Genomic DNA, 229,347 nt, shown 5'->3' with positions numbered 1-229,347 from the left:
ATGGCCGCCTACAAGAGCGACATCGACCGGCTGGTGGCCGCGCACGGCTTCAAGACCGTTGACGTGGTCAGCATCGCCCCGGACCACCCGCAGCGCGAGGAGATGCGCAGGAAGTTCCTCGAGGAACATTTCCACAAGGAGGACGAAGTGCGCTTCTTCGTCGCCGGCTCGGGCCTGTTCACCCTGCACGTGGACGGCAAGGTCTACGAGATCGAATGCGTGCAGAACGACCTGATCGCGGTGCCGGACGGCACCCACCACTGGTTCGACATGGGCCCGGAGCCGCGCTTCGTGGCGATCCGCTTCTTCACCGAGCCGGACGGATGGGTCGGCCATTTCACCGGCACCGACATCGCCCAGCGCTTCCCGCGCTACGAAGCGGCGCTGCGCGGCGAGGCGACCTGAGCGATGAGCGAATCCCGGGTGATTCTGACCGACATCGAAGGCACCACCAGCAGCATCTCCTTCGTCAAGGACGTGCTGTTTCCCTATGCGCGTCGCGCCCTGCCCGGCTTCGTGCGCGAACACGGCCAGCAGCCGCAGGTGCGACAGTGGCTGGACGCGGTGGCGACCGAATGCGGCGGCATCTGCAGCGACGAGGTGATCGTGGAGACCTTGCAGGGCTGGATCGACCAGGACCGCAAGCACACCGCGCTGAAGGCGCTGCAAGGCATGATCTGGGAAACCGGCTACCGCGACGGCGACTACCGCGCGCACTTCTATCCAGAAGTGGCGGCGGTGCTGCAGGGCTGGCATGCGGCCGGCATGCCGCTGTACGTGTACTCGTCCGGTTCGGTGCCGGCGCAGAAGCAGTTCTTCGGCTATAGCGAAGCCGGCGACCTGACCGGGCTGGTCTCGGGCTGGTTCGACACCGAGATCGGCGGCAAGCGCGAGGCCAACAGCTACCGCAACATCGTCGCCGCGATCGGCGTGCCCGCCGCGCAGATTGTGTTCCTGTCCGACGTGGTCGAAGAGCTGGACGCCGCGCGCGACGCCGGGCTGCAGACGCGCCTGCTCGACCGGCTGGAGGACTACCCGCAGCCGCGTACCGGGCAGGCCACGCACGGCCATGCGCGGGTGGAGAATTTCCAGCAGATCGCGCTCTGAGCCGAGCGCTGCGCGGCCGGCCGATCTGGCCGGCGAGCGGCGGGCCGGCCAGCGCCGGCAGCGGCGGCGCCTACCAGGTCCGCCGCAGCGGGTGCGCCTCGGTGTTGAACACCACGCGGTCGAACTGCAGCGCGCTGGCCGGCGCGAACAGCAGGTAGTAGTACTTGAAGGTTTCGGCGAACAGGAAGCTTTCCATCGAGTCCTTCTTCTGCTTGCTGCGCACGTCCTTCAATGCGGCGAACCCGTGCTCGGTGCGCGTGTGGCGCACGAAGTCCTCGAAGAACACCTTGCCCATGCCGCGGTAACGCGCATCGCCGGTGTAGCGGTACAGGTAGTACGCCGATTCGACGATCTCCGGGCGCAGCGCGTAGCCGGGCGAACCGACCTTCAGCGTGGCGTAGTCCAGCGATTCGGGTTCGATGCCGTGCAGCCGCCACATCTTCAGCCCCGACTCCTGCAAGCGCTTGGCCCGCTGCAGGTCGCCGCCGAGCGCGAGCATGCCCGGCATGAAGGCGTCGAGCGCGCCGTAGACGGTGCGCGTGCGCTTGCCGGTGTGCATGTCGGCGTGGCCGTACCACAGCTCGCCTTCACGTACCTCGTCGGCCAGGTACGCGTTGACCGGACCGATGCTCTGCTCCCACATGCGCTTGCAGTCCGGATCGTCGAACAGCTTCCAGCACTTGAGCAGGTACTCGTAGTACGAGTCGATGCCGCCGGCGATGGAGCTGTCCGGGTTGGTCCACTTGCCGGTCTCCACGTCGATGTTCAGGCCGACCAGCCCGACCTTGGAACGCCGGTTGAAGGTCTCCACCAGCGCGCGCTTGGCCTTGTCGTAGTACACCGGGTTACCGGTCAGCTTGCTCAGCGTGCCGAACTCCAGCAGCAGCGTGCCAGTCTCGGCCGGATTGCTGACCGTGCCGCTCACCTTGCCGGTACGCAGGTTGACGTGGGTGTACGGCAGGCCGGTCGGGCTGTCGAACACCGGCAACAGGCGCTTGCCCAGGTCCTCGGCCAGGGCAAGCAAGCGCGCATCGCCGGTCATCTGGTGGGCCGAGAGCAGCCCGCCGAGCAGGCGGATGGTGATCTCGAAGTTCTGCACGTCCATGTCGCGGTCGAACGAGAGCTGGGTGACGATCAGCTCGCGCGCTTCGGCCGCTTCCTTGTCCAGGCCGAGCAGCAGTAGCGTATCCAGCGCATCCACCGGCGACATCAGCAGCGGCGCCTGGTACCAGTCGTGCGGCGTGCCGCTGATCGGTTTGAGATCGTCGTGGCCCTTGGCATAGCGCATGTAGCCCTGCCACGCGTGGCGGGTCTGTTCGCGGACCTGCTCGGCCAGGCGCGCGGCTTCCTTGTCGTCCACCGCGGGCACCGGCGCGAGCGCGGCGGCGGACGTGGCCGACGCCGCCTCGCGCGCCGGCGGCGCAGCGCTGGCGCAGGCGGACGATGCCAGCAACAGGGCGCTGGCCAGGGAGGCAAAGGGAATGGCTTGCATCGTCATGGTCGGGTCCTCGGGTGGAAAACGGTGTGGGCAGCGCGACGCCGGTCGCGGCTGCGGCGCAGTGCGGGCACAGCGGTGCAGATGTCCGCGCAGCGCCGCGGCTGCGGTCTGTGGCGTCTGTCGACAGGCGCGGCGCGGAAATGCGGCGCGACGCGCGCAGGGTTCGCGCCGGTGGCGCCGATCTCAGGCGGCGGGAGCGCCGCTGCTCTCGCGGATGCACAGCCGCACCGGCGCGACGGTGCGCTGCGGCGCGGCCTGCGGATGTTCCAGGCGCTGCAACAGCAGCTGCGCCGCCTGCCGCCCGCGCGCGCGCGGATCCACGGTCAGCGTGGTCAGCGACGGCGAGGCCACCGCGGCCTCGGAGATGTCGTCGAACCCGGTGACCGCGAACGCGCGCCCCGGCTGCACCCCGCGCCGGGCCAGGCCCAGCATCAGGCCCAGCGCGACGCTGTCGTTGTAGCAGACCGCTGCGGTCGGCACGGCGGCCTGCGCGAACAGCTCGCCGGTCCGCGCAGCGGCATCCAGGCGGCTGGGCGCCGATTCGATCATCCACTCCGGCTGCAGCGGCATGCCGGCCTCCTGCAGCGCCTGCGCATAGCCGCGGCGGCGCTGGTCGCAGGAACTGGAGGCGGCATGGCCGCCGAAGAAGGCGATGCGCCGGTGCCCGCGTTCGAGCAGATGGCGGGTGGCCAGGTAGGCGCCCTGCTGGTTGTCCAGGGTGAGGAAATCCCACTCCGCGCCGGCCAGCTCGCGGTTGAACAGCAGCACGTTCGCCTGGCCCAGCACCTGCCGCAGTTGCGCGGTGTCGCTGCCTTCGGCCGGCGACAGGATCAGGCCGGCCGGGGTGTGCTCCATCAACGTGGCCAGCACCGCCTGCTGGCGCTGCGGCGATTCGCCGGTGCTGCCGAGCAGCGTCACGTAGCCCTTGCCGCCCAGCGCCTCGTCCACGCCGGCGGCGAATTCGGCGAAGAACGGATTGGACAGGTCGTTGATCACCAGCGCCACGCTGGAGGAGGTGCGCCGGCGCAGGTTGGCCGCGCCGCGGTTGTAGACGTAGCGCTGGCGCTGCAGTTCCGCTTCCACCCGTGCGCGCGTGTGCACGTTCACCAGCGGGCTGCCGCGCAGCACCAGCGAGACGGTCGCGCGCGACACGCCGATCGCATTGGCGATGTCGGTCACGGTGACCGCGCGTGCGCCCTTGCCGGCGGGAGGGGTGTTGTCGTTCATCGGGTCGACAGGACTCTTCGGCATGGGGCAAGCCTAAACGATCGAACCGCCGGCGTTGCGCGCCGGTGCCGCGCCGCGGTTGCCGCAGGCCGGCACGCGCGCCGCTCATTCCAGCGCCGCGCCTGGGGTGGCGCAGAACGAGGCCGGCAACGCGTCGGCCTGCGTGCCCCAGCCGGTCTGCGGCGCCTGCGCGCCGAGCGCGAAGGCGATGTCGCCGCCCTGGCGCAGATGTGCCCAGTCCAGCCACACCGGCGCATGCGCGCGGCCATCGACCCGCACCTGCTGGATGTACTGCAGTTGGCGGCCATCGGCGCCGGGCGCGGTCACGGTCAGCGTCTTGCCCGCGCCGAGATCGACCTCGGCGCGCGCGAAGCGCGGCGTGTGCAGCAGGAACTGGCCGCTGCCCGGCACCGCCGGGTACAGGCCGAGCGCGCTGAACAGGTACCAGGCCGACATCGTGCCCAGGTCGTCGTTGCCGGTGACGCCGTTGGGCGCATTGGTGAACAACTGCTGCGCGGCACGCACCACGGTCGCCGTCTTCCACGGCTGGCCGATCAGCGTGTACATCCACGGCGCATGCAGGTCCGGCTCGTTGTTCGGGTTGTAGCGGAACTGGTTGTAGTAGCTGTACGGCCCGACTACCCACTCCTTGCGCGCGGCGGTCAGCGGCGCCTGAAGCAGCGCGTCGTAGGCGAAGAACGCATCCAGCCGGCGCCCGGCCTGTTCGCGGCCGTGCATCGCCTGGACCAGGCCGGGCACGTCCTGCTGCACCAGCCACTGGTACTGCCAGCCGGTCCCTTCGTGGAAGCCGTGATGCGAGCGCGGGCTGTAGCGGCCGTCGGCCGGCGTGTACCACGCGCCGTCCTCCATGCGCGGCCGCGGGAAGCCGTCGAACCCGCCCTCGTCGCGAACCTGCGGATCCCACACCTTGCGCCAGTTGCGCCCGCGTTCGCGCAGCACGCCGGCGTCGTCGGCGTGGCCCAGCCCGTCGGCCATCTGCGCCAGCGCGCAGTCGGCCAGCGCGTATTCGAGCGTGGCCGAGCCGCCATGGTGCGGATCCACGTCCATGCCCTTGGACGGGAATGCGCGGTCGTACTGCACGAAGCCGTTGGCCAGGTAGCTCGGATTGCCCGAGCGCCCGGCGTGGCGCGAGTTCAGCGGCGGGATGCCGAAGGCGTTCCTGCGCAGCGCGGCATAGGCCGCCTCTTCGCGCCCGGCCAGCGCGCCGGCGAGCCACAGGTCGACCAGGAACGGCGTCACCGGATCGCCGGTCATCACATTGGTTTCGAAGTTGGCGTAGCCCCAGCGCGGCAACCAGCCGCCCTGCGCGTCGATCGCCAGCACGCTGCGGGCGATGTCGCGCGCGATCTGCGGCCGGGTCAGCGCCAGCCACTGGTTGTGTGCGCGGTAGGTGTCCCACAGCGAGAAATACTCGTAATAGGTCCAGCCGTCGGCGCGATGGATGGCATCGTCGTAGCCGCGATAGCGGCCGTCGGCGTCGCTGCCGGTCAGCGGCTGCAGCAGCGCGTGGTACAGCGCGGTGTAGAACACGGTGCGGTCGTCGCCGCTGCCGCCGCGCAGGCGCACCGAGGCCAGTTCCTGCCGCCACTGCCGCTGCGCCAGCTGCCGCATCCGCTCGAAGCCCAGCAGGCTGTCGCCTTGCCTGCCGTCGGCGCGCAGGTTGGCGCGCGCGCCTTCGGCGTCCACATGCGAGATCGCGCTGACCGCGGTCACTGCGCGGCCCTCGCCCAGATCGAAGCTGAGCCAGGCTCCGCTCGGCTTGAGTTCGCCTTCCATGCCGTGGCGGGCGCCGGGTACGCCGCCGGCTTCGCCCCAGGTGCCGAACGCCTTGAACGGGCGGTCGAACTCGATGCGGAACCAGGTGGTGTATTGGTGGCCGCCGCAGAAGCTGTCGGTCACCAGCTTGCCCTCGACCACGCGGTCGCCGACCACCTCGATCGCGCTGCCCGTCACCATGTGCCGGTCGTTGGCCTGGCCGAGGTTGACCAGCACGTGGCCGCTGCCGGCCGCGGCCGGGAAGGTGTAGCGCTCGGCCGCGGCGCGGGTGCGCGCGGTGGCCTCGACGTCGATGCCGCCGTAGTCGGTCAGCCGCACCCTGTAGTAGCCGGCCTGTCCCACTTCGCCGTCGTGGCTGTACGCCGAGGCGTAGCGCTTGTGGTCGAAGCTCTTGGCGTCGCCGGTATCGAAATCGCCGCCGGGGCCGATGCGGCCGGTCACCGGCAGCACCGACACCTGGCCGCCCTGTTCCCAGCACCCGGCACCGGACAGGAACGAGTGGCCGAAGCCGCGGATCTTGGGATCGTCGTAGCGCCAGCCGGCGTAGTGCTCGCCGATCGGGCTGACCTGGATCAGGCCGAACGGTGCCGAGGCGCCGGGGAAGGTATTGCCGTCGTCCTTGCTGCCGATGAAGGTGTTGACCTCGCGTTCCAACGCCTGCGGCGCGGCCTGCAGCGCAGGCGCGAACGCCAGCGCCAGCAGGCAGGCCAGCCCGGCGAGCCGGCGGTGCCGAGACCCGGCGGTGGCGGCGGCAGGCAGTGGCGGATTGAGCGCTGCCATGGGCCGATGACACTGCGGCAGCGAGCCGCCCGCCGAGAGGCGCGCGACCTTGCATCGCGCCGCAAAACCCAAGCCGACCAACGCAGCAGCACCCATGCAGGCTCGCCTCCCCGGAAATTTAGATCGATTCAAGTAAACAAGAGAATCTCGGCGGGCGCATTCTGCGGCGCAGCATCCAATCGCCCTGCTCCACCCCGGATTCGCATATTGCGCGGCAGCATGCGTGTCCCGGCACGTCGTGTTACACATCTGGCGCCGTTTAGATCGATTCAAGCTCGATCGACGGCCCGAAGCAAGCGAAGCCGGCGCAGCCGAACCCATCAGATACATCGTCGCGGGAGCGCGAACGCCCAGATTTGGATCGATAAAAACCAAGACCGTGCAAGCCGCCGTTCAATCCAGGAGAGAGGAGAGAGGGGAATGAAACAGACTTCACGCATGCGGGGCCGCCACGCGCTGTCCACCGCCATCGGCTTCGCCCTGGCCGCCGCGCTGGCGCCGACCGGCGCGTCCGCGCAACAGGCCACCGCGCCGGCCGCCACGGCGTCGCCCGACGCGACCACGCTCGACAGCGTCAACGTCACCGGCTACCGCTACGCCATCGAAAAGAGCCTGCAGCAGAAGCGCGACGCCAACGCCGTGGTCGAAGTGATCACCGCCGAGGACGTGGGCAAATTCCCCGACAAGAACGTGGCCGACGCGCTGCAGCGCGTGCCGGGCGTGGTCATTACCCGCGATGGCGGCGAAGGCAAGAGCGTGAGCGTGCGCGGCCTGGCGCCGGACCTGACCCTGACCCAGTTGAACGGCAACTACGTCGCCACCTCGGAAACCAACGACGAAGCCACGCGCTCGTTCAACTACACCCTGCTGCCGTCGAACATGCTGTCCAGCGCGGAGCTGTTCAAGTCGCCGGAAGCGCGCATCGACGAAGGCGGCATCGGCGGCACGGTGATCCTGCATACCCGCCGCCCGCTCGACATGGAAGCCAACTCCGGCTACGTGAACGTCGAGGGCACCTCGTCCGACACCAGCCACGACGTCGATCCGCAGCTGTCGGCGCTGTACTCCTGGCACAGCAAGGACGAACGCTTCGGCGTGCTGGTCGGCGTGACCCAGCAAAAGCGCACAAACCGCAGCATGGAGGCGAGCACCGAGGACTACCAGTGGTACGGCGCCGGCACCGACGCGGTCGATGCCCACGGCAATCCGCTGACCCAGGACGGCATCCACTACTGGTGGGGCCAGTCCGGCTTCAATGATCAGAGCGGGCGCAACTACAGCGAGTTCTTCCTGCCCACCTCGGTCAACTTCGCGGTGCGCGACGAACAGCGCGAACGCAAGGGCGGGCAGTTCACGTTCCAGTTCAAGCCGCTCGACAACCTGACCCTGACCGCCAACTACTTCCGCTTCGAGCTGCAGGGCGACTACACCCAGAACATGCTGAAGATTCCGGAGTGGAACCTGGCGCGTTTCAACGGCGACGGCAACTGGGCCGGCGGGCGCCTGCTCAACGGGCTCAGCTTCGACCCCAGCGGCAGCATCGTCACCGGCGCGCAATACGAAAAACTGGCCGGCAAGACCTACTACTGCAGCGAGGATCAGGCGGCCGCGGCCGGCCTGGCGCCGGGCGGCTGGGGGCCGGACGACTGCACCATCCCCACCCCCCAGCTCACCGGCACCTACAGCCGCGAAAAGGCACTGTCGCAGACCGCCGACCTGTCGATCGACTGGGACATCAGCCCGCTATGGAAGGCCTCGTTCACCGGCGGCCGCACCTGGTCGGACGGCGGCCCGTCGATGAGCTTCCGCATGGCGGCCAAGCCGCGCCGGCAGGTCGATGGCGTGTGGCAATCCGGCAACGCCTACAGCGCCTGGGACCTCACCGGCACGCCGAGCGCGACGTTCTCGCCGAACCTGCAGGACCAGCTGATGGCGGGCATCGCCGAGATCGATACCGGCTCGACCGATTCGTCGTGGATGCAGACCAGCATCAAGCAGAACTACTTCCAGGCCGACATCAGCAAGCTGTTCGAAAACGGCTGGCTGGATTCGATCCAGTTCGGCGCCAAGTACCGCGACGGCCAGGTGCACCGCAACACCGGCAACACCTACTGGGTGTGCCAGGGCACCGATCCGGCCGACTACGACAACAACCGCTACCAGTCCGGTTGCGACCCCAGCGCCGGCGTGGCCCAGCCCGGCTTCTTCCGCTCCAGCCCGATCGACAACATCCGCGGCGGTTTCAACGCCAACGTGTTTCCCGGCATCGACTACCCGGCCTACATCGACTACCTCAACGACCGCTACGGCGGCTCGCACAACCGCCGCGAGGACGACTTCGTCTACAACGTCGACGAGAAGATCTTCTCCGGCTACTTCCAGGCCAACTTCCGCACCGAGCGCCTGCGCGGCAACCTCGGCGTGCGCGTGGTGCGCACCAAACAGTTCGCCGAATCCAGCGATTCGGTGGAACGGTTCAACGATTACTTCCAGGACAACGCGGCCGGCGCGCCGATGGACTGCAACGATCCGGCCGCCGCCGCGCTGATCGGCTCCGGCAGCGGCTATGTGTGCCAGAGCGGCTTCGTCCGCCTGCCCGATGCGCTGGCGCGCGAGAAGACCTACGCGCTGAGCTCGATGGAGAAGACGTATACCGACGTGCTGCCCAGCTTCAACGTCGCCTGGGACATCACCGACACCCTGGTGCTGCGCGGTGCGGCGTCCAAGGTGATCGCGCGGCCGAGCTACACCAGCATCGCCTACCCCGGCAGCCTGCGCTTCGTCAGCGACGAGTACAGCAACGACCGCCGCGTCGCCGGCGGCACCGACACCCCCGGCTGGCACGGCTCGGGCAGCAACAAGGGGCTGGAGCCGTTCGAGGCGACCCAGTACGACATCGGCCTGGAGTGGTACTTCACCCCGGGCGCAGTCGCCGGCGTGGCGCTGTTCCGCAAGAACGTGGACAACTTCACCGTGCCGGTGGTGCGCGACCAGCAGATGACGGTCGGCGGCCAGACGGTCACGGTGCAGCGCTACGAAACCGAGGCCAACGGCCAGGACGGCGTCTCGCAAGGCGTCGAACTGTACGGCCAGTACACCTTCGGTTTCGGTCTGGGCGTCCAGGCCAACTACACCTACAACGACACCAACCTGGCCGCGATCGTGCTGGACGGCCAGGCGATCGGGTCCTCGCCGCTGGTCGGCAGCGCCAAGAACCAGGCCAATGTCACCGTGTTCTACGAGAACCAGAAATTCCTGGCGCGCGCCTCGTACAACCGGCGCGGCGAAGTCGTCGGCGGCCTCAACAACGGGCTGACCGAATACTCCGAACCCTACGATCAGTTGGACCTCAACGTCGCCTACAACTTCACTGAGGCCCTGACCCTGACCGCGTCGGTGCTCAACGCGACCAGGTCCGAACAGCGCATCCACCTGGGCAACGACAGCGAGGCGCGCCTGCTGTCGAACACCTACACCGGCCGCCAGCTGTATCTCGGCATGAACTGGAAGTTCTGAGCGCTCGCCCCGGCGCTTCGATCGGGGGCAGGTCTCTCCACGGCAGCCGCGCTGGTCCAGGCGGCTGCCGTTTTTTCTTTGACGCGCGAGCCGATTGGCCGCGCCCAGGCGCGATGGTCCACTTGGCCGCTCGGCCACGTGCCTGCACAACGCTCGCCCGTTGCCGGGGCATCGGTGCCCCGCCGCTTCGATGAGGTCGCTCTCTCTCCACGGCAGCCGCGCTGGTCCAGGCGGCTGCCGTCTTTTCTTGACGCACGCGAGCTGGGTGGCCGCGACCATGCGGCCATGATCCATGTAGTCGCTTGGGCAGGAACTCGATTGCGCCATGGCAGCGCGAATCAAAACCGGTGGAGCATCGGCAGGACTGATCGCTCTCCTGCACTTCATGCACCTTCCTGATTCCAGGGTTCCGCACTCCGGCCTTGGCGATTGCCGGGCCTGCGGTTTGCCGCGATCATCTGCGCATGGCCGCCACCTCCCGTCCGCGCTCCCTCCCGTACAGGTACCTGCTGGCCGCGGGCCTGCTGCTGTGCGGCGCCGGCCCGCACGCGGCGGTGTCGCCGGCGGCGCCGGTCGCGCTGGCCGCGTCCACCGCGCCCGGTCCCGGACAGGATCCGTTGCTGCAGGCGCAGCTGCACGCACTGCAGCCGCAGCGGCCGGGCGTGATCGACCTGTACGTGGTCGGCTTCGCCGGCGACGCCAGCGAGGACGTGTTCCGCAACGAGACGCTGTACCTGCGCCAGCTGTTCGCGCAGCGCTTCGGCGCGGCGGGGCGGATCGTCACCCTGATCAACCACGCCGACAATCTCGGCGCCCACGCCTACGCGCCGGAGGCCTCGTACGACAACCTGGCCGAGACGCTGCAGCGGATCGGCGCGCTGATGGACCGGCGCGAGGACGCGCTGCTGCTGTTCCTGACCAGCCACGGCACCGAGCAGCACGAGCTGTACCTGCAGTTCGGCCCAGGCGAGGACGCCGACTACGACACCATCGCGCCGGCGGAACTGCGCGAACTGCTCGACGACGCCGGCATCCGCAACCGGGTGATCGTGCTGTCGGCGTGCTACTCGGGCGGCTTCGTGCCGGCGCTGAAGAGCGCGGACACGCTGATCATCACCGCCGCGCGCCGCGACCGGCCCTCGTTCGGCTGCGGCAACACCGCCAGCGCCACCTATTTCGGCCGCGCCTGGCTGATCGATGCGCTGGCGCGCACCAGCGACTTCGTCGAGAGCTATCGCCTGGCCAGCGCCGAGATCACCGCGCGCGAACACGCCGAGGGCGAGGCGCCGTCGTACCCGCAGCTGTACGTCGGCGCGCGGATCGCACCGTTGCTGCAGCGCTGGCGCGCGCAGCTGCAGCCGGTCGCGGCGCCGGCGTATCCCTATCCGGAACCTGCGGCGGAGCCGGAGACCGAAACGGAGACGGAGACGGGAACCGGGACGCCGGCAAACACGGAGACGACAACGGCAGCAGCGCCGGAACCGACCGCCGACGGCACGGCCGGTGCGAACGGCAAGGTCCATGCGCAGCCGGGACCGAGGCCGGTTCCCAATGCCGATGGTGAGGCCAAGGCAGCGGCCGCAGCTTCGGCGCACGCACCGGCGCCGGCACCGCCGTCCGCGACAACACCCCGCCACTGAGGGCCGCACAGCGCCGCTGCGCAGACGATCGCGACCAAGCCACGAGCGCCAACTGTGACGTCCGCGGCGCTGGGCGCGGTCTACGCGCATGCGCACGGCTGCGGCAGCTGGCCGCGATGCAGACGGCACTGGCGGAGCGCAGGGTTTTCTTCGGCACTTGCCCGCAAAGAGATGCGAGTGATTCGCGTTTGATCGCACACTGCCGGCACTCGCTAAACTTCGTCCGCAGCAAGCCCGCCAGCCTCACGCCAGCCAGCTGCGCCGATCCTTCCGCCCGCTCGCCTTCGCTCGCCAGCCAGGATCATTCGCTTTCGACAGCCTCCCGCGTGGAGGCGTTTTTGTTTTTGGGATTCGGAAATCCGCTTGCTGGCCTGTCGCCATCGGCACCGCTGGCGCCCGAGCCGCGGGGTCTGCCGCCTGTGCTCGTCGCGACTGAAGTCGCTCCCACAAGCGCTTGCGGCGAGCCAGCCGGCGTGCACTGCAGGAGGGGCTTCAACCCCGAGAGTCCGCTTGCGGAGCCAACCAGTTTGCCGGCTCGTTTGTCGCGGCTGAAGCCGCTCCTACAAAGGCACGTGACAGTGGGCTGGATGCATTGTCGAACGGACCTCAGTCCCGACGGTGGCCGAGGCCACCCATCTCGCTGGCGGATTCGCGGTTGGAGCCTCTCCTACAGAAGCGCAGAAAGCCAGCTTGGTGCACTGTAGGAGGGGCTTCAGCCCCGAGAGTTCCGCTTGCGGAGCCAAACAGTTCGCCGGCTCGTTTGTCGCGGCTGAAGCCGCTCCTACAAAAAACGCGCAGCAGCGGGCTGGATGCATTGTCGAACGGACCTCAGTCCCGACGGTGGCCGAGGCCACCCTCTCGCTGGCGGATTCGCGGTTGGAGCCTCTCCTACAGAAGCGCAGAAAGCCAGCCTGGTGCACTGTAGGAGGGGCTTCAGCCCCGAGAGTCCGCTCGCGGAGCCAACCAGTTTGCCGGCTCGTTCGTCGCGGCTGAAGCCGCTCCTACAAAGGCGCGCAGCGGTGGCCCGGACGCATTGTGGGAGGGACTTCAGTCCCGACGCGGGAAAGCGAAACGCTCGCGGCTTGCCGCTGGCCAGGCCAGGGAGTCCACCGCATCGACGCGCCGGCCCGCAGCGCGCACTCAGGGCTCAGGGCGTCGCTTCCTGTAGGCGATAGCCGGTGCTGGCGCGTTGCTCGCCGCGCCAGCGGTCGAAGGCGCGGACCTCGATGCGGTGCGCGCCGGCGCCGAGGTCGGTCGGCAAGGTGCCGCGCCACAGGTGCTGCGACGGGGTCGCTTCCGGCGAGCGGTCGTAGCCGCGCAGGGTCTCGGCGGCATCGTCGCGTGCGTTCTCGGCGAGCAGGTCCGGATCCGGCTGCTGCACGCGCGCCATCGGTTTCCACGCGCCATCGTCGATGCGGTATTCCACGCGGCTGTCGTCCTCGCCCATGAACACGTTCGCGTATACCGCCCAGGCCGGATACGCCCCGCGGCGCAACACCTTCGGCGCGTGCAGGGTCATCGGCGCATCGTCGGCCGCGCGCGCGGCGTGATAGGCCAGCGCATAGCGGCCGTCGCGCTGCACGGTCAGCAGCGCGTAGCCGTTCGGGGTGCCGTCGGCCATCGTCGCCGCGGGAATGCCGTCGGCATCCTTGGCACCGGACCAGAACGCGCCGCAGGCCGCGCCGACGTTGTATTCGTGCAGCGGCTGCGCGCCATGCCAGCCGTCGTCGGCGCGATGGTAATAGTGGCGCTGGGTGTGGCTGTGGCCGCTCAACACCAGCACGTGCGCGAACGGTTGCAACAGCGCGAACAGGCGCGCGCGGTCGGCATGGCGGAAGGTTTCCTTGCCCGGTGCGGCGTCGAACAGCGGGATGTGCATCCCCAGCACCAGCAGCCGCTGCTTCGGCAGCGTCGCCAGGTAGGCCCGCAGGAACGCGAACTGGTCCTCGCGCAGACCGCCGACGTAATTCGGCCGCTGCTGCGGCTGGTAGACCACGTCGTCGAGGAACACGAAGCTGGCACCGCCCTCTTCCACCGCATAGGTGTCCGGGCCATAGATCGCGCGCCAGCTGGACAGCGACGCGAGGTCGTCGGCCGCATCAAAATTCAGGTCGTGGTTGCCGGGTACGTGGAACCACGGCACGCCGAGCTTGGCGGTTTCGGCGTTCAACGCCGGATACAGCGACAGGTCGTCGTTGACCACGTCACCCAGGGTGGTGCCCAGGCGCGCGCGGGTCTTGCCGAGCAGCGGCGCGACGATGTCGCGCGCGTAGTAGCCGACATCGGTCGCCGAGGCGGTCTGGGTGTCGGCGAACACCATCACCTCGGTGCTGGCCGCCGTAGGTTGCGCGCGCAACGCGAAGTCCCAGCCGCTGGTCGCGCCGGCGCTGGCCGCGATCCCCGGGTACTTGAGCGCAGGCGATCCGACCGGCACGTAGTGCCGCCAGTAGTCCGGCAAGCCGTTGCCGGCACTGGCGAAGGCGTAGCCGTCAGGCTTGATCACGAACAGCGTGCGCCCCGGCTCCACCTCCAGGCGGTAGCGGCCCTGCGCGTCGGTCCGCACGATCTGCACGCCGTCGGAGACCTGCACGCCGGCGACGCCGCGCTCGCCGCTGCCGCGGCCGGCGTGGCCGTCGCGTTCCTGGTAGACGCTGCCGCTGATCGTCGCCGACTGCGCCAGCGCGGGCAGTGCGGCAGTCAACAGGCAGGTGAGCAGTACGGCGCGCAGCGACATGCGGGGGTCCAGCGATCGGAAGAAGCCGCGATTGTAGCCATCCGCCGCGGCGCGGCGATGACCGTCGCCGCACGCCCGGGACTCAGCGGTGGCGCGCTTCCAGTACCGCGACCGCGTCGGCCAGGGCCAGGCCGCGTGCGCGCAGCAGCACGGTGAGGTGGTACAGCAGGTCGGCCGATTCGCCGAGCAGTTCGGCATCGCCTTCGGCCACGCCCGCCAAGGCGGTCTCCACGCCCTCCTCGCCGACCTTCTGCGCGATGCGCCGCGTGCCTTTCTCGAACAGCTGCGTGGTGTAGCTGCCGGGCGGACGTTCGCGTTCGCGCTGCGCGACCAGGCGGTCGAGCGCGCCCAGGAACTGGCCCGGCGCCTGCGGGAAGCAGCTGCTGCGCCCGAGGTGGCAGGTCGGGCCGTGCGGGTGCGCCAACACCAGCAGCGTGTCGTTGTCGCAATCGGTCTCGATCGAGACCAGCTCCAGGGTGTTGCCGGAGCTTTCGCCCTTGGTCCACAGGCGCTGCTTGCTGCGGCTGTAGAAGGTGACCTTGCCGCTGGTGCGGGTCGCGGCCAGCGCTTCGGCGTTCATGTAGCCAAGCATCAATACGCGCAGGGTGGCGGCGTCCTGCACCACCACCGGCAGCAGGCCGTCGCCCTTGCTCCAGTCCAGCGCCGCGTCCGCGGTCGCGGCGGCTTGGTGTTCATGCGCCATCGCGCACCTCGATCTGTCGTTGGCGCAGGAAGCGCTTGAGCTCGGGAATCGGAATCGCGCCGCTGTGGAACACGCTGGCGGCCAGCGCGCCGTCCACGTCGGCCTGTTCGAACACATCGGCGAAGTGCTGCATCTCGCCGGCGCCGCCGGAGGCCACCAGCGGCACCTTGCACAGCGAACGCACCTCGAACAGCTGGGCGATGTCGTAGCCGCGGCGCACGCCGTCGTTGTCCATGCAGTTGAGCACGATCTCGCCGGCGCCCAGTTGCTGCGCCTCCACCACCCAGTCCACGGTGCGCACGCGCAGCGCCTGGGTCTTGCTCGGGTCGCCGGTGAAGCGGCGCACGCGCCACTGGCCGTCGTCCTCGCGGATCGAATCGATGCCGACCACCACGCACTGCACGCCAAAGGCCTCGGCCAGTTCGGCGATCAGCGCCGGCCGCTCCAGCGCCGGCGAATTGATCGAGATCTTGTCGGCGCCGGCATGCAGCACCGCGCGCGCGGTGGCCACGTCGCGGATGCCGCCGGCCACGCAGAACGGGATATCGATCAACCGCGCCACGCGTTCGACCCAGGCGTAGTCGACCGAGCGCCCTTCCGGGCTGGCGCCGATGTCGTAGAACACCAGTTCGTCGGCGCCCTGGTCGCGGTAGCGCAGCGCCAGTTCGACGATGTCGCCCATGTCGACGTGGTCGCGGAACTTGACACCCTTGACCACGCGGCCGTCGCGCACGTCCAGGCACGGGATGATGCGCCGGCTCAGCATGCCAGCGCCTCGTCCAGGCGCAGCCGCCCTTCCAGCAGCGACTTGCCGAGTACCGCGCCGCCGCAGCCGACCTCGCGCGCGGCGCGCACGTCGGCGGCGTCGCGGATGCCGCCGGAGGCTTGCACGTCCACGCCGGGCGCGATGTCGCGCAGGTAGGCGTACAGCGCCAGGTTCGGGCCGGACAGCATGCCGTCGCGGGCGATGTCGGTGCACAGCAGGTGCTTCAGCCCGGCCGCGGCGTAGTCGACCGCCAGCGCTTCCAGGGTGAGCGAAGAGGTCTCGGTCCAGCCCAGCACCGGCAGCCGCCACACGCCCTGCGTGTCCTGGCGCGTGTCCAGCGCCACGGTGATGCGGTCGGCGCCGAACTCGGCCAGCCATTCCAGCACCGACTCGCGGTCGCGCACCGCCAGCGAGCCGATCACCACGCGCGTGGCGCCGGCGTCGAGGATGCGCTGCACGTCGGCGCGCGAGCGCACGCCGCCGCCGGTCTGCACCTGTAGCCCGGTCTGCGCGCTGATCCGGCTCAGCAGCGGCGCCAGGGTGTAGCCGCCGGCGCGCGCCGCGTCCAGGTCGACCAGGTGCATCCAGCCTGCGCCGGCGTCGGCGAAGGCCTGCGCGCGCGGCAGCGGATCGTCGCCGTAGTGGGTTTCGCGGGCGTAGTCGCCTTGCGCCAGCCGCACCACGCGGCCGTCGCGGATGTCCAGCGCGGGATAGACGATGAAGCTCATGGGAAATCGGTCTCGAGGAAGTTGCGCAGGATGCGCGCGCCGGTGCTCGCCGAACGCTCGGGATGGAACTGCGCGCCGCAGCGGCGGCCGCGTTGCACCACCGCGGTGAACAGGCCGCCATGGTCGCAGGCGGCGACGGTGTCGGCGGTGACCGGCGCGGCGTAGCCGTGCACGAAATAGGCAGTGGCGGTGTCAGGCAGACCCTCAAGCAACGGTGACGGACGCATCGGCAGCAGCCGGTTCCAGCCCATGTGCGGGATGCGGATGCCCAGCGCCGGCGGCATGTGCCGGACCACGCCGGTCAGCAGGCCCAGGCAGTCGACGTCGCCTTCCTCGGAACGCTCGAACAGCAGCTGCATGCCCAGGCAGATGCCGATCAGCGGAACTTCGAGCGCACGCAGCGGTTCGACCAGCCCTTGTTCGCGCAGCCGCGCCATCGCGTGCGGCGCGGCGCCGACGCCGGGCAGGATCACCCGCTCGGCGCCCTGCAATCCGGCCGCATCGCGCACCAGCCGCGCCTCCACGCCCAGGCGCTCCAGTGCGTAGCGCACCGAGCCGAGGTTGGCGCCGCCGGCGTCGATCAAGGCGACATCGGTCATCGCGGCCTCCTCGCGCACACGGCCGCCATCACAGCACACCCTTGGTCGAGGGCAGCGCGGCGCCGTCGCGGCGCAGCGCCTGGCGCAGGGCGCGCGCCAGCGCCTTGAAACAGGCCTCGACCTTGTGGTGGTCGTTGTCGCCGTGCACGCTCAGGTGCAAGTTCAGGCCCGACGCATCGCACAGCGAGCGGAAGAAATGCGGCACCAGCTCGGTCGGCAGGTCGCCGACGCGTTCGCGCTTGAACTCGCCTTCGAACACGAAATACGGGCGGCCGCTGAAATCCAGTGCGGCGCTGGCCAGGGTTTCGTCCATCGGCAAGGTGAAGCCGACCCGGCCGGCGGCGGCGTCGGCCGGCCACGGGCTGTCCGGCGGATCGAAGCCGTAGCGGCCGATGCCGCGCTTGTCGCCCAGCGCCTGGCGCAGCGCCTGGCCCAGGGCCAGGCCGGTGTCCTCGATGGTGTGGTGCTCGTCGATGTGCAGGTCGCCTTCGGCGCGCACGTCCAGGGCGAAGCCGCCGTGCTTGCCGATCTGCTCGAGCATGTGGTCGAAGAACGGCAGGCCGGTGGCGCAATGCGGATCGCGCGCCAGGTCCAGGTCGACCTCGACCCGGATCCGGGTTTCCTTGGTGTCGCGCTGCACGGTGGCGCGGCGCGGCGCATCGGCCAGTTCGTGGGCGATGCCGGCCCAGTCCCAGTCGCCGCCGAACTGCTCGGTCTTCAGCTGGAAGCCGCGGATGCGCAGGTTGTCGGCGAACTGGATGTCGGTGAGGCGGTCGCCGACCATCGCCGAACGCGCCCAGTCGATGCTGCGGTCCTGCAGGTACGGCAGCATCAGGCCGATGCCCGGCTTGCGCGTGGGCGCGTTGTCGGCCGGCCAGCTGCGGTCGATCAGCACCTCGCGGAAGGTAATGCCCTGGCTGGCGAAGATCTGCAGCATCAGGTCGTTGGGGCCGTCGAACGCGGCCTGCGGATAGGCCTCGCCGCCGAGGCCGTCCTGGTTGGTGACGATGACGAATTGGTAGCCGGCATCGCGCAGCTTGAGCATGGCCGGAATCACCCCCTGCACGAAGCGCAGCTTCTCGTAGGCGTCGATCTGGAAATCGGCCGGCTCCTCGATCAGGGTGCCGTCGCGGTCGACGAACAGGATCGGGGTCATGCCGCCGCCCTCCCCGCCTGCAATGCGCCGAGCACGCGCTGGTTCTGCTCCGGCGTGCCGAGGGTGATGCGCAGCGCATCGCCCAGGCTCGGCGCGGCACGCTGGTCGCGCACCACCACGCCGGCGCCGAGCAAGGCGCGGAACGCGGCCTCGGCGTCGTCGAAGCGCAGCAGCAGGAAATTGCCCTGCGACGGGTATACGCGGCGCACGCCCGGCAGCGCGGCCAAGGCGGTCTGCATGCGCGTGCGCTCGCCGCGCACCTCGGCCACGCGCAGCGCGGTCTGCCGCAACGGCTCGGCCTGCAGCGCCGCCAGCGCCAGCTGCGCGCACGGCGCCGGAATCGGGTACGGCGCCTGGCAGCGGCGCAGCACCGCGATCAGCGCCGGATCGGCGATCACGCAGCCGATCCGCGCCGCAGCCAGCGCATGCGCCTTGGACAACGTGCGCAGCACCGCCAGGTTGGGATACCGCGCCAGCAACGTGGTCGCCGACGGCACCTCGGAGAATTCGCCGTAGGCCTCGTCGACCACCAGCAAGGCGCGCCCGTGCAGGCGCTCGGCGGCGCGTTCGATGTCGGCCAGCGGGATCGCCGCGCCGCTGGGATTGCCCGGCGAGCACAGGAACACCAGCTTGGCCATCTGCGTCAGCGCCGCGTCCACCACCGCATCGACATCGGTGACCAGGCCGGCGGCGTCTTCGCGCAACGGCACCTCGACGATGCGCGCGTTCTGCAGCCGCGCGCACACCGCATACATGCCGAACACCGGCGGAGTGATCACGATCGCATCGCGGCCCGGCTCGCACAGCGCGCGCAGCAGCAGGTCGATGGCTTCGTCGCTGCCGCGGCCGAGCAGCAGTTGCTCCGGCGCGCAGGCGTACAGCGAGGCCAGCGCGGCGCGCAGCGCCGGCGGCTGCGGATCCGGATAGCGGCGGTTGCCGGCGTCGCGGTCGGCGGGATTGGCCCAGGCCGATTCGTTGGCGTTGAGCCAGACCTCGCCCTGCAGCGCGCTGCTGCGCGCCGACGCGTACCCGGCGAAGTCGCGCAGGTCGGGGCGCACCAGCGCCAGCATCGAGCCGGGCGTCGCCGCAGCGGTCGCCGCGCTCATGCCGCCTTCTCCATCCGCAGCGCCACCGCGTTGGCGTGCGCGTCCAGACCCTCGGCACGGGCCATGGTCACCGCGCAGGCGCCGATCGCGGCGATGCCGGCGCGGCTGGCGCTCTGCACGCTGACGAAATTCTGGAAACTGGCGACGCTGACCCCGCTGTAGGCGCGCGCCGCACCGTTGGTCGGCAGCACGTGGTTGGTGCCGCTGCAGTAGTCGCCCAGCGCTTCCGGGGTGAAGTCGCCGAGGAACACCGAGCCGGCGGCCTCGACCCGCTCCAGCCAGCCGCGCGGCTCGCGCAGCGCCAGGATCAGGTGTTCGGGCGCGTAGCGGTTGCTGATCGCGAAGGCGTCCTCGAGCGTGCCGACCTGGATCAGCCGCGACGCGGACAGCGCCTGGCGCGCGATCGCCGCACGCGGCAAGGTCGCCAGCTGCCGTTCGATCTCGTCCTCGACCGCGTCGATCAGTTCGGCGCTGTCGGACAGCAGCAGCACCTGCGAATCCGGGCCGTGCTCGGCCTGCGACAGCAGGTCGGCGGCGACGAACGCGGCATCGGCGCCGACGTCGGCGATCACCAGCACCTCGGACGGCCCGGCCGGCATGTCGATCGCCGCCGCACCGGCCTGCGCCACCTGTTGCTTGGCTTCGGTCACGTAGCCGTTGCCCGGCCCGAACAACTTGTCGCACGAGGGCACCGACTCGGTGCCGAAGCCCATCGCCGCGATCGCCTGCGCGCCGCCGAGCTTGAACACGCGATCCACGCCGGTCAGCCTGGCCGCGACCAGCACCGCCGGATCGGCCGAGCCGTCGGCGCGCGGCGGCGTGCACAGCACCACCTCGCGGCAGCCGGCCAGCGCCGCCGGCACGCACAGCATCAGCGCGGTGGACGGCAACGGCGCGCTGCCGGCCGGCACGTACAGGCCGACCCGGCCGATCGGCCGCACCACCCGTTCGCAGACCACGCCGGGCGCGGTTTCCACCGCATACGGCTGGGTCATGCCGGCGCGGTGGAAGCTCTCGATCCGTGCCGCCGCCTGCGCCATCGCCTCCCGCAGCACGGCCGGCACCGCGGCCTCGGCGGCGGCGAACTCGTCGTCGCCGACTTCGAAGCTCTGCAACACCACGCCGTCGAAACGCGCGGTGATCTCGCGCAAGGCCGTATCGCCGCGGCCGCGCACGTCCTCGAGCAGTTGCGCCACCGCCGCGCGGGTCTGCGCGGCGACGGTCTGCGCCGGCCGGGTCAAGGCCTGCGTGCGCGCCTGCGCGTCGAGCGAATTCCACTCCAGTCGGTTCATGCCAGCGAGCGCTCCACCGTCAACACCATCAACCCCTGCGCGCCGGCGCGCTCCAGTTCTTCCATGCGCTGCCAGGTGATCGCGCCGTGGCACATGGTCTGCAGCTGCAGAGGGCCGTCGCCGTCGCCGGGCAGTTGCACCAGCGGGTCGGCGTCGGGCAGCAGCCGGGTCAGCTCGGCGACGTGGTCGCGCGAGGCGCGGAACATCAGCAGCTTGCTGTCGCGCAGCTTGAGCACGCCGTCGAGCCGGCGCAGCAGCATCGCCGCCAGCCCGGCACGGGCATCGCCCGGCTCGCGCACCGGTCCGGCCAGCACCGCCTCGCTTTCCAGCAGCGTCTCCACCGGCTTGAGCTGGTTGGCGGCCAGGGTCGCGCCGCTGGAGACCAGGTCGCAGATCAGGTCGGCGGTGCCCAGGCGCGGCGCGATCTCCACCGAGCCGGACAGCTCCACCACCTGCGCGTCGATGCCGCGCGCTTCCAGCCAGTCGGCCAGCACTGCCGGATAGCTGGTGGCGATGCGCTTGCCCTGCAGCTGTTCCACGCCGGTCCAGCCCCAGGTGTCGGGCACCGCCAGCATCAGCCGGCACTGGCCGAAGTTCAGCCCGCGCAGCGCGCGGTAGGCCTCGGGCAAGCCGTTGCGGCGGCGCTCGCCGGCCTGCTCTTCCAACTCGTTGCGGCCGACGATGCCGAAATCGCAGACGCCGTCGGCGATCAGCCCTGGAATGTCGTCGTCGCGCACCAGCAACAGGTCCACCGGCAGCGACTCGCCATAGCAGAACAACTTGTCGCGGCTCTCGCGCCAGCTCAGCCCGCAGGCGGCCAGCACCGCGCGCGCCGGCTCGGCCAGGCGGCCGCTCTTCTGGATCGCGATACGCAGCCGGTCACGCGCCGGCGCTGCCAGGGAAGCACTCATCAGGACATCTCAATGGGAATCGGAAGGACGCGCCGCTTGCCGGCGCAGCGCCGTGGCATAGCCGCCGGCGCCGTATTCCAGGGTCCGCGCGACGCGGCCGATGGTGGTGACGCTGACCTGGGTCAGCTCGTGGATCTCGCGGTACGGCACGCCCTTGAGCAGCAGCGGCACCACCCGCCAGCGGTCGGACATCGCCTCCAGTTCAGCCGGCGTGCACAGGTCCTGCAGGAACGCGGCGACCTCCTGCGGCTTGCTCAGGTGGGCCAGGGCGCGCGACAGCGCCTTGAACGAGGAGTCGTCGTCGCGATCGGCAGTGGGGGCGGGTCGTTGTTTCATTGCATTAATGTAATAGCGTGTTAGTACATTAGCGCGATTGGACAGGCCGGGTCAAGCCACGGCAGGCGGGCGTTGTGTGGATGTGTTCGATCCGGGATGGGATCAGGTCGCCATGCGATCTGTCGCGGCTGAAGCCGCTCCTACAGGGGGTGGTGCGCGCACGTGCTTTCGTGCGCTTTTGTAGGAGCGGCTTCAGCCGCGACAGGCACTCGCACCCATCGCATAGACCTAAGGGCGCAGGCACCGCTTCGGTCGGCGGCGCATTGCGCCGATCGCTGTTGCGTGAGCGGCCTCAGTAGCGACAGGCCCTGGTTATTCGCGTCGCGACTGAAGTCGCTCCCACAAGGGACATGCGGCGCGACCGTCCAGGTTGCGCCAGGCCATGCCCCGGCAGGCCCGCTCAGGGCATGACCTTGGCCTGCTCCAGCTCGACCAGCAGGGTGCTGGCCAGTTCGTCGCGGGCGACGTCGAACTGCTGCTCGCGCACCAGGTCCTTGACCGCGACCACGCCGCGCGCCAGTTCGTCGTCGCCGGCCAGCACCACGAAGCGGATGCCGGCACGCGCGGCGTACTGGAACTGCTTGCCGACCTTCTTCGGCTCCATCTGCACTTCGGTGTTGATCCCGCCGGCACGCAGCCGGCGGGCGATGTCCAGCGCGTCGTCCAGCTTGGCCTCGTCCATCAGCGCGACCATCGCCTGCACGCTGCTGGAGGCGATGCCCTCGATCAGCCCGGCCTCGCGCAGCTGCCAGAACAGGCGGGTCAGGCCGATGGAAATGCCCACGCCCGGCAGCTTGGACTTGCTGTAGTGGCTGGCTAGGTCCTCGTAGCGGCCGCCCGAGCAGATCGAGCCGATCTGCGGGTAGTCGGTCAGCACGGTCTCGTAGACGGTGCCGGTGTAGTAGTCCAGGCCGCGGGCGATGGAGAAGTTCAGGCAGTACGCGGTTTCCGGCACGCCCAGCGCCTTGACCAGGGCCAGCACCTCGCGCAGCTCGGCCACGCCTTCGCGCAGCGTCGCGCTCGACTCGGCCGCCGCGGCCAGCGCGTCCAGACGCGCCAGCGCGTCGTCGTGGCCGCTGGAGCGCACCGCCACGAAGGCCAGAATCTGCTCGACCTGCTCGGCGGCGATGCCGAAGCCCTCGCCCACCAGCGTCTCGCGCACGTAGTCGGCGCCGCGCTTGTCGAGCTTGTCGACTTCGCGCAGCACCGCCAGCTGGCGCTCGCCCTCGGCCACGCCCAGGCTCTCGAAGAAGCCGCGCATCAGCTTGCGGTTGTTCAACTGCACCGCGAACTTGCCGATGCCCAGCTCGGCGAACACCGCGTGGATCACCGCCAGCACCTCGGCGTCGTAGCGGATGCTCAGCGCATCCTTGCCGATCACGTCGATGTCGCACTGGTAGAACTCGCGGAACCGGCCGCGCTGGGCGCGCTCGCCGCGGTACACGCGCTGCATCTGGTAGCGGCGGAACGGGAAGCTCAGCTCGTGCTCGTGCTCGGCCACGTAGCGCGCCAGCGGCACGGTCAGGTCGAAGCGCAGCGCCAGCTCCGGCAAGCCGCCTTCGCCGCCGGCGTCGGCCGCGGCGTTGGCCAGCGCGCCGGTGGACTGCACGAAATACACCTGCCGCTCGGTCTCGCCGCCGGACTTGGTCAGCAGCACGTCCGACAGCTCGAACACTGGCGTCTCCACCGGCAGGAACCCGAACCGCTCGTAGTTGCGGCGGATGACGTCCAGCATGCGCTGGAACGCGATCTGCTCGCGCGGCAGCAATTCCATGATGCCGGGCGGCGTACGGGGCTTGATCACGTGCAAAACTCCTGCGTCTTGGGGGCAAACAGGCGCCAATTCTAGCCGTACTGGGGTGCCGGGGATCGTATCGGCGTATCATCCGGGCGTGACCACTTCGCCCGTCAAGCGCATGCACCGGACCGTTCCCGGCTTCGCCCTGCCCTATGTCGAGCCCGCCGCGGCCCGCGATCCGAACGCGCACGAGTGCATGCATTGCGCAGTGCGCCACCTGGCGGTCTGCTCGGCGCTGGCCTGCGACGAGGTCCAGGCGCTGGAACGGGTGACCACCTCGCTGTCCTACGCCGCCGGCGCCACCGTGGTCCGCACCGGCGAGGCGCGGCAGGCGGTCTATACCGTCACCTCCGGCGCGCTGCGCCTGGTCCGCACGCTGGCCGACGGCCGCCGCCAGGTGGCGGGCTTCGTGCTGCCGGGCGACTACGTGGGCCTGAGCGAATCGGAGAAATATCGCACCGACGTCGAAGCGATCGCCGACACGCGCGTATGCCGGGTTTCGGTGGCGAACATGCGGCAGTTGCGCACGCAGTACCCGCAGCTGGAGCGCAAGCTGCTGCAGCGCGCCTGCCTGGAACTGGACGCGGCGCAGGACGCGGCGCTGGCGCTGGCGCGCCTGCAGCCGATGGAAAAGCTCGCCGATTTCCTGCTCAAGCTGGCCGCGCGCACCGCCAGCCGCGGCGATCCCGGCAACACGGTGACCTTGATGATGGGCCGCGGCGACATCGCCGACCATCTCGGCCTGACCATGGAAACGGTCAGCCGCACCTTCACCAAGCTGCGCCAGCAAGGCCTGATCGCCCTGCCGCAGTTGCACGTGGTCGAGATCCGCGACTTCGCCGCGCTGCACCGGCTGGCCTCCGACGAAGAGTGAGCCGGCCACGGCGCGGCGTTTTTTTCGCCAGCCCGTGTCTACGCCTTGCACCACGGCGGCCGCACCGACTTATCCACAAGTTTCCAGGGCAACGCTCCACATGCGCTGTGGACAACCCGGCGCCAGGCCACGGAACGCCTCCGGCGACGCCCGGCAGGCAGCCGAGCCGGCCTCCGGCAATGCGCTGGACCGGCAGCAGGCGCGGCCCCTACCGCGCCCATGAATGCTTCAGACCATCGCCATGCACCTGTCGCACGCCGGGGCATAGACTTGCGCCCGCAATACACCTGCGGCGCCGCCGCGGTGCCGGTGGGGGGGAACCATTCGGAGGGCCGCCATGGCCGTCGCCATCGATATGCACGACTCGCGCGCCTGCGTGATGCTGGATCGCGAAAGAGAACTGGAGTTCTGGAAGGCGCATTTCGCGCAGGCCCCGTTCCATCGGCCCGGGCATGTGTTCACCGACTACGAGCCGGCGCTGAAGCTGGCCTACGACGCCTATCTCAAGTACCACGGCCAGCGCTTCGAGGACGTGGTGCCGCAGCTGCGCGACGTATTCCTGCGCGACCATCCGCGCTCGCGCCTGGACTGGCTGCAGGCGCGCAGCGTGGTGCAGGCCGCCTGGCAGCGGCTGCAGCCCGACGACTGAGCCTGCGCGCCTAGGTTCCCGTGCTGCGCGCAGCCCGTGCGGCAGCGCGGCGGACGGACGGCGGCATTGCCGCTGCCCGGCCCCATGGCCGTCGCGGCCCTCAGCCGGCCAGCAGGCGCGCGCGCAGTGCCGCATAGTCCGGCGCGATCGGCTCGGCATGCGCCGGGCGCTGCAGCAACGCCGCCAACGCCGGCGGCACCGGCACCGGCTGGCCGATCAACGGCTCGACCACCGCCTCGAACTTGGCCGGATGCGCGGTCGCGGCCACCGCCCAGTCGCCGGCATCGGCCTCGGCGCCCTCGGCGCGGATCTGCTGCAGCACGTGCAACGCGGTGGCGGTATGCGGGCAATGCACCTCGCCGTAGCGGCGGAAGCGCTCGCCGATCAGCTGGCGGATCTGCGCATCGTCCACCGAATAGGACTGGAATTGCGCGCGCAACGCGGCGTCGTCGCCGCGGTACAGCCAGCGCAGGCGCTCGAAATTGCTCGGCGCGCCCACGTCCATCGCATTGGCCACGGTGGCCACGCTGGGTTGCGGGGCGTAGTCGGCGCCGGCGAAATAGTCCGGCAGCACGTGGTTGGCGTTGGTCGCCAGCACGATACGGCCCAGCGGCACGCCCAGCCCGCGCGCCAGGATCGCCGCCAGCGCATTGCCGAGGTTGCCGGTCGGCACCACCAGGTTCAGCGGCTGCGCCTGCCCGGCGTAATGCACCAGCGCGCTGTGCGCGTAGTAGCTCATCTGCGGCAGCAGCCGGCCCAGGCTGATGCTGTTGGCCGAACTCAGCGGCGCCTGCGCCTGCAGGTCGACATCGTTCAAGGCCTGCTTGACCAGCGCCTGGCAGTCGTCGAACGTGCCGGCCACGCGCAGCGCCTGGATGTTGTCGCCGAAGCAGCCCAGTTGATGCGCCTGGCGCGGCGACACGCGCCCGTCCGGATACAGCACCACCACGCGCAGGCCGGGCTGGCGATGGAACGCGGCGGCCACCGCGGCACCGGTATCGCCGGAGGTGGCGACCAGGATGGTCAGCGGCGTGGCGGCATCGCGGCGCAGCCGGGCCAGGCAGGCGGCGAGGAAGCGCGCGCCGAAATCCTTGAAGGCGGCGGTCGGCCCATGGAACAGCTCCAGCGCGTGGTCGCCGGGCGTGGCCAGCGACTGCAGCGGCGCGTCGAAATCGAAGGCCTCGGCGCAGATCGCCGGCAGCTCGGCGGCGAGCGCGTCGCCATCGAAGAACGGCGCCAGCAGCGTCGCGGCGGTCTCGGCCAGGTTGGCACCGGGCTGCAGTTCGCGGGCCGGTGGCATGCGCTCGGGCACATACAGCCCGCCATCGGGCGCCAGGCCGGCGGCGATGGCCTGGCTGAGCGTGGCGGCGGGCGCGGCATTGCGGGTGGAAATGAAGTTCATGGTGGTTCCATCGGCAGGGGGAATTCGATCGCACTGTCATCCGTGACTGTGGCACTGCTTGGTTGTTGCTCTTGTTGTTGCTCTTGTTGTTGCTCTTGTTGTTGCTCTTGTTGTTGCTCTGCCTTGCTTCGGCTGTTGCTTTTTTTGCTTTTCGATCTCCCGTGAGGCGCGGCAAGCAGGATGGGTACAACTCCCGAAGGGGGCGACGCGCAGGATGCGCGTCGTTTTCGGCAGGCACATGGATGTGCCTTCCGAAATTCCCATTCTGCTTGCGGACCCGTAGCGCGCAGCGCGGAGGGCGCGCCGCCCGGGTGTGCTTTCTTTTGGTTACTTTTCTTTGCACAAGCAAAGAAAAGTGACCCGCGCCAGCGGAAGCTTTGCTCTTGCGCTTGCTTTGAATCTTCAGACCAAAACAGAAGCAGAGGCAAAGGCTTTCGCCTTGCGGCGAGTCACTTTTCTTTGCTCGCGCAAAGAAAAGTAACCAAAAGAAAGCGCGCCCTGCCTTGCGCCCTCCGCGCTGCGCGCTCCGGGTCCGCGTCCATGACGGGGATTCGCGGAAGGGGCATCCTGCCCCTGCCGCGAACGGCGCACATCCTTGTGCGCCGCCCCTTCGGGGTTTTTCCCCGCCATGGCCGCCGCTTCGGAAGGGAGCCCGGTACCGCAACAGCAAAAGCAACAGCAAAAACAACCCCGAAAGCAACAGCAACAGCGAGGCTACGCGCCGCTACAGCAATCGGGCGCCCGGACACTGCAGCGGCGATACCCAATGCTGGCTGTCGAAGCCGGCGGACGCGAACGCCGCCTGCACCGCCGGCGCGGCCGCCTCGGCCGCCGCGCGCGTCGCGAACCACCCGAACACGCTGGGACCGGCGCCGGAAATGCTCGCACCCATCGCCCCCGCCGCCAAGGCCGCCGCCTTGGCCGCATCGAAACCGACGATCAACGGCGCCCGCCGCGGCTCGATCAGCACGTCGCGCAGGCCCTCGCGCACCAATGCCTCATCGCCGGCATGACAGCCCGCCAACACCAGCGCCAGATTGGAACTCTGCGCCACGAACTCGCCGAGCCGGTACTCGCCGGACAGCGCCTCGCGCGCGCGGCGCGTCTCCAGCACCGCATCCGGATGCACCAACAGACTGTGCCAGGCCGCCGGCACCGGCACCGGCACCATCCGCTGCAGCGTCGACAGCACCAGCCCGCCCAGGAACATCGGCCCCAGATTGTCGCCGTGGCGGCTGCCGCTGGCCACCGCCTCGCCCTCCAGCGAATACAGATAAAGCTGCTCGCGCGACAACGGCGCATCCAGCAACGCATTGGCTGCCACCAGCGCCGCCACGCACGAGGCCGCCGAACCACCCATGCCGGAGCTGAGCGGGATGCCCTTGTCGATCTCCAGTTCGAAGCCGAACGGCAGCGCCAGCGCCTCGCGCAAGGCGATCAGCGCCGCGCCGGCGGTATTGCGCGCCGCCTCCAGCGGCAACGCCACCGTGGTACCGCGAATGGCCGCGATACGCACCTCCGGCGCATCGATGCGGCGCACGCTCACCGTGTCACCGACACCCTGCACCGCATAGCCGAGCAGGTCGAAGCCCACCGCCACGTTGGCCACCGAGGCCGGCGCAAAGGCGCGCGCCTCGCGCGGCGCGGCGCGGGCAGCGGCATGCGGCGCCAGCGAGGTCTGCGCCTGGCTCACAGCCGCGCGCCCTCGCCCGCCGCCACCCGCAGCAGGTCGGCGAACACGCCCGCGGCGGTGACTTCCGGACCGGCACCGGGCCCCTGCACCACCAGCGGATTGTCGCAATAGCGCCGGGTGGTGAACTGCACCACGTTGTCGGTCAGGCGCAGGTTGGCGAAGGCGTGCTCGGCCGGCAGTTCCACCAGGCCGACGCTGGGCGCGCGGTCCGGCGCCAGCTGCGCCACGTAGCGCAGCACGCAGCCACGCGCCCTGGCCGCCTGCAGGCGCTGCGCGAATGCCGCGTCCACTTCGTGCAGGCGCGCCATGAAGTCCTCGACGCTGGCCTGGCGCAGCGCTTCCGGCACCAGGCTCTCCACCGCCACGTCCTCCAGGCTCAGCTCGCGCCCGGCCTCGCGCGCCAGGATCACCAGCTTGCGCGCCACGTCGATGCCGGACAGGTCGTCGCGCGGATCCGGCTCGGTATAGCCCATGCCGCGCGCCTCGGTGACCAGCTGCGAGAACGGCACGCTGCCGTCGTACTTGTTGAACAGCCAGGCCAACGTGCCGGAGAAGATGCCTTCGATCGCGGTGACCGCGTCGCCGGTGTCGACCAGGTCGCGCAGCGTGGTGATCACCGGCAGGCCGGCGCCGACCGTGGCCTCGTAGCGGAAGCGCGCGCCGCTGCCCGCGGCGGCGGCGCGGATCGCATGGAAGCGCGCCAGCGGCCCGGCGCCGGCCTGCTTGTTCGGGGTGACCACGTGGATGCCGGCGGCGAGCCAGCCGGCATAGCGGTCGGCGACGTCGGCGCTGCCGCTGCAATCGATGATCACCGCGTGCGGCAGGTGTGCCGACAGCAGGTGCGCGGTGAACGCGTCCAGGTCGGTGGGCTGCGGGCCGCTGGCGAAGGCCTGCCGCCAGTCGCCGGCGATCGCGCGGGTTTCCAGGCGCATCGTGCTGCGCGAGGCGATCGCGCGCAGGCGCAGGTCGAGGTTGGCCTTGGCCAGCAGCTGCGGCTGCGCCACGCGCAGCTGGTCGAGCAATGCCGCGCCGACGTTGCCCGGGCCGATCACCCCGACCGAGAAGGTCTGCGGCGACAGCCAGAACCCGGCGTGCGCCGCGCGCAATGCCTTGGTCGCGTGCGCGCTGTCGATCGCCACCGAGATGTTGCGCTCGGAGGAACCCTGCGCGATCGCCAGGATGTTGACCTGGGCGCGGCCCAGCGATTCGAACAGGCGCGCGGCCACGCCCGGCTGCCCGGCCATGCCGTCGCCCACCGCGGCCAGCACGCTGATGCCGGTGGTCAGCTGCACCCGCTGCACCTGGCCGACCACCAGTTCGTGCGCGAACGCCGACAGCAGCGCGTCGCGCGCGCGCTCGCATTCGTTCTGCCGCACCACGCAGCAGATCGAATGCTCCGAGGATCCCTGCGAGATCATCACCACCGACACCCGCGCGTTGCGCAGCGCGGCGAACACGCGCTCGGCGGTGCCGGGCACGCCGATCAGGCCGGTGCCCTCGAGGTTCAGCACGGCCAGGTCCGGGCTCAGGGTCAGGCCCTTGATCGGGCCGCTGGAGGCGCTGCTGGCGGTGATGCGGGTGCCCGGGTGCTCGGGCTGGAAGGTGTTGCGGATGATGATCGGCAGGCCGCGCTCGATCGCCGGCGACATGGTCTGCGGATGCACCACCTTGGCGCCGAAATAGGCCAGTTCGCAGGCCTCGTCGTAGCTCAGCGTCTCCAGCTGCACCGCCTCGGGCACCACCCGTGGATCGGCCGACAGCACGCCGTCGACGTCGGTCCAGATATGCAGTTCGTCGGCATCGAACAAGGCGGCGAAGATCGCGCCGGAATAGTCGCTGCCGTTGCGGCCGAGCGTGGTGATGCGCCCGGCGCGATCGCGGGCGACGAAGCCGGTGACCACGATGCGCTGCTGCGGGTGATGCGCGCGCCAGTCCGCCAGGCGCCGCGCGCTGGCCTCCCAATCCACGTCCACGCCGAGTTCGCCGCGATCCACCACCAGCACCTCGCGCGCGTCCAGCACCGCGCAGTCCTCGCCCAGCGCGCGCAGGTGCTCGCCGAGCAGTTGCGCCGAATACACCTCGCCCAGGCCCTGCACCCGGTCCAGCACCTCGCGCGGCAGTTCGCCGATCACCGCCAGCGCGCCGAGGATCTCGGCCAGATGCTCGAAGCGCGCGTCCAGCCACTCCACGGTGATGCCGGCGTGCTCGCCGAGCAGCGACACCGCCGCGGCGCGGTGCCGCGCGCGGGTCTCGTGCCAGCGTTCGCGCCAGTCGCTGTTCTCGCTGGCGGCCAGTTCGGCCAGCGCGATCAGCGCATCGGTGACCCCTTTCATCGCCGAGACCACGGTGACCTGCAGGGTCTCCGGGCGCGCCAGCAACAGCTGCGCGACATGGCGATAGCGTTCGGCGTCGGCCACCGAGGTGCCGCCGAACTTGTGGACGACGGTGCGCGCGGGTTCTGCGGCGGGAGCGGAAGCGACAGCGGGGGACGGCATGGGAGACCTCGAAGTGGAGGCCCCGCTCGCATCAGGCTGACGGGTTCCCCCGCATCCTGATCCGGGTGCGGGGCCGTGGGTTTCGACAGTTACGCGAAAACGACGGGCCGCACCGGGCTAATGGTGTGGGTGGTAATGCCAGTGGTCGTGCCCGCGCAGCACGCTGCCGCCCGCCGATGCGACGGCGGTGCGGGATCACGGGCGAGGACGGAAGCGCTGGGCATGGACGCAAGAGGACATCATGCGCCCGGGTGCTGTCAAGCACCGATTGTGCTGACGCAGCATGGACACCACGCCTGGATCAACAGGTTGCAAAAGTTACTATCGCGCGTCGATGCGGATTGCCCGCCGCGGCGTGGATTGTTGGCGTGCAGTCGCCAGCGGCACCTGCGCCGACGCAGCTGCGACCGAAGCAGCCGACACGCAAAAAAAAAGCCCATGGCAAGTCGCCTCGCGCATGGGCCGGAACGTCATCAAGCGGACATGGACGCCTGCCGCGCCATCAATGCTGCTGGTTGTCGGCCGGAGGCTGCTGCTGCGGATCGGTTGGCTGGGCACCCTGGGTCGCGTCCTGGCCGGTGGTCGAGCCTTGATCGGTGCCGGTACCGGTCCCCGTGCCAGTTCCGGTGCCGGTGCCAGTGGCCGAGCCCGCGGCGCCGTCGCCGGTCGCGGTGCCGGTGGCGGCATCGCCGCTGGTGGTGCCTGCCGCCGGTGCGGCGCTTCCGCTCTGGCCGCCCGCCGGGCTGCCGTCGGCTGCGGTGGACGGGGTCGCTGCGTTCTGGTCCTGCGCCGCCTGGTCGCCATCCCGATGGCAGGCGACCAGCGCCGCCAGGACCGAACCGACCAACATAACCTTCAACGTTCTGCTCATGAGTGACTCCTGCTTCGCATGCGTACGTGGTTGGTAGAAGAGCAGCCGCAAGCGGCGGCCGATGACACCTAGCCCGCACTCGAAACGCATGAAGACTGCGACCATCGCCGTGTCGCCTCCACGCGTCTGGTCAAGACTCGTGGGGTTGCGGCAGGCATGGGCCCGGCACGGCCAGGCGTTCCTCATGCATCTCGACCTCGACAGGACTGCGCATCGCAACTGGCGGCGGCCGCTCCGTCATTGGCGGACGCTCGTAGGCTACGCAGCGCGATGCTTAAACAGCGTCGGCGCAAGGTGTAGGCGGCGTGAGCCGCATCCGGGCGCTGGATGCATTGGTTTTCGTCAGGAAATCGCGCTTGCAGCGACAGCCGAAACGGCGGCGGCATGACTGGCGGATGCGCTTCCGGCGAATAGCACGACGGCGCCGCGGAGCGCGCAGCCGGAAAGCGGGCTACGCAAACTCCATGCGATGGTGACCCTGGCGCGATTCGAACGCACGACCTGTCCCTTAGGAGGGGACCGCTCTATCCAGCTGAGCTACAGGGCCTTGGCCGGCGCATTGTCGCACGATCGCCGCGCTTGCCAAGCCCGCGCCAGCGCGCTGCCGCTGCGGCCTGGCCCGCCCGGTCTGCTAAAATGCGCGGCTAATCGCGCCCCGCGTCCCCCGCCTGCGGTCGCCTTCCCTGTCGCAACGATTCCCAGGAGATTCCATGTCCGCTGATCTGCTCAAGGCGCTCGGCCTGACCGCGTCCAATTCCGGCACCTACCTCGGCAACGGCGAGTGGTCCACGGCCACCGGCGCCGGCGTGCTGCAGCCGTTGAACCCGTCCAACAACGCGGTGATCGCCGAGGTGCAGGCGACCACCAAGGACGATTACGAAACCGTCGTCGCCCGTGCCCAGGCCGCGTTCAAGGTGTGGCGCACGACCCCGGCGCCGCGCCGCGGCGAGGCGGTGCGGCTGTGCGGTGAAGCGCTGCGCCGGAACAAGGACGCGCTGGGTTCGCTGGTCGCGCTGGAAATGGGCAAGAGCAAGCCCGAAGGCGACGGCGAGGTGCAGGAGATGATCGACATCGCCGATTTCGCGGTCGGCCAGAGCCGCATGCTGTACGGCTACACGCTGCACTCCGAGCGTCCCGGCCACCGCATGTACGAGCAGTACCAGCCGCTGGGCCTGGTCGGCATTATCAGCGCGTTCAACTTCCCGGTCGCGGTGTGGGCGTGGAACGCGTTCCTGGCGGCGATCTGCGGCGACATCTGCCTGTGGAAGCCGTCCAACAAGACCCCGCTGACCGCGATCGCGTCGATGAAGATCTGCAACGACGCGCTGCGCGACGCCGGCTTCCCGGACATCTTCTTCCTGATCAACGACGCCGGTACCGAACTGGCCGAGACCCTGGTCGAGGACAAGCGCATCGCCCTGATCAGCTTCACCGGCTCGACCCAGGTCGGGCGCAACGTCGCCGAGAAGTGCGCGCGGCGCCTGGGCCGCTGCCTGCTGGAGCTGGGCGGCAACAACGCGATCATCCTCGACGAGAGCGCCGACCTGAAGCTGGCGATCCCGGGCATCGTGTTCGGCGCGGTCGGCACCGCCGGCCAGCGCTGCACCACCACGCGCCGGCTGATCGTGCACGAATCGATCTACGACACCGTGCTGGCGACGCTGCTCAAGGCGTACAAGCAGGTCGAAGGCAAGATCGGCGATCCCACCGACCCGGCCAACCTGATGGGGCCGCTGAACAGCCGCGGCGCGGTCGAGCAGTTCCTGGCCTCGATCGAAAAGGCCAAGGCCGCCGGCGGCACCGTCGAGACCGGCGGCACCGCGCTGGACCGGCCCGGCAACTTCGTGCTGCCGGCGATCGTCACCGGCCTGCACAACGGCGACGACGTGGTGCAGCACGAGACCTTCGCGCCAATCCTGTACGTGATGAAGTACAGCACCCTGGACGAGGCCATCGACCTGCAGAACGGCGTGCCGCAGGGCCTGTCCTCGTCGATCTTCACCCAGAACCTGAAGGCGGCGGAGAAGTTCCTGTCGGCGGCCGGCAGCGACTGCGGCATCGCCAACGTCAACATCGGCACCTCCGGCGCCGAGATCGGCGGTGCGTTCGGCGGCGAGAAGGACACCGGCGGCGGCCGCGAATCCGGCTCGGACGCCTGGAAGGTGTACATGCGCCGGCAGACCAACACCATCAACTACTCCGACTCGCTGCCGCTGGCGCAGGGCATCAAGTTCGACCTGTAAGCGATGCGCATCGCCGCCCTGTCCGATATCCACGGCAACCTGCCCGCGCTGGACGCGGTGCTTGCGGACATCGGGCGGCGCGGCGTGGAGCGGATCGTCAACCTCGGCGACATCGTGTCCGGTCCGCTGTGGCCGCGCGAGACCGCCGCGCGACTGCTGCCGCTGGCCTTGCCCACGGTGCGCGGCAACCACGAGCGCCAGCTGTGCGAACTGGCGCCCGCGGCGATGGGTGCCAGCGATGCCTACGCGCACGCGCAGCTGACGCCGGCGCAGCTGCGCTGGCTGGCCGGGCTGCCGCCGACTCTCGCGCTGGACCAGGCCCTGCTGTGCCACGGCACGCCGCACGACGATCTGTGCTGGCTGCTCGACGAACTGGACCCGCCCCGCTTGCTGGGCGCCGACGCACGCCGCGTAAGCGAACGCCTCGGCGCCACGCCGCAGGCGACGCTGGTGCTGTGCGGACACAGCCACGTGCCGCGCACGCTGCGCCTGGACGACGGGCGGCTGCTGTGCAATCCGGGCAGCGTCGGCCTGCCCGCCTACGCCGAGACGCATCCGCGGCCGTACCGGGTCGAGGCCGGCACGCCGCAGGCGCGCTACGCGATCCTGGAACACCGCGACGGCCATTGGCAGGCGCAGCTGCTGGCGGTCGACTACGACCATGCCAGCGCCGCGGCGCAGGCCGAACGCAACGGCCAACCGCTGTGGGCGCACGCGCTGCGCCACGGACGCATGCCCGGATGAGCGACGCACGGCGCGCACGCTTCTGGGATAATTCACGCATCGCGCACGCCGCGATGCCCGCCAGGCGAATGCCGCCCTCCACCTCACGAGGATCCGCAGATGAACGCCGTCCGTGAAACCAATTCGCTCGCCGTGGTCAGCCTGATCGCCGGCATCCTCGGCTGGACCCTGATGCCCGTGCTCGGCAGCCTCGGCGCGATCATCGCCGGGCACCTGGCGCGCGCCGAGATCCGGCGCCAGCCGCAGCGCTTCCAGGGCGACGGGCTGGCGGTCGGCGGGCTGCTCCTCGGCTGGCTGGCGGTGATCGTCGCCGTCGTGGTGGTGCTGGCGTTCGTGGCGTTCTTCGGCGGGCTGGCGTGGCTCGCCAGCATCCAGGGCTGAGCCGATGGACGCCTCCGCTCCGCGCGAACGCTTCAGCGACCGCGTCGCCGACTACGTCCGCTACCGCCCCGACTATCCGCCGGCACTACTGGACTGGGTGCACGGGGAACTCGGCGTGGCGCGCGACGCGCAGGTCGCCGACATCGGCGCCGGCACCGGCATCTCCACCCGCATGTTCCTGCAGGCCGGGCACCCGGTGCTGGCGGTGGAGCCGAACGCGGCGATGCGCGCGGCCGCCGAGACGCTGCTGCGCGACCTCCCCGGCTTCGCCGCGGTCGACGGCAGCGCCGAGGCCACCACCCTGCCCGCCGCCAGCGTCGACCTGATCAGCGCCGCGCAGGCCTTCCATTGGTTTGACCTGGAGGCGGTGCGCCGCGAATGGGCGCGGGTGCTGTGCCCCGGCGGGCTGGCGCTGGTGTACTGGAACTCGCGGCTGCTCGACGGCACGCCGTTCCTGCACGACTACGAGCAGTTGCTGCTCGACTACGGCACCGACTACAGCGCGGTGGCCGAGCGCTACCACGACGATGCGACGATGCAGCGCTGGTTCGGCGCCGGCCTGCGCGGCACGGCCCAGTTCCCGAACGTGCAGCAGCTGGACTACGACGGCCTGCGCGGGCGCCTGCTGTCGTCCTCCTACGCGCCGCTGGCCGGGCATCCGCGCCACGCGCCGATGCTGGCCGCGCTGCGCGCGCTGTTCGATCGCCACCAGGTCGATGGCCTGGTCGATGTCCACTACCGTACCCGTGCCTTCGCCGGCACGTTGAACTGAGCTGCGCCGCATGTATTCCCTCGCCCGCCCGTTCCTGTTCGCCTTCGACGCCGAGCGCGCCCACGCATTGGGCCTGCGCGCGATCGAGATGGCCTACCGCACCGGCACCAACCCGCTGCTGGCCAAGGCCATCGCGCCGATGCCCACGCGCGCCTTCGGCCTGGAGTTCCCCAACCCGGTCGGGCTGGGCGCCGGCCTGGACAAGAACGGCGAGCACATCGACGCGCTGCTGGCGCTGGGCTTCGGCTTCGTCGAGATCGGCACCGTCACCCCGCGGCCGCAGCAGGGCAATCCGAAGCCGCGCATGTTCCGGCTGCCGCGCGAGCAGGCGGTGATCAACCGCATGGGCTTCAACAACCTCGGCGTGGACGCGCTGGTGCGCAACGTCGAGCGTGCGCGCCGCCGCCACGGCCTGCTCGGCATCAACATCGGCAAGAACAAGGACACGCCGAACGAGGACGCCGCGTCGGACTATCTGCATTGCCTGGAAAAGGTCTACGCGCTGGCCGACTACGTGACGGTCAACATCTCCTCGCCCAACACCGCCGGCCTGCGCGAGCTGCAGGAGGAACAGGCACTGCGGCAGCTGGTGTCGCAGTTGCGCGAGGCGCAGGAAGCGCTGGCCGCACGCCACGGCAAGCGCGTGCCGATGCTGGTCAAGGTCGCGCCGGATCTGAGCGACAGCGATATCGACGCGGCGGCGCGGGTGCTGTCGGATCTGCAGGTGGACGGCGTCATCGCCACCAACACCACCATCGCCCGCCCCGGCCTGGAGCAGAACCCACTGGGCGCCGAAGCCGGCGGCCTGTCCGGCGCGCCGCTGCTGGGCCAGTCCACGCTGGTGCTGCGCCGGCTGCGCGCGCGCCTGCCCGAGGCGATCCCGCTGATCGGGGTCGGCGGCATCCTCTCCGGCGCCGACGCGGTGGCGAAGATGGCCGCCGGCGCGGCCCTGGTGCAGTGCTACAGCGGGCTGGTGTTCCGCGGGCCGGAGCTGATCGGCGAATGCGTCGAGGCGATGCGCCGGCGCCGCGAGGCGCCCAGCCGCGGCGCGGTCGCCGCGCTATGAGCAACGCCTGGTCGCTGACCGCCAACGCGCCGCTGCAGGCGCTGAACACCTTCCATGTCGCCGCGCAGGCGCCGTGGCTGCTGCAGATCTTCGCGGCCGAGGCGCTGCCCGAGGCGCTGCTGGCGCCGGAACTGGCCGGCGCCGCGCTGCTGCCGCTGGGCAGCGGCAGCAACATGCTGTTCGCCGGCGATGCGCCCGGCGTGGTGCTGGCCTTCGCCAACCGCAGCATCGACACGCTGGAGCATCGCGCCGACTACGCCATCGTCCGCGCCGGCGCCGGCGTGGGCTGGCACGAACTGGTGATGTGGTCGCTGGCGCAGGGCCTGTCCGGCCTGGAGAACCTGGCGCTGATCCCGGGCACGGTCGGCGCCGCGCCGATCCAGAACATCGGCGCCTATGGCGCGCAGGTCGGCGAGTTCGTGCACGTGGTCGAGGCCTACGACCGCGCCGACGCGCGCTTCGTGCGGCTGGACGCGGCGGCCTGCGAATTCGGCTACCGCGACAGCCTGTTCAAGCGCCAGCCCGACCGATATCTGATCGCCGCGGTCGAATTCAACCTGCCGCGGCTGCATGCGCTGCGCCTGGACTACGCCGGCATCGGCGAGGAACTGCAGGCGCTCGGCATCGCCATGCCCGGCGCGCCGGACGTGGCGCAGGCGGTGATCAACATCCGCCGCCGCAAGCTGCCGGACCCGGACGTGCTGGGCAACGCCGGCAGCTTCTTCAAGAACCCGCTGCTGCCGGCCGAACAGGCGCAGGCGCTGCAGCACGCCTACCCGGCACTGCCGGTGTTTCCCGGCGACGCCGAGGACCAGCGCAAGCTCTCGGCGGCATGGCTGATCGAGGCCTGCGGCTGGAAGGGCCATCGCGACGGCGACGCCGGCGTGTCCGCCGCGCACGCACTGGTGCTGGTCAACCACGGCCAGGCCAGCGGCGCCGAGCTGCTGGCATTGGCGCGGCGCATTTCCGCCTCGGTGCTGGAGCGCTTCGGCGTGACCCTGGAGCCGGAACCGCGGATCGTCGGCGCGCAGTGGTGAACGAGGCGATGTCGCTGCGCGCGGCCATGCTGATGCTGGCCAGCACGCTGGCGTTCGGGCTGATGGTGGTGGCGATCCGGCTGGCGTCCGCGCACCTGTCCACAGTGGAGATCGCCTTCTTCCGTAACCTGTTCGGCCTGCTGTTCCTGCTGCCGATGCTGTTGCGTCCGGGCCAGCCGCTGCCGCGCACCGCGCAGCTGCCGCGCTACCTGCTGCGCACCGCGGTCGGCCTGGTGTCGATGCTGGCCGGGTTCTGGGCGATCGGCCATCTGCCGCTGTCGCAGGCGATCGCGCTGTCCTACTCCACACCGCTGTTCGTGACCCTGGCCGCGGCGTTCTGGCTGGGCGAGAACGTGCGCCTGCGGCGCTGGATGGCGGTGCTGTGCGGCTTCGCCGGCGTGCTGATCATCGTGCGCCCCGGCGCGGCCACGTTCAGCACCGGCACCCTGGTCGCGCTGCTGGCGGCGGTGATGAGCGCGCTGGTGGCGATCCAGATCAAGCAGCTGGCACGGGCGGACTCGGCCAACACGGTGGTGTTCTACACCTACGTGTTCTGGGTGCCGATGTCGCTGCTGCCGGCGCTGTTCGCCTGGACCTGGCCGCAGGGTATCGACTGGCTGTGGCTGCTCGCCACCGGCCTGTTCGGCACGCTGGGGCAACTGCTGTGGACGCGTGCATTGCGCATCGGCGAGGTCTCGGCGCTGACCCCGATCAGCTTCATCCAGCTGCCGTTCGTGGCGCTGCTGGGCTGGTGGCTGTTCGGCGAGGCGATCGCGCCGCACACCCTGCTCGGCGCGGCCATCATCATCGCCGCCAACGTCTACATCGCGCATCGCGAATCGGTGCTGGCCAAGCGCGCCGCCACGCACGCGCCGATGGAAGGCGCCAAGCCCGGGGAATGAGCGCAGCCGCACCGCGCCTGGCGGCCGCCATAATGGCCGCACGATCCACCTCGGCCCACGCCATGCGCGCCTTCCGCCTGCTTGCCATCGCCACGCTCGCCCTGCTGCTGTGGCCGGCGCTCGCCGCGCTCGCCATCGAGATTCCCGCGTACACGCCGGACGTGGTCGATCCCGGCGGCCAGTTGAGCGCGTCGGACCGGCAGCGGGTGAACGCGTCCCTGCAGCGGCTGCGCACCGACCAGGGGATCTGGGGCGCGGTCTACATCGTGCCCGCGCTCGACGGCGACAACCTCGAAAGCCTGTCCGAGCGCGCGTTCAAGACCTGGCAACTGGGCCAGAAGGACGTCGACAACGGTCTGCTGCTGGTCCTGTCGATACAGGACCGCCGCTCGCGCTTCGAAGTCGGCTACGGACTGGAAGGCCGCCTGCCGGACGTGGTCAGCAAGCACGCGCTGGACGACTACCTGACGCCCAGGATGCGCCAGGGCGATACCGCCGGCGCCATCATCGACGCCTTCGGCTTCATGGCGCGGGTCGCCGCGCAGGACCCGACCAGCCTCGAAGAACTGTCGCGGCCGTCGGCCGCGCCCGCCGCCGAACCGCGCCACTGGGAACGCGGCATGATCGCGTGGGCCGGGCTGGCGGCGCTGATCTGGCTGCTGCCGCTGCTGCGCCGGCTGTGGATGCGGCGCCTGCGCGCGCGGTTGCTGCGCGAGCACCCGCAACTGGCCGGCCAGGCCGAGGACATCGCCGAAACGACCCGACGCTCGTGGTTCCTCGGAGCGTTCATCAGGTTGTTCCTGACCGTCAACCCAGGCGTGTTCGTGCTGGTGCTGTCGGCGCTGTTCCCGGTGGCGTTCATGCTCTCGCTGGCCATCGAGCTGCTGGTGCTGGGACTGGCGCTGGCGCTGGCCGGCCGCCGCTATTCCTCGCCCGAGTATTTCCGCGATTTCCTGCGCGAGCAGGCGCGCGAGCGCCAGGCACTGATGCGCAAGGGCCATGTGGTCGCGACCACGTCCGGCGGCTACGCCTATACCCCGGCGTACTACGCCAGCCGGAAATCGTCTTCGTCCTCATCTTCGTCATCGTCGTCATCGTCGTCTTCCTCATCGTCCAGCAGTTCGAGCGGCTCGTCCTCCTCCGGCTCCTCCGGCGGCGGCAGCTCCGGCGGCGGCGGCGCCAGTTCGAGCTGGTAGCCGCTGCACCACGGAGAAGGCGTGTTCGCGCAGAAGATCCATCTGGCCTTGGCGGACGTACGCGCGCGCCTGCGGGCTGCATGAGCACAGAGCCGATGCCGAAGCGAGCGCCGTGACCGGCGCGGACCGGTCGCTGCACGCGGGTATGCTTGCCGCATGTGCATCCATTTCGGGTGCCGTATGGAAAGGGGAATGAAGACCATCGGCCTGATCGGCGGCATGAGCTGGGAATCCACGGTGCCCTACTACCGGCACATCAACGAGACGATCCGCACGCAGTTGGGCGGGCTGCATTCGGCGAAGATCCTGCTGTACAGCGTGGACTTCCACGAGATCGAGCAGTTGCAGCAGGCCGGCGACTGGGACGCGGCCGGCGCGGCGATGGCTGCCGCGGCGCGTGCGCTGCACGCCGGCGGCGCCGATTTCCTGGTGCTGTGCACGAACACCATGCACTGCGTCGCCGATGCGATCACCGCCGCGGTGCCGTTGCCGCTGCTGCATATCGCCGATGCCACGGCCGCCGCCCTGCACGGCGCCGGGATCCGCAGGGTGGGCCTGCTGGGCACGCGCTTCACCATGGAACAGGCCTTCTACCGCGAGCGGCTGCAGCGCCACGGCTTCGATGTACTGGTGCCGGCGGCGGACCAGCGCGCCGAGGTGCACCGCATCATCTACGAGGAGCTGTGCCAAGGGACGATCCGCGATACTTCGCGGGCGCGCTACCGCGACGTGATCAGTGCGCTGCAGGCGCAAGGCGCCGAGGCGGTGATCCTGGGCTGTACCGAGATCTCGCTGCTGGTCGGCGCCGCCGACGCGCAGCTGCCGCTGTTCGATACCGCCGCGCTGCATGCGCATGCGGCGGCGTTGCACAGCCTGGCGTAGCGACGCGGCAGCACACGGCCGATCGCCGGTCTTCGCTGGCCGGATCGGGTCCGGCGAGCGGCCCGCAACGCCTGCGCCGAAAGCGGCTCAGCCTCGCTGAAGCGGTGTCGGCAACGAGCCGGAATGGACTCCCTGCACACGCATGCAAGGCGCTGCCGTGCAAAAAAGCCATGTGGCCGAAATCGCACGCGGCGGCGCCAGTTCGAGCTGGCAGCCGCTGCTCGCTTCCGCTCAGGAAGCGCGGCGGTGCCGCCAGCGCGGACGCCGTTCGCCGCGGAACATCAGCAGGTACAGCCCGACCACCCACACCAGCGCCGCGCACCAGCCGCCGAGGATGTCGGACGGGTAATGCACGCCCAGGTAGATCCGCGACACGCCGACCAGCAGCGCAAAGCTGCCGGCCAGCAGCAGCACCGGCCAGCGCCAGCGGGTGCGCCAGGCCAGCGCGACCAGCACCGCGGCCAGGGTCATCGAGCCCATCGCGTGGCCGCTGGGAAAACTGAAGGTGTGCTCGGGCGCGATCGACTCCCACAGGCTCGGCCGGTCGCGCTGGAAGAACTGCTTGGCGCCCATGTTCAGCAGCGCCGAGCCGACGAACGAAAACGCGGCGAACATGGCCTCGCGCCAGCGCCGCAGGCCCAGCAGCAGCAGCACGATCACCGTATCCAGCGGGATCACGCCGTACTGGTAGCCGGCCTCGGTGACGACGGTGAAGAACCGGTCCCAGCCGGGCGCGGCCAGCGCGCGCATGCTCCACAGCAGCGGTTCGTCGAAGTAGAAGTTCTCCAGCTCATGGACTTCGTCGGCCAGCTCGACGAACACGCCCATCGGCAGCAGCACCCCGGCAAACAGCAGGCCGATGCGCCAGGCGTTGCGGCGCAACCACTCGCGTACGCCGGCGGCGCGCTCGGCCGGAACCTCACCCGGCACGGCGGACGTACTTGGTTTCGACGTAGTCGTCGATCAGCGCGACGAACTCGTGGGCGATGTTCTCGCCACGCAGGGTGATCTTCTTCTCGCCATCGACGAACACCGGCGCCGACGGCGCCTCGCCGGTACCCGGCAGCGAGATGCCGATGTTGGCGTGGCGCGACTCGCCCGGGCCGTTGACCACGCAGCCCATCACCGCCAGGGTCATGTTCTCGGCGCCGGGATGGGTCACCTTCCACTCCGGCATCTTCGCGCGGACGTGGTTCTGCACCACCTTGGCCAGTTCCTGGAAGAACTCGGAGGTGGTGCGGCCGCAGCCCGGGCAGGCGGTGACCAGCGGGGTGAAGGCGCGCTGGCCGGTGGTCTGCAGCAGCTCCTGGGCGACGATCACCTCCTGCGTGCGCGACTGGCCCGGCTCGGGGGTCAGCGAGATGCGGATGGTGTCGCCGATGCCTTCCTGCATCAGCACCGCCAGCGCCGCGCTGGAGGCGACGATGCCCTTGCTGCCGATGCCGGCCTCGGTCAGGCCCAGGTGCAGCGCGAAATCCGAACGCTGCGCCAGGTCGCGGTACACCGCGATCAGTTCCTGCACACCGCTGACCTTGCAGCTGAGCACGATGCGGTCGCGGCCCAGGCCCAGTTCCACCGCGCGCTCGGCCGAATCCAGCGCCGAACGGATCAGCGCCTCGCGCAGCACGCGGCCGGCGTCCCATGGCGTGTCGCGGCGCGAATTCTCGTCCATCAGCTGCGCCGCCAGCGCCTGGTCCAGCGAGCCCCAGTTGGCGCCGATGCGCACCGGCTTGTCGTACTTCAGCGCGAACTCGATCAGCTGCGCGAACTGGGTGTCCTTCTTCTTGCCGAAGCCGACGTTGCCGGGATTGATCCGGTACTTGGCCAGCGCCTGCGCGCAGGCCGGCTCGGCCGCCAGCAGCTGGTGCCCGTTGTAGTGGAAGTCGCCGATCAGCGGCACCTCGATGCCCATCATCCGCAGCTTGTCGACGATGCGCGGGATCGCCGCGGCCGATTCGGCATTGTTGACGGTCAGCCGCACCAGCTCCGAACCGGCGCGCCACAGTTCGGCGACCTGCTTGACCGAGGAGGCCACGTCGGCGGTGTCGGTGTTGGTCATCGACTGCACCACGATCGGCTTGCCGCCGCCCACGACGACGCCTCCGACACGGACCGGCTGGGTGGAACGGCGCGCCCAGGGCGCGGCGTCGCTGGGGGGGGTGGGTCGGCTGACGGCGTCGTACATGCGCGCATTTTAGCGTGTGCGGCGGCCCTGCCCCACTCCCCGGCGGCACCGGTTCAGCCGAACGGCCGGCGCTGCGACGGTTTGTCGCAGACAGCCGCCGGCGCCAGCGCATACGATGCGCGCCATGACTTCCACCGACGCCTCGTTCCTGCGCACCCTGTGCAGCCTGCGCTGGCTGGCCACCGCCGGGCAGGCGGCGACGATCCTGGTCGCGACCTGGGCGATGCGGCTGCCGCTGCCGCAGGCGCCGCTGTGGTCGGGCGTGGCCGCACTGGCCCTGTTCAACCTGTATGCGCAGCTGCGCCTGCGCCATGCCGACACCGCGGCGCCGGCCACCGCCTTCGGCCACATCCTGGTCGACGTGACCGTGCTGACCTGGATGGTCGGCTGGAGCGGCGGCATCGGCAACGCCTTCGGGTCGCTGTTCCTGGTGCTGATCGCGCTGGCGGTGCTGGCCCTGCCGCTGCGCTGGGCGCTGGCGGTGGCGGTGGCCTGCGTGGCCGGCTACGCGGTCAGCGCGCTGTTCGGCCTGCCGCTGCCGCGCGGCCCGCACCAGGCGCTGGACCTGCAACGCTGGGGCATGGCCGCCAACTTCCTGCTGTCCACCGTCGTGGTGCTGGTGTTCTCCACCCGCCTGGCGCTGGCGCTGCGCGAACGCGAGCGCGAGCTGGCGCTGCTGCGCGAGCGCTTCACCCGCAACGAGGGCATCGTCGCCCTGGCCACCCACGCCGCCTCGGTCGCGCACGAACTGAACACGCCGCTGGCGACGATGACCCTGCTCACCGACGACATCGTCGAGCAGATCGAGCAGCCGGAGCTGCGCGAAGACCTGGAAACCCTGCGCGAACTGCTGGTGCAATGCCGCGAACGGGTGCTGGCGCTGGCCGCGCCGGCACAGCGCGCCGGCGGCGGCACGGTGTCGCTGGCGCACGTGCTGCACCAGTGGCAGTTGGTGCGGCCGACGGTGCAGCTGCGCCGCAACGTCGACGCGCCGCTGCAACTGCGCCTGGAAAGCGCGATCGGGCACCTGTTGCAGGTGCTGCTCAACAACGCCGCCGATGCCGGCGAACGCGCCGGCCATCCGCAGGTGGACCTGAGCGTGCGGGTCACCGGCAGCGAGCTGGTCGGCGAGGTGCGCGACTACGGCGGCGGCTTCGACGCCAACCAGGTCGCGCTGCCGGCCACCCTGTTCCGCAGCGGCAAGCCCGACAGCATGGGCGTGGGCCTGGCGCTATCGCATGCGACCATCGAACGCCTGGGCGGCGAATTGTGGACCCATCCCGCGCCCGGCCACGGCGCGCGGGTCGGTTTCCGCCTGCCGCTGCTCGCCCTGGAGACCCCCGCATGAACACCGACGCCCCGCTGGGCCTGCTGGTCGACGACGACCCGCTGTACCTGCGCACCCTGCAGCGCACCCTCGCCCGCCGCGGGCTGGAGACGCTGACCGCCGACAGCGGCGCCGCGGCATTGGCCCTGGCCACGGCGACGCCGCCGGACTACGCGTTGATCGACCTCAAGCTCGGCGACGAATCCGGCCTGGCCCTGATCCAGCCGCTGCGCGCGATCCGCGCCGACATGCGCATCCTGCTGGTCACCGGCTACGCCAGCATCGCCACCGCGGTGGAGGCGATCAAGCTCGGCGCCGACGACTACCTGCCCAAGCCGGCCACGGTGCAGATGATCCTGCGCGCCTTGAGCCTGGACGCGGACAGCGCCGAGGACGAGGACGGCGTCGAGCTGCCGGACGCGATGACCCCGCTCAGCCGCCTGCAGTGGGAGCACATCCAGCAGGCCATGCACGAGACCGGCGGCAACGTCTCGGCGGCCGCGCGCCTGCTGGGCATGCACCGCCGCTCGCTGCAGCGCAAGCTGGCCAAGCGCCCCAGCCCGCAGCGCGACCCGCCGCGCTGACGATCGCCCTGGCAGCGCCATGCGCCGCCGCCACGGCGGGCCGGCGCCGTGCCGCTGCATCCCTTCACATGCGGTCGTTCATCTTCCGCGCCGCCACCCCACCCGCACCGCGCCCCTCAAGTCGCCCATCCGCACGCCGCTACCGTGGCATGCATTCCTCTTCTCCTCCCCCGCCGCCGCCCGACGAATCGCGCAGGCTGGCCAGCCTGCGCCAGCTGTGCCTGCTCGACACGCCGGCCGATCGCGTGTTCGACCTGATCACCCAGCTGGCCGCGCGCACCCTGCACGCGCCGATCGCGCTGGTCTCGCTGATCGACGAGCAGCGCCAATGGTTCAAGGCCAGGGTCGGCCTGGATGTGCCGCAGACGCCACGCGACCAAGCCTTCTGCGCGCATGCGTTGCACAGCCCGGAGCTGCTGGTGGTGGCCGATGCGCAGCAGGATCCGCGCTTCCGCGACAACCCGCTGGTCACCGGACCGCCGTTCATCCGCTTCTACGCCGGCGCGCCGCTGCTGCTGGCCGACGGCAGCGGCCTGGGCACGCTGTGCGTGATCGACACCGAACCGCGCAGCACGTTCGACGCGCAATCGCGCCGCACCCTGCAGGAGCTGCGCGATCTGCTGCTGATGCGGATCGAGACCCTGCGCAACACCAGCTTCGTCGATGCGTTGACCGGCCTGCCCAACCGCAGCCGCTTCAACGAAGACCTGACCATGTGGCTGTCGCTGCAGAGCGCCGACCATCACGATACCGGCGTGGCGATCGACGTGTGCGGCACCGAGTACTTCCGCGACATGGTCAAGGCCTTGGGCTGGGAGTACGCCGAGGGCTACCTGCTGGCCGCGCGCGATCGTCTGCTCGCGGCGCTGGACGGGCCACCCGCCTACCGCATCGACACCACCAGTTTCGCCTTCGTCGTGGAAGGCAACGACCCCGCGCGCCTGGCGCAGCGTTGCGAACACGTGTGCAGCGCCTTCGCCGAGGCGATCGAGCACCAGGGCATCCCGCACGCGGCGACGCCGTCGATCGGCGCGGTGCGCCTGGACGGCACGCTGAGCGCCAACCACACGCTGCGCTCACTGACCACCGCGGTGGACATGGCGCGCCAGCGCGGGCTGCCGTGGAGCCTGTACGAACGCAGCCACGACGCCACCCAGCGCAACGCCTTCCGCATCCTGGCCGCGCTGCCGGAGGCGCTGGACGCGCGCGAGCAACTGAGCCTGCACTACCAGCCGCGGGTCAGCCTGCGCGACGGCGAATGCGTCGGCGTGGAAGCGCTGCTGCGCTGGCAGCATCCGCTGCTCGGCACGGTCGCGCCGAACGAATTCATCCCGCTGGCGGAAAAGACCGCGCTGATGAGCCGGATCACCGCCTGGGTCCTGCAGGCCGGCATCGCCCAGGCCGCGCTGTGGCAGCGGCAGGGGCATCATTTCAGCGTCTCGTTGAACGTCTCGGCGGTGGACCTGGAACAGGCCGACTTCATCGCCACGCTGCGCGAGCTGCTGGCGCGGCACGCGCTGGAACCGGGTCGCATCGAGATCGAATTCACCGAGAGCGCGATGATCCGGCATCCGCAACGCGTGGCCGAACAGCTGCAGGAGATCAGCGCGCTGGGGGTGAAGATCGCCATCGACGATTTCGGCACCGGCTACAGCAACCTCAGCTACCTCAAGCGCATCCCCGCCAACGCGCTGAAGATCGACCAGTCGTTCATCCGCACGCTGCCGAGCAGCCGCACCGACTGCATGATCGTGCCGTCGATGATCCGGCTCGGCCACGACTTCGGCCAGCAGGTGGTGGCCGAAGGCATCGAGACCGAAGAGATCTACGCCATGCTGCGCGAATGGGGCTGCGACGAGGGCCAGGGCTACTGGATCGCGCGGCCGATGCCGGCTGCGGCGCTGGACGCCTGGCTGGCCACGCCCTGGCGCGGCGCCTGAGGCGCGTCCGCGCCAGCGCCGGCAGCAGCCGCCGAACCCGCGGCGACCGCGGGCGCGCGGTCGCCGCCACTGCTCAGCGGTGGCTCACCAGAACACCGCGTACAGCGCGATCAGGATCGCGACCACGCCGACCGCGCCGATCTTGAAGCCGAGCGTGGTGCCGTAGCCGACGTCGTCGGTGCGGATCAGGTCGTGCGCCTGCCGGGCCGGGGTCGCCAGCGACACCGCCACCGCCAGCACCAGCGCCGCCACGAACACCACGCCGATGCGGTCCATGAACGGCAGTTCCGGCCAGGCGAACTTGAGCGCGAACGACAGCACCACCGAGCCGATCGCCGCGGTCAGCGCGCCGGCTTCGTTGGCGCGTTTCCAGAACAGGCCGAGCATGAAGATCACCACCACGCCCGGGGTGAAGAAGCCGGTGAATTCCTGGATGAACTGGAACCCCTGGTCGAAGTTGCCGAGCAGCGGCCGCGCGGTGAGGATGCCCACCAGCACCGACGCCACCGCGGCGATGCGGCCCACGCGCACCAGCTGCTTCTGTTCGGTCTGCGGGCGGAACTTGGCGTAGAAGTCCAGGGTGAAGATCGTCGCCACCGAATTGATCTTCGACGCCAGCGAGGCCACGATCGCCGCCACCAGCGCGGCGAACACCAAGCCGAGCACGCCGGTGGGCAGCAGTTGCATCATCGTCGGATACGCCTGGTCGGGCTTGGCCAGGTCCGGCGCCAGCACCACCGCGGCGATGCCCGGCACCACGATCACCAACGGCATCAGCAGCTTCAGGAACGCGGCGAACACGATGCCCTTCTGCGCCTCGCCGATGTCCTTGGCGGCCAGCGCGCGCTGGATGATGTACTGGTTGAAGCCCCAGTAGCTGATGTTCATCACCCACAGCCCGCCCAGCAGCACGCTCAGGCCCGGCAGGTCCTTGTAGAACGGGTTGTCCTTGGACAGGATCATGTGGAAGTGTTCGGGGTGCGCGTTCCACAGGTGCTTGAAGCCGGCCAGCACGCCGGCGCCGTCGCCGATGCGCGACAGCGTCAGCCCGGCCACCAGCAGGCCGCCCAGCACCAGCAGGGTGACCTGCACGATGTCGGTCAGCGCCACCGCCTTGAGCCCGCCGTACAGCTGGTAGACCAGCGCGAACACCCCGATCAGCGCCAGCGCCAGGGTCTGGTCCATGCCGGTGACCTGGCTCACCGCGATCGAACCCAGCCACAGGATCGAGGTCAGGTTGACGAACACGTACAGCAGCAGCCAGAACACCGCCATCAGCGTGCGGATCCACTTGCCGTAACGCTGCTCCAGGAACTGCGGCATGGTGTAGATGCCGTTGCGCAGGAAGATCGGCAGGAAGAACTTGCCGACGATCAGCAGGGTCAGCGCCGCCATCCATTCGTAGGAGGCGATCGCCAGGCCGATCGCATAGCCGGACCCGGCCATGCCGATGATCTGCTCGGCGGAGATGTTCGCCGCGATCAGCGAGGCGCCGATCGCCCACCACGGCAGGGTCTTGCCGGCCAGGAAGTAGTCCTCGGCGCTCTTGCTGTGCCCGGCCTTTTCCCGCGATACCCACTGCGCGAGCACGAAGATGCCCGTCAGGTAGACCAATACGATCGCCACATCCAACGTCGCCAGACCCACTGCACTTTCTCCCACGGGCCGCGGCCCTTCGCCTGTGTATCGATGAACCCGTCCCGGCGGGACGGCGCATGCTTGCACCCGATTCGCCGCGACCTTCGGCGATCAGGCGATAGAGACAGGCCTGCTTCGGAGGCAGGCTGTTGTGGGAGGGGCTTCAGTGCCGACGGACCTTGTCGGCCTACTGTCGGGGCTGAAGCCCCTCCTACAGGGGTTGCTGAGAGTTCTTGCCAATCGGGTGCCTGAACGCAGGAGCGCAGCCGTGGCGGTGCGGCCGCGCGGCTCACCTGCTCCGGCGGGTCCGTCTGCAGCGCTGGTGTTCCTGTCTTGCCACGCTTGCGTGCGTTTCAGCAAGCGACGACGCCGTTCGACAGGAACAGCGCCGCCAGTGCTCGCTCGGCGCGCGGCTCAGCGCACCGGGCAGTCGACCACGCTCTGCGCGTCGTTGCTGGCGCCCAGCGCGATCCGCGACAGCGACAGGTCCAGCGCGCCGTCGCTCTCGATCACCGGCAGCCGCTCCAGCTTGGCCACGTCGGCGCCGGCGACGCTGAAGCACTTCAACGGCACGCCCAGCGCGCGCCACTCGCCCTTGGGCAGCGCCGCCAATGCCTTGCCCAGATCGACCTGCGCCGCACAGCCGTTGCCGCAGCCCACGCCGATGGTCGTGCTGGCGCTCGGCGCCGCGTCCACCTTCAAGGTCAGGATCAGCTGCACGTCGCCGTTGCTCTCGCGCGACACGTCCACCGGCTTGGGCAGCACCAGCGCCACCCCCGCCTTGCCCTTGCCCGACCATTGCAGACGGCGCGCATCCTCCTGCGCCTTGTGGTCGACCGCGGTCATCCGCAGCGAACCATCGGCCAGCGCCGCCGGCATGGTCGCCGCCGGCAGATTGGCCTGGCTGGCGCCCTGCAGGATCAGGTTGATGCCCGCCGCCGGCTTGCCGCGCTCGAAGTACACCCCGCCCACCGCCTGCGCACCGGACACGCCCGAGACTTCGGACAGGCGGCTCAGATCGCCCTTGTCGGCATAGGTCAGGCCGTAGCCGAACGCGAACTGCGGGTTGTAGTTCTTCTGCCCGACATTGTTGGCGTACTGGGTCGCGCTGCGCGGCCAGGAGAAGCTGAGCTTGCCGTGGAAATCGTACTGGACGCCGCCATCGGGTTTGCGCAGCAGCACGTCGGCGACGCCGCCGCCTTCCGAGCCCGGCAGCCACGCGGCGACGAAGGCGTCGGCGGCGTTGATCTCGCGGTTCACCCACAGCGGGCGTCCGCTCAGGAACACCGCCACCACCGGAATGCCTTCGGCCTTGAGCTTCTTGATCAGCTGCAGGTCGCTGTCGTCGCCGGGCTTGTACAGCAGCGTGGCGATGTCGCCCTGGAACTCGGCGTAGGGGTTCTCGCCGAACACCACCACCGCCACGTCCGGCTTGGCCTGGTACGTGCCGTCGATCGCCAGTTCGGCGCTGCCGCCGGCGGCCTTGACCTGCTCCTGCAACCCTTCCCAGATGGTGTTGCCGTTCGGATAGTCGGCGCGTTTGGTGCCGGTGCCCTGCCAGTTCAGCGTCCAGCCGCCGGACTGCTTGCCCATGTCGTTGGCGCCGTCGCCGGCGACCAGCAGCTTGACCTGCGGCTTCAGCGGCAGCAGCTGCTTCTGGTTCTTCAGCAGCACCAGCGACTCGCGCACCGCCTGCCGCGCCACCGCGCGGTGCTCCGGTGCGCCTAGCAGCTCGAACTTGCCGCCGAGCGGGCGCTGCGACGGCTTGCCGGCCTCGAACAGGCCCAGCCGCAGCTTCACCCGCAGGATCCGCCGCACCGCCTCGTCCAGCCGCGTCATCGGGATCTCGCCCGACTTGACCGCCTTCAGCGCGCTTTCGTAATAGCCCTTCCAGCTGTCCGGCGCCATCAGCATGTCCACGCCGGCATTGAACGAGGCCGGGCAATCGTCGTTGCGGCAACCGGCGACCTGGCCATGGCCGTTCCAGTCGCCGACCACGAAGCCGCCGAAATGCATCTGCCCCTTCAGCACGTCGGTCAGCATCGGCTTGTTGCCGTGCATCTTCACGCCGTTGAAGCTGTTGAACGAGGCCATCACCGTCTGCGCGCCGGCGGCGATCGCCGGCGGATAGCCGGCGCCGTGGATGTCGCGCAACTGCTGCTCGCTGACCCGGGTGTCGCCCTGGTCCTTGCCGTCGGTGGTGCCGCCGTCGCCGAGGAAATGCTTGACCGAGGCGATCACGTGCGAGCCGTCGAGGAATCCAGGCTGCCCGGGCACGCCCTGCAGGCCTTCGACCACCTTGCCGGCGAAGCTGGCGACCACCTCGGGCGATTCGGAATAGCCTTCGTAGGTGCGGCCCCAGCGGTCGTCCTGCGGCACCGCCACGGTGGGCGCGAAGGTCCACTCCATGCCGGTGGTGCGGGTCTCGGCGGCGGTGACCGCGCCGATCCTGCGCATCAGCTCCGGATTGCGGGTGGCGCCCAGGCCGATGTTGTGCGGGAACAGCGTGGCGCCGACGATGTTGCTCTGCCCGTGCACCGCATCGATGCCGAAGATGATCGGGATCGCCGGGCCGTCCTTGCCTTTCTGCATCGACGCGTCGTAGTAGGCGTCGGCCAGCTTCAGCCATTCCGCGGGGCTGGCATCGTACTTGCCGCCGGGATCGGAATTGCCACCGGCCAGCACCGAGCCGATGTGGTACTTGCGCACGTCGTCCGGGGTCATGCTGGCGATGTCGCCCTGCACGATCTGACCGACCTTCTGCTCCACCGACATCTGCGCCATCAACTTGGAAATGCGCGCCTCCAGCGCCGCATCCTCGGCCAGCGGCCAGGCCGGCGACGGCCACAGCTGCGGATGGATCGCCGGCGGCGCGGCGGACGCGGCAGCCGTTGCCGGAGCCGGAGCCGATTGACCGGGGCCGGCCGCGGCCAAGGCCAGCAGGCCCAGCGCGGCGGCGGTGGCCAGCGCATTGCGAAGCGGCGCGGACACGCCAGCGGACTGTTTTTGCAAGATCTTCCCTCCCAGGAACTTGATGAGTGCGGCGCCCCTCGCCTCGCGGCCGGAGCGGCCCGGCGCGCAACCAGCCGCTTACGCTTTCGCAATTGGCGAACGGTGTCAACCGACAACGCGCGTATGCCGTGCGCGCAGGGTCATATCGGATTGCGCTATAGCAACGGAATACCTTCGAAGCCAGGACATACGCCCCGGAACCCATCTGCACCCGGGGACGCCCTGCCCGCGCCGTCGCCAAAATTGCTGCAGCACAACATGGCGCCGCGGACGGGCTGCGCAAAAGTGCGCGGCCGTAGGGTGCCGGCGCCGCCGACGCATGCGGCAAGACCCCACAGCGCATGCCAGGTAAAGGCGGACCATTGGCAGGCAGCGCGGATGCTGCCGTCCATATTTGCGATATGTGCGATGCAGCGATCGTCGATCGCCGCCCCGAGTAGGCCGGGCACTCCCGGCCTCCGCCCCAGGACCGGGACGTGATCGCCAGAACGCGCTGCGTACACATCGCAGCGCCATTCGACAACGGATCAGGGCGCCAGTCGCACCGCGGCATCGGCAAGGACCGGCGCCCGCCGCAACGCATGCGCCCTATCGATCGTTCGCAACGGCCGCGGTGGCGTCATCCGTACGGTGGCCTTGCTCGCTCGCAGTCGGCACCAGCAACTTCACGCACTTCTCGCAGGCGATGTCGATCTTCTCCAGACAATCGCGGACCAGTGCATCCTGGCCCAATTCCGCCGCACGCTTGGCCAGGCGGCCGGCCATGCAGATCGAGTTGACCTCGTTGCGGATGTCGTGCATCAGTTCTTGCTCGCTCATCGTCGTCCCTCGCTGGCGCATCCCCCACCACCGAGCATAGCCGGATGGCGTGAACATGGTGCGCAAATACACGGGCGTTTTCTTCACCTCATGCGCAGGTCGCGATCGTCTGCGCATGCGCCGGCGACCGCGTGCTCTCGCGTGGATCTGCGGCACGCCGAGCGCATGGCCGCCGGCACGCATCGCGCCGACGCCGATCGGCGCGCGCAAAGCCTCGCAAGGCGCCGCGCGCGCCACCCTGCAGGCGGCGCGCGAACATGCCTGCGAACGTGCGACGCCGCTATGCCGCCATGCCTAGTGCTGCTTGCGACGACGCGAACGCGTGTGGCGCCTGATCTCCGCCAGCAGCATGTCAATCGCCACCGGTTTGTTGACGTGCGAGGTGAACCCCGCCGCCAGCGCGCGCGCCACGTCCGCCTGCGCGCCGAAACCGGACAGCGCCAGCGCCGGCACGTCGCCGTAGTTCGGCAACTGGCGCAAGCGGGCGATCAGCGACAGGCCGTTCATGTCGGGCATGCCGATGTCCGACAGCACGATATCGAAGCGCGACGCGGCGGCGATCTCCAGCGCGGCCGCGCCGGTGGTGGCCACGCTGACCTCCGCGCCCTCCAGTTCCAGCAGCGCCGCCAGCGATTCGACGGTGTCGCGACTGTCGTCGACCACCAGCACCTGCAGGCCGGCGCAGGATTCGGCACCGAGATCGCTGTCGGGCAAGGCCGGCACGGCGACCGGTTTGGCCAGCGGCAACCACACCACGAAGGTACTGCCGTGGCCGAGGCCTTTCGACAATGCCTCGACCCGGCCACCCTGCTGGTCCACCAGCTGCCGCACCAGCGCCAGGCCGATGCCCAGGCCGATCTGCTTGCTCGCCGCCCGCGCCGCCGCCTGGCCGAACATGTCGAACACGCGCGGCAGGAAATCCGGGCTGATGCCCTGGCCGGTGTCTTCCACCGCCAGGCGGCCATAGCCGCCGACGCTGGAGATGAGCACGGTGACGCGGCCGCCGGCCGGAGTGAACTTGATCGCGTTGGACACCAGGTTCCAGACGATCTGCTCCACCCGCTGCGGATCGCCGCGCACCAGCAGGTCCTCGTCTTCGCAGACCAGGTTCACCTGCAGGTCCGAGGCCGCAGCGTCGGCCGACGCCACCTCCACGATGTTGCGCGTCAGCGGCAGCAACGGCAGGTCGCCGATGTTCAGATGCAACTTGCCCGTGCGGATGCGCGACAGGTCCAGCAGATCGTCGATGATCTTGGCCTGGCTGTGGATCGCGCGCCTGACCACATCCACGATCGCCATGCCCTTTTTGGACGCGCGCACTTCGGACATGCGCGACATCAGCTCGACGTTGACGCTGATCAGGTTCAGCGGATGCTTGAGCTCGTGCGACATCACCGCCAGGAAATCGCCCTTCAGATCCTGGTCCGCATCGCCGCCTGCCACCACCATCGCATTCGCGGCGTCGGCCGCCGTTTCCTGCGCGCGCCAGAGCAGCTTCAGCGCCCCTTCGGCTGCGGCGCCGGTCGGAATGCTGTCTCGAACAGCTCGCAGGTCTGGCCGTTGCGGCAGCGCAAGGCGCGGCGCTCGGTTCGCGGTTCGCCGTCCTGCGCGGCCCGGTCGGGCGTCGTGTCGGTGGCCTGCTGAGCGGCGACGTACAGTTGCGCGAACGGCTGGCCCAGCATGTCGTCGGCCGCGTGGCCCAGCAGTTGGGTGGCGCCGGCGCTCCAACGCACGACCGCGCCGTCCGCGTCCACCACCACCAGACCGAGCTCGCCGCCACCGCCGAGCAACGCGCGCGCCGGAATGCCCGGCGGCCGCGCCTGCTGTTCGGCCAGGCGCAGCCGGGTCAGGTCGACGAAGGTCAGCACCGCGCCATCGATGCGGTTCTCCTGGGTGCGGTACGGCAGCACGCGCGCCATGTAGGTGCGCCCGTCGATCGCCCGCACCTCGCGCTCGCGCACCTGCAGCGACGCGAATGCGGCCTGCACGTCGGCGGCCAGCTCCTGGTAGTCCAGGCGATGGGTGATGTCCAGCAGGCGCCGGCCGATGTCGGCGGGAATGATGCTGAAGATCGCCTCCGCATGCGGCGTGTAGCGCTTGATGCGCAAGTCCGCGTCGACGAAGATCGTGGCGATCTCGGTGGAGGCGATGAAGTTGCGCAGGTCGTCGTTGATCTCCGCCGCTTCGTCCACCTTGCTCTTGAGTTCGTAGTTGACCGTGGTCAACTCCTCGTTGAGCGACTGCAGCTCTTCCTTGCTGGTCTCCAGCTCCTCGGTGGCCGAGCGCAGTTCCTCGTTGATCGCCTGCAGTTCCTCGTTGGAGGCCTTCAGCTCCTCGGTCGAGGTCTCGGCCTGCTCGATCGTGGTCTGCAGCCGGTCGCGCGTGGCCTGCAGTTCGTCCTCCAGGCGCAGCACGATCGCGTCCTTCGCCGGCAGGGCTTCGCCGGCCTGCTTCGGGCTCAGCGTGTCGTCGACCTCGTCGAAGAACACCAGCATGAAATTGGCGTCGGCATCGGGGTCGCGGAACGGCCGCACCACCATGTTGAGATAGCTGCGCGCGCCGTTGCGTTCCAGGCACACCTGGCGCGCCTCCACGCTGCGCTTGGTATGCACGGCCTGGAACAGCGCGCTGCGCAGTTCCAGCCGCAGGTCCGGATCGACCAGCGCCAGCAGGTTGTAGCTGGGCTCGCCGCCGCCGAACTTCATGAACCGGCCGACCTCGCGCGACATGTGCACGATGTTGTAGTCCGGGTCGACCACGACGCTGGGCGGCGCGTAGTGTTCCAGCACGCGCTGATGCACGTCGGCGAAGGAAAACCCGCGCGCGCGGGTGGCCGACGGCAGCAGCGCATTGCCGCCGCGCACCCCGGTGCGCAGCGGCAGGCTCGGCGTCTGCAGATTGCGCGACTGCGCGCGGGCGCGGTAGATCCGGTTCTTCTTGTCCACCGGCTCGAACAGCGCCGCCGCCGCATCGGCCGATTCGGAGTTGCCGAGGAACAGGTAGCCGCCCGGCGTCAGCGCGAAGTGGAACATGTGCAGCAGCCGCGCCTGGATGTCGCGATCCAGGTAGATCAGCAGGTTGCGGCAGCAGATCAGGTCCACGCGCGAGAACGGCGGGTCGCGCAGCACGTTGTGCAGCGCGAACAGCACCCGGTCGCGCACATGCTTCTTGACCCGGTACTGGTGGTGCTCGCGGCTGAAATATTCGCGCAGCCGCGTCGGCGGCACGTCGGTCACGATGGAATCGGGGTACAGGCCGGCGCGTGCGCGGGCCAGCGCGCGCTCGTCGATATCGGTGGCGAACACCTGGATCGCCGGCGGCGAGTCGCTGCGCGCGGCCTCGTCGGACAGCAACATCGCCACCGAGTACGGTTCCTCGCCGGTCGCGCACCCCGGGGTCCACACCCGCACCGAACCGCTGTCGCGGCCGCGCTCCAGCAGGCCGGGCACGATGTCGCGTTCCAGCGCCTCGAACGCCTCGCGGTCGCGGAAGAAATTGGTCACGCTGATCAGCATGTCGCTCAGCAGCGCGGCGGTTTCGGCCTCGTTGTCCGCCAGGAAGTCGCGGTAGCTGCCGATGTCCTTGAGCAGGTTGACCTGCAAGCGCCGCTCGATCCGGCGCAACACGGTGGCGCGCTTGTAATGGTGGAAGTCGTGCCCGGTGCGCGAACTGAGCATGCTCAGGATGTCGCGCAGCGCTTCCTCGTCGCCGCGGCTGGCGCGTACCTTTTGGCCATCATCGGCTCGTCGATCTCGTCCTTCACCGGCAGCACGATCTCGCGCGCGTTGTGCCAGAGCTGCAGCAGCTTCGGCGGCATTTCCACCGCCGGCAGCACGAAGTCGACGAAGCCGCTGGCGATGGCGTTGCGCGGCATGTCGTCGTATTCGCTGTCGTCCGGCGCCTGCGCCAGGGTCACGCCCCCGTGTTCCTTCAGCGCGGCGATGCCGACCGAGCCGTCCGCGCCGGTGCCGGACAGCACCACGCCGACCGCGCGATCACGGTGCGCCAGCGCCAGGGTGCGGAAGAACGTATCGATGGCGGTGTGGCGCCCCCGCGGGCGGGTGGCGTCCTGCACGACCAGGCTGCCGTCGTTCATCACCAGGTCCACCGACGGCGAGATCACGTAGATGTGGTTGCGTTCGATCCGTTGCGGCTGGGTGACCTGAATGACCGGCATGCGCGTGGAGCGCTGCAGGAACCGGTCCGCACTGCTCTCGTGCTTGGGCGACAGATGCAGGATGACCACGAACGCCATGCCGTTGTCCGCGGGCAGGTTCGCCAGCAGCGCCGAAACCGCGGCCAGGCCGCCGGCCGACGCGCCGATGCCCACCACCGGGAAGTCCAGATGACTGATCTGGATCGGGCGCTCCTCGGTTCCCTCTACGTTGTCTGGCATCGTCGGTCCAAAGCTGAAGTGTTATATGCCCGTTCATGTTACCGCCAAGCGCCGTAAGGCTCCTGTGTGCAGGATGTGCAGGGGCGTTCACGGCGCCGATGCACCGCCGTGAGGCGCTCTTCGCGAACAGCGACGAACGGCAGCGTATGGGTGTGGGCGCAGTGCGCGAGAACGCCAGGCAAGCGCGCGGCGATGCCGCTGGCTGATGGACTGCCGAACTCGCGCGCTGCGCCAATGGCGATGACGAAGCGGGTCTTGCGTGCGAGGGCTGGCGCGAATGCACGCCACGCTCGGACTGCGGCGCGGCGGACATGCAGAGCGCGAAGAACACAGACATCGCCGGCCGGGGGGCTATCCGGCATTCACCACGTTGCCGCTCGATAGAGCGAACAGGTTCCAAGGCCTGTCGCGGCACCCGCCCCAAATGATCGCCCCGCCCCACTCAGCAGACTAGAACTCCGCTTCCTTGCTCGTTGGCTTCAGCGTTTGCCAACCCAAGTCGTTACCGATGCTGAGAAACCCCGTGCCCCCAGACAGCCCTTGTGCCTGCACGACAGAAGAATACTCCGCAAAAAACCCGGGTTTGCGCCATTGCGCGGAAATCGATTCGCGGCTGCCGCCCAGGTCGTTATTCCAAGCAACGGCCTTTTGCGAATTCGGCGAACCGAATTTGCGCTCGAGCAGTTCCATCACGCGCTGCTGCGCCTCAAACCCGGTCGTATTGAAGCGCAACGCGATCACGCGCCCATTGCGCAACAACACCAGGCCGCCCGCACCTTCCAACGAAAAGGCATCACCTGCTCCCGCGCCTGTCGACAGGCCGATGGGCGCAATCCACGCCGGGAATTCAGCCTGCGCGAACACCAGGTAACCGTATTCGCCTGGCCCGAACTCGGTGTTGCCCACTGCCATGTTCGTCGTACCAGGCGCTATGCACAAACCTGTGGCGGGCAGAACGGCCTTTGCTGGCTCCGGTGGCGGCGCCGTCAGCTTGTTGAACGCCCTAGCACCCAAGCCTGTGATGCGAGGGCGAGCAGGCGGGGATGGCAAGGAAATCTGGCAAACGGGAAGTGCCAGCGGCGCTCCCAATGTGATGCCGAATATGTCGGGTTCCGCCGCCAACACGGGCGTGCAAGAAAGAGCGGACAGCAATACGGCAAGCGAACCGACCAGCACAGAGAAACGCATACGGCAGGCATCCATGCAGCGGCAGGGAAGAGACGGCTGAGTATACGTGCGCCGCTGTGCTGCTGGCAGATTTTGCGGCTTTCGAAAGCATGCCGGGCCGGCCAGCAGGCATGCCTTTTCCCATGCCAAGCAAGCAGTGTCATCCGCTTGGCAAGAGCGTCATGCATAGTGCTCGCCGCAGTGTTGTCTTCGGCTGGACCCGCGCCCAGCGAGGGAAAATCCGACGATGCCCGGATCGCGTCAGTACCGCGTTGGTCAATGACATGAATCCGAGCAGCGATGTGGTAACCGCTGCCATCGTACCGCTCATGGTGGCGCAGCGCGATCAGCGCGCCGATCTGGATGCCATTGCGGCTCACACTGACTTTCGCTCGTTGTCGGCACCGCCGACTCGCAGCAAAACGAGCTTGCGGCTTTCTGTACCGATGCCACGTTCCTTGATCAGAAAAAACAACAAGGCGGCGATCTTGCTTGCGCCGCCTCTATGAGCATGCCGCTCATCATGCTGCAACTCGGTAAGTCTCAGCCGCGCAACCGCGCCAACACAGCGCGCGTCACCGGGTCGGCGGCTTCGGTGCCCTCGCCCTGCAGCGCCAGCAGCAGCTGGCTGGCCAGCTGCTTGCCCAGTTCCACGCCGAACTGGTCGAAGGCATAGATGCCCTAGATCACCGACTGCACGTAGACGCTGTGCTCGTACATCGCGATCAGCGCGCGAGCGGCCGCCCGGGAAACGCTGTGTGGGTCGCTTGTACTAACGCACTCGTCACCGCAGCCCAGATCCCCGAGCTGATCAAGCAGACTCCATCAAATTCCAGCGGGCAATATCAGTGGTCCTGCTCGCAGCATTGCAGGAGCAACCACCTTGCAAATTCATCCATACCATCGCTTAGACAAAATCACTAAAATAAAACACCCAGAAAGCATGGCCCCGGGTATCCAAAGAAAAACCGGATCAAACTTCATGAAAGGAAAAGATATCAACGACCCTATAAAATAACCAAGCGAAAACAAAAAAAACATATGCACTTTTACAACAAAACCCCCAAATACCCCAAGAAATCCACTGCGCTCAGAATCTATATTGCGACGCTCCCACGCGATTAGAGGAAGCCCACCAGCTATTATTGCAAAATTTATCGCCAGAAAAAAATTAAAAACATCAAGCCAACTGTATTCTCTGCCAGGCCCTCCGGACAACAACCTCATCAATACCGGAGCGCATGCGATCCCGCCAAATATCTGAAGACCATTCCACCAGATTTTTCTTTCATGCGCCTTCATAAATTTCTCAAAAATTATGTGTAGCTTCAACGCCAGCGCCAACGCTTGCTGTCGCACCCATTTTCCAGCTAACCACTTTTGGATCTAATGCCGAGTCCAAGCCAAGTCCGCCATATTCGGACCATACCACACGCCCATTTTTATTAAAACGTTGAGTTCCACCATAACGCAACGTTCCGCCAGCACCAACCGGACCTAAAGCCAATGCACCTTCCGCGTATACCCCGATGCTATTGCTACCCGGACAGGCATTTGGATCAGGCGCACCAGCAAAAGGGTCTATTGAAAGCCCGCCACCCGCACCGAACCCACCCTTAAAGCTGATTGCCTCAATATGCAGTCCATCAAAGGTAAAAGTAAGCGACCCACCTGGACCAAAAGGACCATCCAATATCAGGGGAACATAACCACCGACTTGCAAAGACCATAGACCTAGCGGATCAATAAAGTGCGTTGGCGAGCCTCCAACATACTGATATCCGTTTATTCCACCTAAAATCCCAATAGGATCTTCACCAGTAAATCGCGCCCATTCAGGCTTGTAATAGCGCGCCCGGTAGTAATATAGCCCGCTGGCATCTCGCTCCCGCCCCGTGTATTGGTACGGATTTGTATAGAGCGAACCACTTTGACTGGTTATCCCATATGGATCGTAATCATATCGATGGACTGCATCTCCGGTCGTATTGGTTAAGAGCCGAGTACTTCCCAGCAGGTCGGTGAGAAAGTAAGTCCGCCCGCCATTGTCATTACGCGCATAGCGCTCATCGATACCAAGTCCCGTCAGGATCGGATTGACTACCCCCCCCTGTGTCTCCTGCACCGCATTCAAACCATCGTATAGGTAGCCGATAGTCTGGCCTACCTCGGTCTTAGCGGTACGCCGGCCCAGTGCGTCGTAGGCGAAGCTGGCGACGCTTATCGCCCCCTCCTTGATCTCAACCAGTTGGTCTCGGGCATTCCAGATGTAGGTCCGCACTCCGTCAGAGACCAAGTTGCCGTTGGCGTCATAGCTGAGCGCTTGGCTATCGGCTTGGGTCTGCCGCTGGTTGTCGTCGAACGCGGCAGTGCGCACATTCGGCAGCATCTGCGGTGCAAAGCTACCGGTCTGGGCGACCATGCGCCCGACGCGATCATAGCCGTAACCCAAATCACCAAGGGCCGATCCATCGGGCTTCAGCCAGGCGATGCCGGTCGTCTGGTTGGCGTTGTTGTAGGCATAGCCAGTTTTGACGCCATTCGGCAACGCGGTTTCGGTTAGGCGATCGGCAGCGTCGTACTCGAAGGACAGCGTCTCGCTACCCTGCAAGATGGTACGCAAGCGGTCGACCACGTCGTAGCGGTACTCCAGCGCCGCCTGGCCGGCGACGGTCATCTTGGTGCGTCGACCAACGGCGTCGTACTCATAGACAATGTCGCCCTGCGGAGTCGATGCCTTGACGACTTGGTCAAGCAGATCGTATTCCCAGGCCAATGTTCCTGACACAGAATCGGCCAAGGACACCCGGCGATTGCCGGCGTCGTAGGTGGATGTCTGGGTCCGGCCATCGACGTCGGTCACCACCGCCAGCCGCCCCAGGACGTCGTAGGAGAAGGTCTTCTTCTGGCCCTTGCGGTCGGTGTAGCTATCCACACGATCCATCGTATCGTAGGTCCACGACTCAGACTGGCCCAGCGCATCGGTGCGAGTCAATGGACGATTGCGATCGTCGTAGGTATAGGTGATGCCGTTGCCGTGCGGCAGCAGGATCGCCAGGACGTTGCCGTTCTTGTCGTAGCCGATTTCGGTGACCTGGCCAGATGGGTCGTAGGCTTTGCTGACCCTTCCCAGCGCGTCGTATTCCTGCCGCGCCGCATTGCCCAGATCGTCTTGAGTACCGACGACGCGCCCCAGGATGTCGTAGCGCAGCGTCGTGCTGCGACCGAGCGGATCCACCGTCCTGGACAGATCGTAGCCTTCGTACTCGAATGCGACCGTCTGCCCTATGGCGTTGGTTGCGCTCAGCGGCAGCCCCGCACCATCGCAGGTGAAACGCGCACTGCGACCGCCAGGGTCGGTGGTCGACGCTAGGCAACGGTTGGCGTCGTAGGCCATCCGCATGACCCGTCCCAGGGCATCCGTTACCGAAAGGACATCGCCATCGCTGCTGTAACTGAACCTGGAAACGCGCGCCTGCGCGGTTCCGGCCAAAACGGTGACTTGCACCGCCCGCCCGTCCGCGTCGTACAGGTACTCGGTGCGCCGCCCTAGCGGGTCGACGCTGGCCGTGGTCTGGCCATAGGCGTTGCGCTCGAAGCTATGCGTCTGCTGCTTGTCGGTGCCATAGGCCAGGGTGTCCGTCTTCGGATAGAGGCCATTGGTATCGAACACGACCCGGCGCTTGCTGCCGTCGGGGTTGGTGACCAGCACCCCGGTGGTGCCGCCGTCGACGTGCGCGTAGTTGATGGTGAATATCCCGCCGTCGGCTTGGGTCTGCTTGATCACCCTGCCGGTGGAGACGCCATTGACGACCTCGAACTCGTTCAGCAACACGCGTTTGCCGCGGGCGTCGGTGATGGACTGCATCCGATGCTGGGCCAGCGCATTGCTCTGGACACGGGTTTGGTACGCATAGGACTTGCTGCCGCCATCCGGATATCCGACCGAGGCCAGAAGACCACTGCTGTTGTAAGCATAGCTCCAGGTGTTGCCCGCGTTATCGGCCGCGGTCTTGATGCGGTTGCCGGCATCGTACTCAAGACTGAAATAGCGTCCGCTGGGCGACACGATGCGCGAGACCATGCCTGCGTCGTAGAGCAATGTGGTCCGGTTGCCATACCGGTCCTCCATCCAACGCAGACGGGTGTCCATGTAGCTGGAGAACTGCATGCGGCTGCCATCGCGCAAGGTCAGTCGGAAACCTCGCCCCCACGGTTGCAGCGGATCCGGATCGTAGACCGACTGCAGGACGGCACCGGAAAATTGCGTGGTGGACCCCGCTTGCCGCCACTCGCCGCGTGGACCGGTGCCTGACGCACGATCGAAACGGATCGAGGCGCCGGTCGGCAGTACCAACTCGAGCGTATTGTAGGTTCCGCCAGGATTGTGGAGGTAATAGCTCCAGTTCGAGGCGGTACCGATACCGAAATCGCGCAGCTTCATGTCGTGCGGGCGGTAGCTGCGCGACAGGCTCAGCGGTACGACGTCGGCGATACTCAGGTCGGTTTCGGAATGGACGAACTCGCCGGTCTTCAGATCGATCGGATCTGCTGCATTGGCGACGCCGCCACTGCCGGGTGTGCCGCAACAGTGCCCGTCGGGCGGCAGGCCTGGCTCGCTGGGCGGATCGTTGCTGGGAACGCTGTACATGCCGCCCATCGTCTGATGCAACGCAACGCCGGCTTCCGGGACGAAGTGCTTGCCGTCCGCAGACACCGTGCCCTTGCCGTAGACGCGCCATCCGTCAGTGGGGTCGTACATCCAGAAATTGGCCTGCGTACCCGCCGCGTAACCGTCGTAGTTGGGGTAATAGACCTTGATGCCGTTATCGGCCTTGGCATTCAGGCCGCGGATCTGTGCACCGCCGGGTTCGACGGTGAATGCCATCGGGTGGTTTTCGGTCACCGGGAATGGGGCGCGGTTGACCGGGGTCGGCACGATGGCCAGTTCGGTGACCAGGCGCCCTTTGCGATCGAGGACGACGGTGCCCTTGGGGATATGCAACTGCAGGCCGGGAATATCCGGGTGGCCTACCACGATGTCCTGCTGGGTCGGCGATGCGATGCGGATCTTGTCGCGCGCGGCGATACGCGGCAGGTGCATCAGGTAACCGAGCTCGTTCAAGCGACCAGCCGCCACCTCGGTGCCGACCACGAACTGGCCGTACTCGACGCCCGCCGCGTTGGCGGAACTGCCATCGACATAGATTTCCTGATGGCCTGCCGGCACGTCGAACAGGGTGAACCAGCCGTTGGCATCGGTGATGGCCAGTTCCTTGCCGATGCTGACCTCCACCCCGGCCACGGGTTGCTGGTCCACGCGCACCACGCGTCCACGCACCATCGTGACATGGTAGGTCGCGGCGATATGGGCGATACGCGCGTTGTGCTCGGGCTGCTGCGAGGCGCCGTAGATCCGCCAGCGGCTGTCGGTATTGTCTTGGCCGGGGTACCAGATGCCGTCGGCGAGCAGGCCGTGGGGGCGGCAAGGCCGGTCGCCGTTCGCGCACGCTGCCGTAGCCGTTCCGGTGCCGGTCGTCTGCACGACGGGCGCAGCGGCAGCGTCCTGCACCGGCGCGGCCAGCATGGGCGCCGCGAGCCGTCCGTTCTCGTCGTAGGCGGCAGTGCGGAAATCCAGTGCGATCAGAGGAACGGCGTCCCCCGACGCGCCACGGGCGCCATCGATCATCAGGGTGTAGCGGGAATCCGGGAACAATGTCTGCCGCGGTTGCACGAACAGCAAACGGCCCTGCTCCACTGGCGCAATGCGCACCGCCACCCGCCCTTCCGGGCCGATCAAGGTGACCGTGCGCTCAGACAGGGTCGGCATGTGCAGCGAACGCGAAAAGCGCAGCGCGAGCCGTGTGCTCGGCGCCACGCCGTCGGCCCCTTGCATCGGCACGCTACCGGCAAGCCGCGGCGCTCCTGGCGGATCGGACAAATTGGCCGGATAAGGAAGGAATCCACCAGCTAGGGGATCGAAGACCGCAGCGGTGGCGATGCGCTGCGCGTTGATGGACGCCGGCAACGCTACACGGCCATCGGCGAGTAGACGCGATTGCCCGTTGCCACCGCCCGGCAGATCCCCGGGCAAGGTGATGGCGCGCCCGCTCGCCTCATCCCATACCTGCGCACCAGCGCCGCCGCCGACGCCGCCGGCGAGCAACACGCGGCCGTCGGTGAGTACCGTGGCGGTATGCCCGTAGCGCGCACGCAAGCCCAGCCCCGTCGCAGGCTCCAGGGAGGCGTTGGTCGGATCGAACCACTCGCCGCCGTCCCGCAAACGGCCCTGCGCATCGCGACCTCCCCAGACGAGCACGCGTCCGCTCGGCAGCAACGTGACACTGGCGTCGATGCGCGCGGACGGCAGCGCGATCTGGCGCGCTTGCTGGCCAGACTGGCGATGCCGCAGCAAGCGCCCATCGGCTGCCAGCGTCAGTTCGCTCCCGTCCGCCAGCGTGATCGCACGCGATTGCCCCACCAAGACGGGAACCGTGCCGACACCGACCGCAGGAGTGATCGCCATCGACCAGACCGGTTGCTGGGATGCCGCCGTCGACGCCAGCGCGCCCAGCACCCCACCCAAGATCACGCTCTTCCATGCGTTGCTTAACCGCGTCATATGTTCGCTCCGCTCCATGCCTGCTGCCGATCTGCGTCCTTTCATTGGGATCGCGACGGTGTTCTAGGGCGTACTGTCCAAAGTGATGTCCATCGTTGCGGCGACGCCGTCGTCGGGGACGATCCGCAATTGATAGGTTCCGGTCGTCGGCAGCGCTGGAAAACTCAGATTGCTGGAGCCGGCGCTGGCGCTGAAGGATCTGTAGAACTGGCCGTCGGGCCGGAAGAGCGCGTAGGTCACCGACCGGCCAACGGGCGTGGTCACCTGATTGGCGACACGCAGCAATACGCCTTGTCCGGCTGTACCGCTGAAAGACAGCCCAGCTGTCTTGCCGTGCCGGTCCAACGCTATCGACTGCATGACATCCCAGGCCAGCGACCCGACGACCCTGCTGGAGACCGAGGCAGTCAGCGAAAACGACTGATAGTCCTCCGAAGGCACGACCACGACGCTATAGCGTCCCGCCTGCGTATTGTCGATGGAGAACCCGCAGCCATACGTGTAGAAGCAATTCGTGCTGGTGGCGATTCTGCTGCCATCCGGGCGATAGAACGTCACATAGACCCAACCAAAGCCACTGCCCGCCAGCGCGATCTGGTTGAGCCCCAAGTCGAGCTTCTGCCCCGCCTGCGCATCGAACCAGAAGAAACGGCCTGCACCGGGCTGACCCGCAGCGAACGGGTGGCTGCTATCCACCGCCACTGCAGTACCAGTGGACAAGGTGACGGAGGTGTCGATCGTCTGCCCGTACTGGGGATCGACCACCACGCTGTACTTGCCGGCCACCGGCAGGCTGCCCAGGCCGATCGCGGTGCCGGTAAGCGTCGACCCTGAAGTGAGCAGGGTTCCATTGGGCTGATAGACGCTGTAGTAGCTGCTGCCGTTCACAGGCGTTGTCGCCTGACCCTGCACCAGCACCGCGAGCTTGTCGCCGGCCTGACCCTGGAAGCTCAGCCGTGCATTCTGTCCGCGTCGGACGACAGAGACGGCTAGCGGCGTATCGCGCTGCAGATCCAGCGGAAGATCATTGGACAGCGTCACGTCGTAAGTCGCCGCTTGGTCTTCGCCTTGGCCGATCAACACCGCGTACTTGCCGGCGGCGAGATTGCTCAGGTCGAAGTCGCAGCCGCCGCGTTCGACATCGCAGTATCCGCTTGCCAACGCGCTGCCGTCGGCCTTGTAGATGGACACAACGATGCGCTGCCCCCCCGAGCCGACGACCTGCACGTCGCTGATGCCAAGCCCAAGGTTCTGCCCCTGACTGGCGACGAAAGAGAAGTGCTCGAACTCCCCCGGCAACCGGGTCACGACATGCGAGGCAGGCCCATCGATCGGAAGCGGGCTTCCTGAGGAAAGCGTGATCTCCGATTCCAGCGGGCTTCCTGTCTTGCTGTAGACCTGGACGACATACTCGCCGGATGTCGGCACGTTGATCAGATTGATGGCATCGCCGACCTTCACCGTCAGCGACCTCCAGACAGAGCCATCCGGCCGCAGCACGCTATAGATAACATCGCGCCCCACAGGCAGCGTCGTCTGCGCCGCGATCAGCAGCATCAGCGACTCCCCGGCCTGTGCCTGGAAGCGCAACAGCGCATTCTGGCCGTATCTGGACAGCGCCAGATGCAATGGCTGATCGCGCGACAGTTGCTCCAGCAATTCGGACGACAGCACCGCGCGGAGCTTGATCGTCTGGCCCGCCGACGCCGGCGTCACCACGACGCTGTAGCGTCCGGCCAGCGTATTTCTCAGAGGAAACGAGCAGCCGTCTTGGACGAAGCAATTGCTGCTGTACAGCGTCGTGCCATTCGGACTGAAGATCGCAACATTGATGTAGTTCGACGAATTGACCGCGATCTCCGTGATTCCCAGACCCAGATTCTGACCGGCCTGCGTCTCGATGGAAAAATGCACGCCTTGCCCTGCGGGTGCCTGGTAAGTGCCGCCCGTGCCATCCAGTTCGACATTGCCATCCTGACCCGTGGACAGCTTCAGCTTGACCGACAGCAAGGCGCCCCCGGCCGGATCGACGAACACACGGTAATTTCCGGTCTCGGGGAGATTCGGCAAAGCCAAAATGGCGCTACCACCCGACGTCACCGTTTTCCACAGCGCCCCGTTCGGCCGATACACGGCATAAACCACATCGCGCCCTGCCGGGGTGGTCGCCGTTTCTGAGACGAGCAAGGCGAGGCTCTCGCCGGCGCTACCGGCGAACGTCAGGCGCGCGTTCTGGGCAAAGCGTTGGATAGCCAGCGAACTCAACGCATCCTTCTGCAGGAACCCCGACACCTCGGTGGACAGCGTCGCCTTGAACGCCATGCTCTGCGAACCCGACTGCGGGGTCACCGTTACTCCGTAATTGCCTGCGGCAAGATTCAGGAGATTGAACGCGCAACCGCCGGCGGCATAGCAAGTGGCGGTCGTGAGCGTGGAACCGTTGGGGTTTGCGATCTTGACGCTGACGTAGGTGCCGCTGCTCAGCGTGAGCTCGCCGATGCCCAATCCCAGGTTCTGCGAGGCCGACGCGCTGAAACTGAAGAACGTGCTCTGACCGGCAGCGGCCGTGTACTCGCCGCTGCTCGCATCCAACTGCAGCCCGCCCGCGGTTCCCGTCGTCACCAGTACTTTGGAGGACACGGTTGCGCCATGGCGCGGATCCATGACTAGGCGGTATGTGCCGGTGACCGGCATGTTCATCGTCAGGGTGCCCGAAGCGGAGGCCGCCATCGACGACAAGGCGGTGCCGTCGGGTCTGTACACGCGGTAGTAGACCGAGCCGTTCGCCGGCACGGTGACCTGATCCGAAACCTGCAACGCCAACGCGTCACCGGCGTTGGCCTGGAACGACAGGACCGCGTTCTGCCCGCGCCGGTCGATGGCCACCTGATTGACCACGTCCCGGGTCAAAGCAAGCGTCATATCGCTGGACAGCGTCGCCTTGAAGCGCACCGTCTGCGTCGCGGTAGCCGGCGCGACCACCACGCCGTAACGGCCGGCCACCAGATCCGGCAGATTCACATCGCATCCGTCATTGGCGATCTCGCATACGGCACCGGCTATCGGAGTTCCGTTGGGGCCGTAGATCGTGAGGTTGAGCGGGCCGTTCTCGTTCGACTGCAGCTCGCTCATGCCAAGCCCCAGACTCTGGCCGGCGGCTGCGGAGAAGGCGAAATAAACACTGTCACCAGGCAGTTGCGTCTCGAAAGCGCTAGCGTCGCCGTCGACGCCGCCACCGGCAGCCTGTCCGGCGTTCAAGCGCGCCTGCAGGCGCACGGTTTCGCCGAATCCTGGATCGACCAGAACCTGATACGTTCCGCTGGCCTTCGCCGTCACGTAGGCCGTTCCCGCCGCACGCACCGCCATCGAAGCGACACTGGTGCCATCGGGGGCGTAAACGCGATAGTACACATCGCGTCCTGCCGGCACGGTGGCCTGGTTGGCCACCTGCAACGCGAAGGCATCGCCGGCCACGGCATCGAACGACAGGCGCAGGTTCTGCCCTCTGCGCAGCGTTTCGGCGACCACGTCCTGGTCCTTCGGCAACGCCTGAAACACATCCGACGACAGCAGCAGATTCAGGCGCATCGTACGTGCGCCGCTCGCGGCGGGCGTCAGCAGAACCTGATACACCGCCGATCGAGGAGCGGCGATGTTGAGCGCGCACCCGCTGTTGGCCTGATGGCAGTATTGATAGCCAAGGCTGACGCCGTCGGCATCGAACACCTGCAACAGCACAGTGCCCCAGCCAGCGGCGACCGGCACCTGCTCGGTCACCGCCAGCCCCAGCTTGCTGCCTGCCTGCGCAAAAAAGGTGTAACGCTTGGCCTGCGCAGCCACCGCGGTGGCGACCGCCGTCTCGGCACCATCCAACATCAGCGACTTGGCGCGTTCCACCGCCATTTTCCAGTTCGCCGAAGCCGTGCTTGGCGCAAGCAACAGCAGATATGTACCGCCTGCCTTCAATCGCGGCAGGTGCAGCGTCGGCTGATTCACGTTCACCGAGCCGCTGGCGATCTGCGTGTTGTCGGTGCCAAACACACGATAGTTCAGGGTCGCCGAGCCCAGCGACTGAAACTGCACGCTGAGGTAGTCGCCGGCCATGCCGGTGACGAGGACCGCGGCATATTTGCCCGTGGCGGCCACATCGACCGCCGAGGCTTCCACGGCCAGGCGCGTCACGCTGGAGACATCGGCCGACGACACGCCCGACGGCAACACCAGCACATCCTGGCTGCTCATCGCACTGCCGTAGGGCGTGGTGACGGTGACCGGACCGCTACCGCTTCTATCCGGCACCGGGAAAACGACGCTGGTGCCAGTCACACTTGAGAGGGGGACGGTCCTACGATCCAGCTTGGCGGCTGTCTGCCCAGCGACAGGCGACAGGTTCTGCCCATCGACGGTGATCGGCACGCCGGCGCTGGCGACCAACGGCGATACGCCGAGGATCACCGGCTGCCTGGCATTCGCATCCACCACGAAGCGTTGCGCGCTGCTCGCGCTCTGCCCGGCGACAGCGACCGAGATCGGGCCGGTGCTGGCGCCGGCGGGCACGAGTACCGTCAGTTCGCGCGCGCTGGCCGCCACCACCGTGGCCGTTTGCCCGTTGAACGCCACGCTGTTGTTTGCCGGAACCGTGGCGAATCCCTGCCCCTGGATGAGCACGCGATCGCCCGCGGCGCCGCGCGCAGGACTGAAGCCCAGCACCGCCAGGGTTCCGCTGGCGACACGCTCCACGGCGACGATATTGCCCATCGCATCGTAGCGATAGCGCGCACTCTCCCCGGCGTCATTGCTTGCCGCAATCAAGCGCCCTTGCGCGTCATAGACATAGGAGGTAGCGATCGCGGCACAAGACAGTGATAGCAGGAAAAATGCCAGCAGCACCCTGCGAATGACCTGTTTCCGCCAGCAAAAGATGCATGAGCGCGACAACCTCGCGCGCAAACCCACCGCCAAGCACTTCCTTGCGCTGCGACTTCCCATCGTCTCTTCCCTGAAAGGCTGGCCACATTGGCCGGCTGTCCCGTATGCTGAGCGAGCATCGTGCGCTCAGCGATGGATAAATATCCAACTATTGGAATGGAGTCAATAGTGCTATGCCAGGGACGCACCGTCATCACTCGGCAACATCGATGTGCCTGTTGCTGGCCGTCTTGTTGCTGTCCACCGGATGCAGCCCCCGCCAGGAGCACTCCGAACGCGCGCGAATCGCACTTGGGGCGGCGTTGTTCAACGATACGGATCTGAGTGCCGATGGCAGGACCAGTTGCGCCAGTTGCCATAGGGCCGATCGTGCCTATACCGACGGCGAATCGGTTTCCACAGGCACCGGCGGCCGTAAAGGCACACGCAATGCGCCGAGCCTGCTCGACAGCCGCTTCATGTCGCGCTTTTTCTGGGATGGACGATCGGAAACGCTGGAAGCAGCGGTCGTCCAGCCCCTGACCAATCCATTGGAAATGGGAATGTCACACGGTCGCGCCGTCCTGGCCACGATCGCGCGGAAAGCGGAATATTCGCCGCTAGTGAAAGCTGCGTCTCCCGGCCGCGAACTCGACATGGACACAGTCGCCGCCTCGCTCTCGGCATATATCCGATCGCTGCCAGCACCACCTACTCGCTTCGAAAAATATGCTGCATCCGAAGGCCCGTCGGCGTACATGACCGAGGACGAAGTCGAGGGCCTGAAGCTATTCTCTGGAAAAGCAGGCTGCACCGATTGCCATAAGCTCGGCACTTCCCCTGCCACGACGAGCGACAATCGCTTTCACCATGCAGGCATTGGCTTCAACCAGGTCGCCGGCAACGTCTCCGCCCTGCTCGACGCATTGGAGCAGCAGAAAAAGAACGGGAAGACACTGGGAGAGTCCATCCTTTCCGACGTCAAGTTCGCCGAGCTTGGACGATTCGCGATCACCCAAGAGCCACAAGACCTAGGTGCTTTTCGCACGCCCTCGTTACGAACGGTAGCGCTCACCGCTCCCTACATGCACGATGGCAGCATCGCGGACCTGGCATCGGCGGTGGAACACGAGGTGTATTACCGTAATCTCGCGCGCGACAAACCCATCAGCCTGACGGCGGAAGAGAAGCACAAGCTGGTTCTCTTCCTGACTGCCCTCTCCAGCACCGGTGACCCGCCGGACTAGGAACCAGCATTCGCCGGGCTTGTTTCTGCCCCCACCACATCCACGTCTTGCTGGGATGCGAGTTTCCCATCCAAGGTCACTTCCAGCATGTAGCGCCCGGGCTTCCAGCCTTGCGCATTCTCGAAGCGGAATGACTGCACCTGCGCAGACTCGGCGATAGATCGCTCGGCCACGCCCACCTGCTGCCCATCGCGCAGGTCGAGCAGTTTCGCCCTCAGCACTTGTCCGCGCGCGGCGCCTTGTAGCTTGACGTTCGCCAATATCGGCGCATCCGCCATCTGCGGCTTGGGCATGCCGTTTTCCGCAGTGCCGAGCCTGACTTCGACGACGCTCAGCGGCGAGACCGTGCTCGCCGATTTTGGTTCAGGCTCTTTCTTTTGGCAGGCCGCCGACAGCGTTCCTACCAGCAGAATTGCGACAACCGCTACAGCTTTTGGCTTGTTCATCCATTCACTCCCGTCGGACCGATCCCGATACCACTTCCCTGCGATAGGCCAATCATAAAGGCGGCACCCCAACTTACGCCATCGACAAGATCGTCATGGCGTTTGCAACTCCGCTTGGGATGTCGCTTCGATCCGTCTCAGCCGCGCAACCGCGCCAGCACCGCGCGCGTCACCGGGTCGGCGACCTCGGTGCCCTCGCCTTGCAACGCCGGCAGCAGCTGGCTGGCCAGCTGCTTGCCCAGTTCCACGCCGAACTGGTCGAAGGCGTTGATGCCCCAGATCACCGACTGCACGTAGACGCTGTGCTCGTACATCGCGATCAGCGCGCCCAGCGCCTGCGGGGTCAGCGCGTCGAGCAGGATCAGCGTGCTCGGGCGGCCGCCCGGATAGTCGCGGTGCGGGTCGTCGCTGCCCTGCCCGTTCGCCAGCGCCTCGGTCTGCGCCAGCAGGTTGGCCAGCAGCGCCTGGTGGTTGACGGTGTACGGGTCGTCGTTGCGGATGCAGCCGATGAAGTCGGCCGGCACGATGCTGGTGCCCTGGTGCAGCGCCTGGAAAAAGCTGTGCTGCACGTCAGTACCGGCGCCGCCCCACCACACCGGCACGGTATCGGCCTGCACCGGCGTGCCGTCCAGCTGCACGCGCTTGCCCAGGCTCTCCATCACCAGTTGCTGCAGGTAGGCCGGCAGCAGCGCCAGGCGCTGGTCGTAGGTCATCACCGCCTGCGTGGCGTAGCCGAGCACGTTGCGGTTCCACAGCGTGGTCAGCGCGTGCAGCACCGCCACGTTGCGCTCCAGTGGCGCGGTCAGCGCGTGTTGGTCGAACTGCGCCGCGCCGGCCAGCAATTGTTCGAAGCCGTCGGCGCCGATCGCCAGCGCGATCGGGAAGCCCACCGCCGACCACAGCGAATAGCGTCCGCCGACCCAGTCCCACATCGGCAGCACGCGGCTGGCGGCGATGTCGAAGGCCTTGGCGGCGCGCTCGGGATTGGCGCTGACCGCGTACAGGCGCTCGCTGCCGCCGAGCCAGTCGCGCAGGATCTGGCCGTTGAGCAGGGTTTCCTGGGTGCCGAAGGTCTTGGAGATCAGCACGCCGGCGGTGCGCGCCGGATCCAGCGTGGCCAGCGTGCGCTGCATCGCCGCGCCGTCGACGTTGGAGACGAAGTGCACGCGGAAACGCGCGCCCTCGAACGGACGCAGCGCGTCGGCGACCAGGCGCGGGCCCAGGTCGGAACCGCCGATGCCAACGCTGACGATGTCGGTGACCTCGGTCTGCGCCAGCGCGTCGATCAGCGCGCGCATGCGCTGCTGCACGTCGCGCGCGCTGGCGTTGGCGTCGGCCGCGACCGGTGCGCCGCTGAGCTCGCCGCGCAGCGCGGTATGCAGCGCGGCGCGGCCTTCGGTGACGTTGACCGTCTCGCCGCGGAACAGGCGCTGGAACGCGCCGGCCACGTCGTGTTCGGCGGCCAGCGCGAGCAGCGCGTCGAGCGCGGCGCGGTCGTATTTCTGCCGCGCGAAATTGAAGTACAACGGCCCGACCTGCAGCGCCAGGTCGTCGACCCGGCCCGGCTCGGCGGCCAGCAGTTCGGGAAGGCGCGCCCCGCGCAGGCGCTGGGCGTGGGAATGCAGTGCGTCGAAACCGTTGGACTGTGTCATGCGGCCTGCTTCGGGATGCTGTGGTTGGTGTGGGTGATCTTGTTGGCGCCGTCCACGTAGACCAGGGTCGGCTGGAAGCGCGCGGCTTCCTCTTCGCTCATGCCGGCGAAGGCGGCGATGATGATCAGGTCGCCGACCTGCACGTGGCGCGCGGCACCGCCGTTGAGCGAGACGACGCCGCTGCCTTCGTCGGCGCGGATCGCGTAGGTGCTGAAGCGCGCGCCGTTGGTGACGTCCCAGATGTGCACCTGCTCGAACTCGCGGATGCCGGTGGCGTCCAGCAGCAGCCCGTCGATGGCGATCGACCCTTCGTAGTTGAGCTCCGAATGGGTGACGGTGGCACGGTGGATCTTGGTCTTCAACAGGCTCAGTTGCATGCTTGCGGTGCTGCGGTGGGGAAAGGCGCGCAGTTTAGCAGCCGGGGGGTTAAGCGGCAGTGGCAGCAGGGCTTGGCGGCAGCTGCGCGGCGTTGTCCGCTGCGCGTCCCGGCATGCCGGCCGCGGGACATGATTTGGCTGCTCGATGCGGCAATGCGCGCTGCGAACGACGCCAAGCGCGGCCGGTCGAGCGGCGGATCCTTCGATTGCGGATGGCATCGCCAAGCGGTGGGCTGACAGCTTCGGAAAACGTCGGGGCTGAAGCCCCTCCCACAGTGCACCCAGCCGGCTCGCCGCAAGTCCCTGTAGGAGCGGCTTCAGCCGCGACGAACGAAACGGCAGGCGCGACGGCTTCGGACGCAGTCGGGGCTGAAGCCCCTCCTACAGTGCACCCGGCCGGCTCACAGCAACCCCTGTGGGAGCGACTTCAGTCGCGACGCGCGAAGCCAACAGGCGATCCGCCAACCTCGACCGCATTCGGCACATTGCCGACGACGCCACGGCAGCCACTACGCGCTGCCGCGCTCAGAACTCGAGATTGTCGATCAACCGGGTGCGCCCCAGGCGCGCGGCGATCAAGGCCACGCGCGGGCCTTCCTGGTCGTGCGGTTCGCTCAGGTCGGGCAGGCGCAGCACGGTGTAGTCGACGTCGAAGCCCGCGTCCTGCAACTGCCTGGTCGCCGCCGCCTCGATCTCGGCGCGCGGGGTCCCGGCCAGATGGCCGTCGCGCATCGCCAGCAGGGTCTGGCGGATCTGCGCCGCGCGCGGCCGTTCCTCGGCCGACAGGTACTGGTTGCGCGAGCTCATCGCCAGGCCGTCGGCCTCGCGCACGATGCTGCCGCCCAGGATCTCGATCGGGAACGCCAGGTCGGCGACCATCTGCCGGATCACCGCCAGCTGCTGGTAGTCCTTCTTGCCAAACGCGGCCAGATCCGGCTGCACCTGGTTGAACAGGCGCGCGACCACGGTGCAGACGCCATCGAAATGGCCGGGCCGGCAGGCGCCCTCCAGCACTTCGCTGACTCCGGGCGTGTGCATGCGCAACGCCAGTTCCACGCCTAGCGGGTACATGCTCTCCACCGTCGGCAGCCACAGCGCGTCGCAGCCGGCGTCCTCCAGGCCGCTGGTATCGGCTTCGGGAGTGCGCGGGTAGCGGGTGAAGTCCTCGTTCGGCCCGAACTGGGTCGGGTTGACGAACACGCTGGACACCACCCGGTCGGCGTACTGCCGGGCCAGCATCACCAGCGAGAAATGCCCGGCATGCAGGTTGCCCATGGTCGGCACGAAGGCCACGCGCAGGCCCTGCCGCTTCCAGCCGGAAACGACGGCGCGCAGCCGGGCCAGGTCGGTGATGGTCTCGATCATTTGGCGTAGGCGTGTTCGGCGTCGGGGAAGGTGCCGGCGCGCACGGCGTCGGCGTAGGCGCGCACGGCGCCGGCGATGGAGCCGCCTTCGGCCAGGAAATCCTTGACGAAGCGTGGCCGCCGGTGGCCGCTGTCCAGGCCCAGGAAGTCGTGCAGCACCAGCACCTGGCCGTCGCAGTCGGGACCGGCGCCGATGCCGATGGTGGGGATGCCGATCGCGGCGGTGATCCGCGCGGCCAGCGGCGACGGCACGCACTCGAGCACCAGCAGCGCGGCGCCGGCCGCGGCCACCGCCTTGGCATCGGCCAGCAGCTTGGCCGCAGCGGTCTCCTCGCGGCCCTGGATCTTGTAGCCGCCGAAGGTCAGCACCGACTGCGGGGTCAGGCCCAGGTGCGAACACACCGGGATGTCGCGCTCGCTGAGGAAGCGGATCACCTCCAGCTTGTGCCCGGCGCCCTCCAGCTTGACCATCTCCGCGCCGGCCTGCAGCAACCGGGTGGACGCGTCCAGCGCGCGCTCGGGGGTGGCGTCGGACTGGAACGGCAGGTCGGCCACCAGCAGCGCACGCTGCAGCACCCGCGCCACCGCGGCGGTGTGGTAAACGATGTCGTCCACGGTCACCGGCAGGGTCGAGTCGTGGCCCTGCACCACCATGCCCAGCGAATCGCCGATCAGGATCAGGTCCACCCCGTTGGCGTCGAACGCGCGCGCGAACCCGGCGTCGTAGGCGGTCAGCATCACCAGTTTCTGCCCGCGGCGCTTGGCCTCGGCCAGGGCGGGGACGGTCCAGGGCTTGCTGTCGGCGTGGCTGCTCATAAGCTCATGCGGTGCGGTGATAAGCCGGGCATTATCTACCGATTGCCACGATCCCGTCGGTTTCGATGCGGTCGCGTATGTCACGCACCGTTCCATGGCCGGGGACCATGGCGTCGGCCGCGATCTCGGCCAACGGCAGCAGCACGAAACCGCGCTGGTGCAGGTAGGGATGCGGCACCTGCAGCCCGGGCAGGTCGATCACCGCCTCGGCGTACAGCAGCAGGTCCAGGTCCAGGGTGCGCGGCCCCCAGCGCTCGCCGGCCGTGCGCTGGCGGCCGTGGCGGCCTTCCAGCGCCAGCAGCGCCTGCAGCAGTTCGGGCGCCGACAGCGCGGTGCTCAGCACGGCGGCGGCGTTGATGAAGTCCGGCTGCGCTTCATTGCCCCAGGCCGGGCTGCGGTACAGCTGCGAGGCGCGCAGCAGGCGGGTGTGCGGCAGCGTGTCCAGCGCGGCGATGGCCGCGCGCAGGGTCGCGGCCGCATCGCCGAGGTTGCCGCCCAGGCCGATGCAGGCCTGCACCGGCGCGGCGGAAAGCGGCTCGTTCACTCGGCCGGGGCGGCGGCATCCGGACGCCGGCGCCGGCGCCGGCGGCGCTTGGGGGTTTCCTCGCTGTCGGCCGGGGCCATCGCCACCTCGTCGCCGACGTAGTCGATCTCCGGGTCGAAGCCGCGCGGCGGCGGCGCATAGCCGGGCTGCTGCTGCAGTTCGCGCCAGTAGGCGATGTCGGCCTCGTGCTCGGCCGAGGCCGACTGGCGCAGGATCAGGAAGTCGAACGCGGCGCGGAAGCGCGGGTGCGACAAGGTCCGCACCACCCGCTTGCGCTGGCGCGAGGTGAAGCGCGACTGCAGCAACCAGATCTCCTGCATCGGCAGCGAGAACCGCCGCGGCAGCGCGACCGTGCTCAGCTGGTGCAGGGTCACCCGGTCGGCGGCGCGGCGCTGCGCCTCCTCCAGCTGCATGCCCTGCTTCTGCAGCGCCATCAGCGCGCGGCAGTAGGCCGGCCACAGCAGCAGCGCGAACAGGAACGCCGGCGACACCGGCTCGTCGTTGGCCACCCGCGCATCGGTGTTGCGCAGGCCCTCGATCAGCATCCGCCGCAGCGCGCCGCTGCGGTTGGAGGCGAGCGCCGCCGCGCTCTCCGGGAACAGCGCGGCGAGCAGGCCGTAGCGCTCCAGGCCTTCGAAGCTGGCCACGCCGTCGCCGGACAGGAACAGCTTCAGCACTTCCTCGAACAGCCGTGCCGGCGCCGCTTCGGCCAGCAGCCCGGCCAGGCGCGGGATCGGTTCGGCGGTGGTCGGCTCGATCTCGAAATCCAGCTTGGCGGCCAGGCGCACCGCGCGCAGCATGCGCACCGGGTCTTCGCGGTAGCGCTGCTCGGGGTCGCCGATCATGCGCATCAGCCGCGCCTGCACGTCGGCGAAGCCGCCGGTGTAGTCGCGCACCGAGAAATCCTCGATCGCGTAGTACAGCGCGTTGCAGGTGAAGTCGCGGCGCACCGCGTCGTCCTCGATGCTGCCGTAGACGTTGTCGCGGACCAGGCGACCGTTGTCGAGCTCGCGGTCGCCGCTGCCGTCATCGACGTTGGCGCGGAACGTGGCCACCTCGATGATCTCGCGGCCGTAGACCACGTGCGCCAGGCGGAAGCGGCGGCCGATCAGGCGGCAGTTGCGGAACAGCTGCTTGACCTGTTCGGGGGTGGCGTCGGTGGCGACGTCGAAGTCCTTGGGCTGCAGCTCGACCAGCAGGTCGCGGACCGCGCCGCCGACCAGGTACGCGCCGAAGCCGGCTTCGCGCAGCCGGTACAGCACGCGCAGCGCATTGGGACTGATGTCCTTGCGCGAGACGTTGTGCTGATCGCGCGGGATCAGCTGCAGAGTGAACGGCACAGGAACTGGCGGGTTGATGATGGCGCTTCCGTATCGAGTTGCGGGATTGCCGGCGGGCGGCTAGCCCCATATACTAGCGCCCTGCAATCGATGCGACCAACCTGCTCCCTTCGTCTAATGGTTAGGACGTGGCCCTCTCAAGGCTAAAACAGGGGTTCGAGCCCCCTAGGGAGCACCATCGCCGCCTCGCCTGCAGTGAAAACCACAAAAGCCCCGCATCCGCGGGGCTTTTGCGTTGTGCGGCCGGCCGATGCGGCGCCCCCTCACTAGACGAGGCACCGCGCTGCGAAACCGGCCGTGGCCGCGATCCGCCCCACCGGCGGCCGTTTCGCCCGGCACCGGCGCGGCCTGGGCCGCGCCGGCGCGGACTCAGCCCTGCATCTGCTCCAGCTCGCGACCCTTGGTCTCGTACACATACTTGAGCACGAAGAACACCGAGATGAACGCGGCCACGGTGTAGATGCCGTAGGCGCCAGCCAGGCCGATGCTGCCGAGCAGAATCGGGAACGACACGGTGATGGCGAAGTTCGAGGTCCACTGCGCCGCGCCCGCCACCGCCAGGCCGGAGCCGCGGATCTGGTTGGGGAACATCTCGCCCAGCATCACCCACATCACCGGGCCCCAGGACATGTTGAAGAAGATCACGTAGACGTTGGCCGCGATCAGCGCCAGCCGGCCCATGCCCGGCGACATCGCCAGCTTGCCGGCTTCGTCCAGCGAGGCGCTGGCGAAGGCCAGCGTGACCAGCGCCAGCGACACCGCCATGCCGGCCGAGCCGACCCACAGCAGCGGTTTGCGCCCGATCTTGTCGATCAGCATCACCGTAATCAGGCAGGCGCCGATGCTCAGCGCGCCGGACAGCACGTTGATCAGCAGCGAGTCGCTTTCGGAGAAGCCCACCGCCTGCCACAGCACCGCGCCGTAGTAGAACACCACGTTGATGCCGACCAGCTGCTGGAAGGTGGCCAGGCCGATGCCGATCCACACGATCGGACGCACCTTGCCGGTGACCTTGCTGACCAGGTCCGACAGCTTCGGCTTGTGCTGGTCGGCCGCCAGCGAGGCGGAGATCTCGGTCAGCTTGGCCTGCGCTTCGCGCGGGCCGTAAAGCTTGGTCAACACCACCAGCGCGGCGTCGCGGCGGCCCTTGACCACCAGGTAGCGCGGGCTCTCCGGGATCGCCAGCAACAGCAGCAGGAACACCAGCGAGGGGAACGCCTGCATCCAGAACATCCAGCGCCACGCGGCCTGGCCCAGCCACAGCGGCTCGGTCGAGGCGCTGGCCAGCTTGACCAGCAGGTAGTTGCTCAGGAACGCGGTGAACAGGCCGCTGATGATGGCGATCTGCTGCACCGTGGCCAGCCGACCGCGATAGCGCGCCGGGGCGACCTCGGCGATGTACGCCGGCGACATCACGCTGGCCGCGCCGACCGCGAAGCCGCCCATGACCCGGGCGAAGACGAAGAACAGGGAGCTGTGCGCGGCGCCGGCGCCGATCGCCGACAGCAGGAACAGCACCGCGGAGATGATCAGCACCGCGCGGCGGCCGAGCCGGTCGGCCAGCCAGCCGGCGAAGAACGCGCCGAACGCGCAGCCCAGCAGCATCGAGGCGACCTCGAAGCCGGTGCCGGCGGCGCTGGAATGGAAGGTCTGCTTGAGGCCGTCGACGGTGCCGTTGATCACGCCGCTGTCGAAGCCGAACAGGAACCCGCCGATGGTGGCGACGCAACTGATGAGGATGATGAGACGCGTGTTCTCGCCTGCGCCATCGGCGTGGCGGTCTAGGGATACGCTGGACATTGAGTCACCTGGTGTCGTGCAGAAAGGAGAACGGCCATCGCGGGAAGAGACGGCACGGCCGGCGGTCACGCGACCGCCGGCCGTCGCGCATCAGCGGATCAGGTACTGGTTGATCAGGTTCTCGTAGGCTTCCTGGCGGCCGCTGGCCTGCTTGGGCGCGCCGGCCTTGGCCGCGTGCGCCGCCAGGTCCGCCAGGGTGCTGCTGCCGGCCGCGAACGCCGCGCCGGCGCCGCTGTCGAAGCTGCTGTAGCGCTCGGCGCGCCACTGCTCCAGCGGCGAGGACGTCAGCAGCGCATGCGCAACCTCCAGCCCGCGCGCGAACGCGTCCATGCCGCCGATGTGCGCCAGGAACAGGTCCTGCGGATCGGACGACTCGCGCCGCACCTTGGCGTCGAAGTTCAGCCCGCCCGGCGCCAGCCCGCCCTGCCGCAGCACCACCAGCATCGCCCCCACCGTGTCGTACAGGTCGGTCGGGAACTGGTCGGTGTCCCAGCCGTTCTGCGGATTGCCGCGGTTGGCGTCGATGCTGCCCAGCAGGCCCGCATCGGACGCCACCTGCAGGTCATGCTCGAAGCTGTGGCCCGACAGCGTGGCGTGGTTGGCCTCGATGTTGAGCTTGAAGTCCTGGTCCAGCCCGTGCTGGCGCAGGAAGCCGATCACCGTGGCGCTGTCGAAATCGTACTGGTGCTTCATCGGCTCCATCGGCTTGGGCTCGATCAGGAAATTGCCGGTGAAGCCGATGCTGCGGCCGTAGTCGCGCGCGATGGTGAGGAAGCGCGCCATGTTGTCCTGCTCGCGCTTCATCTGCGTGTTGTGCAGGCTGGCATAGCCTTCGCGGCCGCCCCAGAACACGTAGTTCTCCCCGCCCAGCTCCACCGTGGCGTCGAGCGCGGCCTTGACCTGCACCGCCGCGCGCGCGACCACGTTGAAGTCCGGGTTGGTCGAAGCACCGTTCATGTAGCGCGGGTGCGAGAACAGGTTGGCCGTGCCCCACAGCAGCTTGATGCCGGTGTCGGCCTGGCGCTGCTTGGCAATGCCGACCATGTGCTGCAGATTCTTCTCGTACTGGCCGACGTCGTCGGCGTCCGGCGCCAGGTCGATGTCGTGGAAGCAGTAGTACGGCACGCCGAGCTTGGTGAAGAACTCGAACGCCGCATCGGCCTTGGCCTCGGCGCGGCCCAGCGCATCGCTGCCGGCGTCCCACGGATAGGCGCGCGTGCCCGGCCCGAACGGATCGGCGCCGTTGCCGCAGAAGCTGTGCCAGTACGCCACCGCGAAGCGCAGGTGCTCGGCCATGGTCTTGTCGCCGATGCGCTTGGCCGCGTCGTAGACCTTGAACGCCAGCGGGTTGTCCGAGGCCTTGCCTTCGAACGCGATGCGGCCGATGCCCGGGAAGTATTCCTTGGCGCCGATGTAGACGGAGTTGCTCATGACGAAATCCTGGTGTGCGTTTGCGGGGGAAAGTGTGGGTCAGCCGGCGTAGAGCGGGCCAATGGCGTGCAAGTGTTTCAGGAAGGTCTGGTAGTGCGCCTGGTACTGCGCGCCGCGTTGCGGATCCGGCTGCGCGGACAGCGCGGCCTCGTCCTGCTGGTGCTGCAGCACCACCTCGGCCAGGCTGGCGCGGTCGCCCTGCGCGTGGCCGTCGGCCCACAGCGCCTGCAGCGCGGCGCCGAATGCGGCGCCCTCGGCCTGCGCCGGCACGTGCACCGGCAAGCCGAACAGGTCGGCGATGAGTTGCCGCCACCCTGCACTCTTGCTGCCGCCGCCGGTGACATAGATCGAGTCGAACGCCAGCCCGGCATCGACGAAGGCGTCATAGCCGTTGCGCAGGCTGTAGGTCGCGCCTTCCATCGCCGCACGGTAGAAATGCGCCGGGGTGGTGTTGTGCAGGTCCATGCCGGTCATGCAGCCACGCGCGGCCGGCAGGTTCGGGGTGCGCTCGCCGTTGAAGAACGGCAGCAGCACCAGCCCGCCGGCGCCGGGCGCGGTGGCGTCGAGCAAGGCCTCGCCCTGCCCGGTCTTGATCCCGAACAGGCGCGAGATGGTCTCGGTGGCCACGGTGCAGTTCATCGTGCAGATCAGCGGCAGCCAGCCGCCGCTGGACGAGCAGAACGCAGCCCAGCGCGCGGCATCGTCGACCACCGGCCGGTCGGCGTACGCGAACAGCGTGCCGGAGGTACCCAGGCTCATCGTCAGCCGCCCGGGCACCACGTTGCCGGTGCCGATCGCGGCCATCATGTTGTCGCCGCCGCCGGTGGCCACGCGCACCTCGGGCGGCAGTCCCAGGGTCTGCGCCGCCGCGGCGGACAGGGCGAAGGTGGTCTCGGTCGGCACCAGCGGCGGCAGCGCTGCGGCCAGGTCGCGCTGCGGATCGATCGCCTGCAGCAGCGGCGCCGACCATTGCCGGGTGCGCACGTCCAGCCAGCCGCTGCCGGAGGCGTCACCGAACTCGGTGTAGCGCTCGCCGGTCAGCCAGAAATTGACGTAATCGTGCGGCAGCAGCACCGAGGTCATGCTGGCGTAGGCCTCGCTGCGGTGCTTGCGCGTCCACGGCAGCTTGGAGGCGGTGTAGCCGGCCAGGATCGGGTTGCCGGCCAGTTCCACGCAGCGCTGTTCGCCGCCGGCGGCCTGCATGATCTCCTCGCACTCGCGCTGGGTGCTGGTGTCGCACCACAGCTTGACCGGCGCGGTCACCTGTCCTTGTGCATCCACCGGCACGAAGCCGTGCTGCTGGCCGGACACCGAAATCGCGCGCACCTGCGCGCGCTGCTCGGCGCTCAGCGCGGCGAAGCAGGCGACGATGCCGTCGATCCACCACTGCGCCTGCTGCTCGCGGGTGCCGTCGTCGCGGCTGATCAGTTCCAGCGCGTGGCCGTGCGTGGCGACCACGCGGCGGCTGTCCGCATCGTAGGCCAGCAGCTTGACGCTCTGCGTGCCGACGTCCAGGCCGATGTACAGACTCATTGCCGCACCAGCCGATCGTTGCGCAAACCCAGTTCCATCGTCGCTCCAGGGGAAAGGTCGGCGGTCAGGGTCTGCCCGCCGTAGACCAGAGTGTAGTGCCCGCCGCGGTCGCTGCTCAGCCGCGCATGCTGCAGGCGGCCATCGCGCCACGCCAGATCGACGCCGGCCGCGCCGCGCACGCGCAATCCGCGCACCTCGCCGCGCGGCCAAGCCTGCGGCAGCGCCGGCAACAGCCAGATGCTGTCGCCCCAACTCTGCAGCAGCATTTCGGTGATGCCGGCGGTGCCGCCGAAGTTGCCGTCGATCTGGAACGGCGGATGCGCGTCGAACAGATTCGGGTAGGTGCGCTCGGGCGACAGCAGCATCGCCAGAATACGATGCGCGTGCTCGCCGTCGTGCAACCGCGCCCACAGGTTCAGGCGCCAACCGATGCCCCAGCCGGTAGCGCTATCACCGCGGATCTGCAAAGAGCGCCGCGCCGCGGCGGCCAACTCCGGGGTGTCGCGCAGATTGATCTGGCTGGAGGGATGCAGCGCATACAGGTGCGAGACGTGGCGATGGTGGATTTCCGGGGCCTGCATGTCCCAGTCCTGCTGCCATTCCTGCAGTTGCCCGGCGCGGCCGATCCGGTCCGGCGGCAGCTGCGCGCGCAGTTCGGCCAGGCGCGCGCCGAAGGCCGCATCCACGCCCAGCAGCTGGCCCATTTTGATGCACTGCGCAAAAAGATCGCGCAACAATTGCGCGTCCATCGCCGGTCCGGCGCACAGTGCGGCACCGAACGGATGCTGGTTCTCCGGCGACAGCGACGGGTTGGTCACCATCGCGCCGGTGTGCGGATCGCGCACCAGGGTGGCGACGAAGAACTCGGCCGCGCCCTTGAACAGCGGATAGATGCGTCGCAGGTAGGCGCGGTCGCGGCCGTAGTCCCAGCGGTCCCACAGCTGCTGCAGCAGCCACACCCCGCCCATTGGCCACAGGCTCCACTTCACGCCGTCGATCGGTCCGGCCTGGCGCCACAGGTCGGTGTTGTTGTGCACCACCCAGCCCGGCGCGGCGTACATCGCCCGCGCGGTGCGGGCACCGGTTTCTGCCAGATCGAACAACATGGATTCCAGCGGCTCCACGCATTCGTGCAAGGCGTTGGCTTCGCTGGGCCAGTAGTTCATCTGCGTATTGATGTTGATCGTGTACTTGCTCTCCCACGGCGGCTGCATCAGGTCGTTCCAGATGCCCTGCAGGTTGGCCGGCTGGCTGCCCGGCCGCGAGCTGCTGATCAACAGGTAGCGGCCGTACTGGTGGTAGAGCGCGGCCAGCGCCGGATCGTTGCCCTCGGCGAAGCGCTGCACGCGTTCGTCGGTGGGCAGCTGTGCGGCGTCGCTGCTGCCCAGGTCGATCGCGACCCGGCGGAACAGCCGCCGGTGCGCGGCCAGGTGCCGTTCCAGCAATTGCGCGTAGGGCAATGCGGCCGCCTTGCGCAGCTGCGCGGCGCTGAGCGCGAGCGGATCGCCGCCGACGTCGTCGTAGCGGCGGTAGCTGGTGGCCGCGGTCAGCAGCAGCACCACCTCGTCGGCGCCTTCGATGCGGATCCGCCCGCGTTCGATGCGGGTCTGGCCGCCAGTGGCCTGCGGCAGCACGCGCAACGCAAAGCGCAGCCCGCCCTCGATGCCGGCGAATCCGGCGTTGCGCCCGGCGTACAGCAGCGCGCCCTGCTCGTCGCTGACCTCGCCCGCCTGCGGACTGTCGATGCCGATGCGCAGCGAGATGCGGCCGGGTTTGTCGCAGGACAGCCGCACCACGATGCACTGTTCGGTCGACGAGACGAACACCTCGCGCAGGTGGGTGGCGCCGCCGGAGGCGAAGCGGGTGCTGGCCAACGCCGTGTCCAGGTCCAGTTCGCGCCGATAGCCGTCGATGCCGTCGGCACGGTCGTAGTCGAGCAGCAAATCGGCCAGCGGCTGGTACGGCATCTGCTTGCGCGGGCGCGACAGCATCTTCGCGTCGGCCAATGCCTCGGCCTCGGCGTAGCGGCCGGCGAAGATCAACGCACGCACTTGCGGCAGCGCCGCCAACGCCTCCGGCGAAGTCGCGTCGTAGGGCTGGCCCGCATACAGCGTGTCTTCGTTCAACTGCAGGCGTTCGTGGGCGATGCCGCCCCACACCATCGCACCGAGCCGGCCGTTGCCGACCGGCAGCGCCTCCACCCACTGCGTGGCCGGGCGCGGGTACCACAGGGTCAGCGCGGCAGGATCCGCAGGCGCTGCCGCAGTCGCGGCCGCGTCCCCGGCCGCCGACGGTGTGCGCTCGGCGGCCGGGGACGCGCCGGCCGCGACCGGCACGGACAGCCCGGTCACCAGGCCGGCGCCGATCGCCTTGCACAGTTCGCGGCGGGTCAGCGCGATGCTCATCCTGCCTCCCCGCGCGGATGGGCGTACGCCGCGGGCATCACTTCGCCTTGCCCTTGCGCTTGGCGCCCTTCGCCGCCTTGCGCGCCACGCTCAGGCTCTTGCCGCTGTACTGCACGCTGGCGTCGGCCTTGGGCTCCAGCGCACCGGTCTCCTCGCGCACGCCGTCGACGAAGCGCACGTTGATGGTGCGCTTGGCCTGCATGCCCGGCCAGTTGCCCTGGCGTGCGCCGATGGTCAGTACGCCCTTGGCCTGGTTCCAGCTCAGCGGAATGCGGCTGAACTCGCCCTTCTCGTAGCCATAGCCCTTGCCGTCGTCCTCGTACAGCGAGAACTGGCCGTCGGCGCCGGTGTAGACGACCACGGTCAGCGGCGCGTTCGGCACTTCGTCCACGTATTGCTGCACGGTGGTGGTGGGCACGATGGAACCGGCGCGCACGAACAGCGGCATGCGCTGCAGCGGCGCGGCGGCATCGATGCGCTGGCCGCCTTCGTAGCGCTTGCCGCTGTTGAAGTCGATCCACGAGGTACCGGCCGGCAGGTAGACCTGGCGCGAGGTGGCGCCGAAACGGGTCACCGGCGCGACCAGGAACGCCGGCCCGAACAGGTACTGGTCGTTGATGTCGGCGACCTTGGGATCGTTGGGGAAATCCATCGGCAGGCCGCGCATCATGCTGCCGTCGCGATGGTAGGTGTCGCCGGCCAGCGTGTAGATGTACGGCAGCAACGCATAGCGCAGGCGGCTGTAGTACGCCATGCTCGCGTAGTACGGGGTGCCTTCCGGGGCGATGTTCCAGATCTCGCGGAACGGGAACTGGCCGTGCGAGCGGAACAGCGGCACGAACGCGCCGAACTGGAACCAGCGCGTGTTGAGTTCGCGCCATTCCGCCTGGTGCGCCGGCTCCTGGTCCTCGTAGCGCTTCTCCACCGCGAAGCCGCCGATGTCGAAGGTCCAGTTCGGCAGGCCCGACATGGAGACGTTGACGCCGGCGGAGATCTGGTCGCGCATGTCGTCCCAGCGCGAGACGATGTCGCCGCTCCACACCGCCACCGCGTTGCGCTGGGTGCCGGCATAGCCCTTGCGCGAGAGGATGAACACGCGCTTGCCGTCGGCGGCGCGGTCGCCCTCATAGACGCCATGGGTGTGCGGCAACGGGTAGGAATTGAAGAACTCGGTGGACGGGCCCAGCGCGGTCGGCGTGGTGCGCGCCTTGCGCTCGCCGATGTCCAGGTTGGAGTGCACGTCCGGCTCGTCGGCGTCCATCCACCACGCGTCGAAGCCCTTGCTGTTGAGCTTGTCGTTGATCTGCCGCCAGTAGATCGCCTGCGCGTCGGCCGAATACGGGTCGTAGAACGAGTTCTTGTAGCCCTTGCCGATCCAGTCCAGCTCGCCAACCTCGACGTTGCGCTTGTACATGTGCCCGGCGGCGTCGAGTTCCTTGTAGTTGGCGGTGGTCGGATAGAACTTGGGCCAGATCGAGATCATGATCTGCGCGTGCATGTCGTGCACCGACTTGACCATGCCGTCCGGGTCCGGGAAATGGGTCTTGTCGAAGTCGTGCGAACCCCACGCGTTCTCCGGCCAGTACGACCAGTCGAGCACAATGTTGTCGATCGGCAGCTTGCGCTTGCGGTACTCGGCCAGCGCGCCGACCAGTTCGTCCTGGCTCTTGTAGCGCTCGCGGCTCTGCCAGAAACCGTAGGCCCACTTCGGCAGCAGCACCGCCTTGCCGGTCAGTTCGCGGTAGCCGGCGATGACCTGGTCGGCGTCGGCGCCGGCGACGAAGTAGTAGTCGATCATCTGCCCGGCCTCGGACCACAGCGACAGGTCCTTGGCTTCGGCCGCTGGCAACGGGTCGCGGTGCAGCAGCGCGATGTAGCTGGGGTCGATCAGGTCCCATTCGACCTTGACCTTGTGGCGCTGGCCCGGCTGCAGCGCGAGGGTGAATTCGTTGTGCCACGGGTTCCAGTTCTGGCGCCAGCGGTCGACCACCAGCTTGCCGTCCACATACAGCTTGGCGTACTCGCTGGCGTACAGCGAGAAGCTGTGCTCGCCGCCGCTCCTGGCTTCGATCTCGCCTTCCCAGGTGACCTGCATGCGGCTCTTGTCGCTGGGCTTGGCCTTCTTCGGGAACTTGCCCAGGTCCTTCAGGTACTGGTAGTTGAGCTCTTTTTCGCGGCGCTCCAGCACCTGCTTGCCGTTGACCGAATAGCGCGCGGTCAGCGCGCCCGGCTTGCCCTTGGCGTCGTACAGCTTCAGCGACGCCGGCAGCGGCTGCAGACCGCGCGGGTCGCCCATGCGGGTGATCGAATTGTTGTCCCACAGGATGCCGTAGTTGCGGCTGGACACCAGGTACGGCACCGCCAGGTCGATATTGCTCTGCAGCAGCTCGACATTGCGGCCTTTCTGGTTCATCCAGCCCTGCTGGTGCTGGCCGAAGCCGTAGAAGGCCTCGTCGTCGGGCGAGGCGAAGCGCTGGCGCGTGCTCAGGTAGGACTTGCCCTCCACCTTCAGCGGCGCGAAGCTGCGCCCGCCGGCCACTTCCGCCAGCAGCGGCTTGCCGCTGGCATCGGCGAAGCTGACGTGGCCGTCGACGGTGGATACCTGCGCGGTGACCTTGGCGGTCTTGACCCGCACCGTGCCGCCCTGCTCGTCCAGCTGGAACGCGGTATCGCCCTGCACCGGCACCCGCATCAGGCTCGGGGTGCGCTTGAAGTCGCCGTCCGGATCGGCGCTGACGCGGATGATGCCGCTGTCCACCACCTGCAGGCGCACCGGCGCGGCGCCCTTGGCGCTGGGACGCACGGTGACGCCGTCGGCGTCCTTCTTCACTTCCTGCGCGTGGGCGCCGGCGGCGAGCACCGCCAGCGACAGGGCCAGCAGGCGCGGCAGCGGCTTCAGCGCCAGGCGGACGGGACGGTTCGAGTTGTGCATGTTCACTCCCTCTGTAGCGGATGACGGTGCCGCACGCTGGCGGCGCCGAGGTGTCAGTAGGTGGCCAGCGTGATCTTCAGCAATTGCGGCCTGTCGGAGAAATTGACCCCGTAGTCGGTCTGGTCGCCGTTCCAGTTGCGCTGGAACCGCCACTGTTCGCCATCGTAGAAGCCTTCCTCGACGCGGTCGTAGACCATGTTGGCGGTGGCCTCGCTGGCCGGATGCAGGGTCACCCGCACGTGGTAGCCGGTGACCAGGAATTCGTCCGGGCCCAGCTCGGCGATCAGCGCCGCACCGCTCGGCTCGGGGTTGCCGGGCGGCGTGCCCTTGAACCAGAACTGCGGCACGCCGTAGGTGATGGTCGCGCTCCAGCGCTCGTTGAGCCGCAGCTCCTGCACCGGCTGGCCCGGCTCCTCGGCGGTGCCGTGCAGCTTGCCCTGCGAGGCGGCCTTGGCGAACGGGCGCATGCCCAGGCTCACCGACTTGAAGCCCAGCGCGAACGGCGCCATGGTCGGCTCGTCCACGGTCTTGGCGCCCAACGGCCAGTTGGAATACCCGCTGTAGTCGATGCCGAAGGTGGACCAGCCGATGCCGTCGTGGCCCAGCGTCGGGTACAGGTAGCGCGCGTACTCCGGGCGGTTGCCGGTCTCGGCCACGAACAGCGCGTTGTCCGGGCGCGCGTAGCGTTCCAGCACCGTGGTGTACATGCGGTACTCGGGCATGTAGATGTCCGGGGCCAGCAGGTCGATGTGCGGCGCGGCCGCCTTCCAGACGTCGAGCACGTTGTCGGTGGGGCCGCCGCTGGCGTACTGGCCCGGCTGGCCGGGATTGAACGGACCGCGCAGCGCCGCGTTGACGTACATCGGCAGCGGGTACTCGGCCTTGCCGGCCGCGGCCACCTGGTCGATGAAGCGGCCGATGTGCCAGGCATGGAAGAACTCGTCGGCATCGGCGCCGAACACCTGCGCCCAGGTGCCCGGCTGCTTGCCCAGTTTCTGCAGCAGCGCCTCGGGCACCGGACCGTCGAAGGCCTGCTGCGCCAGCGGCGAGAAGTCGCGCACGCTGCCGTAGGTGCCGGGCTCGTTCTCCGGCTGCACCATGATCACGGTGCGCTGCGGGTCGGCCTGCTTGAGATGCTTCATGAAGGCGACGAAGGCCTTGCGGTCGGCCTCCAGCGTGGCCGGCGCCAGCGGCGACAGCGAGCCGATGTGCTTGCCGTCGCGGGTAACCACGCGCGGGAAGCGCGCGTTGTCGGTCTTGACCCAGTGCGGCGTGTAGGCCGGGCCGTTGTTCTTCCAGGTGCCGAACCACAGCAGCACCAGCCGCACCTTGCGCTCGCGCGCCTGCGCCAGCAGCGTGTCGACGAAGGAAAAGTCGAATTTGCCCTCCTCCGGCTCCACCTGCTCCCAGGCGATCGGCACCTGCACGGTGTTGGGACCGAGGAACTGCATCGCCGGCCATACCTGTTCCAGCGCCGCCGGGTAGTTGCTGGAATTGTTGACCTGCGCGCCAAGGATCAGGAACGGCGCGCCGTCGACCAGCAACGTGTGCTTGCCGTCCTTGCTGACGAACTGCGGGATCGGCGCCTGTTGGGCCGGCGCAGGCGCAGGTGCCGGCGCGGCGCCGGACCTGGCCGCGGGCGCGCCGGCGGCATCGGCGGCGGCGGGCGGCGCGGGTTGGTCGGACTGGCATGCGGCCAGCGCCAGCGACAGCGCGCAGGCCAGCAGCGGACGCCAGCGCGGGGCGGCTGCGCGAGTGCGCGGAACGGGGGATTTCATGCGGTCAGCACTCCGTGTCACCAGGTGTCGGTTCGGAAAGGGGAAACAGGCAATTGTTCGCGATTGACCAGGTTGGCCTCGGCCGGGTTCTCGCTCCAGGCGTAGCGCACTGCCTGCGGCTGCGCCACCTCGGCGCTCTCGACCAGCACGCGGTCGCCGTCGATGCGCGCCTGCGCCGGATGGAAGCGGCGATCTGCGCCGGCGACGCTGAAGCCGCGCAGCGGGCCGCCGCCACGCACCGCCAGCGCGCTGCCCATCGGATCGAACCGCAGCCTCGCCGTGCGCCCATCGAATTCGGCGCGTTGCAGCGTCGGCGCGCTGTAGACCAGCGCTTCGCCGTAGGCGACGTGGCGCGCGACCAGCGCCAGGCGATGGCCGACGTCCTGCTTGTTGGTCGGATGGATGTCGCCCGGCTCGCCGATGTCGATGGTCACCGCCTGCGCGGTCGCCGGCAGCGCCAGGGTCTTGGACTGCGACTCGCGCAGCAGCGCCCACGGACTGAGATCGCCCTTGTCGGCGCCAGCGCGGAAATTGGCCAGCTGCACCCACAGGAACGGCAGCTGCGGCTGTCCGCGTTCGGTGCGCCAGTGCCGGATCATCGCCGCGAACTGCTCGCGGTAGCGCAGCGCGCCGCCCGCGTTGGCGTTGCTCTCGCCCTGGTACCAGATCACCCCCTTGAGCGGGAACGGCTGCAGCGGATGGATCATGCGGTTGTACAGCAGCGTCGGCTGCTGGTTGCGGCTGTCGTCCAACGCCACCACCACCTTGGCCGGACGGAATGTCCAGCCCTGCAGCGGGCGCCGGTCGCCCTCGCCCGCCTGCACGAAGCGCTCGGCGTCGTCGCCGTGCAGGCCGCCGCCGCCGCTGAGGTCGGTGACCCGCACCGCGACATGGTTGACGCCGGCCTGCAGCGCCGTCGCCGGCACGCGATACACGCGCGGCAGGTTCCATTGCTTTTCGGTCTGCCCGACCGGCTGGCCGTTGACGTAGGTGACATCCGAATCGTCGATCTGGCCGACGCCCAGGGTGACGCCGGCCTTGGCTTCGGCGGCGCTGAGGGTGAACGAGGTGCGGTACCAGGCGATGCCGTCCATGCCGTCGTAGCCGCTGGCTTCCCAGTTGCGGTCGACCGGGATGCGGTCCCAGTCGCTGTCGTCGAGGTCGGCCGCGCGCCACGCCTCGGCGCCGTCCTGCACCGCCGGCCAGCGCGCGATGCGCTGCCGCACCGCGGCCAGGGTGCGCGCATCCCTGGCCTTCATTTCGGCGACGCTGCGTGCGGTCTGCGTCGCATCCATGCCCAGTGCGGATGCGTCCATCCACGCCTCGATCGCGCTGCCGCCCCAACTGCTGTCGACGATGCCGATCGGCACGCCGGTGCGCTGGCGCAGTTCGCGCGCGAAGAAATAGCCCACCGCGGAGAACGCGCCGGCGTTGTCCGGCGTGGCGGCTTTCCACTCGCCGCCGGCCAGTTGCCGTTCCGGCTGCGCCGACCACGACTTGGGGATCTTGAAATGGCGCAGTTGCGGATCGGCGGCCGCGGCCACTTCGCGCGCACCGTCGCGCGCCTGCGCCAGCGGCCACTCCATGTTGGACTGGCCGCTGGCCAGCCACACGTCGCCGACCAGCACGTCGCCGATGCGGCGCCGCGCACCGTCGCCCTCTACTTCCAGCACGTACGGGCCGCCGGCCGCATGCGTCGGCAGCTGCGCCTGCCAGCGCCCGTCGCCGGCGGCGACGGCGCTCGCCGCGGCGCCGTCCAGGCGTACCTGGATGCGCGCGCCGGGCGTGGCCCAGCCCCACACGCGCATCGGCACATCGCGCTGCAGCACCGCGCCGTCGGCGAACAGCAAGGGCAGTTCCAGCTTCGCCCAGGCCGATGCAGGCAGCATCGCCAGCGCCAGCGCGGCCAGCCATTTCGCAGTGGACAGAGGGAGGGTCATGACGTCGATCCTGTGCTGTTCGAGACGGAGGGATGCGGACGCGGCATCGCCACGCCCGCGCGCCGGCAGGCGTCGTTGCTCGCCGGCCGCGCCATCAGGCCGCTGTGCCGCCGACTATCGCGCATCGCCATAGAAGATGCCTCGGCCACCGGTGGCGAAGTAGACGCGGCCGATCACGCGCGGGTCGCCGGTGACGGCATAGGGACGGCCGAAGCGGTGCGCGTCGTCGTCGATGCGCCGCCAGCGCCGGCCCTCGTCCTCGGAGCGGAATAGCCCGCTGACGCCATCGACATTGCCGGCGAGGAACAGCATCGGCGGCGCGCCGTCGCGCGGCGCGCGGCCCAGGCCCAGCGAACGCGCCTCCACCTTCGCCAGCACCGCGAGCGCGCCGTGTTGCCAGCGCATCACGCCGTGGCTGGGGCTGGCCAGGTACACCACGCCGGCGCGCAACGGGTCCGGGCGCAGCTGCGGGCGGGTGCGCTCGGCGTCCGCCGGCACGCCGATCCCGACGCCGCTGTCGCGGAACCGGCGACCGCCGTCCTCGCTCAGATAGAAGCGCCCGCTGGCCGCATCGACCGCGTACCAGCGCTGCGCATCGACGCGGTCGGCTTCGATCAGCAGGGTGCCGGAGGAACCTTCCACCCGTTCCCAGTGCCGGCCCCAGTCGTCGCTGGCCCAGGCGCTGCCGCCGTTGCGCGGCGACCAGATCACGCGGCTGCCGTCGGCGTTGATGGCGATATGCCCGGCGCCCTCGCCCACCGGCGGTTCGCTGGCGAATGCGCTCCAGCTGGCGCCGCCATCGCGCGACCAGGCGGCACGGACCTCGCCGTCGCGCCGCTCGCGCAGCGTGCCGCTGCGCACCACCAGCTGCGGCGCCTGGCCAGCGGCATCGATGCTCTCGCCGTTGGTCAGCCGCGGCCCGGCGAACTGCGACTGCGCGCGGTCCAGCGTATCGTGGCGGAAACCGTCGATGTCGCCGAGCGCGCTGAGCAACGGCGCACCCTGCGCCGGGCTGAGCAGGTCCAGCGGCACCGTCTCCTCCAGCCCGGCGTCGGCGAACCACCACTGCACCACGCCCTCGGCCGCATCGAACGCGCGCAGGTTGCGCGAGGCCCAGACCCCGTAACCGGTGACGAACCAGGCGCGATCGCTGTCGAACGGATCGATGGCCAGCGACGCCATCCAGTGCGGGCGGGCCTGCGCCGTCCACGGTGCGGTGTCGTGGGCGAAGCGCGAGCGCGGGAACAGCGGCGCCCAGCGGCGTCCGCCGTCGGTGCTGCGGTAGATGTCGTCGCCCGGCGTGTAGCGGCGGAAGGTGCTGGCGATCAGCGTCTGCGGCTGGCGCGGATCCACCGCCACCGCGCCCCAACCGAAGCCCGGCCCGGCATGCGGCTGCGGCACCGGGCTGATGTCGGTCCAGCGCTGCGCGGCCGGCTCGTATTTCCAGACCGCGCCGTCGGCCATCAGGTCCGGGCCCGGCTGGTCGCCGTAGCTGAGGTAATAGATGCCGTCGCTGGAGCGCACCATGTGGCTGGGACGCAATCCGGTGGGCTGCCCAGGCACCGGCTGCCAGCTACGCCCGCCGTCCTCGGACACGAACACGCTGCGCTCCTGCGTGGACACGCCGACGTAGATCCGCTGCGAAGCGCCGCCGCCGGCGGCGCTGGCAGGGTCGAACACGACGAAGGCGATACCGACCTGCTGGCGGCGCCCGGCGTGGTTGACCGCGCTGGCGGCCGCGCTGGTGGCGACTGCCGGAAAGGACGTCACCCGCTGCCAGTGCACACCGCGGTCGTCGCTGCGCCACAGCCCGGCATCGCGCGAACCGAGCAGCAGCACACGGCCATCGTTCGGATCCACCGCCAGCCGTTCGCCATTGCCGCGGCCCAGTTCGTTGCCGCCCAGCTTGAACGGCAGCTCGGTGCGCGCGAAGCTGCGCCCCTGGTCGTGCGAACGCAGCAACGCGGCATTGCCGGCGCGCGGGTGCAGGTAGGTGCCCGCGGCCAGGTACAGCGCCTGCGGATCGTGCGGATCGATCGCGAACGCGTCGATGCCCATCAGGTTCTGGTCGTCGGCACCGAGCCAGTCGGTCAACGCGACCCAGTGCGCGGCCGCCGCATCCCAGCGGTACGCGCCGCCGACGTCGGTGCGCGCATACAGCAGGCCCTGCTGCGCCGGATGGAACAGCAGGCCGGAGACGAAACCGCCGCCGCCGATGGCGACGCTGCGGAACTGGTACGGCAGCGGCGCCGCGGCGAGCGCCGGCAAGGCGCTCCACAACAGCGCCAACAGCAGCAGCGTCGGCCATGCCGAGCACGGCCGCACCGAGCGCTGCAACGTGCCCGGCAACGCATCAGGTTTCAGCACGCGATGTTGCCGCATCGTGCGTTGCGCTCCGATTGCAGCCGACGGCGAGGCCATCGGCAGGAACTCCCCCGCCCCGGGCGCGCGCGGCGCCGGAGCGGAGGACCGTGCCTGCGCCGTCCTCAGAAGCTGGCGCGCAGGGTCAGGCCGTAGCGACGGTCGTTGATGACGAAGTCGCGGTAGCGCGATTCCACGCCCAGGTAGCTCTCGTTGCGGGTATCGAGCAGGTTGACCCCGTCCACCGACACCGACCACACATCGTCGATGTTGTAGCGCACCGACGCGTCCAGCTGGCCGAAGCCCTTGTTGTAGACCGGCAGGTTGCCGGTGCCGTTGCCGGCCGTGGTCACCAGCCAGTCGCTGCGCCAGTTGTAGGCCACGCGCGCCTGGAAGCGCGACAGCTCGTAGCTGAGGATCAGGTTGTAGCTGTTCTTGGACAGCCCCTGCAGCGGCACCGTCAGCGCCTGGCCGTTGGTGTCGGTGGCGGTCGGGCTCGGCGCCTCGCTGTCGACGTAGGTGTAGTTGGCCTGCAGGCCGAAGCCGCTCATCCAGCCCGGCAGGAAATCGAAGAACTGCGTATAGCCCAGTTCCGCGCCCTTGATCCGGCCGTCCTTGCCGTTGACCGGGCGGGTGATCTCCCAGGTCTGGCCGCCATAGACTTCCTCGAACACAGCCTCGGCGATGAAGCCTTCGACCTTCTTGTAGAAGACCGTGCCGTACATCATCGAGCCCTTGCCGAAGTACCACTCCAGCGCGGTGTCGAACTGGTCGGCCTTCATCGGCGCCAGGTCCGGATTGCCGGCCGACCCGGTGCGCCGGGTCACGCCGTCGCCGCCGGTGGCTGTACCCAGGCTCAGGTTCGGGTTGAGCCGGTTGAGGTCCGGGCGCGAGATGCCGCGCGAGGCGGCGAAGCGCCACTGCAGGGTGTCGGTGAGCATCCAACGCAGGTTCAGGCTCGGCAGCACGTCGGTGTAGGTCTGCTGCACGTCCACCGGCAGCAGCCCGCCACCCTCGGCGTCGGTGCCGGTGCGCACGCCCTGCGAATCGACCTTGGTACGCACGATGCGGATGCCGATGTTGCCGTCGAACGGGATCGCGCCATCGTCCACGCCGAAGCGCAGCACGCCATAGGCGGCGTAGGTCTTCTCGCCCTGGCTGTTGATGTTGTTCGGCGCGAACACCAGCGGCGAGGCGCCGAACAGCGCCAGTGTCTGCTCGTAGTTGCCGACCAGTGCATCGGAAGCGGTCAGCGTCGGGCCGAACGCGCGCGAATCGCCGCGGAAGAAGTCGGTGATCGGGTTCTGCACCAGCTCCGCGTCCGGATACTGCGAGAACGGCGCACCGATCGGCATCCAGCGCCATACGTTGCCCTTGTTCTCCGCATCGCGGTCGGTGTAGCGCACGCCGGCCTTGAAACTGCGCGCGAAGCTGTCGTCGAACGCCAGGTCCATGTCCGAGCGCCAGGCGAACTCGGTGGCCTCGTTGTCGTCCTGGTTGTCCAGGTGGAACTTCCAGCCGCTGTAGTTGGCCGCGTCGGCCAGGTAGCCCTGGTTGCCGCTGGCGTCGGTCACCGACAGCCGCGGCAGGTCGCCGCGGAAGTCGATGGTGTAGAGCGGCACGCTGGCCATGCCGGTGCCGACGATGTAGCGGGTACCCTTGGTGGTGGCGTCGATGTACTGGAAATCGGTGCTCAGGGTCAGGTTCGGGGTCACCGTCCACTTGGCGCCCAGCGAATAGTCGGTGGTCACCGACTTGCGCCGGGTCAGGCTGGTGTTGGAATCGGCCGGGGTGTTCTGGAAGGTGCCGCTGACGAACTCGTTGCGGTCGTTGACCACGATGTCGTCGAAGCCCTGCATCGGGTCCTGGCCGCTGTAGGCGAAGAACGAATAGTCGTGCCAGCTGAAGTCGTAGTCCGAGCGCAGCACCTGCGCGGTGACCTCGACGTCGTCGTTCGGCCGCCACTGCAGCGCGAACGCGCCGGTCTTGCGCTTGCGCTCGCCGACCGTGGTGTTGATGCCGGCGCCGTGCGGCACCGAGATGCCCTGCCCTTCGTAGCCCGGCAGATCGGTCTGCGTGTACCACGGCTCGACCGAGATCGTGTCCTGGCGGAACGGGCTGGTCTGCTGCGAATAGTTCACCAGCAGGCCGATCTCGCCGATGCCGGTCTGCCAGCGGTCGCTGTACATGCCCGAGAACGCCGGCTTGCTGTCGTCGGCCAGGTCGTAGTGGTTGTACTGCACGCTGCCGGCGATCTTGCGTGCGTCGTAGTCGAACGGCAGGCGCGTGCGCAGGTCGACGGTGCCGCCCAGGCCGCCTTCGATCATGTCGGCGGACGGGTTCTTGTAGACGTTGACGCCGGCCAGCAGTTCGGCCGAGACGTCCTCGAAGCTCAGCCCGCGGCCGTCGTTGGCGGTGAAGATGTCGCGGCCGTTGAGCTCGGTGCGGACCTGGGTCAGGCCGCGGATGGCGATGCTGCTGCCCTCGCCGTAGTTGCGCGCGATCTGCACGCCGGAGATGCGTTGCAGCGCCTCGGCGACGTTGTTGTCGGGCAGCTTGCCGATGTCCTCGGCCACGATCGAATCGACCAGTTGCTCGGAATTCTGCTTGACCAGCTGCGCCTTGGTCACGCTGCTGCGGGTACCGCTGACCTGCACGGTGTCCAGCTGCGTGGTGGCATCGTCGGCCTGCGCAGGCGGGGCCTGCTCGGCTTGCTGGGCCTGCGCGGCGGATGCGGCGACCAGCGCGGCGACGGCCAGGGCGATCGCGGAACGGCGCACGCCGCGGTCGGAAACAACACGGGTAGAACGGAGCGCCACGGTCCGCGCAAGCGGACAATGGCTATGAGACGCTGACATGGTGCTTCCCTCCCAGGACACATGTGCAAACGGGTTCGGCAATCGCGCCAAGGGCGACGTCGCCGTGTCTGATTGTGCGGACGCACCTGCTTGATGGGTGCTGGCCGCAAGTCCGGCGCGACGGGGTGCCGCAGCGCGCATGCGATCCAAGAAGATCACGACTCGGTCACGAGAATAGGGGCCCGTAGACATGCCATCCAATGAAATATTCACAGTTAGCTATACGTTTTCCACATACGAAACGCCGGTGCGTCTGTGAATCGCGGCATCCGCCGCTGCGCCGGCGTCTCCCGCCGGCTGCGACGCCGGCGCCGCCACAAAAAAGCCCGCATGCTCAGCGCATGCGGGCCGAGGGAAACGCCTTGGCTGGCGTCGCTTACCAGTTGGCGCGCAGCACCAGCGAATAGCGGCGGTCGTTGACGAACCAGCTGCGCGTGTACAGGTGGTTGTCGACTTCGCCGTCGGCATAGGAAGTCGGCCCCATCAACACCTTGGTCACCGTATTGGTCAGGTTGTTGGCCTGGATACCGAGCTGCAGGTGCGGGGTGAAACGATAGAACGCCGAGGCGTCGAGCTGGCCGTAGTCGTCCGACCAGGTCGGCAGCTTGGTCGCCACGTCGCTGGCGGTCAGCAGGTAGCGCGAACGCCAGTTGTAGGCCAGGCGCACCGACAGCGGTCCCTTCTCGTAGATCCCGGCAAAGTTGTAGCTGCGCCGCGACAGCCCTTCCAGCGGCAGGCTCACCCCGGTGACCGTGGTCTGGGTGTAGGGATCGGTCGCCGAATTCACGCCACCGCTGCTGTCCACGAAGGTGAAGTTGGCATTGACGCCGAAGCCGCTCAGCCAGCCTGGCCAAGAGTCGAAGAACTGCGTGTAGCCGTATTCGAACCCGCGGATGCGGCCCTTGGCCATGTTGTACGGCCGCGTCACCAGCCAGTCCTGGCCACCGTAGTTCTCGGTGGTGGTCTGGGTGGAGAAGTAGTCCTTGACGCTCTTGTAGAACAAGGTCAGGTACATCATGTCGCTGGTGTCGAAATACCATTCCAGCGCGGTGTCGTACTGGTTGGCCTTCATCGGCTTGAGGTTCGGATTGCCCGCGGTGCCCGTCCACTTGGACACCGTGCCGTCGTCCTCGGTGGTCGCTTCCAGCAGCAGATACGGCTGCAGTTGGGTGTAGTCCGGACGCGCCATCGCCTTGGACGCGGCGATGCGCCACTGCAGCGCATCGGAGAACTTGAAGCGCATGTTGAAGCTCGGCAACACGTTGGTGTAGCTGCCCTGCGCGTTGTTGGGGAAGAACTGGCCGGTGTACTGCGCCTTGAGCGCGTCCGACGCTGCGGTGGCCGACAGGTCGGGGAACTGGCCGTAGCCGGTCGCCTCGGTCTTGGTCTGCACGATGCGCACGCCGACGTTGCCGTCCACCGGCACGCCCAGCGCCTCGTCGTTGCCGAAGTACAGCACCGCGTAGGCCGCCTGGGTACGCTCGAACTGGCGGTTGGTGTCCTGCAACTGGTACTGGTCCGGCGCCCAGCCCCAGCCGCGCAGCGCCACCAGTTGCTCGATCAGCTTGGAGGTGCCGGCATAGTCCTTGACCGCGGCATTGGTGGGGAAGTACAGGCTGTTGGGCACGCTGATCTTGCCGCGGAACAGGCTCGAGTACGAATACAGCTGCGAGGACGCGGGCGAGTAGTTGGCCAGGTCGGCCAGGCCGGTCCCGTTCGCGGTACCGGGAATCATCGCCCAGTTGTCGCTGATCACGCCCCAGTTGTAGCCGGAATTCTTGTTGGTCTGGGTACGGTCGGTGGCGCGGATGCCGGCGCGGAAGCTGCGCAGCCACGGATTGTCGTCGTAGGTGTATTCCAGGTCGAAGCGCGTGGCCAGTTCGCGGCCGCGGTTCTTCGCCAGGTGGTCCATCGCCGCGCTCCAGAAATAGTTGGAGGGGTCGGAGGTATAGCCGGTGTCGGCGATCGACACCGCCGGGTACTTGCCGCTCAGGTCGAAGTTCAGACCCGGCAGGTAGATCGAGCTGAACAGAGTGAAATCCAGTGCATCGCTTTCCGACCGCACCAGTTGCATGTCGCCGCGCACGGTGAGGTTGCTGGTGAGCTTGTGGCTGAAGCCGCCGGACAGGTCGGAGGTGGTGGTGGTCTGCTGCGCGTAGCGGTTGTCGGTGTAGAAGCGCACGCCATCGTTGCCGGTGATGTTGCCGCGCCAGGAACTGGACACCGGCGAGCCGCTGACGAAACGGCCATCGGCGTCGTAGGTGAAGGTGCTGCCGGGCGCGGGACTGACCGCGTTGGTGTCGTCGTTGAAGAACGCCGCGCGCTCCTGCCAGTTCATGTCGTAGGTGGAGCGCATGTACTGCACGTAGATCTCGGTGTCGTCGCTGGGCCGCCACTGGAACGCTCCGGCCACGCCCTTGCGCTTGCGTTCGAAATCCAGCTGCCGCCAGTTGACGCCGCCGGGCACGTAGACCTTGTCGAAATCGGTGCCGGCCAGCAGCGCCGGATCGGTACGGCGCACGAACGGCTCCACCTGGATGCCGTCGCTGCGGGTGGCCAGTTCCGAATAGGCCAGGTCCAGCATCAGCCCCATCTCACCGACGCCGGTGTTCCAGCGATCGCTGATCAGGAACGAACCGGACGGCTTGTAGGTCTTGCTGAAGTCGCCGTAGTTCTCGTCGGCGGTGAAGCCGATCACCCGGCCCGGCTGGTCGAACGGCATGCGCGTGCGCAGGTTGACCGTGCCGCCGAGGCCGCCTTCGATGATCTCGGCCGAGGGGTTCTTGTACACGTCCACGCCAGCCATCAGTTCGGCCGGCACGTCCTCGAAGCTGAGTCCGCGGCCGCTGGCGGCGCTGAAGCTGTCGCGGCCGTTGAGTTCGCCGCGCACCTGGGTCATGCCGCGGATCATCACGCCGCTGCCTTCGGCGGAGAAGTGGTCCGGGTCGTTGCGCGCCATGAAGTGGTCGATGGTCACGCCGCTGACCCGCTGCAGGGTCTCGGTGACGCTGCGGTCGGGCAGCGCGCCGATGTCCTCGGCGCTGACCGAATCGACGATCTGCTCGGCATCATGCTTGATCGTCTGCGACTTGATCAGGCTGGCGCGCACGCCCTTGACCTCGACCGCGTCGAGCTGGGTCACCGGATCGGCGCCCTGCTTCCTGGTGGCATTGTCGGCGTCCTGCGCCAGCGCTTGCGCGCTCAGCAGCACGCAGATGCTCAGCGCCATGGCCGAGCGACGCAACACGCGGGTACTGCGAACCGCTGCGGTCGGCGAGGCCGGACCACGGTAATGACGCGATGACATGACGCTTCCCTCCCAGGAGACATGCATACACGGATGACGGCTGCGCAAGCGCGACGTCCTTCAGGTTGTGACGGCGGCGCGCCATGGCCCGCTGCCGTATCGCTCGCGCCGGTGCGCCCCCGGTGGATTGGGTGGCGCGACCCGATCTGGTCACGATCGGCCGAGCCTAGGAGTGGCTTCCACGTCAAACAAATGAAATATTTACACCAAGCTATGCGCTTTTCGACTAGCTGAGCACATGAAACTTGATAGCGCAGCGGCCAGTCACATACGCCGCGGTTGCTGTGTCCTATCCCTCGCCGCCGGCCATTGCGCCTTCCGATGGACGGCGTTCCGGGCAGCAAGCGGTCCAACGGTCGCTGCCTTCGACCGCGGCGGACGACCCCATCGCGCAACCCCGCTCAGCCCGGCGCGCGCTCCGGATACAGCCGCTTGGCCGCATTGCGCAGCGCCAGCAGGATGCGTTCGGCGCCCGGCGGCAGCATGTAGTCGCGGCGGCGGATGATGCCGAACGACTCCATCCGCACCCCCAGCGCGATCGGCAGCACGGTCAGCAGCTTGGCCTGCACGTACGGCGCCACCGCGTCGGCCGGCAGCGCCGCGAGCAGGTCGCTGCCGCGCAGCAGGCTGGTCATCACCGGCAGCGACGAGGTCTCGATGACGTTCTGCGGCGTGGGCACGCCGTGTTCCAGGAACATCGCGTCCAGCCGCGCGCGCAGCACGCTGTCCACCGGCGGCAGCACCCAGCCGTAGCGCGCCAGGTCGGCATGGCGCAGGTCGGTGCGCGCCGACAGCGGATGCCCGGCGCGCGCCACAGCCGAATGCGGCTCGTCGGCCAGCGGCTCGAACTCCAGTTCGTCGCCGCCGTATGGGCCGAGGATGCGCCCGATCACGATGTCGAGCTGGCCGTCCAGCAGCTTGGCCACCAGCGGCCGGCTGTAGTCCATCTCCACCCGCACCAGAATGCCGGGGAACTCGCGCTTGACCTCGGCGATCGCCTGCGGCACCAGGTTGGTGCCGGGATTGACCACGGTGCCGATCGAGACCTGGCCCATGCGCCCCTCGCGCAGCGCGGCGATCTCCTCCTGCGCGCGGCCGATCTCCGACATCGCCGAACGCGCGCGGCGGATCAGCACCTGTCCGTACCAGGTCGGCTCCACCCCGCGCGCATGCCGCTCGAACAGCTTGACCCCGAGCAGATCCTCCATTTCCGCCAGCAGCTTGGAGGCCGCCGGCTGGGTCATGCTCGCCGCCTCGGCCGCGCGCAGCACCGAGCGGTGCTCGTGCAGCTGCAACAGCAGCAACAGGTGCCGGGTCTTCAGGCGTGCGGCGTTGAACCAGGGATTGGCGGAAGCGGTCATAGCGGAGCGAGATCCTGGGGGAAGATGCGTATTCACCAACGGAATAGCATATGTCTAAAATTTCATTTGCCGAGCATATCTCACACGCGCAGGCTATCGAACAGTCGCGGCTCCGGCCGCGATCCGTCCCACCGCCACACCCGCCTCGTGAAGGCGCCGGCGCGCCGCGCCAGCGTAGATGAGCAGGACGATCGGCCAGCACAACGGCCGATGGCGCCCGCCAGTTCGTCGCCAACGGGACGGCCGCTCGACTGCGCGCCGCTGCGGCCGTGCGACGACGGCGTCGCGGTGGACGCCCTCCGCTCCACGCCCGTTGCCAGGTAAGCCGATGTCCGCCGTCTCCCCCTTCCAGTTCCCCCTGATCGCGATCCTGCGCGGCATCGCCCCCGACGCCGCGCTGGAGCATGTCGGCGCGCTGGCCGACGCCGGCTACGACGCGATCGAGATCCCGCTCAATTCGCCGCGCTGGGAAACCAGCATTGGCGCGGCCGCGCAGGCGTTCGGCCAGCGCTGCTGGATCGGCGGCGGCACGGTGCTGAAGATCGCCGACGTCGACACCCTCGCCGACCTCGGCGCACGCTTCATCGTCACCCCGAACACGCGCCCGCCGGTGATCCGCCACGCGGTCGCGCGCGGCCTGCAGGTGGTGGCCGGCTTCGCCACCGCCACCGAGGCGTTCGACGCGCTCGATGCCGGCGCGCAGATGCTCAAGCTGTTCCCCGCCGCCACCTACGGTCCCGGCCACCTGCGCGCGCTGCGCGCGGTGCTGCCGGCGACGGTGCCGCTGTTCGTGGTCGGCGGGGTCAGCATCGGCACCCTCGGCGATTACCTGGCCGCCGGCGCGATCGGCGCCGGCATCGGCGGCGAACTGTACCGGCCCGGCCAGGCGCTCGCGCAGACCCAGGCGCAGGCCGCCGCCTTCCGCCAAGCCTACTTGGACCACGCATGAAGATCGTTCGCCTCACCACCTATCACGCCGCGCCGCGCTGGCTGTTTCTGAAGATCGAGACCGACGAGGGCATCACCGGCTGGGGCGAGCCGGTCATCGAAGGCCGCGCGCGCAGCGTCGACGCCGCGGTGCACGAACTGGGCGGCTACCTGATCGGCAAGGATCCGTCGCGGATCAACGACATCTGGCAACTGCTGTACCGCAGCGGCTTCTACCGCGGCGGGCCGATCCTGATGAGCGCCATCGCCGGCATCGACCAGGCGCTGTGGGACATCAAGGGCAAGGCGCTGGGCGTGCCGGTGTACGAACTGCTCGGCGGGCTGGTGCGCGACCGCATGAAGACCTACCGCTGGGTCGGCGGCGACCGCCCGTCGGCGATCATCGCCCAGATCCAGGGCTACCGCGAACTGGGTTTCGACACCTTCAAGTTCAACGGCACCGAGGAGATGAAGCTGATCGACGGGCCGCGCGCGGTGGACGCGGCGGTGGCCAAGGTCGCGCAGATCCGCGAGGCGTTCGGCAACAGCATCGACTTCGGCATCGACTTCCACGGCCGCGTCTCCGCGCCGATGGCGCGCGTGCTGCTGCGCGAACTGGAGCCGTTCAAGCCGCTGTTCGTCGAGGAGCCGGTGCTGCCGGAACTGGCCGAATACTATCCGCGCCTGGCCGCCGCCACGCCGATCCCGCTGGCCGCCGGCGAACGCATGTTCTCGCGCTTCGACTTCAAGCCGGTGCTGCAGGCCGGCGGCCTGTCGCTGCTGCAGCCGGACCTGTCGCATGCCGGCGGCATCACCGAATGCCTGAAGATCGCCAGCATGGCCGACGCCTACGACGTCGGGCTGGCCCCGCACTGCCCGCTCGGCCCGGTCGCGCTGGCCGCCTGCCTGCAGGTGGATTTCGTCTCGCACAACGCGGTGCTGCAGGAACAGAGCATCGGCATCCACTACAACGAAGGCGCCGACCTGCTCGACTACGTGATCAACAAAGAAGACTTCGCCTGCGACAATGGCGGCAGTATCGCCGCGTTGCCCAAGCCCGGCCTCGGCGTGGAAATCGACGAGGAGCGCCTGCGCCATGCCAACCAGAACCCGCCCGACTGGCACAACCCCGTCTGGCGCCATGCCGACGGCAGCATCGCCGAATGGTGAACCCATGAGCGCAACCCGATCGCCCGCGCACACCGCCACGCTGGCGGTGGACAGCCGCTGCATCCACGGCGAAGGCGTGGTCTGGTGCGAGCGCCGGCAGGTGCTGTTCTGGGTCGACATCAGTGCGCGCCAGCTGTGGCGGCACGATCCGGCCAGCGGCGCCACCCGCCACTGGAACCTGCCCGACCGTCCCGGCTGCCTGGGCCTGTACGACGACGGGCGCCTGCTGCTGGCGCTGGCCAAGGGCGTGTACGCGGCCGATCCCGATGCCAGCCCCGCCGACGCCACCGAACTGCCGCTGCACAAGCTCGTCGACCTGGAACCGGAGCGCGACGACACCCGCAGCAACGACGGCCGCGCCGACCGCCACGGCAACTTCGTGTTCGGCACCATGAGCGAACGCGCCGACCAGGCGCCGGTCGGCAGTTTCTACCAGTGGTCCACGCGCCACGGCCTGCGCCGCCTGCCGCTGCCCGGCGTGGCCATCCCCAACGCGATCTGCTTCAGCGCCGACGGCCGCACCATGTACTACTGCGACTCGGTGCGCCCGCAGATCCTGTGCTGCGACTACGACGCCGCCAACGCGCAGACCAGCAACAGCCGCGTCTTCGCCGAACTCGAACATCCCGACGCCGAACCCGACGGCGCCATCATCGATGCCGACGGCCACCTGTGGAACGCGCAATGGCGCGCCTGGCGCGTGGTCCGCTACCGGCCCGACGGCAGCGTCGAGCGCAGCGTCGCGCTGCCGGTCAAGCACCCCACCTGCCCCACGCTGGGCGGCGCCGACGGCAGCACGCTGTACCTGAGCACCTCGCGGATGGACCACAGCGACGACGAATTGGCGCGCACCCCGCAGGCCGGCGGCCTGTTCGTGGCCGCGGTCGGCGTCGCCGGGCTGCCCGAAGGACGCGTCGCCAGCGCATGATCGCCATCGATTGGGGCACCAGCAGCCTGCGCGGCTACCGGCTCGCGGCCGATGGCCGAGCACTCGAACAACGCCGCAGCGACCAGGGCATCAGCGCCTGCCAGGGCCGCTACGCCGCAACCCTGGCGGCGCTGGTCGACGACTGGCCCGGCGACGTGGTGCTGTGCGGCATGATCGGCAGCCGCAACGGCTGGATCGAACTGCCGTACGCGCCCTGCCCGGCCGACGCCGACGCGCTCGCCGCGGCCATGCAGCCGCTGCAGGATCCGGCGCTGCCCGGGCGCACGCTGTGGTTCGTGCCCGGCGTGGCCAGCAGCGCCGCGGCGGTGCCCGACGTGATGCGCGGCGAGGAGACCCAGTTGATCGGCCTGCTCGACGGATTGGCGCACCAGGCCCAGGACGCGCACCGGCACAGCGTGTGCCTGCCCGGCACCCACAGCAAATGGGTCGAGCTGGAACACGGCCGCATCGCCGCCCTGGCCACGATGATGACCGGCGAGCTGTACGCGCTGCTGCGCCAGCACAGCCTGCTGGCGCGCCTGATGGACGCCGACGACGCGCAGTTCGACGCGGCCGGTTTCGAGGCCGGCCTGCAGCGCAGCGGCGAGCCCGGCGGCCTGCTGCACCATCTGTTCGGCGTGCGCAGCCTGGGCCTGTTCGAGCGGCTGAGCGCGGCCGCCGCGCCGTCCTACCTGTCCGGCCTGCTGATCGGCCACGAACTGCGCGCGCGCCTGCCGCTGGCGCCGCAGGTGCACCTGATCGGCGGCAGCGGCCTGCTGGACCGTTACGCGCATGCGCTGCGCGCGCTGGGCAGCCAGGTCCACACCCATCCCGAAGACCTGGCCGCGCGCGGTTTGTACCGCCTGGCGCAACGCCGCGGCGGCATCGGCGACTGATCCCGGCGCGGCCTGCGCCGCGTACCGGACCTGCGGCACAGCCTGCCGCGCCGAGGCCCTGACAAGCCGCTCCGACGCCGGCCAACGCGCATTCTCCACGCACCGACGCCGACTGCTTTAGAATTGCGCGGTTAATCGCCGGATCCAACCATGCCTTTTGTCGTCACCGAAAACTGCATCAAGTGCAAATACACCGACTGCGTGGAAGTGTGCCCCGTGGATTGTTTCCACGCCGGCCCCAACTTCCTGGTGATCGATCCGGACGAGTGCATCGACTGCACCCTGTGCGAGCCGGAGTGCCCGGCCAACGCGATCTACCCCGAGGACGACGTGCCGGCCGGCCAGGAAGGCTTCGTCGCGCTCAACGCGGAACTGGCCAAGGCCTGGCCGGTGCTGACCACGCGCCAGGAACCGCTGCCCGACGCCGCCGACTGGGACGGCAAGCCGAACAAGCTGCCGCTGCTGCTGAAGTAACATTCCACATCCCGCCCGGCCTCGGCCGCGCACAGCGCGCTGCCCCTGCCCCGCGCGCGCGCTGCCGGGCCGCTCCGGCCGTTACCGCGGGACGTGCGTTACCCGCACCGTCATCGAGTCGCTTCAGCCATCACCGCGGCGCTTCGGCCGCCGACACAGGCCGGCGCATTGCCCCATCGACGCCACTAGCGCTTGTTGTGGGAGCGACTTCAGTCGCGACGGGCCTTCCCGGTAAAGCCGGTCGCGACTGAAGTCGCTCCCACAGTCGCGCGGTCGAGCGCCAGCGCCACATGCGCAATGCCTCGCCAAAACGAAAACGGGCGCCCTGCGGCGCCCGTTTCGTGTCACTCATCGCAACGGCCGACGCGAACGCCGGCCGGCGACGTCGGCTCAATGGCCGAGCTTGGCCTTCAGCGCCGCGATCAGCTTGACCGGCGCTTCGCCGCTGGCCGGCATGCCGCGCGGATCGACCGCCGACACGTAGACGCCGGAATCGACCGCGACCACACGGACCAGGAAGTTGCTGCCTTCGTAGGCCACGTCGTAGGAACCCAGCACCTGCGCGCGGCTGGCGATGGTGACGCCCTCGATGCCGCCCAGCGCGTCGCCGACCTGGCCGAACACCTGATCGCGCGCGCCCGGCACCACGAAGCCGCTGTTCGATGCCGCCGGCGCCTGGCCCGGCGCGCTGCTGGCGCCGGGGCGCGGCGCGGCAGACGCCAGCGCCGGCACCTTCATCGCCGCCGAGGTATCCGGCGTGGTCAGGTCCGGCGGCACTTCCAGCGGACGCATCTCGGGGGCCAACGCATAGTCGCCGCGCGGCTTGCCCTTGTGGAACCAGCTGCAACCGCTGGTGGCCGCGACCATGGTGGTCGCCAGCACGGCGGCCGACAGCACGCGGACGTAGGGAACGGAAGCACGCATCGATAAATCTCCTGAGGTCAGGCCGCGAGCGTTTCGCGGCTGGATAGTTCTTCCAACGCGGCTGCGTCGGTGGCGAGACGGTCGGCCGTGGCCTGGTGCGCCGCGGACAGCGGCAGCAGCGGCAGCCGCAGCCCGTGGCCGATGCCGGCGCGCTGCAGCAGCGCCTTGACCGGGATCGGGTTGGATTCGATGCCGCAGAACGCGTGGAACGGCTGCAGCCGCGCGTCCCAGGCCTGCGCCGGCTCGGTCTGGCGCGCACGCGCCAGGTCGCACAGGCGCCGGTAGGCGGCCGGCAAGGCGTTGGAGGCGACCGAGATCAGCCCGTCGTAGCCGCCGAGCATGGCCTGCGCGGCGCTGCCGTCGTCGCCGCTGAGCACGGCGAAGCGGTCGCTGCGCAGCGCCAGCAGCGCAGCGATGCGCTGCGGATCGCTGCTGGCTTCCTTGATGCCGACGATGTTCGGATGCTGCGCCAGTTGCGCCACCGTCTCCGGCAGCAGGTCACAGCCGGTGCGCCCGGGCACGTTGTACAGCACCACCGGCAGGCCGCCATGCTCGGCCACCTGCAGGTAGTGCGCGAGCAGGCCGGCCTGGGTCGGGCGCACGTACGGCGGCGTCACCACCAGCGCGTACTGCGCGCCGTTGGCCGCGGCGCGGCGGGTCAGCGCGACCGTCTTGGCGGTGCCGGACAGGCCGGTGCCGGCCAGCAGCGGCACGCGCCCGCCCAGCGCCTGCGCCGCTTCGCGCAGGATCAGGTCGTACTCTTCGTCCAGCAGCGTGGCCGCCTCGCCGGTCGATCCCGCCACCACCACGCCCTGCACGCCGCCGTCCAGCTGCCGTTTGAGCAGCCGCTGCCAGGCGTCGAGGTCGAGGTCGCCATTGCCCTGGAAGGGCGTGGCCAGGGCGGTGATGATGCCGGAGAGGGACAAGATGCCTGATGCTCGCTGTGAGAGAGGGCCGCGTGCGGCCTGCACGGACGGGATTCGTCCCGCATGTTACTTGCGGCCCGAAAGCGCGGGCAAGTATGCTGCATACTGCGCCGAGCGACCGCCCGGACGCCGTTCAGCCTTACGCAATCCTACGCAATGCCGGAAGCCCCTTTGACCGACACCACGCCCCGGCCCGCGCCGACCGAAAACCACCTCCTGATCAACGCCTATACGACGCATCCGGAGTCGCCGCTGTTGCCGGTGACGCGCCGTATCGCCGACAGCGGCTGCAATCTCGTCGATGCGCGCCTGGCCACGGTCGGTCGCGACGTGTCGGTGACCGCACTGGCGACCGGCTCCTGGGACGCGGTGGCCAAGCTCGAGGCCATGCTGACCCGGCTCGACCGCGAGGAAGGCATGAAGCTGGTGTGGTACCGCACCGGCGCCAAGCAGGCGCAATCCAACCTGCTGCCCTACATCGTCGAGGTCATCGCCGCCGACAAGCCGGGCATCCTGTTCCAGCTGGCGGACTTCTTCGACCGCCAGGGCATCACCATCGAGAACCTGCAGAGCACCCGCTACCGCGCGATGCAGACCGGCGCGGAGATGTTCTCGGCGCAGGTGACGATCGGGGTGCCGGCGAACATGCACATCGCCGCGCTGCGCGACGATTTCCTCGAGTTCTGCGACCACCTGAACCTGGACGCGATCATGGACCCGATGAAGTTCTGAGCCGCGCTGGACATCGACGCAGGCGAACGCAGATGATGGCGATGCACGCGGAGGACACCCGATGAAGGACGGCGACACCCTGGACCGCACCACGCTGGCGTTGCCGCTGGCGTTGTCCGGCGGCGCCAGCGCCACGCTCGGCGACTACGCCGGCCGCTGGCTGGTGCTGTATTTCTATCCGAAGGACAGCACCCCCGGCTGCACCACCGAGGGCATCGACTTCAACGCGCTACTGCCGCAGTTCGAGCAGGCCAACGCCGCCGTGCTCGGCGTCTCGCGCGATTCGCTGAAGTCGCACGACAACTTCTGCGCCAAGCAGGGTTTCCGCTTCCCGCTGGTCAGCGACGCCGACGAGGCCCTGTGCCGCGCGTTCGACGTGATCAAGGAAAAGAACATGTACGGCCGCCAGATGCTCGGCATCGAGCGCAGCACCTTCCTGATCTCGCCCTCGGGCCGGCTGCTGCGCAGCTGGCGCAAGGTCAAGGTTCCCGGCCACGCCCAGGCCGTGTACGACGCACTGCAGGCCGCCGCCCAGCAGTGATCATTCGCGCTTCCCGCACGCCGCATCCCCCTGCCCCGCGCAGGCGGTGATGGTCTGTCCCTGTCCCCTTCCCAGGAATCCACGATGACCCGAGGCAAGCGCATCTACGTGCTGGATACCAACGTGCTGATGCACGATCCGACCGCGCTGTTCAAGTTCGAGGAACACGACGTGTTCCTGCCGATGCAGGTGATCGAGGAGCTGGACAACGCCAAGAAGGGCATGTCCGAGGTCAGCCGCAACGCACGCCAGGTCAGCCGTTTCCTCAACGAGCTGATCGAAGGCGCCGGCGCCGAGCAGATCGAGTCGGGCATCCCGCTCAGCCATCCGCAGGGCATCCAGCTCAAGAGCAGCGGCAGCATCGGCCGGCTGTACTTCCAGACCCGCCCGGTCGAGCCCGGGCGCAGCTTCGGCACCGTGGCGCCGGACAACAAGATCCTGGCCGCGGTGCTGGCGCTGCGCGAGGACGGCCCGGAAACGCCGGTGATCCTGGTGTCCAAGGACATCAACCTGCGGATCAAGGCGGCGATCAGCGGCCTGATCGCCGAGGACTACGAGAACGACCGCGCGCTGGACGATTTCAGCCTGCTGTACACCGGCGCGATCGAACTGCCGGAGGACTTCTGGCAGAAGCACAACCAGGACCTGCGCAGCTGGAGCGACAAGGGCCGCACCTGCTACGAGATCGCGCTGGCCGACGACGAGGACTGGTATCCGAACCAGTACCTGTACCTGCCCGGCGACGACGAGGTCGAGCTGCGCGTGGTCAAGGTCAGCGGCGAGCGCAAGGCGACGCTGGCGCTGGTCGACGATTTCCGCAGCGGCCAGCACGCGGTGTGGGGCATCGCCGCGCGCAACCGCGAGCAGAACTTCGCGCTCAACGCGCTGATGGACCCGGAGATCGACTTCGTCACCCTGCTCGGCACCGCCGGCACCGGCAAGACCCTGCTGGCGCTGGCCGCCGGCCTGGCGCAGACCATGGACCAGCAGCGCTACCGCGAGATCATCATGACCCGCGCCACGGTCAGCGTCGGCGAGGACATCGGTTTCCTGCCCGGCACCGAGGAAGAGAAGATGACGCCGTGGATGGGCGCGCTGACCGACAATCTGGAAGTGCTGACCCACAACCAGGAAGGCGGCGCCTGGGGCCGCGCGGCGACCAACGACCTGCTCGCCAGCCGGATCAAGATCCGCTCGATGAACTTCATGCGCGGGCGCACCTTCCTGTCGCGCTACCTGATCCTGGACGAAGCGCAGAACCTGACCCCGAAGCAGATGAAGACGCTGATCACCCGTGCCGGCCCCGGCACCAAGATCGTGTGCCTGGGCAACGTCGAGCAGATCGACACCCCGTACCTGACCGAAACCACCTCGGGCCTGACCTACGCGGTGGATCGCTTCAAGGCCTGGCCGCACAGCGCGCACGTGACCCTGCGCCGCGGCGAGCGCTCGCGCTTGGCCGACTACGCCTCGGAGGTGCTGTGAGCGCCGCCGGCGCGCGCCTGGGCGGCGCGGCGCTGGCGCTGGCCCTGCTCGGCGCGTGCACCACCACGCGCGGACCGGCCAGCGTGCCGACCGCGATCAAGGCCGGGCAGTCGTGGGTCGTCACCCGCAACAGCACCGCCGCGCAGGTGCTCGACACCTGTTCGCGCGACAGCCCGGCGCGCCACGACGGCGCGGTGAGCGGCTACTGGGCGCCGAGCCTGGAGCAGATCGCGCAGCTGGAAACGCGGCTGGCGCAACTGCAGCCGAGCATCGCCGAGCCGGCCAGCTACGACCGCCAGTACGTCGGCATCCTCTACCGCGGCCAGCAGGCGATCTACGTCAACGCGTTCAAGCCGAACGACGACAGCGATCTCGACCCCAGCGTCGATGCGGTGCGCGTATGCGGCGGCGGCAGCGGCTTCTGGGGCGCGGTGTTCGACCCGGCCAGCGGCAGCTTCTCCGAGATCGCCGTCAACGGCGCGAAGTAGGCCACAGCGCATGCGCCGGCCGCCTCCGTCCAGCCCGTCGCGCGCGGCGCGCCGGCGCGGCGCCGGCGCATGAACTTCGAGCTGCCGCGCTGGGCCTGGGCGTTCGCCGGCGCGCTGGCCTGCGTGGCCGGCATGGTCAACGTGGTCGGCTATCTGGGCTTCGAACACCAGGCGGTGACCCACCTGACCGGCACCACCACCCTGCTCGGCGCGGCGCTGGCCGACGGCGACATGCGGGTGATCGGCAACCTGCTCGGCGTGGTGCTGGCCTTCCTTGGCGGCGCGGTGCTCAGCGGCATCGTGGTGCAGGACAGCCGGCTGCGGCTGGGCCGCCGCTACGGCGTGGCGCTGGCGCTGGAAGCGCTGCTGCTGTTGGCGGCGATGCAGGCGTTCAAGCAACAACAACTGGTCGGCGCGCTGCTCGCCGCCGCGGCCTGCGGCCTGCAGAACGCGATGACCACCACCTACAGCGGCGCGGTGGTGCGCACCACCCACCTGACCGGCATGTTCACCGACCTGGGCATCGGCCTGGGCCAGGCGCTGCGCGGCCTGCCGCTGCCGCGCCGGCGCATCCGCCTGAGCCTGCTGATCATCGGCGGCTTCCTGCTCGGCGGCGTGCTCGGCGCCTGGGCCTATCGCCGCATCGGCTTCGATGCGCTGCTGGCGCCGGCGCTGCTGACCGGGCTGGTCGGCACCACCTATGCGCTGCAGGCCCATTACCGGCGCCAGCAGCGCTGAACGCGCGGTCGCCAAGCCGCCGCGAGCGCTGCACAATCGGCACATGAGCGAACCCACCGTCGTCTCCGCCCTCAGCATCGCCGGCACCGACTCGGGCGGCGGCGCCGGCATCCAGGCCGACCTGAAGACCTTCGCCGCGCATCGCGTGCACGGGCTGTCGGCGATCGCCGCGCTGACCGCGCAGCACACCCGCGGGGTCAGCGCCGTGCACGTGCCGCCGCTGGCGTTCCTGCGCGCGCAGATCGACGCCTGCTTCGCCGATTTCGACATCGCCGCGGTCAAGCTCGGCATGCTCGCCAATGCCGCGGTGATCCATCTGGTCGCCGACGCGTTGGAGCAGTACCGCCCGCCGTTCGTGGTGCTGGACCCGGTGATGGTCGCCACCAGCGGCGCCAAGCTGCTCGAAGACGATGCGCTGGATGCGCTGCGCAGCCGCCTGCTGCCGCTGGCGACGCTGGTCACCCCGAACACGCCGGAAGCGCAGCTGCTGCTGGGCCGTCCGATCGAGAACGCCGACGATGCCGAGCACGCCACCGCCGCGCTGCTGGAGGCCGGCGCGCAGGCGGTGCTGCTCAAGGGCGGCCACCTGGCCGAAGGCCACCGGGTGATCGACCGCTACGACGACGGCGTCAGCCGCAGCGAATTCAGCCACGCGCGGCTGGCGCTGCAGGCGCACGGCACCGGCTGCACCCTCGCCTCGGCGATCGCCGCGCAGCTGTGCCAGGGCCTGGCGTTGCCGGTGGCCTGCGAAGCGGCGATCGACTACGTCGCCCGCGCGCTGCAGGGCGGCTACCGCCCCGGCCGCGGCGATGTGGTGGTGCTGGACCACTTCGGCGCAGCGCGCGGCGCATGAGCGTGCAGGCGATGACGGACCAGGCGCTGCCGGCCAGCGCCGGCGACGGCCATCGCTGGAGCGTGCTGACGCGCATTCCCGCCGCGCCGCGCCAGGCGCTGCTGTGGCTGCCTGCGCTGGGCGTGGCCGCGCGCCACTACCTGCCGCTGGCCGAGGCGCTGGCCGCACGCGGCGTGGCCGTGTTCCTGCACGAATGGCGCGGCAACGGCAGCAGCACGCTGCGCCCGTCGCGCGCCTGCGACTGGGGCTATCGGCAACTGCTGTGCGAGGACCTGCCGGCCAGCCACGCGGCGGCCGCGCAGCACAGCGCGCTGCCGCTGACCGTCGGCGGCCACAGCCTCGGCGGGCAGTTGGCCTGCTGCTACGCCGCGCTGCATCCGCAGGCCTTCGCGCAGCTGTGGCTGGTCGCCAGCGGCACGCCGCACTGGCGCCATTTCGCCGCGCCGCGCCGCTATCTGCTGCCGCTGGCGTACCGCTTGATGGCATGGCTGGCGCAGCGCCAGGGCGTGCTGCACGGACGCCGGCTCGGCTTCGGCGGCACCGAGGCGCGCAGCCTGATCGCGGACTGGACGCGCGTGGGCCTGAGCGGTCGCTATGCGGCCGCGGGCATGACCGCCGATCTGGAAGCGCTGCTGGCGCAACTCACCACACCGGTGCGCGGCGTGCTGCTGCAGGACGACTGGATGGGACCGGAAACCTCGCTGCGCGCCTTTGTGCGCAAGCTGGCGCCGCGCAGGCTCCAGGTGCAGCCGCTGGATGCGGCGCAACTGGGCGCCACGGCCGACCATTTCGCCTGGATGCAGCGGCCGGCGGCGGTGGCGCAGGCCCTGCTCGGCGCCGCAGGATGAATTTTTTCCGCGAAGGGCATTGACGGGTCCGGGGGACTCGGTAATAATTCCGCTCCTGACGACGCGCCCGTAGCTCAGTTGGATAGAGTACCTGGCTACGAACCAGGCGGTCGGGAGTTCGAATCTCTCCGGGCGCACCAGTCAGATCAAAAACGACAAACTCGGTTTGTCGTTTTTTTTTGCGTGTCCGCCGGCCATTCGCGAGCATGCGACCTACATCGCCGCGCACGGCCATCGGCCGTTCCGCGCATCGGCGCATGCCGGTGTAGACGGATCGGCAGAACTCGGGAATAATCCCGCGCCTGACGACGCGCCCGTAGCTCAGTTGGATAGAGTACCTGGCTACGAACCAGGCGGTCGGGAGTTCGAATCTCTCCGGGCGCACCAGTCAGATCAAAAACGACAAGCCTGCGCTTGTCGTTTTTTTTGCCTTTCGATTCGCTGGCGCCCGCACCGCAAGCGCTTGCGCGCAGCCGCTTACGCAGCGACCTTGCCGCCGATGCCCGGCGCCGGCGCTGCCGTCCCGCCACCCAACTCGATTACCGCGTAACCCGCCGCGCGCCATGCATCCAGGCCGCCGCGCAGCGGCACCACGTCCTCGTAATGATGCTGGCGCAGGCGCGTGGCCAGCACTGCCGCCGATACTTCGTTCGGACAGGCGCAGTAGATGACGATCTTGCGATCGCGCGGCAGCGCCGCGACGATGGCGTCGATGCGCCGATCGTCCACTTCCATCGCGCCGGGAATCGCATACGGTTCGAGCGTGCGATAGCCCGGTGCGCGGATGTCCAGCACTACCGGCGTGGCCTCGCCCTGCATCAGCGTATACAGCTCGTCCACGTCGATGCGCAGCGTTTCCATCGACTTCAGCAGCGTATGCCGGCGCCACGCGCGATAGCCGATGTAGAGCACCAGCAGGCCCGCCAGCAGCAGCACCGCGCGCGTGCCGAGCAGGTTCAACCAGTCCAGCACGTCCTCCACCTGGTCGGCGAACGCCAGGCCGAGCAGCAAGCCGCAGCCGGCCCACAGCGCCGCGCCCAGCGCGTCGTAGCGCAGAAACGCGCCCGGCCGCGCCCGCATCGCCCCTGCCATCGGCACCGACACCATCGACAGGCCGGGCACGAACTTAGCCACCGCCAGCACGCGCACGCCCCAGCGGGTGTAGAAGCGCTCGGTCCGCTTCATGCAGGTATCGCGCGACAGCGACAGGCGACACAGCGACTGCAGCGTGCGGTTGCCGTAGCGGCGGCCGGCGCCGAACCAGACCAGATCGCCGATCAGGCTGGCCGCGATCGACACCGACAGCGCGGCCAGCAGGCTGCTCCAGACCGCGCTGCCGTCGAGCAGTGCATAGGTCGCACCGACCAGGATCAGGGTCGGCAATGCCGGCACCGGCAGGCCCAGCGACAACGCCAGCACGTTGACGAAGACCAGGCCCAGGCCGTAACGCGCGATCAGTTCCTGCATGGCCGTGCCCGCGTCGGGGAGAAGAAGGGATGCGGCATTATCCTCCGGTCATCGGCGTCCGGCGCGCACGACGGCGCATCACCGGCGGAACAGACCCGCCCATCGGGCGCTCACTCCAGCCGCGACTGCAGCCGCGCCAGCCACGCCTCGAACACCCCGGGCTGGCGCATGCGCGCGCGCCACCACGCCAGCGCCGCGCCCTCCTCGCCGCTGCGCCACGCCAGCTGGAACACCTCGTCCGGCTTCGGCTCCTCGACCTGCTTGCGCACCAGCGCGCCGCGCGCCAGCGCCGCCCGCGCGTAGGGCTCGGGCAGGAACCCGAAGCCCAGCCCGGCCAGCTGCAAACGGTACTTGCTGGGCATGTCCGGCACGGTCAGCGTGTCCTGACCGAACAGCAGCCCGACCGTGCGCGGCAGCAGCCGCCGCGCCGAATCGGCGACCGCGACCGCACGGTGCTCGGCCAACTGGCTGCGGCCGAGCGGCTCGGCCGCCTGCGCCAGCGGATGCGCGGGCGCGACCACGAACACGAACGGCAACGTGCCGAACGGCTCGGCGACATAGCCGCCGCCACTGGGCCCCTCCCCGGCCGCGCCAACCAGCAGGTCCACGCGCCGGTCCAGCAGCGCCTCCCAGGTGCCGGACAGCGATTCCTGCACGATCCGCAGCCGGGTCTGGTCGGCGACCGCGTAGAACGCGGCCACGTCCTCGGCCAGGCAGTCCGGCGCGAACACCGAATCCAGGCCCAGCGCGAACTCGGTCTCCCAGCCGGAGGCGACGCGGCGCACGCGCAGTTCCAGGTCGCTGGCCGCGCGCAGCAGGTGCCGGCCCTCGCGCAGCAGCTCGGCCCCGGCCGCGGTGAGCGCCACCTTCGGCCCCAGCCGCGCGAACAGCTGCACGCCCAGGTCCTCCTCCAGCTTGGCCACCGTGTAGGAAATGGTCGACGGCACCTTGTACAGCGCCTTGCCGGCCGCCGAGAACGAGCCGCGGCGGTCGATGGCGTCGAGGATCTGCAAGGCGTCGAGGCTGATCTTGAGCATTCGAAATTTTCGATGATAGAGACCGAATCTATCCGTTTTTCAAATCCGGGACCAGTGCGGATACTTGTCCTCACCGCAAGGCAGCCACGAAATCCAACCGATATCGCCGCCGCCCCGCCTATCGATCCACTTGCACATACCGCCACTATCAGGAGCTTCTCATGCTGCAGATCCGCCCCAGCGACACCCGCGGCCGCGCCGAGCACGGCTGGCTGTCCTCGCGCCACACCTTCTCCTTCGGCCACTACCACGACCCGCGCCACATGGGCTTCGGCCCGCTGCGGGTGATCAACGAAGACCGGGTGCAGCCGGGCCAGGGCTTCGGCACCCATGCGCACAGCAACATGGAGATCCTGTCCTACGTGCTCGACGGCGCGCTGGAACACAAGGACAGCATGGGCAACGGCTCGGTGCTGCGCTACGGCGACGTGCAGCGCATGAGCGCCGGCTCCGGGGTCAGCCATAGCGAGTTCAACCACTCGGCCAGCGAGCCGGTGCACTTCCTGCAGATCTGGCTGATGCCGGAACGCGCCGGGATCGAACCTGGCTACGAGGAAAAGCACTTCGCGCCGGAGACCAAGCGCGGCCAGCTGCGCCTGATCGCCGCGCCGCAGGGCGAAGACGGCGCCGTGCGGATCCACCAGGATGCGCGCATCTACGCGGCGATCCTGGACGGCGACGAGCGCGTCGACTACCCGCTGGCCGACGGACGCGGCGCCTACGTGCAGGTCATCCGCGGCGCGCTCACGGTCAATGGCCAGGCACTGAAAGCCGGCGACGCGGCGCAGGCCGTGGACGAGGCGCAGTTGCGCTTCGCAGATGCGCAGGACACGGAATTCCTGCTGTTCGACCTGCCGCGCTGAGTCGCGCACCGCGCGCCTTCCTGCAAGACATGCAACGAAACACAACCCGCCGCGAGGCGGGTTTTTTCGTGCGTGCGATGCGCAGCGAAGGACGTGCCGGCATGGCGGAAAACCAACGCGACCTGCATGCCGGCGATTGGCCGCGCAGCGATGCGATCGCAAATATTGCAACGCAGACACAATGCAACGGCCCTGCAACGTGCCGACAACATACTGGGCTGTGTTCTCCCCTCCCCCTGGAACACATCGCACATGACGTCCAAGCGTGCCCGCATTGCGCCCGCCGATTCCCTGTTTTCGCTGCGACGACCGCTCGCTGCCGCCATCGGCATCGCCCTGGTGCTGGCGACGTCGCAAGCCGCCGCCCAGCAGGCCGCGCCGGCAGCGCAAGCCGTATCTCCCGCTCGCACCGACAACACCGACAGTAGCGAGCAAAGCACGACGCAGCCGGCGGGCCGCAAGGGCGACGACGGCATCTTCTCGATGGACAGGCTCATCGTCACCGGCACCGGCCAGGCGCAGAGCCAGTTCGAGGCCTCCTACGCGATCACCTCGATGAGCGCCGAGCAGATCGACAAGCTGGCCCCGCTCAGCCTGGCGAGCCTGGTCGGCAGCATGCCCGGCATCTACGCCGAATCCACCGGCGGCGAAGTGCAGAACGTCTACCGCATCCGCGGCATTCCGGATGAAGGCTCGTTCACCGTGATCCAGGAAGACGGCATTTCCCCGTATCCGGACAACAATGGTTACTTCTACAAGACCGAAGGCCTGGTACGGCCGGACCTGATGACCGAATCGGTGGAGACGGTGCGCGGCGGCCCCTCGCCGGTATTCGCGTCCAATGCCGCGGCGATCATCAATTTCGTCACCCGGCAAGGCAGCGACACGCCCGAAGGCGCGGTCCGCACCACCGTCGGCGACACCGGCCTATACCGACTGGACGGCTACTGGGCCGGCCCGGTCGGCAAGGACACCTACCTGGCCGCCGGCGGCTTCGTCCGCCGCAACGACGGCTATCGCGACGTGGACTTCCCGGCCGACGAAGGCGGGCAGTTGCGCATGAACCTCACGCATAAATTCGAGTCCGGCAAGGTAACGTTCTCGCTCAAGCATCTGGACGACAAGAACGCGTTCTACATGCCGATCCCGCTGTACGACCCGCGCGACACCTCGGTGTCGCTGGATCCGCTGATCGACCGCTTCACCGGCACGCTGAGCACGGCCGAGCTGCGCCATGCCCGCATCGTCGCCAGCGACGACGCCGGCCAGCCGTTCGCCGAAACCCGCGACCTGTCCGACGGCCGCCACATGAAGTTCAACAACGTTTGCGTGAATCTGGACATGGCGCTGGACAGCGGCTGGAATCTGTCCAACAAGTTCGTCGTCAACCGCCTGGACATGACCTTCGACGCGCTGTATTCCAGCAACGCGCCGCAGGATGCGCAGGCCTACGCCACCAGCCGCTCCGCCGCCGCGACGCGCGCCTTCCCCGGCACCGCCTCGCTGCGCTACGTCTACACCGACGACGGCAGCGCATTCGACCCGGCCAGCAGCGGCGGCTTGGTCATCCAGGGCCAGTACCGGGCGATGAACGTGCGCGCCGATTCGTTCGCCGACGACCTGCGCATGACCCGCACCTTCGACTGGGGCAGCGACAAGCACGACGTCACCCTGGGCCTGTATGGCGCCTATTACGCGCGCTCCTACGACTCGCGCTACCAGAGCTATCTGTTCGAGACCCGGCAGAACCCGCGCATGATCGATCTGGTCGCCTACGACGCCGCCGGCAACCGCGTCGGCGGCGTCACCCAGGACGGGGTGGTGATCTACGGCGCCGACCGCACCCAGGGCAAGTCCTACACCAGCATGCTGGCGCCCTACCTCGCCGATACCTGGCAAGTGACCGACAAGCTGCGCCTGGAGGGCGGCGTGCGCTACGAGCGCTACCGCTTCCGCGCCTGGAGCATGGACCGCGCGACCGGCAACCTGGACATGGCCGACACGCTGGCCGACGACGCCGCACGCGTGTTCACCGGCACGCGCACGCCGACCGCGCTGGACGTCGGCGTGACCAACTGGACCGCGGGGCTCAACTACGACCTCACCGACACGGTCGGGCTGTACGGACGCGTGTCGCGCGCGCATCGCGCGCCGTCGGAAGGCGCCAACGCCGGCAACATCAACATCCCGATGGCCGAGCAGTACGAACTGGGCGCCAAGCTCAACTTCGACACCTTGGACGTCTTCGCCACGGCGTTCTACACCAAGTACTCGCCTTACAACATCAGCACCAGCGCGGTCGATCCGGTGACCGGCGCGGCGCAGTCCAAGGACTACCGCGGCAGCGTGACCAACCCCGGGATCGAACTGGCGGCGGTGTGGACGCCGGCGGCCTGGCTGCGCGTCGATGCCAACCTGACCTACAACGACACCCAGGTGTCGGACCTGTCGGAGGTGGTGAACAACGGCGCGGTGGCCAAGATCGATGTCGACGGCAATCGCCCCAACCGCCAACCCAAGCTCTACGGCAACGCCGGACCGACGCTGTTCTTCAGCACCGGCGCCTTGGACTGGGAAGCCTCGCTGCGCTACGCCTACGTCGGCAAGCGCTACGCGGACCTGGAGAACACCACCGAGCTGGCCGCCTACCACACGCTGGCGGCCAATCTGATGGCGCGCACCGGGCCGTGGGACTTCCAGCTCGCGGTCGACAACCTGACCAACGCATTCGCGCTCACCGAAGGCAATCCGCGCACCGACACCATCTCCGGCCAGGGCACCCGCGAACCGATCTATGGCCGGCCGATCTTCGAGCGCAACACGCGGCTGGTGGTCACCTACCATTTCTGACCGGCCCGCACGCGGCCGCGCCGGCCACGGTGCGGCCGCAGGGCCAGGGAGCTTTCATGAAACCGTATCGCCTTGCCTGGGCCGTGCTCGCCGCGGCCTGCTCGCTGTCTCCCGACGCACTGGCCTGGGGCCAGCGCGGACACGCCGCGATCGACCGCGCCGCGCTGCAGGCGCTGCCGGCCGATGGCCCGGTGTTCCTGCAGACCTATGCCGACGTCATCGCCGACGGCGCCACCATTCCCGACGGCTGGCGCGGCGAATCCGAGCCGTTCCTCAAGATCGAAGAAGACCCGAACCACGGTTGGTTCCGCGAGCAATTCGCGTTCATGCGGCATCCGCCGCGCTCGCGCTACGCCTTCGTGATCGCATTGTACAAGGAGCAGCAACGCATCGCCGCAACCGATCCGGAACGCGCCAGGCTGATGAACGTGCGCTGGACCGGCACGCTGCCGTACGCGGCGGTGGAAGGCTATGAGCGCTTGGTCGCGACCATGCGCCAGATCCGCGCGCTGCGCGAGAAAGGCCAGGACAGCACGCAGCTGGAGCGTACTTGCGCGTTCTACGTGAGTTGGTTCGGACACTACATCGGCGACGGCGCGCAACCGCAGCACGACAGCATTCATCACGACGGCTGGCAGGGCGACAACCCGCATGACTACACCCGCGACCCCAAGGTGCATGGCCGCTACGAATCCGAATTCGTGGACCACATCGGGCTCGGCGCCGAGGATCTGCTGCAACGCATGCCGGCGCTGGCGCGCCAGCAGGGCGACGTGTTCGAGCTGATCCTCGCCTATCTCGACGTCGGCACCAGCCGGGTTGAGACGCTCTACCAACTGGAAAAGGCCGGCGCGTTCACCGGCGACGGCAGCCGCGCAGGGCGCGAGATGGTCTACCTGACCGCCGGCGACGGCGCGGCGATGCTGCGCGACCTGCTCCACCGCGCCTGGCAGGAAAGCGCGCTGCCTAGCGCGAAGAGCGGTGCGCCGCGCACGACGGATCCCGCCCACCCCGACTATGACCGCGAGACCGGCAGCGCGCCGGCCGCTCGCTCGCCGGCGCCGGCGCCTGCGCAGCGGTAAGGCCCGCTTGGTGCCAGATCGGCACCATGCTGACCAGTGCGCCGCCGTGCCAAGCAACGCCACACCCCAAACAAAAAGGGAGACGCCACGCGCCTCCCCACCATGAATTTATATAACGCATGGGGGCTTGCGGCAAGGCCCTGCGCTTCATGCAGCATCGCCGACCTGTCGATACGGCAGGGAACCGGAGCACCGATGATGGACACGCAGACGTACTACCACGGCACCAAGGCCGACCTGCAGCCGGGCGACCTGATCGAGCCCGGTTACGCCTCCAACTACGGCAAACGCAAGCCGGCCGCTTTCGTCTACCTGACCGCCACGCTGGACGCGGCCATCTGGGGAGCCGAACTGGCCATGGGCGAAGGTCGCGGCAGGATCTACCTCGTGGAACCCACAGGACCGATGGAAGACGATCCGAACCTGACCGACAAGCGCTTCCCGGGCAACCCCACCAAGTCCTACCGCTGCCGGCAACCGTTGCGCGTCCTGGGCGAGGTCGCGGAATGGGAGGGCCATGCCCCCGGCAGGCTCAAGGAGATGCAAGACCACCTCGAGCAACTCAAGCAACAAGGGATCGAGGCGATCGACTAGCCCAGCGCTGTTCGGCCACGGGCACTTTGCCCAGGCCGACGCCGTTCGTGGCGCGGCTTGCCCTGGCAAGCTGCAAGGCCGGCGCCCCTGGCGCCTACAGGATCGACGCTTGAAGCGCCGGCATTCGGCGCCCTGAGCTGGAAGTGACCAGTATTCCATCCAGTCACAATTTGCCAGCCCGACCGCCCGCCGATAAAGTGCCCGCATGAGCATCGATACCGATAACCCGGCGCCCACGCGCGGTCCCGGGGACCATGAGGTCCGCGACCAGATCGTCGCCGCCGCGACCCAGCACTTCAGCCACTACGGCTACGAGAAAACGACCGTGTCCGACCTGGCACGGGCGATCGGCTTCTCCAAGGCCTACATCTACAAGTTCTTCGCTTCGAAACAGTCGATCGGAGAAGCCATCTGCGGCACCTGCCTGCGCGGCATCGAACAGCAGATCGAGGCGGCCATCGCCAGCACCGACAGCGCACCGGAGCAGCTGCGGCGCATGTTCCGCGTCGCCGTGGAAGCCAGCGTGGAATTGTTCAACGAGGACCGGAAGCTCTACGAGATCGCCGTCGCGGCGGCCTCCGAGGGCTGGCCCACGGCGGTGGCCTACGAGGCCCGCGTGGGTGCGCACCTGCAGAAGATTCTGGAGTGGGGCCGGGCCGCGGGCGACTTCGAGCGCAAGACGCCGCTGGACGAGGCATCTCACGCCATCTATCTGGTCATGCGCCCCTACCTGAATCCATTGCTGCTGCGTCACAGCCTGCAGTACAGCGAAGAGGCGCCGACGCGGCTCTCCAGCCTGATCCTGAGAAGCCTGTCGCCTTGATCCCAAGTTAGTGACTATTGACAATATTGGTCACTAGGAACAACATGCCGGCATCGATAGTTCCTCTTCGGGTTCTTCCATGCTGCGGCATCGTTCTCCAGGCCTGCTGTCACTTTCCCTACTCTCCCTGGCCTTGGCCGCCTGCAGTGGCAAGGCGCAGCCGGATCCCAGGACCGAGCCGCCACTGGTGCGGGTCGAGGCCGTGCGTGCCGGGTCCACCGAGACCCGCTCCTTCACCGGTACCGTCCAGGCGCGGGTGCAAAGCGACCTAGGCTTCCGCGTCTCCGGCAAGGTGCTGGAGCGGTTGGTGGATGCGGGGAAAGACGTAAAACGCGGCCAGCCGCTGATGCGCATGGACCCGGCCGATCTGGACCTGGCCACCAGTGCGCAACGCCAAGCGGTCGCTGCCGCCAGGGCGCGCGCGACGCAGGCCGGCCAGGACGAGGTGCGGTACCGAAAGCTGGCCGCGAGCCAGGTGGTTTCGCAGTCCGCTTACGACCAGATCAAGGCCGCGGCGGACACCGCGCAGGCGGAACTGCATGCCGCACAGGCGCAGGCGGCGGTGGCTGCCAACGCCAGCGGCTATGCGACGCTGCTTGCCGATAGCGACGGCGTGGTCGCCCAGACCCTGGCCGAGCCGGGCCAGGTCGTTGCCGCCGGACAGGTGGTGGTGCGCCTGGCCCGTTCCGGTCCGCGCGAAGCGGTCGTGCAGTTGCCGGAGACAGTGCGTCCAGCGCTGGGTTCCACCGCCACGGCCAGCATCTATGGCCGCTCCGGCGCGCCGGAGACTGCGCGCCTGCGGGTGCTGTCCAGCGCGGCCGATCCGCTGTCGCGCACCTTCGAAGCGCGTTATGTGCTGGATGCGCAGGAGCAGCCGCCGCCGCTGGGCGCCACGGTGACGCTGGAGCTGCCCAGCCAGGGCGCGGCGGCCGGGGCGAGCGGCGTGCTCGTCCCGCTGGCCGGGCTGAGCGACAGCGGCAAGGGCCCGGGCGTCTGGCTCATCGACGGCCAGCCGGCGAAGGCGCGCTGGCGGCCGGTGAAGGTGCTGCGCATCGGCGATGACAGCGCATACGTGACCGGCAATCTCAAGGACGGCGACCGCGTTGCCGCGCTGGGGGCGCACCTGCTGCGCGAAGGCCAGCCGGTGCGGATTCTGGAACGCGCGGCCGCCGCCCGTGCCGGAGTGCCCGCACCGTGAGCGGCTTCAATCTTTCCGCGCTGGCGGTGCGGGAACGTTCCATCACCGTGTTCCTGATCCTGCTGGTGTCGCTGGCCGGCATCGTCTCGTTCTTCAAGCTCGGCCGCGCCGAGGATCCGGCCTTCACGGTGAAGGTGATGACTGTCGTCACCGCCTGGCCGGGCGCCACGGCGCAGGAAATGCAGGACCAGGTGGCCGAGAAGCTGGAGAAGCGCCTGCAGGAACTGCGCTGGTACGACCGCAGCGAGACCTTCACCCGCCCCGGCCTGGCATTCACCACGCTGAGCCTGCTGGACAGCACGCCGCCTTCGCAGGTGCAGGACGAGTTCTACCAGGCGCGCAAGAAAATGCAGGACGAGGCGGCGAACCTGCCGGCCGGCGTGATCGGGCCGATGGTCAACGACGAATATGCCGACGTCACCTTCGCCCTGTTCGCGCTGAAGGCCAAGGGCGAGCCGCACCGTGTCCTGACCCGCGATGCGGAGACGCTGCGCCAGCGGATCCTGCACGTGCCCGGCGTCAAGAAGGTCAACATCATTGGCGAACAGCCCGAGCGCATCTTCGTCGAGTTCTCCCACGAGCGCCTGGCCACCCTGGGCATCGGCCCGCAGGACGTGTTTGCCGCACTGAACGGGCAGAACGCACTGACTCCGTCCGGCTCGGTGGACACCAAAGGATCGACGGTATTCGTCAGGCTCGATGGCGCCCTGGACGAACTGGACAAGATCCGCAACACGCCGATCGTGTCTGGCGGCAAGACGGTCAAGCTGGCCGACATCGCCACCGTCAAGCGTGGCTATGAAGACCCTGCCACCTTCCTCATCCGCAACGGTGGCGAGCCTGCGCTGCTGCTTGGCGTGGTCATGCGCGATGGCTGGAATGGACTCGACCTCGGCAAGGCGCTGGACGGCGAAATGGCGGCGATCAACGGCGAGCTGCCGCTGGGCATGGCGCTGAACAAGGTGACCGACCAGTCCGACAACATCAGCGCGTCGGTCGACGAATTCATGGTGAAGTTCTTCGTGGCGCTGGTGGTGGTGATGCTGGTCTGCTTCGTCAGCATGGGCTGGCGGGTCGGCGTGGTGGTGGCCGCCGCGGTACCGCTGACGTTGGCGGCGGTGTTCTTGATCATGGCCGCCACCGGCAAGAACTTCGACCGCATCACCCTGGGCTCGCTGATCCTTGCGCTGGGCTTGCTGGTGGACGATGCCATCATCGCCATCGAGATGATGGTGGTGAAGATGGAAGAAGGCTTCAGCCGCGTGGCCGCCTCGGCCTACGCGTGGAGCCATACCGCCGCACCGATGCTGTCCGGCACGCTGGTCACCGCGGTCGGCTTCATGCCCAATGGCTTCGCCCGTTCCACGGCCGGCGAGTACACCAGCAACATGTTCTGGATCGTCGGCATTGCGCTGATCGCGTCGTGGGTGGTCGCGGTGGTGTTCACCCCGTATCTGGGCGTGAAGCTGCTGCCGCAGCTGAAACAGGTGGAAGGCGGCCACCAGGCGATGTACGACACGCCGCGCTACAACCGCTTCCGCCGCCTGCTGAACGGGGTGATCGGACGCAAGTGGGTGGTGGCGGGTTCGGTGGTGGTGCTGTTCGCGCTGGCGATCCTCGGCATGGGCGCGGTGAAGAAGCAGTTCTTCCCGATCTCCGATCGCCCGGAAGTGCTGGTGGAAGTGCAGATGCCGTATGGCACCGCGATCGCGCAGACCAGCGCGGCCACGGCCAAGGTCGAGGCCTGGCTGGCCAGGCAGAAGGAGGCCCGCATCGTTACCGCCTACATCGGCCAGGGCGCTCCGCGCTTCTTCCTGGCGATGTCGCCGGAACTGCCCGACCCCGCGTTCGCCAAGATCGTCATCCGCACCGACAGCCAGGAAGAGCGCGAAGCATTGAAGCACCTGCTGCGCACGGCAGTGGCCGCAGGCCTGGCACCGGAAGCGCAGGTGCGCGTGAGCCAGCTGGTGTTCGGCCCGTACTCGCCGTTCCCGGTGGCCTACCGGGTGAGCGGCCCGGACCCGGACGTGCTGCGCGGCATCGCCAGCCAGGTCGAAGCGCAACTGCGTGCCAGCCCGACGATGCGCACGGTCAACAGCGACTGGGGCGCGCGCACGCCGGCGCTGCACTTCAGCCTGGACCAGGACCGCCTGCAAGCGGTCGGGCTGAGCTCCAGCAGTGCCGCCCAGCAGCTGCAGTTCCTGCTGAACGGCGTGCCGGTGACCACCGTGCGCGAGGACATCCGCACCGTGCAGGTGCTGGCGCGTTCGTCCGGCACCACCCGCCTGGACCCGGCCAAGGTGCAGGATTTCACCTTGACCGGTGCAGCGGGACAACGCATTCCGCTGTCGCAGATCGGTACGGTGGACGTGCGCATGGAAGAACCGTTGATGCGCCGCCGCGATCGCGTTCCGACCATCACCGTGCGCGGCGACATTGCCGAGGGCCTGCAGCCGCCGGATGTTTCCAAGGCGATGACCGCCGCGCTCGCGCCGCTGCGTGAAACGCTGCCCAAGGGCTACAGCATCATCGAGGCCGGCGCGATCGAGGAATCCGGCAAGGCGATGGCGGCGATGCTGCCGCTGTTCCCGATCATGCTGGCGCTGACCCTGCTGATCATCGTGCTGCAGGTCCGCTCGATGTCGGCGATGATCATGGTGTTCCTGACCAGCCCACTCGGCCTGATCGGCGTGGTGCCGACGCTGCTGCTGTTCCAGCAACCGTTCGGCATCAATGCGCTGGTCGGCCTGATCGCGTTGTCCGGCATCCTGATGCGCAACACGCTGATCCTGATCGGGCAGATCCACCACAACGAACATGAAGGCATGAACGCGCGCCAGGCGCTGGTGGAGGCCACCGTGCAACGTGCGCGGCCGGTGATCCTGACCGCCCTGGCAGCGGTGCTCGCCTTCATCCCGCTCACCCACTCGGTGTTCTGGGGAACCCTGGCCTACACCCTGATCGGCGGCACGATCGCCGGCACGGTGCTGACCCTGGTGTTCCTGCCGGCCATGTATTCCATCTGGTTCAAGATCCGCGCCGATGCGGCGCAGGAAGCGAAGTGATGCACACGGCCAACAATGCGCGAACACTGGTAACCGGCATGAGCGGGAGCAATCGCGCCGCATCCTCTGCAGTCACAGCGCGGCTCGACGAACCGCATGCTGGCGCTCGCGAGAGCACCATGGTGAAGTGATGGTGCATCACATTGAGGCAACCATACATGAGCACAGTTTGCCGAAGCCATCGGCTTCTATCTCCACAACACGCGAGCATGACCACCGCCATGGAACGTATCCATTCCATCCGAACTCTGGTGCTTGCCTCGCTTGTGGCCATCTCGCTTGCAGGATGCGCGGCAGGTGATCCCGTCGCGAGCCTGCCTATCGAAGGCCCTGTGCGTCTGGGAGAAATTGCAGCGGTCGATGGGCCCAGGGTGCGTCCCGAACGCGTCATCGAGGACAGCCGCTGTCCGGCCGACGTTCAATGCATTCACGCTGGACGGCTGATCGTCAAGGTAACCGTGCTCGGTGGCGGCTGGTCCAAGCAGATTGACCTCACGCTGGGCGTCCCGGTCCCCGTTGCCGATGGCATGTTGACGCTGGTGGACGCTACCCCCGTTCCCATCGATGGGAACGCCGCGGCATCCGCCGCTCGCTTCACCTTCAAGTTTCAGGGCGGCCGCTAGCCAAGCGATCGACTGTTCTGAACACCACTTTTAGTCGACGCGGGTGACTCGCTATCGCAATCCTCCTTCGTGCAGCGTGCCTGTCTGCGGCAAACTGGAGGCATGGATACGATTCGGACCTACCGTCCTGACGACTTCGGCGCCTGCCTGTCGCTGTTCGATGGCAATGTGCCGGCGTTCTTCAGCGCTGAGGAACGCCCTGGCTTCGTGCGATTTCTAACGCACCATGCCGCTGTCTGGTACTACCAAGTCGTTGAGCGTGCGGATGAAGTGATTGCATGCGCGGGTTACTCAATCAGCACGGACGGCACGACGGCCAGCCTCTGCTGGGGCATGGTCCATCCGAAGCTGCATCGGCAAGGCTTGGGGACAATGCTGCTCTTGGCTCGGCTGGAAGCCCTGCGCCTGGGGCCGGCCGTCGAACAAGTCGTACTGGACACCAGCCAACACACACAGGCCTTCTACGCTCGCTTTGGCTTTGTGGTGAAGCAAGTAGTGCCAGATGGCTATGGTGCGGGCCTGGACCGGTGGGATATGGCGCTCGACCTGAAGGCGCCGGCATAGCGCTGCTCAGAGGGCTGATGACAGCTAGATGTGAAACGCCGGAACTGCCGAGAGCGCGGGCGAGTTCACCCTGACTCGGAACGCAATGAGCAGGCTAGCGAGGAGCATCACTGCCGCGGCAACAATGAGCACTGCAACGATGCCCCCCAGCCCGAACACCAGACCGCCCAAGGCGGCTCCCGCTGCGATGGAGGACTGCACCGCGGCGACCACCATCCCGCCGGCACTCTCGGCCTGATCGGGCGCCGCACGCGCGACCCAGCTCGACCAGGCTACGGGCACGCCGCCGAAGGCCAGGCCCCAGAGCGCGACAAGGATCGATAGCCCGCCAACGCCCACCGGCAACAGGACCATGCCGAGCGCGGCTACGCCCACCAAGGCAGGCATGATCACCAAGGTGACTTTCAAACTGCGCTCCATGAGCCAGCCGGCCAATAGTGTGCCGACGAAGTTCGCCACGCCGAATCCGAGCAGAATCAGCGCCAGGCCGTCAGCGCTCATCTGCCCCAGGCTCTCCAACGTTGGGCGGATATAGGTAAAGAGCGAATACTGACCGGTGTGCGCCAGGACGCAGCCCAGCATTCCGACCGCAACGCCTGGCCGGCGCAAGAGCCCCACCACCGACTCTGGGAGTGCCGCCTTACGCGGGGCCATTCGGGGCAAGGTGAACCACTGGAATACAAAAGTGAGTCCACCCACCGCCGTCGCAGCCCAAAAGGCGCTACGCCAGCCCAGCAGGCCTCCCAGGTAGCTCCCCAAAGGAACGGATACCACCGTGCCCACCGCAATCCCGCTGAAGATGATGGAAAGCGCGCGAGGCACGCGCTGTGGCGGCACCAATCGCATGGCCACGGCCGCTGCCATGCTCCAGAAACCGCCCAGCGCCACGCCCAGAAGGACGCGCATCACCAGGAGGACTCCCATGCTGGAAGACAGCGCCACCAGGGCGTTGGAGAGGATCATCAGACCCGTGAAACCCAACAGCACCCGGCGCCTGTCTATCGAACGGGTCAGCCGAGGCACAAGCAGGCCAGCGAACAGGGCCACCACAGCAGTGACCGTCACCGCTTGACCGGCCAGCGCCTCCGACACACCCAGATCCGCCGCCATCGGCGTCAACAGGCTGGCAGGCAGATATTCGGCCGTGAGCAGCCCAAAGACACCCATGGCCAGCGAAAACACGGCCACCCATGCCGATGAAGATGGCTCCCCGCTACCCCATGCCACGGAATCAGGCGTGTCTGCGGCATCAACTACGTCATTCCTCATCAAAGATTCCCAGTGCAATTGTGCAGCCGAGAGTCTATGGAGCCGAGCCAGGATGATCTATGATTGTCTGACCTTTATTTTTGATCGAAACCCCTGGCCGCCTCAATAAGCCACGCTCCACCCCAGCCCACCGATCTGATCAGTCAGCTGCTGACCGGCATGCGGTTACATGGCGTCCAATACCGACGCATTCAGACCGGGCCGACCTTTGGGCTTGGATTTCCCCTGAAGCCAGGGCATGCCTACTTCCACTACTTGGCGGTGGGCAATGCGATTCTTCGTGGCGCGGACGGCAGCCAACACCGTCTATCCGCCGGGGATGTCGTGCTTGTTCCCCGCGGAGAAGGCCACGCGTTGTTGTCTGACGAGGACCATCCAGTCCAGTGCTTGGAAACGATAGACGCAGCCCCACTAGGCGACGCGGTGAGCGGGATAGACACGTGCCCGAGCACACATCCCGTGCCAAGCGCTGTGCTCTTCCACGGATGCATGGTGTTCGATCTAGGTGGCATGCATGGGTTGAGCAAGTTGATGCCGACCGTGATGTTGGCCGATGGCAACGCCGCTCAGTTTCCTGGGCTGTTGCCGATGATCGACGCGATGAAGCGCGAGGTGTGCTCCGGACGTATTGGATTTGCCGGAATACTCGCCCGGCTGGCGGATGCAGTCGCCGCCATGATCGTCCGTGACTGGGTCGAGCGCGGTTGCGAAGGAGCATCGGGTCTGGTCATGGCCATGCGCGACCCTCGTCTATCGCTGTCGTTGCTTGCCCTACACAAAGACCCCGGGCGCGACTGGACCGTCGAAGCGCTGGCTGCAGAATCAAACGTCTCACGATCCGTGTTTGCCGATCGGTTCCAGAGCGTCATTGGAACCGCGCCCCTGCGTTACGTGACTGAAATGCGAATGCAGTTGGCAAGTCAATGGCTGACCCACCAAAGCCTATCGATAGAGGTCGTGGCAGAGCGTCTCGGCTATGCGTCGCAGGCAGCATTCAGTCGCGCCTACAAGCGCGTCATGGGGCACTCTCCTGGCGCGACTCGGCGGGAGCGCCGCTTGGCCTCGCCATAGGAGGCCGCCGCATTGCCTTCGAACCATCGCCTCCCGCTTCGCGGCTCATCGCCGCTGCGCCGTCGGTGCTTGACCAGCCTTGAGCTTGGGCACGCCACTATCCGAGCCTGGGGCCACCCAAACCCCAGGCCAGGTTCGTTCCACGCCCTCAACCGAGCCAGGAGCGAAGGCGCCCGGGCTGCGCAGGTGATCTCGCAGAGGTAGCCGGCCCGCTCCTTGAAGCTCACGGCCAAAGCGTCGCAATACCATGCGGGCCGCAAGTGCCCGGGTTGGCGCCCTCGTTGAGCAGCTCAAGCGACGAGTGCCCTCCAAGCTCCTCAAGAGCTCATCCAGCTCCGACCCCATGCTGCCGTTCCTGATGACTGCAAAGGCCTGAGCTACGCGCTGCTGCAACGGCAGCGCGTAGCCAAGCGCGGCGCGATCGCAGGTCGTGCCGGTGCTGCGCTTGACGACCTTGCGCCCGAAGCGCGCCTGCAGATCCGCAGGAATGCGCAAACGAACGTAGTAGCGGCCGGTCTCGCCGCGGGTGAGGTAGTGCGCGACTCGCATGGAAGTGTCCAAGCGAGTGTCCAAGGTCGGGAAAAAGAAAAACGCCCGCAAATCGTTGATTTGCGGGCGTTTCCTTGACAATGGCGGAGTGAGAGGGATTCGAACCCTCGATAGAGCTTTTGACCCTATACTCCCTTAGCAGGGGAGCCCCTTCAGCCGCTCGGGCATCACTCCGGATTCATGCGTTGCGGATATTCCGCGACCGGGCGCGAAGGATAACGGTTTGTAGGGTCTCAGGTAAACCCTTTCGACGCATCAATCGGCAGATTGATCGCCATGGCCGCCGCCGTGCGAGGTCGGCTCATCGCCGCGCTGGATGCGCTGATAGATCTCTTCGCGATGCACCGCCACATCCTTCGGCGCGGTGATGCCGATGCGCACTTGATTGCCTTTGACCCCAAGCACCGTCACGGTGACCGAATCGCCGATCATCAAGGTTTCGCCTACCCGGCGAGTCAGGATCAACATGTTTTAAATTCTCCAGGGAACCGGTGATTCCCACCGGTACGGCGTCCGACTCGGGCGCCCCATAACGAAAGGGAAAAGAAGATCGATGTTAAGGGAAGCCGCGCCCTGCCAGCAAGGCAGTGCGGCTTCGTGTTCAGGGGAGATGTTGCTTGACCCAGTCGGGTACGCCCTCGAGCGCAAGGGCAAGGGCGGGCCCGTCCTCGCCACCACCCTGGGCGAGATCCGGGCGGCCGCCGCCCTTGCCCGAGATCTGACCGGCGATATGGCTCAGCAGTTCCCCGGCCTTGACCCGGCCCATTGGGCTGCCGTTCACCCCGGCGACCAGGGCGGCCTTGCCCTCGCTGGCCCCGGCCAGCACGATCACGCTGTCGCCCAACTGTTGCTTCAGGCGGTCCATCGCATCGCGCAATGCCTTGGCATCAAAGCCTTCCAGGCGCACCGCAAGCACCTTCACCCCCGCCACCTCGACCGCCGCGGCGGCCAGATCGGCGGTGGCGCCGGAGGCCAGCTTGGCCTTCAGTGCCTCCAGTTCGCGCTCCAGGCGCTTGTGCTTGTCGCCCAACTGGCGAATCTTGTCGACCACGTCGCCGGCGCTGCCGCCGACCAGCTCGGCCGCCTCGCGCAGCTTGGCTTCTTCCGCCGCGACATGGTCCAGGGCGCCCTGCCCGGTCACCGCCTCGATGCGGCGCACGCCGGCGGACACGCCGCCTTCGCTGGTGATCTTGAACAGGCCGATGTCGCCGGTGCGCGCCACGTGGGTGCCGCCGCACAGCTCGGTGGAGTAGTCGCCCATCCGCAGCACGCGCACGCGCTCGCCGTACTTCTCGCCGAACAGCGCCATCGCGCCGAAGTCCAGCGCTTCCTGCATGCCCATGTGATGCACTTCGACCGCATGGTTGGCGCGCACCTGCGCGTTGACCTTGCGCTCGATCACCGCCAGCTCTTCGGCGCTCATCGGCTGGAAGTGCGAGAAGTCGAAGCGCAGCCGGTCCGGGGCGACCAGCGACCCCTTCTGCTGCACATGGGTTCCCAGCACTTCGCGCAACGCGGCATGCAGCAGGTGGGTGGCGGAATGGTTGAGGATGGTGGCGCCGCGACGGTCGCTGTCGACCTGCGCCGACAACGTGGCGCCGATCTGAAGGCGCCCGCTGCGCAGCTGGCCGACATGGCCGTGGAACTGGCCGGCGAACTTCTGCGTTTCCTCGACCTGGAACAACACGCCGTCGGCGCTCAGCTGGCCCAGATCGCCGACCTGGCCGCCGGATTCGGCGTAGAACGGGGTGCGATCGAGCAGCACGATCGCCGCATCGCCAGCCTCGATCGACTCGACCGGGCGCCCATCCTTCAACAGCGCGACCACTTTCAGCGCGTCGGCCTGCAAGGCGTCGTAGCCGAGGAAGCCGGTGGGCGCCAGCTGCGCCACCAGGTCGGCCGGCAGCGAGGTGCCGCCGCCGAACTTGCCGGCCGCGCGCGCGGTCTCGCGCTGGCGCTCCATGGCGCTGTCGAAACCGGCCATGTCCACGTCCATGCCGCGCTCGCGCGCGATGTCCGCGGTGAGGTCGACCGGGAAGCCATAGGTGTCGTACAGGCGGAACGCGTCCGCACCGGGGATGCTGCCATTGGCGCGGGCGGCGATCTCGTCGAAGATCTTCATGCCGGCGTCGAGGGTCTCGGCAAAGCGCTCCTCCTCGGCCTGCAGCGCCCGCTGCACGGTGGACAGCGCCGCCGGCAATTCCGGATAGGCCTCGCCCATCAGCTCGGACAGAGTGGCCGCCATCTTGTGGAAGAACGGCTGGCGCACGCCGAGCATCCAGCCGTGGCGCAGGGCGCGGCGGATGATCCGGCGCAGCACGTAGCCGCGGCCTTCGTTGGACGGCAGCACGCCATCGACGATCAGGAACGAGCAGGCGCGGATATGGTCGGCGATCACGCGCAGCGACTTGTTCTCCAGGTCGGCCATGCCGGTCAGCTCGGAGGCATGGCGGATCAGCGCCTGGAACAGGTCGATCTCGTAGTTGCTGTGCACGTGCTGCAGGATCGCGGCCAGGCGCTCCAGGCCCATGCCGGTATCCACGCACGGCGCCGGCAACGGCACCAGGGTGCCGTCGGGCTGGCGGTCGAACTGCATGAACACCAGGTTCCAGATCTCGATGAAGCGGTCGCCGTCCTCGTCCGGCGAGCCCGGGGGGCCGCCGGCGAGGTGCGCGCCGTGGTCGTAGAAGATCTCGGTGCACGGGCCGCAGGGGCCGGTGTCGGCCATCTGCCAGAAGTTGTCCGAGGCGTATGGCGCGCCCTTGTTGTCGCCGATGCGCACGATCCGCTCCGGCGGTACCCCGATCATGTCGCGCCACAGCTCGTAGGCCTGCTCGTCGGTGTGGTAGACGGTGACCAGCAGGCGTTCCGCCGGCAGCTTCCAGACCTGGGTCAACAGCTCCCAGGCCCAGGCGATGGCTTCTTTCTTGAAGTAGTCGCCGAACGACCAGTTGCCCAGCATTTCGAAGAACGTGTGGTGGCGCGCGGTATAGCCGACCGAATCCAGGTCATTGTGCTTGCCGCCGGCGCGCAGGCAGCGCTGCACGTCGGCCGCGCGCACGTAGCTGCGCTTCTCGGCGCCAAGGAACACGTCCTTGAACTGCACCATGCCGGAATTGGTGAACAGCAGCGTCGGATCGTTGCCCGGCACCAGCGGCGCGGACGGAACGATGGTATGGCCCTTCCCGTTGAAGAACTCGAGGAAGTCGCTGCGGATCTGGGAGGTGGAGAATTTGGCGGGTGCGTTCATGGGCTGGCTATAGACGAGCGGACGGATTTCCGGGCGTACCCCCTCAAGATGAGGGCGTGCGGAAACCGGACAAGACAATCCGCCAAGGTTAGCAGGCCCAGCCCGCTCAGTCCTCAGGCTCGTAGCGCGTGGCCGCGCGGATGCTGTCGCCATCGAAACCGCGCCGCGCCAGCAGATCGGCGGCCTTGCGCCGCTGCTGCAGGTCCACCGGCCCGGCCGCGCCGAAGCGCCGCTGCACCAGATCGCGGGCGTTTTCGGTCCAATCGCCCTCGAATGCCGCCATCGCCGTGGCGACGGCCTCGCTGTCCAGGCCGTGGGTGCCCAGTTCGGCGCGAATGTGCAAAGGCCCGTAGCCGGTATTGGCGCGGCTGCGCACCAGCAGTTCGGCGAAGCGGCCATCATCCTGCCAGCCCTCGCCCGCCAGGCGCTCCACCGCAGCAGCAGCGGCGTCCGGCTCCACGCCGCGCACCCGCAATTTGCGGGTCAATTCCTTGCGCGAATGCTCGCGACGCACCAGCAGGCCCAAGGCCTTCTGCAGCGGCGTCTGTTCCGGCTGCCGGCGGCGCCGGCGCGGTTCCCGTGCTTGTTCGTCGTCACCCATGCAGGCTCACCGCCACGATCATCAATGTGCCGTCCTTGGCACCTGCCCTCCTGGCTTGCTCAAGACTGCCGAGGGAGACGAGCGGCACTGACTCCACCGCTCCCCCGGCAGAAGACCATCACGCCTCGGCGTCGGCGTCGGCATCCTCGGCTTCGGCCGCGCTCGGCGCGATTTCCGTAGGCTGGAACTTCTCGCGCAGCTCGCTTTCCAGCTTCGCCGCCACCTGCGGGTTGTCGCGCAGGTACTGGCGCGAATTGTCCTTGCCCTGGCCGATGCGCTCGCTGCCGTAGCTGTACCAGGCACCGGCCTTCTCGACCAGCTTGGCTTCCACGCCCATGTCGATCAGCTCGCCTTCGCGGCTGATGCCTTCGCCGTACAGGATCTCGGTGATGACCTGCTTGAACGGCGGCGCCAGCTTGTTCTTGACCACCTTGATCTTGGTCTGGTTGCCGATGATCTCGTCGCCCTTCTTGATCGCGCCGATGCGGCGGATGTCCAGGCGCACCGAGGCGTAGAACTTCAACGCGTTGCCGCCAGTGGTCACTTCAGGGCTCTGGCCCGGCATCATCACGCCGATCTTCATGCGCAGCTGGTTGATGAACACCACCAGCGTATTGGAGCGCTTGATGTTGCCGGTCAGCTTGCGCAGTGCCTGGCTCATCAGGCGGGCCTGCAGGCCCGGCAGCTGGTCGCCCATCTCGCCTTCGATCTCGGCCTTCGGGGTCAGCGCGGCGACCGAGTCGACCACGACGATGTCGACCGATCCCGAGCGCACCAGCATGTCGGCGATTTCCAGGGCCTGCTCGCCGGTATCGGGCTGCGACAGCAGCAGCTCGTCGACGTTGACGCCGAGCTTGCCGGCATAGATCGGGTCCAGCGCGTGCTCGGCATCGATGAACGCGGCGGTGCCGCCCTTCTTCTGGCACTCGGCGATGGCCTGCAGGGTCAGCGTGGTCTTGCCCGAGGATTCCGGGCCATAGATCTCGACCACACGGCCCTTCGGCAGGCCGCCGATGCCCAGCGCGATGTCCAGCATCAGCGAACCGGTCGGAATCACCTCGACGGCTTCGATGATGCGATCGCCCATCCGCATCACCGAGCCCTTGCCGAACTGCTTCTCGATCTGGCTCAGGGCAGCGGCGAGCGCGCGCTTCTTGTTCTCGTCCATTTTGGTGTCCTTCGGAGGTGAGGGTGATTTGCGGGGTAGGTTCAATTTAGCGGCCAGGTATCGCACAGGCTGAGACGGTGTGCGGCGATGAAAAAATAATCCGTCCGAGCCCGTGTACGACAGCGGCGAATGGCGATGTACCAGGTCGGAAAAATCCTGCTGGCGGTGTAGTGCATTCCTTGCTCGCGCAAGGATTTCAGCGGTTGGGCCGCAGCAGCCCGCAATACAGTCCTTCGATCGCGAAGTCCTGGTCGGGCAGGACCTCGATCGGTGCGTAGTCCGGATTGCGCGGCAGCAGGCGGATGCGGTCCTTGCCGATCTTCAGCAGCTTGACCGTGATCTCCTCGTCGATCCGCGCCACCACGATCTGCCCGGAACGGGCGTCGCGGGTGCGGTGCACGCCGATCAGGTCGCCGTCGAAGATGCCTTCGTCGCGCATCGAATCGCCCTGCACCTTCAGCAGGTAGTCCGGCGCCGGCGAGAAGAACACCCGGTCCAGCACCACGAAGTCGTCCGAGCCGATGTCCGCCCCGATCGGAAGACCGGCCGCGACCCGCCCCAGCACCGGCAGGCGCAGGATGTCGGCGCTGTCGACCTGCGGCGCCGGCGCCGGTGCGGCCGCGCCGGTCACCAGCCGGATCCCGCGTGCCTGGCCCGGTACGCGACGGATCGCGCCGGCCTGCTCGAGGGCTTCCAGATGGTATTGAGCGGCGCGGACGCCCTTGAAGCCGAAGGCGCGGGCGATTTCGGTCTGCGACGGCGGTGCGCCGTCGTGTTCGATGCGCTCGGCGATCAGGTCGAGGATCGCTTGCTGGGTTTCGGTCAGTTCCATGGTTAGTAGTAATACTACTAAAAACGGAAATGGGCAACTGTTGCGTGGCCTGCCAGGACGTCCGGCTACGGGGCGGATCGGGCGAGCGGCAGGAGTGGAACCTGCCGCGCTTCAATGGCGGCGGGCGTCGCCGGCCAGGTTTGGATCGGCGATCAGGCTGTGTGGATCAACCGAAAACGCAGCCACGCGCCCCACAATGGCCGGCAAATCCTGGATCGACGGCCGCTCGCGACCAACCAGGCATCAGCCACGGAGATCATCGCGGTTGCGCACCGCACCGCCCCTCCCGTCGGCGCAACCCGCTCCGCTCAGCGGCCGCTGCGCCAGATCGAGATCAGGATCCACACGCCCGACAGCGCCGCGCCGATGAAGCCGCCCACGCCGATCGCCAGCAACCAGCGGCTGGAGACGCCGCCGACGCTGTTCATCACGATCGACGAACCGATGATCAATGCCGCGGTGACGATGCCCATGGTCAGCCGGTTGGCGGCACGGTTGACCTGGTCGCCGAAACCCTTCAGCGAGGTGGTTTCGACGTTGAGCTGCAGCCGCCCGCGCCGCGCCGCCTGCAGCAGGCGGCGGGTATCGCGCGGCAGGTCGCCGAGCAGTTCCAGCGCGCCGAGCACGGTGCGGCGGCCGCGCTTGGCCATCGCGCGCGGGGCGAAGCGCTGCAGCATCACCCGTTCCAGGTACGGCGCCGCGGCGCTGGCCATGTCGAAGTCCGGATCGAGCTGGCGCCCTACCCCTTCCAGGGTCAGGAAGGTCTTGATCATCAACGCCAGGTCGGCCGGCAGCGCCAGCGCGTGCTGGCGCAGGATCGCGGTGACGTCGCCGAGCATCGCGCCGATCCGCAGTTCCTTCAGCGGCACGCCGCGGTACTGGTCGACGAACCCGGCGATCTCCAGCTGCAGCCGCGCCTCGTCGATCTCGACGTCGCCGTCGGTCCATTCCAGCAGCACGTCGGCGACCGACTCGGATTCCTGCGTGACCAGCCCGTGCAGCAGTTGCACGACCTGGTAGCGGCGCTGCTCGGAGATGCGCCCGACCATGCCGAAATCGATCACCGCGATGCGCTCGCCCGGCAGGTAGAAGATGTTGCCGGGGTGCGGATCGGCGTGGAAGCAGCCGTCCTCGAGCACCATCTTCAGCACGATGTTGGCACCGACGCGCGCCAGCCGGCGCCGGTCCAGCCCGGCGGCGTCGACCCCGGCCAGATCGCGCCCGCCGATCCCGGCGACGAAGTCCTGCACGTTGAGGGTTTCGCAGGTCCACTGCCAGTGCACGCGCGGGATCACGATCTCGTCGTGACCCTGGAAATTGGCGGCGATGCGCTCGGCGTTGCGGCATTCGCCGGCGAAGTCCAGCTCGCGCCGCAGCGACAGGGTGAACTGGTGCACCACCTCCGCCGGGTGGTAGCGCTTGAGGTCGGCCGCACGCGCCTCGACGATCTCCGCCAGCCGCGCCAGCAGCCGCAGGTCGGCCTCGATCACGTCGCGGATGCCGGGACGGCGCACCTTCATCACCACCGGCGTGCCGTCGTGCAGCCAGGCGCGGTGGGTCTGCGCCAGCGAGGCGGCGGCCAGCGGCGCTTCCTCGACCTGGGCGAAGATCGCCGACGGCGCTTCGCCCAACGCTTCGATCAGCTGCGGCAGGATCTGTTCGTAGGGCAGCGCGGGCGCCGCGTTCTGCAATTCGCCGAGTTCGTCGATCCACTCCGGCGGCAGCAGGTCCACGCGCGTGGCCAGCACCTGACCGAGCTTGACGAAGGTCGGGCCGAGATCCTGCAGCGCGCGCCGCACCCGCTGCGGCGCCGACATGCGCAGCATCTCCTCGGCGTTGTGCCAGTGCAGCAGGCGCCCGGCACGCTCCAGCACGTCGGCCATGCCGATGCGGCGGACCACGTCGCCGAATCCGTAGCGGATCAGCACCGAGGCGATTTCCTGCAATCGCCCCAGGTCGCGGACCGTGCTCAGCGCTTCCCACATCGCGGTCGCCATCTAGCCGCCGGCGCTCACAGCAGCGCGCCGAGTCCGCGCAGCGCCGCGGCGACGGTCTGCCGGCGCACCGCGTCGCGATCGCCGTCGAAATGGAACAGCTGCGCGCTGGCGTAGCCGCCGCGCCGCTTCCAGCCCACCCACACGGTGCCGACCGGTTTGTCGGCGGAGCCGCCGCCGGGACCGGCGATGCCGGTCACCGCCACCGCGATGCTGGCGCCGGAATTGACCAGCGCGCCGGACACCATCTCGATCACCGTCTCGCGGCTGACCGCACCATGGTGTTCCAGGGTCTGCGGACGCACGCCGAGCAACGCCTGCTTGGCTTCGTAGCTGTAGGCGACCATGCCGCAGTCGAACCAGTCCGAGGAGCCGGAGATATCGGTCATCGCCTTGGCGATCCAGCCGCCGCTGCAGCTCTCGGCGGTGACCAGGCGCTCGCGCGTGGTGCGCAGCTGGTCGCTGAGCGCAGTGGCGAGCTGCAGGAGTTGCGAATCGGTGGGGACGTTCATGGCGCTGCTCGGGAAACCAATGCGCTTTGTAGCCCAATTCGCTACGGCTGTCGCGCCTGCGCGGTACGAGGCCATGCGGGGCTTCAGCGGTGGTGCGCAGGTCGAGTGTCTGCCGCTTGTGGGTCAGATACAACCTCGCTGGCATGGCTGCGCCAGCGTTGTCTTCGCGGCGCAGCGAAGAAAAACAGCGACGTTCCGATTGAGAGAACGCCACTGCAGGAGCGGCTTCAGCCGCGACCGGCGCTACCGGTACGGCCTGTCGCGGCTGAAGCCGCTCCTACAGAACTTGCGCAAGCTGTAAACGACCGAGCCGAAGATGCACCTCGGCGAGTTGGCGACAACGTCATCCGCACGTGGCGACTAACGCTGTTGCCACTCCTCTTCCTCGCGCGGCGGCAGCAGCGCGCGGATCGGCGCGCCGTCGGCGCTGGCGGCCAGGCGCTCGGCCTCGGTGATCGGGATGTCCACCTGCAGCAGCCAACCGTCCTCGTCGGCCTGCTCGCTGCGGATCACCTGCAGCTGGTGCAGTTGCGAGCGCAGGCGACCGGCGCTGGACGGCAGGCGCAGGCTGCCCTGCACGTGCTGCAGGCCCAGGCGCTGGCCGAGCACGCTCTGCAGCAAGTCCAAGCCGCGTCCGTCTCGCGCCGAGATCCAGACGCGCTCGCGGCGCGCGGCGTCGGGTACGCCGTCCTGCGCGTCGTGGCGCACGTCGGCGCCTTCGATGCGGTCGATCTTGTTGAACACCAGCAGCTGCGGCAGATCGCCGGCGCCGACCGCGTGCAGCACCTCGTCGACCTGGGCGATGCGCTCCTCGCGCAGCGGGTCGGCCGCATCGACCACGTGCAGCAGGAAGTCGGCCTCGCGCGCCTCGGACAGGGTCGAACGGAACGCGGCGACCAGCTCGTGCGGCAGATTGCGCACGAAGCCGACGGTGTCGGCCAGCATCGCATTGCCGCCGGGCAGCGCGATGCGGCGCACGGTCGGGTCCAGCGTCGCGAACAGTTGGTCCGCGGCGTAGGCCTCGGCGCCGGTCATCGCATTGAACAGGGTCGACTTGCCGGCGTTGGTATAGCCGACCACCGCGATCCGCGGCAGTTCGCTGCGCACCCGCGCACGGCGCATCTGAGTGTGCTGCACCTCGACCTTTTCCAGCCGCTTCTGCAGCTGCTCGACCCGCTTCTGCAGCAGGCGGCGGTCGGTTTCCAGCTGGGTTTCGCCGGGGCCGCGCAGGCCGATCGAACCGCCGCGCTGGCGCTCCAGGTGGGTCCAGCCGCGTATCAGCCGCGTGGCCATGTGCCGCAGCTGCGCCAGCTCGACCTGCAGCTTGCCCTCGTGGCTGCGCGCGCGCTGCGCGAAGATGTCCAGGATCAACCCGGTGCGGTCGATCACCCGCCGCTCCAGGTATTTCTCCAGATTGCGCTCCTGGCCCGGGCTCAGTGCGTGATTGACCAGGATCAGGTCGGCGCCGGTGGCCTCGGCCGCGGCCTTGACCTCTTCCAGCTTGCCGCTGCCGATCAGCGTCGACGGGCTCGGCTTGTCGATGCGCGCGGTCAGCGTGGCGGCGATCGTGGCACCGGCGGAGCGCGCCAGATCGGCGAACTCCTCCAGCACGTCGTCCTCCAACGGCCCTCCCGCGTAGGGCTGGATCAGCAATGCATGCTCGCCGCGGCGGGAACGGTCAAACACCCGCGGTTCCGTTCTTCAACTGCGTGCTACTCGGCTTCGTCATCTTCCGCACTGCCACCCTCGTTCTGCTGCACATAGCCACCGCCCGGTCCGACGCGCACGTTGCGCGCGGGCACCACGGTGGAAATGGCGTGTTTGTAGACCATCTGGCTCACGGTATTGCGCAACAGCACCACGAACTGGTCGAAGGACTCGATGGTACCCTGCAGCTTGATGCCGTTGACCAGGTACACCGAAACCGGCACCCGTTCGCGACGCAGCGCGTTCAGGAAAGGATCCTGCAAGGATTGCCCCTTGGACATGCTTCACTCCCGTTTATAGTTTTTATGTGCCCGGGTCGGCACTGCAGCTCCCCTGCCGTGGCCCGGACCGCCGATGTTACACAACCGCGGGCACAAGCACAGCGCGGCGCGTAGCCAATCAGCCAAGAAAGTCCGCCACCGCCCCATCTAGAGGCGCGCCGTCGCGTTCGGGGTCGAACCAGCGCGCGTCCAGCTCCCCGCGCAGCCAGGTCAGCTGCCGCTTGGCCAGCTGGCGGGTGGCGAAGATCGCGCGCTCGCGAAACGTCGCCGCGTCGCTGGCGCCGTCCAGGTGTTCCCAGGCCTGGCGATAGCCGACCGCGCGCACCGCCGGCAGCTCCAGCGGCTGCGCCGCCTGGCGCATCGCCGGCAACGCGCGCAGCGCGCGTACCTCGTCGAGGAAGCCCTGCGCCAGCATCGCGTCGAAGCGCAATTCGATGCGCCGGTGCAGCAGCGCGCGCTCAGTCGGCGCCAGCACCAGCTTCAGCACCCGCAACGGCAGCCGCGGCGGCCCCGGCTGCGCCTGCCATTCGCTGATCGGGCGGCCGCTGAGTTGGAATACCTCCAGCGCACGCTGGATGCGCTGGGCATCGCCGGGCCGGATCCGCTGCGCGGCCAGCGGATCGACCTGCCGCAGCTGCGCATGCAGCGCCGCCCAGCCTTCGGCCTGTCCGCGTGCGGCCAGCGCCGCGCGCAGTTGCGGATCGGCAGGCGGCATCGGCGCCAGGCCTTCCAGCAGCGCCTGGAAATACAGCCCGGTGCCGCCGGCCAGGATCGGCAGGCGGCCGCGGGCGACGATCGCGTCCAGTGCGGCGCGCGCGTCGACCGCGAACTCGGCGGCCGAATACGGTTGCCATGGATCGCGCAGGTCCAGCAGATGGTGCGGCACCCGCGCCAACTGCTGCGCATCGGGCTTGGCCGCGCCGATGCTCAAGCCGCGGTACACCAGCGCCGAATCGACGCTGACAATCTCGCCGCCGTAGCGCTCGGCCAGGGCGATCGCCGCGGCGGTCTTGCCGGACGCGGTGGGGCCCATCAGCGCGATCGCGCGCGGGCGCCGGTCGGCCGCCATCAGTCCTCGTCCGGCCAGCGGATCGCGGCGGGCGCGGCGCCGGCGCGCGGCAGCGGCACCGCCGCCAGCGCCTGCCAGACCTTCAACGCGTCCACCGTGGCGGCGACGTCGTGCACGCGCAGCAGCAGCGCGCCGCGCTGCGCCGCCAGCAGGTGCGCCGCCACCGACCCGGCCACGCGTTGCTCCGGCGCGGTGCGTCCGGTCAGCTCGCCGATGCTGCGCTTGCGCGACAACCCGGCCATGACCGGCACGCCGAGTTCGACCAGGCGCGACAGCTGCGCCAGCAGTTGCAGGTTGTCGGCGGTGCCCTTGCCGAAGCCGAAGCCCGGATCGACCAGCAAGCGGCGTTTGTCGATGCCGGCCATTTCCGCGGCGAAGATGCGCTCGGCCAGGAACCGGTGCACCTCGCCGACCACGTCGTCGTAGTGCGGCGCGCTGCCCGCGGCGTAGGCGTCCGCGGGCATGTGCATCAGCACCACCGGCACCTGCAGCTGCGCCGCCGCGTCCAGCGCGCCGGGCCGGCGCAGGGCCTGGACGTCGTTGATCATGCCGGCACCGGCGGCGACCGCCGCGCGCATCACTTCCGGCTTGAAGGTGTCCACGCTCAACGGCAACGCGGTCTGCGCCGCCAGCCGCTCGATCACCGGGATGACCCGCCGCAATTCCTCTTCCACCGGCACCGGGGTGGCGCCGGGGCGGGTCGATTCGCCGCCGATGTCGAGCAGGTCGGCGCCCTCCTCCGCCAGGCGCAGCCCGTGCGCGACGGCGGCCTCCACCGTCGCATGCGCGCCGCCGTCGGAGAACGAGTCGGGGGTGACGTTGACGATGCCCATCACCCGCGGGCGATCCAGCAGCAGGCGGCGTCCGCCGCAATCCAGGCTCGGCGAAGTGTCGAACATCAGCAGTGCTCCTGGTGGTTGCCGCGATGCACGGGGATGCTGTGCGTGTCCTTGCTTGCCACCGGCGCAGCAGCACGGAGCGTCGTGGCGACGACAGCGTTGGCAAGCGGCGGCAGCGAAGGACTAGCGAGCGATGGCATAGGCGGACAGTGATAACGGAACGCCATTGTCGCCCAGTCGCAGCGCCTACGACGACCGGCGGCGGGGATGCGCCAAAAGATCGGCCGGAGCGATGCCATCCCACGCCGGCTGCCTGCCCTGTACCGCCGGAGATGCAAAAAAGCAGACAACAAAAAGCCAGGGATCGCTCCCTGGCTTTCTGATCAGCCCGAGCGGCGCTTACAGCTGCTCGGCCGGTCCGGCGATCGGCGGCAGCGGCCGCGAATTGCCCTTGTCGTTGCCGCCGTCCTTGCCGGACTTGCTCCAGCCCACCGGCGGCGGCGGATCGCGGCCTTCCATGATTGCGTCGATCTGCGGCACGTCGATGGTTTCGTACTCCAGCAGCAGGTTGGCCATCACATGCAGCTTGTCCAGATTCTCGGTCAGGATCTGCGTGGTTTTCGCATAGGCCTTGTCGAGGATCGAACGCACCACTTCGTCGATGCGCCGCGCGGTGTCGTCGGACACGCTCTTGTGCTGGGTGACCGAACGCCCCAGGAACACCTCGTCGTCTTCCTCGCCGTAGGCGATCGGCCCCAGCTCGTCGGACAGGCCCCACTTGGTGACCATGTTGCGCGCCATCTTGGTCGCGCGCTCGATGTCGTTGGAGGCGCCGGTGGTGACCTTGTCGGTGCCGAAGATAAGCTCTTCGGCGACGCGGCCGCCGTACAGCGAGCACAGCTGCGACTGGATCGCGACGCGGTTGATCGAGTACTTGTCGCCTTCCGGCAGGTACATGGTCACGCCCAGCGCACGCCCGCGCGGAATGATCGTAACCTTGTAGACCGGATCGTGCTCCGGCACCAGGCGGCCGACGATCGCGTGGCCGGCCTCGTGGTAGGCGGTCAGCGTCTTCTCTTCCTCGCTCATCGCCATCGAGCGGCGCTCGGCGCCCATCAGGATCTTGTCGCGGGCGCGGTCGAAGTGGTCCATGCGGACTTCCTTGACCGTCTCACGCGCGGCGAACAGCGCCGCCTCGTTGCACAGGTTGGCCAGGTCGGCGCCGGAGAAACCCGGAGTGCCGCGCGCGATCACCATCGGCTCGACGTCGTCGGCCAGCGGCAGCTTGCGCATGTGCACCTTCAGGATCTGCTCGCGGCCGCGCACGTCCGGCAGGCCGACCACCACCTGGCGGTCGAAACGGCCCGGGCGCAGCAGCGCCGGATCCAGCACGTCCGGACGGTTGGTCGCGGCGATCACGATCACGCCTTCGCCGCCCTCGAACCCATCCATTTCCACCAGCAACTGGTTCAGGGTCTGCTCGCGCTCGTCGTGACCGCCGCCCAGGCCGGCGCCGCGGTGACGGCCGACCGCATCGATTTCGTCGATGAAGATGATGCACGGCGCGTGCTTCTTGGCCTGCTCGAACATGTCGCGCACGCGGCTGGCGCCGACGCCGACGAACATCTCGACGAAATCCGAGCCGGAAATGCTGAAGAACGGCACCTTGGCCTCGCCGGCGATGGCCTTGGCCAGCAGCGTCTTGCCGGTGCCGGGCGGGCCGACCATCAGCACGCCGCGCGGGATCTTGCCGCCGAGCTTGGTGAACTTGGTCGGATCGCGCAGGAAGTCGACCAGTTCGCCGACCTCTTCCTTGGCCTCGTCGCAACCGGCGACGTCGGCGAAGGTGATCTTGATCTGGTCCTCGCCCTGCAGCTTGGCGCGCGACTTGCCGAACGACATCGCGCCCTTGGCGCCGCCGCCGCCGCCCTGCATCTGGCGCATGATGAACAACCAGAAGCCGATGATCAGGATGACCGGCAGGAAGTTCAGCACCAGCGACCAGAAGCTCGGGCCGTTGGCCGGCTTCTGCCGGGTCATCTCCACGTTCTTGCTGTACAGCACGTCGACCAGCTTGTCGTCGCGCGGCCCGTAGACCGTGCTCTCGCTGCCGTCGCTGCGCTTGAAGCGGATCGCGGTCACCGACAGCCCGGTGTCGTCGGTGAAGTCGACCGACTTCACCCGGCCGCCGTCCACTTCCTTCAGGAACTGGGTATAGGTCACGGTGTCGCTGCCGGCGCCGCCGGCCAACCGTGGCGAAAAGCTCTGGAACACCACCATCAGCACGACGGCGACGACTACCCACAGCAACAGATTCTTGGTCAAGTCGTTCATCCTCATTGGCTCCGGTGTCCCTTCAACTCGTTCTCGATGCGTGATGCGACGGGTTCAGCTTACTTGATCTGGGCACGCTTGCCCTGCCCGAGGGCATAGACCTCCGGCGAACGCTTGCGCGACGCCGCCGGTTTGCGGATGGACACCTTTTCGTAACGGCGGCGCATCTCGCGGATGTAGTCGTCGGACCCGACGCCCTGGAACAGCTTGATCAGGAACGCACCGCCCGGCTTCAGGTGGGTATCGGCGAACGCCATCGCCAATTCGGCCAGATGCATCATCCGCGGCTGGTCCACCGCATCCATGCCGCTTTTATTGGGGGCCATATCCGACAGCACAAGGTCTACTGGGTTGCCGCCCAGCATTTCCTCGAACTGCGATAGCACCTCCTCCTCCCTGAAGTCGCCGTGAAGGAACTCCACGCCGGCCAGCGGCGGCATCTCCAGGATGTCCAGCGCCAGCACCCGGCCGCGCTCGCCCAGCGACTTGCGCACCTGCTGCGACCAGCCGCCCGGCGCGGCGCCGAGATCGACCACCAGCATGTCCGGCTTGAGCAGCTTGTCGCGCTGCAGCAACTCTTCCAGCTTGTAGGCGGCACGCGAACGCATGCCTTCGGCCTGGGCCTTCTTCACGAAGGGGTCGGCGAAATGTTCGCGGAGCCAGCGTTGGCTGCTTTTGCTGCGGGTTGCCATGGGATCGCGGTCGTGGTGGGCGGCCATGATACCCTGATCGCCCTTGGCAACCCCGCTCCCGCCTGCATGTCGATCAGCCTGACTCCGTCCCAGAACCGCTTCCTGCGCGGCCTGGCGCACGACCTCAAACCCCTGTTGCAGATCGGTGGCAAGGGCGTCACGCCGGCCTTCCTGGCCGAACTGGACGAGGTGCTGGAGCGCCACGAACTGGTCAAGGTGAAGGTCGGCGGCGACGACCGCGAGGCCCGTGACGCGAGCATCGCCAGCCTGGTCGAGCAATCGCACAGCGTGCTGGTGCAGCGCATCGGCCACACCGCGATCCTGTACCGCCCGGCCAAGGAAGACCGCCAGATCGTGCTGCCACGCGGCTGATCCACTGCTCGGTGACATCATGCAGCTGACCCAGGACCTGCCCGACTACGCCTACACCCTGCGCATGGCCGACGGCCGCCAGGCGAAGGTGAACGACCGCTTGCTGACCCGCAGTTTCATCCTCGCCCCCGACACCCTGGTCGAGCACTGGGACGCGCCGGCCGCGGCCGAGCTGCAGCCGCAGCAACTGCAGCCGCTGCTGGAGCTGAACCCGGCGCTGGTGATCCTGGGTACCGGCGAACGCCAAGTATTCCCGCCCGCCGCCGCGCTGGCACTGTTCCTGACCCGCGGCATCGGCATCGAAGTGATGAACAACGCCGCCGCCGCCCGCACCTACAACGTGCTGGCCGCCGAAGGCCGGCGCGTGGCGGTCGGGTTCCTGCTCGAAGGCTGAGCAACGCCGCGGCCGCCCGCTGTGCGGGCGCGCGCCTCGTCTTTCAATTTCAATCTACCAGCGCGCTGCGCCGGGCCGGGGATCCGCCCAATCGACGACGTGCCGGTTACTTGCTGGGCAGATACAACAGCGGGTCGACCGGTTTGCCGTTATAGCGGGCGAAGCGGCGCCGCTTGCGGTCCACCGGACCTAGCGCCGCTGAGCGCCCGGCGCGCTGCGCCGGGCCGGGGGATCCGCCCAACGAACGACGTGCCGGTTACTTGCTGGGCAGATATAGCAGCGGGTCGACCGGTTTGCCGTTGTAGCGGATCTCGAAGTGCAGCATGTCGCGCGCGGCGCCGCTGCGGCCCATCTCGGCGATCTGCTCGCCGGCCTTCACGTTCTGGCCTTCGTTGACCAGGCGCTTGCGGTTGTGGCCGTAGGCCGACAGCCATTGCTCGTTGTGCTTGATGATGATCAGTTCGCCGTAGCCGACCAGGCCGGCGCCGGAATACACCACCACGCCGTCGGCGGCCGCGCGCACCGCCTGGCCGCTGCTGCCGGCGATGTCCACGCCCTGCTTGGTGGTCTCGCCGACGACGAAGCGGCTGACCACCGCGCCTTCGGCCGGCCAGCGCCAGTTGAAGCCGCTGCTGACCGGGGTCGGCGCCGCGACCGGCGGCCGCGCGACGGTTCCCGCGGAACTCGGCGGCGGCACCACTGCAGTGCTACCGGGTCGCGCCACGACCGTGCCACCACCGCCGCCTGGGGGATACAGCTTCAGCGACTGCCCCGGGTAGATTGTGTACGGCGGCGGCAGGCGGTTCCAGGCGGCCAGGTCCTGCGGGCTGATGTTGTTGACGCGGGCGATCGCATACAGCGTGTCGCCGCGGCGCACGCTGACGCTGACCCCGGGCTTGGGCACCGAAGGACGCGCCACCGGCGCGCCGGACTTGCCGGGCGCGCCGGACGTGCGCACCACGGTGGCGCTGCTGCATGCGCCCAGTCCCGCCGCCACCAGCAACCACACGCTGCAACGCAGGCCGTTACGCACCACCCGATCGACGCTCATCCGTACTTCGCTCTCCATAGGACCCACACCACCAGCAGCGCCAGGATCGCCATCGCGATCCAACCGAGCGGTTCGATCCAGCGACGCAACGCGGCTTCCGCGCGCGGCCCGCCCAGGCGGATCGCGCCGGCCACCAGATACACCCGCTTGCCGCGGCCGACCAACATGCTCGCCAGGAACGGTAGCAGCGGGATTCCCACGATGCCTGAGGCCCAGGTAAATATCTTCAGCGGGATCGGCGTGAAACCGGCCAGCACCAGCAGCCAGAACGCGCGCCACGGCGATTCGGCGACCACTTCGCGCAGATGGCTCACCTGCGCATCGATCTTCTGCGTCCAGCCCAGCCATTCGATCAGCGGCTGCACCGCGGCGAAGGCGAAATGGCCGAGCATGTAGCCGACCAGCGCGCCGGCCAGCGAGCCCATCAGGCTCAGCGTGGCGAACCACAGCGCACGCCGCGGCTGCGCCAGCGACATCGGCGCCAGCATCACCTCTGGCGGCACCGGGAACACGATCGCCTCGGCGAAGCTGAGCCCGGTCAGGAACGCCGGGGCGCGGCGGTGCCGCGACCAGCCGATGGCGCGTTCGTACAACGGCCCGAATATCTTCATCCAACGCAACTCCACTGATTCAATCTGGGGTGATTCAATTCAGGCTGATTCAATTCAGCATGATCAATCCAGCATGACTCAATCCAGCATGCCCGACAGCAGCGGGACGAAGGTCACCGGCGCCAGGATGTCTTGCTCGATCCGGCCGTCGGCGTCGCGGCGCAGGCGCACCAACGATTGCGACGAAGGGCCGCCGACCGGCGCAACCAGGCAGCCGCCCGGGGCCAACTGCGCGACCAGCGCATCGACCAGCGCCGGCGCCGCGGCGGTGACCACGATCGCATCGTAGGGGCCGTGCTCGGCCCAGCCGATGCGGCCGTCGTCGTGCTTGCTGCGCACGTTCATGCCGAGCTGGCGCAAGCGCTTGCGCGCCTGCCGCAGCAGGTCGCCGATGCGCTCCACCGTATAGACCTCCAGCCCCAGCGCGGCCAGGATCGCGGCCTGGTAGCCGGAGCCGGTGCCCACTTCCAGCACCTTCTTCGGCGCCGCCTCGAGCACGGTCTCGGTCATCCGCGCCACCACCCACGGCTGCGAGATGGTCTGGCCATGGCCGATCGGCAGCGCGGTGTCCTCGTAGGCGCGCGAGGCCAGCGCTTCGTCGATGAACAGGTGCCGCGGCACGGTGCGCACCGCGTTGAGCACGGCTTCGTCGCCGATGCCGGCCTCGCGCAAGCGCTCGACCAAGCGGTCGCGCACGCGCTGCGAGGTCATGCCGATGCCGATCGCTTCCGGTTGCAGGCGTAGCCGCGGGGTCATGCCGGGTTGTCCAGCGCGGCGGTGAGGCCGCCGACCCAGCTGGCGACCGTCTCCAGCGCCTGGTAGCGGGTCAGGTCGACCTGGATCGGGGTGATCGAGATGAAGCCGGTGCGCACCGCGTGGAAATCGGTGCCGGGGCCGGCGTCCTGCTCGCGGCCGGCCGGGCCGATCCAGTATACGGTGCCGCCGCGCGGGTCCGGCTGCGGCAGGCACGGTTCGGAGCGGTGGCGGTTGCCGAGCCGGGTGACCTCGAAGCCCTTGATCTCGCTCCACGGCAGGTCCGGCACGTTGACGTTGAGGATGGTGTCCGCCGGCAGCGGATCGGCCTTCAGCCGCGCCACGATCTCCACCGCGGCGCGCGCGGCGGTCTGGAAGTGCTTCGGCTCGTGGTTGTGGGTGACCAGCGACATCGCCACCGCGGGCAGGCCGAGGAAGCGGCCTTCCATCGCCGCCGACACGGTGCCCGAATAGATCACGTCGTCGCCCAGATTGGCCGAGTTGTTGATCCCGGACACCACCATGTCCGGCTCGTCCTCGAGCATGCCGGTCAGCGCCAGGTGCACGCAGTCGGTCGGGGTGCCGGCGACGCTGCAGGTGTGCGGGTCGATGCGCTTGATCCGGATCGGCAGGTCCAGGGTCAGCGAGTTGCTCGCGCCGGAACGATCGCGGTCCGGTGCGACCACGGTCACCTCGTGGCCCGCGCCGCGCAGTTGCTCGGCCAGCATCTTGATGCCGGGGGCGTCGACGCCATCGTCGTTAGAAACCAATACGCGCATGGTGCTCCTCGGAAACCCGGGCATGATACCGGATGCATCCTGCCAGGTCGCTGACAGCGCGCTTGCGTGACGGCGTCGGCAGGTTAGGCTGTGCGCATGTCGCAGCCCGAAGACGAAGATCCCGCCGCCCTGTTCCGCGCGGCGATCGGTGCGGTTACGCCGATCAACGCGACGCCGCCGGCCAATGCCAAGCCGCGGCCGAAGCCGCGCGCGCGCATGGCCGAGCGCGACGACGCCGAGGCGCAGAGCGAGTTCCAGCGCCTGTTGCGCGACAGCGCGCCGCTGGAGGCCGGCGACGTGGCCAGCTACCGCCGCGAGAACGTGCCGGCGCGGGTGTTCCAGCGCCTGCGCCGCGGCCAGTTCTCGGCCCAGGACGAACTCGACCTGCACGGCGCCAACGCGGCGCAGGCCGAGGCGCTGCTGCGCCAGTTCATCGCCGAGGCGCACGCGCACGAGTACGGCTGCGTGCGCATCGTGCACGGCAAGGGCCTGCAGTCCGGCGGCATTCCGATGCTGAAGAATCTGGTCGACCGCCTGCTGCGTCAGCGCAACGACGTGCTGGCGTTCCATTCGGCGCCGCCCACGCAAGGCGGCACCGGGGCGATGCTGGTGCTGCTGGCGCGGCGCTGACCTAGGGCGTGTCATCAATCCCCGAGCAGGCCCGCGCCACTCTTGCGCATACGTGCGCGGGCAGGGAGAGGGAGGAAGTGAGCTACAGCGATGACACGGCACCGCGCGCGCAAGAGCGGCCCTGCGGGTTGGGCCTGTCAGGCCGCCAGCCGGCGCCGCGCGGCTTGACCTGACCGCCAGTCAGGCGCTGCGCCACGCAGCACCGACTGGCGGCCTGACAGACCCAACGCGACCTGCTCGGCAATCGATGGCACGCCCTAGCGCCGCGCGGCTCATTCCTGCGCCGCCGGCTCGCCCTGCGCGCCCTGCCCCGCGTCGGCGATCTCGCCCAGCTCGTGCAGCACCGCGGTGGCGTAGCTGCCCGGCGGCAATGCGAAACGCAGCTCCAGCGCGCCATCGTCCGCGTCCAGCCAGCGCCATTGCAGCTCAGCCGCGCGCAACCGGGTGGCGCGCCGCTCCTGTTTCAGGCCTTCGCGCTCCAGGCCCTCGCGCAGACGCGTCGAAGTCGCATCGTCCAACGCCGCCAGCTCCAGCACACGCGCCGCATCGGCGCTGCGCAGTTCGCCAGCGCCCCACAGCGGCGCCGATGGATGGATGTCGAAGCGCTGCAGCCGTTCGGCCAATACGTCGGACCAGGGCTCCGGACCGAACACGCTACGGCTGCCGTCGAGCAGCCATACCTCGCCGTCCAGTGCGGCGTCCCAGTTGCCCGCCGCCACGCGCGCGGCCAGCACGCGGTTGAACAACTCCGAACGCGCCGCCGACAACAGCAGCGAACGCTGCTCGCGCCGCACCCGGCGTCCGTCGAACATCGCCAGCGCGGCGCCGACGTTGCCGCCGTCGCGGCCGAAGCGCTGCTCGCCGAACCAGTTGGGGATGCCGCGCGCGCCGATCTGCGCCAGCCGCGCCTCGATCGCGTCGCGCTCGCCGCGCACCTCGCGCAACACCAGCACGAAACCGTTGCCGGCCAGCGCGCCGCGCGGCAGCTTGCGGTTGTGCCACTGCGCCTGCAGCACCTGCAGGTCCTCGCTGTGCAGCGCCTCCAGCGCCGGTGCCACGCGCTTGGGCAGGTGCACCGAGAAGCGCTGGGTGGTGACCGCGTGGCGGTCCTTCATGCCGGCGTAGCCGATCGCCATGTCCGCCACGCCGGCCCATTGCGCCAGGCGGCGCGCGGCGAAGGCGGTGTTCATGCCGCGCTTGCGCACGGTCAGCAGCAGGTGCTCGCCCTCGCCGCTGGGCTCGAACGCGGGCAGTTCGTCGACCTGGAAGTCTTCGGCCACGCTGCGCATGCGCGCCTGCAGCGGCGCGGCGCCGAATGCGCGCGGCAGGTCGCTCACAGCGCCACCAGCAGCACCGCCGCCTGCGCCGCGATGCCTTCGCCGCGGCCGGTGAAACCCAGCTTCTCGCTGGTGGTGGCCTTGACGCTGACGCGGTCGATGTCGACCTGCAGCAGCGCGGCCAGGCGTTCGCGCATCGCCAGCGCATGCGGGCCGACCTTGGGCCGCTCGCAGATCACGGTGACGTCGGCGTTGCCGAGCTGCCAGCCGCGCTCGCGCAATAGCTGCTCGCAATGGCTCAGGAACTGCGCGCTGTCGGCACCCTTCCAGCGCGCGTCCGACGGCGGGAAATGCTGGCCGATGTCGCCCAGCGCCAGCGCGCCGAGCAGCGCGTCGCACAGCGCGTGGATCACCACGTCGCCGTCGCTGTGCGCGAGCACGCCGCGTTCGTGCGCCACGCGCACGCCGCCGAGCATCACGTGGTCGCCCTCGCCGAAGGCGTGCACGTCGTAGCCCTGGCCGATGCGGAAGGGGGGAAGCGCGGCGTTGTCGGCCATATCGATCCTATGTATGAGTGCCGGCGACCGGTCGCATCGCCATCAGGCGCGACCGTTCAACGCGAGCACGAATGCCTGAAATTCGGCGGGCGGCGCAGACCCGGAACCGGAATCGTCCTGCGCGCCCCAGGCCGGGTTGAGCCAGTCGTCGTGCACCACGCTGGCGACGACATCGCGCAGCGCCACCGCTCTGGGTGCGCGCGCGAACGGCAGGCGTCCATGCGAAGACGAGACCAGGCTGAAACGCAACTGCCGCACCTGGCGGTCGTGCCAGCAGTAAAAGGTCATCGCCGGTGCCGAGGCATCGATCAATGCGGCATGCCGGCTGGCGGCGACCGCCTCCACGAAGCGCGTCACCGACTCCGTCTCGATGCCTACGTTCTGGTCCTCGCGCGGCGAGAACGCCCACAGGTTGGCCTGCGCCTCACGCGCGATGTCCAGCGGGTCGCACACGATCGCGTCGCGCTCGGCCAGCTGCAGCCACGCATGGGCGACGGACGCTTCGAACCTCATCACCCGTTCCGCTGGAACAACGCGAACTCGAAACGCGCCAGATCCGCCGGGGTGGTGACCTTGAAATTGTCTTCGGCGCCCTCGACCAGCAGCGGCCGCAGGCCCAGCAACTCCATCGCCATCGCATCGTCGGTGACTTCGACCCCGGCCGCCGCGGCCTGTTCCAGCGCCCGAGTCAGCTGCAGGCGCCGGAACAGCTGCGGGGTCAGCGCGCGCCACAGCCGCTCGCGCGGCTCGGTGGCGTCGATGCCGCCATCGTCGCCGGCACGTTTGAGCGTGTCGCGCACCGGTGCGGCCAGGATCGCGCCGACCGGATCGCCGCGCCCGGTTTCCAGCAGCCGGTCCAGGTCGGCCAGCGCCAGGTTCGGCCGCGCCGCGTCGTGCACCAGCACGAAATCGTCCGCCTTGACCGTCTCCGGCAAGGCCTCCAGCGCGGCCAGCACCGAACCGGCGCGACTGCTGCCGCCGACGCAGGTCAGCACCGGCTTGCCGGCCACGTCGGTCCAGCCCGGCCAGTCGGCATCGTCGGCGCCGAGCGCGACCATCGCCCCGGCGACCGCCGGATGCGCCAGCAAGGCCTGCAGCGCATACGCGATCAACGGCTGCCCGCCGGCCTGCAGATACTGTTTGGGCACGGGACTGCCGAAGCGGGTGCCGCGACCGGCGGCCGGCACCACGGCCCAGACCGTGGCCATCAGGGTTGTTCGCTCGGCGCAGCCGGCGCCGGCGCCGGCATGCCGTCGGCGGCCGGCGCGGTCGGCACCGGCGCATCCTCGACCACGCGGTAGAACTTTTCGCCCGGTTTGATCATGCCCAGTTCGCTACGCGCGCGCTCCTCGATCGCCGCCTCGCCGTCCTTGAGGTCCTTGACCTCGGCGGCGAGTGCGGCATTGCGTTGCTGCAGGCCTTCGTTATCGCGTTTCTGGTGCTCGACCTGGCTTTCGAGCACCAGGACCTCGCCGGAATTGCCCGGACCGAACCAGAAACGGTACTGCAGCCACGCCAGCAGTCCCGCCAGCACCAGCAGCAGCCAGCGCCAGTTGCGCACGGCCTACCGCTTGAGCGAGACGAATGCGTCGCGCCCCGCGTAGCGCGCGCCGCTGCCCAGCGCTTCCTCGATCCGCAGTAGCTGGTTGTACTTGGCCACGCGGTCGCTGCGGCACAGCGAGCCGGTCTTGATCTGGGTAGCGGTGGTGGCCACGGCGATGTCGGCGATGGTGGTGTCCTCGGTCTCGCCGGACCGGTGCGAGACGATCGCCGCGTAGCCGGCCTTGTCGGCCATCGCGATCGCTTCCAGGGTCTCGGTGAGGGTGCCGATCTGGTTGACCTTGATCAGGATCGCGTTGGCGGTGCCGGACTCGATGCCCTGCCTGAAGATCTTCGGGTTGGTCACGAACAGGTCGTCGCCGACCAGCTGTACCTTGCTGCCGAGGCGGTCGGTCAGCAGCTTCCAGCCGGCCCAGTCGTCCTCGGCCAGGCCGTCCTCGATGCTGACGATCGGGTACTGCGCGGCCCAGTCGGCGAGGAAGTCGACGAACTGCTCGCTGGTCAGGCGCTTGCCCTCGCCCACCAGGTGATACTTGCCGTTGTCGTAGAACTCGCTGGAAGCCACGTCCAGGCCCAGCAGCACGTCTTCGCCTGCGGTGTAGCCGGCCTTGCCGATCGCCTCGAGGATGGTATCCAGCGCTTCCACGTTGCTGCGGAAGTCCGGCGCGAAGCCGCCTTCGTCGCCGACCGCAGTGGACAGGCCATGGCCCTTCAGCACCGCTTTGAGCGCGTGGAAGATCTCGGTGCCGGCGCGCAGCGCCTCGGAGAACGAAGCGGCGCCGACCGGCAGCACCATGAATTCCTGGAAATCGACGTTGTTGTCGGCATGCGCGCCGCCGTTGATGATGTTCATCATCGGCACCGGCAGTGCCACGTTGGCGGTGTTGGCGCCAGCCAGGTACTGCCACAGCGCCTGCTTGCGCGAGGCCGCCACCGCGTGCGCGTTGGCCAGCGACACGCCGAGCAGCGCGTTGGCGCCCAGGCGGCCCTTGTTCTCGGTGCCGTCGAGATCGATCAGGCGCCGGTCCAAGCCCTGCTGGTCGGCCGCGTCGAAGCCCTGCAGCGCGTTGGCGATGGTGGTGTTGACGTTCTCCACCGCCTTGCGCACGCCCTTGCCCAGGTAACGGGTCTTGTCGCCGTCGCGCAGCTCGACCGCTTCCTTGGTGCCGGTGGACGCACCCGACGGCACCGCGGCGCGGCCCAGCGAGCCATCGGCCAGCGTGACTTCCGCTTCGAGCGTGGGATTGCCGCGGGAATCGAGGATCTCGCGGGCGTGGATCTTGGCGATAGTGGTCATAGGTCCGATCGGTTACCAGTAAGGGGGAAAGTACACCGGAAACAAGCTGCCGGATTATCGCCGCACACCGGCCCATTGCCAAATCGCACGGCGCTGAGACGCGTGACGGGCCGGCCAGTGCGCCGCTAGGCCCTCAAGCCCAGCAGCGACACGCCAAACAAAAGCGCCAACACCAGCAGCAGCGCGAGCGCGATGGCCGCTGCGGCAGGTTGGCGACGTAGCCAGAACGCCGCCGGGCTGGCGATGAGGCACGCCACGGTCAGCAGCGCGCCCACCACCAGCGTGACCAGCATCGGGATCCGCGTGGCCTGCATTGCATGGCTGCCGTCGCCCGGCATGCCGATGCTGGCGGCGACCAGGAACGCCATGACGGCCAGACAGGCCCAGGCACCGATCGACAGGGCCAACGCCATCCAGCCCCAGGGCCAATGGCGCCAGTGCCGGCGCTGCCGGCGCGACGCCGCCAGCGCCCATGGGTCGGACGTCATGCGAAGCGCGCGAACCCGTGTTTCTTGGTTACCGTGTCCAGTTCCATCAGCGTTTCGAGCAGCTCTTCCATACGGTCCAGCGGCCAGGCGTTGGGGCCGTCGGACAGGGCCTTGGACGGGTCCGGATGGGTCTCGGCGAACAGGCCGGAGATGCCCACCGCCACTGCGGCACGCGCCAGCACCGGCACGAATTCGCGCTGGCCGCCGGAGCTGCTGCCCTGCCCGCCCGGCAACTGCACCGAATGGGTGGCGTCGAACACCACCGGGCAACCGGTGTCGCGCATCACGCTGAGCGAGCGCATGTCGCTGATCAGGTTGTTGTAGCCGAAGCTGGCGCCGCGTTCGCAGACCATGATCTGCTCGTTGCCGGTCGACTTTGCCTTGTCCACCACCGGCTTCATGTCCCACGGCGCGAGGAACTGGCCCTTCTTGATGTTGACCGGCTTGCCGGCCGCGCAGACGTTCCTGATGAAGTCGGTCTGGCGCACCAGGAACGCCGGCGTCTGCAGCACGTCGACCACCGCAGCGACTTCGTTCATCGGGGTGTACTCGTGCACATCGGTCAGCACCGGCACGCCGATCTGCCGCTTCACCGCATCCAGCACCTTCAGGCCTTCTTCCAGGCCCGGACCGCGGAAGCTGGTGCCGGAGGTGCGGTTGGCCTTGTCGAAGCTCGACTTGAAGATGAAGTTGATCCCCAGCCTGCCGGTGATCTCCTTGAGCTTGCCGGCCACGTCCAGCTGCAGCTGCATCGACTCGATCACGCACGGGCCGGCGATCAGGAACAGCGGCTGGTCAAGGCCGACTTCGAAGTCACACAGTTTCATCAGGTCACCTATTGATTTGAGCCCCTCTCCCGGCGGCGACCGAAGGAAGTCCCGTGGGAGAGAGAGGTTGGGGTGAGGGTACGGGCGAAGCCTCGTGGAATTTGGGTACGCGAGGCTTCGCCCGGACCCTCATCCGGCGCTTCGCGCCACCTTCTCCCGATGGGAGAAGGAATTACGCCCGCGCTTCCTTAAGCAACTTGCCGCCAGCCTTCTTCTCGCGCGCGGCGCGCACAAAGCCGATGAACAGCGGGTGGCCATCGCGCGGGGTGGACAGGAACTCCGGGTGTGCCTGGCAGGCCAGGAACCACGGATGGGTCTCGCGCGGCAGCTCGACCATCTCCACCAGCGTGTCGTCCATCGACTTGGCCGAGACCACCAGGCCGGCGTCCTCCAGCTGGGTGCGGTAGCGGTTGTTGAACTCGTAGCGGTGGCGATGGCGCTCGGACACCACGTCCTTGGCGTAGAGCTCGCGCGCCAGCGTGCCCGGCTTGAGCCGCTGTTCCTGCAGGCCCAGGCGCATGGTGCCGCCGAGGTCGGACTTCTCGTCACGTTTCTCGACGTCGCCGGTGGCAGTGCGCCATTCGGTGATCAGGCCGATCACCGGGTACGGCGACTGGCGGTCGTTCTCGGTGCTGTTGGCGCCGTCCAGGCCGGCGACATGGCGCGCGTAGTCGACCACCGCGGCCTGCATGCCGTAGCAGATGCCGAAGTACGGCACGCCGTGCTCGCGCGCATAGCGCGAGGTCAGCACCTTGCCTTCGAAACCGCGGTCGCCGAAGCCGCCGGGGACCAGGATGCCGTCCACGTCGGCCAGCGCCGACAGGTCGCTGCCTTCCAGTTCCTGCGCCTCCAGCCACTTCAAGGTGACCTTGGTGCGCTGGCGCAGGCCGCCGTGCTTGAGCGCCTCGCCGACCGACTTGTACGCGTCCTGGTGGTCGACGTACTTGCCGACCACGGCGATGGTGACCTCGTCGAGCGGATGCTTGGTTGCGTCGACCACCGCTTCCCATTCGGACAGGTTGGCCGGGCCGACCTTGTCGCGCAGCTTGAACTGGTCGATGACGATCTCGTCCAGGCCCTGGCGGTGCAGTTCCAGCGGCATGCCGTAGAGCACGTCGATGTCGGCGGCGCTGATCACCGCGCGCTCGGAGACGTTGGTGAACAGCGCGATCTTGCGCCGCTCCGAATCCGGGATCGCCTTCTCCGAGCGGCACAGCAGCACGTCGGGCTGGATGCCGATCGAGCGCAGTTCCTTGACCGAATGCTGGGTCGGCTTGGTCTTCAGTTCGCCGGCGGCGGCGATGTACGGCACCAGGGTGAGATGCATGAACATCGCCCGTTCCGCACCGCGCTCGGTGCGCACCTGGCGGATCGCCTCCAGGAACGGAAGCGATTCGATGTCGCCGACGGTGCCGCCGATCTCCACCAGGGCCACGTCGAACCCGGCGGTGGCTTCGTCGACGCAGCGGCGGATCTCGTCGGTGATGTGCGGGATCACCTGCACGGTGGCGCCGAGATAGTCGCCGCGGCGCTCCTTGCGGATCACGTTCTCGTAGATGCGGCCGGTGGTGACCGAATTCTTGCGCGACAGGCGGGTGCGCACGAAGCGCTCGTAGTGGCCCAGGTCCAGGTCGGTTTCGGCGCCGTCGTCGGTGACATACACCTCGCCGTGCTGGAACGGGCTCATCGTGCCCGGGTCGACGTTGATGTAGGGGTCCAGCTTCATCATCGTGACCGACAGGCCACGTGCTTCGAGGATGGACGCAAGCGAAGCGGCCGCGATGCCCTTGCCAAGCGAGGACACTACGCCGCCGGTAACGAAGATCAGGGGGGTCATGGCTCTAAGGCCTCCCGGAAAGCCATAGTTTAACGGGTGAAGCCGATTTGCCCAAGCGCTTTCGGACGAATCGACCGCACATAAAGAAAAACGCCCCGGCGGCAACCGGGGCGTCGCAAGGCAAAACAGGGCGCGCGATCAGGGCTTGCGCGCTTCCTCTTCTTCCTCTTTCTTCGGCGCGGCCGCGTCCTTGCCGGCCTTGTGCTCGGCCGCTGCGGCGGCGCGGCGCTTGGCCTTGGCGTCGGCTTCGGCCTTTTCCTTCGCGACCTGCGCCTCGTAGGCGGCAGCGCCGGAGGTGGCCGGATCGGGGCTCTGCGCCTGGGCCATCGCCACCGGGATGGCCACCGCGGCGGCGACCAGCGCGGCCAGGGTCAACAGCTTGCGAACGTTCATGGCGTACTCCTTGGGTGAGGCTGCAACGACAATGGGGATGCCGCCGCGGTTTTTCCAGAGCCAGGCTAGCCCATCGCCACGGCACCGGCCCTGAACACCGGCGACGTGCAAAAAACCGCCGCAGACCGCACACTTTCCGAATCTGCTTCGCGCCACCTGTTGAGACGCATGAATACCCGCTACAACGCCGCCGACATCGAAGTTCTCTCTGGCCTGGACCCGGTCAAGCGCCGGCCGGGCATGTACACCGACACCGCCCGCCCCAACCACCTGGCGCAGGAAGTCATCGACAACGCGGTGGACGAGGCGCTGGCCGGCCACGCCCGGCACATCGAGGTGACGCTGTTCAAGGACGGCAGCTGCGAAGTGTCCGACGACGGCCGCGGCATGCCGGTGGACATCCATCCGGAGGAGAAGATTTCCGGCGTCGAGCTGATCCTGACCCGGCTGCATGCGGGCGGCAAGTTCAACGACCGCAACTACACCTTCAGCGGCGGCCTGCACGGGGTCGGCGTCAGCGTGGTCAACGCGCTGTCGAAGAAGGTCGAGCTGTTCATCAAGCGCGACGGCAACGAATACCGGATGGAATTCGCCGACGGCTTCCCGGCATCCAAGCTGGAGATCGTCGGCAGCGTCGGCAAGAAGAACACCGGCACGCGCCTGCGCTTCTGGGCCGACCCCAAGTATTTCGACACGCCCAAGTTCGCGGTGCGCGCGCTGCGCCACCTGCTGCGCGCCAAGGCGGTGCTGTGCCCCGGGCTGACCGTGAAGCTGCACGACGAGGCGACCGGCGAGCAGGACACCTGGTATTTCGAGGACGGCCTGCGCGACTACCTCAAGGGCGAGCTGGCCGAGCGCGAACTGCTGCCGGCCGACCTGTTCGTCGGCAACCTGAAGAAGGACCGCGAGATCGTCGACTGGGCGGTGGCCTGGGTCGCCGACGGCGAGCTGGTGCAGGAAAGCTACGTCAACCTGATCCCGACCGCGCAGCACGGCACCCACGTCAACGGCCTGCGCAGCGGTTTCACCGACGCGCTGCGCGAGTTCTGCGACTTCCGCAACCTGCTGCCGCGCGGCGTCAAGCTGGCGCCGGAAGACGTGTGGGACCGCGTCACCTTCGTGCTGTCGCTGAAGATGACCGACCCGCAGTTCAGCGGCCAGACCAAGGAACGCCTGTCCTCGCGCCAGGCCGCCGGCTTCATCGAAGGCGCCGCGCACGATGCCTTCAGCCTGTGGCTGAACCAGAACGTGGAAACCGGCACGCGCATCGCGCAGATCGCGATCGACCGCGCCAGCGCGCGGCTGAAGACCGAAAAGCAGATCACCCGCAAGAAGGTCACCTCCGGCCCCGCCCTGCCCGGCAAGCTGGCCGACTGCATCAGCCAGGACCTGTCGCGCACCGAGCTGTTCCTGGTGGAAGGCGACTCGGCCGGCGGCAGCGCCAAGCAGGCGCGCGACAAGGACTTCCAGGCGATCCTGCCGCTGCGCGGCAAGATCCTCAACACCTGGGAAGTGGCCTCCGGCAGCGTGCTGGCCTCCGAGGAAGTGCACAACCTGGCGATCGCGATCGGCTGCGACCCGGGCAAGGACGACATCAGCGGGCTGCGCTACGGCAAAGTGGTGATCCTGGCCGACGCCGACTCCGACGGGCTGCACATCGCCACCCTGCTGACCGCGCTGTTCCTGCGCCACTTCCCGGCGCTGGTCGATGCCGGCCACGTGTTCGTGGCGATGCCGCCGCTGTTCCGCGTGGACGTGGGCAAGCAGGTGTTCTACGCGCTGGACGAGGAAGAGAAGCGCTCGCTGCTGGAGAAGATCGCGCGCGAGAAGCTCAAGGGCCAGCTCAGCGTGACCCGCTTCAAGGGACTGGGCGAAATGAACCCGCAGCAGTTGCGCGAATCGACCATCCATCCGGACACGCGGCGGCTGGTGCAGCTGACCGTCGACGCAGGCGACGAGACCGCATCGCTGATGGACATGCTGCTGGCCAAGAAGCGCGCCGGCGACCGCAAGCAGTGGCTGGAGAGCAAGGGCGACCTGGCTTCGCTGGAGGTCTGAGGCATTTCGTCGGGATCGATGCTTCGGGATTCGGTGCGGTCGCCCACTTCTTGCGACCCGCTGCTTGATCGCCGCTCGATGATCCGCGACCGCGATGCAATAGCGACAGGTATTGCATTGCGCGCCTGGCCTGATTGCAGTCGGGACTGAAGTCCCTCCCACAGTGCGCCGGCTACACGACGCAAGCACTGCAGGAGCGACTTCAGTCGCGACCATGCGCATGCCGAAAGGCGGTGCTGCTGCAATATCGGTGGGACCCATCCAGCCAACTGCATGCCGAGCCGCCCTTTGTAGAGCGACTCCAGTCGCGACGAGCCAAACAGTAACCTCGCCGCGCGTCCTACAACAGGGATTCGGGGCCGAAGCCGTCCCACGATAGCCGAACGCGCTTGCTGCAGGCGAGAACGCAATGGCCCCGCCGTTGCGCTTGCATGCATCGATCAAGCGCATCAGCGCGCATTGCCTGCGCACACGCAAAGAATGGCTCGCGCGCGGCATGCGCGTACGTGATCGCCGCGCAAAGCGGCCACGCTCGGCCACATCTCCGGCCTCAAAAAAGTTCGCACAGGACTGTCCGCTTTTTTTCGCATGCGGCGTTGTTGATGGGGTGGCCCGCATTGCGCCGGCCGCACCAGGAATCAACCACGAAAAGGAAGCCATCATGGGCTACAGCTCCGACACCCCGGCGTTCGACGATCTCGACCAACTCGACGCCTTGCTCACCGACACCCGCGCCAACGATACCCGCAGCGTCTCCGACATCGACGAAGCGCGCGATGTCATTGCCACCTTCCGCGACACCGAGGGCAACGGTTCCTGGAATGGACTGGATCGCGCCGACGTGGCCGACCGCCTGCTCGACCTGGTCAACAACCCGCGCCTGATCCGCCAGGGCGCCTTGAACCTGTGCGGGCCGGCGTCGCTGCTGCTGATGTGGGCCAGCCGCGATCCGCTCGGATTCGCCAACTTCGCCACCACGCTGTACGACGACGGCAGCGCCGACCTGGGCGATCTCTCCATCGCCCCCATGGACACGCTGCTGGCGCAGGACTATGGCAGCCTGAGCACCGGCACCTTCGGCGCAGACTGGATGCTGCTCAGCGCGATCCGCAATACCGACCAGCCGTTCTGGCAGAGCAGTTGGATCGGCGATCCGGAGCAGACGCTGGCCGGGCTGACCCGCCCGGAGGAACTAGCCGCCTGGCTGCGCGCCACCGGCATCTATGCGCAGGTCAGCGACGAAGGCAACTGGGCCTCGCCGGCCGGGATCCCGCACGCCACCGGTATCGAGTTCCGCGAGGGCCGCGACGTGGCGCTGCTGATCCACAGCAACCTGCTGCACGCCGCGCGCAGCAGCGGCAGTCCGCTGGACAGCCAGTTCCTGCTGGACCTGTTCCCCAACCACTACATCGTCGGGCTCAACAACATCACCGTGGCGGTGATGGACGGCCCGCAGAACGACGACGGCACGCTCAAGTTCCGCAAGGACGACGTGCTGCTGTCGATCTGGTCGTGGGGCGAGAACAGCTTCGACCTGGCGGTGCCGCAGCAGGCGTTCGTCGACAACTACTACGGCGCCGTCATCGCCGACCTTCCGTAAACCAAGGGCGGCGGGAACGCCGCCCATCTTCCTATCGCAAGGAGCACTTTCATGCCACTCGTCACTCCCGACGTCATGCTCAACTCGGTCATGGGCAAGGTCTACAACGTCCTCACCAACGGCGACGATACCGTCCCCAAATCCGAGGACAATTTCTTCAGCTGGGCCACGCCCGGCATTCCGCTGCAGCCCGAGGACGTGCGCTTCATGAAGCAGGGCCTCACCGGCGTGGTGCGCAAGGCCGCGCTGGACGAGATGCGCACCACCCAGCCCGATGGCACCACCACCACCCCGGAACTGACGCCCAGCCAGCTGGAAGCGCTGAAGGGCAGCGACGCGGCGCAGTTGCTGAAGCAGGCCGAGGATTTCTCGCGCCTGGTCGACTTCGTGCCGGACTTGGCCGCCACCGTCAACAACCAGTTCTCCGCGCTGAGCGTGATGAACAACGAAGGCACGCTGTCCGAGCGTTACGAGTACATCCTGCGCATGAGCCAGGTCATGCACAACGAACTGCCGGAAGACATCAAGAAGAAGATCGAGAAGTTCCGCGGCCTGCTGCAGACCACGACCACCAAGAAGAACCTGATCGACGACAGCGAGACCCAGGTCACCGAGCCGAGCCCGCTGGTCAAGGCCTACAACGAGAAGATGGTCGACTACATGAGCGCGGCGCTGGAATACAACAGCCAGCGCATCGACGGCCTGGCCGCGGCCGACCAGCGCGCGGTGCAGAACTGGGCGATCAACGCCAACATCCTGCGCAACAAGGTCAAGGCGGCGATGTCCGACTGGGTGTCCAACGGCTACAAGAACGACTACGAGCAGATCGCCGCGTTCATCGACCAGGTCATGCAGCGCGACATGGCGCTGCTCAAGCAGCAGTACCGCGACGATCTGGAAAAGGCGCGGCTGACCAGCCTGGTGTCCGGCAGCGACTTCTTCTACAGCTCGGTGGTGCCGGGCAACTTCATGGACAACGCCGGCTGGACCGAATTCGGCTTCAGCTCCGCCGACTACAACAGCTCCAGCAACTCCAGCTACGCGATGCGCCGTTCCAGCACCAGCGCCGGCGGCGGCTTCCTGGGCATCTTCGGCGGCGGCGGCAAGGCCAGCAACGCCAGCGGCGAAAGCCAGTCGCACGTGCAGTTCGATTCGGAGCACTTCAGCATGAAGTTCAGCATCGCGCAGATGCCGATCGTGCGGCCCTGGTTCAAGACCGCTTTCCTGATGAGCAAGAGCTGGCGCATGGACCAGAACAACCCCGAGGCCAAGGGCCAGTTCGCCTCCGACGGCGCGACCCCGGCCAAGGGCCTGCTGCCGGCCTACCCGACCTCGCTGATCCTGGTCCGCGACCTCACCTTGTGCTTCGCCAAGTCCTCCGGCTTCAGCGACATGGCCGAGTCCTGGCAGCGCTCCTCCGCCAGCGGCGGCGGCGTGTTCTCGTTCGGTCCGTTCCATATGGGCGGTTCGCACGGGCGCAGCTCGGCCAGCGGCGAGCGCTCCAGCCAGGGGCACTACGACCGCGAAAGCCAGACGATGAAGGTCGACGGCACCCAGATCATCGGCTTCAAGTGCCACGTGTTCCCGAAGTCGCCGGATCCGCTGCCCAGCATCACCGACTGGATCTGAGCGGCGCCGCGTCGCAGTGGCGGGCGGCCGAACGGCCGCCTGCCGCCTTGCGCACGCCCGATGTTCCCTTCTTCAAGGAATCGCCTGCAATGGACGCAGCCGCGCAACTGGCCTTGATGGCCAAGGCCGAACACGTATTCGGCAGCGACGACACCGACCTCAGCTTCCCGGTCACGCCGCTGGCGTTCGCGCCTGCGGCGCTGGACCTGCTCGGCGACGGCGCACTGGATCACCTGATCGAATTCTCGCTGCTGGCCAATCGCGTTCCCGATGGGCCCGCCTGGAGCGGCGACAGCCAGACCCTGCTGTGGGACGTCTACGCGCAGGTGCTGCGCGAGGCCGAATTCGCCCAGTCCACCCGCAGCGCGCAGGAAGAGGCCGACTACCAGGCCGCATCGGCGGTGCTGTACCGGCAGGACGAGGACGGCCGGCGCCTGCCGACCGACGCCGCGCTCGCCTACCGCAGCTATCGCGATCGCTACCTGCTGCTGCAGCAGGACTACCTGGCGCAGCAGGCCACCGCCACCGCTGGCGACGCGGCGCAGGTGCAGGCCTGGCACGACCTGCAGCAGCCCGCCCTGCAACGCGGGCTGGACGATGCCCTGGCCGACTGGGCGGCGCTGGGCTACCGCGATGCGGTCGAACAGGCGCAGGCCCAGGTGAGCGGGCTCGGCGCAAAATCGCCGTGGCAGACGCTCAGCGAATGGAAAGGGCGCTGCAATCCCGACATGGACACGCTGACCCGCGCCAGCGACCAGTTGCAGGTGTACCCGACCAGCTATGCGCCCGGAAACGCGCTGGAGGAAGGGTCCTGGCGCCGCTTCGAACTCAGCGGCGCGGAAATCGATGCGGCGCTGGCCGAGGCGCCGGCAGAGATGCGCGCACGACTGGGAGCCGGCGGGGACGCGGGCATCGCCTCACTGCGCTTCGAGTTCAGTTCGGCGGCGCTGATCCGCCCCTGGTTCAGCGCGGACGCCTTCGCGGCACGCTTCTGGCGCTTCGCCGATGCCAACCGGCAACTCAGCGACGGGCAGTCTCCTGCGCAAGGCCTCTGCACCGCCTATCCGGTGGCCGTGGTGTTCGCGCGCGACATCCAGGTGCAGCGCAAGCCGAGCGCGCCGGCACCGACGGCGCCCAACGCGACGCTGGGGTTCGACCCGATGCTGCTGCGGCAGCTGCGGTTGAGCCCGACCAGGATCATCCGGCCGCGGCTGCTCCCGCGCGTGCCCGAGGGGCCGATCGGGATTCGCCGGCGGCCGGCCATCATGATTGCGCCGCGCGGCGCCCCGGAGATGGCGGCGCCGGCCGCCGCCACGACGCTGCGCGTGCCGCTGCGTACCGTCGCCGCACCGACGCTTCGGCCACGCATCGCGATCGGGCGGCCGGCATCGGTCGCGGCGCAGCCGGTGGCCGCGCAGGCGACGTTGCGGCGCTTGCGACTGGATGCGTATGCGCGCGACCTGCGCGTGGCCGAGGTCGCGCCTGTGGCTCCCACGGCGCCGGCCGTGCCCGCGCAGGCAGCGGCGCCACGCGACGACAACATCTACATCCTGGCCTTCATCTGCCGGCCGTTGCCGCGCTGCCCGGATCCGGATCCGGCGCTGGCCTGGTAGGCCCCATCTCGGCGCCGGCGCGCGGTGCCAGCGCGGTGCAGCCGTGATCCTGCAGTTCCTCCGCGCCGCCGCCGCCATCGCCCTGGTCCGCCTCCCCGGCCAGCAACAGGAACCCGGGGCGGCCGTCCCCGAAACGCGCCCCGACCACCGCCAGCGTCTGCCGCGCCATGGCCTGCGGCGTCGGCAGGCTGCCCGCCAGCAACGCCAACGGGCGCGCGTCGAGGTCCGCGCCGTCCAGGCGCATCGCGCGATAGACATGGCCATGCAGGCGCTGCGGCAACGGCGCCCAATCCGGCCCGATCCGTGCCTGCAGCGTGTCCAGCTGCGCGCGCACCTGCGGATCCAGGCAATCGATGTGCACGTGCAACTGGTCCTGCGAGCGCGCGACCGGCGCATTGATCGCCAGGCTGGCGTAGGTGCGCGGCAATGGCCGGCGCAGCGCCCGCTCGACCCACGACCGCGCCTGCCAGGCCAGCGCCAGCCAGTTCGGCGCGGTCGCGGCCCGCGCGCGCGGGTCTTCGATGCCGCTGACCGGCACGGTCGGGATCAACAGGTATTGAGAGGCGCCGCGCAGGTCCTTCATCAGCGCGTAGCGTTGTCCGCGTTGCGGATGCACCTCGCTGCATGGCGCCGGATCGCGGCCGGCGCGCGCGGCCGGCAGGCACTGCGTGTCCAGCAGCCGCCACAGGCGCTGGCGATCATGCGCATGCGGATCCTGTGCGGCCGGCGAGCCGGGCGACACGAGTGGCGCGGGCGGCGGCGGCGTGGCGCAGCCGGCCAGCAGCAACAGCGGCAACGCGGCCTGTGACCACGAGCGAGCGGCGAACATGACGACCGACCGGGCAGCGCGAACGACGGCGGCGATTGTAGCCGGCGCCGATGACGCTTCGCGCCGAGGCCGGCACGCCCGCCGGCGACCCGCCTCGACCATGCCTTTGTGCACATCCGCCCGCGCCTCGGCGCGGCCTAGCATGCCGGCTTCCCTTCTGCCGAGCGCCCATCGTGCCGACCCTGTCCAAGCCCCTGCTGGCCGCGCTGTTGCTGGCCCTCCTGCCGATGACCGCCGCACTGGCCGCCGATGCCGACAAGACCGACAAAACGGACAAAGCCGACAGCGCCGAGCAGGCCAAGCCGGCCGCGCTGCCGGCCGATGCGAAGGTGCGCCAGGTCACCCGCGTCGACGGCAAGTCGCTCAGCTACACCGCCACGGTCGGCACGCTGCCGGTGAAGGACGCGCAGGGCAAGGTCGTCGCCGACGTGGTGTTCACCGCCTACACCGTGGACGGCAAGGACCGGCCGGTCACCTTCGCCTTGAACGGCGGTCCCGGCGCCGCGTCGGTCTACCTCAACCTGGGCGCGATCGGGCCGAAGGTGGTCGCCTTCGGCAGCGAGGGCGACAGCGCCTCGGCGCCGGCCACACTGCACGACAACCCCGGCACCTGGCTGGATTTCACCGACCTGGTGTTCATCGACCCGGTCGGCACCGGCTTCAGCCGTTCGCGGATCGGCGACGAGGAGGCCAAGAAACAGTTCTACAACCCGCAGGCCGATGTCGAATACCTGTCGCGCACGATCTACGACTGGCTGCTGAAGAACCAGCGCCTGCAGTCGCGCAAATACCTGGTCGGCGAGAGCTACGGCGGCTTCCGCGGCCCGCGCATCACCCATTACCTGCAGACCCAGCTGGGCGTGGCGATGAACGGCGTGGTGCTGGTCTCGCCGTACCTCAACCCGACCCTGGACGACAACGGCGACGTGTCGCCGCTGGCGTGGATGCTGACCCTGCCCTCGATCGCCGCGGCGCACCTGGAGCGCGAGCAGCGGCTGACTCCGGAGGCGATGCGCCAGGTGATCGACTACACCCGCGGCGACTACGTCACCGCGCTGCTGCGCGGGCGTTCGGACGCGGCCGGCAGCGAACGCATGGTCCAGCAGGTGGCGGCGATGACCGGACTGGACCCGGTGTACGTGCGCCGCGCCGGCGGCCGCCTGGAGACCCAGGCCTACCTGCGCGAGGTGTTCCGCGACAAGGGCCAGCTCGGCAGCCGCTACGACTCCAACGTGACCGCGTTCGACCCGTTCCCGAACGCGCCGGAGCAGCGCGCCAACGATCCGCTGCTGGACAGCATCATCGCCCCGACCACCACCGCGATGGTCGACTTCGTGACCCGCGTGGTCGGCTGGAAGGTCGATGCGCGCTACCAGGCGCTGAACTACGGCGTGAACAAGCTGTGGGACTGGAACGACGAACTGCGCAAGGGTTCGGTGACCGAACTGCGCCAGGCGGTGGCGATCGACCCCAAGCTGCGGGTGCTGATCGTGCACGGCTGGAACGACCTGTCGTGCCCGTTCATGGGCTCGGTGCTGACCGTGGACCAGATGCCGGTGATGGGCAACGACCCGACCCGCGTGCAGGTCAAGAACTACCCCGGCGGCCACATGTTCTACAACCGCGCCGACAGCCAGCGCGCGTTGCGCGGGGATGTGATGGCGATGTATCGCGCTAATTGAGTCGGGACTGGGGACCGGGGACCAGGGACCCGGAAAAGCGGGTTCCCGGCTTCGCTCTTCCGGGTCCCCGGTCCCTGGTCCCCGGTCCCGGCTTCACCCCGCCCAACCAAACAGCGCGAACATCCGGAAAATCAGATACGCCACGCCGGCGGCCGCCGGAATCGTCAGGATCCAGGCCCAGACGATGCGCTCGATCACGCCGAAGCGCAGCGAGCGCGGGTTCTTGGCGAAGCCCACGCCCATGATCGCGGTGGAGATGCTGTGGGTGGTGGACACCGGCATGCCGAAGTGCGCGGCCAGGGTCAGGATCGTCGCCGAGCTGGTCTCCGCGGCGAAGCCGTGGATCGGGTGCAGCTTGACCATCTTGTGGCCCAGCGTCTTGATGATCTTCCAGCCGCCCGAGGCGGTACCGGCAGCCATCACCACCGCGCAGGTCAGCACGATCCAGGTGGCGATGCCCTGGCCCTGGCTGGCGGCCGGGTGCAGGAACGCCAGCCACGCCGGCAGCTCGTCCAGCGCGCCGGTGCTCTGCGCGCCGACCAGGGTCATGGCGATGATGCCCATGGTCTTCTGCGCGTCGTTGTGGCCGTGCGCGTAACCCATGTACGCGGCCGAGGCGATCTGCGCCTTGCCGAAGAAGGCGTTGACCCAGCGCGGCCGCGCCAGCCGGCCGATGCGCCCGCCGACCTTGGACAGGCCGGCGATCAGCGCCCACAGCAGCAGCATCACCGCGATGCCGAGCAGGAAGCCGGCGATCGGCGAGGTGATCATCGGCACGAACACCTTCCACAGCAGGCCCTTGTTCTTGGCCCAGTCGCCCACGTTCTGCGACCAGATCAGCGCGCCCCAGTTGTTGTGCGCCGCGGCCAGGCCGGCGCCGCACAGGCCGCCGATCAAGGCGTGCGAGGACGAGGACGGCAGGCCCTTCCACCAGGTGATCAGGTTCCAGACGATGCCGCCGAGCAGCGCGCACAGGATCACCTGCGGGGTGACCGTCACCACGTCGGTGTTGAGCAGGCCCGAGGCGATGGTCATCGCCACCGCGGTGCCGGTCAGCGCGCCGACCAGGTTCATGCCGGCGGCCAGGGTCACCGCCCAGCCGGGGCTGAGCACCTTGGTCGCGACCACGGTGGCGATGGAGTTGGCGGTGTCGTGGAAGCCGTTGATGAACTCGAACACCAGCGCGGCCAGGATCACGATCAGGACCAGCGTCAGCATCGTGCGCTCCTCGCGCCGGCGGCAGCGCCGAAGGCCGGCGTCGCGGCGGCGGGCATGGCGGCACGGCCGCGCATGCAGCGGATCCGAACCGTGCCCATTACGAGTTCTTCAGCACGATCTGGTAGACCACCACGCCGGCCTCGCGGCAGCGGTCGATGGCCTTCTCCAAGATCTCGAAGAACTCCTTGAGCAGGAACATCTGCAGGTTGTCCAGGCGCCCGGAGTAGATGTCGCGGTACAGCTCCAGCATCAGCCGGTCGGCCTCGTTCTCCAGCGAGCGCAGCTTGTCGTTGAGCGCGCTCATCCGGTCCAGGTGCATGTTGCGCAGGTCGTGGACCATCTCCACCACCACCGCCGCGGCCTGCTCCAGCATCGCCGCACGCGGGGCGAAATCGATGTGCTCCAGGTGCTGCACCGCCAGCGAATAGCGGTCGGCGAACTTCTCCACCTGCTTGGGGATCTTGTACAGCGCCGAGCCCAGCGCCTCGATGTCCTCGCGCTCGATCGGGGTCATGAAGCTGTCGACCAGCGCCTGGCCGATCTTGTCGGCCGCGGCGCGCTCGCGCAGCCGCGCCAGCTTGAAGGCGTCCAGCGCCGGCTGCCGGTCCGATGATTCGCGCATCATCGAATGCAGCGCCTTGGTGCTGTCGTAGGCGGCCTGCGCCGCTTCGTCGAGCAGGGTGTAGAACTGCTTGCCGGAACCGAAGATGGTCTGCAACGAGAACATGAAACGCGCTTCCCGCCGTCGCGGGAGGGACGGCACCGGGGCGGAATTATGACTGTTTGCTGACAAAACGGGGTAATCCGGCGACCGGCGGCGTCGCGTCAGCGCGATGTGGACGCGGCGGCCGCCCGGGTTTGCTACCATGCCGCCGCGCCGTCGCTAGGCGCACCCTATGGACGACCACCCCAGCCCCCCTCCCCCGCGCCGCCTCGGCGCCCGTGTCCCCGCCTCCCTTGCCGCCAGGGAGCGCGCGCATGCTTGAACTGTTGATCGTGGCCGCCCTGGTGCTGCTGAACGGCTTCTTCGCGATGTCCGAGATGTCGCTGATGACCTCGCGCAAGAGCCGCCTGAAGCAGATGGCGCAGTCCAGCACGCGCTCGGCCAAGGCGCTGGCGCTGGCCGAGAACCCGGAAAACTTCCTGTCCACGGTGCAGATCGGCATCACCGCGATCGGCATCCTGACCGGCGTGTTCGGCGGCGAGGCCATCGGCGAGGCGATCGCGACCAAGCTGCAGTCGCTGTTCCCGGCGTTGTCGGCCACCTTCAGCCTGGTCGGCCAGCCGCAGCCCTACTCGGCGATGATCGGCAAGACCCTGGCGATCGTACTGATCACCTTCCTGACGCTGATCTTCGGCGAACTGGTGCCTAAACGCCTGGCGCTGACGCGCTCGGAAGCCATCGCCGGATTTGTCGCGGTGCCGATGAGCTGGCTGGCCCTGATCGCCGCGCCGGCGGTGTGGGTGCTGTCGCGCTCGACCCGGCTGGTGCTGCGCGTGCTCGGCCTGGGCAACGAGCAGTCGGCGTCGGTGACCGAAGAGGAGATCCGCATGCTGGTGGCCGAAAGCCACGAGGCCGGTGTGATCGACGCCCACGAGCGCGACATGATGAACCGGGTCATGCGCCTGGGCGACCGCACCGCCGACAGCCTGATGACGCCGCGCAACCGCATCGCCTGGCTCGACGCCAATGCCGAGGCCGAGCGCAATTTCCAGACCATGCGCGAACACGAGTTCTCGCGCTACCCGGTGTACCGCGGCAGCGACCAGGACATCGCCGGTGTGCTGGAAGTGAAATCGCTGGTCACGCGCATGGACGGCAACGCCACCCAGCTGTTCCAGAGCCTGCGCGACGCCCTGTTCGTGTCCGAATCCACCCACGCGATGAAGCTGCTGGAGATCTTCCGCGAGGAACAGCAGTCGATGGCGCTGGTGGTGGACGAGTACGGCGAGATCCAGGGCCTGGTGACCATCAGCGACCTGATGGGCGCGGTGGTCGGGCGCCTGCAGTCGGTGGACAACGCCGACGAGGACGCGCTGGTGGTGACCCGCGCCGACGGCTCGCTGCTGATCGACGGCTCGCTGGCGATCGAGGACCTGCGCGAACTGCTCGGCGGCGCCGAGCTGCCCAATGCCGAGGAAGGCGACTACAACACCCTGGCCGGGCTGTGCATCTACTACTTCGGCCGCATCCCGCATGCCGGCGAGTTCTTCGATTGGGCCGGCTGGCGCATCGAGGTCGTCGACCTGGACGGCGCGCGCGTGGACAAGCTGCTGCTGAGCAAGCTGCAGGACGAGAACAGCGATGACATCACCGGGTGACACGCCCGGCGCGGAGGCCGCCGACGGCTACCGCGCCGAAGGCATCCGCACCCTGCTCGACACCTTCATCCTCGGCGATCCGGACGAGCAGCTGCGGCTGCGGGTGATCCTGGCCGACCTGCAGCAAAGCGCGTTCGGCATGTTCCTGTTCGTGGCGATCCTGCCGGCGTTCCTGCCGGTGCCGGGCCTGGCCGGCGGCATCAGCGGGCCGCTGGTGACGCTGATCGGCGTGCAGATGCTGATCGGCCTGCGCAAGCCCTGGCTGCCGCGCTTCATCGGCGAACGCGGCCCGCGCCGGCGCACCATGCAGCGCTTCGTCGGCCGCATCGCGCCCTGGCTGCGGCGCCTGGACAAGCTGCTCAAGCCGCGCCTGCCGGTGCTGGTCGAGTCGCCGCCGGCCTGGGCCTTCAGCGGCCTGCTGCTGGTGGTGCTGGGGATCCTGCTGTCGCTCCCGATCCCGTTCACCAACTATGCCTTCGGCGCGATCCTGCTGCTGTTCTCGCTGGCCCTGCTGGAACGCGACGGCGGCCTGATGCTGGTGTCGTGGCTGGGCGGCATCGCGGTGGCGGTCGGCCTGGGCCTGGCCTCGGACCAGGTGGTCGACCTGACCCGCGAGTGGATGCACAAGCTGTAGCCCGAGGCGCGCCGTCGTAGCGGCTCGCGTCGTTTCGCGGACGACCTTGCAGAGTTTTCGCCTGTATCGTTCGATGGCCCGCTGAAGCGATTCGGATAGGCCGCGCCACGTTTGAACAGACACGGGCGGCGGCGCCATCGGTCACTCCGACATGCGCACCCTCGCGCCCGCGTGGCCTGCCAAAATCGCGTCAGCCAACGGGCGTACCCGCGGCGACGGCTCTCTCAGTCAGAACTCGGCGACTCTGCGAACACCTGCATCCGCGACGGCTGCGCGGCCCGGGCGCTGTGCGTGTCGCGCTGCAGATGTTCCAGATGCAGCGCAAGCTGCTGCAACGCGGCCTCCAGGCCGCAGCCGCGCGCTGCCGGCGGCTGGTAATCGGATTCCATGTATTGCCCCCTGTCGCGATCCCCGTCTGCGTGCCAGGACATGGCGCGCCGTCCGATCTGATCCCAGGCGCAAGCAAGACGAAGTGAAAACCGGCGACGTGGCGCGACTTGTCTACGCTGCGCGCCGCAGCCGCGCAGCCATGCCGGTCGCGAACGCGGCTGCGCGAGGTTGCGGCGTCGATCGATGCCTACGCCGCCGCGGCCTGGGCCCAGGCCGCGGCGGCGATTTCGAACGAGCGCAGCCGCGCCGCGTGGTCGTAGATGTTGGCGGTCAGCAGCAGTTCGTCGGGCCGGTGGCGGGCGACGAAGTCGGCCATGCCGCGTGCGACCTCGGCCGGGTCGCCGAGCACGGTGCAGGCCAGCGCGCGCTCCACGCCCAGCTTCTCGTGCGGCTGCCAGAACGCCTCGATGTCGTCGATCGGCGGCGGGATCAGGCCCGGACGGCCGCGGCGCAGGTTGACGAAGCTCTGCTGCTGGGTGGTGAACAGGCGCCGCGCGGCGGCGCTGGAATCGGCGCCGACCACGTTCAGCGCCAGCACCGCGTACGGATCGCGCAGCCGCGCCGACGGGCGGAACTCGCGCCGGTAGACCGCCAACGCCTCGTCCATCGCATCCGGGGCGAAGTGCGAGGCGAACGCGAACGGCAGCCCCAGCGTCGCCGCCAGGCGCGCGCTGAACAGGCTGGAGCCGAGCAGCCACACCGGCACCTCGATGCCGGCACCGGGCACCGCGCGCACCAGCTGGCCGGGCTCGGCCGGTTCGAAATAGCGCAGCAGCTCGGCCACGTCGTGCGGGAACTGGTCGGCGCTGTCGAAATAGCGGCGCAAGGCGCGCGCCGTGGCCTGGTCGGTGCCGGGCGCGCGGCCCAGGCCCAGGTCGATGCGTCCCGGATACAGCGAGGCCAGCGTGCCGAACTGCTCGGCCACCTGCAGCGGCGCGTGGTTGGGCAGCATGATGCCGCCGGCGCCGACCCGGATGCGGCGCGTGCCGCCGGCCACATGCCCGATCAATACCGCGGTGGCGGCGCTGGCGATGCCGGGCATGTTGTGGTGCTCGGCCAGCCAGTAGCGGTGATAGCCCCATTGCTCGGCGTGCTGCGCCAGGTCCAGCATGTTGGCGAAGGCCTGGGTGGTGTCGCTGCCTTCGCAGACCGGGGCGAGATCGAGGACGGAGATCGGCATCATGGAGCGTGTTCCTGCAAGACGATCCGCCAGTACTGGGGGCGCTGGACGCCGATTGCAGCGGCTGGTGCCGGAACGCTGATTTGCGGTGGCGGCGGTAGCGGGGCCTGGACAGCATTGTCTGCGCTGGGGCGGCGATAGGCGGCCGTACCCTCACCCCAACCCCTCTCCCGGGGGGAGAGGGGCTCAAGCATGCGCTTCCCTTCTCCCTCCGGGACCATGGCCCCCTTTTGGGGGAAGGTGCCCCGAAGGGGCGGATGAGGGTACGGGCGCCCCGCTGTCTGTCGTCACTACGCGCGGACGCACGACGGCGACACCAACTGCACGGCCGCCTGGCTACGCTGCTCTCCCGCCCCGCCCGGTGTCCGGCAATGTCCCTGATCCCTTCCCCATCCGCCGCTCCCGCCCTGCCGCTGCGCGACCGCGTGGTGCTGGTCACCGGCGGCGCGCAGGGCATTGGCCGCGGCGTGGTGCAGGCGGTGCTCGGCGCCGGCGGCCGGGTCGCGTTCGGCGACCTGGACGCCGAGGCCGGCCGCGCCTGCCTGGCCGAACTGGACGCCGGCGAGCACGCGCTGTTCCGACGCCTGGACGTGGCCGCCGAGGCCGGCGTACGCCGCTTCGTCGACGCCGCGCTGGCGCGGTTCGGCCGCATCGACGGCCTGGTCAACAACGCCGGCATCGCCGATCCGCATACCGGTCCGCTGGAGCGCCTGTCGCTGCGCGAATGGAACCGGCGCCTGGGCGCCAGCCTGGGCGGCTCCTTCCTGTGCAGCAAGCATGCGCTGGCGGCACTGCGCGAGAGCGAGGGCGGCGGCGCGATCGTCAACATCGCCTCGACCCGCGCCTCCCAGTCCGAACCCGACAGCGAGGCCTACGCGGCGGCGAAAGGCGGCCTGCTCGCCTTCACCCACGCGCTGGCGATCAGCGCCGGGCCGGCGGTGCGGGTCAACTGCATCAGCCCGGGCTGGATCGCCACCGACGCCTGGCGCAAGCCGAGCGCGCGGCGCAAGCCAGCGCTGTCGCGGCAGGACCATGCGCAACACCCGGCCGGCCGTGTCGGCACGCCGCAGGATATCGGCGCGTTGGCGGTGTATCTGTTGTCGAACGCTGCCGGGTTCGTCACCGGCCAGGACTTCGTGGTCGATGGCGGGATGACGCGCAAGATGCAGTACGCCTGACGGCGTCGGGATTGGGGATTGGGAATTGGGGATTCGTTAAAGCGGCTGCTGCCTGACCTGAGGAGCCGAGTGCGCCATCGCGCCACTGGCTTCCTGCTCCTGGAGAACACTAAGGCTCGGAGCGCTGACCGGGCGCTTGCCAGGCCAGACCCGTTTTTACGGGCTTCGTCGCTGAGGATTGGGGATTCGCTAGAGAGGATTCCTTTGAGGCGCTGATATGACGCGGCGACAACCCAGCTTGCAGAGCGCAAATTTTGGTCAGTCGCGTGGCAGACCGCCTTTGCCAATCCCCAATCCCGGCTCCCCAATCCCTGCCGCGGCAATCAATCGCTCACCGGCGCCGCGAAATCCACCAGCGGCTGCAGCTGCGGGTCCAGCGCCACGCGTTCGTCGAACACGAAGCAGCGGCCGTCGTAGCCCTCGCCGCCCACTTCCTCGAAGTAGCCGAGGATGCCGCCGTCCAGCTGCAGCACGTTGTCCATGCCGTCGGCGCGCATCCACAGCGCCGCCTTTTCGCAGCGGATGCCGCCGGTGCAGAAGCTGACCACGGTGGCGTCGGCCAGCTCGGCGCGATGCGGCGCCAGCGCCTCCGGCAGATCCGTGAACTTGACGATCGGCAGGGTCAGCGCGCCGGCGAAGCTGCCGTACGCCACTTCCTGCGCATTGCGCGTGTCCAGCAGCACCACGCGCCGGCCGGCGTCGTCGTGGCCCTGGCGCAGCCAGCGCTGCAGCGTGGCCGGCGCTACCGACGGGGCGCGCGCGGCGGCCAGCGGCGAGGCGGCGTCGCGGCGGAAGCTGATGATCTCCGGCTTGACCTTGGTCTTCAGCCGCGCGAACGGCTGCTGCGCGCTGACGCTGGTCTTGACCCGCAGCGCGGCGAAACGCGGGTCGGCGCGCAACTGCGCGTAGAACGCGTCGATCGCTTCCGGCGCGCCGGCCAGGAACAGGTTGATGCCCTCGCCCGCGACCAGGATGGTGCCGCGCAACGCGCCGGCCTGCGCCCGGTCCTGCAATTGCGCGGCGAGCGCGTCGGGATCGGCGATGACGACGAAATGGTAGGCGGCGGTATTGGCGATCATCGGCGCATTTTAGCGCGGCGCACCGGCGAAGCCGTCGTCGTCAGTGCGCCAGGCCTCCGCGTTCGCGCGCGAGCGGGCAAGGAGGACGTGGAACGCATGTCGATGAGGCGCCGACCAACGGCGCGCCTGGCGCGCGACCGTGTGCCCAGGATTGCCCTGCCCAATCCGATCGCACGCCGGCCCTAGCCGCGCAACAGGAAGAACGGCAGCAGCACCAGCGAGGCGATCAGCAGCATGCCCAGCAGCGTCGCCAGCACGAACAGCGGGCGCCGCCGCAGCAGCGTGGCGAAGGTCTCGGCGCTGCCGTCGCGCAAGGCGGCGGCACGCTCGGCGCGGACGCGTTCGCCGCGCTGGGCCTGGTAGTCGGCCAGCAGCGCCTTGGCCCGCGCCTGTTCGGCGTCCTCGCGCAGCCACACCCCGCCGGAGGAAATGCCGAAGGTGCCGGGGCGCGTCTCGTAGTAGTCGATGCGCGCGGCATCCAGCAGCGCGCGCACGTCGGCGAGTTCGTCGTCGGGGACGTTGCGCAGGTTGAGCAGCAGTTTGGCCATGCGCCGATGATAGCCGCTGCGGCGATGCGCTACCCTTGCACGCCCTGTCCGCCATGGATGACCGCATGCGCCGTGTCCTGTTGCTGTTGAGCCTGTCGTTGCCGGTGTGGCTGTTGAGCGGCTGCACGCCGCCGGGTCCGCCGGCCGGCGGCAGCATCGCCGCGTTCCAGATGATCGACGAGCGCGTCGGCAGCGGCGCCGAGGCGCGGCCCGGCAGCCAGGTGACCGTGCACTACACCGGCTGGCTGTACGACGAGAAGGCCAAGGACCAGCGCGGCGAGAAGTTCGACGCCTCCGCCGACCATGGCCAGCCCTTCAGCTTCGCGCTCGGCGGCGGCCAGGTGATCCGCGGCTGGGACGAAGGCGTGGCCGGCATGCGCGTGGGCGGCAAGCGCAAGCTGATGATTCCGTCCGACTACGGCTACGGCGCCAGCGGCGCCGGCGGGGTGATCCCGCCGAACGCCTCGCTGGTGTTCGAGGTCGAGCTGCTCGACGTCAAGCCGCGTTGAGCCGGCGACGCCGATGCCCGCCAGCAAGCTCGCCGCCGCCGTGCGCGGCCGCATCGCCATCGTCGGCGGCGGTCCGGCCGGGCTGATCGCCGCCGAGACCGCGCGCGCGGCCGGCGCCGAGGTCGACGTGTACGAGGGCAAGGGTTCGGTCGGGCGCAAGTTCCTGATCGCCGGCAAGGGCGGGCTCAACCTGACCCACTCCGATCCGTTCGCGCTGTTCGTCTCGCGCTACCGCGAGCGCGCCGCGCAGGTCGGCGCGTGGCTGGCCGACTTCGATGCCGATGCGCTGCGCGCCTGGGCGCAGGCGCAGGGCGTGGAGACCTACGTCGGCAGCTCCGGTCGCGTGTTCCCGCTGGACCGCAAGGCCGCGCCGCTGCTGCGCGGGTGGGTACGGCGGCTGAAGGAGGCCGGAGTGCGCTTCCACGTGCAGCATCGCTGGCAGGGCTGGAACGGCGACGGCACGCTGCGCTTCGCCAGCGCCGAGGGCGAGCGCACGGTCCATGCCGACGCCTGCGTGCTGGCGCTGGGCGGCGGCAGCTGGCCGCAGCTCGGTTCCGACGGCGCCTGGCAGGACCTCCTGCGCGCGCGCGGCGTCGAGGTCGCGCCGCTGCAGCCGGCCAACTGCGGCTTCGATATCGACTGGAGCGCGCATTTCCGCGAACGCCATGCCGGCGCGCCGCTGAAGCCGGTGGTCGCGCACTGGCACGATGCGCATGGCCACGAACACGCTTTGCAGGGCGAGTGCGTGGTCGGCGAACACGGCATCGAAGGCAGCCTGGTCTATGCGCTGTCGGCGGACCTGCGCGAGACCATCGCCGCGCACGGGCCGACCACGCTGTGGCTGGACCTGGCGCCGGGCCGCGACCTGGCGCGGCTGCAGGCCGAACTGGGCAAGCCGCGCGGTGGGCGCAGCTTCGGCGAGCACCTGCGGCGCCAGGCCGGCATCGACGGGGTCAAGGCGGCGCTGCTGTTCGAGGTCCTGGGCAAGCAGGCCGGAGACGATCCGGCGCGCGCGGCGGCCACGTTGAAACGGTTGCCGCTGACCCTGCAGCGCCCGCGCCCGCTGGCCGAGGCGATCAGCAGCGCCGGCGGCGTGCGCCTGGAGGCGCTGGACCCGTCACTGATGTTGCACGCCCTGCCCGGCACCTTCTGCGCCGGCGAGATGCTCGACTGGGAAGCGCCCACCGGCGGCTACCTGCTCAGCGCCTGTTTCGCCAGCGGGCTGCGCGCCGGGCGCGGGGCGGTGGCGTGGCTGGGGCGTGGATAGGCACTTCGGGACTCGGGACTCGGGACTCGCTCGTGACCGGGACTCGGGACTCGGGAGTCGGGACTCGGAAAAGCTTGCGCTTTCGCGATGGGCTTGGAACGGTGCTATTGCGGTGCTTGAGCGGATATCGCGCTCAGTGGGTTCGCGCGCAATAACTGTTCTACCAGCGGAGATGCGCGAGCGAGGATGCCGTGCCATGCCGCGGTCGCCGTGCAGCGCGACCAGGCCATGCTGGCTGCAATAGCACCCGGCGCCTCATGGGCTTGATGCCGCTGCGCCAAACTTTTCCATGTACACACATTCCAGCGTGATTCCGCTGGGATGCGCGTAGCTGCCCTCGCGCACCACCACGTAGCCGTGCGCGCTGTAGAACGCGACCGCATTGAGCGCCGCCGCCAGGTGGATGCGCGTTGCCGGTGGCAGCTTCGCTTCCAGCGCGCGCAGCAGGCGGCCGCCCAGGCCGGTGCCCTGCGCCTCTGGCGCGACGAACAGGCCGTCGATCTCGTTGCCGGCCAGGTCGGCGACGCCGAAACCGAGCAGGCGGCCGGCGCTGTCTTCGGCGAGGACGCCGGCGCCGCTGCCGAGCACTTGCTGGTAGTTCGCCGGCGCGGGCGCCGCCGCCCAGGCCTCGATCACCGCCGGCGGATAGTGCGAACGGCACACCTCGCGCACGCAGCGCGTGCGCAACGCCCACATCGCGTCGATGTCCGCCGGCGTTGCCGGCCGCAGCTGGAACGGCGGCGCTGGCGCGGTGTCGGCGCTCATCGCGACTTGCTCTCGCGCAGGCTGCGGATCCGTGCCGGCGGCTGGAACGAATCGCTGCGCGCATCGGCCCAGTACTCCTGGAACACCGCGTGGTCGGGCACGCCGTCGCGCAGCAGGTCGCCCGGCTCCAGGTAGCGGTACAGCGAGGCCAGCGAACGGATCTCGACCTGCGAGATGCGGCGCAGGATGTGCTCCGGCCCCAGCTGCGAGGGATCTTCCAGGCCGGCGGCGCTGAGCAGCTCGCGCAGCGCCTTCAGCGTATTGGCGTGGTAGTGCTCCACGCGTACCGCCTTGTCGGTCGGATCCAGGTGCTTCCAGCGGCGCTGGTCCTGGGTGGCGATGCCGGTCGGGCAGCGGTCGCTGTGGCAGCTCAGCGACTGGATGCAGCCCAGCGCGAACATGAAGCCGCGCCCGGCGTTGCACCAGTCCGCGCCCAGTGCCAGGGTGCGCGCGATGTCGAACGCGCTGGTGATCTTGCCGGCGGCGCCCAGCTTGATCCGCTCGCGGATGTCCAGCCCGACCAGGGTGTTGTGCACCAGCAGCAGCGCCTCGTGCATCGGCACGCCGACGTGGTCGATGAACTCGGCCGGCGCCGCGCCGGTGCCGCCTTCGGCACCATCGATCACGATGAAATCCGGGTACAGCGCGCTTTCCTGCATCGCCTTGGCGATCGCGAACCACTCCCACGGATGCCCGATCGCCAGCTTGAACCCGGTCGGCTTGCCGCCGGACAGCTCGCGCAGCCGGGCCACGAACTGCAGCAGCTGCAGCGGCGTGGAGAACGCCGAATGCCGCGACGGCGACACGCAGTTCTGGCCCATCGCCACGCCGCGGGTGGCGGCGATCTCGGCGCTGACCTTGGCCGCCGGCAGCACCCCGCCATGGCCGGGCTTGGCGCCCTGCGACAGCTTGATCTCGATCATCTTGACCTGCGCCAGCGCGGCATTGGCGATGAAGCGTTCCTCGCTGAAACGCCCGTCCGCGTCGCGGCAGCCGAAGTAGCCCGAGCCGATCTCCCACACCAGATCGCCGCCGCATTCGCGGTGGTACTGCGAGATCGAGCCTTCGCCGGTGTCGTGGTAGAAGCCGCCGCGGCGCGCGCCTTCGTTGAGCGCGCGCACCGCGTTGGCCGACAGCGCGCCGAAGCTCATCGCCGAGATGTTGAACACGCTGGCCGAGTACGGCTGCGCGCAGCCGGCGCCGATGGTGATGCGGAAATCGTGGTCGGCGATCTCGCTGGTGGCCAGCGAGTGGTTGATCCACTCGTAGTCGGTGGCGTAGGCGCTGCGCAGGGTGCCGAACGGGACCACGTCCATCACGTTCTTGGCGCGCTGGTAGACCAGCGCGCGCTGCTGGCGCGAGAACGGCGCCTCCTCGATGTCGCTCTGCAGGAAATACTGGCGCATCTCCGGGCCCACCGATTCCAGCCCATAGCGGAAATGCGCCAGGATCGGATAGTTGCGGCGCAGCGTGCTGCGGGTCTGCAGCAGGTCCCAGGTGCCGAGCAGCGCCAGGACCGCGAATGCGGCCACACCCCAGCCCCACAGCGGCCAGATCGCGCACAGGGCGATGGACAGCGCCAGCAGCACGCAGCTGGCGACATAGGCTAGGTAGCGGTGCATCGCGTTCCTCGCGGAATTGTGAAGGCAGCGAGTGTAGGCGTTGCAGGCCGGCAATGGCGCTGGCGCGGCCTATGGTCCGCTCGGGCGGGGTACAGCTTGGCGGTGCACAGCGTCCGCCGCTGTCGGCTACAGCCGATCGTCCACCGCCTCGCGCGGCCACACCGACTTGACGTCGTAGACCACCAGGTTCGGCGTGCCCAGCGCGCGGATCTGCGCGGCATCGAAACCGCGATACTCGTCGTGCGCCACCGCCAGCACCACCGCGTCGTAACGGCCGGCGACCGGCGCCGGCGCCAGTTCCACCCCGCCGTGCTCGCGCGCCAGCTGCGGCTCGGCCCACGGATCGCAGGCATCGACCCGCGCGCCGCTAGCGGCCAGCGCCTGCACCAGTTCCAGCGCGCGGCTGTTGCGCAGGTCCGGGCAGTTCTCCTTGAAGGTGACGCCGAGCACCAGGATCGTGGCCGCGGCCATGTCCACGCCCTTGTCCGCCAGCAGCGCCTGCACCCGCGCGGCGACATGCGCACCGACCCGGTTGTTGACCTGCCGCGCGGTGTGGATCAGGTCCGGGTGGTAGCCCATGCTCTCGGACTTGTGCAGCAGGTAGTACGGATCCACGCCGATGCAGTGGCCGCCGACCAGGCCGGGGCGGAACGGCAGGAAGTTCCACTTGGTGCCGGCCGCCTCCAGCACGTCCTGGGTATCGATGCCGAGGCGGTCGAAGATCAGCGCCAGTTCGTTGACCAGGGCGATGTTGACGTCGCGCTGGATGTTCTCCACCACCTTCGCCGCCTCGGCCACGCGGATCGACGGCGCGCGCCAGGTGCCGGCGGTGATGATGCTCGCGTACAGCGCGTCGACCGCGTCGGCCGCCGCGGCGCTGGAGCCGGAGGTGATCTTGCGGATGTCGGCCAGGCGCCGCTGGCGGTCGCCCGGGTTGACCCGCTCCGGGCTGTAGCCGCAATGGAAGTCTTCGTTGAAACGCAGGCCCGAGCCCTGTTCCAGCAGCGGCACGCAGACCTCTTCGGTGGTGCCCGGATACACCGTGGATTCGTAGATCACCAGGTCGCCGCGCTTGAGCACGCCGGCGAGCAGTTCGCTGGCCTGGCGCAGCGGCTGCAGGTCCGGCTGCTCGTAGGCGTCGATCGGCGTCGGCACGGTGACGATGTAGACGTTGCGGTCGCGCAGCGCGGCCGCATCCTCGCTGTAGCGCAGGTGCACGCCGGCGCGCAGTTCGTCGGGCTCCATCTCCAGGGTCTGGTCGTGGCCGTCACGCAGCTGCGCCACGCGCTGGGCGTCGATGTCGTAGCCGAGCGTGTCGTAGCGCGCGCCGAACGCCACCGCCAGCGGCAGGCCGACGTAGCCCAGGCCGATGACGGCGATGCGCAGCTGCGCGGGATCGAACGCGATATCGACGGGCATGCCGTTCCTTTCGGGGCGCCGCGGCGGCATGCGCCGACGATGCGGTGGTTGCGGGAGTGCGGATGTCCGCAACGCGGACGCATGGCCATGGTAAGCGCCGCGGCAGCGCGCTCCAAGCGCCGCCGCCGGGCGCCGCCTTCACATTCGGCACGTCGCCCGGATGCGCGGCGGCGGCGCGCTTTGTCACGCCGCGCCGACGCGAGATGACCTGATCTTGACGTGGCCGGGTCTAGGGTAGCGAAGCGCCTCCGCGCAACCTAGCTCATCCCCAGGTCAAGCACCCCAAATTACAGGAGAACTCGCCGTGAGCCATGCTCCATCCCTGCTCGTGGATGTCGAAGCCGAACTGGCGCATTGGAAGATGCTGCATGGTGAAGGCAAGCTGGGGCCGCAGTCCTTCAGCGAGCATGCGCGTCTGATCAAGATGGCGTGCGACGTGTTCCTGCAACTTCCGCGCGAATCCAACGAGGTGCGCATGCAACGCCTGCGCCAGCGCTACGACGCCGAACATCCGTGGCCGCGGATCGCCTGGAGCGACGCCGAGTCCTTCGTCCGCGCGTGCTGGGCCAGGCTGGACGGCACCGGCCAGCACGAGCCCTACCCCGCGCCCGCGGGAAGCCCCGCCTGACCCTTCCGGAGACAGCGCATGTCCACCACGCGCAAGCAAGAGAACGCCCACAGCGACCAGCAGCAGAGCCACACGGCCGACAAGCTGCACAACGACGATGCGAAGTGGAAGGACCGCGACCAGCCGGACAGCGATCCGGAGCGCAACCACGCCGACCCCGAGCACGATTACCCGCGCCCGGACGGCAGCGAGTGATCCCGGCGGCCTTCGCCGCCGCGCCGTGAAGGCGCACCCGTAACAGCCGGCGCCGCGACAGGCCGGCATGCAGGCCGGACCAACCCGCTGACCCCGAAAGAACTCGCCCCGGTCGGTGCCGGTCCGCTGCAGACACGCCGACGCCGGAGGCTGTCCTGTCGGACCACCTCCCGCGAACGCGGGAATGTCAGCGCAGGCTCGAACCGCGCACGATGCAGCGCCCGCTCAACACCACCTTGCGCATCGGCAGCGTCGGCGCATTCAGCCGCTCCAGCAGCAGCGACATCGCGGTGCGGCCCATCTCCTCCACCGGCTGCTCGATCACGGTGATGCCCGGCTCGACCAGTTCGGTCCAGCTCTCGTTGTCGAAGCCGGCCAGCGCCAGGTCCTGCGGAATGCGCAGGCCGGCGCCGCGCGCGGCCTTCAGCGCGCCCATCAGCAGCAGGCTGTTGCTGGCCACCAGCGCCTCCGGGCGTTCGGGCTGCGCCAGCCACGCCTGCACCTCGGCGGTCGCCGCCTCCGCGCTCGGCGCCACCTCGCGGTAGCTCGGCGCCAGGCCATGCGCCTGCATCGCCGCCAGGTAGCCGTCGCGGCGCTCGGCGGCGGTGCTGCTGGTCTTGCCGAACAGCCCGCCGATGCGTTGGAACCCGCGCTCGGCCAGGTGCTCGATCAGCGCGCCCATCGCCGCGACGTTGTCCAGCACCACGCTGTCGTGCACGCCGGCCTTGCCGGCGCGGTCGATCAGCACCACCGGGTAGTCGAAATTCAACTTCGGCAACTGGCTCTGGGTGGTGCGGGTCGGCGCGAAGATCAGGCCGCTGACCCGCTCTTCCTGCATCAGCTGCAGGTACAGCGCCTCGCGCTGCGGATCCTCGTCGGTGTTGCACAGGATCACGCGCATGCCGGCGCGGTAGGCCACGTCCTCGACCGCGCGGATCGCCGCGGTGAAGAACGGATTGCGGATGTCGGCCACGATCAGCCCGACGATCCCCGAATGCTGCGAACGCAGCCGCCGCGCCATCAGGTTGGGCCGGTAGCCGGTCTCGCGCACCGCCGCCTCGACCCGCGCCCGCACGTCCTCGCTGACCGGGCCCTGGCCCAGCGCCCGCGACACCGTCGAGGTCGAGACCCCGGCCACCCGCGCCACGTCGTGGATGCTGACCGTCACTGGCAACGTTCCCGCAAAATTTCCACTCCAACTCCTTTCCCTGTGGTCGTATTCGATAGTAACACCAGCATTTCCCCGATAAATTGTGCAGTGCACATTGACTCAAGAGTGGGAACGTTCCCACACTCCACCCCACTCGCCGCTCCCAGACCCGAAGGATGTCCCGCGTGACCCAGACGAATCCCCCCGTATTGGTCGCCAGCGAGCTGGTCCGCGTCAACGTCCAGGTCCGCGACAAGGCCGACGCCATCGCCCAGGCCGCGCAGCTGCTGGTCGCCGCCGGCTGCGTGCCGCCGGCCTACGCGGCCAGCATGCTGCGCCGCGAAGCCCTGGCCAACACCTTCCTGGGCCACGGCGTGGCGATCCCGCACTGCACCGGCGAGGACCGCCACCTGGTCCAGCGCGACGGCATCGCGGTGCTGCAGATCCGCGACGGCGTGGAATGGAATCCCGGCCAGACCACGTACCTGGTGGTCGCCATCGCCGCGCAATCCGATACCCACATCACCCTGCTGCGGCGCCTGACCCGGCTGATCCAGGACCAGCCGCGGCTGGACGCGCTGTTCGCCAGCGACGACCCGCAGGCGATCGTGGCCGCGCTGAGCCAGGATCCGGTCGCCGTCGCGAACGGCGCTCCGGTCGCCGACCTGGCCGAGCGCTTCGACTGGACCGTGGCCTACCCCACCGGCCTGCATGCGCGACCGGCCACGCGCTGGGTGGAGACCGCGCGCGGCTTCGCGGCGCGGATCCAGGTGCGTGCCGGCGAGCAGACCGGCGACGCCAAGAACCTGGTGTCGCTGCTGCAGTTGGGCCTGCATGCCGGCGACACGGTGACGATCTCGGCCGAAGGCCAGGACGCCGCCGCCGCATTGGCGCGGCTGCGCAGCGTCATCGACGGCCTCACCGCGCAGGAGAAGGCCGACGCGCAGGCCGCCGCGCAACGCCGTGCCGCACCGGTCGCCGGCTGGACCCCGCCGCAGGCGCAACCGGCCATCGTCGGCATCGGCGCCAGCCCGGGCCTGGCGATCGGCGTGGTGCACAAGCTGGCCGGCAACGACGGCCCGGTGCCCGACGCGCCGGTGCCGCTCAGCGATGGCGGCGCGCTGCTGCACGACGCGCTGCTGCGCACCCGCCAGCAACTGCAGGCGATCGAGGACGATACACGTCGCCGGCTCGGCGCCGGCGACGCGGCGATCTTCCGCGCCCAGGCCGAGCTGCTCAACGACACCGACCTGATCACCCTGGCCTGCCAATTGATGGTCGAAGGCCATGGCGTGGCCTGGTCCTGGCAGCAGTCGGTGGAGCGGCTCGCCAACAAGCTCTCGGCGCTGGGCAACGCGGTGCTGGCCGGGCGCGCCAGCGACCTGCGCGACGTCGGCCGCCGGGTATTGACCCAGATCGATCCGAGCCTGGCCAGCGGCAGCCTGGAGCACCTTCCCGACCGCCCCTGCATCCTGCTCGCCAGCGACCTGTCGCCGTCGGACACCGCGCACCTGGACACCAGCCGCGTGCTCGGCCTGGCCACTGCGCTGGGCGGGCCGACCTCGCATACCGCGATCCTGTCGCGCACCCTGGGCCTGCCGGCGCTGGTCGCCGGCGGCGCCGACCTGATGGACCTGGAGGATGGCGCCACCGTCATCGTCGACGGCAACAGCGGCCGCCTGTACCTGGCGCCATCGGAGGCCGATCTGGCCTCGGCGCGCGCCTACATCGACGACCAGCGCCAGCTGCGCGAGCGCGAGGCCGAGCAGCGCAATCAGCCGGCGCAGACCCAGGACGGCCACCGCGTGGAGATCGGCGCCAACGTCAACCTGCCCGAGCAGGTGCCGATGGCGCTGGCGCAGGGCGCCGAGAGCGTGGGCCTGATGCGCACCGAGTTCCTGTTCCTGGAGCGCGGCAGCACGCCGAGCGAGGACGAGCAGTACGCCACTTACATGGCGATGGCCAAGGCGCTGGACGGCCGTTCGCTGATCGTGCGCGCGCTGGACATCGGCGGCGACAAGCAGGTCGCGCACCTGAACCTGCCGCGCGAGGACAACCCGTTCCTCGGCGTGCGCGGCGCGCGCCTGCTGCTGCGCCGCGCCGACCTGCTGCAACCGCAGCTGCGTGCGTTGTACCGCGCGGCCAAAGACGGCGCCAAGCTGGCGATCATGTTCCCGATGATCACCTCGGCGGCGGAGATCGTCGCGCTGCGCGCGCAGTGCGAGCGCCTGCGTGCGGAGCTGGACGCGCCGGAGGTGCCGCTGGGCATCATGATCGAAGTGCCGGCGGCGGCGATCCAGGCCGACGCGCTGGCGCGGCATGCCGACTTCTTCTCGATCGGCACCAACGACCTGACCCAGTACACGCTGGCGATCGACAGGCAGAACCCGGACCTGGCCGCCGAGGCCGATAGCCTGCACCCGGCGGTGCTGCGCCTGATCCGCACCACCGTCGAAGGCGCGGCCACGCACGGGCGCTGGGTCGGCGTGTGCGGCGGGCTGGCCGGCGATGCGTTCGGCGCGGCGCTGCTGACCGGGCTGGGCGTGCACGAGCTGTCGATGACCCCCAACGACGTGCCGGCGGTGAAGGCGCGCCTGCGCGGCAGCCGCCTGGACGCGCTGCAGGCCTTGGCGCAGCGCGCATTGGAATGCGAAAGCGCGGCCGACGTGCGCGCGCTGGACGGAGCCGGCGCATGAGCGTGCAGGCCGTCAGCGTGACCTTGAACCCGGCGATCGACCTGACCGTGGCGATCGACCGGCTGCAGCCCGGCCAGGTGCATCGCGCCAGCAGCGCGCACGCCATCGCCGGCGGCAAGGGCATCAACGTCGCCGCCTGCCTGGCCGACGCCGGCATCGCCAGCGCAGCGCTCGGCGTGCTCGGCGCCGGCAACGCGCACCTGTTCGAAACCCTGTTCGCCGCGCGCGGCATCGACGACCGCTGCCTGCGCGTGCCCGGCGACACCCGTACCAACCTCAAGCTGGTCGCCGCCGACAGCGGCGCCACCACCGACATCAACCTGCCCGGCCTGCCGCTGGGCGCGACCGAACTGCACGCGGTCGGCGCGCGCCTGGCCGAGCTGCTGCGCCCGGACCTGCCGGTGGTGCTGACCGGCAGCCTGCCGGCCGGCCTGGCCGACGACAGCTGGCGCACGCTGCAGGCGCAGGCCGTCGCGGCCGGCGCGCGGGTGCTGCTGGACACCAGCGGCGCGCCATTGCGCGCAGCGCTGGCCGCGCCGGACGCGCAGCTGCCGTTCGCGATCAAGCCCAACCGCCACGAACTGGAAGACTGGGCCGGCGCGCCGCTGCGCGAGACCGCCGAGGTGCTGGCGGCGGCGCGCGCGCTGCTCGCACGCGGCATCGCACTGGTGGTGGTGTCGCTGGGCACCGACGGCGCGCTGTTCGTGCGCGGCCAGCAGGCGCTGCTGGCGCACCCGCCGCAGCTGGCCGGCGGCAGCAGCGTCGGCGCCGGCGATGCGATGGTCGCCGGGCTGGTCGCGGCGCTGCTGGCCGACGCCGACCTGGCGACCTGCGCGCGCCAGGCCACCGCCTTCGCCGTGGCCACGCTCGGCAGCGGTGCGGCGCGCCGGCTGCCGCGCGAACAGGTCGACGGCATCGCCGCCGCGGTGCGCATCGAGTCGCTGCAATGAACCCGACGCCGCACGCCATGTCCTCGAACTCCACGCCGTCGAATTCCACGCCGCCGCCTTCGCGCGCGGCGTCCCCCTGCGTCCATCGGGAGCAAGCATGAATCCTATCTTCGTGGTGATCGTCGCCGGCGAGCGCAGCACCGAAGCCGTCCTCGCCGCCGAAGCGCTGCGCCATGCGGCCAGTGCGCGCGGCGCGGTGCTTCACGCCGAGGTGCGCACGCCGCAGGGCGTGATCGCGCCGCTGGATCTGACCGCGGCCGGCACCAACGCTGCGCTGCTGCTGGTCGGCGACGGCGATGCCGACGCGGCGCGCTTCGCCGACATCGCGCCGCTGCGCGCCAGCCTGGATGCGGTGCTCGACGATGCCGCCGGCGTGCTGGCGCCGCTGCTGGCCGCGGCCAGCGCCGCGCCGGCGGCGACCGCCAACACGGCCACGCAGACGGATGGTCCCAAGCGCATCGTCGCGGTCACCTCCTGCCCGACCGGCATCGCCCACACCTTCATGGCCGCCGAAGGCCTGCAGCAGGCGGCCAAGTCCCTGGGCCACCGGATCCGGGTCGAGACGCAAGGCTCGGTCGGCGCACAGGACACGCTCAGCGACGCGGAAATCGCCGACGCCGACCTGGTGCTGATCGCCGCCGACCGCGAGGTGGACCTGTCCCGCTTCGGCGGCAAGCGCCTGTTCAAGAGCGGCACCAAGCCGGCGATCAACGACGGCCCGGCGCTGATCCGCAAGGCGCTGGCCGAGGCCGGCGTGCACGCGACCAGCGGCAACGGCGCGACACCGGCGAACAGCGAGCGCGGCAGCTCGGCCGGCCCGTACAAGCACCTGATGACCGGCGTGTCGTTCATGCTGCCGTTCGTCACCGCCGGCGGCCTGCTGATCGCGCTGGCGTTCGCGCTGGGCGGCATCTATGCCTTCGACGACGCGCACAAGGGCACGCTGGCCTGGTCGCTGTTCCAGATCGGCGCCAAGGCCGGCTTCACCCTGATGGTGCCGGCGCTGGCCGGCTACATCGCCTACTCCATCGCCGACCGCCCCGGCATCGCCCCCGGCATGATCGGCGGCATGGTCGCGGCCAACCTCGGCGCCGGCTTCATCGGCGGCATCTTCGCCGGCTTCATCGCCGGCTACGGCGTGGCCGCGCTGAACCGCGCGATCAGGCTGCCGCGCACGCTGGAAGGACTCAAGCCGGTGCTGATCCTGCCGGTGCTGGGCACCTTGCTGGTCGGCCTGACCATGCTGTACGTGGTCGGCCAGCCGGTCGCCGAAGCGCTGGCCTGGCTCACCGACTGGCTGCGCGGCATGCAGGGCAGCAGCGCGGTGCTGCTGGGCCTGCTGCTGGGCGCGATGATGGCCTTCGACATGGGCGGACCGGTCAACAAGGCCGCCTACGCGTTCTCCACCGGCCTGATCGCCAGCCAGGTGTACACGCCGATGGCCGCGGCGATGGTCGCCGGCATGACCCCGCCGCTGGGCATCGCGCTGGCGACCTGGGTGTTCCGCAACCGCTTCACCCGCGAGGAACGCGGCACCAGCGCCGCCACCGGCGTGCTCGGACTGGCCTTCGTCACCGAAGGCGCGATTCCGTATGCGGCGCGCGACCCGCTGCGCACCATCCCGGCGCTGATGCTGGGTTCGGCGTTGGCCGGCGCGATCTCGATGGCCGCCGGCGCCGAACTGAAGGTGCCGCACGGCGGCGTGTTCGTGCTGCCGATCCCCAACGCGGCGACCCATCTGGGCATGTACCTGATCGCCCTGCTCGCCGGCACCGTGCTGACCGCGCTGGCGCTGCGCGTGCTGAAGAAGCCGGTCGCCGAATAAGCCCCGCGCCGGCGCGCCGCCGGGGGCGATTCCCCTCCCCCGTCGCCCACGGCGACGCGCCGGCCTCCCCATGCCCCCAGGAGTCTCCCCATGTCCCTCCCCCTCACCCGGCGCCTGGCGCTCACCGCCCTGGCGCTCGCCGTCGCGCCGCTGGCCCATGCCCAGGACGGCAGCGACGCGTTCAAGCTCAAGCTCGCCTACACCGGCGAGGCCGCGGTCTCGCTGGACGGCGGCAAGGAACAGGGCAGCGCCTACGCCGGCCAGCTGATGTTCGGCACCGACGTCGACCTGCAGCGCTTGCTGGGCTGGAACGGCGCCACGCTGAAGGTCTACGCGATCAACCGTCACGGCACCAACCTGGCCAACAGCGACATCGGCAACAGCACCTCGGTGCAGGAAATCTACGGCGGCCAGGGCACGCGCCTGGCTAACTTCACCCTGCAGCAGAAGCTGTTCGACGACCGCCTGGAACTGGAGGCCGGACGCAGCGTGGCCAACATCCATTTCCTCGGCTCGGAGCTGTGCGGCTATTTCCAGGGCAACTCGGCCTGCGGCAACCCGACCTACGTGTTCCGCACCAGCAACTTCACCTGGTGGCCGGTGTCCAGCTGGGCCGCGCACGCCAAGGCCTGGGTGACCCCGCACGTGTACGTGCACGTCGGCGCCTACGAGGTCAACCCGACCCAGGCCGAGGACGGCGAGCACGGGCTGAACTGGAGCACCCGCGACCGCACCGGAGTGATCGTGCCGTACGCGGTCGGCTACAAGACCGAGGCGGCGAGCGTGCGCTTGCCGGCCATGTACGAACTGGGCGGCTGGCAGGACAACTCCGACTACAGCGATCCGCTCTACGACCGCAACGGCAACCCGGCGCGGCTCAGCGGCCTGGACCATGCCAACCGCAACGGCCGCTCGGGCGCGTTCTTCCGCTTCGAACAGCAGGTCACCCGCCCCGACCCGGACAGCGTGCGCGGGCTGGTGCTGTTCGGCTCGGTACTCAAGGGCACCTCCGGGCAGCTGATCGAGGACCACTTCCTGGAGCTGGGCCTGGTCCAGCGCGGCACCTTCGCCAGCCGCCCGCAGGACAACATCGCCTTCGTCGTCACCCAGCAGCGCTACAGCGACGACGCGCTGGAAGACCTGCGCCTGGCGCGCGCCGCGGCCGGCGGCAGCGGCACCCCGCACAGCGCGCAGACCATGATGGAACTGAGCTACGGCATCCAGGTCACCCCGCAGCTGCGCATCGCGCCGAACCTGCACTACATCGTGCATCCGGACCAGTTCAACGAACCGGCGCGCACCCGCGATCTGCCGAATGCGTTGGTGGCGGGGATGCGGGTAGATTGGGCGTTGTGAGTATTGTTCGGGACTCGGGACTCGGGACTCGGGACTGGGGACTCGGGACTCGGTGCAGGCGGCGGCTGTGTGAGCGCTGGCGGTAACCTCGTCGGCGTTTTTATCGAGAGAGATGCCGCGGCCTGCAGTAGATGGCAGGCCGCGCGGTCGAAGTCGGGAGTCGATCCCACCGCTGCCAATTCCGGTCCGAGCGCGCAGCAGCGGTACCGGCAATCCAGTTGATCCCTATCGACCGGTCGGAAGGTGGCGAGGCGAGGCGCGCCATGGCGACTGGAGCGGGCACGCGCTGACCCTTCGCCATGGTCCCTACCGTTGCTGGCGGACGACCCGTCCGCCGATTCCCACGTCGGCGGGATCGGCGATCCGCAGCGCGGCAGCACGGTTGCAGGCGCGCAACCAGAACCCCAACCTAAAACGCGCGACGCCCCGGCATGCCGGGGCGTCGTGCGTTCCGTCCGTGTCACTCCGTTCGCATGCGCGCGCGCCGGTCCGTCGGCGCATGCGGGAACGAAATCAGGTGGCCGGCGAATCGAGATCCGTTCGATTCCGTGCAAGTGCGCATCCCTGGCGCGGGAGCGATGACGTTGCCGACACGCACAGGATGCCCGCCGTCGCGCGCCGGCGCGATCGGCCGACACCCCGCCGTGCTGTCAGAATTTCCCGACATGCACCGACCGCCGATGAGGGCCTAGCGCCGGCTCGCTGCGAGTTGCCGCGCGTAGTGCCATTGCAGCGGCCAGGCGCGCAGGCGCGCGCCGCGGCGCCCTCCTTCCCGCCTCGTTGGGCGCCGGCCGCGCCGCACTGCCACGCAACGGTCCGGCGCTACATAAACGGAACCCATCGCGATCGCCTGGCCAGCGCCGATTACGACGGTTTTCCAACATCGCCGTTGCAAGCATCGCGGCATGCGCATTCTGGTTGCCGAAGACGACACGTCCATTGCCATCGCCCTGCGCGACTCGCTGGCCGAGTGCGGGCACGTGGTGGACCACGTCAACGACGGCGCCGCCGCCGAGCGCGCGCTCAGCGCCGAGTCCTACCACCTGCTGGTGCTGGATCTGGGCCTGCCGCGGCGCGACGGCCTGCAGGTGCTGCAGCGCGTGCGCGAACGCCGCGACGAGGTCGCGGTGCTGGTGGTGACCGCGCGCGACGGCGTGGAGGACCGGATCCGCGCCCTCGACCAGGGCGCCGACGATTACCTGATCAAGCCGTTCGAACTCTCCGAGTTCCTGGCCCGCACCCGCGCCCTGCTGCGCCGGCGCAGCAGCGGCGGCATCCCGGAAATGGCCCTGGGCCAGCTGCGGATCAACCTGGCCGGGCGCCGGGTGTGGCTGCACGACCAGCCGCTGGAACTGACCGCGCGCGAGTTCGCGCTGCTGGAGACGCTGCTGCTGCGCAGCGGGCGCGTGGTCAGCCGCGGCCAGCTCACCGATGCGCTGTGCGACTGGCAGCACGAGATCACCGACAACGGCCTGGACATCTCCATGCACCGCCTGCGCCGCAAGCTGCACGGCTCCGGAGTCGGCATCCGCACCATCCGCGGCCTGGGCTACCTGCTGGAAGAATCCCGCGACGCCGACGCCGCCCACGCCCCGCACGCGTCGTGAGCGCGGCCGCGGCAGCCGCGGCGGCGGGCGCGGTTCCCACCCATCCCAGCCTGCGCCGGCGCCTGCTGGCGTTCCTGCTAATCCCGACCCTGCTGCTGATGCTGGTGGTCTCGGCGCTGTTCTACCTGCTGATGCTCACCTACTCCAACCACGTCCACGACATGGACCTGAAGGAGGACACGCTGGGCCTGGCCAAGGCGGTCAACGACGCCGGCGCCAGCCTGCCGCTGCCGCTGCAGGCGCGGCGCCTGCTCGAATACAGCAGCGACGGCCGGGTGTTCTTCGAGGTGCGCAGCCGCGACCACGGCGTGATCAGCAACAGCGCGCAGCCGATCCCGGCGCATGCCGCCCCCGCCACGCTCGGCCGGGTCGCACTGCGCGACGAACGCATGGCCGACGGCACCCCCGTGCGCGTGGCCAGCCTGATCGTGCCGTCGGCGTGGGAGACCCGCGACCGGCTGACGATCTCGGTGGCCGAGACCCTGGACGACCGCCACCGCCGCGCGCGCGAGATCCTGATGCTGATGCTGCCGATCGAACTGCTGCTGACCTGCTCGTTGCTGGCGCTGGTCTGGCATGGCGTGCGCGTGGGCCTGCGCCTGCTGCAGCCGGCGGTGCGCCGGCTCGACGATAGCCAGCGCGATCTCAGCCCGGTGTCCGGCCCCGACATCCCGATCGAGGTGCTGCCGCTGACCCAGGCCATCGACGGCCTGCTGGGCCGGCTCAAGCAGTTGATGGCCTTGCAGGAGCGCTTCGTCGCCGATGCCGCGCACCAGCTGCGCACGCCGCTGGCCGGACTCAGCATGCACGTGCAGCGCGCCCAGGCCAGCACCCGCGCGCAGGACACCGCGCAGGCGCTGCAGCACATCCGCCAACTGACCGACCGCGCGATCCGCAGTTCCACCCAGCTGCTGGCGCTGACCCGCGCGCAGGCGCCGCGCGAGAGCATCCGCCCGCTGCTGCCGCTGGACCTGGCCACGTGGCTGCCGCAGGCGCTGGCCGAACGCATTCCCGACGCGCTGCTGGCCGGGGTCGACCTCGGCTACGACGACGCCGACGGCGAACCGGCCTGGGTCGATGCCGATGCCTGGTCGCTGCGCGAACTGCTCGACAACCTGCTCGACAACGCCTTCAAGCATGCCGCCGGCAGCATGGTCACGGTGAGCCTGCGGCGCATGCCGCGGCAGCTGCGGCTGGCGATCGACGATGCCGGCCCGGGGCTGGACGACGCCCTGCTGCCGCGCCTGGGCGAACGCTTCTTCCGCGCCCCGGACGCGCCCGAAGGCGGCACCGGCCTGGGCCTGGCGATCGTCGCCAACATCGCCGCGCGCCACCACGCCACCCTGCGCTACCAGCGCTCGGCGCTGGGCGGCCTGCGCGTGGAACTTGACCTGCCGGGCAGCGCGGCGCCGCCGGCATGAGCCGGCGCAGTTGCACGACGCCGCCGATGACGCCGCCGATGACGCCGCCGACGGCAACGGCAACGGCAACGGCAACGGCAACGACCGCAGCATGGCCTGCGTGCTGGCGTTCCGGCAGCCGTCGGCGCTGCGCCTGGGCCAGCGCGTGCTGGTGCGCTTCCGCAAACCGGCCGCGGCGCCACGCTGACCGGAAAGGCTGCTGAAACGCATCCGCGCCACGCTGCGCGCGGTCCCCAGTCCCCACGCCGTGACGCCGATGATCCGATCCGCCGAATTCCACTTCCAGGGCGGCCGCCACGGCGTGCTGCTGATCCACGGCCTGACCGGCACTCCCAGCGAGATGCGCCTGCTCGGCAAGTGCCTGCACCGCGAGGGCTTCAGCGTGCACGGCGTGCAACTGGCCGGGCATTGCGGCGACGCCGACGACCTGCTCGCCACCGGCTGGCGCGACTGGTCCGCCAGCGTCGAACAGGCCGCGGCGCGGATGCGCCCGCAGGTGGACAAGCTGTTCGTGGCCGGGCTGTCGATGGGCGCGCTGCTGGCGCTGCAACTGGCCGAAGAACGGCCGGAGTGGATCGACGGCGTCGGCGTCCTCGGCGCCACCTTCCGCTACGACGGCTGGAACATCCCGCGCCGCGCGCGGCTGGCGTTCCTGCTGCCGTGGTTCAAGCGCCTGGGCATCGGCCGCCGCCGCATGTTCCTGGAAGAACCGCCGTACGGCCTGCGCGACGAGCGCATCCGCGCGCAGATCAGCGGCGCGATGCTCGGCGGCGACAGCAGCGCCGCCGGCCTGCCCGGCAATCCGTGGCACGCGCTGGCCGAGATGCACCTGCTGTCGCGGCGGGTACGCCGCAACCTGGCCAAGGTGACCGCGCCATGCCTGGTCGCGCACGCGGCCGAGGACGACATCGCGCATCTGCGCAACGCACAGCTGGTGGTGACCGGCGTGTCCGGGCCGGTGGAACTGCTGCTTCTGCACGACAGCTACCACATGATCACCCTGGACCGCGAACGCCGCCTGCTCGGCGCGCGCCTGGCGCAGTTCTTCGCCGCGCAGGCCGCGGCGCCGCGCCAGGCCGCCTGATGGCGCTGCAGGCGCCCGTGGTCGGCGTGTGGCTGGCGACGGTGGCGCTGGACACCGTCGGCCAGCTGGCCTTCAAGCACGTTGCCAGCGACCCGCTGGCGAGCGGCGCGGCGCGCTGGCGGCGCATGGCGCGGCAGCCGTGGCTGTGGCTGGGCATGGGCTGCTACGCGTTCGAATTCCTGGCCTGGACCGCGTTCCTGTCGCTGGTGCCGCTGGGTCGCGGCGTGCTGCTGGGCTCGATCAACATCGTGGCAATCATGCTCGCCGGGCGCTGGCTGTTCGGCGAACGGCTGGGACGCATGCAGGTGGCCGGGATCTGCCTGGTCAGCGCCGGCGTGGCCGTGGTCGGGCTCGGCACATGAGCCGGCCGCCGCTGCAGCGCTACGCGATCGGTTTCGCCCTGTTGCTGGGCTTCGACACCCTGGCCCAGTTCGGCTTTAAGCTCGGCGGCGCGCATGCATTCCCGCCGCAAGCCGAGTGGGCCTGGCTGCTGCGCCTGCTCGCCAGCCCCTGGCTGTACGCCGCGCTGCTGGGCTATGTCGGCGCGTTCTTCACCTGGATGAAACTGCTCGAGCACGCGCCGATCGGGCCGGCGTTCGCCGCCTCGCACCTGGAAGTGGTCAGCGTGCTGCTGCTGTCGGCGTGGTGGTTCGGCGAACCGATCGGCATGCTGCAGGCGCTCGGCGCGGTGCTGATCGTGGCCGGCATCGCCTGCCTCGCGCTCGGCGAGCGCACCGCGCCGGCCGATGCGCACTGAAGTGCCGCCCACCGCCGGCTTGCCGCTGCGCTGGCGCGACCTGTGGCCGGCGCGCGCGCCGCAGCGGCTGGCCGCGCAACTCGGCATGGCCGATGCGCTGCTGACCTGCTCGGGCACTGCTGCGCTGGTCGTCGCGCTGCGCACCCTGGCCGCGAGCAGCCGCCGCCGGCAGGTGCTGGTGGCCGCCTACACCTGCCCGCTGGTGGCGCTGGCGGTGGCCCACTGCGGCTTGCAGCTGGTGCTGTGCGATCTGCTGCCCGACGCGATCGAACCGGACCCGGCGCAGCTGGCGCAGCGGTGCGGCAACGACACCCTGGCGATCGTCGCCACCCACCTGGGCGGCCGCCTGACCGACCTGGCCCCGCTGCGCGCCGCCGCCGCGGCCTGCGGCGCGATGCTGATCGAGGACGCCGCGCAGGCGCTGGGCGGCGTGCATGCCGATGGCACCCCGGCCGGCCTGGGCGGCGACATCGGCTTCTGCAGCCTGGCCGTGGGCAAGGGCCCGACCCTGTACGAAGGCGGCCTGCTGCTGTCGCGCCACGCGCCGTTGCGGCACAGCCTGGCCGCCACCGCGGCACGCCTGGGCCAGCCCGACTGGCGCTGGGAACTGCGCCGCAGCCTGCAGTTGCTCGGCTACGCCGCGCTGTACCGGCCGCGCGCCTTGCGCTGGGCCTACGGCATGCCGCTGCGCCGCGCGCTGCGTCGCGGCGACCGCGTAGCCGCGGCCGGCGACCAGTTCGATGCGGCGATCCCGCAGCACGCGGTCGGCGCCTGGCGCGAAGCCGTCGGCGCGCGGGCCAGTGCGCGCTGGCCGGCGTTCCTGGCGCAGGCGCGCGCGCAGGGCCTGCGCCGCGCCGCGCGCCTGGCCGCGATCGCCGGACTGCGCGTCGTCGCCGACAGCCCCGGCGCGCAGGGCAGCTGGCCGGCGCTGCTGGTGCTGCTGCCGGACCCGGCCGCACGCGAACGCGCGCTGGCGCGGCTGTGGCCGCGCGGGCTCGGCGTCGGCCTGCTGTTCGTGCACGCCCTGCCCGACTACGCCTACCTGCGCGACATCGTCGATGCCGCGCCGACGCCCAACGCGCGCGACTTCGCCGCGCGCTGCCTGAGCATCAGCAACAGCCCGTGGCTGGACGAGGATGGGTTCGAGGCGATCGTCGCCGTGCTGCGGCAAGTGTGTGCGGAGCGCGCGGACTGACCTGGTTTTGTGTGGGAGCGACTTCAGTCGCGACGCATTGCCGGCAACGCCCGTCGCGACTGAAGTCGCTCCCACAGCGTCCTGCGGCATGCGGACAGATCGAAGGGAACGCGCCGGCGCCGTTTTCTGCCCTCTGCCTGCCTCGCCCGCCGGCCTTGCATCGGAACACTTGCCGCAAGTGCCCGCACCGGCAATGCCGCTACTGCGGCATCCCAGCCTCGGCCAGGGCCTGCAACAGACACAGGTTCACTTCGTGCTGCTGCGCCTGCCATGCCGGCAGCGCCTGCGGCGACGGCGGCGGTTGCGCATCCAGCGCCGCCAGGCGCCGCTTCCACCACTGCGGATAGCGCGCTTCGGACACCTCGCCGGTGATGTCGCTGCCGAGCAGTTGCCCGTGCAGGTAGGCGATGGCGGTGAGCAGGTGCGGCACCCGCAGCTCGCCCTGGTCCCAGTTGGTGCGCGCGTCCTGCGGGTCCAGCACGTCCTTGTCCAGCGACAGGTAGGTCGGCATCGGCGTACTGCGCAGATGCTGCAGGAACGCGTCGATCATCTCCATGCTCGTGGCGAAGCCGCGCACCGCGCGACCCAGTCCCAGCCGCCGCGCCCAGCCGACGTCGACGCCGCTGCACCAGTAGCGCAGCGTGCCGCGGTACAGCGGCCGCAGATGGTTCTCCCAGGCGTGCGCGGCGCCGACATCGCCCGAGGTGATGCCGACAACGTCCACTTGCGCCACCTGCGGCAGCGCCGCCACCCGCCACACCCACGAGCCGCAATGCACCCCGAACGGGAAGCGCATGTTGTCCGGGTGGTTGTCGAACACCACCACCCGCAGCGGCGCCTGCGCGCGCCGCGCCTGGCGTGCGATCAGCGGCAGGCTCAGGTGGTGGAAATCGCCGCTGCCGAGCAGCACGGTGCCGTGCTGCGCCGGCAGCATGCCGTCGAGCGCAGTGCCGAAGCGGCGTAGCCGGCGCAACGAACAGGCGAAGCGCAGCCCGCCGCACCACGGCTGCAGCGGCAGCCGCAGCGCGCCCGGCAATGCGCCGAGCGATCCATCCAGGTCCAGCACCACCGGTGCGCTCATGTCATGGCGCCGCATCGTCGTCGGGCTCGGCGACAGCGACGTCGTCGGCTTCGAACAGCGGCCGCAGCCGCCGCAACGCGATGCGCAGCAGCGGATTGCGCAGGTACACCGCATGCCAGGTGTAGGTGAAGCTGGCGCCGAGTTGCGCCTTCACCTGCGGATCGGTCCAGCCGGCGACGTAGGCGCGCAGGCCGTGGCGGCAGGCGTAGTCCAGGTTGTGCATCCAGCTCAGCGCGTACAGGTTGTGCGCGCGCGCATCCGGATAGTGCAGGCCGATGTACTTGTCCAGCAGCCGCCCGGCGTGCACGTAGCACAGGTTCCAGCCGATCAGCCGGCCCTGGTGGCGATAGGTGAATACCAGGCCGCCCGCGTCCGCATCGGTCAGCAGCGCATCGAAGAATGCGGCGGTCAGCAGGTCGAAGTGCACCTCGCTCTGCGCGTAGACCTGCAGATACAGCGCATAGCACTGCGCGCGCAGCGCCGGGTCGGCGAAGGCGGCACCGGTTGGCAGCATCTGCACGTCCAGATCGGCGCGCGAGCGCAGCTTGCGGCGGATGTTGCGGCGGCGGCCGCGCGACAGCCGCGCCAGGTAGTCGTCGGTGGAGGCGAAATCGATCGGCACCCAGGCCAGCGCCTGTCCGCGCAGCAGCACGTAGCCGCTGCGTTCGCAGGCCTGCAGGAACACATGCGTCCAGGCGTTATCGGTGGCATCGAGCAGCGGCGAGCGCTGCGGGATGTCCTTGACGATCAGCAACGGCTGCCGTCGCCCCATCTGCGTGCGCCACTGCCTGGGCAACTGCGCCGGATCGGCCGCGCGCGGCAGCCAGGCGTATTCGCTGACGGTGCTGCCGACGAAGCTGGTGCGCGGCCGCAGCAGGCGCCGCCACAGCCGCTGCAGCGGCCAGCCGGCGACGCGCGCGCGCAATGCCGGGTCGGCGGTGGTGAGCAGGTCGAACTCGGCCTCGAACGCCGGCACGCCATGCTCCAGCGCGCGCGCCACGAAGGCCTGCGGCGGATGGGCCAGGAACTGCCGCAGCAGCGCCTGCGGTTCGAGTTGGCTTACGAAAGGCATCTGCAAGATTGGCCGGCTAGCGTGGAGGATGGACGCCGCAGCCGTGGGCCGCGGCGTGCCTTCCACCGCCGGCACGCGCCGCGCGGTGGCCTTTCATTTCGCGGAGGACTGCCATGACCCCGTCTATCGAGACCCAGATCCACAGCATCGTCGCCAATCACGCCGAGATCGATCCCGCCGGCCTGACCGCGGGCACCAAGCTGCAGGACCTGGGCGTGGATTCGCTGGAGGCGATCGAGATCCTGTTCGACATCGAAGAACACTTCGACATCACCTTCCCGCAGCGCGACCCGAACCTGGACGACGGCTCGCTGGGCAAGCTGAGCGAGGCGGTGCGGCATGCGCTGGCCGCCAAGGCCACCGCCGCGCCGCTCGCCGCGGCGCACTGAGGCGGCATGGCGCGCTCGGCGCAGGGACGTCGCGTCGTCATCACCGGGATGGGCGCGGTCAGCGCGCTCGGCCTGGGCGCCGATGCGCTGTGGCGCGGCATGTGCGAGGGCCGCAGCGGCATCGCCGCGCTGGCCTCGCCGGATCCGCAGTCCGCGCTGAAGATGCGCGTGGCCGCCGCCGTGCCCGGCTTCGCGCCGCAGGCGGCGCAGCTGGGCGGCATCGCGCCGGGCCAGCTGGACCGCATGACGCAGATGGCGCTGGTCGCGGCCTACGAGGCCGTGGCCCAGTCCGGCCTGGCGCTGGACGGCGCAGGCGCCGCGCGCGCGGCGGTGGTGATCGGCACCGGCGTCGGCGCCGAACTCAGCCGCGACGAACAATCGCGGCGGCTGTACCGAGAGCAGGCCGAACGCCTGCATCCGCTGACCATCGTGCGCAGCATGAACAACGCCCCGGTCAGCCAGATCAGCATCGCCTTCGGCCTGCGTGGCCCGGCCTTCGCCGTGTCCAGCGCCTGCGCCTCGGCCAACCACGCGCTGGCGCAGGCGGCGCTGCTGATCCGCCACGGCCTGGCCGACGTGGCCATCGCCGGCGGCAGCGAAGCCTGCCTGAGCCTGCCCCTGATCCGCGCCTGGGAAGCGATGCGGGTGGTCAGCGACGACACCTGCCGGCCGTTCTGCGCGCAACGCAGCGGCCTGGTGCTGGGCGAAGGCGCCGGCATCTTCGTGCTGGAAAGCGCCGCGCACGCGGCTGCGCGCGGCGCGGTGGCGCTGGCGGAACTGGCCGGCGTCGGCCTGGGCGCCGATGCGTACGACATCGTCGCACCCAGCGCCGACGGCGCCGCCGCGGCGATGCGCCTGGCGCTGCAGGACGCGGAGCTGCAACCGCAGCAGATCGATTACATCAACGCCCACGGCACCGGCACCCTTGCCAACGATCGCGGCGAGACGCAGGCGATCCGGCAGGTATTCGGCGCGCACGCCGATGCGCTGGCGGTGAGTTCGACCAAGGCGGTGCATGGCCACGCGCTCGGCGCTGCCGGCGCGCTGGAGCTGGTCGCGGCGATCGGCGCGCTGCGCGAGCAGACGGTGCCGCCGACCGCGAACTTCCTCGATGCCGATCCGGACTGCGACCTGGACTACGTGCCCAACCACGCCCGTGCGCAAGCGGTGCGCGCGGTGCTCAGCAATTCCTTCGCCTTCGGCGGACTCAACGCGGTACTGGCGCTGCGCGCGGCGGGCTGACGCGCGCGCCGCGGCGAAGGATGGGAGGCAACGCGGCGCCAACGCGCTGTCTCCCGCCATCTCATGCCACCCGCTTGGCGCGGGTCAGCAACTGGTCCAGCAGCGACAGGCCCAGGTCGATCTCGTCGTGGCTGATGTGCAGCGACGGCGCCAGGGTGATCACATTCTTGTGGTAGCCGCCCACGTCCAGCACCAGGCCGATGCGCTTGCCGTTGTGGCGCAGCTCGCCCTCCAGGCCCATGTCCACCATCGTGTCGAGCAGCTTGCGGTTCGGGGTGAAGCCGTCCGCCTGGCAGATCTCCGCGCGCAGCGCCAGGCCCAGGCCGTCGACGTCGCCGATTTCCGGATGGCGCTTCTGCAGGTCGCGCAGGCCGTCGAGGAAATGCGCGCCCTTGGCCATGACCATGGTTTCGTAGTCGGTCTCGGCCAGCATGCGCATGGTCTCCAGGCCCACCGCGGTGCCTAGTGGGTTGGAGGCGAAGGTGGAATGGGTCGAACCCGGCGGGAACACGGTCGGGTTGATCAGTTCCTCGCGCGCCCAGATCCCGGCCAACGGATTGAGCCCGTTGGTCAGCGCCTTGCCGAACACCAGCACGTCCGGGGTCACCCCGAAATGCTCGATCGCCCACAGCTTGCCGGTGCGGAAGAAACCCATCTGGATCTCGTCGACCACCAGCAGGATGCCGTACTTGTCCAGCACCCGCTTCAGGCCGGTGAAGAAGTTCGGCGGCGGAATCACGTAGCCGCCGGTGCCCTGGATCGGCTCGACATAGAACGCGGCGTACTCGCACTGCCCGGCCTTGGGATCCCACACGCCGTTGTACTCGGTCTCGAACAGGCGTTCGAACCTGGCCACGCACTGCTCGCCGTATTCCTCCTTGGAAATGCCCTTGGGGCCGCGGAAGTGGTACGGGAATTCGATGAACTGGGCGCGGTCGAAATGGCCGAAGCGGCGCCGATAGCGGTACGAGGAGGTGATCGCCGAGGCGCCCAGGGTGCGGCCGTGATAGCCGCCCTCGAACGCGAACACCAGGCTCTTGCCACCGCTGGCGTTGCGCACCAGCTTCAGCGAGTCCTCCACCGCCTGCGCGCCGCCGACGTTGAAATGCACCCTGCCCTTGCGCCCCCACTTGCGCTGCGCGTCCTGGGCGATGGTCCTGGCCAGCTCGATCTTGGTCGGGTGCAGGTACTGGCTGGCGACCTGCGGCAGGCTGTCGATCTGCCGCTTCAGCGCGCCGTTCAAGCGCGGATTGGCGTAGCCGAAGTTGACCGCCGAATACCACATCTGCAGGTCCAGGTACGGCACGTCCTCGGTGTCGTACAGATAGCTGCCGTCGCAATGCGCGAAGATCCGCGGCGGCTCGCTGTAGTGCACGGTGTCGCCGAACGAGCAGTATTCGGCCTCGTCGGCCAACAGTTGCGCATCGCCGAGCGCGGCGTGGTAATCGGGGCCGGTACGCAGCAGCGCGTCGGGATCTGGCGCCGCCGGCTGCGGGCTGGCGTGCTCTGGAGCGTCGAGCGTGTCGAGATCGCCGTGGAGCGGCGCGAGCGCCTTGGGGAGCGGAACATTCCGATTCATGAGGATCAGGCTCGTTGGGGAACGGGGAGAGGGAGGCGCGCGGCCGCCACGGCGGGCACGGCGAGCTCGTGCAGCAGCGCGATCGCATCGCCGAAGCCGCCGATCGCGCGGTGGGCGATGTCGCTGGCGCGGCAATGCCGCAGCAGACCGTCCTTGGCGAACACCAGATCGGCCTTGCCGGCCACGCAGAAATCGGAGCGGCCATCGCCGATCAGCAGCGTGGAACGCGCCGGTTGCTGTTGCGCCATGACCGCGCACTTGCAGGTGCCGCTGGCGCAGCCCGGCCGCGCGTGCGGCGAGGCCATGCGCCAGCGCCCGGCATCGGTGCGCAGCAGACGGTTGGCGACGATCGGCAGCTGGTGCAGGCCGTGCCGCGCCAGGATCCGTGCGATCGGATAGTCCAGGCCGTCGCTGACGATGCTCAGCGGGATGCCGAGATCGCGCGCCAGATCGACGAAGCGCACGAACGCCGGATCGATGCGCACGTCGTCGAGTACGCGGTGCAGCGCGTCCACGTCGCCATCGAGCAGCGCCACCTGGCCGCTCATGCACTCCCGTGCGCCGATGCGCCCGGCCACCCAATCGTCCTCCAGCGCGCGCCAGCCGGGGCGGCCGAGGCGCTCGAGCAAGGTGTCGGTCACGTCCTGCAGCGACACGGTGCCGTCGAAATCGCAAAGAATCTTCCACTGGACGCGCAAGGCGGCTCTCCGGCTCATTCGCGCAGAGCCTAGGCGGGCTGTCTTTCGGGTTCCTTTCGGCAAGATCCACGACAGTCGGGACGTTCACCCGCGCCATGTAGCGCGGCGACGACGTGCGCGGTTCACAATTCGGACGCAATCAGGCACGCTAGCGGCACCAGGCCCGGATGGCGAAACTGGTAGACGCATCGGACTTAAAATCCGCCGGGGGCGACCCCATGCCGGTTCGATTCCGGCTCCGGGCACCATCCACGTTTCGGTATGAGCAGCCGCAAATGCAGGCGTGCGCAGCGCTCACACGCCGCAGTCGACGGCCATACAGGCCGCCGCGGCGCCACAAGCGCCAAACAAAAGCCCCGGCGCCGCCGCCACGACGGAACCGGGGATGCCAGTCGGCAAACGGTGAACCTGTCGGCGCGCGCCGCTCAGATCGCCTTCGAATAGCGTGCCGGCTGCGCCGGCTGGCGCAGGTAGCGGTCGAAGCACATCGCGATCAGGCGCAGCAGCGGGCGCCCGCGCGCGGTGGCCTGGATCACGCCGTCGCGGTGTTCGGCCAGGCCGTCGGCGCACAGCGGCGCCAGCGCCTGCAGTTCGTCGTGGAAATAGCGGTCGAAGTCGATGCCATGGCGCTGCGCCAGCGCGGCCACGTCGGCGCGGCCCTGGCACATCAGTTGCTGGATCAGCTCCGCGCGCAGCGCATCGTCGGCGCTGAGCTGCAGGCCGCGCAGCACCGGGCTGTCGCCGGCATCCACCGCCGCCTCCCAGGCCGGCAGTTCGCGCTGGTTCTGGCTGTAGCTGTCGCCGATACGGCTGATCGCGCTGACCCCCAGCCCGAGCAGGTCGGTCTCGGCATGCGTGGTGTAGCCCATGAAATTGCGGTGCAGCCCGCCCTGGCGCTGCGCGCGCGCCAGGTCCTCGTGCGGCAGCGCGAAATGGTCCATGCCGATGTACTGGTAGCCGGCCGCCGACAGCATGCGCACCGCCAGCCCGAGCAGGGCCAGCTTCTGCTCGGCATCGGGCAGGTCCGCATCGGCGATGCGCCGCTGCGCCTTGAACAGTTGCGGCATGTGCGCATAGCCGTACACCGCCAGGCGGTCCGGGCGCGCCGCGATCACCGTCTCCAGGGTGCGCTCGAACCCGGCCAGGGTCTGCCGCGGCAGGCCGTAGATCAGGTCCACGTTGACCGAACGCATGCCCTGCACGCGGCAGGCGCGCAGGATGTCCAGCGTTTCCTGTACGCCCTGGCGGCGGTTGATCGCCTCCTGCACCAACGGATCGAAGTCCTGGATGCCCAGGCTGGCGCGGTTGAAGCCCAGTGCGGCCAGCGCGGCGATGTCCTGCGGCGTCACTGTGCGCGGATCCAGTTCGATGGAGATGTCGCGATCCGGCGCGTCGCTGAAACGGAACAGCCCGCGCAGGCCGCGCAGCAGTTCGCCCAGCAGTTCCGGCGCCAGGAAATTGGGCGTACCGCCGCCCAGGTGCAGTTGCACCACCTCGCGCTCGGTATCGAAGCACGCGGCCATCATCGCCGCCTCGCGCAGCACCCGCTGCACGTAGGCGCGGCCCTTGCCGGCGTCGCGGGTGATGACCCGGTTGCAGCCGCAGTAGAAGCACGGGTTGCGGCAGAACGGCACATGCACGTACAGCGACAGCGGGCGCGCCGGATCGCTGGCCTGCACCGCCGCGAACAGCTGCGTCGGGCCGAAGCCGGCCTGGAAATGCGGCGCGGTCGGATACGAGGTGTAGCGCGGGCCGGGACGGTCGTAGCGGCGCAGCAGCTCGGCGTCGAAGGTCCAGGCGGCGGCGGGATCGGGAGCGGTGAGGATGTCCATGGACACGAGCTTGCGCGCGGCGGCGGCGGGCCGCCTTGACTTGGATCAATCGGCCGGCGGCAACGGCGTGACCGGCTCGAACGGCCGCCAGCTCATCTGGTGGCGGCGCCAGAAGGTGTCGGCGATGCGCGCGGCGATGTCGTCGGCCAGCACGCGCATCGGCGCATTGTCCAACTCGGCGGTGGTGGCGCGGAACAGGCCCAGCCAGCGCTGGAACAGCGCCGCGCTGAGTTCGCGCATGGCCATGTGCTTGGGCATCGGCGCGCCGCGGAAGCGCCGCGTGCCGCGCAGCATCGCCGACCAGAAGTCGCTCAGCTGCAGCAGGTGCGCGTCCCAGTCCTCGATGTGCGCGGCGAACACCGCGGCCAGTTCCGGGTCGGCGCGCACGCGGCGGTAGAACGCGTCCACCAGCGCGGTCACTTCGTCCTCGCTGCACAGGTCCGGCCCGGGCAACGGCAAGGCGGCGATGGGGTCATGCATGGCGGCGTTCCTGTTCGATGCGTCCAGTATCCGCATCGGTGCCGGCCCGGCCTTGATCAGGATCAATGTCGCCACGCGCCGCGCTGCCTAGTCTGCGTTGGCGGCATGCGCCTGCGCCGCCGTCGACGGGGGATCGGCGGCGCGGCCGCGTGCGAGGCGCGCCGGCCCGCGCGCGGCACCACCCCGGCGCATGCCGCACCTCTTCCTTCCGCCATGGAGTCCGCCCGCATGACCCCCAGCGACGATCCCCTGCTCGACCCACTGTTCGATCCCGCCGCGCCGCGGCCGCTGGTGCAGCGGCTGGGCGTGGTGCTGTGGCCCAGCTTCCTGGTCGCAGGCGCGATGAGCGTGCTGTTCTTCGCCGTGGTCGATCCGCTGGCGCTGCGCGACATCAGCTTCCCGGGCCGCCAGCTGAGCCGCGAGTTCGGCTACACGCTGGGCTTCTTCATGTTCTGGCTGGCGACGCTGGCGTCGAGCGGGTTGACCGGATTCCTGTCGCGACCGGCGCCGCGCGCCGGCGGCGACGATGCCGAGGAACCGTTGCCGTGAGCGGCACGCCTGCGTCCCGCGCCATTCCATCGCGCACGATCGCCACGCCCGCCGTGGCCGCCGCCCACACCGTGGCGCCGCTGCGCAGCCGCTACACGCGCGCGCGCCGGAGCGTGCTGTGGCTGCTGTTCGCCGCGTTCTACCTGCTGCCATGGCTGCGCTGGGACGGGCGCCAGGCGCTGCTGCTCGACCTGCCGGCGCGGCGCCTGCAGCTGTTCGGCTGGACCCTGTGGCCACACGACATCGGCTGGCTGCTGCTGGCGCTGCTCGCCGCGATGGCCGCGCTGGCGGTGACGACCACGCTGGCCGGACGGGTGTGGTGCGGCTTCGCCTGCCCGCAGACGGTCTGGAGCCAGGCCTTCGCCTGGCTGGAACGGCGCTTCGCCGCCTGGCCGGCGGCCGCGCGCCACGTGGTCTGGGCGGCGCTGGCGCTGTGGACCGGGATCAGCTTCGTCGGCTATTTCGCGCCGATCGCCGAGCTGGTCGCGCGCGTGCGCCCGTTCGCCTGGAGCGGCTGGGAAACCTTCTGGGTGCTGTTCTACGCCCTGGCCACCTGGGGCAATGCCGGTTTCCTGCGCAGCCAGGTGTGCCGCTACCTGTGCCCCTACGCGCGGCTGCAGCCGCTGCTGTGCGACCGCGACACGCCGCTGATCGGCTACGACGCACGGCGCGGCGAACCGCGCGGTGCGCGCGCCTGCGGCCAGGGCAGCGTGGCCCAGCGCGGGCGACGCCTGCTCGACGCCGGCACCGCCCGCGACTACGCGCTGCGCGCCGGCATCGCCCGCCTCGCCGGCCAGGACGGCCGGCGCAGCGAGGCACTGGCCGCCTACGCCGGCATCCTGCCCAAGTTCAGCGACGCCCAGCTCGGCGACTGCGTGGACTGCAGCGCCTGCATCGATGCCTGCCCGGCACGCATCGACCTGCGCAACGGCGCGCACTACGCCTGCACCGCCTGCGGCGCCTGCGTGGACGCCTGCGACCGCAGCATGGACGGCCACGGCTTCGCGCACGGCCTGCTGCGCGTCGCCAGCGCCAACGCGGTGGACCGCCAGCCGCGGCGCTGGCTGCGCCGACCGCGCTTGCTGGCCGGGCTTGCGCTGTTGCTGGCGACGTCGCTGGCGTGGCTGTTCGCTGCGCGCTGAGCGGCGCTGGCGTGCCGCCCCGCCCAATGACGGCGCGACCTGGCGGGACGCCTGCCGCCGGCGCGGCGGCGCGCCGTCATGCTGCAGGTGCCGCGACGCCGCTGGATGCCGAATGCGGCCTAGTCGATCGTCCGTTGGATTGAACATAGGCCTCCGATGACGGCCAGCCTGAAGCAGCACTCGCCGAGATGGGATCGCTGCAGGTGCATCACCGAATCTGCGGCCGCAGATATATGGGATGTGTTTTTCGTACGGCGCTGCCAGGAGGATGCGTCGTCCCTCTCCCCCGCGACGGGGATATTTTGGGCAGGACAGAGGTCGAAGCGTCGGTCGAACGCTGGCTAAAAGCTCAGCCCTTCTCATGCTGTCGAGTTCCTACTCTCTCACCACCTGGTCTGCCGGGACATAGATCGTGATGCCGCCCCCGTGCTGTCGCCAGTTTCCATTCGCTGCCTTGAGCACTCGAGACTGCCGCTTCGTAAGATACGTCTGCGCGCTCCCGACCATCTGCTGTGGCTGACGGTGCGGTTCACATGCGGGAAAGTACCGGTTTATGGGACCGGCTTTCTTCCTGCATAGGGGATCTCCCGGCACAGTGTCGTAGATGTACCCGTCGTACTCGATCCACATGTGGGTCGGCAAGATGTCTTCGTCCGAATCAAAGACGCCATAGACAATGCACAGCTTGTTGTGCTTCGCCGGCGGACTCCTTTGCAACGTCAAGAATGCAGCCAACTTGTCGTCAAACGATCTCTTGGTTGCGGCTCGACTCGACGCCAGCTTTGTCCCTAGAGCTGCAAGGCTGTTATTCAAAGCGCTCGCTATCGCTTCGTTTTCCCAACCGTCAATCGCCCACACTCGACAGCTGCAGCCTTGAATGAAGGCGGGCTCCTTGTTCTCGCCTTCGTGCGTGCCCATTACAGCGCTCATGCTATTTCCCTGGCAGTTCATCGACAGAGATAGCAGGATGCTTGGAGCGTACCCGGCGATTCGTCTCAAGCGCACCGCGCACTCCAGTGCAGCGGCATGTCGGAGAACCGTTAGGACCCTCGCACCGTCGACGATCCAGCAGTATCACTCACGCCCAGTGCGAGGTGGATCAGATGCCGTTTTCCCGTCGTTACCGTTCGTCGCCACGATGATCGTACACAGGCCCCGCCATAGACCGCGGCCACCAGCTTGCTGGCCGTGTTGACGTATAGCATTCAGCCACAGCTGCCGTTGATTCCGCGCGCCTAGCTGCGATGCCGGGCGGGAAACGCCCGATCCATGGCGCGCCCACAGGATGGCTGTGCATCGTGCTGGCGGAACGCCGAAGACAGCCAGACGCCGAGCGCCACGCATTCGGCTATCTGGAGCATGGCCGCTGGGCTGGTGGACGAGCGCGTGGAGCAAGCCAAGGCGGTCGCGCCCGCCGGCAGCCGTCTGCTTGCGGAAAATGACGAAGGGCCGGAGCCCTTGTCGAAGATGGAGGCCTGGGTCGGAATTGAACCGGCGTACGCGGATTTGCAGTCCGCTGCATAACCACTCTGCCACCAGGCCGGTGGACTGGATTCTAGCCGAAACCGCCAACGGCGGTCCGACAAAACAAAGCCCCGCTGACGGGGCTCTATCTGAATCTGGAGCGGGAAACGAGACTCGAACTCGCGACCTCAACCTTGGCAAGGTTGCGCTCTACCAACTGAGCTATTCCCGCTTGGGAGCCCGGCATTCTACAGCCCTCGCCCGCATTGCGCCAGCCTCCCCGGCAAAAATTTCCGGCGCACCGGTTGCCGCCCGGAATGCCGGCGGCACGGCGGCCTCCGTGCGCGCCAGCCGCGCGAACGGCGCCATCGGCTGTTTCGGGAGAGCGACCGCGCCGCGGCGCCAGGCGGACTGGAATATCGACCACAGCGGTTCGCGCGCCGAGGTAGACAAGTGCGCGGCGGCCCGGCGCGGCGGCCTTCCACGCCGGGCGCCGGCTCTAGCATGGCGGCCACACCCATTCCGGAGGCACCGCCATGAACCGATGGATACGCTGGGGCGGCGCGGTCGCCTGCCTGGCCGCGGCCAGCTGCGCGCACGCGCAGTCGTGCACGTTGCAGACGCAGACGCTGGCCTTGCCGCTGGTCTCGCGCAACATGCCGCACTACGCCTACCAGGTGCGGGTGCAGGTCGGCACAGTCCCGGCCTCGGCCAGCGCCGCTGCGGCCAGCCAGGTCCTGGAAGTGGACACCGGCTCCACCGGCGTGGTCGTGCCGCTCAGCGCGGCGATCCAGCAAGCCTGGAACGCCTCGACCAAGCTCGGCTACATCTTCTATTCCAGCAACAGCCAGTACCACCCCGGCAAGTACGTGCAGGTGCCGATGCGGCTCGGCGTGTCGCCCGACGGCAACAGCGCCGCGGCGCGCATCGACTCGATCGAGGTGCTGGCGGCGCAATGCAGTTGCGGGGTCGCCGCGATCGCGAAGGGGACACCGCCGGGTTCGCTGAAGACGCTGACCCAGGCGCCGGACGAGTGCGCCGCCTACAACAACACCCTCGCCCTGAGCAGCGGCGGCACGCAGACGCTGCAGAACTGCACAACGATCTCTTCCGACTTCGGCATGATGGGCGTGGGCTACGACCGCGGCGTCGATGCGGCGCGCAACCCGTTCCTCAACCTCGCGCAGATGCGTGCCGGCAGCATGAGCCCGGGCTACGTCGTCGGCACGTCCGGAAGATCAGCTTGCCGCGCCAGTACACGCCGCCGCGGTTGACCACGTCGCAACAGGCCACGCCCTGCGCCGCCGGCAACGGCGGCGGCGCGTACTTCCACTTCAGCGGCGCGCCCGGCTTGCCCAGGTCCAGCGCGAACACCACGTTCGGATACGGCGTGACCACGTACATGGTGTCGCCGACCACGATCGGCGCCGCCTCCTGGCCGCGGTTGATGCCGGTGGAGAAGGTGAACTCCACGCGCAAGGCCGCCACGTTGGACGTATCGATCGCATGCAGCGGGCTGTAGCGGGTGTTGGCGTAGTCGAGCGACGGCATCGGCCAGTCGCCGTCCGCCGGCGCCGCGACGCTCGCGCCGGGCAGCATGGCCATCATCAACGCCATCCAACGACAACGGGACTGCGGGCGCATTTCGATCCCTGCGAAGCCGATCGCGGCCGACACTAGTCCCGCCGCCGTGAAGAATTTTTCAAACATTTTCCACGCTCGCACGGCGTGCAAAATATGCAGGCAAGCCATGCAGACGTTGCCGTGCGCGCGACGCTACGCTGACGCGGCGATCACCTGCGCTGGGTATCGTGGCCCGGCAGTCCGCCACGGAGTTTCCTAGCTATGTCCAGCGCACGCACCCTGCCCGTCTGGTCACTCGCCAGCGACCCCACGGCATACTTCGCGCCGACCCCGCCGAGCGAGGCGCAGGACGTGATCGTCGTCGGCGCCGGTGTGGCCGGGCTGACCACCGCGCTGCTGTGCGCGCAGCGCGGACGCCACGTGCTGGTGATCGACCGCGGCGGCATCGGCCAGGGCGAATCGCTGCGCACCACCGCGCACCTGGCCTCGGCGCTGGACGACCGCTACTACGCGCTGGCCGAACTGCATGGCGAGCACGGGGCACGCATGGCCGCCGCCAGCCATGCCGAGGCGATCGACTGGATCGAGGATTTCGTCGCCGCCAGCGCCGACCGCTGCGGTTTCCGCCGCGTGCCCGGCTACCTGTTCGCGCACGACGGCAACCCCGAGCGCCTGCGCAAGGAAGCCGACGCCGCGGCCGCGGCTGGGCTGGGCGCCGAATTTCTCGACGGCGGCATTCCCGGCCTGCCGCAGCTCGGCGCCGCTGTGCGCTTCGACGACCAGGCGCGCATCGACATGGGCCGCTTCCTGGACGCGCTGGCCGACGCGGCGCACGCCCAGGGCGTGCGCTTCTGCCTGGGCGAGGCGACCGCGGTGGACGGCGGCGCGCAGACCCGGGTCACGCTGGTGTCGGGACAGGTGCTGCACGCCAACACCACGGTGATCGCCAGCAACGTGCCGTTCCACGAGCGCGTGGCGATCCACACCAAGCAGGCGCCGTACCGCAGCTATGTCGTGGCCGGGCCGATCGCCGCCGATGCGCTGCCGGACGCGCTGATCTGGGACGATGGCGACCCGTACCACTACGTGCGCCTGACCGAGGACCGCGAGCACGGCGGCATGCTCGCCATCATCGGCGGCGAGGACCACAAGACCGGGCAGAGCGACGACCCGCAGGCCTTCGTGCGCCTGCAGCAGTGGGCCGATACGCTGCTGCCCGGCGTCACCCGCTACACGCATGGCTGGTCTGGGCAAATCCTGGAGCCGAGCGACGGGCTCGCCTACATCGGCGCCGATCCGGGCGGCGAGGACAACGTGTACGTCGTCACCGGCGATTCCGGCAACGGCGTCACCCACGGCGTCGTCGCCGGACTGCTGCTCTCCGATCTGCTCGAAGGCCGCGACAATCCCTGGCACGCGCTCTACGACCCACGCCGCAAATCGCTGCGCGGCGGCAGCGAATGGCTGCGCGAGAACGCCAACGTCGCCGTGCAGTACCGCGACTGGATCGCGCCCGGCCAGGCCTCCGGCGTGGCCGAACTGGCCCGCGGCGAAGGCGCGGTGCTGCGCCGCGGCCTGCACCGGGTCGCGGTGTACCGCAACGGCGAAGGCGCGCTGCATGCGTTCAATGCGCGCTGCCCGCACATGGGCTGTGCGGTGCGCTGGAGCCCGCAGGAGAAGTCGTGGGACTGCCCCTGCCATGGCTCGCGTTTCGCCGCCGACAGCGGCGCGGTGCTCAACGGTCCGGCCAGCACCGCGCTGGCGCCGTTCCCCTGGCCGCAGGACGAATGAGCCGCGCGCGCTCAGCGCCGCGGCGCGCGCCGGCTGCCGGCGTGCAGCAGCCAGTGCGCCGCGGCCAGCCCGGCGGCGAAGGCCGCGTACGTGACGACCATGCCCGGCGCCGACAGATGCCGGTCGAAGCCGGGCGTGAGCCGCCGCGGCACCACGTGGTAGTCGACCGCATAGGCCGCGGTGGCGACCGCCGCAGCGGTGGCGGCGACCCGCGCCGGCGCGTGGCTGGCGCGGGTGGCGCGGTCGAACACGCCGGCCCACAGCAGCGAACTGGCGTGGTGGATCGCGTAACCGATCGCGGTGTAGCGCGCGCTCGGCGCGTGTCGGCGCTTGGCGCGTTCGCCCCACAGCCAGTGGCTGGTGGCATTGGCTCCGCTGCTGAGCGCGCCGGTGCGGCGTCGCGCCAGCGCCGCCACGACCACGGTGGACACCATGCTGGCGGCTGAGCCGGTCAGCAGGATGCGTTTGCAGTGCGGCCACCACCGCCGCGTTGCGGAGGCGCCGTGCGCATCCTGCTGACCGGGGCCAGCGGCATGATCGGCAGTGCGTTGGTCGACAGGCTGGCGCATCGGGGGCATGAGCTGGTCCTCGCGGTTCGCGACGAGCGGGACGCGCGCCGACGCTGGCCGGCGGCCCGGATCGTACGGGCTGGATTCGGTGCGACCGAACCGCCACCGTGGTCCGACTACCTGCGCGGCGTGGACGCGGTGATCAACGCGGTCGGGATCTTTCGCGAACAAACAGGCCAGAGTTTCGATGCAGTGCATGTGAACGGCCCGCTGCAGCTGTTCCGCGCCGCCTGCGACGTCGGCGTGCGCCAGGTGGTGCAGATTTCCGCACTGGGCGCGCATCCGTCCAAGACTGCGCCGTATCTGGCCTCGAAAGGCCGTGCCGATGCGGCGCTGGCGGCGTTGCCGATCCGCTCCACCATCGTGCAGCCGTCGCTGGTGTTCGCGCCCGACGGCGCCAGCAGCCAGTGGTTCGCGGCGCTGGCGGTGCTGCCGCTGACGCCGCTGCCTGGCGACGGCAAGCAGCGCATCCAGCCGCTGCACCTGGACGACCTGTGCGAGGCGATCGTCGGCCTGCTGGAGCGTCCCGATCCGCCGCCGCGGCTGCGCGCGGTCGGCCCGGCCGCGCTGACCCTGCGCCGCTACCTGGCGCTGCTCAAGCGCGGCCTCGGCGCGATCGGCGGCTGCCTGCCGATCCCGCTGGCGCCGCTGCGCCTGGCCGGGCGCCTGCTGGGCCCGCGCAGCGGCTGGCTGGCGCCGGACGCGCTGGACATGCTGCAGGCCGGCTCGACCGCACCGCCGGACGACATGCACGCCGCGCTCGGGCGCGCGCCGCGCGCGCCGGAGCACTTCGTGCACGCCGGCAACCGCGCGCGCCTGCGCCAGGCGGCGCTGCTGCAATGGCTGCTGCCGGCACTGCGCTGGTCGATCGCGCTGATGTGGATCGTCACCGGCTATGTCTCGGCGTTCGCCTACCCGGTCGCCGACAGCCTCAGCCTGCTCGCGCGCACCGGCCTGCACGGCGGCGTGGCTGTGGCCGCGCTGTACGCCGCCGCGGCGCTGGATGCGGCGCTGGGCCTGGCGTTGCTGTGCCTGCCGCGCTGGCGGCGCCACGTCTACGCGGCGCAACTGCTGCTGATCGGCGCGTACACCGTAGTGATCAGCGCCTTCCTGCCCGAATACTGGCTGCACCCGTACGGGCCGATCCTGAAGAACCTGCCGCTGCTGGCCGCGATCGCGCTGGCCAGCGCACTGGAGCCGCAGCATGGACCTCATCGTCGTTAAGTACCTGCACGTGCTGTCGTCCACGTTCCTGTTCGGCACCGGCGTGGGCACCGCGTTCTACCTGTTCTTCGTCAGCCGCACCCGCGACGCGCGCGTGGTGGCGGTGGTGGCGCGCTACGTGGTGATCGCCGACTGGCTGTTCACCGCCACCACCATCGTGTTCCAGCCGCTCAGCGGCCTGTACCTGGCGCACAGGATGGGCTATTCGCTGCACAGCGCGTGGCTGTACTGGTCGATCGTGCTGTTCGTGATCGCCGCGCTGTGCTGGCTGCCGGTGGTGTGGCTGCAGATGCGCCTGCGCGACATCGCCGCGTCCGCCGCGGCGGACGGCCGCGAACTGCCGCTGGACTACGCACGCCACCTCGGCTACTGGACCGCGCTCGGCGTGCCGGCCTTGTTCAGTTTCCTGGCGATCTTCTACCTGATGGTGGCGCGCCCGCCGGTGCTGTAGCGCCGCTCGCCTGCTCGCCGCCGCGAATCGTGCAGCTTGTGCGCGTGCGGGCGCAGCAGTGGCGATGCGCAAAGCCATGGCGCGCCCCGCCACGCCGCGATCATCGCCGTGACGCGCGCCGGCCCCATCGCCGGCGTTGTCCGAGGCGCGGCGAACGCGCCGTAACGCGTCCGCGGCGACGGGATACCCGGGCGCTGCGCGCTCGCGCCGCCTGCGACGTCGGCGGCTAACCGGCCGCCGCGCCGCCGCCTGCCGCGTACACCGTGTCGTAGATGGTCTTGGCGCCGGTGAAGGTCGGATCCACGTCTTCTTCCTGGCCGTCCTGCCCGTGGTCGTTGTCGAGCCTCCAGCTGAACATGCCGCGCAAGCCGTTCTGCAGCGCGTAGTTGGTCCAGGCCGCGGTGTCTTCGAGCGAGGTCTGCACGTTGCCGTTCTCGGTGGCCACTCCGCCCATCAGGATGTCGGCGCGCACCCCGGCCTGGATCCACGCCTGCGCATCCTGCGGCGTGCCGGAGGACGAATAGTCCTGCAACTCGGCGGCATCCACGTACTGGTTGAACGCCGCCACCGCGCCGTCGCCGTAAAGGGCGACAGGGCCACCTGCGGGCCACGGCACCGACACCGCGATGCCGAGTCCGGCCGCCTTGAAGCTCGGGCTGAGCTGCGTCACCAGCTCCACGACCGAGGACATGCCGTCGCCTTCGGAATCGATGCTGATGCCGTTGAGGCCTTTCTGCTGCAGATAGGCCACGATGTTGGCGGTGGAGCGATTGGCGTTGTCGCGATTGTCCGTCACCGTCGCCACCAAGCCGGTGTCGCCGACCCCGGCATAGATCAGCGCGCCGGGCGCCTGCGCCTTGATCTGGGCGAGATTCTGCGCAGCGAATTGCGCATTGAGGTCCACGGTATAGCCGTTGCCGGACTCGACGAAGATGCCGAAGGCCAGGTTGTAGCGGCTGGCATATCCGAGCGGCACCTTGCCCTGCGCAAGATTGTCGGCACCCGTGCCGTTCCATGTGTCGTACCAGGTCGCGATCTCGAAGTTCATGGTGGCTCCTGCAGTGGTGGATGGATGTGCGTCGAGGGCGACCGGCATCCGCGCATGCGCTCGGCGCCGCGACCGCTTCGGTCCCGACGCAAACGCCTGTCGTGTCTTGCTCGTGCCGGTCGCTGCGACCGCAACGCCGCCGCCTCCGCCTCCGCCAGTCTGCACGCGATGCAATGCCCCTGGCCGAACCTAGCGCAGATCGCGGCGCGCGCGGTCGACACTGCGCGGCTTCGGAACAGCCATCCCAGTCGCGATGCCAGCGCGCGTGCGGGCCAGCATCGCCAGCGTCGGTGGCCGACGCTCACAACCCTGGCTAACGCTGCAAATTCATCGCCGATCTGGGCGCGGTGAACGCACGCAGCGGGACAAGCTTGCCCGTCGAACAACGTCCACGCCGTGGGATGCGCTCTTCTTCGTCGTGCCGGTGGCACCCACCACCTCGCCTCCTGCTATGTGCTCGGCGACGTGCAGCAATCGGGTGGACTGGACCATTTCCGGCAACTGCGGGAAGCCGTGCCGGTGCGGCGTATCGACTCGACGGCGGCGTCGATGCCGTAGCGGAACGCCTGCGCCGGCGAAGCGCCGCCGGCCGACGCGACATGCCCGATACGGCATAGCGCCGATCTCCGCAGTGGCGCCCTAGCGAACGCATCGCACTGCGCCAAAATGAAAAAAGGACCCGAAGGTCCTGATTTCATCGTTCTGTAGGTATCCGCTGTATGCCTGCGAAACCGTCTGGAGCGGGAAACGAGACTCGAACTCGCGACCTCAACCTTGGCAAGGTTGCGCTCTACCAACTGAGCTATTCCCGCTTGAGGCCGCGAATTTTACCGGGAACCGGCAGGCTGTCAACCGTTGCCTTCGATTTTCTTCGCATTCTTGTCCGCCACCGCGGCGCGCTCGTCGGCGCGCAGGCTCGGCCAGGCCGCATGCAGGTACTGGATGCCGGACAACAGGGTCAGGATCGAGGCGATCGCCAGCGTCCAGTCGCCGATGCGGAAGATGAACCGCCCCATCCACACGCTCTCCGGCGGCGAGCCGTCGGGCATCACCGAGTACAGCAGGCACAGCAGCGCGACCATCTGCGCGGTGGTCTTGACCTTGCCGATCATCGCCACCCGCACCTTGGCGCGCTGGCCGATCTCGGCCATCCACTCGCGCAGCGCCGACACCGCGATCTCGCGGCCCACGATCACCGCCGCCCAGAACGCCATCCACGGCGTCGGGTGGCCCTGCACGATCAGGAACAGCGCCACCGCGACCATCAGCTTGTCGGCCACCGGGTCCAGGAACGCGCCGAACGCGGAATACTGGTGGTAGCGCCGCGCCACCCAGCCGTCCAGCCAGTCGGTGAACGCGGCCAGGCCGAAGATCGCCGCCGAGGCGAAGTTCGTCCACGTGTACGGGAGGTAGAACACCAGCACCAGCACCGGAATCATCACGATCCGCAGCAGCGTCAGCCAGGTGGGGATGGTCAACTTCATTGCGCTGCTCTACTCGCCTGCCGGATCGGGCACCGGCAGTCCGTGCAGGTTAGCGTAGATTCGCGCAGCGAGTGCGTCGTTGATGCCTTCCACGCGCGCGATCTCCGCTTCGCCGGCGGCCTTGAGCCCGGCCAGCCCGCCGAAATGCTTCAACAGGCTTGCGCGGCGGCGCGGACCGATGCCGGGGATGTCTTCCAGCTTGCTGGTCATGCGCGCTTTCTGGCGCCGCCCGCGATGGCCGGTGATGGCGAAACGGTGCGCCTCGTCACGTACCTGCTGAATGAACTGCAGCGCCGGCGACGCCGCGCCGGGGCGCAGTTCGCGCCCGTCCGGCATCACCAGGGTCTCGTGGCCGGCGCGGCGTTCGGCGCCCTTGGCCACGCCGATCACCAGAATGCCTTCCACGCCCAGGTCGGCGAGCGCGGCGTTGGCCTGCGCCAGCTGGCCGGCGCCACCGTCGATCAGCAGCACGTCGGGCAGCACCACGTCGGCCTTGTCGCCCTCCGCGGCGCGGCGGAAACGGCGTTCGATCGCCTGACGCATCGCCGCGTAGTCGTCGCCCGGCTCGATGCCGCTGATGTTGTAGCGCCGGTACTGGCTGCGCACCGGGCCGCTGGCGTCGAACACCACGCACGAGGCCACGGTGGCCTCGCCCATGGTGTGGCTGATGTCGAAGCACTCCGCGCGCCGGACCGGTTCGGCCAGCCCCAGCATCTCGCGCAGCGCCTCGCTGCGCGCGTGCTGCGCGTTGCGGCTGGTCAGTTCGGTGGCCAGCGTCGCCTGCGCGTTGCGGCTGGCCAGTTCCAGGTAGCCGGCGCGCTCGCCGCGAACGTTCCATTTCAACTGCACCTTGCGCTCGGCGGCCGAGCCCAGCGCCGCTTCGATCAGCTCGGCATCGGGGATCTCGCGGTCCAGCAGCACCTCGCGCGGCGGCGGCTGTTCGGCGTAGTACTGCGACACGAACGCGCCGAGCACTTCGGCGGCGCTGTCCTCGCCGTTGGTCTTGGGGAAGAACGCGCGGGTGCCGAGATTGCGGCCGTCGCGGAACGCCAGCAGCAGCACGCAGGCGTTGGCGCCCTGCATCGCGCAGGCGAGCACGTCCAGGTCGGCGGCGCGGCCGTCCACGTACTGCCGGCTCTGCATGCTGCGCAGCGAGCCGAGCAGGTCGCGCAGGCGCGCGGCGCGCTCGAACTCCAGCTGTTCGCTGGCGGCCTGCATCGCCTGCACCAGTTCCTCGCCGAGCTGGTCGCTGCGTCCGTCCAGGAACATGCTCGCGCGGCGCACCGACTCGGCGTAATCGTCGGCCGGCACCAGCGCCACGCACGGCGCACTGCAGCGGCCGATCTGGTATTGCAGGCACGGCCGCGAGCGGTTGCGGAACACGCTGTCCTCGCAGCTGCGCAGCTTGAACAGCTTGTGCATCAGGTTCAGCGTCTCGCGCACCGCGGTCACGCCCGGATACGGGCCAAAGTAGCGCCCGGGCACCGCGCGCGGGCCCCGGTGCAGCGCGATCCGCGGCCACTCCTCGCGGGTCAGCAGCACGAAGGGGTAGCTCTTGTCGTCGCGCAGCGACACGTTGTAGCGCGGCGACAGCGACTTGATCAGCTGGTTTTCCAGCAGCAGCGCCTCGCCTTCGCTGCGGGTCACGGTCACGTCCATGCGCGCGACCTGGGCCAGCATCGCCATGGTCCGCGCATTCTTCGGCGAGGCGCTGAAATAGCTGGACACGCGCTTGCGCAGCGCGCCGGCCTTGCCGACGTACAGCAAGGTGTCGTCGGCCGCGTACATGCGGTAGACGCCGGGCGCAGTGCTGAGGTTGGCGGCGAAGGCCTTGCCGTCGAACGGGGGCTGCAAGGACGCGGTCATTCGCTGATCGGCACGTCGCTCAGTTCGCCGCTGGCGATGTCGTAGCGCAGCACGGCGTGGGCGTCGGTCTCGGCGATCCACACCGTGCCCGCGGTCACCGCCAGCCCGGCCGGGCCGTGCAGGCGCCGCGGCAAGGCAGTGGTGGACAGGTCGCCGCCGCCCAGGCGCAGGCTGCGCAGGCTGCCGTTGCCGCTGTCGGCGATCCACAGCAGCGGCGCGTCCGGGCTCAGCGCGATCGCCTGCGGGAACTGCAGGCGCGCGCGGCTGCGCGGACCGTCCTCGTTGCCGAAATCCCACGGGCCCTGCCCGCCGAGCAGGGTCTGCACCAGGTCGCCGCGCAACTGCAGCGAGCGCACCGCCGAGCCCAGCGCGTCGCACACGTACAGCGCCTGCTGCACCGCGGCCAGGCCGCACGGCTGCGCGAACGCGGCCAGGTGGCCGCTGCCGTCGCGCAGTTCCAGCACGCCCGAGCCGGCGCGCCAGCGCAGGCTGCGGTTGCCGAGTTCGTAGCTCCAGATGCGGTTGTCGCCGGCCATCGCGATATGCACCTGGTTGTCGGCCACCACCACGTCCTGCGGGTGGTTCAGCGGCGCCTGCTGCGCCTGCTGCACCGGTCCTTCCACAGGCTCGCCGGCACGGCCGTTGCCGCACAGGGTGTCGACCTGGCCGTTGAGCAGGTTGATCCGGCGCAGCGCGTGGTTGCCGGTGTCGGCGACGTACAGCACGCCGCGCTCCAGCGCCAGGCCGCGCGGCCGGTGGAACGCCGCCTCGCCGAGGCCGCCGTCGATGAAATCGGCGGTGCCCAGGCCGAACTGGCGCAGGACGCGGCCGCCGGTGGTGCATTCGAGGATGCGGTGGTGGCCGCTGTCGGCGATGTACAGGCGATCGTCGGCGACCGCCAGGCCGACCGGGAAGCGCAGCGGCAGGCGCGGCTCGGGCTGGGTCTCGCGCGGCTGCCGCAGTTCGTCGTCCAGCGGCAGCGATTGCCCGGCGCACAGCGCGTTGAGCGCCTTCTCCAGGTCGGCGCCGCCGATCCCGACCAGGCGCTCGCGCTCGTAGCCGCCGGCGTCGAGCAGCACCAGCGTCGGCCACGCCTGCACGTCGAAACGCTGCCAGGCGGCCCAGTCGGCATCGAGCAGGATCGGCGCCGACACGCCCTGGCTGCGCAGCAGCTTCAGCGCCCGCTGCGGCTCGCGCTCGCTGTCGAAGCGCGGCACCTGCACCACGATCAGCTGCAGGCGCCCCGGATTGCGCGCCTGCCACTGGCTGAGCTCGGCCAGGCGCTGCGCGCACCACGCCGAGGCGGCGTTGACGAAGGCCAGCACCAGCGCCCGGCCCTGCTGCTCGCGCAGCGTGGTCGGCGCGGCATTGAGCCAAGTGCCGGGCTGCGGCAGTTCCAGGGCGGCGATCGAGTTCATCGGCCGATTATGCCGGAGCCGCCGTCGACAGACAGTCGCGCCACGCTGCCGGCGGCGGCTTCGTCTACCAGGCGCCAGACGTCCTCGAAGTGGTCGCTGCCGCCGGTGTAGGGGTCGGGGATCTCGCGGCGGCCCTCCAGCCCGGCCCAGGGCAGCCACAGCGCCACCCGCTCCCACGCCGCGGCCGGGGCGTGCTGGCGCACGTCGCGCAGGTTGGCCGCGTCGGCGCACAGGATCCAGTCGAACCCGGCGAAATCGGTGTCTTGCAGCTGCCGCGCACGCAGCCCGGCGATGTCCACCCCGTGGCCGCGGGCGCAGGCGATCGCGCGCCGGTCCGGCGGCTCGCCGCTGTGCCAGTCGCCGGTGCCGGCCGAATCCACCTGCACGCGCCCGGCCAGCGGCGAGCGCTGCAGGTGATGGCGCAGCGCGCCTTCGGCCATCGGCGAGCGGCAGATGTTGCCCAGGCACACCAGCAGCAGCTTCATGCCAGGCTCCGCAGATGCGCCTCGGCGCGGGCCAGGTCCTCGGGCGTGTCGACCCCGGGCGGGAACGGCGCCGGCGACAGCGCCACCGCGATGCGGAAGCCGGCTTCCAGCACCCGCAACTGCTCCAGCGCCTCCACCTGTTCCAGCCCGCCCGGCGGCATCGCCGCGAACCGGCGCAGGAACCCGGCGCGGTAGGCGTAGATGCCGATGTGGCGCAGCCACGGACCCGGCGGCAGGCGTTCGCGCGAGGCGGCGAACGCGTCGCGGTGCCACGGGATCGGCGCGCGGCTGAAATACAGCGCATCGCCGCGCGCGCTGCGCACCAGCTTGACCACGTTCGGGTCGAACAGGCTCTCTGCCGACTCGACCGGCGTGCCCAGCGTCGCCATCTCCGCGCCGCTGGCGGCCAGCGCCTGCGCCACCGCGACGATTCCCGCGGCCGGCGCGAACGGCTCGTCGCCCTGCAGGTTGACCACCACGGTGGCGTCGTCCCAGCCGGCGATGTCGGCGCATTCGGCCAGGCGGTCGGTGCCGGAGGCGTGCGCCGCGGACGTCAGCGCAACGTGCACCCCTTCCAGGTCGGCCACCGCCGCGGCGATGCGCGGATCGTCCGCGGCCACCCAGACCTGCTGCGCGCCGGCGCCCAGCGCGCGACGCGCCACGTGCCGGACCAGCGGTTCGCCGCCGAGCGCGCGCAGCGGCTTGCCCGGCAGGCGCGAGGCGGCGTAGCGCGCCGGGATGGCGACCACGAACGGCGGCGGGGTCAGATCGCGTTCGGCGCTCATGCGCGGCGCGCGCCGGCAGCGGCGGAATGCTGGAATTCGCGGAAGCCAAACATGGATGATCTTCTCCGTTGTCGATTCGGGGGCAACGCATTTTCGCCAAGGCGCGGCGGCGGCGGCGTTCGCTGCAGCGAGGCACGTCAGCGGCCGCCGAGCGCGGGGCAGTCGCAGTCGCCTTCCCTGCCATTCTATAGGCCCTGCCGATCGCAGCTCTGCACACGCTCCCGTGCGCGAAAGCGTCTGCAACGGCTATGGCAGGCCTGCCGTGGGAGCAGCAGCGCACGCAACGCTTCCCGTGCCGGACGGTGTTTTTCGACGGCGGCACTTCAGCCGGCGCAGGACCTTGTGGGAGCGACTTCAGTCGCGACGGGCTTTGCCGGTAACGCCCTGTCGCGACTGAAATCGCTCCCACAGGATTCGGCGCTGCCATCTTCGGCGCTGCAAACGTCACGGATGCGCCCTGTGCGCACGCTCCACCTGCTTCACTCGATGCCAAGCCCGTGCGACGGCACGAGCGCACGCGCCGCTATTCGCTGGCGTCGCCGCTGCGCCCGCGCAGCTTGTCCAGCCGGTCGAGCAGGCCGATCCAGAACGCGGCCGGCAACTCCGCCACCAGCGGCACGCTGAAGCACCAGTCGTCGACCAGGGCCGCGCACTTGACCGCGTCCTTCTCGGTCATCAGCACCGGCAGTTCGCTGCCGAACGACAGGTCGGCGGCGCGGTAGCGGTGGTGGTCGGGAAACGCATGCGGCACCACGCCGATGCCGTGCGCGCGCAGCATGTCGAAGAAGCGCTGCGGATGGGCGATGCCGGCGACAGCGTGCACGCGCTGCCCGGCGAAGCTGCGCAGGGGCCGCGCGCGGCCGCCCTGCAGCGGTTGCGCGCTGTCGATGCGCAGGCGCATCGCCCACTCGCCGAAGCCGGCCTGGACCTCGCCGGCATCGCTGGCCTGGCCCAGGTTGATGACCCGGAAGTCGCATTCGCGGCCGCGCGCCACCGGCTCGCGCAGCGGCCCGGCCGGCAGCAGGCGGCCGTTGCCGTAGCGGCGGTGGCCGTCGACCACTTCGATCTCGATGTCGCGCTGCAGCCGGTAGTGCTGCAGGCCGTCGTCGCAGACCACGATGTCGCAGCCGGCCTGCAGCAGCGCACGCGCCGCTGCGACGCGGTCGCGGTCCACCCGCACCGGCGCGCCGGTCTTGTGCGCGATCAGCACCGGCTCGTCGCCGCCCAGCTCGGGCGTGGTGCCCGGCTCGATCCAGCGCGCGACCTGGTCCTGGCTGCGGCCGTAGCCGCGGCTGGCGACGCCGGGCTTCCAGCCGGCCTCCTGCAGCTTGCGCACCAGGGCGATGGTCAGCGGGGTCTTGCCGGTACCGCCGGCGGTGAGGTTGCCGACCACGACCACCGGCACCGCGACGCTGTAGCGCTTGCGCCAGCCGCGCCGGTACAGCGCGCGGCGCAGGCCGATCGCCGCCGCGTACACCGGGGTCAGCAGGCGCGCGTACAGCGGCGGCGTGCCCTGGCCGTACCAATAGCCGGGCGTGTGGGGACCACGACCGCTCATCAGGCCTGCCTTTCGCGGAACTGCATGCTGTGCAGGTGGGCGTACAGGCCGCCCTGGGCGAGCAGCGCGTGGTGGGTGCCGCGCTCGACGATGCGGCCGTGGTCCATCACCAGCACCTGGTCGGCGTGCTCGATGGTGGACAGGCGGTGCGCGATGACCAGCGTGGTGCGCTCGGGCATCAGCCGATGCAGCGCGTCCTGCACCAGCCGCTCGGACTCGTTGTCCAGCGCGGCGGTGGCTTCGTCGAGGATCAGGATCGGCGCGTCGCGCAGGATCGCGCGGGCGATCGCCAGGCGCTGGCGCTGGCCGCCGGACAGCAGCGCGCCGTTCTCGCCGACCGGGGTGCGCAGCTGCAACGGCAGGCGCTCGATGAACTCCCAGGCGTTGGCGGCCTCGGCCGCGGCACGGATCTGCGCGTCGCTGGCCTCGGTGCCGTAGGCGATGTTGGCGGCGATGGTGTCGTCGAACAGCATCACCCGCTGCCCGACCAGCGCGATCTGCCGGCGCAGGTCGTGCAGGCGGTAGTCGTGCAGCGGCACCCCGTCCAGGGTGATGCGGCCGCCGCTGGGCTCGTAGAAGCGCGGCACCAGCCGCACCAGGCTGGTCTTGCCGCTGCCGGAGCGGCCGACGATGGCGGTGACCGTGCCTGGCCTGGCGCTGAAGCTGATGTCGTCCAGCGCCAGCCCGGCGTCGTCGCGGTAGCGCAGCATCACCCGGTCGAATTCCAGTTCGCCGCGCACGCGCTGCACCGATACGCTGCCGCTGTCGCGCTCCTCCGGCGTGTCCAGGATCGAGAACAGCCGCTCGGCCGCGGCCACACCGCGCGAGATCGAGGTCTGCACGCTGGTCAGCCGGCGCAGCGACGGGATGATCGCCATCATCGAGGTCATCAGCGCAATGAACTGGCCCGGGTTCAGGCGCCCGGCCAGCGCCTCGCGGGTGGAGACCCAGACGATCGCCGCCAGCGCCACCGCGGCCAGGAACTGGACCATGCTCGAGGCCAGCGCGCGGGTGGTCTCGACCTTCATGTTCAGGCCCAACATGCGGTTGGCCAGCGCCGCGTAGTGGCTGATTTCCAGGGCCTGGGTGCCGTGCACCTTCACTTCCTGCTGTGCCCCCAGCGACTGCTCGGCGCGTTGCGCCATCGAGCCCATGCCGTCCTGGATGCCGCGGCTGATCTTGCGGTAGCGCTTGCCGACGTAGGACACGATGACCCCGATCAGCGGCGCCACCACCAGCAGCGCCAGGGTCACCTTGACGCTCATCTGCAGCATCACCACCAGCATGCCGACGATGGTCAGGGTATCGGCCACCAGCGTCTTCAGTGCATCGGAGGCGGCCTGGGTGACCTGTTCGGTATCGAAGTTCAGCCGGCTGACCATCACCGGCGTGGCCTCCACGTCGAAGTGCGAGGACGGCAGGTGCAGGTACTTGGCCAGCACCTGCTCGCGCAGGTCGCGCACCACGCTGCGCCCGGTGCGCGCCATGCAGTAGTCGCCGACGAAGGTGGCGACGCTGCGCATCAGGAACAGGCCCAGGATCGCCAGCGGCAGCAGCACCGCCATGCGTGCCTCGGGATTGACGAAGCCGCGGTTGACCAGCGGATCCATCAGCCGGGTGAAGAAGTAGCCGGCGGTGGCCTCGACCACCATCGCCACCACCGCCGCGGTCAGCATCACCCAATAGGCGCGGGTATAGCCGAGCAGCCGACGGTAGATCGGCCAGACCGGGGTCATCTTGCCGCTCACGGTTTGACTTCCGGCGCGGTGGCGATGGCGATGCGGCGGAAACCGAGCTGGCCCAGCGCGTCCTGCGCGGTGACCACGGCCTGGTAGGGGGTGCGCGCATCGGCCCGCAGCAGCACCGGCTGCTCGCGGTCGTCGCCGGCGACCTGGGCGATGCTGCGCTTGACCGACTCCACGTCGGTGCGCAGCACTTCCTGGTCGTTGATGAAATAGTGCCCGTCGGCATTGACCAGCACGCTCAGCGCGCGCGGCGGCGCCGGGTTGTGCTGATCGCTGGCGTTGGGCAGCTGCAATTGCAAGGTGGAACGGGCGTCGAAGGTGGTGGTCACAACGAAGAAGATGATCAGGACAAGGATGACGTCGATCAGGGGCACCAGGTCGATCTGCGGCTCGTCCTGGCCGCGGTCGTCGCGGATCCGCACCGGCTCAGCCCTTGGCCGGCGCAGCGGCGCCTGGACGCGAGGCCGAGCGCGGCGTGCCCGGTGCCGGCGCGCCAGGGCGGCCGTGACCGTCGAGGACATCGCTCAGCGCGGTGGCTTCCTGCTCCATCTCGATGACGTAGCCGGCGATGCGGCCCTTGAAATAGCGGTGGAACACCAGCGCCGGCACCGCGATGATCATGCCGGTGGCGGTGCATACCAGCGCCTTGCCGATGCCGCCGGCGAGCTGGTTCACGTCGCCGACGCCGTGGTCGAGGATGCCCAGGAACATCTGGATCATGCCGACCACGGTGCCGAGCAGGCCGAGCAGCGGCCCGGCCGAGGCCACCGTGCCCAACGCGTTCAGGAACCGCTCCATGCGATGCACGACGTGGCGGCCGGTGTCCTCGATCCGCTCGCGGACGATCTCGCGCGGGCGGTTGCGCACGTCCAGCCCCGCGGCGAGCAGCGCGCCCAGCGGCGAGTTGTGCCGCAGCGACTCGATGTGGGTCTGGTCCAGCTTGCCGCGCGTGGCCCAGTTGCGCACTTCCTGGCCCAGCCCCGGCGGCAGCACTTCGCTACGGCGCAGGCTCCAGAACCGCTCCAGGACGATCGCCAGCGCGACCACGCCCAACAGCAGCAACGGCACCATCGGCCAGCCACCGGCCTTGACCAGTTCCCACACGTCGCAACCCTCCGGCACGTTCGGCCGTTCGTTCACTGGCCGATAGGATAGCAGCCGCCCGCGCCCGCTCCGCGGCATCCCACAGCCGCGCCCGCCACGGCCGCCGTTCGCGCAGCTGCAGCCCCGCCTGCCCCAGCCACACGCGCAGCGCGCCGCCCTGCGGGGTAGTCGCGACTTCGGCGCCGGACGCCTGCCAGCGCGCCACCACCGCCGGCCGCGGATGGCCGAAGCGGTTGCCGTCGCCGGCCGAGACCAGCGCCAGCCGCGCGCCGGTGGCGGCGACGAAGGCCGGCTGCGAGGAATGCGCGCTGCCGTGATGCGGCGCCAGCACCACCTCGGCGCGCAGGTCCTGCGGCCTCTGGCGCAGCAGGCGACTCTCGACGACCTCGCCGATGTCGCCGGTCAGCAGCATCGCGCCGTGCGCGCTTTCCACCCGCAGCACGCAGCTCGACTCGTTGCCGAGGTAGGGAAACCCGGGCGTGGGATGCAGGAAGCGGAAGCGCACCCCGTCCCACTCCCAGGCCGTCCCGGCCAGGCACGGGCGGTCCACCCGCACCGGTGCGCCGGCCGGTGCCTCGGCCAGGGCGACCGGCAGCGCTGCGCGGACCGCATCGAAGCCGCCGGCGTGGTCGTTGTCGCCATGGCTGATCACCGCGCGGTCCAGCCGCGCCACGCCGAGCGCATGCAGCGCCGGCACCACCGCGCGCTCGCCGGCGTCGTAGCCGTCCTTGATCGCCGGCCCGGCGTCGTACAGCAACTGGTGCCGCGCGGTGCGCACCAGCACAGACAGGCCCTGGCCGACGTCGATCATCACCAGTTCCACCTCGCCCGGCGCCGGCCGCTCCAGCGGCGGCCAGAACAGCGGCAACCACAGCAAGGCCGCCAGCGGCTTGCCCGGGACCGCGCGCGGCAGCAACAACCAGAACGCGCCCAGCAGCGCCAGCGGCAGCGCCCAGTCGCGCGCCTCGGGCAACCACCACAGCGCGAAGCGGCTTTCGCCCAGCGCGCTGAACAGCGGCCAGGACAGGTCGAAGCACGCCGCCGCCGCGCGCCATGCCCAACTGCCGGCACCGGCGTGCAGCGCTTCCAGCGCCGTGCCAAGCAGCGCCAGCGGCACCACCACCAGGCTCCACCAGGGAATCGCCAGCAGATTGGCGAGCGGCCCGGCCGCCGAGGCCTGCCCGAACAGCATCGTGCTCAGCGGCAGCAGCCCCAGCGTGGCCACGCCCTGCGCCGACAGGAACTCGCGCAGCTTGTCGCGCCAGCCGGCGCCGGCGACCGGCATGCACCAGGCCAGCCAGGCCACGCCGAGGAAGCTCAGCCAGAAACCCGCCGACAGCACCGCCAGCGGGTCGAAGACCAGCATGACGATCGCCGCCAGCGCCAGGCCATCGACCACCCGCACCGGTCGCCGCCACAGGCGCGCGACCACCACCACCGCGATCATCAGCAAGGTGCGCACGGTCGGCAGCGCCATTCCCGAAAGGGCGGTGTAGCCGCCGGCGCCGAGCACCGCCAGCAACGCCGCCGCCTGGCGTCGCGGCCAATGCCGTCCAAGCCGCGGCCACAGCCGCCACAGGCCGCCGCCGAGCAGCGCGAACGCACCGGCGACCAGGCCGACATGGAAACCGGAGATCGCAATCAGATGGGTCAGGCCGGCGGCGCGCAGGATGCGCCAGTCGCGGTCGTCCAGCATCCGCGTATCGCCGAGCGCCAGCGCCTGCACATAACGCGCCGAGGCCCGCGGCACCGCGGCCGCGATCCGCGCCGACACGCGCTCGCGCCAGGCATCGATGCCGCGCCCGGGCGCCAGTTCGGTGGCCTCGCGCGGCGCCGCCACGTAGCCGGTGGCGCTGATCCGCTGCGCCAGCGCATACGCCTCGGCGTCGAAGCCGCCGGGGTTGCTGAGCCCGCGCGGCGCGCGCAGGCGCACGCTCAGGCGCCAGCGCGCGCCGGCATGCAGCGCGGTACGCGGACCTGGCGCCTGCGCGCCGAAATCGTCGTACCAGGCCAGTTGCAGCAGGCGCCCGCGCAACGGCGCCGGCTGCGCGGGGTCGGCATCCACCCGGAACAGGAATCGCGTGCGCCGTACCTCTGCCTGCGGCAACTCCACCACCTGCCCGCTCAGCGTGGCCACGCGCTTTTCCAGGTTCGCCGGCAGTTGCCGCGCCAGCACCATGCCGGCGACCAGCCCCAACCATCCGCAGCCCACCGCGAACGCACCCAGCCACCGCCAGCGCGGCAGGCCGACGAACAGCGCGATGCCGCCCAGCAGCAGTGCCAGCGACAGCGGCCACGGCGCCAGCCGCGGCAGCCACAAGGTCGCCAGCACGCCGGCGGCCAGAGCGGCGGCGACGGCGATGCCGAACGGCGCGACCGCGCTGCCGCGTGAAGGCGCCGATACGCGGACGGCGTGGCCGTCGGCAGGTGCCGAGCATTGCCGCATGCGATCGCCTCCTTGGCATGGACGAGTGAAGATGCACGGGTGGCCGCAGCCATCGCGCCGGACGACGGCGACCGCGTCGGGCGACATCAAGGTCAGCAGACGACCCGGGGCCGCCGCTAGCTGTCGCGGTTTTTCGTGGTCATCGTCATCGCGCTGGCTGCATCGACAGGCTCTCGCACCGTGCCGATGCGCGCTATCGGCCAAGTCCTGCAGGCCGCGTAGGAATTCGCCGCACGCGCCTCGCGTCGTCACGTGTAGCGCACGGCCGCTTTCGCCGCATGTTCATCGGGGTCTGGCTAGCGTGCTGGTTTGGCTGATGAGGATCCGCGCATGCGCAAGGGCACCGCACTGGTGGTCGGGGTCACCGGCATTTCCGGCTACAACCTGGCCAGGGTCCTGGTCGCGGAAGGCTGGACCGTCTATGGCCTGGCGCGCCGCCCGGTCCCGCAGGAAGGCGTGATCGCGGTCGCCGCCGACCTGCTCGGCCGCGAGGCGACCATGGCCGCGCTGCGCGGGCTGCCGATCACCCACGTGTTCTTCTGCACCTGGACGCGGCGCGCCACCGAGAAGGAAAACGTCGCCGCCAACGGCGCGATGCTGCGCCATCTGTGCGAAGGCCTGGACGGCACCACGCTGCAGCACATGGCGCTGGTCACCGGCACCAAGCATTACCTGGGTTCGTTCGAACACTACGGCAGCGGCAAGGCGGAGACGCCGTTCCGCGAGAGCGAGCCGCGCCAGCCCGGCGAGAACTTCTACTACACGCTGGAAGACCTGCTGTTCGACGCCGCCGCGCGCCACGATTTCGGCTGGAGCGTGCACCGCTCGCACACCATGATCGGCCAGGCCAACGGCAGCAATGCGATGAACATGGGCGTGACCCTGGCGGTGTACGCGACGCTGTGCAAGCACAGCGGGCAGCCGTTCGTGTTCCCCGGCTCGCGCGCGCAGTGGGACAGCCTCACCGACCTCACCGACGCCGGGCTGCTCGGCCGCCAACTGGCCTGGGCCGCGACCAGCCCGGCCGCGCGCAACCAGGCGTTCAACACGGTCAACGGCGACGTGTTCCGCTGGCGCTGGATGTGGGGCGAGATCGCTGCGTTCTTCGGCCTGGAGGCGGCGCCGTATCCGGATGCGCCGATGCCGCTGGAGCCGCGCCTGAAGGACAGCGCGCCGGCACAATGGCGCCAGATCGCCGAGCGGCACGCACTGGTGCAGGCGGACGTGAATCAGCTGGCGTCGTGGTGGCATACCGATGCCGACCTCGGCCGCGAGATCGAGTGCGTCAACGATATGACCAAGAGCCGCGATCTCGGCTTCCTCGGCTACTACGACAGCCGCGCGTCATTCCTGGAACTGTTCGCGCGGCTGCGCGCGCAGCGGGTGATTCCCTGACGGTCGCAGAGTCGCAGCATCGGCGGGTTGGCTGCTGCCGCTGTGAGAGCGGCGATGAGGGATTGTCGAATTGACAGGATCTGAGGGTCTTCGTCCGGTGGGTCTGGAGCGACTTCGGTCGCGACGAGCAAAGCATTGGAGGTGCCGCGACCGAACCGCGTGGGGACTGAAGTCTCTCCCCCAGTGCACCCAGCGAGCAGGCCACGAATCCTTGTGGGAGCGACTTCAGTCGCGACGAGCGAAGCGGTGGAGATGCGCGACCGAACCGCGTCGGGACTGAAGTCCCTCCCACAGTGCACCCGGCGAGCAGGCCACAAGTCCCTTGTGGGAGCGACTTCAGTCGCGACGAGCGAAGCGGTGGAGATGCCGCGACCGGACC

General features: G+C 69.2%; 191 protein-coding genes, 9 tRNA genes and 1 pseudogene (1 of these 201 only partly in view). 82 read left to right on the top strand and 119 right to left on the bottom strand.

Annotation, left to right across the window (positions count from 1 at the left end):
- Both VDQ83_RS06475 and mtnC read left to right on the top strand, forming a co-directional pair.
- Positions 1-405: the 3' portion of a 1,2-dihydroxy-3-keto-5-methylthiopentene dioxygenase gene (locus tag VDQ83_RS06475; protein WP_309915547.1), read on the top strand. Its footprint begins 162 nt before the window's first position; 405 of the gene's 567 nt are visible here — the last part of the coding sequence; the start codon falls outside the window, past its left edge; it ends in the stop codon at positions 403-405.
- A gap of 3 nt (positions 406-408) precedes the next feature.
- On the top strand, positions 409-1,107 hold the full coding sequence (mtnC, locus tag VDQ83_RS06470) for an acireductone synthase (RefSeq protein WP_455434278.1): 699 nt from the start codon (positions 409-411) through the stop codon (positions 1,105-1,107).
- 70 nt (positions 1,108-1,177) lie between these two features.
- On the opposite strand, the gene VDQ83_RS06465 is transcribed toward mtnC, so the two are convergent.
- From VDQ83_RS06465 to VDQ83_RS06455, 3 genes are all read right to left on the bottom strand, one after another.
- Positions 1,178-2,605: a glycoside hydrolase family 47 protein gene (locus VDQ83_RS06465; RefSeq protein WP_455434277.1), complete on the bottom strand. Its 1,428-nt coding sequence runs from the start codon at positions 2,603-2,605 to the stop codon at positions 1,178-1,180.
- A 183-nt stretch (positions 2,606-2,788) separates the two neighbouring features.
- Positions 2,789-3,832, bottom strand: coding sequence for a LacI family DNA-binding transcriptional regulator (locus tag VDQ83_RS06460; protein WP_455434294.1), 1,044 nt, complete (start codon positions 3,830-3,832; stop codon positions 2,789-2,791).
- 105 nt (positions 3,833-3,937) lie between these two features.
- The gene (locus VDQ83_RS06455) at positions 3,938-6,409 is read right to left on the bottom strand and encodes a GH92 family glycosyl hydrolase (RefSeq protein ID WP_455434276.1); all 2,472 of its coding nucleotides are present in this window, start codon (positions 6,407-6,409) and stop codon (positions 3,938-3,940) included.
- Positions 6,410-6,829: 420 nt separating this feature from the next.
- Between VDQ83_RS06455 and VDQ83_RS06450 the strand changes: the two genes are divergently transcribed.
- Together VDQ83_RS06450 and VDQ83_RS06445 are read left to right on the top strand one after the other, a co-directional pair.
- Entirely contained in the window at positions 6,830-9,925 is a 3,096-nt protein-coding gene (locus tag VDQ83_RS06450) for a TonB-dependent receptor (protein ID WP_455434275.1), read from the top strand.
- 464 nt (positions 9,926-10,389) lie between these two features.
- Positions 10,390-11,565, top strand: coding sequence for a C13 family peptidase (locus VDQ83_RS06445; RefSeq protein WP_455434274.1), 1,176 nt, complete (start codon positions 10,390-10,392; stop codon positions 11,563-11,565).
- Between the two features lie 1,147 nt (positions 11,566-12,712).
- Here VDQ83_RS06445 and VDQ83_RS06440 read toward each other — a convergent pair.
- From VDQ83_RS06440 to hisS, 11 genes are all read right to left on the bottom strand, one after another.
- The gene (locus VDQ83_RS06440) at positions 12,713-14,299 is read right to left on the bottom strand and encodes a calcineurin-like phosphoesterase C-terminal domain-containing protein (protein WP_455434273.1); all 1,587 of its coding nucleotides are present in this window, start codon (positions 14,297-14,299) and stop codon (positions 12,713-12,715) included.
- 82 nt (positions 14,300-14,381) lie between these two features.
- Entirely contained in the window at positions 14,382-15,002 is a 621-nt protein-coding gene (gene hisIE, locus VDQ83_RS06435; RefSeq protein ID WP_455434272.1) for a bifunctional phosphoribosyl-AMP cyclohydrolase/phosphoribosyl-ATP diphosphatase HisIE, read from the bottom strand.
- Entirely contained in the window at positions 14,992-15,768 is a 777-nt protein-coding gene (gene hisF / locus VDQ83_RS06430; protein WP_263398162.1) for an imidazole glycerol phosphate synthase subunit HisF, read from the bottom strand. Before hisF ends, hisIE begins: the two co-directional genes overlap by 11 nt.
- A complete protein-coding gene (hisA, locus tag VDQ83_RS06425) occupies positions 15,762-16,496 on the bottom strand; it encodes a 1-(5-phosphoribosyl)-5-[(5-phosphoribosylamino)methylideneamino]imidazole-4-carboxamide isomerase (protein WP_455434271.1) in 735 nt (244 codons plus the stop codon). The genes hisF and hisA overlap by 7 nt, the downstream gene beginning before the upstream one ends.
- Entirely contained in the window at positions 16,493-17,095 is a 603-nt protein-coding gene (hisH, locus tag VDQ83_RS06420; protein ID WP_455434270.1) for an imidazole glycerol phosphate synthase subunit HisH, read from the bottom strand. The genes hisA and hisH overlap by 4 nt, the downstream gene beginning before the upstream one ends.
- Before the next feature lie 28 nt (positions 17,096-17,123).
- Positions 17,124-18,251: a bifunctional histidinol-phosphatase/imidazoleglycerol-phosphate dehydratase HisB gene (hisB, locus tag VDQ83_RS06415; protein WP_455434269.1), complete on the bottom strand. Its 1,128-nt coding sequence runs from the start codon at positions 18,249-18,251 to the stop codon at positions 17,124-17,126.
- Positions 18,248-19,357, bottom strand: a complete 1,110-nt coding sequence (gene hisC / locus VDQ83_RS06410; protein WP_455434268.1) for a histidinol-phosphate transaminase — start codon at positions 19,355-19,357, stop codon at positions 18,248-18,250. The genes hisB and hisC overlap by 4 nt, the downstream gene beginning before the upstream one ends.
- Complete coding sequence (hisD, locus tag VDQ83_RS06405) at positions 19,354-20,649, bottom strand: histidinol dehydrogenase (RefSeq protein ID WP_309915517.1); 1,296 nt, start codon at positions 20,647-20,649, stop codon at positions 19,354-19,356. Before hisD ends, hisC begins: the two co-directional genes overlap by 4 nt.
- The gene (hisG, locus tag VDQ83_RS06400) at positions 20,646-21,560 is read right to left on the bottom strand and encodes an ATP phosphoribosyltransferase (RefSeq protein WP_309915514.1); all 915 of its coding nucleotides are present in this window, start codon (positions 21,558-21,560) and stop codon (positions 20,646-20,648) included. Before hisG ends, hisD begins: the two co-directional genes overlap by 4 nt.
- 9 nt (positions 21,561-21,569) lie before the next feature.
- Entirely contained in the window at positions 21,570-21,896 is a 327-nt protein-coding gene (locus VDQ83_RS06395) for a YerC/YecD family TrpR-related protein (protein WP_455434267.1), read from the bottom strand.
- Between the two features lie 400 nt (positions 21,897-22,296).
- Positions 22,297-23,700: a histidine--tRNA ligase gene (gene hisS / locus VDQ83_RS06390; protein WP_455434266.1), complete on the bottom strand. Its 1,404-nt coding sequence runs from the start codon at positions 23,698-23,700 to the stop codon at positions 22,297-22,299.
- Positions 23,701-23,812: 112 nt separating this feature from the next.
- On the opposite strand from hisS, the gene VDQ83_RS06385 reads away from it, so the two are divergent.
- Positions 23,813-24,568, top strand: a complete 756-nt coding sequence (locus VDQ83_RS06385) for a Crp/Fnr family transcriptional regulator (protein ID WP_309916253.1) — start codon at positions 23,813-23,815, stop codon at positions 24,566-24,568.
- Positions 24,569-24,905: 337 nt separating this feature from the next.
- Positions 24,906-25,217, top strand: a complete 312-nt coding sequence (locus VDQ83_RS06380) for a hypothetical protein (protein WP_263398153.1) — start codon at positions 24,906-24,908, stop codon at positions 25,215-25,217.
- Between the two features lie 100 nt (positions 25,218-25,317).
- On the opposite strand, the gene thrC is transcribed toward VDQ83_RS06380, so the two are convergent.
- From thrC to VDQ83_RS06350, 6 genes are all read right to left on the bottom strand, one after another.
- Entirely contained in the window at positions 25,318-26,619 is a 1,302-nt protein-coding gene (gene thrC / locus VDQ83_RS06375) for a threonine synthase (protein ID WP_455434265.1), read from the bottom strand.
- Entirely contained in the window at positions 26,616-27,047 is a 432-nt protein-coding gene (locus VDQ83_RS06370; protein ID WP_455434264.1) for a hypothetical protein, read from the bottom strand. Before VDQ83_RS06370 ends, thrC begins: the two co-directional genes overlap by 4 nt.
- Before the next feature lie 296 nt (positions 27,048-27,343).
- Positions 27,344-28,312, bottom strand: a complete 969-nt coding sequence (locus tag VDQ83_RS06365; RefSeq protein WP_455434263.1) for a homoserine kinase — start codon at positions 28,310-28,312, stop codon at positions 27,344-27,346.
- On the bottom strand, positions 28,309-30,807 hold the full coding sequence (gene thrA, locus VDQ83_RS06360; protein ID WP_455434262.1) for a bifunctional aspartate kinase/homoserine dehydrogenase I: 2,499 nt from the start codon (positions 30,805-30,807) through the stop codon (positions 28,309-28,311). The genes VDQ83_RS06365 and thrA overlap by 4 nt, the downstream gene beginning before the upstream one ends.
- A 502-nt stretch (positions 30,808-31,309) precedes the next feature.
- On the bottom strand, positions 31,310-31,678 hold the full coding sequence (locus VDQ83_RS06355; RefSeq protein ID WP_455434261.1) for a hypothetical protein: 369 nt from the start codon (positions 31,676-31,678) through the stop codon (positions 31,310-31,312).
- A 470-nt stretch (positions 31,679-32,148) separates the two neighbouring features.
- Positions 32,149-32,225 (bottom strand) — tRNA-Arg (locus VDQ83_RS06350).
- 163 nt (positions 32,226-32,388) lie between these two features.
- Here VDQ83_RS06350 and amaB point away from each other — a divergent pair.
- The 9 genes from amaB to VDQ83_RS06305 all read left to right on the top strand — a co-directional run bounded on the left by amaB (position 32,389) and on the right by VDQ83_RS06305 (position 40,901).
- Positions 32,389-33,921, top strand: a complete 1,533-nt coding sequence (gene amaB / locus VDQ83_RS06345; RefSeq protein WP_263398148.1) for an L-piperidine-6-carboxylate dehydrogenase — start codon at positions 32,389-32,391, stop codon at positions 33,919-33,921.
- Positions 33,922-33,924: 3 nt separating this feature from the next.
- Positions 33,925-34,665: a metallophosphoesterase family protein gene (locus VDQ83_RS06340; protein WP_455434260.1), complete on the top strand. Its 741-nt coding sequence runs from the start codon at positions 33,925-33,927 to the stop codon at positions 34,663-34,665.
- Positions 34,666-34,764: 99 nt separating this feature from the next.
- Entirely contained in the window at positions 34,765-35,046 is a 282-nt protein-coding gene (locus VDQ83_RS06335) for a DUF4190 domain-containing protein (protein WP_263398146.1), read from the top strand.
- A 4-nt stretch (positions 35,047-35,050) separates the two neighbouring features.
- Positions 35,051-35,818, top strand: coding sequence for a class I SAM-dependent methyltransferase (locus tag VDQ83_RS06330; RefSeq protein ID WP_455434259.1), 768 nt, complete (start codon positions 35,051-35,053; stop codon positions 35,816-35,818).
- Positions 35,819-35,828: 10 nt separating this feature from the next.
- A complete protein-coding gene (locus tag VDQ83_RS06325; RefSeq protein ID WP_455434258.1) occupies positions 35,829-36,884 on the top strand; it encodes a quinone-dependent dihydroorotate dehydrogenase in 1,056 nt (351 codons plus the stop codon).
- On the top strand, positions 36,881-37,921 hold the full coding sequence (gene murB / locus VDQ83_RS06320) for a UDP-N-acetylmuramate dehydrogenase (protein WP_455434257.1): 1,041 nt from the start codon (positions 36,881-36,883) through the stop codon (positions 37,919-37,921). The genes VDQ83_RS06325 and murB overlap by 4 nt, the downstream gene beginning before the upstream one ends.
- Positions 37,922-37,929: 8 nt before the next feature.
- Entirely contained in the window at positions 37,930-38,823 is an 894-nt protein-coding gene (locus tag VDQ83_RS06315) for a DMT family transporter (RefSeq protein ID WP_455434293.1), read from the top strand.
- Between the two features lie 32 nt (positions 38,824-38,855).
- A complete protein-coding gene (locus VDQ83_RS06310) occupies positions 38,856-40,019 on the top strand; it encodes a TPM domain-containing protein (protein ID WP_455434256.1) in 1,164 nt (387 codons plus the stop codon).
- Positions 40,020-40,211: 192 nt separating this feature from the next.
- Complete coding sequence (locus VDQ83_RS06305) at positions 40,212-40,901, top strand: aspartate/glutamate racemase family protein (protein WP_455434255.1); 690 nt, start codon at positions 40,212-40,214, stop codon at positions 40,899-40,901.
- A 231-nt stretch (positions 40,902-41,132) separates the two neighbouring features.
- Here VDQ83_RS06305 and VDQ83_RS06300 read toward each other — a convergent pair whose 3' ends face one another.
- A complete protein-coding gene (locus tag VDQ83_RS06300; RefSeq protein WP_455434254.1) occupies positions 41,133-41,831 on the bottom strand; it encodes a phosphatase PAP2 family protein in 699 nt (232 codons plus the stop codon).
- Positions 41,821-43,086, bottom strand: coding sequence for a flavodoxin-dependent (E)-4-hydroxy-3-methylbut-2-enyl-diphosphate synthase (gene ispG, locus VDQ83_RS06295; protein ID WP_263398138.1), 1,266 nt, complete (start codon positions 43,084-43,086; stop codon positions 41,821-41,823). The genes VDQ83_RS06300 and ispG overlap by 11 nt, the downstream gene beginning before the upstream one ends.
- 124 nt (positions 43,087-43,210) lie before the next feature.
- On the opposite strand from ispG, the gene VDQ83_RS06290 reads away from it, so the two are divergent.
- From VDQ83_RS06290 to VDQ83_RS06280, 3 genes are all read left to right on the top strand, one after another.
- Positions 43,211-44,434, top strand: coding sequence for an ATP-binding protein (locus VDQ83_RS06290; protein WP_455434253.1), 1,224 nt, complete (start codon positions 43,211-43,213; stop codon positions 44,432-44,434).
- The gene (locus VDQ83_RS06285; protein WP_455434252.1) at positions 44,431-44,997 is read left to right on the top strand and encodes a response regulator transcription factor; all 567 of its coding nucleotides are present in this window, start codon (positions 44,431-44,433) and stop codon (positions 44,995-44,997) included. Before VDQ83_RS06290 ends, VDQ83_RS06285 begins: the two co-directional genes overlap by 4 nt.
- Positions 44,998-45,146: 149 nt before the next feature.
- Positions 45,147-46,937 carry a putative bifunctional diguanylate cyclase/phosphodiesterase gene (locus VDQ83_RS06280; RefSeq protein ID WP_455434251.1) on the top strand — a complete coding sequence of 597 codons (1,791 nt, stop codon included), beginning with the start codon at positions 45,147-45,149 and terminating at the stop codon, positions 46,935-46,937.
- A gap of 84 nt (positions 46,938-47,021) precedes the next feature.
- Here the strand turns inward: VDQ83_RS06280 and VDQ83_RS06275 are convergent, their stop codons facing one another.
- The 3 genes from VDQ83_RS06275 to VDQ83_RS06265 all read right to left on the bottom strand — a co-directional run bounded on the left by VDQ83_RS06275 (position 47,022) and on the right by VDQ83_RS06265 (position 52,406).
- Positions 47,022-48,584: a sodium/sugar symporter gene (locus VDQ83_RS06275; protein ID WP_309915463.1), complete on the bottom strand. Its 1,563-nt coding sequence runs from the start codon at positions 48,582-48,584 to the stop codon at positions 47,022-47,024.
- 405 nt (positions 48,585-48,989) lie between these two features.
- Entirely contained in the window at positions 48,990-51,587 is a 2,598-nt protein-coding gene (locus tag VDQ83_RS06270; protein WP_455434250.1) for a glycoside hydrolase family 3 protein, read from the bottom strand.
- 588 nt (positions 51,588-52,175) lie between these two features.
- Complete coding sequence (locus VDQ83_RS06265) at positions 52,176-52,406, bottom strand: hypothetical protein (protein WP_263398133.1); 231 nt, start codon at positions 52,404-52,406, stop codon at positions 52,176-52,178.
- 55 nt (positions 52,407-52,461) lie between these two features.
- Between VDQ83_RS06265 and VDQ83_RS06260 the strand changes: the two genes are divergently transcribed.
- Positions 52,462-52,704, top strand: coding sequence for a hypothetical protein (locus tag VDQ83_RS06260; RefSeq protein WP_455434249.1), 243 nt, complete (start codon positions 52,462-52,464; stop codon positions 52,702-52,704).
- On the opposite strand, the gene VDQ83_RS06255 is transcribed toward VDQ83_RS06260, so the two are convergent.
- The 4 genes from VDQ83_RS06255 to VDQ83_RS06240 all read right to left on the bottom strand — a co-directional run bounded on the left by VDQ83_RS06255 (position 52,701) and on the right by VDQ83_RS06240 (position 57,990).
- Entirely contained in the window at positions 52,701-53,855 is a 1,155-nt protein-coding gene (locus VDQ83_RS06255; RefSeq protein WP_455434248.1) for a hybrid sensor histidine kinase/response regulator, read from the bottom strand. The genes VDQ83_RS06260 and VDQ83_RS06255 overlap by 4 nt on opposite strands.
- 47 nt (positions 53,856-53,902) lie before the next feature.
- Positions 53,903-56,083 (bottom strand): CheR family methyltransferase, encoded by a 2,181-nt coding sequence (locus tag VDQ83_RS06250; protein ID WP_455434247.1) that lies wholly within the window; start codon positions 56,081-56,083, stop codon positions 53,903-53,905.
- Positions 56,084-56,085: 2 nt separating this feature from the next.
- Complete coding sequence (locus VDQ83_RS06245) at positions 56,086-56,802, bottom strand: chemotaxis protein CheB (protein WP_455434246.1); 717 nt, start codon at positions 56,800-56,802, stop codon at positions 56,086-56,088.
- 450 nt (positions 56,803-57,252) lie between these two features.
- The gene (locus tag VDQ83_RS06240) at positions 57,253-57,990 is read right to left on the bottom strand and encodes a hypothetical protein (protein WP_455434245.1); all 738 of its coding nucleotides are present in this window, start codon (positions 57,988-57,990) and stop codon (positions 57,253-57,255) included.
- Positions 57,991-58,046: 56 nt separating this feature from the next.
- On the opposite strand from VDQ83_RS06240, the gene VDQ83_RS06235 reads away from it, so the two are divergent.
- Positions 58,047-58,478, top strand: a complete 432-nt coding sequence (locus VDQ83_RS06235; RefSeq protein WP_455434244.1) for a hypothetical protein — start codon at positions 58,047-58,049, stop codon at positions 58,476-58,478.
- A 34-nt stretch (positions 58,479-58,512) separates the two neighbouring features.
- Here the strand turns inward: VDQ83_RS06235 and VDQ83_RS06230 are convergent.
- The 4 genes and pseudogenes from VDQ83_RS06230 to VDQ83_RS06215 form a co-directional block, all read right to left on the bottom strand.
- Positions 58,513-58,710: pseudogene (locus VDQ83_RS06230) on the bottom strand (glucose-6-phosphate isomerase); the annotation flags it as partial.
- 150 nt (positions 58,711-58,860) lie between these two features.
- The gene (locus VDQ83_RS06225; protein WP_455434243.1) at positions 58,861-59,271 is read right to left on the bottom strand and encodes a hypothetical protein; all 411 of its coding nucleotides are present in this window, start codon (positions 59,269-59,271) and stop codon (positions 58,861-58,863) included.
- Between the two features lie 7 nt (positions 59,272-59,278).
- Entirely contained in the window at positions 59,279-64,591 is a 5,313-nt protein-coding gene (locus VDQ83_RS06220) for an RHS repeat-associated core domain-containing protein (protein WP_455434242.1), read from the bottom strand.
- Positions 64,592-64,654: 63 nt separating this feature from the next.
- Positions 64,655-69,547, bottom strand: coding sequence for an IPT/TIG domain-containing protein (locus tag VDQ83_RS06215; RefSeq protein WP_455434292.1), 4,893 nt, complete (start codon positions 69,545-69,547; stop codon positions 64,655-64,657).
- Between the two features lie 182 nt (positions 69,548-69,729).
- Between VDQ83_RS06215 and VDQ83_RS06210 the strand changes: the two genes are divergently transcribed.
- Complete coding sequence (locus VDQ83_RS06210; RefSeq protein ID WP_455434241.1) at positions 69,730-70,746, top strand: cytochrome-c peroxidase; 1,017 nt, start codon at positions 69,730-69,732, stop codon at positions 70,744-70,746.
- On the opposite strand, the gene VDQ83_RS06205 is transcribed toward VDQ83_RS06210, so the two are convergent.
- The 7 genes from VDQ83_RS06205 to pcnB form a co-directional block, all read right to left on the bottom strand.
- The gene (locus VDQ83_RS06205) at positions 70,743-71,192 is read right to left on the bottom strand and encodes a hypothetical protein (protein WP_455434240.1); all 450 of its coding nucleotides are present in this window, start codon (positions 71,190-71,192) and stop codon (positions 70,743-70,745) included. The two genes, VDQ83_RS06210 and VDQ83_RS06205, sit on opposite strands and share 4 nt — an antisense overlap.
- Positions 71,193-71,329: 137 nt before the next feature.
- Positions 71,330-72,844 carry a glucose-6-phosphate isomerase gene (gene pgi, locus VDQ83_RS06200; RefSeq protein ID WP_455434239.1) on the bottom strand — a complete coding sequence of 505 codons (1,515 nt, stop codon included), beginning with the start codon at positions 72,842-72,844 and terminating at the stop codon, positions 71,330-71,332.
- Positions 72,841-73,221, bottom strand: a complete 381-nt coding sequence (gene panD, locus VDQ83_RS06195; protein WP_455434238.1) for an aspartate 1-decarboxylase — start codon at positions 73,219-73,221, stop codon at positions 72,841-72,843. The genes pgi and panD overlap by 4 nt, the downstream gene beginning before the upstream one ends.
- Before the next feature lie 525 nt (positions 73,222-73,746).
- Entirely contained in the window at positions 73,747-74,586 is an 840-nt protein-coding gene (panC, locus tag VDQ83_RS06190) for a pantoate--beta-alanine ligase (RefSeq protein ID WP_455434237.1), read from the bottom strand.
- Entirely contained in the window at positions 74,583-75,401 is an 819-nt protein-coding gene (panB, locus tag VDQ83_RS06185) for a 3-methyl-2-oxobutanoate hydroxymethyltransferase (RefSeq protein WP_455434236.1), read from the bottom strand. The genes panC and panB overlap by 4 nt, the downstream gene beginning before the upstream one ends.
- 31 nt (positions 75,402-75,432) lie before the next feature.
- Positions 75,433-75,945 (bottom strand): 2-amino-4-hydroxy-6-hydroxymethyldihydropteridine diphosphokinase, encoded by a 513-nt coding sequence (folK, locus tag VDQ83_RS06180; protein ID WP_455434235.1) that lies wholly within the window; start codon positions 75,943-75,945, stop codon positions 75,433-75,435.
- Entirely contained in the window at positions 75,942-77,285 is a 1,344-nt protein-coding gene (gene pcnB / locus VDQ83_RS06175) for a polynucleotide adenylyltransferase PcnB (RefSeq protein ID WP_263398126.1), read from the bottom strand. Before pcnB ends, folK begins: the two co-directional genes overlap by 4 nt.
- 103 nt (positions 77,286-77,388) lie before the next feature.
- Between pcnB and VDQ83_RS06170 the strand changes: the two genes are divergently transcribed.
- Positions 77,389-77,463, top strand: a tRNA-Glu gene (locus tag VDQ83_RS06170).
- 191 nt (positions 77,464-77,654) lie between these two features.
- Here VDQ83_RS06170 and VDQ83_RS06165 read toward each other — a convergent pair.
- The 11 genes from VDQ83_RS06165 to VDQ83_RS06115 all read right to left on the bottom strand — a co-directional run bounded on the left by VDQ83_RS06165 (position 77,655) and on the right by VDQ83_RS06115 (position 100,991).
- Positions 77,655-79,085 carry a sugar porter family MFS transporter gene (locus VDQ83_RS06165; protein ID WP_455434234.1) on the bottom strand — a complete coding sequence of 477 codons (1,431 nt, stop codon included), beginning with the start codon at positions 79,083-79,085 and terminating at the stop codon, positions 77,655-77,657.
- 90 nt (positions 79,086-79,175) lie between these two features.
- On the bottom strand, positions 79,176-80,516 hold the full coding sequence (xylA, locus tag VDQ83_RS06160; protein WP_455434233.1) for a xylose isomerase: 1,341 nt from the start codon (positions 80,514-80,516) through the stop codon (positions 79,176-79,178).
- 39 nt (positions 80,517-80,555) lie between these two features.
- Positions 80,556-82,049: a xylulokinase gene (xylB, locus tag VDQ83_RS06155; RefSeq protein ID WP_455434232.1), complete on the bottom strand. Its 1,494-nt coding sequence runs from the start codon at positions 82,047-82,049 to the stop codon at positions 80,556-80,558.
- The gene (locus VDQ83_RS06150) at positions 82,046-84,454 is read right to left on the bottom strand and encodes a glycoside hydrolase family 95 protein (RefSeq protein WP_455434231.1); all 2,409 of its coding nucleotides are present in this window, start codon (positions 84,452-84,454) and stop codon (positions 82,046-82,048) included. The genes xylB and VDQ83_RS06150 overlap by 4 nt, the downstream gene beginning before the upstream one ends.
- A gap of 37 nt (positions 84,455-84,491) precedes the next feature.
- A complete protein-coding gene (locus VDQ83_RS06145) occupies positions 84,492-87,386 on the bottom strand; it encodes a TIM-barrel domain-containing protein (RefSeq protein WP_455434230.1) in 2,895 nt (964 codons plus the stop codon).
- Between the two features lie 53 nt (positions 87,387-87,439).
- Entirely contained in the window at positions 87,440-89,164 is a 1,725-nt protein-coding gene (locus tag VDQ83_RS06140) for a DUF5597 domain-containing protein (RefSeq protein WP_455434229.1), read from the bottom strand.
- A gap of 17 nt (positions 89,165-89,181) precedes the next feature.
- Entirely contained in the window at positions 89,182-91,053 is a 1,872-nt protein-coding gene (locus VDQ83_RS06135; protein WP_455434291.1) for a sialate O-acetylesterase, read from the bottom strand.
- 165 nt (positions 91,054-91,218) lie between these two features.
- Positions 91,219-93,486, bottom strand: coding sequence for a WD40/YVTN/BNR-like repeat-containing protein (locus tag VDQ83_RS06130; RefSeq protein WP_455434228.1), 2,268 nt, complete (start codon positions 93,484-93,486; stop codon positions 91,219-91,221).
- A gap of 104 nt (positions 93,487-93,590) precedes the next feature.
- The gene (locus tag VDQ83_RS06125) at positions 93,591-96,323 is read right to left on the bottom strand and encodes a TonB-dependent receptor (protein ID WP_455434227.1); all 2,733 of its coding nucleotides are present in this window, start codon (positions 96,321-96,323) and stop codon (positions 93,591-93,593) included.
- A gap of 376 nt (positions 96,324-96,699) precedes the next feature.
- Complete coding sequence (locus tag VDQ83_RS06120) at positions 96,700-99,552, bottom strand: TonB-dependent receptor (RefSeq protein WP_455434290.1); 2,853 nt, start codon at positions 99,550-99,552, stop codon at positions 96,700-96,702.
- A 479-nt stretch (positions 99,553-100,031) separates the two neighbouring features.
- Entirely contained in the window at positions 100,032-100,991 is a 960-nt protein-coding gene (locus VDQ83_RS06115) for a LysR substrate-binding domain-containing protein (protein WP_263398118.1), read from the bottom strand.
- A gap of 328 nt (positions 100,992-101,319) precedes the next feature.
- Between VDQ83_RS06115 and VDQ83_RS06110 the strand changes: the two genes are divergently transcribed.
- From VDQ83_RS06110 to fdxA, 5 genes are all read left to right on the top strand, one after another.
- Positions 101,320-101,940, top strand: coding sequence for a 2-dehydro-3-deoxy-6-phosphogalactonate aldolase (locus VDQ83_RS06110; protein WP_455434226.1), 621 nt, complete (start codon positions 101,320-101,322; stop codon positions 101,938-101,940).
- Positions 101,937-103,088: a galactonate dehydratase gene (gene dgoD / locus VDQ83_RS06105; protein WP_455434225.1), complete on the top strand. Its 1,152-nt coding sequence runs from the start codon at positions 101,937-101,939 to the stop codon at positions 103,086-103,088. The genes VDQ83_RS06110 and dgoD overlap by 4 nt, the downstream gene beginning before the upstream one ends.
- A gap of 4 nt (positions 103,089-103,092) precedes the next feature.
- On the top strand, positions 103,093-104,016 hold the full coding sequence (locus VDQ83_RS06100; protein WP_455434224.1) for an SMP-30/gluconolactonase/LRE family protein: 924 nt from the start codon (positions 103,093-103,095) through the stop codon (positions 104,014-104,016).
- On the top strand, positions 104,013-104,912 hold the full coding sequence (locus VDQ83_RS06095; RefSeq protein ID WP_455434223.1) for a 2-dehydro-3-deoxygalactonokinase: 900 nt from the start codon (positions 104,013-104,015) through the stop codon (positions 104,910-104,912). Before VDQ83_RS06100 ends, VDQ83_RS06095 begins: the two co-directional genes overlap by 4 nt.
- A 150-nt stretch (positions 104,913-105,062) precedes the next feature.
- Entirely contained in the window at positions 105,063-105,386 is a 324-nt protein-coding gene (fdxA, locus tag VDQ83_RS06090; protein WP_046980845.1) for a ferredoxin FdxA, read from the top strand.
- Positions 105,387-105,776: 390 nt separating this feature from the next.
- Here fdxA and VDQ83_RS06085 read toward each other — a convergent pair whose 3' ends face one another.
- Positions 105,777-106,310 (bottom strand): hypothetical protein, encoded by a 534-nt coding sequence (locus tag VDQ83_RS06085; protein WP_455434222.1) that lies wholly within the window; start codon positions 106,308-106,310, stop codon positions 105,777-105,779.
- A 17-nt stretch (positions 106,311-106,327) separates the two neighbouring features.
- On the bottom strand, positions 106,328-107,236 hold the full coding sequence (gene dapA, locus VDQ83_RS06080) for a 4-hydroxy-tetrahydrodipicolinate synthase (RefSeq protein ID WP_263398112.1): 909 nt from the start codon (positions 107,234-107,236) through the stop codon (positions 106,328-106,330).
- 156 nt (positions 107,237-107,392) lie between these two features.
- On the opposite strand from dapA, the gene VDQ83_RS06075 reads away from it, so the two are divergent.
- The 9 genes from VDQ83_RS06075 (at position 107,393) to VDQ83_RS06035 (ending at position 113,308) form a co-directional block, all read left to right on the top strand.
- Positions 107,393-107,968: a glycine cleavage system protein R gene (locus tag VDQ83_RS06075; protein ID WP_003475101.1), complete on the top strand. Its 576-nt coding sequence runs from the start codon at positions 107,393-107,395 to the stop codon at positions 107,966-107,968.
- Between the two features lie 61 nt (positions 107,969-108,029).
- Positions 108,030-108,509, top strand: coding sequence for a peroxiredoxin (locus tag VDQ83_RS06070; protein ID WP_455434221.1), 480 nt, complete (start codon positions 108,030-108,032; stop codon positions 108,507-108,509).
- 84 nt (positions 108,510-108,593) lie between these two features.
- On the top strand, positions 108,594-109,994 hold the full coding sequence (locus VDQ83_RS06065; RefSeq protein ID WP_179564215.1) for a PhoH family protein: 1,401 nt from the start codon (positions 108,594-108,596) through the stop codon (positions 109,992-109,994).
- Positions 109,991-110,482: a hypothetical protein gene (locus VDQ83_RS06060; RefSeq protein ID WP_455434220.1), complete on the top strand. Its 492-nt coding sequence runs from the start codon at positions 109,991-109,993 to the stop codon at positions 110,480-110,482. Before VDQ83_RS06065 ends, VDQ83_RS06060 begins: the two co-directional genes overlap by 4 nt.
- A gap of 69 nt (positions 110,483-110,551) precedes the next feature.
- Positions 110,552-111,220: a YoaK family protein gene (locus tag VDQ83_RS06055; RefSeq protein ID WP_309915381.1), complete on the top strand. Its 669-nt coding sequence runs from the start codon at positions 110,552-110,554 to the stop codon at positions 111,218-111,220.
- A 43-nt stretch (positions 111,221-111,263) separates the two neighbouring features.
- Complete coding sequence (gene thiD / locus VDQ83_RS06050) at positions 111,264-112,073, top strand: bifunctional hydroxymethylpyrimidine kinase/phosphomethylpyrimidine kinase (RefSeq protein ID WP_455434219.1); 810 nt, start codon at positions 111,264-111,266, stop codon at positions 112,071-112,073.
- Entirely contained in the window at positions 112,070-112,921 is an 852-nt protein-coding gene (locus VDQ83_RS06045) for an alpha/beta hydrolase family protein (RefSeq protein WP_455434218.1), read from the top strand. Before thiD ends, VDQ83_RS06045 begins: the two co-directional genes overlap by 4 nt.
- 63 nt (positions 112,922-112,984) lie before the next feature.
- Positions 112,985-113,061, top strand: a tRNA-Arg gene (locus tag VDQ83_RS06040).
- A 170-nt stretch (positions 113,062-113,231) separates the two neighbouring features.
- Positions 113,232-113,308 (top strand) — tRNA-Arg (locus VDQ83_RS06035).
- A gap of 90 nt (positions 113,309-113,398) precedes the next feature.
- Here the strand turns inward: VDQ83_RS06035 and VDQ83_RS06030 are convergent.
- Both VDQ83_RS06030 and VDQ83_RS06025 read right to left on the bottom strand, forming a co-directional pair.
- A complete protein-coding gene (locus tag VDQ83_RS06030; protein ID WP_455434217.1) occupies positions 113,399-114,388 on the bottom strand; it encodes a DedA family protein/thiosulfate sulfurtransferase GlpE in 990 nt (329 codons plus the stop codon).
- A 110-nt stretch (positions 114,389-114,498) separates the two neighbouring features.
- Positions 114,499-115,425 carry a LysR substrate-binding domain-containing protein gene (locus VDQ83_RS06025; protein ID WP_455434216.1) on the bottom strand — a complete coding sequence of 309 codons (927 nt, stop codon included), beginning with the start codon at positions 115,423-115,425 and terminating at the stop codon, positions 114,499-114,501.
- A 161-nt stretch (positions 115,426-115,586) separates the two neighbouring features.
- Here VDQ83_RS06025 and VDQ83_RS06020 point away from each other — a divergent pair, with 161 nt between their 5' ends.
- The 9 genes from VDQ83_RS06020 to VDQ83_RS05980 all read left to right on the top strand — a co-directional run bounded on the left by VDQ83_RS06020 (position 115,587) and on the right by VDQ83_RS05980 (position 127,087).
- The gene (locus tag VDQ83_RS06020) at positions 115,587-116,288 is read left to right on the top strand and encodes a pirin family protein (protein ID WP_455434215.1); all 702 of its coding nucleotides are present in this window, start codon (positions 115,587-115,589) and stop codon (positions 116,286-116,288) included.
- Positions 116,289-116,540: 252 nt separating this feature from the next.
- Positions 116,541-119,138 (top strand): TonB-dependent receptor, encoded by a 2,598-nt coding sequence (locus VDQ83_RS06015; RefSeq protein ID WP_455434214.1) that lies wholly within the window; start codon positions 116,541-116,543, stop codon positions 119,136-119,138.
- A gap of 56 nt (positions 119,139-119,194) precedes the next feature.
- Entirely contained in the window at positions 119,195-120,220 is a 1,026-nt protein-coding gene (locus tag VDQ83_RS06010; protein ID WP_455434213.1) for a nuclease, read from the top strand.
- A gap of 195 nt (positions 120,221-120,415) precedes the next feature.
- Positions 120,416-120,814: an NAD(+)--rifampin ADP-ribosyltransferase gene (arr, locus tag VDQ83_RS06005; protein ID WP_455434212.1), complete on the top strand. Its 399-nt coding sequence runs from the start codon at positions 120,416-120,418 to the stop codon at positions 120,812-120,814.
- 205 nt (positions 120,815-121,019) lie between these two features.
- Positions 121,020-121,637 (top strand): TetR/AcrR family transcriptional regulator, encoded by a 618-nt coding sequence (locus VDQ83_RS06000; protein WP_455434211.1) that lies wholly within the window; start codon positions 121,020-121,022, stop codon positions 121,635-121,637.
- Positions 121,638-121,716: 79 nt separating this feature from the next.
- On the top strand, positions 121,717-122,835 hold the full coding sequence (locus tag VDQ83_RS05995) for an efflux RND transporter periplasmic adaptor subunit (RefSeq protein WP_455434210.1): 1,119 nt from the start codon (positions 121,717-121,719) through the stop codon (positions 122,833-122,835).
- Positions 122,832-125,900, top strand: a complete 3,069-nt coding sequence (locus VDQ83_RS05990; RefSeq protein WP_455434209.1) for an efflux RND transporter permease subunit — start codon at positions 122,832-122,834, stop codon at positions 125,898-125,900. The genes VDQ83_RS05995 and VDQ83_RS05990 overlap by 4 nt, the downstream gene beginning before the upstream one ends.
- Before the next feature lie 209 nt (positions 125,901-126,109).
- Entirely contained in the window at positions 126,110-126,523 is a 414-nt protein-coding gene (locus VDQ83_RS05985) for a hypothetical protein (RefSeq protein WP_455434208.1), read from the top strand.
- Positions 126,524-126,625: 102 nt separating this feature from the next.
- Positions 126,626-127,087, top strand: coding sequence for a GNAT family N-acetyltransferase (locus VDQ83_RS05980; RefSeq protein ID WP_455434207.1), 462 nt, complete (start codon positions 126,626-126,628; stop codon positions 127,085-127,087).
- 24 nt (positions 127,088-127,111) lie between these two features.
- Here the strand turns inward: VDQ83_RS05980 and VDQ83_RS05975 are convergent, their stop codons facing one another.
- Positions 127,112-128,269, bottom strand: coding sequence for an MFS transporter (locus VDQ83_RS05975; protein ID WP_455434206.1), 1,158 nt, complete (start codon positions 128,267-128,269; stop codon positions 127,112-127,114).
- A gap of 180 nt (positions 128,270-128,449) precedes the next feature.
- On the opposite strand from VDQ83_RS05975, the gene VDQ83_RS05970 reads away from it, so the two are divergent.
- Complete coding sequence (locus VDQ83_RS05970; protein WP_455434289.1) at positions 128,450-129,427, top strand: AraC family transcriptional regulator; 978 nt, start codon at positions 128,450-128,452, stop codon at positions 129,425-129,427.
- Between the two features lie 45 nt (positions 129,428-129,472).
- Here the strand turns inward: VDQ83_RS05970 and VDQ83_RS05965 are convergent, their stop codons facing one another.
- The 15 genes from VDQ83_RS05965 to rlmE all read right to left on the bottom strand — a co-directional run bounded on the left by VDQ83_RS05965 (position 129,473) and on the right by rlmE (position 145,255).
- The gene (locus VDQ83_RS05965; protein ID WP_455434288.1) at positions 129,473-129,976 is read right to left on the bottom strand and encodes a DUF6538 domain-containing protein; all 504 of its coding nucleotides are present in this window, start codon (positions 129,974-129,976) and stop codon (positions 129,473-129,475) included.
- An 81-nt stretch (positions 129,977-130,057) separates the two neighbouring features.
- Positions 130,058-130,150: transfer RNA gene (locus tag VDQ83_RS05960), tRNA-Ser, on the bottom strand.
- 81 nt (positions 130,151-130,231) lie between these two features.
- Complete coding sequence (gene csrA, locus VDQ83_RS05955) at positions 130,232-130,444, bottom strand: carbon storage regulator CsrA (RefSeq protein WP_263109581.1); 213 nt, start codon at positions 130,442-130,444, stop codon at positions 130,232-130,234.
- A gap of 133 nt (positions 130,445-130,577) precedes the next feature.
- Positions 130,578-133,226, bottom strand: coding sequence for an alanine--tRNA ligase (alaS, locus tag VDQ83_RS05950; protein ID WP_455434205.1), 2,649 nt, complete (start codon positions 133,224-133,226; stop codon positions 130,578-130,580).
- Between the two features lie 106 nt (positions 133,227-133,332).
- Entirely contained in the window at positions 133,333-133,827 is a 495-nt protein-coding gene (gene recX, locus VDQ83_RS05945) for a recombination regulator RecX (RefSeq protein WP_455434204.1), read from the bottom strand.
- Positions 133,828-133,945: 118 nt separating this feature from the next.
- A complete protein-coding gene (gene recA / locus VDQ83_RS05940) occupies positions 133,946-134,995 on the bottom strand; it encodes a recombinase RecA (RefSeq protein WP_145700280.1) in 1,050 nt (349 codons plus the stop codon).
- 196 nt (positions 134,996-135,191) lie between these two features.
- Positions 135,192-135,827 carry a transcriptional repressor LexA gene (gene lexA / locus VDQ83_RS05935; protein ID WP_263109585.1) on the bottom strand — a complete coding sequence of 212 codons (636 nt, stop codon included), beginning with the start codon at positions 135,825-135,827 and terminating at the stop codon, positions 135,192-135,194.
- 308 nt (positions 135,828-136,135) lie between these two features.
- The gene (locus VDQ83_RS05930) at positions 136,136-137,812 is read right to left on the bottom strand and encodes an ABC1 kinase family protein (RefSeq protein WP_455434287.1); all 1,677 of its coding nucleotides are present in this window, start codon (positions 137,810-137,812) and stop codon (positions 136,136-136,138) included.
- A gap of 26 nt (positions 137,813-137,838) precedes the next feature.
- Positions 137,839-138,333, bottom strand: a complete 495-nt coding sequence (locus tag VDQ83_RS05925) for a CinA family protein (RefSeq protein ID WP_263398091.1) — start codon at positions 138,331-138,333, stop codon at positions 137,839-137,841.
- A gap of 360 nt (positions 138,334-138,693) precedes the next feature.
- A complete protein-coding gene (gene hflX / locus VDQ83_RS05920) occupies positions 138,694-140,019 on the bottom strand; it encodes a ribosome rescue GTPase HflX (protein ID WP_309915192.1) in 1,326 nt (441 codons plus the stop codon).
- Positions 140,020-140,045: 26 nt separating this feature from the next.
- The gene (hfq, locus tag VDQ83_RS05915) at positions 140,046-140,321 is read right to left on the bottom strand and encodes an RNA chaperone Hfq (RefSeq protein WP_009604477.1); all 276 of its coding nucleotides are present in this window, start codon (positions 140,319-140,321) and stop codon (positions 140,046-140,048) included.
- Positions 140,322-140,439: 118 nt separating this feature from the next.
- A complete protein-coding gene (gene miaA / locus VDQ83_RS05910) occupies positions 140,440-141,390 on the bottom strand; it encodes a tRNA (adenosine(37)-N6)-dimethylallyltransferase MiaA (protein ID WP_455434203.1) in 951 nt (316 codons plus the stop codon).
- On the bottom strand, positions 141,390-142,289 hold the full coding sequence (gene folP / locus VDQ83_RS05905) for a dihydropteroate synthase (protein WP_263398088.1): 900 nt from the start codon (positions 142,287-142,289) through the stop codon (positions 141,390-141,392). Before folP ends, miaA begins: the two co-directional genes overlap by 1 nt.
- Positions 142,290-142,628: 339 nt before the next feature.
- Positions 142,629-144,563: an ATP-dependent zinc metalloprotease FtsH gene (ftsH, locus tag VDQ83_RS05900; RefSeq protein WP_455434202.1), complete on the bottom strand. Its 1,935-nt coding sequence runs from the start codon at positions 144,561-144,563 to the stop codon at positions 142,629-142,631.
- A gap of 59 nt (positions 144,564-144,622) precedes the next feature.
- A complete protein-coding gene (gene rlmE / locus VDQ83_RS05895; protein WP_263398438.1) occupies positions 144,623-145,255 on the bottom strand; it encodes a 23S rRNA (uridine(2552)-2'-O)-methyltransferase RlmE in 633 nt (210 codons plus the stop codon).
- 66 nt (positions 145,256-145,321) lie between these two features.
- Here rlmE and yhbY point away from each other — a divergent pair, with 66 nt between their 5' ends.
- Positions 145,322-145,627, top strand: coding sequence for a ribosome assembly RNA-binding protein YhbY (gene yhbY / locus VDQ83_RS05890; RefSeq protein ID WP_003471333.1), 306 nt, complete (start codon positions 145,322-145,324; stop codon positions 145,625-145,627).
- 19 nt (positions 145,628-145,646) lie between these two features.
- A complete protein-coding gene (locus VDQ83_RS05885; protein ID WP_263398085.1) occupies positions 145,647-146,021 on the top strand; it encodes an Mth938-like domain-containing protein in 375 nt (124 codons plus the stop codon).
- 256 nt (positions 146,022-146,277) lie between these two features.
- Here VDQ83_RS05885 and VDQ83_RS05880 read toward each other — a convergent pair whose 3' ends face one another.
- The 4 genes from VDQ83_RS05880 to surE form a co-directional block, all read right to left on the bottom strand.
- On the bottom strand, positions 146,278-147,090 hold the full coding sequence (locus VDQ83_RS05880) for a peptidoglycan DD-metalloendopeptidase family protein (protein ID WP_455434201.1): 813 nt from the start codon (positions 147,088-147,090) through the stop codon (positions 146,278-146,280).
- On the bottom strand, positions 147,069-147,683 hold the full coding sequence (locus VDQ83_RS05875) for a YqaA family protein (protein WP_263398083.1): 615 nt from the start codon (positions 147,681-147,683) through the stop codon (positions 147,069-147,071). The genes VDQ83_RS05880 and VDQ83_RS05875 overlap by 22 nt, the downstream gene beginning before the upstream one ends.
- A 78-nt stretch (positions 147,684-147,761) precedes the next feature.
- Entirely contained in the window at positions 147,762-148,439 is a 678-nt protein-coding gene (locus VDQ83_RS05870; protein WP_263398082.1) for a protein-L-isoaspartate(D-aspartate) O-methyltransferase, read from the bottom strand.
- Positions 148,436-149,215: a 5'/3'-nucleotidase SurE gene (gene surE / locus VDQ83_RS05865; protein WP_309915168.1), complete on the bottom strand. Its 780-nt coding sequence runs from the start codon at positions 149,213-149,215 to the stop codon at positions 148,436-148,438. Before surE ends, VDQ83_RS05870 begins: the two co-directional genes overlap by 4 nt.
- A gap of 96 nt (positions 149,216-149,311) precedes the next feature.
- Here surE and VDQ83_RS05860 point away from each other — a divergent pair, with 96 nt between their 5' ends.
- Positions 149,312-149,845, top strand: a complete 534-nt coding sequence (locus VDQ83_RS05860; protein WP_309915166.1) for a Smr/MutS family protein — start codon at positions 149,312-149,314, stop codon at positions 149,843-149,845.
- A gap of 272 nt (positions 149,846-150,117) precedes the next feature.
- Here the strand turns inward: VDQ83_RS05860 and truD are convergent, their stop codons facing one another.
- The 10 genes from truD to VDQ83_RS05810 form a co-directional block, all read right to left on the bottom strand.
- Positions 150,118-151,182 (bottom strand): tRNA pseudouridine(13) synthase TruD, encoded by a 1,065-nt coding sequence (gene truD / locus VDQ83_RS05855; RefSeq protein ID WP_455434200.1) that lies wholly within the window; start codon positions 151,180-151,182, stop codon positions 150,118-150,120.
- Positions 151,179-151,679: a 2-C-methyl-D-erythritol 2,4-cyclodiphosphate synthase gene (gene ispF / locus VDQ83_RS05850; RefSeq protein WP_455434199.1), complete on the bottom strand. Its 501-nt coding sequence runs from the start codon at positions 151,677-151,679 to the stop codon at positions 151,179-151,181. The genes truD and ispF overlap by 4 nt, the downstream gene beginning before the upstream one ends.
- Positions 151,680-151,721: 42 nt before the next feature.
- A complete protein-coding gene (locus tag VDQ83_RS05845; protein WP_455434198.1) occupies positions 151,722-152,192 on the bottom strand; it encodes a hypothetical protein in 471 nt (156 codons plus the stop codon).
- Complete coding sequence (ispD, locus tag VDQ83_RS05840; RefSeq protein WP_455434197.1) at positions 152,192-152,887, bottom strand: 2-C-methyl-D-erythritol 4-phosphate cytidylyltransferase; 696 nt, start codon at positions 152,885-152,887, stop codon at positions 152,192-152,194. Before ispD ends, VDQ83_RS05845 begins: the two co-directional genes overlap by 1 nt.
- Positions 152,887-153,240, bottom strand: coding sequence for a cell division protein FtsB (ftsB, locus tag VDQ83_RS05835; protein ID WP_455434196.1), 354 nt, complete (start codon positions 153,238-153,240; stop codon positions 152,887-152,889). Before ftsB ends, ispD begins: the two co-directional genes overlap by 1 nt.
- 3 nt (positions 153,241-153,243) lie before the next feature.
- Positions 153,244-154,536 carry a phosphopyruvate hydratase gene (eno, locus tag VDQ83_RS05830; RefSeq protein WP_263398075.1) on the bottom strand — a complete coding sequence of 431 codons (1,293 nt, stop codon included), beginning with the start codon at positions 154,534-154,536 and terminating at the stop codon, positions 153,244-153,246.
- Between the two features lie 125 nt (positions 154,537-154,661).
- On the bottom strand, positions 154,662-154,949 hold the full coding sequence (locus VDQ83_RS05825) for a hypothetical protein (RefSeq protein WP_309915147.1): 288 nt from the start codon (positions 154,947-154,949) through the stop codon (positions 154,662-154,664).
- A gap of 71 nt (positions 154,950-155,020) precedes the next feature.
- Entirely contained in the window at positions 155,021-155,851 is an 831-nt protein-coding gene (gene kdsA / locus VDQ83_RS05820; protein ID WP_455434195.1) for a 3-deoxy-8-phosphooctulonate synthase, read from the bottom strand.
- 172 nt (positions 155,852-156,023) lie between these two features.
- Entirely contained in the window at positions 156,024-157,688 is a 1,665-nt protein-coding gene (locus tag VDQ83_RS05815) for a CTP synthase (protein ID WP_309915141.1), read from the bottom strand.
- Positions 157,689-157,826: 138 nt separating this feature from the next.
- Positions 157,827-158,081, bottom strand: a complete 255-nt coding sequence (locus tag VDQ83_RS05810; protein ID WP_185826391.1) for a hypothetical protein — start codon at positions 158,079-158,081, stop codon at positions 157,827-157,829.
- A 168-nt stretch (positions 158,082-158,249) separates the two neighbouring features.
- On the opposite strand from VDQ83_RS05810, the gene parE reads away from it, so the two are divergent.
- From parE to VDQ83_RS05790, 4 genes are all read left to right on the top strand, one after another.
- Complete coding sequence (gene parE / locus VDQ83_RS05805; protein ID WP_309915137.1) at positions 158,250-160,139, top strand: DNA topoisomerase IV subunit B; 1,890 nt, start codon at positions 158,250-158,252, stop codon at positions 160,137-160,139.
- A 661-nt stretch (positions 160,140-160,800) separates the two neighbouring features.
- Positions 160,801-161,739 carry a hypothetical protein gene (locus VDQ83_RS05800; RefSeq protein WP_455434194.1) on the top strand — a complete coding sequence of 313 codons (939 nt, stop codon included), beginning with the start codon at positions 160,801-160,803 and terminating at the stop codon, positions 161,737-161,739.
- Positions 161,740-161,790: 51 nt separating this feature from the next.
- Positions 161,791-163,368, top strand: coding sequence for a hypothetical protein (locus VDQ83_RS05795; RefSeq protein WP_455434193.1), 1,578 nt, complete (start codon positions 161,791-161,793; stop codon positions 163,366-163,368).
- 89 nt (positions 163,369-163,457) lie between these two features.
- The gene (locus VDQ83_RS05790; RefSeq protein ID WP_455434192.1) at positions 163,458-164,981 is read left to right on the top strand and encodes a hypothetical protein; all 1,524 of its coding nucleotides are present in this window, start codon (positions 163,458-163,460) and stop codon (positions 164,979-164,981) included.
- Here VDQ83_RS05790 and VDQ83_RS05785 read toward each other — a convergent pair.
- Positions 164,926-165,810 (bottom strand): CDP-diacylglycerol diphosphatase, encoded by an 885-nt coding sequence (locus VDQ83_RS05785; protein WP_455434191.1) that lies wholly within the window; start codon positions 165,808-165,810, stop codon positions 164,926-164,928. The genes VDQ83_RS05790 and VDQ83_RS05785 overlap by 56 nt on opposite strands.
- 227 nt (positions 165,811-166,037) lie before the next feature.
- On the opposite strand from VDQ83_RS05785, the gene VDQ83_RS05780 reads away from it, so the two are divergent.
- Positions 166,038-167,492, top strand: a complete 1,455-nt coding sequence (locus VDQ83_RS05780) for a S10 family peptidase (protein WP_455434286.1) — start codon at positions 166,038-166,040, stop codon at positions 167,490-167,492.
- Between the two features lie 93 nt (positions 167,493-167,585).
- On the opposite strand, the gene VDQ83_RS05775 is transcribed toward VDQ83_RS05780, so the two are convergent.
- Positions 167,586-168,710 (bottom strand): anion permease, encoded by a 1,125-nt coding sequence (locus tag VDQ83_RS05775; protein ID WP_455434190.1) that lies wholly within the window; start codon positions 168,708-168,710, stop codon positions 167,586-167,588.
- 97 nt (positions 168,711-168,807) lie between these two features.
- The gene (locus VDQ83_RS05770) at positions 168,808-169,437 is read right to left on the bottom strand and encodes a DUF47 domain-containing protein (protein WP_455434189.1); all 630 of its coding nucleotides are present in this window, start codon (positions 169,435-169,437) and stop codon (positions 168,808-168,810) included.
- A gap of 251 nt (positions 169,438-169,688) precedes the next feature.
- On the opposite strand from VDQ83_RS05770, the gene VDQ83_RS05765 reads away from it, so the two are divergent.
- Both VDQ83_RS05765 and VDQ83_RS05760 read left to right on the top strand, forming a co-directional pair.
- Positions 169,689-171,032, top strand: coding sequence for a hemolysin family protein (locus VDQ83_RS05765; RefSeq protein ID WP_309915115.1), 1,344 nt, complete (start codon positions 169,689-169,691; stop codon positions 171,030-171,032).
- Positions 171,016-171,666 carry an exopolysaccharide biosynthesis protein gene (locus tag VDQ83_RS05760; protein WP_263398062.1) on the top strand — a complete coding sequence of 217 codons (651 nt, stop codon included), beginning with the start codon at positions 171,016-171,018 and terminating at the stop codon, positions 171,664-171,666. Before VDQ83_RS05765 ends, VDQ83_RS05760 begins: the two co-directional genes overlap by 17 nt.
- Before the next feature lie 224 nt (positions 171,667-171,890).
- Here the strand turns inward: VDQ83_RS05760 and VDQ83_RS05755 are convergent, their stop codons facing one another.
- Positions 171,891-172,055: a hypothetical protein gene (locus tag VDQ83_RS05755; RefSeq protein WP_455434188.1), complete on the bottom strand. Its 165-nt coding sequence runs from the start codon at positions 172,053-172,055 to the stop codon at positions 171,891-171,893.
- Between the two features lie 188 nt (positions 172,056-172,243).
- Entirely contained in the window at positions 172,244-173,239 is a 996-nt protein-coding gene (locus VDQ83_RS05750) for an LLM class flavin-dependent oxidoreductase (protein WP_309915107.1), read from the bottom strand.
- Positions 173,240-173,607: 368 nt separating this feature from the next.
- Between VDQ83_RS05750 and VDQ83_RS05745 the strand changes: the two genes are divergently transcribed.
- Positions 173,608-174,414 (top strand): SDR family oxidoreductase, encoded by an 807-nt coding sequence (locus VDQ83_RS05745; RefSeq protein WP_455434187.1) that lies wholly within the window; start codon positions 173,608-173,610, stop codon positions 174,412-174,414.
- Between the two features lie 323 nt (positions 174,415-174,737).
- On the opposite strand, the gene VDQ83_RS05740 is transcribed toward VDQ83_RS05745, so the two are convergent.
- Entirely contained in the window at positions 174,738-175,493 is a 756-nt protein-coding gene (locus VDQ83_RS05740; RefSeq protein WP_455434186.1) for a sulfurtransferase, read from the bottom strand.
- 182 nt (positions 175,494-175,675) lie between these two features.
- Complete coding sequence (locus tag VDQ83_RS05735) at positions 175,676-176,041, bottom strand: DUF6164 family protein (protein WP_455434185.1); 366 nt, start codon at positions 176,039-176,041, stop codon at positions 175,676-175,678.
- 65 nt (positions 176,042-176,106) lie between these two features.
- Here VDQ83_RS05735 and VDQ83_RS05730 point away from each other — a divergent pair, with 65 nt between their 5' ends.
- Entirely contained in the window at positions 176,107-176,550 is a 444-nt protein-coding gene (locus tag VDQ83_RS05730; protein ID WP_455434184.1) for an FKBP-type peptidyl-prolyl cis-trans isomerase, read from the top strand.
- A gap of 13 nt (positions 176,551-176,563) precedes the next feature.
- The gene (locus VDQ83_RS05725) at positions 176,564-177,817 is read left to right on the top strand and encodes a TIGR03862 family flavoprotein (protein ID WP_455434183.1); all 1,254 of its coding nucleotides are present in this window, start codon (positions 176,564-176,566) and stop codon (positions 177,815-177,817) included.
- Between the two features lie 255 nt (positions 177,818-178,072).
- On the opposite strand, the gene VDQ83_RS05720 is transcribed toward VDQ83_RS05725, so the two are convergent.
- From VDQ83_RS05720 to VDQ83_RS05710, 3 genes are all read right to left on the bottom strand, one after another.
- Positions 178,073-178,582: a GNAT family N-acetyltransferase gene (locus VDQ83_RS05720; protein ID WP_455434182.1), complete on the bottom strand. Its 510-nt coding sequence runs from the start codon at positions 178,580-178,582 to the stop codon at positions 178,073-178,075.
- Entirely contained in the window at positions 178,579-180,204 is a 1,626-nt protein-coding gene (locus tag VDQ83_RS05715) for an FMN-binding glutamate synthase family protein (RefSeq protein ID WP_455434181.1), read from the bottom strand. The genes VDQ83_RS05720 and VDQ83_RS05715 overlap by 4 nt, the downstream gene beginning before the upstream one ends.
- 126 nt (positions 180,205-180,330) lie before the next feature.
- Positions 180,331-181,623, bottom strand: a complete 1,293-nt coding sequence (locus VDQ83_RS05710; protein WP_455434180.1) for a nucleotide sugar dehydrogenase — start codon at positions 181,621-181,623, stop codon at positions 180,331-180,333.
- Between the two features lie 304 nt (positions 181,624-181,927).
- Between VDQ83_RS05710 and VDQ83_RS05705 the strand changes: the two genes are divergently transcribed.
- On the top strand, positions 181,928-182,251 hold the full coding sequence (locus VDQ83_RS05705) for a transposase (protein ID WP_263398051.1): 324 nt from the start codon (positions 181,928-181,930) through the stop codon (positions 182,249-182,251).
- An 18-nt stretch (positions 182,252-182,269) separates the two neighbouring features.
- Positions 182,270-182,446 carry a hypothetical protein gene (locus VDQ83_RS05700; protein ID WP_455434179.1) on the top strand — a complete coding sequence of 59 codons (177 nt, stop codon included), beginning with the start codon at positions 182,270-182,272 and terminating at the stop codon, positions 182,444-182,446.
- A 187-nt stretch (positions 182,447-182,633) separates the two neighbouring features.
- Here VDQ83_RS05700 and VDQ83_RS05695 read toward each other — a convergent pair whose 3' ends face one another.
- Positions 182,634-183,614, bottom strand: a complete 981-nt coding sequence (locus VDQ83_RS05695) for a LacI family DNA-binding transcriptional regulator (protein WP_309915076.1) — start codon at positions 183,612-183,614, stop codon at positions 182,634-182,636.
- 167 nt (positions 183,615-183,781) lie between these two features.
- On the opposite strand from VDQ83_RS05695, the gene ptsP reads away from it, so the two are divergent.
- The 11 genes from ptsP (at position 183,782) to VDQ83_RS05640 (ending at position 196,487) form a co-directional block, all read left to right on the top strand.
- The gene (gene ptsP / locus VDQ83_RS05690; protein WP_455434178.1) at positions 183,782-186,292 is read left to right on the top strand and encodes a phosphoenolpyruvate--protein phosphotransferase; all 2,511 of its coding nucleotides are present in this window, start codon (positions 183,782-183,784) and stop codon (positions 186,290-186,292) included.
- The gene (gene pfkB / locus VDQ83_RS05685) at positions 186,289-187,242 is read left to right on the top strand and encodes a 1-phosphofructokinase (RefSeq protein ID WP_455434177.1); all 954 of its coding nucleotides are present in this window, start codon (positions 186,289-186,291) and stop codon (positions 187,240-187,242) included. The genes ptsP and pfkB overlap by 4 nt, the downstream gene beginning before the upstream one ends.
- Before the next feature lie 97 nt (positions 187,243-187,339).
- Positions 187,340-189,067 (top strand): PTS fructose transporter subunit IIC, encoded by a 1,728-nt coding sequence (locus VDQ83_RS05680; protein ID WP_455434176.1) that lies wholly within the window; start codon positions 187,340-187,342, stop codon positions 189,065-189,067.
- A gap of 90 nt (positions 189,068-189,157) precedes the next feature.
- Positions 189,158-190,423: a carbohydrate porin gene (locus tag VDQ83_RS05675; protein WP_455434175.1), complete on the top strand. Its 1,266-nt coding sequence runs from the start codon at positions 189,158-189,160 to the stop codon at positions 190,421-190,423.
- 905 nt (positions 190,424-191,328) lie between these two features.
- The gene (locus VDQ83_RS05670; RefSeq protein WP_455434174.1) at positions 191,329-192,030 is read left to right on the top strand and encodes a response regulator; all 702 of its coding nucleotides are present in this window, start codon (positions 191,329-191,331) and stop codon (positions 192,028-192,030) included.
- The gene (locus VDQ83_RS05665) at positions 192,027-193,451 is read left to right on the top strand and encodes a sensor histidine kinase (protein WP_455434173.1); all 1,425 of its coding nucleotides are present in this window, start codon (positions 192,027-192,029) and stop codon (positions 193,449-193,451) included. Before VDQ83_RS05670 ends, VDQ83_RS05665 begins: the two co-directional genes overlap by 4 nt.
- 10 nt (positions 193,452-193,461) lie before the next feature.
- Positions 193,462-193,638, top strand: coding sequence for a hypothetical protein (locus VDQ83_RS05660; RefSeq protein ID WP_455434172.1), 177 nt, complete (start codon positions 193,462-193,464; stop codon positions 193,636-193,638).
- A 69-nt stretch (positions 193,639-193,707) separates the two neighbouring features.
- Positions 193,708-194,535, top strand: a complete 828-nt coding sequence (locus tag VDQ83_RS05655; RefSeq protein ID WP_455434171.1) for an alpha/beta hydrolase — start codon at positions 193,708-193,710, stop codon at positions 194,533-194,535.
- A complete protein-coding gene (locus tag VDQ83_RS05650; RefSeq protein WP_455434170.1) occupies positions 194,535-194,897 on the top strand; it encodes an EamA family transporter in 363 nt (120 codons plus the stop codon). The genes VDQ83_RS05655 and VDQ83_RS05650 overlap by 1 nt, the downstream gene beginning before the upstream one ends.
- Entirely contained in the window at positions 194,894-195,292 is a 399-nt protein-coding gene (locus VDQ83_RS05645; protein ID WP_455434169.1) for a DMT family transporter, read from the top strand. The genes VDQ83_RS05650 and VDQ83_RS05645 overlap by 4 nt, the downstream gene beginning before the upstream one ends.
- Complete coding sequence (locus tag VDQ83_RS05640) at positions 195,282-196,487, top strand: DegT/DnrJ/EryC1/StrS family aminotransferase (protein WP_455434168.1); 1,206 nt, start codon at positions 195,282-195,284, stop codon at positions 196,485-196,487. The genes VDQ83_RS05645 and VDQ83_RS05640 overlap by 11 nt, the downstream gene beginning before the upstream one ends.
- 199 nt (positions 196,488-196,686) lie before the next feature.
- Here VDQ83_RS05640 and VDQ83_RS05635 read toward each other — a convergent pair whose 3' ends face one another.
- Both VDQ83_RS05635 and VDQ83_RS05630 read right to left on the bottom strand, forming a co-directional pair.
- Positions 196,687-197,568 carry an arginase family protein gene (locus VDQ83_RS05635; protein WP_455434167.1) on the bottom strand — a complete coding sequence of 294 codons (882 nt, stop codon included), beginning with the start codon at positions 197,566-197,568 and terminating at the stop codon, positions 196,687-196,689.
- 1 nt (position 197,569) lies between these two features.
- Positions 197,570-198,640: a peptidogalycan biosysnthesis protein gene (locus VDQ83_RS05630; protein ID WP_455434166.1), complete on the bottom strand. Its 1,071-nt coding sequence runs from the start codon at positions 198,638-198,640 to the stop codon at positions 197,570-197,572.
- A 113-nt stretch (positions 198,641-198,753) separates the two neighbouring features.
- On the opposite strand from VDQ83_RS05630, the gene VDQ83_RS05625 reads away from it, so the two are divergent.
- Positions 198,754-199,029 carry an acyl carrier protein gene (locus VDQ83_RS05625; RefSeq protein ID WP_455434165.1) on the top strand — a complete coding sequence of 92 codons (276 nt, stop codon included), beginning with the start codon at positions 198,754-198,756 and terminating at the stop codon, positions 199,027-199,029.
- 6 nt (positions 199,030-199,035) lie between these two features.
- Positions 199,036-200,271 (top strand): beta-ketoacyl-[acyl-carrier-protein] synthase family protein, encoded by a 1,236-nt coding sequence (locus tag VDQ83_RS05620; RefSeq protein WP_455434164.1) that lies wholly within the window; start codon positions 199,036-199,038, stop codon positions 200,269-200,271.
- 61 nt (positions 200,272-200,332) lie between these two features.
- On the opposite strand, the gene VDQ83_RS05615 is transcribed toward VDQ83_RS05620, so the two are convergent.
- Complete coding sequence (locus tag VDQ83_RS05615; protein WP_455434163.1) at positions 200,333-201,850, bottom strand: aspartate aminotransferase family protein; 1,518 nt, start codon at positions 201,848-201,850, stop codon at positions 200,333-200,335.
- Between the two features lie 5 nt (positions 201,851-201,855).
- Positions 201,856-202,566, bottom strand: coding sequence for an MtnX-like HAD-IB family phosphatase (locus tag VDQ83_RS05610; protein ID WP_455434162.1), 711 nt, complete (start codon positions 202,564-202,566; stop codon positions 201,856-201,858).
- Between the two features lie 143 nt (positions 202,567-202,709).
- On the opposite strand from VDQ83_RS05610, the gene VDQ83_RS05605 reads away from it, so the two are divergent.
- Positions 202,710-202,796: transfer RNA gene (locus tag VDQ83_RS05605), tRNA-Leu, on the top strand.
- Between the two features lie 177 nt (positions 202,797-202,973).
- Here VDQ83_RS05605 and hemN read toward each other — a convergent pair.
- The gene (gene hemN, locus VDQ83_RS05600) at positions 202,974-204,380 is read right to left on the bottom strand and encodes an oxygen-independent coproporphyrinogen III oxidase (RefSeq protein ID WP_455434161.1); all 1,407 of its coding nucleotides are present in this window, start codon (positions 204,378-204,380) and stop codon (positions 202,974-202,976) included.
- 45 nt (positions 204,381-204,425) lie between these two features.
- The gene (locus VDQ83_RS05595; protein ID WP_455434285.1) at positions 204,426-204,896 is read right to left on the bottom strand and encodes a group III truncated hemoglobin; all 471 of its coding nucleotides are present in this window, start codon (positions 204,894-204,896) and stop codon (positions 204,426-204,428) included.
- Positions 204,897-205,088: 192 nt separating this feature from the next.
- Between VDQ83_RS05595 and VDQ83_RS05590 the strand changes: the two genes are divergently transcribed.
- Together VDQ83_RS05590 and VDQ83_RS05585 are read left to right on the top strand one after the other, a co-directional pair.
- Positions 205,089-205,409: a hypothetical protein gene (locus VDQ83_RS05590; protein WP_263398030.1), complete on the top strand. Its 321-nt coding sequence runs from the start codon at positions 205,089-205,091 to the stop codon at positions 205,407-205,409.
- A 71-nt stretch (positions 205,410-205,480) separates the two neighbouring features.
- Positions 205,481-206,551, top strand: coding sequence for a 4Fe-4S dicluster domain-containing protein (locus tag VDQ83_RS05585; RefSeq protein WP_455434284.1), 1,071 nt, complete (start codon positions 205,481-205,483; stop codon positions 206,549-206,551).
- Positions 206,552-206,926: 375 nt separating this feature from the next.
- Here VDQ83_RS05585 and VDQ83_RS05580 read toward each other — a convergent pair whose 3' ends face one another.
- The 3 genes from VDQ83_RS05580 to VDQ83_RS05570 form a co-directional block, all read right to left on the bottom strand.
- Positions 206,927-207,481, bottom strand: a complete 555-nt coding sequence (locus VDQ83_RS05580; RefSeq protein ID WP_309915021.1) for a hypothetical protein — start codon at positions 207,479-207,481, stop codon at positions 206,927-206,929.
- Positions 207,482-208,019: 538 nt separating this feature from the next.
- Positions 208,020-208,093, bottom strand: a tRNA-Cys gene (locus VDQ83_RS05575).
- A 78-nt stretch (positions 208,094-208,171) separates the two neighbouring features.
- Positions 208,172-208,247: transfer RNA gene (locus tag VDQ83_RS05570), tRNA-Gly, on the bottom strand.
- 304 nt (positions 208,248-208,551) lie between these two features.
- Here VDQ83_RS05570 and VDQ83_RS05565 point away from each other — a divergent pair.
- The gene (locus VDQ83_RS05565; RefSeq protein WP_309915018.1) at positions 208,552-209,289 is read left to right on the top strand and encodes a hypothetical protein; all 738 of its coding nucleotides are present in this window, start codon (positions 208,552-208,554) and stop codon (positions 209,287-209,289) included.
- Here the strand turns inward: VDQ83_RS05565 and VDQ83_RS05560 are convergent.
- Positions 209,189-209,620: a hypothetical protein gene (locus VDQ83_RS05560; RefSeq protein ID WP_455434160.1), complete on the bottom strand. Its 432-nt coding sequence runs from the start codon at positions 209,618-209,620 to the stop codon at positions 209,189-209,191. The genes VDQ83_RS05565 and VDQ83_RS05560 overlap by 101 nt on opposite strands.
- A gap of 240 nt (positions 209,621-209,860) precedes the next feature.
- Here VDQ83_RS05560 and VDQ83_RS05555 point away from each other — a divergent pair, with 240 nt between their 5' ends.
- On the top strand, positions 209,861-211,390 hold the full coding sequence (locus VDQ83_RS05555; RefSeq protein ID WP_455434159.1) for an FAD-dependent oxidoreductase: 1,530 nt from the start codon (positions 209,861-209,863) through the stop codon (positions 211,388-211,390).
- Between the two features lie 11 nt (positions 211,391-211,401).
- Here VDQ83_RS05555 and VDQ83_RS05550 read toward each other — a convergent pair whose 3' ends face one another.
- Positions 211,402-211,821 carry a hypothetical protein gene (locus VDQ83_RS05550; protein ID WP_455434158.1) on the bottom strand — a complete coding sequence of 140 codons (420 nt, stop codon included), beginning with the start codon at positions 211,819-211,821 and terminating at the stop codon, positions 211,402-211,404.
- 72 nt (positions 211,822-211,893) lie between these two features.
- Here VDQ83_RS05550 and VDQ83_RS05545 point away from each other — a divergent pair, with 72 nt between their 5' ends.
- Both VDQ83_RS05545 and VDQ83_RS05540 read left to right on the top strand, forming a co-directional pair.
- Positions 211,894-213,183: an SDR family oxidoreductase gene (locus VDQ83_RS05545; RefSeq protein WP_455434157.1), complete on the top strand. Its 1,290-nt coding sequence runs from the start codon at positions 211,894-211,896 to the stop codon at positions 213,181-213,183.
- On the top strand, positions 213,164-213,634 hold the full coding sequence (locus tag VDQ83_RS05540; protein WP_455434156.1) for a DUF2269 family protein: 471 nt from the start codon (positions 213,164-213,166) through the stop codon (positions 213,632-213,634). The genes VDQ83_RS05545 and VDQ83_RS05540 overlap by 20 nt, the downstream gene beginning before the upstream one ends.
- 226 nt (positions 213,635-213,860) lie before the next feature.
- On the opposite strand, the gene VDQ83_RS05535 is transcribed toward VDQ83_RS05540, so the two are convergent.
- The 12 genes from VDQ83_RS05535 to VDQ83_RS05480 form a co-directional block, all read right to left on the bottom strand.
- Positions 213,861-214,682: a hypothetical protein gene (locus VDQ83_RS05535; protein ID WP_455434155.1), complete on the bottom strand. Its 822-nt coding sequence runs from the start codon at positions 214,680-214,682 to the stop codon at positions 213,861-213,863.
- A 736-nt stretch (positions 214,683-215,418) separates the two neighbouring features.
- Positions 215,419-215,494 (bottom strand) — tRNA-Gly (locus VDQ83_RS05530).
- A 36-nt stretch (positions 215,495-215,530) separates the two neighbouring features.
- A complete protein-coding gene (gene pgsA, locus VDQ83_RS05525) occupies positions 215,531-216,166 on the bottom strand; it encodes a CDP-diacylglycerol--glycerol-3-phosphate 3-phosphatidyltransferase (protein WP_309914994.1) in 636 nt (211 codons plus the stop codon).
- A 9-nt stretch (positions 216,167-216,175) separates the two neighbouring features.
- The gene (gene uvrC / locus VDQ83_RS05520; RefSeq protein ID WP_263398024.1) at positions 216,176-218,032 is read right to left on the bottom strand and encodes an excinuclease ABC subunit UvrC; all 1,857 of its coding nucleotides are present in this window, start codon (positions 218,030-218,032) and stop codon (positions 216,176-216,178) included.
- On the bottom strand, positions 218,029-219,450 hold the full coding sequence (locus VDQ83_RS05515; protein ID WP_455434154.1) for a hypothetical protein: 1,422 nt from the start codon (positions 219,448-219,450) through the stop codon (positions 218,029-218,031). The genes uvrC and VDQ83_RS05515 overlap by 4 nt, the downstream gene beginning before the upstream one ends.
- Complete coding sequence (locus VDQ83_RS05510) at positions 219,447-219,935, bottom strand: low molecular weight protein-tyrosine-phosphatase (RefSeq protein ID WP_455434153.1); 489 nt, start codon at positions 219,933-219,935, stop codon at positions 219,447-219,449. Before VDQ83_RS05510 ends, VDQ83_RS05515 begins: the two co-directional genes overlap by 4 nt.
- Positions 219,932-220,720: a 3-deoxy-manno-octulosonate cytidylyltransferase gene (gene kdsB / locus VDQ83_RS05505; protein WP_455434152.1), complete on the bottom strand. Its 789-nt coding sequence runs from the start codon at positions 220,718-220,720 to the stop codon at positions 219,932-219,934. The genes VDQ83_RS05510 and kdsB overlap by 4 nt, the downstream gene beginning before the upstream one ends.
- A gap of 523 nt (positions 220,721-221,243) precedes the next feature.
- A complete protein-coding gene (lpxK, locus tag VDQ83_RS05500) occupies positions 221,244-222,278 on the bottom strand; it encodes a tetraacyldisaccharide 4'-kinase (RefSeq protein ID WP_455434151.1) in 1,035 nt (344 codons plus the stop codon).
- On the bottom strand, positions 222,278-224,014 hold the full coding sequence (msbA, locus tag VDQ83_RS05495; protein WP_455434283.1) for a lipid A export permease/ATP-binding protein MsbA: 1,737 nt from the start codon (positions 224,012-224,014) through the stop codon (positions 222,278-222,280). The genes lpxK and msbA overlap by 1 nt, the downstream gene beginning before the upstream one ends.
- Positions 224,015-224,022: 8 nt before the next feature.
- Entirely contained in the window at positions 224,023-224,445 is a 423-nt protein-coding gene (locus tag VDQ83_RS05490) for an ExbD/TolR family protein (RefSeq protein ID WP_263398019.1), read from the bottom strand.
- 4 nt (positions 224,446-224,449) lie between these two features.
- Positions 224,450-225,127 carry a MotA/TolQ/ExbB proton channel family protein gene (locus VDQ83_RS05485; RefSeq protein WP_309916206.1) on the bottom strand — a complete coding sequence of 226 codons (678 nt, stop codon included), beginning with the start codon at positions 225,125-225,127 and terminating at the stop codon, positions 224,450-224,452.
- Positions 225,021-227,573 carry a DNA internalization-related competence protein ComEC/Rec2 gene (locus VDQ83_RS05480; protein WP_455434150.1) on the bottom strand — a complete coding sequence of 851 codons (2,553 nt, stop codon included), beginning with the start codon at positions 227,571-227,573 and terminating at the stop codon, positions 225,021-225,023. Before VDQ83_RS05480 ends, VDQ83_RS05485 begins: the two co-directional genes overlap by 107 nt.
- 330 nt (positions 227,574-227,903) lie before the next feature.
- Between VDQ83_RS05480 and VDQ83_RS05475 the strand changes: the two genes are divergently transcribed.
- On the top strand, positions 227,904-228,968 hold the full coding sequence (locus tag VDQ83_RS05475; RefSeq protein WP_455434149.1) for an SDR family oxidoreductase: 1,065 nt from the start codon (positions 227,904-227,906) through the stop codon (positions 228,966-228,968).
- The last annotated feature ends 379 nt before the right edge of the window (positions 228,969-229,347 follow it).

The sequence above is a fragment of the Xanthomonas sp. WHRI 7945 genome (genome assembly GCF_035026585.1).
This window is presented reverse-complemented; position numbering and strand designations above follow the sequence as displayed.

What these genes read in the sequence shown, in the direction of transcription:
- mtnC (WP_455434278.1), top strand. Translation starts at nt 409, where the DNA reads ATGAGCGAATCCCGGGTGATTCTGACCGACATCGAAGGCACCACCAGC.
- VDQ83_RS06465 (WP_455434277.1), bottom strand. Translation starts at nt 2,605, where the DNA reads ATGACGATGCAAGCCATTCCCTTTGCCTCCCTGGCCAGCGCCCTGTTG.
- VDQ83_RS06460 (WP_455434294.1), bottom strand. Translation starts at nt 3,832, where the DNA reads ATGAACGACAACACCCCTCCCGCCGGCAAGGGCGCACGCGCGGTCACC.
- VDQ83_RS06455 (WP_455434276.1), bottom strand. Translation starts at nt 6,409, where the DNA reads ATGGCAGCGCTCAATCCGCCACTGCCTGCCGCCGCCACCGCCGGGTCT.
- VDQ83_RS06450 (WP_455434275.1), top strand. Translation starts at nt 6,830, where the DNA reads ATGAAACAGACTTCACGCATGCGGGGCCGCCACGCGCTGTCCACCGCC.
- VDQ83_RS06445 (WP_455434274.1), top strand. Translation starts at nt 10,390, where the DNA reads ATGGCCGCCACCTCCCGTCCGCGCTCCCTCCCGTACAGGTACCTGCTG.
- VDQ83_RS06440 (WP_455434273.1), bottom strand. Translation starts at nt 14,299, where the DNA reads ATGTCGCTGCGCGCCGTACTGCTCACCTGCCTGTTGACTGCCGCACTG.
- hisIE (WP_455434272.1), bottom strand. Translation starts at nt 15,002, where the DNA reads ATGGCGCATGAACACCAAGCCGCCGCGACCGCGGACGCGGCGCTGGAC.
- hisF (WP_263398162.1), bottom strand. Translation starts at nt 15,768, where the DNA reads ATGCTGAGCCGGCGCATCATCCCGTGCCTGGACGTGCGCGACGGCCGC.
- hisA (WP_455434271.1), bottom strand. Translation starts at nt 16,496, where the DNA reads ATGAGCTTCATCGTCTATCCCGCGCTGGACATCCGCGACGGCCGCGTG.
- hisH (WP_455434270.1), bottom strand. Translation starts at nt 17,095, where the DNA reads ATGACCGATGTCGCCTTGATCGACGCCGGCGGCGCCAACCTCGGCTCG.
- hisB (WP_455434269.1), bottom strand. Translation starts at nt 18,251, where the DNA reads ATGACCCCGATCCTGTTCGTCGACCGCGACGGCACCCTGATCGAGGAG.
- hisC (WP_455434268.1), bottom strand. Translation starts at nt 19,357, where the DNA reads ATGAGCGCGGCGACCGCTGCGGCGACGCCCGGCTCGATGCTGGCGCTG.
- hisD (WP_309915517.1), bottom strand. Translation starts at nt 20,649, where the DNA reads ATGAACCGACTGGAGTGGAATTCGCTCGACGCGCAGGCGCGCACGCAG.
- hisG (WP_309915514.1), bottom strand. Translation starts at nt 21,560, where the DNA reads ATGAGTGCTTCCCTGGCAGCGCCGGCGCGTGACCGGCTGCGTATCGCG.
- VDQ83_RS06395 (WP_455434267.1), bottom strand. Translation starts at nt 21,896, where the DNA reads ATGAAACAACGACCCGCCCCCACTGCCGATCGCGACGACGACTCCTCG.
- VDQ83_RS06385 (WP_309916253.1), top strand. Translation starts at nt 23,813, where the DNA reads ATGCACCGGACCGTTCCCGGCTTCGCCCTGCCCTATGTCGAGCCCGCC.
- VDQ83_RS06380 (WP_263398153.1), top strand. Translation starts at nt 24,906, where the DNA reads ATGGCCGTCGCCATCGATATGCACGACTCGCGCGCCTGCGTGATGCTG.
- thrC (WP_455434265.1), bottom strand. Translation starts at nt 26,619, where the DNA reads ATGAACTTCATTTCCACCCGCAATGCCGCGCCCGCCGCCACGCTCAGC.
- thrA (WP_455434262.1), bottom strand. Translation starts at nt 30,807, where the DNA reads ATGCCGTCCCCCGCTGTCGCTTCCGCTCCCGCCGCAGAACCCGCGCGC.
- VDQ83_RS06355 (WP_455434261.1), bottom strand. Translation starts at nt 31,678, where the DNA reads ATGAGCAGAACGTTGAAGGTTATGTTGGTCGGTTCGGTCCTGGCGGCG.
- amaB (WP_263398148.1), top strand. Translation starts at nt 32,389, where the DNA reads ATGTCCGCTGATCTGCTCAAGGCGCTCGGCCTGACCGCGTCCAATTCC.
- VDQ83_RS06340 (WP_455434260.1), top strand. Translation starts at nt 33,925, where the DNA reads ATGCGCATCGCCGCCCTGTCCGATATCCACGGCAACCTGCCCGCGCTG.
- VDQ83_RS06335 (WP_263398146.1), top strand. Translation starts at nt 34,765, where the DNA reads ATGAACGCCGTCCGTGAAACCAATTCGCTCGCCGTGGTCAGCCTGATC.
- VDQ83_RS06330 (WP_455434259.1), top strand. Translation starts at nt 35,051, where the DNA reads ATGGACGCCTCCGCTCCGCGCGAACGCTTCAGCGACCGCGTCGCCGAC.
- VDQ83_RS06325 (WP_455434258.1), top strand. Translation starts at nt 35,829, where the DNA reads ATGTATTCCCTCGCCCGCCCGTTCCTGTTCGCCTTCGACGCCGAGCGC.
- murB (WP_455434257.1), top strand. Translation starts at nt 36,881, where the DNA reads ATGAGCAACGCCTGGTCGCTGACCGCCAACGCGCCGCTGCAGGCGCTG.
- VDQ83_RS06315 (WP_455434293.1), top strand. Translation starts at nt 37,930, where the DNA reads ATGTCGCTGCGCGCGGCCATGCTGATGCTGGCCAGCACGCTGGCGTTC.
- VDQ83_RS06310 (WP_455434256.1), top strand. Translation starts at nt 38,856, where the DNA reads ATGGCCGCACGATCCACCTCGGCCCACGCCATGCGCGCCTTCCGCCTG.
- VDQ83_RS06305 (WP_455434255.1), top strand. Translation starts at nt 40,212, where the DNA reads ATGAAGACCATCGGCCTGATCGGCGGCATGAGCTGGGAATCCACGGTG.
- ispG (WP_263398138.1), bottom strand. Translation starts at nt 43,086, where the DNA reads ATGTACGACGCCGTCAGCCGACCCACCCCCCCCAGCGACGCCGCGCCC.
- VDQ83_RS06290 (WP_455434253.1), top strand. Translation starts at nt 43,211, where the DNA reads ATGACTTCCACCGACGCCTCGTTCCTGCGCACCCTGTGCAGCCTGCGC.
- VDQ83_RS06285 (WP_455434252.1), top strand. Translation starts at nt 44,431, where the DNA reads ATGAACACCGACGCCCCGCTGGGCCTGCTGGTCGACGACGACCCGCTG.
- VDQ83_RS06280 (WP_455434251.1), top strand. Translation starts at nt 45,147, where the DNA reads ATGCATTCCTCTTCTCCTCCCCCGCCGCCGCCCGACGAATCGCGCAGG.
- VDQ83_RS06265 (WP_263398133.1), bottom strand. Translation starts at nt 52,406, where the DNA reads ATGAGCGAGCAAGAACTGATGCACGACATCCGCAACGAGGTCAACTCG.
- VDQ83_RS06260 (WP_455434249.1), top strand. Translation starts at nt 52,462, where the DNA reads ATGGTGCGCAAATACACGGGCGTTTTCTTCACCTCATGCGCAGGTCGC.
- VDQ83_RS06255 (WP_455434248.1), bottom strand. Translation starts at nt 53,855, where the DNA reads ATGGTGGTGGCAGGCGGCGATGCGGACCAGGATCTGAAGGGCGATTTC.
- VDQ83_RS06250 (WP_455434247.1), bottom strand. Translation starts at nt 56,083, where the DNA reads ATGCTCAGTTCGCGCACCGGGCACGACTTCCACCATTACAAGCGCGCC.
- VDQ83_RS06245 (WP_455434246.1), bottom strand. Translation starts at nt 56,802, where the DNA reads ATGCCAGACAACGTAGAGGGAACCGAGGAGCGCCCGATCCAGATCAGT.
- VDQ83_RS06240 (WP_455434245.1), bottom strand. Translation starts at nt 57,990, where the DNA reads ATGCGTTTCTCTGTGCTGGTCGGTTCGCTTGCCGTATTGCTGTCCGCT.
- VDQ83_RS06225 (WP_455434243.1), bottom strand. Translation starts at nt 59,271, where the DNA reads ATGAAGGCGCATGAAAGAAAAATCTGGTGGAATGGTCTTCAGATATTT.
- VDQ83_RS06220 (WP_455434242.1), bottom strand. Translation starts at nt 64,591, where the DNA reads ATGACGCGGTTAAGCAACGCATGGAAGAGCGTGATCTTGGGTGGGGTG.
- VDQ83_RS06210 (WP_455434241.1), top strand. Translation starts at nt 69,730, where the DNA reads ATGTGCCTGTTGCTGGCCGTCTTGTTGCTGTCCACCGGATGCAGCCCC.
- VDQ83_RS06205 (WP_455434240.1), bottom strand. Translation starts at nt 71,192, where the DNA reads ATGAACAAGCCAAAAGCTGTAGCGGTTGTCGCAATTCTGCTGGTAGGA.
- pgi (WP_455434239.1), bottom strand. Translation starts at nt 72,844, where the DNA reads ATGACACAGTCCAACGGTTTCGACGCACTGCATTCCCACGCCCAGCGC.
- panD (WP_455434238.1), bottom strand. Translation starts at nt 73,221, where the DNA reads ATGCAACTGAGCCTGTTGAAGACCAAGATCCACCGTGCCACCGTCACC.
- panC (WP_455434237.1), bottom strand. Translation starts at nt 74,586, where the DNA reads ATGATCGAGACCATCACCGACCTGGCCCGGCTGCGCGCCGTCGTTTCC.
- panB (WP_455434236.1), bottom strand. Translation starts at nt 75,401, where the DNA reads ATGAGCAGCCACGCCGACAGCAAGCCCTGGACCGTCCCCGCCCTGGCC.
- VDQ83_RS06165 (WP_455434234.1), bottom strand. Translation starts at nt 79,085, where the DNA reads ATGTCCAGCGTATCCCTAGACCGCCACGCCGATGGCGCAGGCGAGAAC.
- xylA (WP_455434233.1), bottom strand. Translation starts at nt 80,516, where the DNA reads ATGAGCAACTCCGTCTACATCGGCGCCAAGGAATACTTCCCGGGCATC.
- xylB (WP_455434232.1), bottom strand. Translation starts at nt 82,049, where the DNA reads ATGAGTCTGTACATCGGCCTGGACGTCGGCACGCAGAGCGTCAAGCTG.
- VDQ83_RS06150 (WP_455434231.1), bottom strand. Translation starts at nt 84,454, where the DNA reads ATGAGCATCGCGCTGACCCGCCGCGAACTGTGCAAGGCGATCGGCGCC.
- VDQ83_RS06145 (WP_455434230.1), bottom strand. Translation starts at nt 87,386, where the DNA reads ATGCACAACTCGAACCGTCCCGTCCGCCTGGCGCTGAAGCCGCTGCCG.
- VDQ83_RS06140 (WP_455434229.1), bottom strand. Translation starts at nt 89,164, where the DNA reads ATGAAATCCCCCGTTCCGCGCACTCGCGCAGCCGCCCCGCGCTGGCGT.
- VDQ83_RS06135 (WP_455434291.1), bottom strand. Translation starts at nt 91,053, where the DNA reads ATGCTGCCTGCATCGGCCTGGGCGAAGCTGGAACTGCCCTTGCTGTTC.
- VDQ83_RS06130 (WP_455434228.1), bottom strand. Translation starts at nt 93,486, where the DNA reads ATGCGGCAACATCGCGTGCTGAAACCTGATGCGTTGCCGGGCACGTTG.
- VDQ83_RS06125 (WP_455434227.1), bottom strand. Translation starts at nt 96,323, where the DNA reads ATGTCAGCGTCTCATAGCCATTGTCCGCTTGCGCGGACCGTGGCGCTC.
- VDQ83_RS06120 (WP_455434290.1), bottom strand. Translation starts at nt 99,552, where the DNA reads ATGGCGCTGAGCATCTGCGTGCTGCTGAGCGCGCAAGCGCTGGCGCAG.
- VDQ83_RS06115 (WP_263398118.1), bottom strand. Translation starts at nt 100,991, where the DNA reads ATGACCGCTTCCGCCAATCCCTGGTTCAACGCCGCACGCCTGAAGACC.
- VDQ83_RS06110 (WP_455434226.1), top strand. Translation starts at nt 101,320, where the DNA reads ATGTCCGCCGTCTCCCCCTTCCAGTTCCCCCTGATCGCGATCCTGCGC.
- dgoD (WP_455434225.1), top strand. Translation starts at nt 101,937, where the DNA reads ATGAAGATCGTTCGCCTCACCACCTATCACGCCGCGCCGCGCTGGCTG.
- VDQ83_RS06100 (WP_455434224.1), top strand. Translation starts at nt 103,093, where the DNA reads ATGAGCGCAACCCGATCGCCCGCGCACACCGCCACGCTGGCGGTGGAC.
- VDQ83_RS06095 (WP_455434223.1), top strand. Translation starts at nt 104,013, where the DNA reads ATGATCGCCATCGATTGGGGCACCAGCAGCCTGCGCGGCTACCGGCTC.
- fdxA (WP_046980845.1), top strand. Translation starts at nt 105,063, where the DNA reads ATGCCTTTTGTCGTCACCGAAAACTGCATCAAGTGCAAATACACCGAC.
- VDQ83_RS06085 (WP_455434222.1), bottom strand. Translation starts at nt 106,310, where the DNA reads ATGCGTGCTTCCGTTCCCTACGTCCGCGTGCTGTCGGCCGCCGTGCTG.
- VDQ83_RS06075 (WP_003475101.1), top strand. Translation starts at nt 107,393, where the DNA reads ATGCCGGAAGCCCCTTTGACCGACACCACGCCCCGGCCCGCGCCGACC.
- VDQ83_RS06070 (WP_455434221.1), top strand. Translation starts at nt 108,030, where the DNA reads ATGAAGGACGGCGACACCCTGGACCGCACCACGCTGGCGTTGCCGCTG.
- VDQ83_RS06065 (WP_179564215.1), top strand. Translation starts at nt 108,594, where the DNA reads ATGACCCGAGGCAAGCGCATCTACGTGCTGGATACCAACGTGCTGATG.
- VDQ83_RS06055 (WP_309915381.1), top strand. Translation starts at nt 110,552, where the DNA reads ATGAACTTCGAGCTGCCGCGCTGGGCCTGGGCGTTCGCCGGCGCGCTG.
- thiD (WP_455434219.1), top strand. Translation starts at nt 111,264, where the DNA reads ATGAGCGAACCCACCGTCGTCTCCGCCCTCAGCATCGCCGGCACCGAC.
- VDQ83_RS06045 (WP_455434218.1), top strand. Translation starts at nt 112,070, where the DNA reads ATGAGCGTGCAGGCGATGACGGACCAGGCGCTGCCGGCCAGCGCCGGC.
- VDQ83_RS06030 (WP_455434217.1), bottom strand. Translation starts at nt 114,388, where the DNA reads ATGCAGGAACTGATCGCGCGTTACGGCCTGGGCCTGGTCTTCGTCAAC.
- VDQ83_RS06025 (WP_455434216.1), bottom strand. Translation starts at nt 115,425, where the DNA reads ATGCTCAAGATCAGCCTCGACGCCTTGCAGATCCTCGACGCCATCGAC.
- VDQ83_RS06020 (WP_455434215.1), top strand. Translation starts at nt 115,587, where the DNA reads ATGCTGCAGATCCGCCCCAGCGACACCCGCGGCCGCGCCGAGCACGGC.
- VDQ83_RS06015 (WP_455434214.1), top strand. Translation starts at nt 116,541, where the DNA reads ATGACGTCCAAGCGTGCCCGCATTGCGCCCGCCGATTCCCTGTTTTCG.
- VDQ83_RS06010 (WP_455434213.1), top strand. Translation starts at nt 119,195, where the DNA reads ATGAAACCGTATCGCCTTGCCTGGGCCGTGCTCGCCGCGGCCTGCTCG.
- arr (WP_455434212.1), top strand. Translation starts at nt 120,416, where the DNA reads ATGATGGACACGCAGACGTACTACCACGGCACCAAGGCCGACCTGCAG.
- VDQ83_RS06000 (WP_455434211.1), top strand. Translation starts at nt 121,020, where the DNA reads ATGAGCATCGATACCGATAACCCGGCGCCCACGCGCGGTCCCGGGGAC.
- VDQ83_RS05995 (WP_455434210.1), top strand. Translation starts at nt 121,717, where the DNA reads ATGCTGCGGCATCGTTCTCCAGGCCTGCTGTCACTTTCCCTACTCTCC.
- VDQ83_RS05985 (WP_455434208.1), top strand. Translation starts at nt 126,110, where the DNA reads ATGACCACCGCCATGGAACGTATCCATTCCATCCGAACTCTGGTGCTT.
- VDQ83_RS05980 (WP_455434207.1), top strand. Translation starts at nt 126,626, where the DNA reads ATGGATACGATTCGGACCTACCGTCCTGACGACTTCGGCGCCTGCCTG.
- VDQ83_RS05965 (WP_455434288.1), bottom strand. Translation starts at nt 129,976, where the DNA reads ATGCGAGTCGCGCACTACCTCACCCGCGGCGAGACCGGCCGCTACTAC.
- csrA (WP_263109581.1), bottom strand. Translation starts at nt 130,444, where the DNA reads ATGTTGATCCTGACTCGCCGGGTAGGCGAAACCTTGATGATCGGCGAT.
- alaS (WP_455434205.1), bottom strand. Translation starts at nt 133,226, where the DNA reads ATGAACGCACCCGCCAAATTCTCCACCTCCCAGATCCGCAGCGACTTC.
- recX (WP_455434204.1), bottom strand. Translation starts at nt 133,827, where the DNA reads ATGGGTGACGACGAACAAGCACGGGAACCGCGCCGGCGCCGCCGGCAG.
- recA (WP_145700280.1), bottom strand. Translation starts at nt 134,995, where the DNA reads ATGGACGAGAACAAGAAGCGCGCGCTCGCCGCTGCCCTGAGCCAGATC.
- lexA (WP_263109585.1), bottom strand. Translation starts at nt 135,827, where the DNA reads ATGGAACTGACCGAAACCCAGCAAGCGATCCTCGACCTGATCGCCGAG.
- VDQ83_RS05930 (WP_455434287.1), bottom strand. Translation starts at nt 137,812, where the DNA reads ATGTGGGAAGCGCTGAGCACGGTCCGCGACCTGGGGCGATTGCAGGAA.
- VDQ83_RS05925 (WP_263398091.1), bottom strand. Translation starts at nt 138,333, where the DNA reads ATGAACGTCCCCACCGATTCGCAACTCCTGCAGCTCGCCACTGCGCTC.
- hfq (WP_009604477.1), bottom strand. Translation starts at nt 140,321, where the DNA reads ATGTCCAAGGGGCAATCCTTGCAGGATCCTTTCCTGAACGCGCTGCGT.
- miaA (WP_455434203.1), bottom strand. Translation starts at nt 141,390, where the DNA reads ATGGCGGCCGACCGGCGCCCGCGCGCGATCGCGCTGATGGGCCCCACC.
- folP (WP_263398088.1), bottom strand. Translation starts at nt 142,289, where the DNA reads ATGTTCGACACTTCGCCGAGCCTGGATTGCGGCGGACGCCGCCTGCTG.
- ftsH (WP_455434202.1), bottom strand. Translation starts at nt 144,563, where the DNA reads ATGAACGACTTGACCAAGAATCTGTTGCTGTGGGTAGTCGTCGCCGTC.
- rlmE (WP_263398438.1), bottom strand. Translation starts at nt 145,255, where the DNA reads ATGGCAACCCGCAGCAAAAGCAGCCAACGCTGGCTCCGCGAACATTTC.
- yhbY (WP_003471333.1), top strand. Translation starts at nt 145,322, where the DNA reads ATGTCGATCAGCCTGACTCCGTCCCAGAACCGCTTCCTGCGCGGCCTG.
- VDQ83_RS05885 (WP_263398085.1), top strand. Translation starts at nt 145,647, where the DNA reads ATGCAGCTGACCCAGGACCTGCCCGACTACGCCTACACCCTGCGCATG.
- VDQ83_RS05880 (WP_455434201.1), bottom strand. Translation starts at nt 147,090, where the DNA reads ATGGAGAGCGAAGTACGGATGAGCGTCGATCGGGTGGTGCGTAACGGC.
- VDQ83_RS05875 (WP_263398083.1), bottom strand. Translation starts at nt 147,683, where the DNA reads ATGAAGATATTCGGGCCGTTGTACGAACGCGCCATCGGCTGGTCGCGG.
- VDQ83_RS05870 (WP_263398082.1), bottom strand. Translation starts at nt 148,439, where the DNA reads ATGACCCCGCGGCTACGCCTGCAACCGGAAGCGATCGGCATCGGCATG.
- surE (WP_309915168.1), bottom strand. Translation starts at nt 149,215, where the DNA reads ATGCGCGTATTGGTTTCTAACGACGATGGCGTCGACGCCCCCGGCATC.
- VDQ83_RS05860 (WP_309915166.1), top strand. Translation starts at nt 149,312, where the DNA reads ATGTCGCAGCCCGAAGACGAAGATCCCGCCGCCCTGTTCCGCGCGGCG.
- ispF (WP_455434199.1), bottom strand. Translation starts at nt 151,679, where the DNA reads ATGGCCGACAACGCCGCGCTTCCCCCCTTCCGCATCGGCCAGGGCTAC.
- VDQ83_RS05845 (WP_455434198.1), bottom strand. Translation starts at nt 152,192, where the DNA reads ATGAGGTTCGAAGCGTCCGTCGCCCATGCGTGGCTGCAGCTGGCCGAG.
- ispD (WP_455434197.1), bottom strand. Translation starts at nt 152,887, where the DNA reads ATGGCCACGGTCTGGGCCGTGGTGCCGGCCGCCGGTCGCGGCACCCGC.
- eno (WP_263398075.1), bottom strand. Translation starts at nt 154,536, where the DNA reads ATGACCACTATCGCCAAGATCCACGCCCGCGAGATCCTCGATTCCCGC.
- VDQ83_RS05825 (WP_309915147.1), bottom strand. Translation starts at nt 154,949, where the DNA reads ATGGCGTTGGCCCTGTCGATCGGTGCCTGGGCCTGTCTGGCCGTCATG.
- kdsA (WP_455434195.1), bottom strand. Translation starts at nt 155,851, where the DNA reads ATGAAACTGTGTGACTTCGAAGTCGGCCTTGACCAGCCGCTGTTCCTG.
- VDQ83_RS05815 (WP_309915141.1), bottom strand. Translation starts at nt 157,688, where the DNA reads ATGACCCCCCTGATCTTCGTTACCGGCGGCGTAGTGTCCTCGCTTGGC.
- VDQ83_RS05810 (WP_185826391.1), bottom strand. Translation starts at nt 158,081, where the DNA reads ATGAACGTTCGCAAGCTGTTGACCCTGGCCGCGCTGGTCGCCGCCGCG.
- parE (WP_309915137.1), top strand. Translation starts at nt 158,250, where the DNA reads ATGAATACCCGCTACAACGCCGCCGACATCGAAGTTCTCTCTGGCCTG.
- VDQ83_RS05800 (WP_455434194.1), top strand. Translation starts at nt 160,801, where the DNA reads ATGGGCTACAGCTCCGACACCCCGGCGTTCGACGATCTCGACCAACTC.
- VDQ83_RS05795 (WP_455434193.1), top strand. Translation starts at nt 161,791, where the DNA reads ATGCCACTCGTCACTCCCGACGTCATGCTCAACTCGGTCATGGGCAAG.
- VDQ83_RS05790 (WP_455434192.1), top strand. Translation starts at nt 163,458, where the DNA reads ATGGACGCAGCCGCGCAACTGGCCTTGATGGCCAAGGCCGAACACGTA.
- VDQ83_RS05785 (WP_455434191.1), bottom strand. Translation starts at nt 165,810, where the DNA reads ATGTTCGCCGCTCGCTCGTGGTCACAGGCCGCGTTGCCGCTGTTGCTG.
- VDQ83_RS05780 (WP_455434286.1), top strand. Translation starts at nt 166,038, where the DNA reads ATGACCGCCGCACTGGCCGCCGATGCCGACAAGACCGACAAAACGGAC.
- VDQ83_RS05775 (WP_455434190.1), bottom strand. Translation starts at nt 168,710, where the DNA reads ATGCTGACGCTGGTCCTGATCGTGATCCTGGCCGCGCTGGTGTTCGAG.
- VDQ83_RS05770 (WP_455434189.1), bottom strand. Translation starts at nt 169,437, where the DNA reads ATGTTCTCGTTGCAGACCATCTTCGGTTCCGGCAAGCAGTTCTACACC.
- VDQ83_RS05765 (WP_309915115.1), top strand. Translation starts at nt 169,689, where the DNA reads ATGCTTGAACTGTTGATCGTGGCCGCCCTGGTGCTGCTGAACGGCTTC.
- VDQ83_RS05760 (WP_263398062.1), top strand. Translation starts at nt 171,016, where the DNA reads ATGACATCACCGGGTGACACGCCCGGCGCGGAGGCCGCCGACGGCTAC.
- VDQ83_RS05755 (WP_455434188.1), bottom strand. Translation starts at nt 172,055, where the DNA reads ATGGAATCCGATTACCAGCCGCCGGCAGCGCGCGGCTGCGGCCTGGAG.
- VDQ83_RS05750 (WP_309915107.1), bottom strand. Translation starts at nt 173,239, where the DNA reads ATGATGCCGATCTCCGTCCTCGATCTCGCCCCGGTCTGCGAAGGCAGC.
- VDQ83_RS05745 (WP_455434187.1), top strand. Translation starts at nt 173,608, where the DNA reads ATGTCCCTGATCCCTTCCCCATCCGCCGCTCCCGCCCTGCCGCTGCGC.
- VDQ83_RS05740 (WP_455434186.1), bottom strand. Translation starts at nt 175,493, where the DNA reads ATGATCGCCAATACCGCCGCCTACCATTTCGTCGTCATCGCCGATCCC.
- VDQ83_RS05735 (WP_455434185.1), bottom strand. Translation starts at nt 176,041, where the DNA reads ATGGCCAAACTGCTGCTCAACCTGCGCAACGTCCCCGACGACGAACTC.
- VDQ83_RS05730 (WP_455434184.1), top strand. Translation starts at nt 176,107, where the DNA reads ATGCGCCGTGTCCTGTTGCTGTTGAGCCTGTCGTTGCCGGTGTGGCTG.
- VDQ83_RS05725 (WP_455434183.1), top strand. Translation starts at nt 176,564, where the DNA reads ATGCCCGCCAGCAAGCTCGCCGCCGCCGTGCGCGGCCGCATCGCCATC.
- VDQ83_RS05720 (WP_455434182.1), bottom strand. Translation starts at nt 178,582, where the DNA reads ATGAGCGCCGACACCGCGCCAGCGCCGCCGTTCCAGCTGCGGCCGGCA.
- VDQ83_RS05715 (WP_455434181.1), bottom strand. Translation starts at nt 180,204, where the DNA reads ATGCACCGCTACCTAGCCTATGTCGCCAGCTGCGTGCTGCTGGCGCTG.
- VDQ83_RS05710 (WP_455434180.1), bottom strand. Translation starts at nt 181,623, where the DNA reads ATGCCCGTCGATATCGCGTTCGATCCCGCGCAGCTGCGCATCGCCGTC.
- VDQ83_RS05700 (WP_455434179.1), top strand. Translation starts at nt 182,270, where the DNA reads ATGTCCACCACGCGCAAGCAAGAGAACGCCCACAGCGACCAGCAGCAG.
- pfkB (WP_455434177.1), top strand. Translation starts at nt 186,289, where the DNA reads ATGAGCGTGCAGGCCGTCAGCGTGACCTTGAACCCGGCGATCGACCTG.
- VDQ83_RS05680 (WP_455434176.1), top strand. Translation starts at nt 187,340, where the DNA reads ATGAATCCTATCTTCGTGGTGATCGTCGCCGGCGAGCGCAGCACCGAA.
- VDQ83_RS05675 (WP_455434175.1), top strand. Translation starts at nt 189,158, where the DNA reads ATGTCCCTCCCCCTCACCCGGCGCCTGGCGCTCACCGCCCTGGCGCTC.
- VDQ83_RS05670 (WP_455434174.1), top strand. Translation starts at nt 191,329, where the DNA reads ATGCGCATTCTGGTTGCCGAAGACGACACGTCCATTGCCATCGCCCTG.
- VDQ83_RS05655 (WP_455434171.1), top strand. Translation starts at nt 193,708, where the DNA reads ATGATCCGATCCGCCGAATTCCACTTCCAGGGCGGCCGCCACGGCGTG.
- VDQ83_RS05650 (WP_455434170.1), top strand. Translation starts at nt 194,535, where the DNA reads ATGGCGCTGCAGGCGCCCGTGGTCGGCGTGTGGCTGGCGACGGTGGCG.
- VDQ83_RS05645 (WP_455434169.1), top strand. Translation starts at nt 194,894, where the DNA reads ATGAGCCGGCCGCCGCTGCAGCGCTACGCGATCGGTTTCGCCCTGTTG.
- VDQ83_RS05640 (WP_455434168.1), top strand. Translation starts at nt 195,282, where the DNA reads ATGCGCACTGAAGTGCCGCCCACCGCCGGCTTGCCGCTGCGCTGGCGC.
- VDQ83_RS05635 (WP_455434167.1), bottom strand. Translation starts at nt 197,568, where the DNA reads ATGAGCGCACCGGTGGTGCTGGACCTGGATGGATCGCTCGGCGCATTG.
- VDQ83_RS05630 (WP_455434166.1), bottom strand. Translation starts at nt 198,640, where the DNA reads ATGCCTTTCGTAAGCCAACTCGAACCGCAGGCGCTGCTGCGGCAGTTC.
- VDQ83_RS05625 (WP_455434165.1), top strand. Translation starts at nt 198,754, where the DNA reads ATGACCCCGTCTATCGAGACCCAGATCCACAGCATCGTCGCCAATCAC.
- VDQ83_RS05620 (WP_455434164.1), top strand. Translation starts at nt 199,036, where the DNA reads ATGGCGCGCTCGGCGCAGGGACGTCGCGTCGTCATCACCGGGATGGGC.
- VDQ83_RS05615 (WP_455434163.1), bottom strand. Translation starts at nt 201,850, where the DNA reads ATGAATCGGAATGTTCCGCTCCCCAAGGCGCTCGCGCCGCTCCACGGC.
- VDQ83_RS05610 (WP_455434162.1), bottom strand. Translation starts at nt 202,566, where the DNA reads ATGAGCCGGAGAGCCGCCTTGCGCGTCCAGTGGAAGATTCTTTGCGAT.
- hemN (WP_455434161.1), bottom strand. Translation starts at nt 204,380, where the DNA reads ATGGACATCCTCACCGCTCCCGATCCCGCCGCCGCCTGGACCTTCGAC.
- VDQ83_RS05595 (WP_455434285.1), bottom strand. Translation starts at nt 204,896, where the DNA reads ATGCGGATACTGGACGCATCGAACAGGAACGCCGCCATGCATGACCCC.
- VDQ83_RS05590 (WP_263398030.1), top strand. Translation starts at nt 205,089, where the DNA reads ATGACCCCCAGCGACGATCCCCTGCTCGACCCACTGTTCGATCCCGCC.
- VDQ83_RS05580 (WP_309915021.1), bottom strand. Translation starts at nt 207,481, where the DNA reads ATGAGCGCTGTAATGGGCACGCACGAAGGCGAGAACAAGGAGCCCGCC.
- VDQ83_RS05565 (WP_309915018.1), top strand. Translation starts at nt 208,552, where the DNA reads ATGAACCGATGGATACGCTGGGGCGGCGCGGTCGCCTGCCTGGCCGCG.
- VDQ83_RS05560 (WP_455434160.1), bottom strand. Translation starts at nt 209,620, where the DNA reads ATGGCCATGCTGCCCGGCGCGAGCGTCGCGGCGCCGGCGGACGGCGAC.
- VDQ83_RS05555 (WP_455434159.1), top strand. Translation starts at nt 209,861, where the DNA reads ATGTCCAGCGCACGCACCCTGCCCGTCTGGTCACTCGCCAGCGACCCC.
- VDQ83_RS05540 (WP_455434156.1), top strand. Translation starts at nt 213,164, where the DNA reads ATGGACCTCATCGTCGTTAAGTACCTGCACGTGCTGTCGTCCACGTTC.
- VDQ83_RS05535 (WP_455434155.1), bottom strand. Translation starts at nt 214,682, where the DNA reads ATGAACTTCGAGATCGCGACCTGGTACGACACATGGAACGGCACGGGT.
- pgsA (WP_309914994.1), bottom strand. Translation starts at nt 216,166, where the DNA reads ATGAAGTTGACCATCCCCACCTGGCTGACGCTGCTGCGGATCGTGATG.
- uvrC (WP_263398024.1), bottom strand. Translation starts at nt 218,032, where the DNA reads ATGACCGCGTCCTTGCAGCCCCCGTTCGACGGCAAGGCCTTCGCCGCC.
- VDQ83_RS05515 (WP_455434154.1), bottom strand. Translation starts at nt 219,450, where the DNA reads ATGAACTCGATCGCCGCCCTGGAACTGCCGCAGCCCGGCACTTGGCTC.
- VDQ83_RS05510 (WP_455434153.1), bottom strand. Translation starts at nt 219,935, where the DNA reads ATGAAGCTGCTGCTGGTGTGCCTGGGCAACATCTGCCGCTCGCCGATG.
- kdsB (WP_455434152.1), bottom strand. Translation starts at nt 220,720, where the DNA reads ATGAGCGCCGAACGCGATCTGACCCCGCCGCCGTTCGTGGTCGCCATC.
- lpxK (WP_455434151.1), bottom strand. Translation starts at nt 222,278, where the DNA reads ATGAGCGGTCGTGGTCCCCACACGCCCGGCTATTGGTACGGCCAGGGC.
- msbA (WP_455434283.1), bottom strand. Translation starts at nt 224,014, where the DNA reads ATGACCCCGGTCTGGCCGATCTACCGTCGGCTGCTCGGCTATACCCGC.
- VDQ83_RS05480 (WP_455434150.1), bottom strand. Translation starts at nt 227,573, where the DNA reads ATGCGGCAATGCTCGGCACCTGCCGACGGCCACGCCGTCCGCGTATCG.
- VDQ83_RS05475 (WP_455434149.1), top strand. Translation starts at nt 227,904, where the DNA reads ATGCGCAAGGGCACCGCACTGGTGGTCGGGGTCACCGGCATTTCCGGC.